The following is a 230,686-nucleotide window of genomic DNA, read 5'->3' on the forward strand; positions in this document are numbered from 1 at the left end:
AATTTTTGATACCCAGAAAATTCTACGAATTTTCGACGGTGTTCAAAAATTTCTTGAATTTTTGATACCCAGAAAATTCTACGAATTTTCGACGGCTTTTAAAGACTCAGAAGAACCATTAAACGCCACCAAAGTCAGCCAGATTTCTGGTGTAGACAAAAAAGAAGTTGACAAAATAATGAAAGAACTTAAAAAAGATGAAACTATTTATTACCCTAAAAGGTGCTACTGGACATTAAAAGAATAAATAGCTGTATTTTTTATTTTTACTCAGTAAATTTTATTTACAAAAATTAATTTTTAAAGGAATATTTACATACAGCAAGATTAAATGAATTAGTAACTTATCCAGTTGCTCACTTCATAAGTTATGTAGCTACCACTTATCTAATACATTTTAGCAGTAGCATTAGGCAGCATGCACTAGATGTACTCTAAAAATAAAGTAAGCTGATTAAGAGCAAAATATTTTTTTAAATTCTCAAATAGCTTGAAATAAATGCAAAAAAAGCAAAACCTCCAATAAAAGCTAATGCCGCAAGTCTTGCTTCCCCATTTCTGTGAGATTCAGGTATAATTTCTTCAGCAGTTACTGTTAATAAAACACCGGCAGCAAAAGCCAGTATTATATATTTTACGATCGGAGGCTGCCCTTTAACAAGGAAATAGCCTGCTGATGCACCTAACAAAACAGGTAAACTCGCAAAAAGATTTAAAACTATCCTTAAATTCTTTTTAATTCCCCTTTCTTTAAAGGATGCGATGGTTGCAAAACCTTCAGGTATATCTGCAGAAACCACACCTAATGCAACTAAAAAACCAATTTGTAAATCTATTAAAGACCCTGCACCGATTAAAAGACCATCAGTAAATGAATCTATTGCAACGCCAAAAAAGATTGCCCAAGCAGTTGTTGAGTGATTTACACTACCTAGTCTTCCCTGTACAAAGTTAATCAGCTGATCAATAGTAATAAAAAAAATACCGCCCACAATAAATGCTAAAATAGTTATCCAGGGGGTGTTTGATTTTAAAATTTCAGGCATTAATTCAATACTAATTACAGCAAGTATAATCCCTGCCGCTACGTGCAAAGCTAAACTTAAATTTTTTCTGTCTATTTTTAAAAATTCTGCAGCAATACCTCCGGCAAAAGTTCCTAGGGCCGGCAGTAACGAGAATAATATGATTAACAAGAATTCATTCATGTTTACACTTTAAAGTTATGTTAAACCAATTATTTTATTTTTTATATTTTTTATAAATAATAAAACATATTACAGCTATCACCAGCCCAACAACCACTATTTCTTCAGATATACCAATTTCAGATTCTATAGTCCTGTATAAACTTCCAAACTGCCATGCAATTCCTCCTAAGATAAATGATTTTACTAATGTCCCTATGAAAGTAATGATGATATACCTCTTAACATCATATTTTATAAAACCGCAAAATGCGCTGATAACAACACTTGGTACTATAGGAAGAGCTCTCGCTGTAAAAATTGATAATGCCATTAAATTATTTTTAGAATAATTCTCTTCTGTTTTTTCTATTTCCTTCCATGAAAGTCCAAGGTATTTACCCCAACGGTCAATGAAGGGTTTGCCAATATAATAAACAATTCCATAAATAAGTAAAGATCCAATAGTAACCCCTGCCGCTGCAGGTACAGCTATATTAATTAAAAGGATCTGGAATGCATGAAATGAAATGGGGATATTTTCCATTATAAAAAAGCTCGAACCCATTATAACAGCTGTTGATGGTATTGGAGCAATAATCTCTTCAAGGACACTTCCAAAAAAGATGCCCCATGAACCATATGTGATTATAAATCCTTCTAAAAAGGCCACTAACTCCGTAAACATAGATTGAAACCTCTTTTAAACAATATTTTCTATAATTAAACAAAAATTGTTTTTGTAACAAGCAGTTTTAAAAAATAGAGTTAATCAGATTTTGCACATGTTTAATATGTAATTTGACCTACAAATACATTTTCAATAGGTATAATTCAGATTTTTAAATTTATGTCTAATCATAAGTTGAGATCTTCTAATTAATTAAATAAATCACGTATTGATAAAAACTGATTAAGTTAATCAGTTATTCACTTCATAAGTTATACATTTATTAAGTTTCGTTTAATGTAATGAGAAATATGTCAGAAGGTTAAATGCCATAATCTACATTTGCCCTCTACCTGAAAAGAAAATTGCCAAATCCTGAAGCTATGCCCATTGAATTTTTGTTATCACCAATAAATTCATTTAAAAAATCTAAATCAAAATTTATGCCACCAAAATACATGAATTATCCATTATTTAATTATAAATACAGTTCTATATTTTAAGGCAAAAAACTTGAAAATACATCCCTCCACTGAATTTCACCATAACCGCATTAAAAGTACAACTTATAAGTTATAAAGAAATATTTATATACTAAAACGTTTACATTATAAGTTAAGTGGAATTAATCGCTCCACTTAAGGAGATGTAATCAACATTGCTTTTTCATCTCCTTTCATCCCCTTCCACAAACTTGTTATCTATTAAAATTGATCTTCAACTTATTTTACAATTAAAAAATTACAACAAAAAATAAAATACCCCATTTTAACTTACAGAACTTATTCAGTTATTCAATTATTAAGTTACACAGTTATTAATTATTTAACTCATTAATGAAGAATGCTTTAATAGTTATCTATTTAAAAAAAGTAAAAAAGCTGAAAAGTTAAACATTTTATCCCATTCTACAGGTTCCATTATCACTGACACGTTGCCCTCCGTATCTTCAAATGCCGCCATGGTGCCTACATTGGGAACTGTCTGTTTTTCCATCAACATTTTTCCACCGGCCTCTTCAATTTTATGGATATATTCATCCATGGAATCAACAACAATGTATTTTTAACCATAACCTCATTTGAGATTATTGCACCGTTTATACCTCTTTCTCCCTGTTTTTACAAGCCAGTAAACAAATAGACCTTTCTATTTATTAATTGTGGTAGCTATGTTTTGCAAGCACCAGTTTCCAATTTTAACCCTGCAAAAATCATAGATTTTAAGGGATTTATCAGAGTAATTCAATGTAATTAATTCAATATAGGCTGAATTAAACCACCCCCATAATTGGTGCAAACTTAAGCCTGCCCATCTATATTTCATTAACTTATAGCACGATCCACAGAAAAATAATGTCAAATTTTTTGATTGTGGGCCTGTTAAGGAACACTAACTAATAAATTCCATAATTATAAATATTTTAAAAAAGGTAATAAGTAATATTTTAAATAAGAAAGATAATAACTCAAATAAAGAATAATATATCCAAATTTAGTTAGTTAAACTATTCAAAATGACCTGATTCACATATATAAAATGTTATACCCCTTAAAAGATATTTTGAATATTTAAACAAAATAAAATGAAAAGAAACGAAAAAATGTCCAATAAAAAAGAAGTTAAATTGAATTACAGAAGATAGTGAGGAATAATAATGAAAACCACTAAATCGGGAGAAAAGCTAAATTTGATAGCTGAGGAAGGTAAAGGAAAATTATATGAATGCAAAGGGTTTTTAGTCCCAGTTCTCTCAGGTTCCAGTAGGGAAATGGGTACCCAGTACGGAACAATGATGGCTGAATCAATGCAGAAGGCCTACGATGTGCTGGTAAAGCCTGCATTTAAATCAGGTGTTCTTACAGATGAAGATACACAGGTGTGGACTGAAAGAGCAGTTTCAACATTTTCAAACCATAACCGGGAGTTTTATAACGGTTTGGTAGAAGGTACGGGATGGTCACAGGTTAAAATAGGTATACTCGATCAGTTGATGGAATTTGGAGCTTATCAAGCTGCTTTACATATTTTGTCAGGGTGCACATCTATTTTCGCCTGGAAAAACTTCTCCAAGGACGGACACATGTATATCGGTCGAAATATGGATTGGAGTATGCAGTACAACAAGTTCCCCCAAGTTTTAACTGTAATAAATCCTGATGACGGCCGCTACCGCCATGCAAGTGTCGGATGGCCAGGAATATACTGCGCACTCACTGCACTTAATGAACACGGTGTTTACCTGGACGTCCACGATGGTACCAGCATGGGAGGGATGGTAATTTGTAAGGATCGCCCGCCGATTACAGGAATACTAAATGATATAATTTCAGATACTGCATCATTAGAAGGGCTTATTAAGCGTTTAAACGGCACCAACTGCAGTGCATCCTTAATTTTGAACCTTGCAGATGAATCAAGTGCAGCATCCATGGAATGTTCCTCTTTGGGTGGTAACAGGGTTCGAATTTCAGACAACAATTCCCTGGTGGCTGTAAATTCATTCTTAAACCCAGACTGGGGAATTCACAGGCGAGACACATTAAGCCACTCGCTGGAACGTTTATCCAACATGACCAACCGATTGAACGAAAATAAAGGTAGTATCGACGTTGCCAAAACATGTGAACTCATGGACCTGCCACTGTTCGATGCAGACGGTACCCTCGGTAAGGGATGTACCAAGCCCACCAAGGTGGACATCGACCAGACCACCCACCAGGTAGTGACCGATGTTTCAAAGAGAAAGATCTGGCTCAAGGTACCAAACCCCGACTACTTCGTGGACTGGACTCCCTTTGACCTGAAAACACTATGGATATAGCGCGAATAATTTCACTCATGTCGGGAGTATTGTGCAAATATTATCATTCATGCCCAGAAGGTTGTGTAAATAATATCGCTTCATTTTCATGTGATTGCTGATTAAGTAAATTACATTTTTTAAAATGAATCCCCTGTAATCAATTAAAATTACAATTTAACATGAAGTATAACTCATACACAGGATCATGGACATGTAAAAATCGCAGATTTTTACGGTCACAAAAACCGAAGTTTTTGTGAACATGAGCGATCATTTAAATATTTATGTAGCCTTTGATCAAATGGAATTTTTTAAAACAGGTTCAACTTAAATTAACCCGTAAACATGCTAAAACCATGTACATGACAATAAACATGAGCAAATGATTTAAATAACAAATGCCATTACCAAATACAGTTTATAGGTGTTACAGGTATATTTAAAGATTAATAACTGCCCATTATGCAAATAGTATGCAAAAAAGCCAAAACAAAACTGTTTAGGTGAATTAATTTATTCCATTTATTTTTTTTAAAATACATCACTTTATATAGTATCAAAAATAGAAAAATTGTTGAAGCCTGTTTTTAGGCTTATAATAAGGACGTGAAAAATTGTTTGGAAATAATTACGGAAGAGATAATAGAGGAAATTCTGCTCCTGTAAACGAAGGAGAAGAATACGATGTTAAAATAGAAGATATGGGAAGAGATGGAGACGGAATCGCTAAAGTAGAAGGTTTCATAGTTTTTGTAAATGGAGCTAAAAAAGGCGATGAAGTTAAAATTAAAATCAACTCTGTAAGAAGAAACTTTGCTTTTGCAGATGTAGTAGAATAGCTTAATTTAAGTTTTAAGTTAATTTTTAATGCTCTTAATCCATATTAATGCTTTAAATTATATTATAATTACATTAAAAGTTTTTATTAAGATATCACGTCTTATCATCGAAACTACTGGTCATGAGCTTTTAAAATTTAATTTTCATTTAAATTTATCTATCTTTTACTTTTTTTAAACTCCATTTACATATTTTATTGAATTAAACGAGGAATAATATGGCAGATTACGGTATTACTGGAGTTAAATATGATAGTATCGGCAAACACATCGAATGGGTTAAAGTCGGTGAATTCACAGGTAGTTCCTTCGGAATAAGAGAAAACTGGCTGCGGACTAAAGTGATTTCAGAATTTGAGAAAGGAAAAACTTTCATAACAGTTTTAAAACATGGGGATAGATTAAAAAAGGGATTAAATATAAGTATAGTTACTGTGAATGGAAAAAAATATATCCGCACAGACAACGACGATAAAAATTCTGACAACTTAAAAGATATTCCTGAATTTCTATAATAATAGATAAATTATTAGTTTTTCTAAATCTGGTTTTAAATATCATAATATCCTAAAAATTAAAAAATATTGTCTAAAATCTAATTAAAATAATGCATAAGTTTCATTATCTAAAAATTGAATTAATTCAATATTTTTAGGGTAATTCTATCATACCCCACTATTTTTAAATTGTTTTTATCCACTTACAACTGCTTTATACCAGATATCCTCACCATCGATCCACGAATCTACAATAACATATGGGGTTCCACACATATCAACAGTTTGACCCTTAATCTGGTCTTTTAATTTCTCTTTATCTTCATGGGTTATATTATCTCCCTGTTTTGATGAAATATTTAATATTCCCGTATATTCCTTCTTTAAAGCATAATTTTCCATTTAACCACCAAATTTATATCCATAATGAAATTTTCTTTAAAATTCATTTTTGTTACATTTAAATAAAAACTTTATTTTCATAATTTCTAAAAATCTTCTGATTAATAGCAATATTTATATACTTAAACTTTTACATTATACATTAGGTAAAAAGATCACCACACCCACAGGTGATTTATTTCATAGCATATATCTAAAAGCGTTAAATGGTTATTAAAATGAATAAAAAAGAAATTAACGGTAAAACCACAGAATGCGCATCTAAAATGCACATATTATTATTTATTACCGGATTTATTTTACTGGGCGCTGTTTTAGAGCTGATTTTTGGCGAGAATGCGACTAAAGTGTTTCCCATAGTTTTAATTGCAATGTACATTATTTATATTTACATAAAATATTTAAAACAGTTTAAAATATCTAAATTATTAAATTTACGTGTTAATAATGTAAATGGAGGTTAAATAAATGAAAATAAGAATATTGCCGTTATTTATGATGGTTTTAATGGCATTTTATGTAGCTCAGCCCATATTTGCTGGTAACCCACAGCTAGAAGATACAAAAATAGCAATGAAAAACGGTGGACCACTGCAAGATATAACCGTTAACGCTGGAGATTCCATAGAATTACAGGCCAGATTATACTGGTACTGGTACACTGTTGATCAGGTAAATGCTCAATGGATCCCTCAAATATGTCGTTATTTGAATTTCTACGTGTATAAATCAAATGCTGATGGGACTAATGGAGACTTAGTATGGTCAGATACAGCAATAACTAATTTTTTCACAGCTAACGCAAATCCTGATGAATTTACCCTTAACGAGAAGGGTACTTACAACCTGTTAGTAAAATATGAAGGAAAACTAAAACACTGCAGTGCAGCAGCTAAAATTTATGTGGTTTAGGCCACATACTTCCACTTTTTATGTAGATTAAAAATTGAACAATTAAAAAACTTCAAATCTGTATATACTTAAAGTCTGCACCAAGATAAGTCAAGATTGCAAAGACACAGTAAAGTCAAAGCTATTTTTCAGACTCTTTATCTTCCAAGCTTGAGTAAGGATGTGCTTTAAAATCTAGAGTTCAGTAAAATATTAGATTAAAGTCCTTGTTTTTGCAATAACGACTTATATGTACATAAAGTAATGAATTTATAAAGACTTAAACGAACTTATTTTAAAAAGTAAGCATATTGTAATTACCATAGAAAAAAAGCTAAAATTAAAGTAATCCCAGCGAAACAGTAAACAATTGAACTACAAATTGTAATATATCTAATATTTTATGAAATAAACATAAAAATTGCAATCACTATAATAAAAAGAGTAATGATTTAAAACCACATTTGAACTGGTAAACCCTATAAATTCTTAAGGTATCTAGATGACTTTACTCCTAAAGCTCCAAATATAAATCCTATAATCAGATACACAGGTAAAGCGATAATGTAAGTTCCGGGATTTATAAGCTCAACAAAGGATAAAATAAAGCATAATATTATTCCATTGAGTGCACCACTTTTCCAGTTATTTCTTACCCAAAATCCAGTAAATCCACTAGCAATTATAAGTGCTGAAAACATTTCAAAAGCTTTTAAATTTGAATCAATCTCAATAATACTATCAATATTAGTAAAAAATATAATTATAATTAACCATACTGCAAATCCAAGACAGATACTAATTAAATTTAATCTTTTAACTTTTAATTTTGAATTATCTTCTTTTATGAGAATTTTACCACAATTACTGCAATATCTAGACTTATCTGTATTTTCAATCCCGCATTCAGAACAATAGCCCATATTAATCCCCATTTTCAATGTAATAATTTTTATTTGTCCTATTTAAAAGTTTTAAGCCAAGTACTGCTCCAATAGCCCCAATTAATCCAAATAAAATACTGGCAATTAACATACCAATTAATAAAGAAATTATATCTGTTACATCTAAACCTACTGTACTTACAGCTTCAAAATGAATTCCTAATATATTTGGTAACTGGAAAATAAGTCCTATAATTGCCCATACTATTATACTAATAAAACCTACAATCCATCCATTAATGGCAATATACTTCATTTTTTTTAATTTTATTAGAATAACCTGTTAGCATGCCTCCAAAGAAAATACCAATAAAACCAGCTATAAATATACCAATTAAAAGGCTAACTAATAAACCTTTTCCAATTGCAGGGAAATCTAAGATTAAATTGTTCCATGCAGATGATTTTTCCATATTTTGAGGAATATAACCATTATCTAATTTTCCAGTTGTCCTATTCTGAATTAATTTTCTCCCACAATTTGAACAGAATTTAGACTCTTCACTATTTTCAGTTCCGCATTTACCACAAAAAACCAATTAAACTCCCCATATATCAATAATTTATAAGTATTGTTTATAAACATAATGATTGGATTTAAAGGAATAATATTAAAATCAAACATAAAATTTAGTTTTGATAGATTATTTGGAGTAGGAATCATGCTTGGATTACTATGTGACCTATTTAAAATAAATAGTTTAACTTTTTAGAAAGGAAATAGATAAGGAATATACAACATTTTTTAGTGAAGAAATTATTATACAATAAAAACATTTAGAAAAAGGAAGAATTGATATCAATAATTAAATGACACATTCTCTCCAGTTAGAATAATAAGTTCCCAAATAATCCCTCAATTCTTTAAATTTTTTCTTAATATTCATTTTCTTTAAATGTAATTTTAAATTCAGTCCCATTATCTAACCTAAGATGAATATTGCCCTGAATTTGACCTGTAAGACTGTTTACTAACCTCAACCCCAGTGAATCAGTATTTTTGAAATCTAATTCTTCTGGAAATCCAACTCCATTATCTTTAACCGTGAGTACAAAATGGTCGCCTTCTGGCTTGAAATTAACGTTAATCTCATTCATCATTTCATTTTGACCAGCAGCTATGTTATCTGCCAATTGCTTGAGATATAATACTGGAAAAGCATGTTTCATAGAGTTGGATACAAGTTCATTAACTATTAAACCAAGGGGAACTACTGTATTAATATCAAGCATTACATCATCAACATCTAGATTTAATTTAATGAGATCTGGATCAGTAACATAAGTATAAAATAAATCTGCAGTTAATGTCTTAATGTATTCACCAAAGTTAATTTGTTTAAGATCATTGGAATTATAAAGCTTTTCATGAATTAATGCCATTGATCTAGCTCTGCTTTGACTTTCCCTGAAAATATTAAGTGTATCTTTATCTTTAATATATCTCGACTGCAAACTAAGTAAGCTTGAAATAACCATTAAATTATTTTTTACTCTATGATGAATCTCTTTTAAAAGAATATCTTTTTCATTTAAAGATTCTTTTAACTGTTCCTCTGCCTTTTTATAATCAGTGACATCCTGAATAATTGCAGTGAAATAATCTTCTCCCTGTGAGCTCCATGTGGCAACAGATATATCAAATGGAAAGTCATCCCCATTCTTCCGCAGTGCAATCATTCCCTCTTTTTTAAAAGATTTAAAATTTATATCTGGTTTAAATTTAAATAATCCTTCAAAAAAATTCTTTTTATATTCTTCAGGCATCAATATAATTGCAGATTTACCTATAACTTCTTCTGCAGAGTATCCGAAGATATCATGAGCTCCGCTATTCCATGAAACAATGGTTCCGCCGCGGTTTAAAGTTATAATTGCCGCCATTGCAGATTCAACCACTGAACGGTATTTTTTCTCGCTTTCAATTAGAATTTCCTTTGATTTCTCAATTTCATCACTTAAAATTACGACTATAACACCTACAAAGATAAACATTGCAGATCGAAAATAATCTTCAGTTACTGGGAGGGCGACATCGCCTGATGAAACATGACTCAAAATTAAAGCAATCGATAATAAAATTGGAACAATTAAACCCCTCTTTTTCCACCAGATAGCCGCCAGAATAATAGGGATATAAAAAAAATGGGTGAAAACTACACTAATTCCAAGCATATAATGAAAATAATATATTAAAAAAAGCGAAAATCCAATAAGCAATCCTATAACTGCAATCTGATATTTTTTATTTTGCATCATGAGATTAATTCTCATATAATCTTCCCTAAGTTTACTAAAAGGCATCAAAGAATTTCTATAATTTATTGAGATTATTATAAACTATCATATTGTAAAAAGCGAGGTATATACATTTCTATAACAAAACAGAGAAAAAGTCAGATTATAATAACTAAAATTAGTAAGATATTAGACTTAATAATATTATACTCCCTTAAAAAGATAATATAAATTATATGGTTTAGATTTCAAATCTTTTATATACTCCCAAAAATTAAAGAGAAATCTTTATATACTTAAAATCTTACATTAGAATAATGCATGATTGTATAAAGAGCACACAAATTTCTATACCTTTTTTACAGTCTCTTTAACATCTGGGTGTTAGTAAAAATACTTTACAAACCAGAGTTCAGTAAAAGGCTCATTTTTAAAAACGAGTATTAACTTTACAAAAAAAATAAAAAGATTTATATATACATAAACATGATAAATTTATAATTATAATTATAAATAATAACAAATTAAAAAAGAGTGGTTTGATGCTTACATCTGTTCAAAAAGAAATATTGCAAAGTTTGATTAACCTTTACAGGAAATCAAAAGGCAAGTCCATTAAAGGAGAAGAAATTGCCGAGCTTATGAGCCGTAACCCCGGGACTATACGGAACCAGATGCAGTCCCTTAGAAGTTTAGGACTTGTTAAAGGTGTCCCCGGACCCCGTGGAGGTTACAAACCGACCATAGAAGCATATCACACTTTAAATATCAGCGCTATTGATAAAGAAGCTTTAGTGCCCATATTCAAAAAAGGGAAAAGAGTGGGAGACTTAAGCGTTGCCAAAATAGAATTTACAAGTATTCCTCATCCAGGAGAATGCGAAGCCGCCATAAAAGTGGTGGGAAACATAAAACAGCTTGACCTTGGAGACAGGATAAAAGTAGGCCCAACACCAGTAAACAAACTCATAGTAAACGGTATGGTAGTGGGAAGAGACGATGTGGATAACCTTCTTCTTCTGGATACCACAAACATAAGGAGCATCCCTAAAAAATCAGTTATAGAAGTGGCAAGCCACGACCTCATAACATTGAAGCCTTCCATGAATGTAAAAGACGCTGCAACAGTGCTGTCTGAACACAAAATAGAAGGTGCCCCTATAATTGAAGATGAAGAAGTAATGGGGATTTTAACTTTAAGCGACATATCAAAGGCAATTGCAGAGGGAAAAGAAAACCTCAAAATCACAGAACTCATGTCAAAAAATATCATAACTGTTGAAAAAGACCTTATGATTGCAGACGCCATTGAAGTTATGAATAAAAACAAAATAGGCAGACTTATTGTAGTGGATAACGATAATCTTCCCCTTGGTATCGTAACAAGAACCGATCTTCTGGATAAAATAGCCGGTATAAAATAATTCAAAACTTTTTTTTTAAGTTAACTGTATATTTTAAATTTAATTAATTTTATTAAGCCACCCATAAACTATATTGAAAATAAATTCAAATAGTTAATTTTAATTTTAATTAGTTTTAATTCGATTTATTAGGGATGTGAAAACTTGAAAATTCAACACATGGAAGTCAAAGAAAACATGAGCGTTCTTGATTTAATAGAAGAGATGGGTAAATCAGGAGTTTTAGGCGCTGGCAGAGTATCTAAAGCTACACATTTATTTGCAGATTCAATTAAAGATGAAGACACATCAGTTTTTTTAAGCGTTGCAGGCCCTCTGGTACCAGGGGGACTTCGAAAAATAATTTTTGATCTTATAAATGACGGCTTTGTAGATGTTTTAATAACAAGCGGAGCCAATATAACCCATGATCTGGTTGAATCATTCGGTGGAGGGCATTACAGAGGTATCAGTGCCGATGATGAAGAGTTATGTCAACAGGGAATGGGAAGAATTGGCGATGTTTACACCAAGTCACATGATTTTGAAGTATTTGAAGAAAAGATCAGCGAAATTCTAAGTAAAATCGCGGAAAAAAAGAAAATCATTTCAATTAGAGAGTTCCTGTTTGAAATTGGAAACATGATTGAAGATGAAAATTCAATACTTAAAATAGCAGCCCAAAAAGGCGTTCCAATTTATGCGCCAGGTATAATCGACAGCATGCTTGGCCTTCAACTATGGATGTTTACCCAGGATAAAGAACTTCACCTTGATGCTGTTGGGGACATGAGTGAACTTTCAGACATTGTATTTGATGCTAAAAAGGTAACAGCTGTACTCCTTGGAGGTGGTTTACCTAAACACTATGCCCTTGCATCCAACCTCCTTAAAGGCGGTGTAGATGCGGCTATTCAAGTTACCATGGATAGGAGTGAAACTGGAAGTTTAAGCGGGGCACCCTTAGAAGAAGCAAAATCATGGGCAAAAGCAAAGGCTGGTTCTAACCTTGTAACTGTAATTGGGGATGTAACTATAATCTTTCCAATGATGGTTGCAGGTGCAAGGGAAATTATAGCACGTTAACCATATAAAACAATTATAAATCGTTATTTCATTAAAATGAGTTATTCACGATTGTGAATATAACTAAATTTTTAAATGGAATCCACTAATTAAGCAAAATTAATTAAAATAGACGTAAATACGCCTATTTTTTGATACGAGTTAATCTAACTGAGATTAACTTTCAACATATCTTTCTGGATGTTCCAGAAAGAGCTTTTTACTGCAAAGTGAGCAGAAATAATATGTTTTACCGTCGTATCCTGCCACGTGTTTAGCAGTACTTGGATCAACTTCTTTTTTAAATACGGGATCTACAAACACATTCATTACGGTGCCTGCTGTCATTTCTTTTTCAAGATCTAAACCCATTTTTACACCACCTATCAATACTGTCAAATCTATCGAAATCTTGGATTTCAATGTTTTTAAATTGGAGTTGAAGAAAATGCTCCGCATTTTCTGTGTATCAAAAATGTAGTTTTTGATAATTTTGTTAACTCCATTTTACAACCGTAAAAATTGGAGATTTTTACATGCCAGTGAAATTTCCAATTTTACAGGTTTATAATTAAAGTAATGTAAAAACAAAAAAATAGTTTTCGGTTTTATTGTATGATCCATCCTCTCAGGGAGTATTTACAGGTATTACTGAATTTTTGGAAAATAAATATATATTTTTTCTACAAACATTCTTAAGCTTGCACTACATGTTTTAAAGTTTTTTTATGCATTTTTGGTAAGATGGACATAAGTGTACTCATAATACCGGTTTTTCTTTACCGTCCTATGACCACCCCCCTCTCATTATATGGTACCTGTTATATTTTTCCTAATATAATAACTTTTTGTAAATGATTATTAATAGTGAATGACGTAACTTTTTAAACGCTTAATTTTAGAATTTATGCTCTGTAGAAAACATTGAAAAATTCAGATAATATTGTGATGGTTCAAGTATACTGTTTAACTAAAACTACACAAAATTTAAGAACAATTCTACAATTATGATGATCTCTACATAGCCAGAATTTGAATATATATTTAAATCAGGGGCATATTACCAAAATTTCTTATAAAATTTAGTCAAAAATATTTGGTCATTCACTATAAATAATAGTTCCACAAAAACTTAAATTACTTTAAGCCCAAAGATAACATTTAATAGTTTATTGAATTATCAAGGAAAATTTTGCATTTTAATTAAAATAATTCAAAAACACCAGATTGATGTTTTTTTAATCTATTATCCACTTATAAAAACTTTTAAATATATTACAAAAAAAATTTCTACCTTTAATTATTTAACCGTGATTTTTATGTTAGAGATACCCCTTTACGCTTTATCCGGATTTTTAATGAAAATATCCGATGATATGCACGATAAAAAAAATAATATGGTCCTTGGAATACTTGCAGGGATTTTATGCGGATTGATGTTAGGATATTTAGTTACAATTAGTGTAGACGCCGCATATATCTTCTTTGGAGTTTTCATCGGCACTTTTATTGCAAAAAAAGTAAACTGCATTAACCACATAGTTACAGCACTTATATTTGTTATAATTGTGTTTTTATTAGGTTTTCCTGCAGTTGGAATAGGTACATTAGCCATATGCACAATTGCAGCATATATAGATGAAATAGGAAACGATAACAAAAGAATTTATGAAAAAAGTAAGATACTGGAAATATTTTTCGAGTACAGGTTTGCCCTTAAAACAGCAATTTTAGTACTTGCAATACTTGGAGTTATTCAGAGCTTTTATCCTGGCTTTAAAATCTATGGAATTTACTTCTTAGGAATTCAGACCTTTTTATATTTCCTGCTGTTTGAGATATCCTATGAATTAGCTGGTTTAAAATTCGATGCTATTTACGATAAAGTTTACAGCGTGATCGGGAACCTCAATAAGAGCAGTTAAATTAAAAAATTAGATAATTAAGATTTAATGCTACAAATATATCTTCCACAGCTTTTAAGGTCTTTCGATAAGTAGATAAACCATTTATAATTATATACAAAGCATATAACCTGTTTAAAAATTCAAAATAAGCATTTGAACCAAAAAAAGATAGATAATTAAGATTTAATGCTACCAATTAAATCTTCCACAGCTTTTAAGGTCTTTCGATAAGTAGATAAACCATTTACAATTCTAAAGCATATAACATATCTAGAAATTCAAAATAATAAACATTTAAACCCCAAAAAAAATAGATAACTACTATTTAATGCTACCAATTAAATCTTCCACAGCTTTTTTAGGATCTTCTGATAGGTAAATAGATCTTCCAACAATGAGGGCATCTGCAAATTTTAATGTATCTTTAGGGTCTCCCCCTTGAGTTCCAACTCCAGGAGATATTAAAAATGAATCTTTTCCTATAACAGACCGGATCTTTTCAAGGCGGTCCAGTTTAGTAGAAGGCCCTACAAAGTTAGTGATTCCAAGGTCAACTCCCATCTTTGCGATATCTTCTGCATGCTGCTGCAGGAACATGGAAGCGCCGGGATGGGACATTTCAGTTAAAAGAAACACATCTTTACCATACTTTTCTGCAGAGTTCATGCATGCAAGTGCGCTGTCATCACCAACAAATCCATGGACAATTATTGCATCTGTTCCCGCCTCAAATGTAACATCTGCTATTTTTTGATTGGTTGAAGGTATATCTGCAACTTTAAAATCAGCGATTATGCTGCAGTTAAATTCTTCTTTAATGGCTGTTATGGACTGAAGTCCCTCACTTAAAACCAGGGGATAACCTATTTTAATTGTATTTAAGTAGTCTGAAACACTTTCAACAATCCTAAGTGCTTCTGTCATATTTAAAACATCAAGAGCTAGAATTATGTCATTTTCAACTTCCATAATTTTAGTATATTAGACTAGTTTAAATGATTTTCCGATATACATTTAAATGATTTTACAAGCTGCATTTACATCTAACAGTGTATAAGTTAATCACTTATTAAGTGAATAACTTAACCATTAATTCAAAATTTAGAAATTAACACAAGGGTGGTTTAAAATTTCAATAAAAAAGTTCATTTAAACAGGTAATATATCCCGGACACTGAAAGGAGACATCAGTGTCCAGGAAAGTTCAGTGGTCTAATTAATAATAAGTTTGTACTTATTAATAAATTTTACCTTTTAATACATGACATGTTAAATAGTATTTTCTTTTGTCAATTTTTCCATCTGCTGTAGAATGCAAAATAACCTAATAACTTAAGCTGTACTATAAATTTGGTTATAAAAAAGTTTACATATAATTTATAAAATAAATCAGACATTATAACTAATTTAAGCGGTATTTGAAATTAATTTTATATTTTCCAGCAAATATTTCAAAATTTGAACGCAATTATCCTTTTTACAGGTATTTATAGAAATTTATGTTATTAATACTTATTTAAAAATATTTATTATAAATGAGGAATTATACTATATTCATGATAATTGGTTATCACAATTCACATGAACAATTTCCACCGAGCAAACTGCTCAAATTTGTACAGATGGCTGAAAAAAATGGATTTAATGGAGCATCGTCATCTGATCATTTTTATCCATGGAGTGAATCTCAGGGAGAAAGTGGATTTGTATGGTCATGGCTTGGATCTGCACTACAGGCCACTTCATTACCCTTTGGAGTAGTGAATGCCCCCGGACAGAGGTATCATCCTACAATAATTGCACAGGCTACTGCTACACTAACAGAAATGTATCCTGAACGATTCTGGATAGCGGTAGGGAGTGGACAATTATTAAATGAAAGCATAACTGGAGACAAGTGGCCTCCCAAAAGCATACGCAATGAAAGGTTAAAAGAATCTGCAAAAATTATACGTAAGTTGTGGGCCGGTGAAACTGTTACCCACTACGGCCATGTCACGGTAGAAGGAGCCAAATTATACACCCGTCCAGAAAACCCACCACCCCTGATTGGAGCAGCAATAACTCCTGAAACTGCAGAATGGTTGGGTAAATGGGCAGATGGATTAATAACTGTTGCAGAAAATCCATATAAACTGGGCAAAATAATTAAAGCTTTTCATAGAGGGGGCGGGAAAGGAAAACCAGCATACATAAAACTGGAAGTATCCTATGACCCCGCGGAAGAAAAAGCTTTAAAAGGAGCCTATGGCCAGTGGAAATCTAATATTTTTGAAAGCAATGTATTAACTAATTTAAAATCACCTGAACAATTTGATAATGCTTCAAAGTTGATTGATCCGGAAGTTATAAGAGCTAAAGTAAATATTTTCACAGATATCAACGAATATGTGGAACTTTTAGATGAATATATCCAGCTAGGTGTTGATCATATTTATATCCATAACGTTAACCTTAACCAGGAACAGTTTATAGAAGATTTCGGACAAAAAGTACTTCCATTTGTGATGGATTAAATATGCTCTTTTTGAACCGCTTTTCAGTGATAATATGCCACTGAAATTAGTCCATTAAAGGTGTTTGAATGATTTGTAAATATTATAAGCCTATAAACGATTATGGTGCAATCGGCAATCTCAGAACTGTTGCATTAATTGGAAAAGATGGATCAATAGACTGGTGCTGTTTTCCTGTTATTGATAATCCCAGCATTTTTGGAGCTATCCTTGATATAAGGCAGGGCGGGCGTTTTCAGGTATCTGTGCCAGATGCAGGTATTGGATTTCAGTACTATGTTAAAGATACCAATATTTTAAAAACACAGTTTAAAATAGGCCGCAGCGAACTTACTGTAACTGATTTTATGCCGCTTTGGGGAAATATTAATAAATGCGGCGGATCTTATGCGCCTCCAGAAATTCATCGAGTTTTAGAATGCCATGGAGATGATATGGAAATAGAAGTTGAATGGTCGCCTAAATTTGATTACGCGCGTGTTCCCACTATAATAAAAGAGATAGATGATGTATGGACAGCTACCGATGGAAATAACAAGCTATCCTTATGTAACATTAATAATGCAAAGGTAGTAAATGGGAAAAATGGTCCCAGTTTATATTCTTCTTTCCAGATGAAAGATGGTGAGAAAAGAGCAGTAATTACGCGCTGGAATTCTAAAAATATGGATGGAGATATTGATACATCAAATGAACTAATGGAACGCACCGCCAGTACATGGAAAAAGTGGGTTCACAAAGAACCATCAATAAATGCCCATGAATGGGCTGCTGAATGGTTTCCTTTCTTAATTCGTTCTAAACTTGCCCTTAAAATGATGATTCATGATGACACAGGGGCCGTGATGGCTGCTCCCACTACATCACTTCCAGAAGCTATAGGAGAAGTTTTGAATTGTGACTACCGCTATACCTGGGTTAGAGACGCATCCATGGTTGGACAGGCACTTATTTCTACAGGACATGTGAAAGAAGCTGTTGACTTATTTAGATGGGTAGAAAAAGTGTCCAAAGAGCATTTTGAAAAAGGTGAAGGAATTAAGATAATGTACGGATTGCACGGCGAAATTGAGCTTGAAGAAAAAACATTGGATCATTTAGAAGGATATAAAAGGTCTAAACCCATTCATATTGGTAATGGGGCAGTTAATCAAGTCCAACATGGAATATACGGCGAACTTTTAAATACAGCCTATGAATTAGTGCGTAGAGATATAAAACTTGAACCAGAAATGATGAATTTTTTAAGTAGAGTTGCTGATCGTGCATGTGAAGTTTGGAAAGAAAAAGACAGCGGAATATGGGAAGAAAGAAAAAATCTCCGCCATTATACCTATTCCAAAGTCATGATGTGGGTTGCACTGGATAGGGCAATTCATTTATCCCGTAATTATAACTTTCCAGGAGATACCGATAAATGGAAAAAATCAAGATCTGAGATAAGGGAAGCAGTTCTAAAATACGGCTATGATAAAGAATTAGGTTCTTTTGTAAGATCCTTTGGACAAAAAGAATTAGATGCTGCTAATTTACGTATTCCTTTACTTGAATTTCTGCCGTTTGATGATGAAAGGATTCAGGGAACCATTAACAATACCCTGAAATATCTTACAGAAAACCAGCTTGTCTACAGGTATTTTAAAAAAGAGGGACCTCACAGCAGAGAAGGAACATTTGCACTCTGTACTTTCTGGCTTGTGGATACACTTGCCCTTTCAGGAAGGATAGATGAAGCTAGAGACATTTTTGAAAATATTATAAATCACACCAATCATGTGGGGCTTTTATCTGAAATGATAGATGCAGAAACCGGCGAACTTCTAGGTAACTTCCCCCAGGCATTTTCCCATATTGGCATGATAAACAGCATGGTTTATTTAGCTTATGCTGAGGGAAAACCAGTTCCTGTAGCTCCAGTTGGAACTTCCAAACACCGAGAAAAAATGGATTCAAGAAGAGATTTTTGATATTATCTGGAGATTTTAAGGTGAAAATAAACAATAAAATAATACCTGAAGCTCCGAAAGGGCGTGAACGGCTTAAATGGATTGGACCTGCCATAATCTGGATGATATCAGCTATTGCTACTGGAGAACTTATTTTTACCCCAAGAATTGCTTCTTTATACGGTTACACAGTACTGTGGACAATGGTTCTTGCCATTTTTCTTAAGACACTGCTTGCCAGAGAAATAGGACGTTATGCCGTTGTCACAGGGAGCTCTCTTCTAGAAGGCATTAAAACATTACCCGGACCTGGAAATTGGGGAGTATGGTTAATCATTTTGCCACAATTTTTTGTAGCTGTTGCTACCCTCGTTGGAATGTCAGGCGCTGCAAGCTCGGCCATTATCCTGGTTATACCCGGAGGATTCCAATTTTGGGCCATCATTTTTCTTTTAATATCCATTACACTGGTATTTTTTGGTAAATACCGCGGCGTAGAACTGATATCAATAGTAATGGCCCTTGTAATAACCACTGCACTTGTAACAGCAGCCATATTGATATTTCCAGGCATAAATGTACTGGCTGCAGGCTTAGTTCCTTCTTTACCACCTAATGTAAATTTCAGTGAATTGCTCCCATGGATTGGCTTTATGATGTCTGGAGCTGCAGGCCTTATATGGTATTCATTCTGGCTTGTCACCCGAGGATATGGGGCTGCTTATTACCGCTTCAGGGAAGCTGAAGAAACTGAAGTGATTAAAAGCATGGACTCCGAACCAACTGCAGATGAACTGGAATTTGAAGTAATTGAAGAAACAGAACCTCTTGATATATCTAGAATTACTGGTGAAGAAAAGAAGCATTTAAAAGGATGGATCAATATTATGACCTTTTCAACCACTGTTGCGGCGTCCATTGTGTTGATACTCCTTATCGCGCTGATGATATTAGGTGCACAGCTATTAAGGCCTGCCGGTCTGGTTCCAGAGGGTCCTGCAGTGACTGCAGTTTTAAGCGAGCTTCTTGGAGGCATATGGGGAATAGCAGGTGCAGCATTAATGATTGTGGCTGCATTTTTTGCTTTCTGGAGTACAATAGTTGCAAATCTTGATGGGTGGACAAGGATGCTTGGCCAGGGATCAATTTTTATTTTAAGGCAATTCAAAAGCTCAGGGAAATATTTATCTATGCGTTTTTACCGTTACTTATACTTAATTGGTCTGATGGGTATTTTACCTGTTATATTTATTATTTTAAGGCCCGAACCTATCGAGTTTTTAATCATTGCAGGGATCATTGAAGCTGTGCATATTCCAGTAGTGGCATTTTCAGTTCTTTACCTTAACTGGAGAACCCTTCCAGCAGATTTTAAACCTTCAAAACCAGTTATTATTTTAACAGGTGCAGTAGGACTATTTTTCATGGTTTTTGCAGCTTATTACATCTATATTGAATTATTAGGTTTATAAATGGTGAATATCGTGCGAATAATAGATATTTCGATGCAAATACATGAAGATATGATTGTTTATCCTGAAAATCCCGGCCAAAGATAGAAAAATATGCAACTGTCAAGTATGAAGATTCTAACGAATCTAAAATTACTCTAGGTAGTCATACAGGGACCCATATAGATACCCATTCCATATTAAAGAAGAAGGTAAAAAATTAGCTGAAATACCACTGGAAAGTTTTTACGGGAAATGTAAGGTTATTGATCTTACTGACGCTGGCAATGAAATTCATAAGGAACATCTGGACCCATATGAAATCAATGAAGACGACATCATATTATTGAAGACTGAAAATTCAACAAAAAAGTATAAAAAGTTTAAGAAGATTTTGCACATATCAAACGGGATGCCGCAGAATATTTGACAGGAAAAAAAGTTAAAACCCTTGGAGTGGACTATTTAAGCATAGAAAAGTTTATAAAAATGAATGTGTACATGATGTGCTGCTTGATAACCTCACGGTATTTGAGGGGCTGTGTTTAAAGAATGTTGAAGCTGGAGAATATGTCTTCATGGGACTCCCTTTAAAAATAGATGAGGACGGAGCTCCTGTAAGGGCTGTTTTAATCGATGCCAAATCTAATAAAATGTTTTAAATTGGAATAATTAAAAGTTAGAGGTAAAGTGAATTTTAAAATTCATCTTTAATTGAACGTGTTTCATCGTGGCATATTCCAGCCACCTTAAAAACATCCAGTACAAAAGCCAACCCTTTGCCAGGTTCGTTTAATTTTCCAGCATTTACAATGGCGTAAAGCACTTTATCTGCAAGTTCTTCTCTAATCAGTATCATGATTATTTCTTTAGCAGGTTCTATAGGTATACCTAAAATCTTCTCGTGTTCATGTACTCCAGTTCCACGTCCGTAAAAAACAGTTCCTCCTTCTGCCCCTGCTTTTTGAGCTTCTTCCAGGATTTCACTTCCCTTTTCTGCTTCAACAACTGCAAATATAATCTGAAATGGGTTTCCATCATTCATTTTTTTATCCTCCTTTTTATTATAATTCCAAATAATAGCATGAGAATTATAGGACACATTGCTATTACCCCTATAGTTCCAAGCCCATAAACACCAGATTCGCCGCCTAAAATAGTGATAGCAATACTGGTTATGATCGGTAGAGCAAAAGTAACAACTACAGGTCCAGTAGCTACAGCCCCCGAGTCAAATGCTATTGAAATAATATCTTTAGGGGCCTTATATGTCAGGAACAGCAGTATGACATATCCTGGTATTAAAATATAGGCAATAGGAATTTCAAAATATATCCTCAAGATTATAAGTACCAGTGCAAAGCCAACACCCAATGCAATGACTGGAATTATATACTTCCTCTTTAAAAATCCTGCCGAAACTTTTTCTATTTCATAAGCAAGAATGTTAACTGCAGGTTCAGCAAAAATAACTATGATACCTATGACAAATACCAAAAATAGGACTAAAAGTGAATTTGCGCCAGATAGAAAAATGCCAATTTTTTCTCCCATAGGAATCAAACTCATTCTGGCCCCTAATATAAATAAAAAAAATCCTGCTGTGGTCATCAGTATACCTACAATCATTCTCCTGAAGTTAGGTGGAATCTTTTTAAGTACAATGATCTGGAAAAAAATAAACAGGACAATGACCGGAATTATAGCTTCAATAACTTCAATAAAGACTTCAAATGGTAAATTAAAGTCCATTAAACTCCTCCTTTAATAAGTCCATATACTAAAACAGCCATTATGGGCCCTACAGAACCAATTGCCATGACCCCAAAACCGGATGTCAATCTATCTCTTCCACCTAAAACAGATGCTATCCCAACTCCAAAAGCAATTAAAAAAGGAACTGTCATGGGGCCAGTTGTTACTCCACCCATATCAAAAGCAACAGTTAAAAACTCTTCATTAGAAAAAAGAGCAAGTATTAAATTTATTAAATATCCTGGTATTAAAATATATTTAATAGGTATATTAAGGATTATTCTAAGAATAGCTATAATAACAAATATTCCAAGCCCTAAAGCTGTTACATAAATTATTTCTCTTTGAGTAAGAAGAATAATCACTATATTCTCAATCTGGTAAGCCAGTAACCTCACATCAGGTTCTGCTATAGTAAGCGTTACTCCCAAAAGGAATCCAAAGAGCAATATCATAAAAAGAGCTTTTTTTTCTATAAAAGAAGCCCCTATCTGTTCACCCATAGGTAAAAGTGCAAATTTTGCACCCTCAATGAAGATTACAAAACCCAGTAATGTGAAAATCAGTCCAATTACAATTGGAATAAATTCCATAACATCCATTTTTATAAAAAATATTTGAAATATGAAAATCATCAATATAGCTGGTAAAAATGATTTAAAAATGGATTTAAATTCTTTTTTAAAATTTTTAAATCTCATCAAATCATTTATTCAATTTTTTCTCCAGATATAAAACATATAAAATGATTTATATGTCTTTTTTATAATGCTTACTGGACAAATCTCTCTATGAATTTTGCATATACCGGCCTTGTGATAAAAATTCCTATAAGCACCCCTATTATAGTGGTGAATGCAAAACCTGCCAGGATCCCGATTCCTGCGTAGCCTCTGCTGAATCCTATATATGCCAGTGGAAGCATAGCAGCGATAAGGGTTGCAGCAGATGTAAATACTATGAAAAACGCCCCCTTAATCCTCATCCTCATAGTTGCACTTCTTCTTTTGGATTCTTTGCCTCCTTTTGATCCTTTTTTCTTTAAAACTTCATCAGTGATGATTAACTGGTCATCTACCCCTGTACCTATGGCTGCAATAATACCTGCAATAGCAGGTAAATCTATATTCCACCTTATTACAGATGCTACTCCTAAAATTAAAAGTAGTTCCGCAAGGCTTGTGAGTATTATCGGAATTACAAGCAAAGGAATTCTGTAACGCAGGAAGATGATGATAGAGACTACTATAACTGCAAGTAAACCTGCAACAAGTGCCCCTGTTCTAAACTGGTCCCCCAGTTCAGCCGAAACACTGCTAACTCCCGCAACATTAACCTTTACTGGTAACGCCCCGGACTGTAGTACTGCCTGTATATTCCTGGCTTCATTTTCAGCTGCTTCTCTGGTTTCTGCCGTTCCTGAAACTTCAACTTCTGTTGTTGGCGTTCCTGTTGCAAGCCCTTCGCTTAAAACTGGGGATGAAACCAGTTGATTATCCAGATACATTTCAACCGGCTGCCCAGCCTTACCCTGTGCAACCTGTGCAAAACGATTGGCACCTGCAGTAGATACAGTAAACGGCACACTCCACTGATTTCCAGTGATTTGATACGGACGGACATTTGTTATATCTGTCCCAGTAAGCGCAGTCTGGTTATCTATTTTAGCTTCAAATACACCAGGAGTCCCCACTATATTCGTAACTTCTTCCGGCCTTACTCCCGCTATTTCAACAATTACATCCTGATCTCCACTAGCTCTCACATTAATGTCCCTTACACCAAATATGTTAAGCCGCCTGTCAAGGACCGTTACGACAGTATTCATCGTATTCTGGTCAACAGGATGTTCTAAATGAATTTGTATGACAGATCCACCTTCTAAGTCCAGTCCCTGCTGTATACCTAATACTGAAATTGAAACAATACTTCCAATAGCCAGTACAATGAGTAATATAACCCTATAATCTTTTAAAAAGTCTGCAATTTCGCTCATTAACGTCCACGCTCCAGGTACCATCTAAGTATTCCAAGGTTCATTAACCATGTTACAAGCACATCTGCAGCCAGGCCTATTATAAGAACTGCTGCAATATCTGCAAGTACTTCTGCAGATGGAATTAATAAAACAACAACAATATAAAGAGTTGCCATTGCACTAATGGAAGTAACTGCCATTGTTAAGCCGGTTTTCATAGCATCAACCGCCCTTTCTGTAACAGTTCCTTCTTTACGCCTCAATACACGTGTGGTAAGCAAAATATCTGTATCTACACTGTACCCAATAAGTAAAAGTAAAGCACCTACTGATGCTAGGGAAAGCGGTATTCCAAACAGGGACATTCCACCAGCTGCTATAATAATATCAGACAGCGCGGCAAGAATAACTGCTATAGAAGGTACGAAGTTTCTAAATACTACAAATACAGTCACTGCCATGAATATAAATGCAAAAAGTATTGCCCAAAAAATTTGATTCAACGCTTCAGCACTTAAAACTGGTCCAACAGATCTAAAACCTAGTATAGATGCTGTTCCATTTAATGTATTCCTCAAAATACCAGGATCTACTTCCCCACCAATTTCAACTGTAGACTGGTTAGAACCAACTAATTGAACACTCACATCATTTGTTCCCAACCCGTTACTTATTATATTCTCTAGTTGAGTTTGGCTCACTGGTTCTTGAAGCTGAAGATCAGCTATTGTACCTCCCCTTAGTTCCACCCCATAATTTAAACCATTCACTGCCAAAATTACCACTGCTATCAAGGTAATAATTACAGGAATCGCTATTAAGGACTTATAAGATTCCATAAGTTTTTCAATTTTCATTAAAACACCGGAAATAAGTTTTACAATATTTAAATAACAGACTTAACTATATTTTACAGATGTTAAATCCCCAAAATTATTACTTATTTTAATTTTTATGTTAATTATTCTATATATGTTGCATCGAAAAAGTTCATGTATAATTTGATTTCTCTAATACTAACCATCATAAGTTTACATAAAAAAGGAGAATACAACATATTTTTCTATACTCAAAAACAATTAAAACCACATACTAAAAGTAAAATTAAGATCAGATAATGTATCCCTCAAATGGCGGCAAATAATGTATAAATTAGGGAGTGAATTTAAAAATTAGCTTTTAAAATATGATTTTTAAATTATCAACCTGAAATATTAACAGATTATCTAATACATTAAAATTTGCTAAAAACTTATCAAAGATTTTAAATATGATTTTTTGTACATGAACGATATGTAAAATTATATAAATCATAATTAACAGTTATTAACATAATTTGATACAAAAAATTGATAAGGGGATATAAAATGAGAAAAAATATTTTGTTGATAACCGCAATACTTTCAATGTTTGTTTTTGGGCTTCAATTGGCATAACCAGCTGCTGCAGCCAGCTTAAAACAAGTAGATCATGGTTCATATAAAGTTAATGGCCCAAATAATTATTATTTTATCTATTCATGGAAAACATACCCGTACAAAACAAGTTATATAAAAATAAAGGTTTATGTAAAGTTCAAAGGGCAGAAAACACAGACTATAACCACTACCCTCAGAAAAGAAAGTAAATATATATTACAGATTCGTGAGTTTTACAACAAAAAATGGGCAGTTACTTATTACATTCCTGAAAAAAGAACTGCTGCACAGTACTACTGGAGAATAATTAGACCCCAAATGGTAGGGCAAGACGTAATAATTGGCGGCAGCGGATCAGGTTCTGGAAGTAGCAGTGGAACTGTAACTTCTAATGCAATAAAACATTAAGTTAACTGATTTATTGCTTTTTAGATATTTAGGACTAAAAAATCTTTTAAAATATTTTATAGGCATGCATCAATTAAATAAAAAAAGTATTTAATGGAAATTTAACCCTGTAATGTAATTTCCTATGGGTCCAGTAAAGTTAGCTTCAATAACTGCCGCAACTGCAAATAAAAATACTGCAATTAAAAGTAAAGCTATGGAGTCCTTAAATTTCAGATAATCGTTGTTTACATATGTTTTTCCTCTCAAGCTGTTTATTAAATCAGCGATTATAGTTGTGAGCCTGAACCCTGCAGCACTAGCTATAATAAGTGCAGGAATTTCAAATATGCCGTGAGGTACTATATAGCTCATAAAAACTAGAGGGCTAACAGTGTTATGGTTAATAACGCCGCCGCCCATAAAATATCCTAAAAAAGCCCCTAAAATGAACCCGTTTAGAGACAACAATCCTGCAGTAACTATTCCAATAATTCCTCCAGCATAAGTCATAAAAGCAGTTCTAACATTGTGTATGAAAATGGAAGCAGTAGATATATCAACCGCACTGTTAATTGTATTAGAAAGTACTGTCAAGAAATACCCAACACCCTCAGGTAAAAAGTAACCTGCAAGTACACCAATAAAAAGAGATGCAGAGAATATAATAACTGAAACAACTAAAATCTTCTTATTTCGCTTAAAAACGCCCTTAAAAATGTTATACTTACTTAAAGACTTATTATTAAAAATTGATATGGACATTTAATGTTTCTCCTTCTTTATTTACATCATAAATTATGAATATTATTTCATAAAAATTACATACCATCATTTATGTAGATAAACACATACTTATAAATTTTACTAAATGTAGAGGAAAAACGAGTTATTTTTTGGGTAAATATGCTGTAAAAATATGCAAAATTAAAAAAGAGCAAAAAACTTAGACTAAAAAAATATAAAAAAGCCTTTAACACGTTTTATGTTAGAGGCAAAAAAGATTTTCTTAAGCTAATAAAAAGTTATAAACTTTTAATAGCTAATTCAATATCTGATGCTTTAACTGTTTTTCTTCCAGCGTGTTTTGCAAGTTTAACAGCCGCTAAAGCTATTTCTTCGCCTTTTTCTTCTAACACTTTTGTTAAAGTTTCTGTAGCATCTTCGCTTACTCTCTGTGCACCAGCATTTTTTATTATTCTACTTACTGGAGCAAATGGTAATTCTGTCATAAATGACCGCCTCCGTTATTTTACCAATATACTGTGTATAAATAACCTTATATAAATTTATGGTTTTATTATCTAATAATTTTAAAAATTATGTGCTTTTTACTCACTTAAAATCAATTAATGCAATTTTTTGGCACCACTTAATAAAGTATTAATTATTAACACAACTTTAAAAATTTAGAACAGGAATATAATTAATTTTACTTAGATAAATTCAGATGTTCTACAATACTTTCTAACTCAACCTAAATCATATTTTTGATTTTTTTCTGAATATATCTCGTCTTCCGACCCATATACATTGTTTTTAGCCATTTAACTACATTTAACCCATAAAATATTCATATAACTCATAACAATGCTTGTTTCAAAACACGAATATATTCACTCATTTTTCGCCTTTAAATCATTTTTAGGTTGCTTCCATTATCTCATTAAACTTTTTACTCCAAATCTGCGATAGCTTTCTTAAATATTTAACTTGTCACAAGCTGTTATGAAAATATAATCTTTTTATGACTGTTTACTAGGTAAATAAATGTAATATTTGTATTATTACTTAATAAATTCATAATAATTCTCTTTTTAATGATTAAAATTATATAAATTATTAATAAGTATATATTATAGTTCTTTACTATTTGAAGTTAATTTAACTTAAATTTTCATATTTGATTTTTATCATAAATGATAATATTATGCATTAACTGATATAAAAAATAATTATGATGTAAAATATTAAATAGATGATATTAAATCCAGAATATATTTGCTTCTGATATAAAAAATAATTATGATGTAAAATATTAAATAGATGATATTAAATCCAGAATATATTTGCTTTAAAATTATTATAGTTGATGATCATGAATATGAAAACTAGGCGTATTATTCTTAGTGTACTATTCACTATAGCCCTTTATCTTTCATTGATATTTGATCAAATTCTCCAGATAGTATTAGCAATAGCCTTACCTATTATTGTGGCATATCTATTCCTTAAATTGAACAATAAAAACATAAAACTTTATTTCATCATTGTAACCATAGTTTTACTTTTATTAACAGCTTTAAATCTAATTTTTACCCAAATATATGACTGGACATATTTATTACCTTTATTTGGAGGCTTAATATTAACGCAGATGAATGCTGATCATTTGAAATACTGGATCTTAATGAAGGAAAGTATAGCCCTTCTAAATGAGGGTAAATATCATGAATCTTTGTATTATCTTGATAAATTATTAGAATCAGGCTTTAACTATTTTTCAGTACTACACAGCAAAGCAGCTGTCCTAAGTAAGATGGAAAAATATCAGGAATCACTTGATTTAACCAATAAAATTCTTAAAAAAGATAAAAAAAATGTACTAGTATTAGGTTTGAGAGCAGGTATATTTATAAAGCTTGAAAGATATGATGCTGCTCTTGAGCATATTGATATAATCCTTAAAAAAGAACCTCAATTTGGACCTGCACTGGCAAATAAAGCAGTAGTGCTCTTTAAACAAGGGGATTACCAAAAAGCAGTGACCTATTTTGAAGATGCATTGGGAAAAATTCCAACCAAAGATAAATGGAAATTTAAGGGCCTAAAACCTATAAAATTAGTTTTTCAACCTCGAGAATTAGCTGAATTATGGTTTGGAAAAGGAAAAGCCCATCAAAAACTCCAACAATACAATGAAGCTTTAGAATGTTTTGATAAAGCTTTAAAATTAAAACCATACTATAAGGACGCATTAAAATCTAAAGAGGAAGTTTTGAAATTTATAAAAAATTGAAATAAAACAGCAATTAGGCAGAAATAAGTTATTTTTAATTAAAACTTCAAATCTTGTTGATTAGTCTAACTTTATTAATTTGTAACTGAACTATTCATATAAAAAATAGTTAGTATATTCAAAACGCATACTATAGACCTGCGTGTGGAACGTGTTGAAAATTTGAAATCAATAAAAGATTTTGGAAGAGAAATAATGTTTTTGTATTTTACCATGCTGAAACACAGTTTATAAAAAGGAATTTTTAATACTATTGACGAAATACGAGATATGTTTGATATCTCTTTTTGAAAGGGGATACTTACCAAATTATAAAAGTTTGTTGTCTGAATTATATATAAATCTAATATCAACCTTAATCAGTTCTAGGGTTAACGTCTTAAAATATATCTCTAGAAAATTTTCATTTTTTGTAGAATAGTAAAATTTATTAAATTCAATTTTATTTTAATTATTATCAACTATTATAGAAATAATTAAATAGTCTCCATTACACTATAAAATTTAAGAAGAAATGACTCTATTTACTCTTTATATATTATAATACTAATCTTGTCAGGAATATATCGATATTCATGTTAAAGGGGAGTTTTTGAGGCATTTGCAAAAAGTAAAGGAGACTTTAACATGCACATAATGGAAGGATTTTTACCGTGGCAGTGGTGCTTGTTCTGGTACATCATAGCATTACCAGTAGTTGTTTACGGTGTAATCCAGATCAAGAAGGTTACAGAGGAACACCCGGAGTCAAAGCCGCTGCTTGCAATTACAGGAGCATTCATATTTATATTATCATCTTTAAAGCTGCCTTCAGTTACCGGAAGTACTTCCCACCCTACAGGGAACGGGTTAGGTGCTGTACTTTTCGGGCCGGCAGCAGTAAGCGTTTTAGGCGCGATTGTACTCATATTTCAAGCACTGCTTCTTGCACACGGAGGAATAACCACTTTGGGAGCTAATATCGTTTCCATGGGGATTGCAGGTCCATTTGCAGCATGGCTGGTTTACAAAGGCATTCGAAAAGTTGGCTGGTCTCCATCTGTAGGGATATTTTTAGCTGCAGTTATTGGCGACTGGTTGACCTATGTGACCACTGCAGTACAGCTTTCGCTGGCATTTCCAGTGCCTACATTCGGGTCAGCATTTGTAAAATTCATAATAATATACGCCTACACCCAGGTACCGCTTGCAATAGCTGAAGGGCTTTTAACTGTAGTTATCTTCGATTATATCCTGAAACTTAGACCTGACATACTAAGGACCCTAAAAGTTATAGGGCCTGCTAAAACAGAAGAAACTGCAGAAAAATCACCGGAGGTAGTCTGATGGTAGATAAAAAACCCATTGTCCTCCTAATTTTAGCAGTCCTAATTGTGGCTCTTCCACTTGCCATTTACAATGGTAAAGAAGGCTATTTTACAGGTTCAGATGATCAGGGAAGTCAGGCCATAGAAGCCACCGGCTATCAGCCGTGGTTTAGTTCCATATGGGAACCACCGAGTGGTGAAATAGAAAGTCTCCTGTTTGCAGTACAGGCTGCTATTGGGGCGCTTATAATAGGATATGTTTTAGGGTACTACAAAGGCAGGCAAAAACAAGAAAAGAAGAACTGAACAAGCAACTTGCAGCAAGTGAACAGGATAAAATTGAATTAAATAAAAATAAATGATAAATTCTGGTGAAGAGATGTTTGAACACACGTTAGATGATTATGCTCATTCCAACGGCATTAAAAATGTAAATGAATATTTCAAAGTATTGTTTGCAATTTTAACCATGTTAGTGAGCCTTATATCCACTTCACCAGTTATACCCATTACCATATTTGTTCTGGTAACTTTTTTAATTATATTTAAGGCTAAAATCCCTGCCAAATTTTATTTGAAGTTCATTACAGTCCCATTTTCATTTGCGTTTATAACATTTGTTTTTATGGCTATATTCTTTGGAACAGGTGCGGCAATTCTAAACTTAGGAATATTTAACCTTGCGGTAACTGCAGATGGTTTTAACCTGGGGTTCCTTACCATGGCAAGGATCATGGGTGGTTTTTCCTGTCTGACATTTCTGGCACTTACAACTCCTATGAACGAAATTTTTTCTATACTGGAAGATATTAAAATTCCCCAGATTGTAGTTGAAATTGCCATGCTTATGTATAGGTATATCTTTGTGTTTTTAGATGAAGCAATTAACATGTACCACTCCCAAGAAACCCGGCTGGGATATTCCGGCCTCAAAAAGACTTATAAATCTATGGGAATGCTTGCAAGTAATCTCTTTATAAGGACATGGTTGCGCGGTGAACAAATTTATATAACAATGGAGTCAAGATGTTATGGGGGATCTATTAAAACCTTCAAAAGCCGGAAAGATATAGGAACTAAAAATATTCTTTTACTATTATCCTTTGAATCCTTCCTTTTGCTTGGAACTTATTTAACATGGGGTTTAAAAATTATATAAACCTGACAGCTTTTATTAATTAAATACAGAATTTCCATTTTAGGTGAAATGATGAATATAATTGAAACAAAAGATATCGCATACAGTTATCCAGATGGCACAAAGGCCCTTGACAAAGTCAATTTTAAAGCGGAAGAGGGTAAAATCATTGCATTACTTGGACCAAATGGTGCAGGGAAATCAACATTATTTTTACATTTTAACGGGATTTTAAGACCCACATCAGGAAAGGTGCTCTTAAATGGTGATGAGATAAAATATGATAAAAAAGCACTGATGCATGTAAGGCAGAATGTGGGGATAGTATTTCAAAATCCTGATGATCAGCTGTTTGCCCCAACAGTAGTGGAAGATGTAGCTTTCGGACCCATGAATCTTGGTTTATCCAAGGAAGAAGTTGAAAAACGGGTTGATGAATCCCTAAAACGTGTGGGAATGGAAGAATTTAAAAAGAAAGCGCCCCATCACTTGAGCGGAGGCCAGAAAAAGAGAGTTGCAATTGCAGGGATACTTGCCATGAATCCTAGAATAATGGTCCTTGACGAGCCAACATCCGGCCTTGATCCAAAGGGGGCATCCCAAATACTTAAAATATTATACGAATTAAACAAAGAGGGAATGACGATAATTATATCAACTCATGATGTTGATTTAGTACCGCTCTATGCATACAGCGTATATATAATAAGTAAAGGAAAAATTATAAAAGAAGGAAATCCCCAAGAAGTATTTGGAGATGTTAAAACCATAAGGGAGGCTAATTTAAGACTTCCAAGAATTGCACATCTCATGGAAATACTGGAAAAAGAAGATAAATTACCCTTTGATAAACCATATCCCCTTACCATAGGCGAAGCAAGAAAAAAATTAAGGGATCATTTTGATGATTAAGTAATGTGGTGATAAAATGAAAGTAGGAATTTGCGATACCACTTTTGCACGGGTTGATATGGGTGCTCATGCAATAGACGAAATTAAACAACACGTCGGGAATATAACATTCATAAGGCGGACAGTACCTGGAATTAAAGATTTACCAGTTGCATCAAAAAAATTAATAGAAGAAGAAAACTGTGAAATTGTGATGGCCCTCGGAATGCCGGGTCCTCAAGAAAAAGATAAAGTTTGTGCTCATGAAGCATCAACCGGCCTTATACAGGCCCAGCTTATGACCAATACACATATACTTGAAGTTTTTGTTCATGAAGATGAAGGGGAAAATCCGAAGGACTTAAGACAGCTCGCTGAAAACAGGGCACGTGAACATGCGCAGAATCTGGTTAAAATGATGTTCAAACCCGATGCAATGCGAAAAGAAGCAGGAATGGGTATGAGAGAAGGCCGCCCCGATGTTGGGCCTGTTTAAATTTGTTTGGGATCAACTTTTAAAATTAAAAATTTTTGAGCATGTAAAAATCGGAGATTTTTACTGCATTCGAAATTTATAATTTCGATGTTTGAAAATTGAAAATTTTCAACCGGAAAAATTCGTAGAATTTTTCCATGCCCCGAAAACCTATGGTTTTCGACGGCCACGAAACTTCCGGTTTTGTGAGCACCACCGCAAAATCAGAGATTTTTACTACCACAAATCTGCGATTCGCGGGGTTGGCGGGGGATATTGGACCTGTTTAAAGTCCGAATTACCATTAAAATTTTAAATTATTACTGTTTATTTTACTAATTTCTTTAATCAACGAGTTTAGTCAATTTAAAGTATTGATAATTTGTTTTATAAAAATAGTAATAATTTCTTATGATAATAACATAACTAAGTTTTTATATGTTAAAATCTAAAAGCTGACTAAATGAAAAACGCTAAAATTCTCGTCATTGGAGATGAAAATAGCGCAAAGATAAGTATAAAGTCTAAGCTCGAAGATTTAGGCTATACAGTTCTTGCTATTGAATCACATGGTATAAAAGCTGTGAAAAATTCCGGAGAACTAAAACCTGATTTAATTTTAATTGATATTAATCAAAGTGGAAATTACATAGAGACCTCCAAAATAAGGAAGTACTTTAATAATCCCATAATATATTTAGCAGATTATTCTGACAGCCAGTTACTCGAGAAAGCAGAATTAAATCCGCCTGTTTATATTATAAGAAAACAATTTAGCGACATTGAACTTAAAAGCACCATAGAAACTGCTCTTTACAACGATTTAAAATTAAAAGAGGGTACCAAAAATTTAAATGCGTTTTTAAATGCTGTCAATGAACCAGCATTTCTAATAGATTTGAAAGGGAATATACTTTTTACAAATGAATACACTGAAAAAACTTTAGGTGAAGTTGTTGATTCCAATATTTACGAACTTTTGCCGCGACCTATAGCTGCATACAGAAAAAAGTACGTTGAAAATGCCATTAAGGCTAAAAAAGTTACTTGTTTTGAAGATGAACGCTACGGTAAACATTATGAATACCGAATTTATCCAATTTTAGATGAAAAAGATGAAGTATCAAAATTATCAGTTATAGGACTGGATGTTACTGAGCGTAAACTAGTTGAGAATACCTTAAAAGAAAGTGAAGAAAAGTATCGTTCAATTTTTGAAAATAGTACAGATGCCATATTCCTTACACGCCCTGATGGCACTATTTTAGATGTTAATCCTGCTGCAGAAGAAATGTATGGATACACCAGGGATGAGCTGCGTAAATTAGGCAGATCAAGTATTGTTGATAAAGATGATCCTCGATTGCACGCATCTATAAATGAAAGAGCTATTACAGGTAAATTTAAAAGTGAATTTAATTCCATAAAAAAGGATGGAACAAAATTTCTCACAGATGTTACTGGCAAATTATTTACAGATAGCAACGGAAATGACAAAGGAATCATCATTGCAAGGAATATTACTGAACGTAAAAAGATAGAAAATGAATTAAAAGAGAAGCAGCGCACTTTTGAAACTTTAATAAGTAATTTACCTGGAGTTGCCTACAGGTGCATGAATGATCCTAACTGGACAATGGAATTTGTAAGTGAGGGCTGTTTAGAATTAACCGGATATCAACCAGAAGACATCATTATGAATAAAAACGTTTCTTATGAAGATTTAATACATGTTGATGACAGAAAAATTGTTTGGAGTACAATTCAAAAAGCTTTAAAAGAAAACAAAGCATTTAAAATTATTTACAGGATAATCACTGCAGATCTAAAGGAAAAATATGTATGGGAACACGGTAGAGGCGTATATTCTGATGAAGGCGAATTAATTGCTTTAGAAGGATTTGTAACAGATATTACAAAACGTAAAAAAGTAGAGAAAGCACTCAAAAAGTCAGAATTGTATTATAGAACTATTTTTGAAAATACTGGGACTGCAATGTTAATAGCTGGAGAGGACACTGTTATTTCCCTTGCAAATACTGAATGTGAAAAGCTTTCAGGATATTTAAAAGAAGAATTAGAAGGTAAAAAAAGCTGGATAAATTTTGTTGTAGAAGAAGATATACAGCGGCTATTAAACTACCATAATATAAGGGAAAATGAACCTAGCAGAGCTCCAAAAAACTATGAACTTAAGTTACAAAATAAGCAGGGCGACATCAGAGATGTTTATGTAACTATTGAGTTAATCCCCTATACAAAAAATCGGCTAATTTCTCTTTTAGATATTACAGATAAGAAAAGATCACGGAAAGCACTTAAAAAAAGTGAAAGAAAATATCGTCAGCTTGTGGAAAATGCCCATGAAGGTATCTGGTCAGTTGATTGTGAGGGCAACACTCTCTTTGTAAATCCAAGAATGGCAGATATGCTGGGCTATACTGTAGATGAGATGATAAATATGCATTTATTATCTTTTATGGATGAAAAAAAAGCAAAAATTGTTAAATCACATGTGAAAAACTACAGGGATATTGCTGAAGGACTATATGAATTTAAATTTACTAAAAAAGACGGAAAAAATATCCATGTAAATATAGATATCACGCAAATCTATGACGACCACGGCAATTACATAGAATCCTTAGCTTTAATATCAGATATCACTGAACGTAGGAAAGCTGAAGAAAAACTTAGATTAGCAAGTACATATAACCGTAGCTTAATTGAAGCAAGTTTAGACCCTCTTGTAACTATTGGTTCTGATGGAAAAATAACTGACGTAAATAACTCTACAGAAATTATAACTGGTTACGCTCGAGAACAGCTTATAGGGACTGATTTTTCAAACTATTTCACAGAACCTGAAAAAGCCATGAAAGGATATCAACAAGTTTTTCAGGAAGGATTAGTGCGTGATTACCCATTAAAAATTAAAAATAGGAAAGGTTTTATAACACCAGTTTTATATAATGCTTCAGTTTATAAAAACGAATTTGGAGATGTTATAGGTGTATTTGCCGCTGCACGTGATATTACCCAGCTTAAAAAAGCCGAAGAAAATATAAAAGCGTCGCTTGAAGAAAAAGAGATACTGCTTAGAGAAATTCATCACAGGGTTAAAAATAACCTGCAGATAATAAGTTCCCTTTTAAGTCTTCAAACAGGTTATACTAAAGACGATGAAACACGGAATGTCCTTGAAGAGAGCCAAAATCGTGTTAAATCAATGGCAATAGTCCATGAAAAACTTTACAGTTCAGAAAACCTTGTAAAAATAGATTTCAAAGATTATATTAAAGATCTAACAGATAGCCTATTTTTAACCTATAAGATCAGCCCACATATGATAAAATTAAATAAAAATATTGATAATATCTTTTTTAATGTAAATACTGCAATTCCATGCGGCCTTATAATAAATGAACTGGTAACAAACAGCCTGAAACATGCATTTCCAGCGAACTATGTTCGCGGACCTGAAAATGGAAAATTTTCAGATCCAACAGTCTCTGACTGTGGACCAGCAAATCATAGATTTGCAGATCCGGCGAACTATGTTCGCGGACCTGAAAATGGAAAATTTTCAGATCCAACAGCCTCTGGCTGTGGACCAGATAAGAAATCTGCAGATACCCCGACTGCAGGTCATAACTCTAATGAAATACAGGTTGAACTTCACCAATTAAAAAATAATTTAGTACTAATAGTCTCAGATAACGGTGTGGGCTTACCTGAAAATATAGACTTCACAAACACAGAATCTTTAGGGCTACGTTTAGTAAATAACCTGGTTAAACAGATCGATGGTACTATTGAACTGGATAAAACAGAAGGTACTAAATTTACAATTACTTTTAAAGAATTGAGATATAAAAAAAGAATTTAAATCATTTTTTAGTGAAAATAAATATTACAGGTTGAATTTCTAAACAAATGGAAATTAAGACAATGACCAACAAAAAAAGAGAAAAAACTACTAGTTTTTAGAGTATGTGCCAGGGTAATGAATAAAGGCGCCATAGTGTTGAGGCACTTAATAAATTTAAGATATAAATTAAAAGGGGATAGATCAATATCCAATAATATTAACCTAAATTAGTAATGTATAGTTTTACATATAAATTTTACGGTTTAGAATATCAATACTGCTTTATATACAATTTTGAAAATTGTAATATTTCCATATTAAAAAATAAGCTCAATTTTATTATTTTTTGCAAGTTTATTATTTTTAAAATATTTAATTATACAAATTAATATGCTCAGTTCTGCTACAATTTGGACATATCCATATTTTCCAATCAGAGCGTAACTTTTTATATAGTTTCCCCCTGCCCGATTTGCCACAATAGCTGCATTTTCTAGTTTCATACTTCAAGATTTCACCCACAATATGTTATTAAATATACATAGTTTTTTATGATTTTAATATGTATTATATCATTTATATTAATTATTATTTAAAAATAGATCAATAATTAAAAAAATATAATGCAGTGAAACTAATGAATACTGTTTCTTTCCATCTTTTTTGAGAAATTAATGAATTAAATAATTTCGTTTAGATAATTATGTAATTAATTTAACTTATTTTATTTTCAGTAATTTCATGTAATAAAAACAGTATGTTGATATATGAGAAAAAACAAAAAAAAGAGTAGAACCTCAATAAATCAAATAATACTTTGATTGAGATTCATATATCAAAAACAGGTTAAAATTTTCTGTTTCAATGCGAAAATTAAGGCCATATTAAAGTATATCACTTTAAGTGAGTTAAAAAGCAATTGTATCTAAAAAATAAAGGATTAAGCTAAGTTATGGAGATGAAAAAAATGAAAGAAGAAGTATTTTTCAGCAAAGGAATGCCTCATGTTAAAAAAGATTATCCAGACCTTTATGAAGCAATTGTACATTTAAATAATGCCACATATACCGGTAAAACCCTAGATTATAAAACTCAAAAGTTAATAGCCATAGCAGTAAATGCAGCAGCTTCTGATGACAGGGCAATAAGAAAACAAATGGTAAGCGGAATGAAAGAACTCGGAATTACAAAAGATGAGATAATGGACGCTTTAAGGGTTGTCCTGTTAACTGCAGGGAAACCAGCATTTACCAAATCAGTTGCAATACTATATAAATTACTTGAAGACCCAGAAATGGTAAAATGTATTAAATGATTTTTTTTAAACAAATTTATTTTAATAATCCCCTATTTATTTTTAATAAGATATGGATACAGATTAAACCCAATAAACTTATTTTAGAAAGTACTAAAGAAAAATCATGAACTTTCAGTATTCCCCCTATGGCGCCATACTAATGGTAAGCGCATTCATAATTTTATCTTTAGGTATTTACAGTTATAAAAAACGTTCATCCACATTACATACTTACTTCATTTTTTTCATGATATCCATATTTTTATGGTGCCTTGGAGCAGGAATGGAATTTTTCAGCATTGCAATATGGGCAAAGGTATTCTGGATTAAAGTTACTTACTTTGGAGTAGCTACAGTTGCACCCCTCTGGTTTATATTTGTATTAAACTATGCTAATTATGAGAAATATTTAAAACCTACCTACATCAGGCTTCTTTTCTTGATACCCGCTATCATTATAATTATGGCATTTACAAATGAATGGCACGGATTGCTGTGGCCAAATATAATCCCAACTTCCAGCCAGCCAGGAGCTGTTTTAATTTACGAACACGGCCCTATTTTTTTCATCAACATGATATACAGTTTCTCCCTGACTATAATAGGACTAATTATTTTAATTAAAACATTAATAAAGTCTTCTAGAAAGTATCGACAACAGATTTCCATTTTAATAATGGTTGGGTTAATACCATTAATTTTTAGCAGTCTTTATGCATTTCACGTTCTCCCCATTGTAGGGCTAGATTTCTCCCCATTTGCACTTGTCATAGCTGGAATGCTGCTTGCTTTAAGTATTTTCAAGTTCCATTTCCTTGATATTCTTCCAGTAGCCCATAAAATACTATTTAAAAATATGGTCAACGGTGTTCTGGTCTTTGATGATAATGAAAAGTTAATGGAAGTAAATTCTGCTGCCAGTCTAATAGGTATAAGCCAGGAAGATATTAACAGGAATGCAGATGAAGTTTTCGGCAAATTTGAAGAACTTAAATCAGTTTACATGGCACGTAAGTCCGAATCAGAGGTATTTTTAGGAGAACCATTAAATCAATGGATTCAAGCTCAGATTACCCCCATCTACGATGATGAAGATATATTTCAGGGACATTTGCTAATAATTCAGGACATAAATAAACGCAAAAAACTGGAAGATGAATTAAAAAAATCACTGGAAGAAAAAGATCTCATGATGAAAGAAATTCATCACAGAGTCAAGAACAACTTCATGATTATACAGAGCCTCCTTCAATTACAATCACGGCATATAAACGATGAAGATGTTTTAGAGATTTTTAAAGAAAGTCAAAATCGGATTAAATCAATGGCATTTGTCCATCAGCGTTTGTACCAGCATGATAACCTCAAAAAAATTAATTTCGGAGATTATCCTGAAACTTTAGCTTCGGATATTTTCAAAAGTTATGTGAGCAAACCAGATCAAATAATATTAGATATAGATACAGAAGATGTTGCACTAGATATAGATACAGCTATTCCCCTGGGGTTAATTCTAAATGAGCTGATTTCTAACAGCTTAAAATATGCATTTTCAGATGGTAGAAACGGCCGATTAATGGTTAAATCTTATTTAAAAGGCAGTAAATACGGTTTAATAGTCAGTGATGATGGAATAGGGCTCCCAGAAGGATTAGATTACAAAAAATCAGATTCTTTAGGCTTAAAATTAATACACAGTTTATCTGATCAAATAGGGGCAGATGTTAAATTAGATACAACAAATGGAACTAAATTTGAAATTACATTTGAAGTCAAAAACTAAATTTAACATCTAAAATACCACCACAAATTAAAAATAAATATAAAAAAATATATTTTCTCTATTTACAACTTAATAATAGACATAACCATTAAATAATCTTTTTAGCAGTTTTTTATACAATAACAATCCATAGTAATTTTTTAGAAAATTTTAAATAATACATTAACTAATATAAATAATACAAAGGAGGTAATCAAATGGTAAATGCAATAGTCGCTGCATTAATGTCTTTAATAATTCCAGGAACAGGCCAGATAGTATCTGGCGAAGTTAAAAAAGGAATACTATTTCTAGCCATTGAAATTGTATTATACATACTATTCCTCACAGTAAGCCCATCCATAGTTATCATATCATTCCTATTTGCCATATATGCCGCATATGACGCATATAAGGGGGCAAAATCAGATCCACATGCATCTGCAGTATAACAAATAATTCCTTTTTCATTTTATTTCTAAAAAAGAATTCATTAATTACAGAATTAGTTAAACATGCAGTATTATAAGCATTTTTAGATCTAATTTATCAAATACACCTTACTAATTAACCCAATGATCACCATTTGAAATAACAACTTAAAAACAGTAATTCTTGTACTTTTAACAATAAATTTATATCCTGAAAATGAATAAAATCATTTACATGATCACTTTTAATTTTGGTTTAAAGCACAACCTTTTTATACTAACTTATTCTAATAATTGATCATCACCAATGGTGAAAACAACTTTTTTTGGGATATAATCCCACGGATGTGGCGCAAGCTGAACAAAAGAGGTGTTTTAATGTATAAATATATAAGAGACGCATGGAAAAATCCAAGCGATTCCTTCGTCAAGGAGCTTATGCAACAGAGAGCTCCTCAGTGGAGAAGGGAAAGCGTAATTCAGAGAATAGACAGACCTACAAGACTTGACAGAGCAAGGTCTTTAGGATATAAAGCTAAAAAAGGATATGTTGTTGTAAGGACCCGAGTTAGGAGAGGTGGAAGAAGAAAAACAAGATTCACCGCCGGTAGAAAACCTAAAAGACAGGGTGTCAACAAAATAACCCCTGCAAAATCCATTAAAAGGATTGCAGAAGAAAGAGTAGCCAAAAGGTACCCGAACTTAGAAGTTTTAAACTCATACTGGGTATGGGAAGATGGAAAATTCAAATTTTTTGAAGTTATACTAGTTGATCCAAACAGTCCATCAATTAAAGCGGATAAAAACATAAACTGGATCTGTGAAAAACAGCACACAAGCCGTGCGCTTCGTGGACTCACAAGTGAAGGTAAAAAAACCCGTGGACTTCGAGGAAAAGGTAAAGGCGCTGAAAAGGCCAGATAAGCCTTAAATTATTTTTTTTAGCAAAATAAAGGAAAAATATCCATGATCCATAACATTTCATATCGTGTATTTGTTTATGGAACAGAAAATGAGGAAAAAGTGAAAGGGGCAGTCAAAACCCTCTTTCCCAATTCTCATCCTCAAACTGATACTACAGAAGGCTATTTTAAAAATCCTGTTTTAATATTACATGATAAAATATCCAAAAACCGTGAAATTAAAAATTTTATCATGATATTAAAAGAAATTGACGCTGCCAGTAAAAAACGACTTCTCAGTGGACTGGAAAATAAAATGGATGAGCGAGGAAATTTGTTCTTAAGATTTAATAAACAGAGAGCATACCTTGGAGATTTAAAGATAATCGAACATGGAGATGCAATACACGTTAAAATAAATATAGCTGCTTATCCTGCAAAAAAAGAAAACGCAATGGAAATTGCAAGGGATATTTTTGGTGCATAATTATGTTTTTTGATTTTCATGTTCACAATACCCATTTAGCCCGCGAAGCCAAACGGCTAGGATACAGCGGAATTGCACTTATACAATCTTCCAAAAATTATAATAAAACCGTCAGTATCAACCCGCAAGATGATTTCAGCGTCTTCAGTGGTGTTGAAATATATGCAAAAAATCCTGAAGATTTAAGAAAGAAAGTTCAAAAATTTAGAGAACACAACGAAGTTTTAATAGTAAACGGCGGCGATATAAAAATAAACAGAGCCGCATGTGAAGATCCGCGGGTCGATATACTGGCACATCCCTACAAAAATAGAAGAGACAGTGGGATAAACCATGTAGTTGCAAAGAAAGCCGCAGAAAACAATGTTGCAATTGAACTCAGTATTAATTCTATGATTAAAACACGCTTATCACTAAGAGCAAAAATTCTAAGTCAATTCAGGCAAATTTTAAAGCTCCAGCGAAAATTCAAATTTCCACTAATAATTACAAGTAATGCTTATTCTATATATGATCTCAGGACTCCTGAAGATATAACTGCCTTTGCAGGCTGCCTGGAAATGACCCATGACGAAATTATAAGTTCATTATCTAAAAATCCTGCAGATATAATAGAACGGAGCAGGATAAGGAAAAATGTTATAGTACAAGGGGCTAGAACTATAGAACAGGATGATTAAGATGAAGCTTAAAATACTGCCCCCTACACTAAGGAATGATAAAAGATACATCTCATTTGAAGCTGTATCAGAAGTACCTTTGGGTAAAGAAGACGTGATCTCGCTGGTATGGGAATCTTCATTGAATTTCCACGGCGAATGTAAGACAAGTAAATTTGATCTGTGGGTTATGAGGATCTGGTCCCTCAAATCAGCTGATGATAAGAATATAATTAAAGGAATTCTCCAGTGTAATAGAGAAGAAGTAAGTTCAGTAAGAGCAGCGATCTTGCTTGTAAATAAATTTAAAGGCAAACGAGTAGTCTTTCATACCATCGGTATTTCCGGAACAATCAAAGCCGGAATAAAAAAGTTTATTAAACTAGAAAAATAACATAAATAAATAGTTTTTAATTTAAATCTGAATTTGTTTAAATTCGCTACTATTACCCTTTTAACTTATATTTAAAACTGAGTTTAAATGAGTAGTTTTAATTAATTTAATAAATAAATACATATAAGTAAAGTATTAAATCTAGTATAAGTTATATTGAGAAATCAAATTCATTTAATAAATCGAAAAATAATAGAGAGGTATATATATGCAACCGATGCCAGGAGCAGGATATGATAGGGCTATAACTGTATTTAGCCCAGATGGAAGACTTTTTCAGGTTGAATATGCGAGAGAAGCTGTAAAAAGAGGTACAACTTCATTAGGTGTTAAATCGGGTGAAGGTATCGTACTTGTTGTTGATAAAAGACCTACCAGCAAACTCGTTGAACCAAAATCAATAGAAAAAATATTCCAGATTGATGAACATATTGGTGCAGCGACCTCCGGACTTGTAGCTGATGCAAGGGCCTTAATTGAGAGAGCAAGAATAGAATCTCAGGTTAACAAAATAACCTATAACGAACCAATCAGAGTAGATAGTTTAGCTAAAAAAATATGCGACATGAAACAGATGTATACCCAGCACGGCGGGGTAAGGCCTTTTGGTTCAGCTCTAATAATTGGAGGAGTAACTGAAACTGAATGCAGATTATTTGAAACTGACCCTAGTGGTGCGCTAATTGAATACAAAGCAACTGCAATAGGCGCTGGAAGACAAATAGCAATGGATGAATTCGAGAAGAAATACAAAGAAGGCATGAAATTAAATGAAGCTATTGATCTAGCATTAGATGCTGTTTATGAAGCCACTGAAGGTAAAACAAGCGCTGAAAGTGTAGAAATTGCAGTTATAGATTTCGAAACTAAACGATTCAGAAAATTATCAGAAGAAGAAATAGAAGAATATGTTGAAGAACTTCTCTTAAGAAAGCCTAAGGAGGAAGAGGAAGAAGGAGAAGAAGAAGAGGAGTAAAAATGGTCACTCTTGAAGATTCAGTTATAGCCCGTCTGGAATACTACGGAGAACGTTTTGAAATCTTAGTAGATCCAGATCTTGCTTCCGAGTTTAAAAGAGGCAAAAACATACCATTAGAGGAAATACTAGCTGTTGAAGAGATATTTAAAGATGTTAAGAAGGGAGATAAAGCATCTGAAGAATCAATGAATAAAGCTTTTAATAGTACAGATCCTCTAGAAGCTGCAGCCTTAATACTTAAAAAAGGCCAGGTACAGTTAACTGCCCAGCAGCGAAAAGAAATGTTAGAAGAGAAAAGAAAGAAAATTATTGCAAAAATAACAAGAGAAGCCATAAATCCACAGACAAGACTTCCTCATCCTGCAAGAAGAATTGAAAAAGCCATGGAAGAGGCTAAAGTTCATATTGATCCATTTAAAAGTGTTGATGAACAGGTAAATATTGTTCTTAAAGCCATTCGTGTTAAAATACCAATAAGATTTGAACATGTAAATGTAGCAATTAGAATTCCTGGAGATTACGCAGGAAAAGTATATTCTGTAATTTCAGATTTTGGAAAAACAAAAAAAGAAGAATGGCAAAAAGACGGATCATGGATCGCTGTGGTTGAAGTACCTGGTGGCCTACAGGAGAGCTTTGACAGGAAGTTAAGCGAACTTACAGGCGGACAGGTGGAAACCAAAATAGTAAAATAATAACTTCGTTGTAGTGAAGAGCTCAGTTTATTTAAACTTATAATTGAATATAATTTTTATCTTCAATCTGTTTCATAATGCCATGAGATAAAGTTTAAACACGATACTTCACTATAATTTTATGGCTTTCCACTTTAAAGGAGGCAGAACGTGATATTTGTAGAAGATAAAGCTTTAGTGGTTCCAGGAGATATTCTTGCAGATGAAGAATATCATACAGGAAGAGGAACGTTTAAAGAAGGTAACAATATATGTTCATCTCTTGTTGGTTTAGTTGCTATAAGGGATAAAAAAATAAGTGTTATTCCCCTGCAGAGCAAATATATTCCAAAAAGAGGAGACGTCGTAATTGGTGAAGTTACCGATATAAGATTTTCAATGTGGAATTAGACATAAACTCCCCATATTCAGGATTTTTACCTGCTTCAGACGTTTTTGGAAAAGAGAAGAGAGATTTAAACAAGGCATTTAATGTCGGCGATGTTTTATTTTTAAGAGTTGTTGATGTTGATGAAGTTAAAAAGGTAAAACTGGGTTTAAAAGGTAGAGGACTTGGCAAATTTAGAGGTGGAATTTTAATCTACATAACCCCAACAAAAGTACCACGGCTCATTGGTAAGAAAGGATCTATGATCAACATGATAAAAGATGAAACAAAATGTGATATCATCGTAGGTCAAAATGGTGTGGTATGGGTTAAAGGCGAACCGCAGATGGAAAGGGTTGCGGAAAAAGTTATAAATATGATAGAAGATCAGGCCCACACCTCTGGACTTACAGATAGAGTAAGAAACATGCTTTCTGAACTTCTTGGTAAAGAAATAGAAGAAGTTGAAGAAGTCCCTGAGCCAGATGTAAATGAATAAACAGGGGTGATTATTATCTTAACAAACAATAATGACAATTTAAGGGCAGATGGAAGAGTATTCAATGAATTAAGACCATTAAAAATAGAAGCAGGTGTTTTAGAAAAAGCAGATGGATCTGCATATCTCGAGATAGGGGGCAATAAAATTCTTGCTGCTGTTTATGGTCCAAGGGAATTACATGTAAGACGTATAATGAGGCCTGACATGGCAGTCATAAGGTGCAGATACAATATGGCGCCATTTTCTGTTGGAGAAAGAAAGAGGCCAGGACCAGACAGGAGATCTGTTGAGATATCTAAAATAACAGCAGACGCTTTAAGACCTGCCATATTTTTAGAAAAATTCCCAAGATCAACAATTGATGTATTTATAGAAATCCTCGAAGCTGAAGGTGGTACAAGATGTGCAGGAATAACTGCCGCTTCAGTAGCTCTAGCAGATGCAGGAATACCAATGAAAGATTTAGTTGCTTCCTGTGCAGCTGGAAAAGCTAACGGTAATGTAATACTGGATCTCTCCGAAGATGAGGATAAAGAAGGTGAAGCTGATTTACCTATTGCTATTATGCCAAGATCTGGCGAAATAAGCCTTCTCCAGATGGATGGACATATGACACCTGATGAATTTGATAAAGCATTAGATCTTGCAATTGAAGGATGTAAACAAATCAGTGAAGCGCAGAAAAATGCCATTAAAGATAGGTATGGTGAAGAAAATGGTTAATATAGTTCCTGAAATTACAAGAAAAAGTATAGTAGAACTTATTGAAAATGGGGAACGTGCAGACGGCAGATCAATGGATGAATACAGGGATATATCTGTTGAAGTTGGAGTAATTGAAAAAGCCGAAGGATCTGCAAGGGTTAAAATAGGTAACACTCAATTGATAGTAGGGATAAAACCTCAACTGGGTGAACCTTTTGCAGATACACCAAATGTAGGTGTACTAATGACCAATTCGGAATTGTTACCAATGGCATCCCCCTCATTTGAACCAGGCCCACCTGATGAAAGATCTGTAGAACTTGCAAGAGTAACAGACCGTTGTCTAAGAGAAGGCCAAATTTTAGATCTTGAAAAATTGTGCATAATCGAAGGTGAAAAAGTATGGATGATATTTGTAGATATCCATGTTTTAGATTATGATGGTAATTTAATGGACGCTGCAGTTTTAGGAAGTGTTGCTGCACTTACAAGTGCAAAGATACCAAATACAACCGTTGAAGATGATAAAATTGTCTTAGATGAAGAAAATCCTGTTGCATTACCTGTAAAAGAAAAACCTTTAATGTGTACATTTGCAAAGATAAATGGTGAACTGATTAATGACCCATCACTTGAGGAAGAAAATGTCATGAATGCCAGAATCTCAATAGGAGTAAGGGAAGATGGCAGTATTTGCGCAATGCAAAAAGGTGGGGAAATGCCTCTAACCAAAGAAGAAATAATCAGTGCCGTTAACAGAACTATTGAAAAAACAAAAGAACTTAGAGAATATTTACCATAAATTACTAAAAATTTACAAGGTGATTAAGATGACAAGAACAAAGAAAGTAGGAGTAACTGGAAGGTTTGGCGCAAGATACGGAAGAAAAGCCAAAAGGACAGTTAAAGGTATAGAAGAAAAAATGAAAAAGGACCATGTATGTCCTAAATGTGATAGAATTGGTGTTAAAAGAGTAAGCACTGGTATATGGAAATGTAAAAAATGCGGAACTGTATTTACAGGAGGAGCATACATTCCACAAACTCCAATGGCTAAAACAGCTGCAAGAAACATCAAAAGGATAGTTGGAGAAGGAAGTTAATCCTTCTTGAACTCAATATTTTTTTAAAAAATTTTTTGGATTTAGTAAAAAACTTCGTTTTTTACACGCCAAATATTAAAAATTTTTGGAGTTATCAAAATTTTTTATTTTGATACAGCAAAATTTTTGAAAAAAATTTTGGGGTTGAGAAAATTCGTAGAATTTTCGAACTCAAATTATTGAAAATAATTTGAAGTCACCAAAATTTTTTATTTTGGTGCGACAAAAAAATTGAAAATTTTTTGGAGTTATCAAAATCTTAGATTTTGATACGACAAAAATTTCTGAAAGAAATTTTTGGAGTTGAGGAAATTCATAGAATTTCCGAACTCAAATTATTGAAAATAATTTGGAGGTTTTAGCTTGTACAAATGTGCAAAATGCGGAACTTTAGTTGATCTTAAAGGATATACTGAAGCAAAATGTCCAAAATGCAGGTACAGAATTCTCTTTAAGGAAATTCCACCAGTTAAAAAAGATGTAACTGCAAGATAAATTTATAAAGGTATTAAATGCTGATAACAACATCACGGAAACCATCAAGTCGGACCAGGTCATTTTGTCAGGACCTGAGTCATGTTCTAAATGCAAAATATATAAATAGGGGCAAAATGAGCTTCCGAGATGTCTTACTTAAATCAGCGGCACTCGGATTTAATGAAACAGCAGTAGTTTCTCAAATAAAAGGAAATCCAAGTAAAATTGAAATATATAACGAAAATAGTGAACTGCTGTTATTTTTAAAGATAACAGCATCCCTTTTAAATTTAAAGGGCAAAATAAAATCTGATGCCCTAAGCATTAGATGTGAAATAGAAGAGCTTAAAAATCCCATCGTTAATATCCTGAAGATTCCCTGTGGAAATTCGAATAAGAATTTAATCTGGGTCAAAAAGGGAGAAGGGGAAAATAAAGCTGTAATAGAATTTTATGATAAAGAAGGTTCAATTAGAGACCCTCGAATTTACGTTAAAAACTGGAGATTTAAATGAATATTCCAGAACACGTTAAAGCCGAATTTAAAATTAAATTTAATAACTTAGATGAAGCAAAGTTGGTTTTAAAATCAATTGAACCCGAAATTCAAACTGCACCATCTGAAAAGACTTCAGTTGAAATAAATTTAGATGGAAAAACTTTAAAATTAATAATCGATGCTGAAGATACTCCATCTCTTCGAGCATCTGTTAATTCATATTTTAGATGGATAACACTATCTCATGAAGTTAATTCGTTAAAGGATACTGAATAGATAGTAACTATAATAAAAATAGAGGTGATTTGAATGGAACTTCCTCAAAATGTACAACATCAATTAGCTCAATTCCAACAGGTACAGCAGCAAGCTCAGGCAATTTCAATGCAAAAACAAAGTGTCGATCTACAGTTAAAAGAAACTAAAAAAGCTGTCGAAGAATTAAACAAAGTAGAAGAAAATGCTGATGTTTACAAAACCGCCGGAACCCTACTTATCAAAGTTAAAAAAGAAGATATGACTAAAGAACTTGAAGATAAAATAGAAACCTTAGAGCTTCGTGAAAAAACTGTCCAGAGACAGGAAGAAAGAATCATGAAAAGGCTCCAGGAAATGCAGTCTTCTATTCAAGAAGCAATGAAAGGAACAGGAATACAATAAAAAGGTCCGTTAATTAAAAAATTAACGGCCTAAATACTAATTTTTAGCTTATTTATAATTTTACTAATTTATCTCGTGCATATATTCAAAAAGCACACTTACGAATTATTTTCTTTTTTATTTTAAATTATTACACTATAATTTCTTAGACTATAACCTTTTAATGAAGCTTTTTTTTATTTATCTAGTAAATTATCCTTGTTTTTTTTATTAAGTTTTAATAACTTTTATATATAATAATTAATTATTAATTATTATTTAAGTAGTCTATTACTTATTAAAAATAAAATTAAGTATAAAAGGAGGTTATGAAAATATTAAATCGAAATAAAATACCACTAATTCTTTTATTAATCAATCTTTTTGTTATTTTAGTTACTATATCCAGCGTTAGTGCAGATTCAACTGTTTATGTTAATGCAACAGTAGGATCTGACTTTAATCCAGGTACAAGTAATTTACCCTATCTTACAATAGGTAAAGGGATAAGCAGTGTTGATGAAAATGGAACAGTGCAAATTGCAGACGGAATTTATAGTGATGAGGGGAATACAAATCTCACAATCAGTAAAAACATGACTATTATTGGTCAAAGTCGGGATAAAACTATCATAAATGGAACAGGCACTAACTGGATATTTAATGTTAGTAATGATGTTAATTTTACGATCCAAAATTTGACAATTATCAATGGGACAGCTTACAATGGCGGTGCAATTGACAACCAGGGTACTTTAAATACAGGAAATTGTACCTTCGACAGCAATAATGCTGTTAATTACGGTGGTGCCATATACAATAGTGGCACTATCAATTTGAATGATTGTATTTTCACAGGTAATGCTGCATATGAAGGCGGGGCCATATACAATGATCATGGCATTAGTACTTTAAGTAGCTGTATTTTAACAGGTAACACAGCTGATGCTGCGGGTGCTATCTACAACTACAGAAGCAGTACTAATATAACTTCCAGTACACTTAACAACAATACTGCAGCTTATGGTGGTGCTATCTACAATACTGAGGGTTCATGTACCTTGCATTTTAACCGTATCGTCATGAACACTGCAGATTACGGTGACAATATTTACTGCGGTAGTGGCAGTAAATTAAATGCAGAGTACAACTGGTGGGGTTCTAACGATGATCCATCTGTAAAAGTTATTGGTGCTAAAGTTTCAAAGTGGTTAGTTTTAACTGTAAATTCAAGTTCAACCCTTATTAAAGGTAATGAATTTTCAAATATACTTGCAGACTTACTGCATGATAATACAGGCATTTACCAGGACCCTGCAAGCGGCCATATTCCAGATGGAATAAACATAATATTTGACACAACTTTAGGAACTATAGACAGTCCCGTATCCTTAGTTAATGGAGCTGCACAATCAATTTTAAAAGCTGGATCAACAAGTGGTGCTGCCAGTGTTTCAGCTGCAGCAGATAGTCAAACATCTTATACATTAGTTAATATAGATGCCACATCACCAACTGTAACAACTATTGATCCTTCAAATAACACCAAAACAAACAGTACTCCCCAAGTAATTACTGTTACTTTCAGTGAACCAATACAGGCAGGCAGTGCTTATGATGGCATATCCGTTACAGGCCCATCAGGAACTTTTCCAATAACTAAAAATATCATTGGAAGTACTTTAACCTTAACTTTAGATTCAAGCTGTATTGACGGAAATTATAGTGTAAATATTCCAATAAATGCAGTAAAAGATTTAGCAGGTAACAGTTTAGCATCTGTTTTTACTTCAACTTTTAATCTGGATACAAGGGTACCCACAGCAAATGCTAGTGTTAAAACTGGATCATACAACGTTACTAAGACAATTACTTTAAATATGAATGAATCAGGACTATCTATTACACTACAGATGGAACTGCACCAACTACTGCAAGCAAAATCTACAAAGCACCACTTATAATAAAATCTACAACCACTTTGAAGTTCATGGCCGTTGATAAAGCCGGAAATAAATCTCCAGTTTATACTGAAAAGTACACTATTGATAAAACAGCCCCTAAAGTGACTTTAACTACTCCTAAAAACGGTGCTACAGGTGTTTCAAGGACAGCCACCATTACTATCAAATTCAGTGAAAACATCAAATCAAGCGTTAACTGGTCAAAAATATACATTAAAAACATGAATACAGGACAAATAGTTTTCATTGGTAAATCAATAAAAGGTAACACGCTTTCTATCAAAATGACCTATAAACGATACCCTTCTAAATGGTATCAGGTTTACATTCCAGCTAAAGTAGTAAAAGACAGTGCAGGTAATAATTTAGCTGCAGGTTATATATTTAAGTTTAAAACTGGAAAATACTAAACATTTTTTTTCTCCTTTCTTTTTTAATTCTTTGATAATAAATTTTAAAATAGAAACCAGAATATTAAGTAAATTAAAATAAAAATTGATTTTTAAACTCCTTTTAATACTTTAATTTCGAATAAATGTGCAAAAGCATATTTATACTTTGTTTAACACATTTGAATATATAGCAAAATCGCTCATGTCAATGATCATGTGCACACTTCATGATTTATGTTAAATTATAATATCAATTAATTATATGAAATTATATTTAGAAGTGTAATTTACTTAACCATATAACTCATAAAAATTCAAAGTAATATCGGCACAACCATTTAGACATGAGCGAGCAAATTTAGTACTGTTAAATTAAACTCGACAAAAGTTTAAAAAAAATTACGATTATGAATTCCTCAAAATCTTTGATTTTTGAGTGTTAAAACAATAAAAAGTGTAGATTAAAATGGGTAAATTGAAAAAATTAACTGATGAAGACCTCGATAAAATCTCAGAAATTGCTGTATCATCAGCTCAAGATTTCGTCCTGTCTAAAATCTCTAAAAAAGAGATTAATGATATCGATATCGACGTAGAGATTAACTACGAAGACGTACTGGATGTAAACATTACCGTTAACCTTTTATTTGATGAACTTTCTGCTGCAGATACAAAAATTGCAGATGAAGCGGCCGATCATGCTCTTTTAGAGATTGAAAAGTTTTTAGATAAAATCTAATTTAATTTTCTATTCTTTTAGTTTTTCAAATTAAATGTCCAGATCTTGTTTTAAAAAACATAGAAATTATTAAATACCAAAAAAACTAATTTTATAATAGTAATAAAAAAAGTAAAAATAGTATTAAAATTAATAAATTAGCTTAATGTTTACCAAGCCCCTCCTTAAAACTCCATCAAGTTTAGGGATCTAAATACCATTAGATCCCTAAATGGAGTTGTTAAAAATTATAGGGCATCTAAATAAAGAATATTTTCGCTCAAATGTATAGATGCCCTCTTAATTTTTTAAAACAAATTTTAATTTTACATTATATCTTTATTTAAATAAGTAGCCACCATAATACTAATTCTATTTTCAATTAACTAAAGTAACATAAACAAATAATTATTTACATGACTCCATGCATGAGCAAATTCAAATAAAAGTTAATGGATCGTATAAAGTTTACTGCACATAAACAATTCTTACTTAAATAATTAGAATAATACAAGTTTATATAAAAATATAGATTAGTTTAACATTAAACAAGTAAACCTAATTCTAAATAAAAGTCAATGGATTGAATAGATTCTTAGACTTAAATAATTAGAGTATACAATTTTATATAGAAGATTTATTTAACACTAAACAGTTCAAAAAAAAACCTAATTCTAAATAAAAATCAATGGATTGAATATTATATGATAATACCAGTTTTAGATCTTAAAAACGGAATCGCAGTATCTGGAAAGTCAGGTAAAAGAGAAACATACAAACCACTTAAAACAGTGTTCCATGAATCAGCTTCTCCGGAGGAAATTGCAAAATCTTTGAGGGATGCAGGTGCAGTTAGAATATATATAGCCGATTTAGACTCAATAGAAAATAGAAAATCTAACTTCGATGTTATCCGAAAAGTAAACAAGCATATCCCTGTGATGCTTGACTGCGGCGCAAAAAGTGTCTCCGATGTTCAAAAAGCACTTGAAGCAGCCGATAAAGTGATTATTGCAACAGAAACCCTGGAAAATATGGATGAATTAAACAATATTTTTGATAAATTTGACAAAAATAGACTAATCATAAGTATAGACATAAAAGACGGAAAAATATTTAGCAAATGCTTAAATATAGACGTAAACTATTTTATAAGAAAAATAGAAGAATTAAACCCTCAAGAAGTTATATTACTGGACATCTCTCAAGTTGGAACAGAAAAAGGTGTAAATGAAGAGCTTATAAAAAAGTTTTTAAAACTCCCTTTAATTATAGGTGGAGGAATAACTTCCAAAGATATCCCTAAACTTGAAAAACTGGGGATAAACAAATTTTTAGTTGGTTCTGCATTACATAATGGAAAACTAGCCCTTAAAATTTAAAATTATTCAGGTAAATAAAATGTCAACTATAACCCTGATAGGCCCCATAACAAATGATACCATCGTAAAAGATAGTTCAACATACAAATCTATAGGCGGAGCAGTCTACTACCAGTCCAGTGTTTTGGAACGTCTGAAAATAAATACAAAAGCCATAATAACACTTTCTAAAAAAGATGAAGAATTACTAAACGCTTTTCGGGAGAACATAGAACTTTTCCCCATATTTACTGGTGAAACAATAAAGTTTCAAAATATTTATCCAGATAATAACCCCAATCACAGAATACAGAAAGCCCACATACCATCAAACCCCATAAAAGTTAAAGATATCACATCTTTAGACTTAGAAAACAGCAATGCCGTACTTTTAGGCCCATTATGTCCATATGATATTCCACTTGAGACATTCAAATATTTATCCCAATTAAAAATTCCCATATATCTAGGTGCGCAGGGATATTTAAGGCATTTAAAAGGCGAAAAAATTGTTTTAAGGCCATGGAATGGCTTTCAAAAGTTCCTTAAATTTGTAAATATTCTATTTATAGATGAAAATGAAGCAAAAACAATTTTGGGTACTCAAATTTCCCTGGATCATGTTGCAAAAACATTAGCTTCATTTGGACCAGAAGAAGTTATTATAACACAAGGAAGTAATGGATCAACGATTTATTCTAAAAAATTAGATGAAATATACAGGATTCCTGCATTTTCCCCGCAAAAAATAGAAGACCCTACAGGTCTTGGGGATACGTACATGGCATCGTATGCTGCACAAAAAATTGAAACAGAAGATCCAAGAATATGCGGGAAGTTTGCTTCTGCAGCATCGGTTATAAAGCTTGAAAATAAAGGGGCATTCAACGGAAATAAAAAATTAATCCACAAAAGATGTACAAATCACAAAATGGATCCCAATTAATTAATCATCTTAAAAATAGGAGCAGTGCTAATAAATAAAAAAATAGGGGCCTTTAAAATCCTAAAATGAAAGGTAAGATTACAAAAGGCAGGATACCTGCAACAAAGAAAAGGCCTACTCCCAAAAATGTATATTCCTTTTTTTTGTCCATTATACCTGAAGCAATGAGCAGTACCGCGAAAAATCCCATTACTGGCGGAATTATGTGCGAGAATATTAGATATGCGCTAGCAAGTGCATTTGTCACTTTAGATCACCTGTAAATTAATTAATTTGAAAATGTTATTTAGTTTTCCCTCTTTATTTAATTACATTGATTTTCTAATTTAAAGTTTTTCAGCTTAGCCTACAAAGCCCCACTGAAATAAAAAATTTCAGCTTAGCCTACAAAGGCCCCACTGAAATAAAAAATTTCAGCTTAGCCTACAAAGGCCCCACTGAAATAAAAAATTTCAGCTTAGCCTACAAAGGCCCCACTGAAATAAAAAATTTCAGCTTAGCCTACAAAGGCCCCACTGAAATAAAAAATTTCAGCTTAGCCTACAAAGGCTCTACCGAAACAAGTTTACTGTGGACGATATACGCTGCTCGGGAATATCCAGTAGGCCAACAGGTTATCAACCATAATTCAGGCGTACTTGTTGACTGATAATCAATTGAAACACCTTTAACTCCCCACCTTATATCGTTCCCATTAGATGTAACTTCATAGGTGTATTTCTTTTGAGTTAAATAATCTTTAATTATTAAAGGATCTCCAACTTTTAACTGAGTTATTCCGCTGAATGGAGCAGAATGTGTTGTATGATGGCCCATGAGAGCAGTTTGTCCGTTTGTTCCAGGATAGTAACTGGTTGGTACAAAGTAAACTCCAGGATCATTTACAGAGTGTGATGTTAGCTCCCAGTCTCCACCTATAGTAGGCATTATAAGTTCAGCCCATCCCATAACCTTATTGTTATTAGTTACATTGTCATTTACTTTAATACTGTTAATTATGGTATTTAATTCATCTCCAGCGGCACTGACGTCTAATCCAGAACTGCCTGTACTACCCGTACCAGTGTAAATTATACCGTAAATTGCATTGTTTTTCTGGAACCATACCTCTTTTCGTAGTTTTGATACATTGCCGTCCTGTATTTTGTAATCACTTTCATAACCAGTGGTTCCATTTATGGTAACATTTTTAGTAGATACAAGCTGGAAATTTTCATCAACAGTTCCAATACCATTCGACTGAACCTGGTTAGCTAAATTATACCCTTTAGGTATACGTTCTTTAACAACTGTGATATTTAATCCAGAATTATCTGAAAATGACGTAATATTGGATCCCGTTCCATTAACTTCAGTCAGGGCCCCAGGGTAATCAAAAGAGATTTCCCCATTGTCAAAATGTTTTGCCTGTGTTCCCAGGCCATTGTTACCCAAATTCACCGCGAAAATAATAATAACCACAATGGCCAGTAAAATTATTAAATAAGTGTTCAAACGTTTCAATTTATTAATCTCTCCCCTAGTCTTGATGCTATATAATGCAGTTACTTTTAAGTTTCATTACTTATTAAAGTTATTATAAGTAATAACTGATCTCAACCTTTAAAATAAATTCATAATTATTGAAAAGGGTGTATCAACTTAGTTTCCTATATATTATTTATAAAATATAATTAAAATAATTTACACTTCAAAATTAAAAATAAGCAACCCCTAAGTTTATGCAATGGTAACAGTTTAAGCACAAAACAGCTGCTGAAATGTTATTCAGCTAAATTTAAAGAACACGGAATGAAAACATGAAAACTAAAATTTTATCATGGAATGTAAACGGTTTAAGAGCCGTACACAAAAAAGGATTCATCGAATGGTTTCAAACTGAAAGTCCAGATATATTATGCGTTCAAGAAACAAAAGCTGCCAGAGAGCAGCTTCCCCGAGCATTAAAAAGTATTGAGGGATACCATGCTTATTTCTGCGAGGCAGAAAAGAAAGGCTACAGCGGCGTGGCCATATACAGCAAAACAAAGCCAAAAACTGTAGAATACGGTTTCGGAATCCCTAAATTTGACAGCGAAGGCAGGATACTGATTGCAGATTACGATGATTTTGTCCTCCTCAACATATATTTCCCCAACGGCAAAATGTCAGATGAAAGGCTTGCCTACAAGTTAGAATTCTACGACGCACTCCTTAATTATGCCAATAAATTAAAAGAAAACGGTAAAAACGTGGTAATCTGCGGGGACCTGAACACTGCACATAAAGAGATAGATATTGCAAGGCCAAAGGCAAATGAAAAAAATTCAGGTTTTTTACCTGTAGAACGTGCCTGGATTGACAAATTCCTAAATAATGGCTATGTTGATACACTCAGACTGTTCAATAAAAACCCCGAACAGTATACATGGTGGAGTTATAGAGGCGGTGCTAGAAGTAGAAATGTAGGGTGGAGACTTGATTACTTCTTTGTAAATGAAGAGTTTAAAGATAAAATAAAATTTGCGTACATACTTCCAGAGGTAATGGGTTCTGACCACTGCCCGGTAGGTTTGGATATTGAATTGAAATAATTATCAATATCTTACCTTTATTTTAAATGAGTTTAAAAAAATTCATAGCCCATTTTTTAAATCCAGTTTTAATTTATTATACAAATTAGTAACAGGCACATAATAAGAAAAAATATAAATCTTAGTTTTAATTATAAAGATGAAAAGAAGCTTAAAACTTGAATTTAAAATAATGACATGTTTTATAATAATTTCGCGCGAATTATAAATAAAATATGGAGTTTTTATTTGATTCTTATTTTGACTCAAAATAACTAGGAAACAACCAATGATAGAAAAGGTATTAAACTCATTGAAATCAAAAAAATGGTATAAAAACAGGGTAGAACATATACGTGTTTTAAAACCACAAGAAGCAGTCTATGGAGACACCAAAGCTGTTTTACCACAATTTATAAAGAATTATTTGCACAAAAATAATATAAAACTTTATAAACACCAGTGCAGCGCCATAGACCTGCTTCGAGGTGGGAAAAATGTGATTATAACCACCCCTACTGCATCTGGTAAAACTCTTGCCTTCAATATACCTATTTTTGAAAAGTTAAGTCAGGATAAGAATGCTACAGCGCTTTATATTTACCCCGCAAAAGCGCTTGCAAACGACCAGCTCAAATCAATGAAGGAGCTTGAGAAGTACTGCGGAATGAGCTTTAATCCAGAGGTATATGACGGGGACACTACACCTACTAAAAAAAGGAAAATTAGAAAGGATTCCAGGATAGTTATAACCAACCCCTATGAACTGCACAATGTTTTACCATGGCACCACCAGTGGGAAAACTTCTTCAGCAACCTTAGATTTGTTGTAATAGATGAAGCACATCAATACAGGGGTGTTTTCGGATCCAATGTAGCGTTCTTGATGAGGAGATTTCAGAGGATTTGCAATTACTACGGCTCTAACCCTCAATTTATTTTATCCACAGCTACCCTTGCAAACCCTGTTGAATTCAGTGAAAAATTAACAGGCCTTAAATTTAATTTAATATCTGAGGATAGTTCACCCAAAGGAAAAAAACATTTTATTTTTTATAATCCTTATTATGACGGTGTAGGAAAGACTACAACACACGTAGAATCTCAGGGCCTGTTCCAGTTGTTTGTATTGAATAATCTACAAACCCTCTGTTTTACCACATCCCGAAAAATGGCAGAATTAATTGCAAGGCGTTCTAAAAAAGAAATTAGTGAAATTGATGAATCACTTGTAAATAAAATCTCTGCATACAGAGCAGGGTATCTGGCAGAAGATAGGCGTAAAATAGAAGATAATCTTAAAAACGGCAAATTAAGAGGAGTAACTGCTACAAACGCCCTTGAATTAGGTATAAATATTGGTTCGCTGGACAGCGTCATCATATCAGGTTACCCCGGTACATTAATGTCAGTGTGGCAGCAAGCTGGAAGAGCGGGCAGGGGGACTTCTGATTCCCTCGTGACATTTGTTGCCTTTCAAAATCCTCTGGACCAGTACTTTATGAAACACCCTGATATTTTCTTTGACAAGCCCCATGAGCATGCCATAATTGACCTGTCCAATTTCCAGATCATAAAAGGGCATTTGATGTGCGCTGCAAAGGAGATGCCTGTAAAACCTAATATGATGAAAATTGACTTTGAAACAGGTGTAGAAGACCATTTAAAATCATTGATTGGTTCCAGGTTAATTGAAAAGACAAATAAAGGATGGGTCTACAGCGGATCAGAATATCCTCCATTTAAGGTTAACCTTGGAAATACTTCAGATGAAATATTTAAAGTGTACTACAAAGGGGAAGTCCTTGAAACCATGGATAAACGGCAGGCATACACTGAAGCACACCATGGAGCAGTTCTGATTAACCAGGGCGAAACTTACATTGTAAGGGAATTTGACCTGGCTAAAAACGTCATAAAAGTAGTTAAAAAAGATGTAAACAGCCATACAAGCGTGCAAAAAGACATTGATATTAAAATATTTAAAGAAATTGAAAAAAGGGAAATCGGAAATCTGAACGTATCATTTGGAGAACTTAAAGTAAGTGAATATTACCCAAAATATAAGGTATTAGAAAAGAGCAAAGTTGTCAGCGTGCGGAACCTTAAATTACCGCCAATTCAGTTTAAAACAAAAGGTATGTGGTTTACTCTACCTGAAAGTATAGCAGAAGGCCTCAGATGTGCTATAGATCGAAAAGAAATTTTTGAAGGTGGTATCCACGGCCTTGAACATGCCATGATAGCTATTATTCCGTTTCACGTTATGTGTGATAGATTTGATATAGGTGGAGTTTCCACACCCAGCCACCCCGATACAAAAATGGCAACAATTTTCATTTATGATGGATTTGAAGGTGGTATTGGATTAACTGAGAAAGCATTCCATTTAATTGAAGAAATAACCCGCATGACTTATGAACTTGTAAGGGATTGTACCTGTGAAGAGGGATGCCCGGCATGTATATACTCACCAAAATGCGGCAACGATAATAAACCACTTGATAAAGAAGGTACTCTTTTTATACTTGAACAGATGTTTGATTTAATGGAAATGGAAAGATAAATTTTGTTGAAATATTTTTATTAAAGTAAATATTAATATAAATAAAGAATTATCTAAAAATAGAGTTAATACAAAAATAAAATTAAATCACAGAGGATTAACCAATGGGAAACAGGATGAACGAAGGATTTAAATTATATATGGAAGGTAATGTTGAAATTGAATTATTTGACGATGATTTAATGATCTTCAGCGTGCATGGTTCCAGAGATGATACTTATCAGGTCAGCATGAATGAAAATATGTGGCTTTGCGACTGTGATGATTATCAGTACAGAAGTGAAAAAGAGCCAGGTAGTTTCGTCTGTAAACATTTATGGGCCGCCTTCTTCAAGGTTGCTGAGCTGAAAAATGAAGATTAATTAATTTTAAGTTTTTTAAGATGCAGGTAACCGTCAAAAATCTATGATTTTTGGGCATGTAAAAATTCATAGAATTTTTACGGTTGAAAATCGTAGATTTTCAAACATCCTAATCAAAGATTAGGAAGCTGACAAAATTTTTAATTTTGTCGTGCCAAAATCTATAATTTTGGCAATGTAAAATAAAAAGTCGATCCTTTACCCAATTCAGATTCCACCCATATACAGCCGCCGTGGCGCTCGACTATCTTTTTAGCAACTGAAAGTCCAATTCCAGTTCCCTGATACTCGTCTCTTGTATGCAGTCTCTGGAATAAAGTAAAAATACGTTCAGCATATTGGGGATCCATTCCAATTCCATTGTCCTGGATGCTGAATAAATATTGATTTTTTTGAGGGTCTTTTCTTGCAGATATATGGATTTTGGGTTGTTCATTTTCTTTTTTAAATTTAATTGCATTGGATATTAAGTTTTGGAATATTTTAACAAGCTGATTTTTATCAGCAGTTACTTTAGGAAGGTCATTATGTGTAATTATCGCATTATTATTTTCAACAGTACCCCTTAAATTAAATAACGCTTCATCAAGTACTTCTACGGTATCTACTTCTTTAAATTCTTCTTGATTTGTAGAGACTCTAGAATATTCCAGTAAATCAAGGATCATGAGCTGCATTCTTTTAGCAGCTTCCACGATGTAATCCATAAATTCATCGGCATCACTATCAAACTTACCTTTATAACGCCGTTCTAAAAGCTGAGTAAAGCTTGCAATAGTCCGGAGTGGTTCCTGAAGGTCATGAGAGGATACATAAGCAAACTGCTGGAGTTCTTTATTAGAACGCTCTAAATCTTTCAATAAACCATGAAGTTCATGTTCTGCTTTTTTTTGCTCAGTTAGATCAGTTACAATTACATAATATCCATCTATTTTCTCTAAGAAGCTGATATTAATTTGAAATGTCATCAAAGTTCCATCACCAGCATCTATATAAATTTCTTCTTTACAGCTGCTGTCTGAACTACTTACAATAGGAATTTTACATTTTTTAAGCTGATCTGGAGAGATAAAATCGGTTATTGATTTTCCAATCATGTTTTCCAGCGGCATCTCAAACATTGATGCCAATTTACTATTGCAGTAATAAATAGAAAGGTCTGTAGTTAATAGAGCTACTCCCTCATTCATCTCTTCAATAAGGATCCTGTAAGCATAGTCTGAGCCTTCTAATGTGAAAACCTGAGTGCCTTTAGAACCATTTACGACAACAGCATCAACCTGACCATTTTGAATTGCATTTAAGGTCTCTTCCGCTTCATAAAGCTTTAAACGTAATTTTTCAAGTTCTTTAGAGCATTCATCACTTTTATTCATATTATCTCCGTGATATTATTATTCATCATTCTTTGATTTTAATTCCAATCCAAGTAAAAGCTTTTCCTTATTAGACATATCCCCTACAAATCTTCGAAGAGGTGGAGGTAATTCCTTAATTAGAGTCGGTGCTGCTACTATTTGCCCCTCTCTAGCAAATATGGGCTGCTGGTAAATATCAATGATTTCAAGTTCATACTGATCTTTTAAATTTTCTTCTAAAAGTTTCATAAGATTTCCAATAGCTTTCCTGGACTTTGGATTGATACCTGCTACAAAAAGACGTAGCACATACTTGTCGCCTTTTTTTTCGGCAGTAAGTGCACTTTCAAACTCATCAAATTTATTTAGATCTTTTTTACTCATTATATCACCCATATTAACATGTAGGACGTATATCTAACCCTACAAGGACTTTTTCTTCATTTTTAAGGGTACCTATGATCTTTTTAACAGGTTCTGGAAGTTTCCTGACCAGTGTTGGAAGGGCAAGAATCTGATCCCCTTTAGCAAGCTCAGGATTTTCAAGTAAGTCTATTATTTCAATACGATATTTACCTTCCAAATGTGTTTCGCAGATTTTTTTTAAATTTGAGAACGCTTCTATTGATTTTGGTGTCTGCCCAGCAACATATAACCTTAGCTCCCAAAATTCAGGACATTCTCCTCCGTCTTCATCTAAATTCATTTCAGTCCTCCTTATCTGCTTTTCTTATTTTGGCCATTTTTACTTGATCTTTTTCCAGAATTTCCTCTTTTAATGTTTCCTGCTTAATTATTCTTTCAAGTTCTTCTTCTTCAGCTTCAAATTTAGACTTGATTTCAGCTATTTGAACTTCCATTAAATTGCGTTTACGTTCAATTTCCCTTTGTTTCCTTTCAACTTCTTGTTGGCGCATTAGTTTCTGTGCTTTTTCTAATGCTATTTGAGAGATGCGTGCAGAGCCAGTTAACATTCCATAAGGTCCAATATAGACATCTTCCACTTCAATTCCATTATTAGTTATTAAAAACTCCCTTAACTGGTTTGAATGACCCATACCCCTTGATTTTATAATGTCAAGGGTACGATTTCGCTCACCATTATTTTCTCTTGATCTAAGATCAATCCAGGTATCCATTAAAGATGAAACACCTACATCAGATTCAATATGTCCCATTAATGATAGGCTCGTAGATAATGAAGTCACTTTTCTGTCTTTTAAAAAGTCAATTAAGCGCATAAGCATTGATTTAACGTCATCTAGACTCCCTACTGTGATTAAATTAGATATAGGATCAATAACAACAATATCTGGAATAAATTCATTTACCAGTTGGTATAAAGTTACAAGATGTATTTCAAGTCCATAAAGCGTTGGACGTGTTGCATGGAATTTTAAAAGGCCTTTATCAACCCACTGCCTCAGATCAAGACCAATTGATTTCATATTACGCATAATTTGCTCTGGAGATTCTTCAAATGCAAAATAAATACATTTTTCCCCATTTCTACATGCTGCATCAACAAATTGCGCTGCAAAACTGCTTTTACCAGTTCCGGCATTTCCAGTAAGAAGAACACTGCTGCCCTTATAAAATCCTTTTCCATCCATCATACTGTCAAGCCTTTCAATACCCGTTGAAACGTGCTTTTCAGATACATGGTGATCTAACCCAATGGAAGTAATTGGGAGTACAGTAATTCCCTTTTCGTCAATTAAAAATGGATATTCATTTGTACCGTGAGCTGAGCCCCTGTATTTAACTATTCTAAGATTTCGAGTAGTAATTTTATTTACAACAGGATTATTGAGCAGTATAACACAATCTGCAACGTATTCCTCCAGTCCATATCGGGTAAGTGTTTTTTCTCCACTTTCACCAGTTATAACTGCTGTAACTCCTTTATTTTTAAGCCACTGAAACAATCGGCGGAGTTCGGCACGGAGTAATGCTTCAGCACTAAATCCTGAAAAAAGAGCTTCTACAGTATCCAAAACAATCCTTTTAGCCCCTACAGAATCAATAGCATATCCCAATCTTATAAATAATCCCTCAAGATCATATTCTCCCGTTTCTTCAATTTCACTGCGCTCTATATGGACATAATCAAATGAAATTTTATTTTGATCAATAAGGTCGTTTAGATTAGGGTTCATTGAAATAAAATTTTTTTTAAGATCTTCAATAGACTCTTCAAAGGATACAAAAACTCCTGGTTCTCCCATTTCTGCTCCATGAACAATAAATTCCATTGCAAAAATGGTTTTACCACAACCTGCAGCACCACAAACTAAAGTGGGACGTCCCTGAGGTAATCCTCCACTAGTAATATCATCTAAACCTTCAATACCCGTAATAGTTTTTTCAAGTATAGATTCATCACCATTTAACAGATTTTCCACATTCGACATTCAATTTTACCTCTATTTTTTTGTAACTACCAAATAAGATGAATTTTTGGAATATGTATTATCAATTTAAAGAATAATTATGACTGATCGCTCATGTTTATGACACGTGCATGAATTATACTTTAATTAAATTATAATTTTAATTAATTATATATGAAATATCTTAAAAAGATGTAATTTACTTTGATATCCGCGTTAAATGTTTACAACATGGAAAAATCCCTCAAAAATTCATAGAATTTTTGGGGCATAGAAAACCGTAGGTTTTCTAATGTTTCTATTTTTCCTTTGAAAAAAACTTGTTTTTTTCAAACATGTAAATCTACGATTTTTACTGTCACATTGAACATAACACTTTGTGTTTGCTGTGTCAAATCACAAAAAACATAGTTTTTGCGCATTCTAAATCTTCAATTTCGATACACCAAATGCAAAACGTTTGAATGCTCCAAAAATTCGAAGCTTTTAAAAACCAAAGGTTTTGCAGCCGTGAAAAATCTATAATTTTTCACATGCCCCAAAAATCCCTCGAAATTCGTAGAATTTCGGGGCATGCGAAAACCATGTTTTTGCAGTTCAGGAAATCTTTGATTTCCTTCAACATCAAAAACCAGCGGTTTTTGAAGGCTTTGATTTTTTGAGGGAATTTTTGAGAGATTTTACAACTTCCCAAACATGAGCGATTAAAATTAATAATTAATTTATTTTTTTGTATAATATAAATATTTATTCACAAATAAATAGAAAAATGTATAAATAAGGCCCTAAAATTTATTAATCTAACTTTTGAATGAATAAACTAAATTTGTCTCTTCTAACTCTATTTTTAATTCCAATAGTACACCAATAACCGTTAATGTATAACTAAATAGTTAAGCATTTCCTGAGAAAACTTATTGAACTCAAATTATAAATTAAAATCCACATATTCACTATTTTAAAGTAACTGATAACTTTTTATCAGGTTTAATAATGTCTATTTTTTAAATAGTAATAATTATATATGTAATATTAATAAAATAATATAATAATGCCTTGAATTATCAAAATTTTAGATAAATCTGGAATTATTCATTGGCCTTAAAATTATACATTTATTGAATTAGTTAAGGGCTAATAAATAAAAGAAGTCACCAAATGTTTGATTAACTCTGAAAGTAGTTCCAGAATTTGTTTATAGAATAAAGGGGTGAATAAAATCAGAAAATTAAGTAGAAATGGTAAAATCGCTGTTGCAAGTTTATGCATTATAGTACTTGTTATGGCAATAGGAATCTATGGAATAACTAACAATAATCCAAGCACGACCCAATCTGTTGCCACAGATACACAACCCCAGACCAACGGCACTTCCTCAGCCAAAGCCACATCCGACTACACTACCAAGGTTGACAGCATAAGTAAAAATGCAAATAATGCTTTAAATGATTCATATACCGTACTTGAAAAATATGCAAACGGAGCAATAGATCAAGATGATGCTGTTTCAAAACTTCAAAAGGATAAAGCTAGCTTGAATAATGCACTTACAGAAATTCAAAGTTTAACTCCACCACAAAACCTGCAAAATTTCCATAATTTGTTAATATCAGGATTTCAAGATCTTAATCAAGCATTAACACTTGAAATCAACGGGCTGCAGAATAACAATGCAGATGATCTGCAAAGCGCTGCTGACTTAACAGATAGTGCAATTTCAAAGTTTAAACAAGCAAAACAAGAAACTAACCAAACGGTTTAGTCTTCCTTCTTTTTATATTTAATCTTTTTAATTTTAATTTTAATTTTTAATACTTAAACTAACTTTTTCATATATCTATAATTAAAATGGTAATAAATTACTATTTAACTTAAGTATACATTAAAATAGCGTCATTTCACTTATTAATTACTAAATAAAATGTTACATGCATTGATCTAATGTTAGATAAATTAAATATATAATATTAAATATACTATTTTTATGACTTATTGCCCATATTGTAATACAGAAGTTAAAGAAGAAGATTCATACTGTTACAAATGCGGTAATAAATTAAATATTGAATGTTCAAAATGTCAGAAAAAAAATCGTAGTGATGCATTATTTTGCTCAAATTGTAGAAATAACCTAAAAATTACAGGAAAAGAAAGTTCATTTCTATATTGGAAAAATATATTTTTAATTGTACTCATAGCAATTATTCTAACTGGAACATTTCTATCACTAATTACTATTAATAATTTAACCATTAATAAAGGCCTTTTAGCAATGATAATACTATTTATTGGTGGTTTAATCTTTTTTTTAATTAATAAGAAGTTTAAAAATTTAGTATTTATAAGTTTTATCTATTCATTAATAATTACAATGATATTCTATACATCTGGTACTGAAACATATAGCATTACCAAAACTATTTCTTATAATTTTTCAATATGGAATATAATAAATTCTCCACTAGTATTTCCAGATTTAATCTTAGCAATTTATATGTATTATCTGAAATTACCCATATCTATATTTATATCTGGAATTTTAGGTGGGATTTTAGGCATATTACTATTATTATCATTATTAAAAAACAATCAAATAAAGAAAATATCTAGTTTTTGGAGACCATGGAAAAAGTCAGATATTATTTCTATTATAGCAGTAACTGTGTCACTAATAGTTGCATGTTTTAGTTTGGGATACAGTTCAATGCCAGGAGACCTATACATTGAAGATCCAACAATATTTGGAATAAATAATAATGTTAGCATACCTAATTCAGACTATATCCTCTTACAAGTAGAACTAAAAAATGACGGAGGTCAAGATTTAGTTATTAAAAATTTATTTTTACAATTAAATTCGACTAGGGATACTAATAAATCATCCTGGTTCGATATGATTGGAGAATATCCAGAACTATCAACAGAATCTTTTAAAAAAGATTTAATATTTAAACGAAGCTTAATACTTAGACCCCACTCAACTATATCAAAAGTATTAGTCTTTAAAAGAAATCTTAATTCCACTAATCTTGAAAATAACAAAAATTATGCTATAAATTTTGGTTACACTAACTTCGAAATAAATAGAATAAAAATAAATATTGGGAATATAACAATTCATGAAAGAACAAATGAGGACACAAGCCATGGAAATTGGTCATATTGGCCTATTGAGCAAAATTAATAGTTTAGTTAAACTTTGTTTTAGCCATCTAAATTTTAAAAATATTCATCTAAATTTTTTTAGAAAGGTTTAAATCAAACATCTTCTAATTTACTAATATACAAATTTTTTTCTAACAAAATGTATCTAAAACCGAAACCTTTATAAGTATATAAGTATATACTTATAGACTATGTTGAGGATAAATTCTGAACACACCTCCGACTTATCAGAGGAACTGGAAGAATTGTTCAAAGCACTCGGAAATGTTAACCGACTGATGTTAATCTATAAATTAGCATCCGGCGAAATGGAGAAGGTTAGTGTTACTGAAATGGCAAAGATAACGGGTTTAACCCAACCAGCTGCTTCACAACATCTTAAGATACTAAAAACTGCGAAGATCCTCAACGCAACAAAACAGGGTAACTATATATATTACACCTTCAACAAGAGTGCCCTAATAAATCACAAAGAAAAAATTGATTTTTTATTTGGTTGCCTGTTTTTAAAGTGCAACAAATCAGGAAAGCGCGAATAACATTTATCCATTATCAAATTTGCGCAGTAGATATTAAATTAACATAATTACAGAATCAAGGAAAGTAAAACAATAATTAAAGCCTAATTTGGCCTTAAAAAAGGAACTACCTACCCTTGAGTGATATCATGACAGAAATGAACATCAACAAAGAATTGTCTGTACTGGTTATACCAAACACAGTTTATTTAAATAAGACTGATATAACCTTAAAAATTAGTAAAAAAATTGGTAGCGAAATCTACAAGCGAGTTGCAGCAGATGACTTCTATGGAATTGCACTTGCTGTCCGTGAAGGAAGTACTGAAGGACTGTACAGCGAAGAAGACTTCTACCAAGTAGGTACATTAATTAAAATTCAAAATGCCAAAGCAATGAAAGATTTCTATCAAATTAAAATGGAAATCGTTGAAAGAGTAGAAGTAGATGAACTAATTCCTGAAGGGACAAATTACAGGGCAACCTACAGGTTAATTCCAGATATAATGGACTTAGATCCAGAAGATGAAGAAGATATACTCAAACACATCAAATATCTGGTTTCTGAAATAAGTGAAAACTTCAAAGGCTCAAAAACATATGTTGAGCAGGTAAATAAATTAGATGACATAACCAAAATCATAGCCTATGTTTTCCCATACATGAGAATATCTCTTGAAGAAAAACAGGCCTTACTTGAAATACGATCACTAAAAGAAAAGAGCTTAAAGTTCTTAGACATTTTAATTGAACAAAAAGAAGCCGTAAAGTTCCAGATGGAAATGGCTGCAAAGTTCAATGAAGAAATGAGCAAAAGAAACAGAGAAAACATGCTCAAAGAGCAGCTTAGAGCCATACAAGAAGAACTTGACGATGTAGAAGGCGGAAGCGGTAAAAAAGATTACAGGCAGTTAATAGAAGAAGCAGACATGCCTGAAGATGTCAAAGAAGTAGCTCTTGAAGAACTGGCTAAACTTGAAAGACAGGGCCCTCACAGCTCAGAAGAAAACGTCATAAGAAACTACCTTGACCTGCTTGTTGCCCTTCCATGGGGTAAAAGCGAAATCAAAGATATTGACATAGAAGCTGCAAGGAAACTCTTAAACGAACAGCACTACGGACTTGAAAAAGTTAAAGACAGGATCATCCAGCACCTTACAGTAATGAAATTAAAACAGAACAAACAGGGGTCCATTTTATTACTTGCAGGACCTCCAGGAACTGGTAAAACCAGTTTAGGTAAAAGCATTGCTGAAGCTTTAGGACGTAAATATGTTAGAATCAGCCTTGGTGGTGTTAAAGACGAATCTGAAATCAGAGGTCACAGAAGAACCTATCTCGGAGCTTTACCTGGTAGAATTATCCAGGGAATGAAACGCGCAGGCGAAAGAAACCCAGTATTCATCTTAGATGAAGTTGACAAAATAAGAGCAGGAATAAACGGTGACCCAGAAAGCGCATTACTGGAAGTATTAGACCCAGAACAAAACGACACTTTCTCAGACCACTACTTAGAAGTACCTTACGACCTATCCGATGTATTCTTCATTGCAACCGCAAACTCACTCAGAGACATTCCAGGACCGCTAAGGGACCGTATGGAAATCATAGAAGTCGGCAGCTACACCAGCCACGAGAAATTCCATATAGCTAAAAATCACCTGATTGGAGAGGTACTTGAAGATCACGGTTTAGATGACACCCAACTTCAAATCGACGACGAAGCTTTAAAAACAATTATTGAAAAATACACCAGAGAAGCTGGTGTAAGAGGACTTAAACGTCAGTTATCTGCAGTTGCAAGGGTAGCATCAGAGAAAGTTGTACTTGGTACAGTTGATTTACCTTACGTTGTCAAATCAGACATGTTATACGACATACTAGGCCATGAACTTATCGCACAACAACAGGCAGGTAAAAACAACCCTCCAGGAGTTGTAACAGGTCTCGCATGGACTCCAGTAGGCGGTGACATCCTGTTCATTGAAGGTGCATTCATGCCAGGTAATGGAAAATTAACTCTTACAGGCCAATTAGGTGATGTAATGAAAGAATCAGCTAAAATATCTCAAAGCCTGATTCGTTCAAGACTTGCATTCCATTTAGAAGGCATTGAGTTTGACAAAAAAGACTTGCACATCCACGTTCCATCAGGGGCAATTCCAAAAGATGGGCCGTCTGCAGGTGTAGCACTGTTAACCACCATTGCATCACTGGTAACAGGCCATAAAGTTGACCCTAAACTGGCTATGACTGGTGAAATTTCACTTAGAGGTGCAGTACTTCCAGTAGGTGGAATTAAAGAGAAGGTACTTGCAGCCCATCGTGCTGGAATAAACAGAATTATCCTGCCAAAGGATAATGAAAAAGATTTAGATGATATTCCACAGGACGTTAAAGATGAGATAGAATTCATCTTCGCTGAAACAGTGGAAGATGTAATAAGTGAAACAATTGGTATTGAACTTCCAAAACCAGTGATGTACAACATGACATCAAACCAGATAACAGGTGGAGCTGGAGCTTAAGCTCCTTTCACCTTTAATTTGACCAAAAATCCCTATCCTGCCTTAAACTTATCTTATTTACCTCCAAATTTATATTGCAGGATAGGGATCCTCCTTTAATTTTTATTCACTTTTATTTTTTATTTTCCCTATTCAACCAACTAACGCATACATAACTCACCTCCAAGTTGGATAGGGACTTCATTTCTTTATAAAATTTCAATTTGAAGTTGTATGGAATTATAGACTAACAAATATATTTCAATAATCACAACTCAATAATCACAATTTATCAACCAATTTTTTAATATTTAAAGTTATAAGGTTATGAAATACTTAAAATCGTTAAATTAGCATAAATGAGCAGCTACAGGTATATGTGCCTGCTTATTTATACCCGTTTTGAAAAATTTTTAACTTGGGAGTTAAAGCAAGTTTTTATTTTTAATCTTTCGATTTTGCCATTTAATTTTTTTATGTTCATCCCAAACCACATTGTTATTTTTTTTGTAAGTTGAACTTCCCATCGGTTGATCCTTCAAATTTTATTTCTATATCCTGTAAATCATCCAAAATAGAAAATAATATTAATTATAATATAATTAATAATATTTGGAGTGTTAAGTTAAAAATATCGCCAGATGTATTTTGAGATGCTCCTAAATTTATGGAGGACATTTAAAATGGTCAATAAAGCTGCATGGATTATAAAGTGTGATAACTGTCAAAAAGAATATGACATTCCAGAGAGTGCCCCTGCACGATTAGAAGAAGTGTATGGAGAAAAAAGGTTAGTGTTAGAGTTTAGACCTGAGTGTCCCTACTGTAACACATATAACTCACGCATAGCAATAAGCCGGTGATCAAATTTATTCAGATTTCAAGTACCCGCTCTTTATCAAATAATTATACCTAAAAAAACCTTAAATTTCAAAATTTCCAGAACTGCACAAAAAATCATCGAATTTAAAAATAAAAAAATTAAATTAAAGGATCAGGTATCTTAGCATCAGGTTTATCCTTCAATCCCCCTATTTTTTCAATTCTTATTTTTAAAAACTTTTCTCCAGCTTCTGTAACTCCATAAATTGGTATAGAGGCACCTGCAGTGAAAATTTCTCTCCCTTCACCAACTTCTCTTATATATTTTGAAGCACAGCCAGTTACAACATCTGCATAATCAAACAGCTCTTCAGCTTCTTCTTTAGACATTTCAGTTACATGGGCAGCAAATATGTAAATATTAACCCCTTCATGTTCTTTTTCAATTTCTCGGAGTGTTTTTGCATCCTCTGCAGATATAACAGAAACTGCTATTTTTTTGTGGCCCATCTCAACAGCCTTTAGTACACCTTTAATCTGGTTAATTTCAGCAGTTTCAGGATTAAGAACATTTTCAGGCCCTACCTTAACAATGATTTTTTCAATAGGTGATGTGCTTAAAAATGCAGATATTCTGCCAGCCATACCCTGAACAAACTCAGGATCCTCAACGACGGTAGTTCCACATCCTTCACTTACAATAACCGCGCAGTCAATTATACCTTTATCAAGAAGAGTTCCCAGTGTTTCAGATACTCCAAACGATAAAAAATCTTTCATACGTAATTTTCGTTCGGAAGTACACATTCCAAAATCTTTGATTCTAAATTCTATATTTTCTTTTACGGCCTCCGGTGTAATCTCTTTGATTCCTCTGTATTTATCAAAAAGGGGGCAGTAATTGATTTTTGGTTCTCCAACTTCCACCACTTTGCCATCTCTTACTACAACCCTTGCTTTTCCAAGCGCTTCTATTACATGTTCATCCATTGCTATCCCTCATTTTACTGATTAATTTGTAATCTCACAGAGGAAATATATAACATTTTCATATCTATTAATCATAGTTAATTATTGAGTTTTATAATCATTTAAACCACAAAATAACTTAATGGAAAGATACTGACCATAATATCGTTACTAAAATATTTAATTCGTTAAATTAACTTTAGCCAAACATATCCAAATCATTAACCAGCAATCTATTAAAAAATCAACTCCAATTAATAACTATATTTTTATACTACCACTATACTATAGTATAGTGTAGGAGGGGATCTGTTATGGATGAAATTAAGGATAAAAATTTAAAAGTAAATCTAGAGAATGTACAAGAAGATCTTAATACTGTTTTAAGAGAGCTACTTGAAACAAATAAATTCTCTTCACCAAGTAATGAACGATTAGAAAAAGATCGTGAACTGCTTGAAGATGCACTTGAAAATACGTCCAATATACATGAAATCAAAAAAATAACAAGACTACTGCAGCTCATACACGGAGCACTCGATGAATACCAGCATAGACAAAAACCACGCATGATCCCACGTAATTATACCTTACGTGAAGACCAAATACGTAAAATCAAAGATTATGCCGCAGATAATCAGTTAAACAATGTCAGTGCAGGATTAAGAGATTTAATTGATATAGCTTTTGATGCGATGAAGAATAAATAGGAGATATGGATTTTACAAATTGCCTTAAAAATGTTTTATAGGTTTCATAATGTGTAATCACATTTTCAGAGCCAGTTTAAAAAAAATATTGCATGTCCATACAAATATCTTAAACATTAGGAGGCTATCCAGTTAATGACCATATCATCTATTAAGTGCTTTAAAAAGATAAAACAGGGTTTCAACTGATCAAACAGTTAATATGAGCACATTTGCTAGTTATAATTGTTTAAAAGTTCAGTTCATGCATAAATTAAAATTTCACCCCACCGTAGAAAGCATCAATACAAACTCTGCAAATTTATCTAAAGCCATATTCGAAAAACTTCTTTAACTTCCCCTTCTCCATTTTGTGCACTAATAAAATTTATTCATGGACTTTTTGCATCCATACACGTGTGTTTATCTATTTATTTCTTCTTTTTATACTGTTTTTCCCATAGGCTTCTGTCATTGCACTGCTACCTTTAATATCACCAATATTTCGAGCTCCAGTTCCATAGATTACACTTTTTTCTTTCGCGCCACTAAGTACAGGAGCAAATCCCTCAAATCTCCATATAATCCTTTCAAGAGCCTGTTTTCTTGTGACTGCGCAGTTGCAATGAAATAAAAGTCTTTATCTTTGATTTCCATATATCTTGATATGTTCTGTCAATTAGAGTTTTCATCTGCGCCCATGGTATAAATAAACAGGTGTTGCCATGACAATCACATCAGCTGCAACCCTCTTATCCATGACTTCCGCCAATCATGATCACAGATATATCCATTTCTTTTACAAGTATCACATGGCATACAATAATTAATTTTCTTATCTTAAAAAAAATTTTAATAAACTTCGTTATAGGCTCATATAACGAAGTTGTAAAATTTCTGATTTTACACATCACAATCATAAGATTGTGATAGTCGGCAAAATTCGTAGAATTTTAGAAAAATGCAAAGCATTTTTCTAACCTTTGGAAATCTTCGATTTCCAATGTTTGCAAATTTTCAATTTGCAACCGTAAAAAATCGTAGATTTTTTACATGCTCAAACGCTTTGCGTTTGACAGTCCCAAAAACTTTCAGTTTTTGAGGATTTTGTGACGTCAAAAATTAAGTTTTGATAGTCGACAAAAAACTATGTTTTTTGTGGCGCACAAAAATTTAAAATTTTTGATAGTTGATTTCAGATATAATTATAAAAAATATATCAGTTTAACTATCTAACAAAAAGTTAAAACTTTAAAAATTAACGCTTTTTCTATTGCCCAGCCTATATGTCATAGGTTATTTTTAGCAATTTCTTCTAAATAAACAATTAATTATTTTATTTATTAATTTTCATTAGATACAACACGAAATTAAACTAAAAAAATAAGAAAAATGAGAAAGAAATAAAATTAAATAATTATAAAAGTTCATCTCTTAAATCAATGGTATCTACATAAACTAAAAAAATAAGAAAAATAGAAATTTATAAAAAATAAGGCTTATAAAAGTTCATCTCTTAAATCTATTGTATCTTCGAGATCAGGTCCTGTTGAAATTATAGTTACAGGTACGCCTGTTTCGCCTTCAATTTCTTCTATAAACTTTTTAACTTCTCCAGGAAGTTTAGAATAGTCTGTTACATTCTCACAGTTTGGGAAAAGTTTATCTACACAGGTTAATGCGATTTGAGTTGCACCGTTTATCATGCATGATTCTCTTGCAAGTTCCATGTCAAATAAGCCTACCCTCCTTCTACGGCCAGTTACGGTTCCGTATTCTTCAATACCCATTTCTTCAGCTTTTTCCTGTGTTATTTCAGTTGCAAAAGGTCCTTCACCAACTCTTGTTATATAAGATTTAAAAACAGCTATTACTTCATCAATCCTGGTTGGTCCCACACCCACATCAGCTGCAAATGTGCTTGCTGTTGTGTCTTTGCTTGTTACATACGGATATGTACCGTAGTAAAGAGAGAGGCCGAATCCCTGAGATCCTTCAATAAAAACCTCTTTATCATCATCTAATGCGTCATTTACTTCTTGAGGGACATTTGTTAGGTAATCTTCAAGTTCTTCATATTGTTCTGCAAGTTTTATAGTCCTCATAACTCTGTCTGAGTTTGCAGGTCCACATCCAGTTCCAGTACTTCCTATTTTGTTTTTAAGATAATCAGAAGCCTGATCCTGTTCTTTATGTTTGTTTTCTATAATTGCACATCTATAATCAACAAAAGTCCTGTCCCTAACATTATATTTATTTAAATATTCCATTTCATGCATGAAAACTTCAGGATCAACCAGTACTCCTGCTCCAATGAGCATTCTCGCACCAGTATGTACAAATCCGGAAGGAGTTAATCTTAATCCATATTTTTCGCCGTGAATTTCAACAGAGTGGCCTGCATTTGGACCTACACCTGCTCTTGCTATAATGTCTGGTTTATCATTGTCACAAAGATAAGTGATACATTTACCTTTACCTTCATCTCCCCAGGCGCCACCAACTAATATACTACATGTCATATTTTAATTCTCCATAATTATTCGCCTCTTATACTATGGGAAGACCTTGATAAAAATCTTTCCCCTAAGAGTTTGAAGTTTTATATTAATTTATTTAAAAATCATGAAAACATTTAGAACTAAGTTTATCTATTACATGTTATCTTTTATAATGTATCCTTAAAATCGTTGAATTAATTTTTTATAGTTTCTCCATTGGTTTAATTCTAATTTTGTTAAACCATCTTTTTTACAATACCTTTAAAAAATATTAAAATTCACTTTTTAATATCCCATGCATTGCCGTAGTTAATTTGTCATTTATCATATAAAGATTAACTGCAAATTTTCATACATGGCCCATGCTCAGTTTACAGGTACTTGAAACCACATTTGTAATTAATCTAAATCATTCATTAAAAATTATATAATACTTTAAAATATTTCAGTTAAACATATCATACTTGAATAAAGTGATTTAAAGATAAACACCCATTTACAACTAATTCAATGAAATACAAACAAATTAATTAAATATTTCTTATAACATTTCAGTAAAATATATTATACTCAAAACAAAGTATTACTTGCCGTTATACTCAGATCCAAATCTAAATACCTTCTTTACTAAAATTGAATAGAATACGCACTTCAAATCAGTTAATAAATCGTCCCCAATATTTCAGTAAACTATATCACAATCAAAAATAAAGTATTCCATGTTATCATGCTCAAATTTAAAGATAAACACACTATTTACAACTAATTCAATAAAATACAAGCATTAAATCAATTAAATATTTTTTTTATAACATTTCAGTAAAATATATCATACTCAAAACAAAGTATTCCATGCTATCCTACCCAGATTCAAATCTAAATACCTTCTTTACTAAAATTGAATAGAATACGCACTTCAAATCAGTTAATAAATCGTCCCCAATATTTCAGTAAACTATATCACAATCAAAAATAAAGTATTACTAGTGATATCATGCTCAGGTTTGAAGGTATAAAAGAATATGATACGGCTGAAAGTATCCAGACTGCACGTGAATGCGCCATAATATTTTCAGATGATGAATTACCTAAAAGCATATGTAAAGACATTGAAGAAACGCTGAATAGATATGAGTTTAGTAAAAAAGAAAAAGTAGAGATTGAAGTTAGATACATAAAGAATGTTGCTGAAATTATTGTGTCTGTTCACTGCCCTTTAAGACGTTTGGTTGGTAAAAGCGATGAACAGATCCTGCGCGGCCTTAAAAATTACAGGTCCCGTTTTGAAGATTACTATAACAATATAAAACCTTACTAAACCTTTTTTTAAATTTCTTATTTTAGGACACTAATGTTTAGATAATTCATCAATTATATTTACAATGTTTTTAAGGGCAAGCCTGAAGTCTTCTATTCTAATATTTTCATTTGGAGAATGTACTAGCGAACCCCAGTATTCTGCACCTGTAGAAACTGTTGGGATACCTAATTTATTTATGAAATTATAAATAGGACTGCTTCCAACAGATATTGGATAAATTAAAGGTTCTATGCCGTATGTTTTTCTAGTTGCATCTCTAATTATATCCACTGCAAATGAAGAGGGTGGTGTTTTAGCTGATTCATAGCCGTAATGATACTTAACCTCAATATCACTGAATCCATATTTTTCTATATGTTTATGGAGATTTTCAAGAAGCTTTTCAGGTGTCTGCCCTGGGAAAAGTCTAAAGTCTACTTTAACAAGGGCTTCACTTGGAACTATAGTTTTGGTTCCCTCTCCAATGTAACCTGATTTTATACCATCGATGTTGCATGTTGGTTTCAAATATAAGGACTTCAGGGCCTCAAACCCTTCAAATTTCCCTGCAAATTCAGTTAGTCCATATTCTTCCTTGGTTTCCTCATCATCAAAAGGAATTTGTTTTAAAAGTTCTTCATCTTCTTTAGTTATTTTAATATCATCATAGAACCCTTCAATCAGGATTTTACCTTTTTCATCTCTAAGACTGCTTAAAAACTCCACTAGTCTCCAGACAGGATTAGGAACTAGTCCTGCCCTGCCGGAATGCACGTCCCTATCAGCTTTCTTAACAAAAAATTCAAAAAATGCAAGCCCCTTGTAACCAAGCTTTACAGACGGCCTTCCATTCTCATGTCTGTCGCCAGATTCCCAGACACCTATATCCGCTTCAAATAGTTCTTTATACTTGTCAATATATTTTGGGAGTGATACACCCCCTACTTCCTCTTCACCCTCAAAAACAAATTTTACAGCTGCTGGAAGATCACCTGCTGTTTTTAAAATAGATTCAACGGCCTTGACTCGAGCTATAATATTCCCCTTGTTGTCTGCAACTCCCCTTGCAAATATTTTGCCGTCTCTAATGGAGGGCTCAAAAGGGGGGCTCGTCCACAGCTCCAGGGGATCTGCCGGCTGCACGTCGTAGTGGTTGTAAAAAATAATTGTTTTACTATAATTTTCAGGTTTGTACTCCCCATAGATTAGAGGATTGGCCCCTTCTAACTCCAGTACTTTAACATTTAGTCCTGATTCTTCAAGAATTTCCTTGATCCTTATTACACATTCATTTATGCCCTCATCTTGCACAGATATAGATGGAATAGAACATATTGATTTAAGGTCTTCAATAAATGTGTCAAGATTTTCATCCACATATTCCAGCGCTTTTTGCATTAAATCACCAATAAATTAAAATCAATATCTAATGATCTAAATTCTGTTGTTAATATAACTTAAGAAATCCCTTGGGAAAATTTGATTTAATTCATTTTTTGTTTTGATTTTGAAGATGTTTTTTAGATTTCCTAAAAATTTTCTTATATCCACCTATCTTGAATATTTGGAGATTTGAATTTATTTGCTTCAGCTACTACTTGAGCCGCCAGCGGCAACCGGCGGCGTTATGTATAAATAAAAAATATTTACATGTGATGTTTTTTCGATGAAAAGTGAGTAGAACTCCGGATAAATTCCTAAGAAGCTTGAAAAGATGAAAAATAACGTAAATTAGGTAATAAATTTCTAATCATATTTTGAATTGTATTTAAAGTCATTAAACCATTTTAAATCCATCCAACCAGATACGCACTGGTAGATTATATAAGGGATGGGATTAACAAGATACAGTAATAAACTTATAATTGATGCTAAACCAATAATCCACACGGCTGTGCCCGCTGGACGAAATAGTTATAATGATGTAAGTAGATGCATTTAATGATTTTTTAAAAGCTGGATAGGATGGCGATAAAAATGGGTTTGTGGGAAAATATCGAATGGAATATTGACGAGGAAAAACAAAAAAACAAAAAAAATGCAGAGAAAATATTGAAAGATTTTCCTGATGTTGAGGGTTTAAAGGAAGCTCTTGATGGTGTACAAACTTTAATGGACTCTGAAATCTATGATAAAGTTTATGAAGCTAGTAAAATGAATCCAGAGGAAGATTCCTCGTATATTGATACTGTGGATGATCTTTTGAAGTTGAGGCAGGTTAAATTAGCTTCTGAAGTGCTTAAGAAGCCTCCGCTTTATATATCTTCTTTAACAGGTGTTATTGTTGCAACTCATTTTGAAGCATTATTTGGGTTAATTCGTGAAGTAGACTATGCTTACATTCAGAAGAAATTAAATCATGAAAATACTGTAAAAGAACATGATATTTTAGAACGTTTAATGTCATTATTAAATGATTTTGATAAACCTGTAAATTTCCAACCCCCTAATAATGAATTTTATAAAGAATTGAAGGGGATTAAGTGGGATAAGCGAGGTAAAAAACTATTTAATAAAATAAACGGAATACGCAGAGATATTACAATTGTTAAATGGGTTTCAGATGCAAGTACTTTTGGAACAGGGGAGGGTTTTGCTTTAACATTCCTTGCTGCTTGTAACGCTGTAAATCAATGCAGAAACAAAATATTGCCCGAAGATATGGTAGTATCTTATAAGACTTATTTGAAGTTGTTGAATACTGATATTTCTAAATTGGAAATGTAATAAGATTGGAAAAATTTTATATTAAAAATTACATATTTTATACGCCGCCGGCTGCCGCTGGCGGCTTAAGTAGTAATATCAAGCTATTAATAAATAATATCTCTAGATAGTTAGGGATAAAAAGAAATATAATTTATTTTGACATTTAAAAATAAGGAAAAAATCGTATTTAGTTAAAAATTAAGAAAATAGGAAAAAAGGTAAGTATTCGGGTCAATTAGAAGGATAGTTTAGATATCCTGCTCATTGCTTCTTTGGTATTTTCAAGCGTGTTAAATGCGGTTAACCTGAAGTAACCTTCACCACTTGGACCAAATCCTACACCCGGTGTACCTACAACATGGGCTTTATCTAACAAGGTGTCAAAGAATTCCCATGAATCCATGCCGTTTGGTGTTTTGACCCATATATAAGGTGAGTTAACTCCACCGTAAATTTTAAGGCCAATGTTTGTCAGGCTTTCCCTGATAATTTCAGCATTTTTCATGTAGTAATCAATTGATTCTTTGATTTCTTTCTGCCCTTCAGGAGAATAAACCGCTTTGGCAGCGACCTGTATGGGATAAGAGACACCGTTGAATTTGGTTGTCTGCCTCCTGTTCCACAGAGGGTTTAAAGCTTGAGGATTTCCTTCCCCGTCATAGCCCATGAGTTCTTTAGGTACTACAGTGTAAGCACATCTGGTACCTGTAAATCCTGCATTTTTAGAGAAGCTCCTGAATTCAATTGCCACTTCTTTTGCCCCTTCTATTTCATAGATACTGTGAGGGATGTTGTCTTCACGTATGTAAGCTTCATAAGCTGCGTCGAAGAGAATTATTGCATCGTTTTCTCTGGCATAGTTTACCCATTTAGCTAACTGTTCTTTTGTAAGAGCAGTACCTGTAGGGTTGTTTGGGAAGCATAAATAGATTAAGTCTACATCTTCTTGTGGGAGTGCAGGTACAAGGTCATTTTCTTCTGTGCATGGAAGATAAACAAGTCCCTGATATTTTCCGTCTTCTCCCATAGGGCCTCCACGTCCTGCCATGATGTTAGTTTCCACATAAACAGGGTAAACTGGGTCTGTTATTGCTATTACATTATCCAGCCCAAATATTTCCTGGATGTTTCCGGTATCACATTTTGCCCCGTCGCTGATGAATACTTCATCATTATCTAATTGAATTCCCCTTGGAGCGTAATCATTTTTGATGATTTCTTCAATTAGAAAATCGTATCCCTGTTCCGGCCCGTAACCTCTAAATGTGTCAGCCTGGCCCATTTCATCAACTGCGTTTTTGAATTCGTTTACCACTGCCTTTGGTAACGGCCTTGTGACGTCACCAATACCCATACGGATAACGTCGGCATCAGGGTGTTCATTTTGATATTTATCAACACGGTGAGCAATTTCTGCAAATATATAACTGCTCTTAAGTAATAGATAGTTCTCATTAATTTTGACTGCCATTTTAAGTCCTCTTTTAGTCCTAATTATATATTGGTTAATTTATTTATTCATTTATGTGCAAAGTAAAATCTCAACTTACCATCAACTATTTCATCTAACCTTGCAAACCCGAAACGTTCAAACTGCACAATATCATTAACTTTTAAGTCCTTGCATGAAGGTTCTGCAAGACCAGCTGTGACACTTGCATCAGGCATTACAACTTCTACATCCCTGTTATATTCTGCAGGGATCCAGTGAATAAACTGGGCACCGACTTTCTTTGCATCTTCAAAGTTTGAATTATACACGACCCCAATATAATCTTTTTCTGCATCGGCATAGTCTAATCGGAAAATAATTATATTCAGTGCGTCCATAAGCCTTATAGCTTTATAAAACAGTTTATCAGCAAGTTCATATTCTAATTCTTTTGCAAATTCTAGAATATCTGAATCAATTTCAGTGTTTTTTTCTGAAATCTGGTCGTTAATTATCTTGATTTCTTTAAATCCTTCGTATAAATCTTCTTTTACAAGATAAACTTCGCCGTTGAATGGAATTTCACGGTATCCGCGATCTAAAAAGTCAGGGTGTAACGGTCTTTTAATTATTTCCTTGTTTTCTTGAGGGAAATCATCTATTATAACTTCTTCAGGGTTCCAGACAAAGAAATACCGGTTTGCAGCTTCTTCTAAAATCGCACGGTTTAATCCGTATATTTTCTTCCAGCTTACAACTGAATCGGCCATTTTAACACCTATTTCATTCATGAGCTCTTGAATGGCCTCTTTCATTATTCCACGCTTTGCAATGGCCCTTATTGTTCCAAGTCTTGGGTCATCCCATCCAGAATAAATACCTTCATCTATACCTGCCCTTGCTTTAGAAGTACTTAAAGCAATGTCTTCCATTTTAAGTCTTCCATAGTGTATGAAAACTGGTATGTCCCAGCCGAAGTAGTTGTATAAGTACTTCTGTTTTTCAGAATTTGCAAGGTGGTCTTTTCCACGTAAGACATGTGTGATTTCACACAGGTGATCATCTACAGCCACGGAGAAATTCATCATTGGGTAAATCTTATATTTCCTACCAATACGAGGGTGTTCAGCATCTACAATCCTCATTATAGCATAATCCCTTATTGCAGGGTTTTTATGTTCTATGTCAGTTTTAACTCGAAGCACCGCTTCTCCTTCATCAAGGTTTTCCATGTTTCTCCAACGTTTGAGATTCTCTTCCACACCTAAATCTCTGCATGGGCACGGCAGTGACTGGTCTTTTAATTTTTTGAATTCACCGGCTTCACAGTCGCACATGTAAGCTGCACCCATCTCAATGAGCTTTTCTGCATATTCGTAATAAATTGGAAGCCTGTCACTTTGAATAATTTTCTCATCAATTTCAACGCCCATCCACTGAAGATCTTCATCTATCATTTCATAGGCATCTGGATCAACCCTGCGCGGATCTGTATCTTCAATACGGAGAACCAGTTTACCGCCGTACCTCTTTACATATTCATTGTTTAAAACAGCCGCCCTTGCATGCCCTATATGGAGAGGGCCACTAGGGTTAGGTGCAAACCTTAAGACAACTTCACCTTTAACATCTGGAAGGTCTGAAAGTCCTTTTTGTTCCACTTTCTTTTCTTTTTCTACTAATCCGCCTCTTTTGGCAAGTTCACTGGCTTGAGTTTCGGGATCCATAGAATTTACTTTTCCAACAACCTGGCCTGCAAGTTTAGAAACTTCTTTTGCCTGGCTTCTAAACTCTGCATGGGAACTCATAATACTGCCGATTACAGCACCCATCTGGGCTGTTCCCTTATGTTTAACTGCATTCATAAGGGCATATTTATATAAAAGGTCTTCTAAATCGCTCATAAAATCACCCACAGAAATAAATAATAATAAAAACCCTCAAGCAACTTTTGCTTGGGGTACTCGAAAACTTAAGATTTTCGAAAGTCTTAAAATTTGATTTTAGGATCCCGAAAACGTATTTCATGGATGCCTAAAATTTTGGAATATAAATAAAAGATGTCCTAGTGAGTCCTTTCAATTACAAAATCAGCGAATAATTCAAGGGCTGTTTTTGCATCAGAATCATCTAAAACATTTAAAAGCTCTTTTGCAGTTTTAACATCTTCAAGAGCTATATTTCGAGTATATTCAATTGCGCCGTATTTTTCAAACAGTGCAATTGCATCATCCACTAAACTCTCATCATTCTGGTTTAATATATAAATTAACCTTTCTTTATCTTCATCTGATGCCTTTGAAAGCGTATGAACAACCATAAGGGTCATTTTACCCTTAACTATATCACTGCCAACGGGTTTTCCAATTTCAGCAGCATCACTTACCACATCAAGGTAATCATCTTGAATCTGGAATGCCATTCCAATTAATCTTCCGTATTCTGCAAGAGCGTCGATCTGTTCATCTGTTCCCCCACCGATTAGAGCCCCTGCTTTAGTTGCAGCAGATATAAGTGCAGCAGTTTTCTTGTAGATCATGTTCAGGTATTCTTCTTCTTTAACATCTAATTTTCCCTCAAATCCAATATCTAATGCCTGCCCTTCACATAATTTAATGCATGCATCTACTGCAGCGCTCATGGCGCGCATAATTCTTTGAGGCTGGACATTTTCTATGTTTGTTTCAAGCATAGATTCAAATGCCTTTGAGAATATGGTGTCTCCAGCTAGAATTGCCATCGGTTCTCCCCATATAGCATGAACTGATGGTTTTCCTCTTCTCATATCATCTTTATCCATTATATCGTCGTGTATAAGGGAGAAAGTATGGATCAGTTCCACTGCTGCGGCTGTTTTAAAAGCATCTTCCTTTTTGCCCCCAACAGATTCACAGCATAATACAACAAGTGCTGGGCGCATTTTCTTGCCCCCAGCTTTGGTTAAATGAGCTGATGCTTCACCGAGGGATGAAGGATCAATGGTTTTCAATGATTCTTCAATTTCTACATCAACGTTTTCAGAATATTTTTTAAGTACCTGCGTTACTTTCATCAAACTCCTCCGTTAAATACCTGTGCCTGGCCATTTCTTAATATATGAATATTGTTTCCTAGTTTATAACCTTCTTCCTCGGCAAGTTCAGTATAAGATGCAAGCATTTCAAGACTTCCATGTGATGGAATAATATGCATTGGATTGAGCATTCTTATGAAGTCCCTGTGGTCTTCACGTCCTGCATGTCCTGATACGTGGGCATTTGTAAATATTCTGGCACCACTTGATTTAAGTCTTCGCTCAAGCAAGTTCCTGTTTGCAACATTCATAGGGTTTGGAATGATAGGTGCAGATATTACCACATTATCACCATTCCTAACATTGAAATGTGTTTTTCCACCAGCGATACGAGGTAAAAGTGCATCTGGCTCTCCCTGATGTCCCGTTGTAACTAAAAGATATTCTGATCGTTTTTCTTCTGCCCTTGCAAGGGCTTTGTTTACTGCCTTTGGACTTCCATATATACTTGCAGTTGCAGGAAGTTTTAAAATTCCCATATTTTCAGCTATACTGCAGAAACGCTCCATGGATCTTCCAAGAAGCAGCATTTGCCTGTCGCTTTCCTTTGCTATATTACATATAGCCTGGATACGTTCTATATGGGATGAAAATGTTGTAACAAGCATCCCGCTCTTTTCATCCATTGGACCAAGCATTATATCCTTAAGCATGATCCTTGCAATCTTTTCAGAATGAGTTTTAGCTTCCCCTTCTTCCGAAGCCCTGGTAGTATCCACTATAACTGCAAGAACACCTTTTCTTCCCAGTTCTTTTAATCTGCTGTAATTTGGGGGTGGAGAAAGCAGCTGATAGTTGTCAAATTTAAAGTCATTTGAATAGACTATAATACCTTCAGACGTGTGTAAAGCTGCCATTGCAGTTTGCGGAATACTGTGAGTCATCTGTATAAACTCAAGTGTTATATCTGGAGATATCTGACATTTCTCACCAGGGTTTAAAACCTGCAGGGGATTTGTAACTGTAAATTTCTTTTCTGCCTTAATAGTTCGCTCTATAAGAGCTAAAGTGTAAGGAGTTGCTATTATAGGAGCTTCATACCTGTGTGCAAGCTTTGCAACAGCCCCTATATGATCTAAATGTCCATGTGTAAAGACAATTGCCCTTACTTTTCCATCAACTTCTTTCATTAAAGTATCGTCAGGAATAACACCTCTCTCAATCAAATCAAGGCTGTGCATTCGTGCGATATCTGTATCTTCATGAATATGAATTCTATCAAGATGAATTCCCATATCAAATATGACAACATCATCTCCGACTTTAACAGCGGACATGTTTTTTCCGACTTCTTCATATCCACCAATTGCTATTACTTCAACGCTCATTTTTGACCTCCGTGCGTCTTTTTACGTATAAAACAAACCTTTTATTGATTAAGCTACATTTACAGCTTATCAAATCTCTAAAGTTTGCAATAATATTGATTATTGTAATGATAACCAGTTTAAACTGTATTCCATTTTAAATTCGTATTTATATTTTAAATTAAGTAAATTATCTATATTTATTTCATTAAACCGGTTACAATCTAATTAAATTCTACGGGCATATTTTTTGGTATCAATGCCCCTTTCAGTAAGCCATTCACGTGTTTTACCACGTATTAACAGATCACAGTTTCTAAGTTCTTTTACGTTGTTTGCACCAACCAGAAACATTGCAATCTTGAGTGATTCTTTAAATTCTTCAACTTTTTTAACCACAGATTCATAACCTGTATAGGCTTCCTTAAGAAGAGGTAGAGCAATTCCAACACATTCAGCTCCTAACGCTAATGCTTTAGCAGCGTCAAGGCCGCTCCTTATACCTCCAGATGATATTACGGGGATATTTACAGATTCACAAACTTCAACTGTACTTGCAGCAGTTGGAATCCCCCAATCCCAGAATAAGTTTCCAATATAATCTTCTTTAGCTCGGTATGTTTCAACTGCAGCCCAGCTTGTGCCTCCAGAACCTGCAACATCTATTGCATTAACACCTGCTTTTTCCAGAGTTACTGCTTCTGATTTTGAGATTCCTGCACCTGTTTCTTTGGCAATAATAGGCATATCAATTATATCTGCAATTTTTTCGATTGATTCAACATATCCTCTTGCATCAATATCTCCTTCAGGCTGAATTGCTTCCTGTAAAGTATTTAGATGAATTGCAAGGGCATCTGCTTCTATCATTCCAGCTGCAGCTTCTGCATATTCTATCTGCGGTGCACCTATGTTACCTATTATAAATGCAGATGGTGCATTTTCTCTTACTACACTGTAGGTTGGGATAAGCTCTTTATTTTCTACAGCAGCACGCTGACTTCCAACGCCCATCCCTATATTAAGTTCATCTGCGGCTTTTGCAAGTTCTCTATTTATTTTAGTTGCTGCAGGGTGTCCTCCAGTTATAGCTGATATTATTAAAGGAATATCTAATTTTTTTCCAAAAAAGTCTATTGATACATCAATTCCTTCTTTATCCACTTCAGGAAGAGCTTTATGGATGAGTTCTATATCTTCAAATCCAGTACTTTTACCCCGATATTCAACATCACGCTGATTACATATTAATAAATGTTCTAGTTTCCGTTCTGAAGTCATGATATACTTCCTTCTTTTTTAATTACGTCCATTAATTCTTAAATTATTATGAGTATGTGATTTAAAACTCTTTCATAAACTAAATGATTAAATTTATTTCTTAGAGTTCCAATCTTTCTGATTAATATTTTTCCAAATAAATAGCTTCATAATTCAGTTAAATAATTAATTTATTTCTTTTTAATTATGGTTCCAATTCCTTTTTCATGATTTAGAGCTCTTTTAACAAAGTTTTCTTTACCTGCATTTATAATTTCAGATTCAACTCCAAGTTGTGCAAGCTCTATAAGTTCTGTAAGTTTCCCGTTCATTCCACCAGTGACATCCACGTTTAATGAACCTTCTGCAACAAGGTCATCACATGACGTAACGGTATTCAATAATTTTGCATCTTCGTATTTTTTCGGGTTTTTAGTGTAGATACCATCTACATCAGAACCTAAAATAACACGCATTGGTTTCAAATTTTCCCCCAGATAGTTTATTATCTGATCACCAGATAAAACACATATTTTTATAGATTCGTCCAGATCCGGCACCACGTCTCCGTAGATAACCGGGACAAATCCCAATTCTAAATATTTATTAATTAAATCCAAATTACAAGAATGGATTCGTTTGTTTTTAGTTATAATGAATGATGATGGTTGTACTGAGACTGCTAAAACTCCTTTTTCCCTTAAACTATCACAAACAAGAGTATTCAATTTTTTAACCCAGCTCTGCGTAATGCAAAATCCAAGTTTTTTTCTGGCAAAATCTTCTTCATCTGTTACTGGGCTGCCTATTTCATATTTTTTGGCAGATGGATGTCCAAATGAACCTGCCCCATGTACAATTATGAGCTTGTCAAATGATGAATCTGCAATTTCGCCTGAAATTCTATTTAAATTATCATGATCAATAAGGGGCTCTTCTGCCTCTTTCTTTGTGATCACGCTACCCCCTAGTTTAAGAATAATCAATTAGCATCAACCTCTAGATTAGTGTAAATTAGTATAAAGTTGTAATTTTTACTCCTTCTTTTGAAATATCTGCCTTTAAAGCATTTTCTGTTTCATTGATTGCAGATATGACATTGGCAGTTCCGCCAGGGCAGTATGCTATTATGCTGCCGCCGCCGCCGGCACCAGTTATTTTAGATCCGCATGCTCCTGCATTTCTTGCAGTATAAACCATGCTTGAAAGTTCTTTCGTGTTAACACCAATGGCATCTAAAAGCCCATGATTTATATTCATAAGTTCTCCAACCCTTTTTTTATCATTTTCAAGGATTGCTTGTTTTGCTTCTTCCGTTATAAGTTCAATTGAATCAATTACTGGATTAATGATATTAGGATATATATCTCTTCTTATTCTAACTGCTTCAACAAGTTTTCCTGTATCTCCCCTTGTATCAGTATATCCTATAACAACAGGAATATCATAATCAATATCCAACTGCACAATGTCTTCAGCATTTGCTTCTAAATAAATCAACCCACCATAGGTACTTATAGTAGTATCTAAAGGGCTTGCAGATTTTTGAACAACCAGTTCAACTTCATGGGCATATTTGGCTATTTCTTCTTCTTTTAAATCTATTTCATTATATGCAGAAACTGCTGCAATTGTGGCAACAGTTACCGCTGCTGAAGACCCGAGTCCCCCACCAATGGGAATATTTACATCTATATTTATATCTATTCCAGAACCATCATGGACTTTTTTAATGGATTCCAGTATGTACTTCAGGATGCCTTTCTTAGGAGAATCAGATATGATAGCTCCGCTGTTAAAATCAATACACCCTCTTATTCCTAAATCTTTAATATTTACATTTATATTAGTGGTGCTGCCTTCTAAGACTTCTACACATGACCTTTTACTTATTGCCATTGCAATGGCAGGTTTGCCATATACAACTGCATGTTCTCCAAATAGGATTGCTTTTCCTGGTGCAGATGCCTTGACGTGCATTTAATTCACCGTGATAATCTTGATAATCTTAATTTAATGATTTAAGCGTCAATAGTGACTAAGTAGACATTATTGGCAGATTTATATTATTTATTTAACTTTATATTTACCAGAACATAGCAGATGCATAACCAACTACTGCACTGTAATCTCCAGTTAGATCTCCACTCGTTGCGTATTTCAATACTTCTGCATTTTGGGCCCCTAACCCTTTTGAAGCAATAATAGTCGATGCTACAGGACCATAACCACACATCGTAACGTTAAGGTCTAAAACTCTTTTCATCATTAGTTTTTCATCCATCGCATCTATTGCATCCAGGACCTGTTTGTCATTTGTAGCTGCAATATTTTGCGGCCTGTAATGGGTCATATCTGAACTTGCAATTATTCCAACAGAGGTTCCAAGGGCTTCTGCTGTCTTTTTTATGGAATTACCTATATCATAGGATGTTTCAAGATCCTGAATCCACATGGTTACTGGAACAATTTTGAAATCATCACTGAAATACTGTAAAAATGGTAGATGCACTTCACAGCTGTGCTCCCGGACATGAGAAGACACATCAGAATCAATGATTCCTGCATCCTCTATCATTTCCTTTGCAAATGCAGTATCTATTTCTACATTTCCTAAGGGCGTTTCCCATTCTCCTTCCAACATTGTTGATATGCCTGATCCAAGTCCAGTGTGGTTAGGACACAGGATCACGAAAGTTTCTGGAAATCCATCCTCTACGATCTTATAGTAAGAATGTGCTGCAATTGGCCCGGAATACAGGTAACCTGCATGAGGTGCCATTACACCCTTTATTTCCCTTTTATTACCCATAGTTGGGATTTTTCCGGGACCCAATTCATGTTTAAAGCACCATTCTATTCTGTTTTTTAAAGACTCAGGATTACTTTCATAAAAAACGCCTGCAACTGCAGGTTTTCTTATCATAAAATCACTGCCTCTTTTGTTTTTAAACTCAATTTTGGTTAATATTTACAATTTCAATTGAGTTAGTTTTTACTCAAGTCAGCTTACACATCTTAAAAGCACCAAAAAGTTTGATTCATAGGATCTGTAAGCTGTTAATCGGGAAGTATGGCAAATCATATTCCTCGATTTAAATTCGAAATATTTTCGAAAATACATAGATTTTAGCTGAACGCTGTAAATCTATGATTTTAAGCATAGTTTAAAGATTAAATTTTTAACTCGAAATCAGCTGGCTGCATTTCGAGGTCTTCATCTTCGCCTAATGCTCCGTTTGCCCTTAACATCTGTCTAGCAAGTAACCAGTAGACAAGTGCAATAGCTTTTCTACCTTTGTTGTTTACAGGCAGCACAATATCTACATTTCCAAGTAAGTTTTCTGTATCACAGAGTGCAACAACAGGTATTCCTATCTGTTTTGCTTCAATTATAGCCTGTGAATCGGATCTTGGGTCTGTTACTACAAGTACTTTTGGTTCTATGAATTTAGCGTAATTTGGATTGGTTAATGTTCCTGGTATGAACCTTCCAGGTATTGTTTTTGCACCAGTGAGCTTTCCAAATTTCTTAACAGGAGCCTGACCGTATTGTCTTGTGGACACAACTAATATATCGTCAGGGTCATATTTTGCAAGGAATTTTGCTGCTGATACTATTCTATCGTTGGTTTTCCTTACATCTAAAACATAGAGCCCATCTGCTCTTACTCTATATATGTATCGTTCCATGTCTTTAGTTTTTTGCTGAGTTCCAATGTGTAAACCTGCTGCTAAGTACTTGTCTAATGGAATTAAAAGTTCTGACAAATTAATCACCTCAATAATTTAAAAATTTGTGTTTATATAAAATTTTATGTATTTTTTAATATTCCAAAATTTAGTGGTTTTTTAGTCCGTTTTAACGGCTTTTCCTAAATGAGATGGATGATTATTCATCATCCTCAACTTCTACTGCCTCATTAGGACATACATCCATGCAAACTTCACATAAGCTGCATTCTTCCTTATTTACAATAACTATTTTGTCCCCTTCAATTATAAGGACTTCCATTGGGCATACGTCGACGCATTCTGCGCAGTCTGCACCGTCGCATTTATCGTGGTCGATAGTTATCTTAACCATATGTATCACCTTGTGTTTAAATATCTGCCATTTTTGGATTGATCATCTCTTCTTCAATTCTGATAAGTTCGTTAAGTTTTGCGATTCTTTCTCCGCCCAGTGCTCCAGTTTTAATTATTGGGCTTGCGAATCCAACTGCTAAGTGAGCTATTGTTTCGTCGGTTGTTTCACCAGATCTGTGTGATACAACTGGTACGTAACCATTGGCTTTTGCAAGTTTAACTGTTGCGTAGGTATCGCTTAATGTTCCAATCTGATTTGGTTTTATGATAATTGAATTTGCAGCACCTACATCAATTCCTTCCTGAAGAATTTCTGCATTGGTCACAAACAGGTCATCTCCACAGATAAGGCATTTGTCCCCTGATTTTCGGGTAAGTTCTGCAAATGCTTCAAAATCGCCTTCCTGTATAGGATCTTCAACATAGAACATGTTATAAGTATCAATGATTTCTTTAACAAAGTCTATCTGTTCACCAATATCTCTGCTTACGCCTTCTCTCTCATAAACATATTTAGAGCCGTCCCACATTTCACTTGCGGCCATGTCAAGGCAGGGTCTTATTTCAATTCCAAGTTCATCGCCTACTTCTTCACAGGCTTTTGCCTGGATTGAGAGGGCTTCTTCATTGGTAAGGTTAGGTGCCCATCCACCTTCGTCTCCTTTTCCACCAGTGAAAGTGCTGTCTTTGGCTTTTATGAGGGAACCAATTTTTTTATGAACGCTTGAGTTTGCAAACACTGCTTCAGTTATACTTTCTGCTCCTACTGGAAGAACTAAAAATTCCTGAATATCAGGTGCATTTTCACCAGCGTGTGCTCCACCGTTTATCATATTTCCTAAAGGATATGGAATTTCATTTTTGGTGATTCCTCCCAGGAATTTGTAAAGCGGCAGGTTATAAGATGCAGCGGCAGCCTTTGCAGTTGCCATTGAAACAGCAACTATAGTGTTACCACCTATAGAAGATAGGTTATCGGTACCATCTATTTCTTTTAAAACCATATCTATATCATTTAAGTCTTCGGCATCCATTCCAATAAGTTCAGATGAGATAACATCTTCAACTTCACTTATTATTTTATCAACACCGCCTTCTGGAAATGCTGTAACTTCACGTATACCTGTACTGGCACCACTTGGTGCTGCAGCTCTTCCAAAACCATTCCATGTTAAAACATCTACTTCTACTGTTGGGTTTCCCCTACTATCTAAAATTTTTCGTACACGGACGTCTTCAATAATACTATCCACAAAAACACCTCTTTATAGATGATAGATTATCAGTACCACCTATTTCCTTTAAAACCACATTTATCATTTGAATTATCAGCGCCTATTCACAGTTGTGATAAAATTATAGATTCATTCCAATTATCATTTTACCAATGCAACTCTCAGTATGCTGTAATTTCATAAAATAGTGGTTATTTTCTAATACCAAGAGGAATTACGCCTTTTTTAAGTTCTAAACGTGCAATATCTATTGGATCAATTGACCCTTCAATTTCTATTACGGGTTTTGCCCCCATTGATAACTGGAGAGCTCTTGCACCAATGATTCTTGCTTTTTCAAACCTGGTAAGTTCTTCAGATGACATAACATCTTCTCCTGATTCAATACTGAACCTTTTAATTTCATAAGAGAATTTCTATTAACCTATCAAAACGGTAAGTTTTATGTTTGCAAATTGAAAATTTCCCGAACTCGAAAACGAAGCATTCGAAAAACGAAGTTTTTCGATGCCTGCAAATCTGAAAGATTTGCGGTTCGGAAATCGTAGATTTCCTCAACGTCAAAATTAAAAATTTTGACAATTTTCGAAGGCCCAAAACACTGTCAAAATCATCAAAAATCAAAATTTTTGATTTTTGGGAATTATGAAATGGGTTTTTAGAAATTCTCTTAAGTTAATGGGGCTGCCGAGATTTGAACTCGGGTCGCCAGCATTCCGGTGTGACCATCCCCGATCCAGTTGAAAAAATATTATTTCAAGAATTGTTGATATTTAGTTCAATGGCTGGGAGGATGGACCAAGCTACCCTACAGCCCCTCACCATACTTCAACGTGAGCTATTAACATTCTTCTACAACAATACTTAGAAATTCCAAGATCATCAAGAACTTCTTTTGGGTTTTCTCCGTCTTCTACCCTTTTTTTGTATTCATCAAAAAAAGCAGAGACAACTTTACCACAGCTTATACATCGTATAGGAATCATGTTTTACCATCTTTCTAGTTTTTAATCAATTCCTTATATCTGTAAAATTACAGAAATTATATTAATATAAACATTTTTTCTGTATATTACAAATCATATTTTAATATTCTAGTTTTTAAATAAATCCTTTTTTATAAAAAAATAGGAAATATTTAAAATAATTTTAAATCTTCTTGCATTTAATAAGTTAAAAATATAAAGGTTTTTTCTGGGCAAGAAGATTAAATAATAGATTACCTGTAACTTTTCTGCCTTCTAGCTCTGGCTCCCCTTCCACCGTACTTTTTAGGTTCGGATCTTCTAGGGTCACCAACGAGCATAGTTCGGTCATACTGAGTGAATTTTTCTTTTAAATCCATGTCGCTTGTCCACTGTATGAGTCCTTTCGCTATGACCATACGTGCAGCTTCAGCCTGTCCCATTACTCCCCCACCGACAACTTTAACATCGATATCGATACTGTTGACGATGTCTCCAGCAAGTACTAATGGCTCTGTAATTTTGAGTCTTGCAAGTTCTGGATCATAAAGTTCAACTGGGCGTTTGTTTATTCGAATTCTTCCTTTTCCTTCTCTGAATTTGCCCCTAGCTATTGCAGTTTTTCTTTTTCCGCTTGTGTGAATTACTTTCTTCATATTAACACCTATACTTCAAACTTCGCTCCAAGTAACTTTGAGATGGTTCCAAGTTCGATACTTTTTTTAATATTTTTAGGCATTGCTTCTTCTAATTTAAAGATTTCAGCATCTGCAAATTCTTTTGGTATTCCTACAAAGACTTTAAGACCTTTGAATGCTTCTCTTCCGCTTGTTTTCCTGTAAGGTATCATTCCTCTTACAGTTCTTCTAAATATATCATCAGGTCTTCTTGGGTATTTTGGTCCCATTTTCCTTGGATTTGATATACTTGCTCTGTCAACTCTTTGTTTGTACCTGGCATATGCCCATTCTTTTGTGCCTGAAATTAAAATTTTTTCGGCATTTAAAACTACTACACTCTCACCATTTAGAAGCATCTTGCTTACTGTACTTGCAAGTCTTCCCATAATGAGTCCTTCGCCATCTATAATCATAAAAATACACCTTTTTTACTCGATTATCCTTATTTTATTTCCCTTTGGATTTTCATCGAGAATTTCTGAGATTCCTAAACATTTACCGCCAGCAGCATCTATTTTTTCTTCTGCTCTTTTTGAGAAGCTGAGTGCTACCACGTTAACTTTATGGTCCAGTTCACCACTTCCAAGGATTTTTCCAGGGACTATGATGGTTTCATCTGGAGATGAATGTCTGTTTATTTTAGATAAGTTAACTTCTGCATACCTTCTGGTTGATCTCTCAAGCCTTTTTGCGATATCTTTCCATATTTTGACATCTTCATGGTATGACTTTTCTTTAAGGTTCCCTATAATTTCTGTGATTTTCGGATTTGTCTTTGTAAGTTTCATTTAACTTCCTCCTTTAGAAAATGCCACAATTTTTTCTGATTTATCCTTCAGGATATCACATGCATTTACTAAAACTTCTTCAGGAGATAATGACCCGTCTGTTTCAATTTTAAATATAAATTTACCTTCCTGTGATTCAACATGAATTGATTCCTGCTCACATCCCCTCACACAGGTTTTGCACATTGAGCAGTTCTCGATATCTGTGATAATGATTTTTCCTTCAGCCTCATCATAGTCCAGTACATTTCTTGGACATTGTTCCACACATTTCTGGCATGCTTCACAAGTATCATCGATTGTAATTAAAGGGTAGTACTTGTATGCACATGTTGTTGTAGGCTGCCATTTGGCGTGTTCCAATCCAATTCCAAGTTTTGCTATAGCTTCAAGTTCTACTTCTTCCCCTTCTCTTAATTTTAGAAGTGGAATTGTATCATATACTGGTTTTACAGCTTCATGAGTTGAACTAAGGTCTCCAGAGTATACAACTTTAGGACCTTCTTCTTTTAAAATTAGAGATACACTGCAGCTTGGACAGCCATTTTCGCAGTCACATTCAGATGCCAGTTCAAATGCTTCTATATCTGTTTCAAGTGGTACTAACCCTAATCTATGGGCTAAAACCTCATCAAATAAAGCAGCGTCATTTTTAACTATTGCAACTGTTTCTATGGCAAGTGTTGGAACTTCGACAGTGCATATTCTCCTTATTGCATTTATAAAGGAAATATCTACACCATCGACGATAAATGTGAGTTCATTATCATTTTTCTCTCGAACATCTATCTCCATGTTAGACCCTTCTTCCCCGCTTACCTCCAGGTCTTCCTGTACCGTCATGAGGAATTGGGGTAACATCTTCTATTTTTCCTATTCTGATACCGGCTCTTGCAAGAGCTCTTATTGTAGCTTGTGCACCAGGTCCCGGAGTTCTTGGTCCGTTTCCACCAGGGGCTCTTACTTTTATGTGTAGTCCAATTATTCCTTTCTCTTTAACGTCGTCAGCTGCTCTTGTTGCTGCTTCCATTGCTGCAAATGGAGATGACTCCTGCCTATCTGCCCTTACAACTTTTCCACCAGACCATTGTGTAATGGTTTCTGCTCCAGTTATATCAGTTATAGTGATTATAGTATTGTTAAAGGATGAATAAATGTTAGCTACACCCCATTTTTCTTTCTCTGCCATCATATCACCTTTTTAAGTTATGATTCATCAGTACCTGTTTTTTCAGTTCTTGCTTTGTACTGTTTTTCTACTGGTGAAGCTGGGTAAAATCCTATAAGGTCTTCTTCCCCTCTTTTTATCATGTAGCTTGGTGAATCAACTTTTTTCCCATCTAAAGCTATATGTCCATGTATAACAAACTGTCTTGCTCCTTTTGCAGTGGTAGCAAGTCCTTTTTTATGTACCATGGTTTGTAATCTTCTTCTTAAAACGTCTTCTACAGTTAAATCAAGTACATCTTCAAGATTTGCACTTTCTGCTAAAATACCGTAGCGTACAAGGTGATTAATAAGGTCCTGTCTTTCTTTAATGGTCTGTTCAGTTACCATACCTAAGAGGTGCCTTGCATCTCTCCTGTACCTTTTAACCATAGTTTCGGCTTTCCAAATTTCCTTTTTGTTTTTTAAGCCGTATTTTTGGGTAAGCTTGTTTTCTTCTTTAATCCTGTCAGCGTTCCATGGATGAGGTGGTGTATCATATTTTTTTCTTGCTCTTCTTGGATGTCCCATATTATTATCTCCTTTAAATTATAATTATGCTCTTCCTCTCCTTCTTCTAACACCAACAGATGATCCTTTTCTGAAGGTAGATTTTGTCCTCTGTCCTCTAACTGGGAGTCCGACTTCGTGTCTTCTTCCTTTGTAGCTTCTTGTTTTCTTCATTCTGTTTAAATCTTCCCTTAATGTCATCATAAGGTCAGATTCAATTAAATGACCAGTTTCGCCTGTTTCATAATCGTTACGCCTGTTTAACATCCAGTCAGGAACGTTATGTGATGCAGGGTTCTTGAGAACTTCTTCAATTTCCAGTACTTTTTCATCAGGTAAGTATCCAATTTTTTGACTTAAGTCAAGATCCATGACAATGCCTACTGCTCGGGATAGTGCTTTGCCTACTCCTTTGACATCAGCAAGAGCATTTTCAATGGTTTTATTACCATCTACATCCTTTCTGGCAATACGGACCAAGTGTTTGAATTCTTCTTCCATTATTTGACCTCTAAACTTTTTTATAAGACCAGAATGCCTTACTTCTTTGTTTTCCAGTATAATTTAATTATTTTAAATATTTGTGCAAATTTGAGCAAGATTTTGTATCCAGTATAAGTTTGGACGGGTGAATACAAAGATAAAAAAACTTGCATTGAACGTCTCCGAAAACTTGTTTCGAGACATGTCAAAAAATTTTATTTTTGACCGCTACAAAACTAAAAGTTTTGTGAACGCCAAAAAATCACAGATTTTTTGAACGCCGGGACTGGGATTTGAACCCAGGCGGAGCAAAGCTCCACAAGATTTCCAGTCTTGCGCCTTACCAAGCTAGACTATCCCGGCATCTGATTAATTTAGTTGTTTTTTACTATAGATAGCCAAAATGACATTTTGATCAAACTTTTTTAAAAAGCCCTCGAAAATTTATAATCTTCGGGGCGCCAAAAATTCTTCGAATTTTTGAGCGTTTGAGCTTGACTATCCAGGCATACGATTAATTTGTTGTATATATTAACTAGTTTGCAATATGATTACGTGTCCAATTGCTAGACATAAAGTGTATGTTCTTAAACCTTTAAAAGCTTAATGGTTGTATCGGTCGTATAATCCAGTTCAACTTTGAATTTATTTAAAGAATAGTCTTTACTTGATAGCTGAAAACTTGAATATCATATAAACTTACTACTTCCACATCTTTGGATATGTTCCAGGTTCCATAAAAACTTTTTTTATATCTATCACTATGCCTTTATTTGCTTTATATATTTCCTTAGATGTTTTTAAACTTTCACCTGCTGCAACAAGTTCACCTTTAAGAGTCATAATTGCTACAGTATCGTTTTCTTTAATTTTATCATCAAGGCTTACTATTCCGCCTGCTGCAAGGTCTGCACCATGACAAACCGCGTCAACTGCAGAATCCCTTATGATAATTTTAGGGAGATGTTTTACTGCTAACTCCATAGGAAGTATGCAGTCCCTGAGGAAAGATTCATCTCCTTCTTCCTTCCAGATATGATATGCATCGGTCAAATCTTGAAGGGTAGTTAATGTTTCATCCTCTGTAAATGGTCCAGATTTGGTTCTTCGAAGTTCTGCCATATGAGCACCGATTCCAAGTGCTTCACCTATATCATGGCAGTACTTTCTTATATAAGTTCCACCTTCACATCCTATTTTAAAAAGGACATCCTGGCCATCTATCTCAAGGATATTAACGTAATAAATATTTCGAACTCTCATTTCGCGCTTTACAGCAGATTTGAGTGGTGGTGTCTGGAAAATTTTTCCCTGAAACTCCTTCAATATTTCTCTTATTTCAGCTTTTGAAATTGCTTCATGCAGGTGCATAAGACATACATATTCTTTGTCTGCACCAAGCAGCATTTGAATAACTCTTGTAGCATAGTCTATGCCTATAGGCAAAACTCCAGTAACTTTGGGGTCTAAGGTTCCCCCATGACCTGTTTTTTCCACTCCAAGAATTCTTTTAACCCATGAATCGATTTCATGGGATGTTGGGCCTGAAGGTTTATCAAGGTTTACAATTCCTCTTTTTATATGATCTTCTATGGGTCTTTCATCAGGGAAAGTCCCGTAGTCTGGATCAGTTTCACCTTCGGCTTTTATAAGTAAATCTGCCATTAAATAACCTTAAAATTACACGTTTATACGCGATTAAGCTGCTGCTTCGAGTTCTTTTTTAATTTCTTCTACGTTGTCAGATTTTACTTCAATAGTCTGATCAACTGGTTCTAAATGTTTTATGTTGCATCTTCTGTTTTTGATGTTTGTTCCAACAACTTCAACAAATTTATCATCTATAACTTCAACTATAACACATTTTTCGCCTGCTTCTCTTCCTGCAATCTTAACACATACTCTTCCTACTTCTATTGCTGGCATGAAATCACCTCTATTACTTTTAATATGATATCAGCGATGCTTTGAGCATTAAAACTTCCGGTATTTATGATGAGGTCATAAATTTCCATGTTATTAATGTCGATACCATGTATCTCATGATACCGTTTTGCTTCGCTATTACTTCTTGAAATTATTTCTTCCTTGACAACTTCATAAGATTTATTTTCCCTCTCACATATCCTTTTTGTACGGACATCTATAGGGGCTATAAACCCTACTTTAAGGTCAGCATCTACAAAATGTGCAGACAGCCTTCCCTCAACAATCAGATTTTTGCTTTTATTCGCCATTTCTGCTTGTCGTTTGTCAATCAAGATATCAATATCATCATTCTCTTCAGCGAATTTACCAAATTCTAGAAGATCCATATTTTTTTCAGCAGCCATCTGGCGAAAAATATCACCGGCTGAGACATATGGAATATCCAGTTTTTTTGATAGTATTTTGGAAGCTGTAGTGGTACCACTCCCAGCTAATCCGCTGATAGTTATAATCATTCTTTCCTTGCCTCTCTTTTAAACACTTTTCGTGCACATTCAGGGCAAAGGTTTCCTCCATAAGGCCTGTTTGGCCTTTTTTTAGATTTTGAAAGTTTGTTTATTTCATATGGTCTGCCCCTTGGGACTCCATGAAGAAACTTACCACATTCTGCACAGATGTGCTTGCTTGGTTTTTTCTTCTTGTAACGTAAGACCGTTTTTCCTCCAGGGGTTTTTTTGAATATTCTTCTGTATGATCTAGATCTGTATCTTAATTGTGGCATATACATCTCTCCTGATTTTAATAATTAGCAGAAAGCAATTAAGCAATCTGCATGATCTTGAATTCACCGAATGAATGTGTTACATTCCTCCAGCACTTTTAAGTCCCATCAATTTCCTGAATACGAATGAAAATCCGAATGCAGCTAATATATACCATCCTAGCCATTCGATAACCATTCCACTTAATCCCGGCGATAAGTGATAGAACATATGCCAGATAGGGACTAAAAGTATATAATAAGCAAATGATGGTAACTGGATTACTATATTATTTAACTGTGATTGAGCCATCCACCAGAATACTATAAGTATTGGGACAAATGTCACTATCATCGGTTTAAATGACATGAGCATCATTTCTTTTTGAAGGCTCATAAACTCCATCTGCTTTTTTTGAACTTTTGCCAATGCTTTTGGATCGTTTGTTTTCCTTGCTTCCACCATTTCTTGATTGAAAGATTTCATCTCATCTTGGAGATACATGAGTCTGTCCTGGTCTACAAGAAGCTTGTTTGCAAGTGTGGTCACAAACGAAATTATGGCTCCTATTACAAATACAGCCAAAAATTTATTGGGACCAAAATAATATATTATGGGGTCAAATAAAGAGTTTAACCCTGCCATAATCCATTCTAATACCATTTTGTGTTCCTCTTGTTTTAAAATATTTAATTAAATTATTTTAAAGTATTTATCATATTTTCTACAGGTTCTTCAAGCCTGTTGTCATGATTTTCAATAATTTTTACTGTAGCACCGGTAAGTGCTGCGTAAGCCATGGACATTGAACGGTTCATTTCTTGATGGAGTTGTATATCACTTAGTTTTTCCATATCTCTTGTTCTTGTTTTGTCGTTGAGTCTTCTCATCAAAATTTCATCGCTGTCTGCTTCAATTAGTATGAAAATATCTGGCTGAAGTTCGTCTAATACCCATTTTGGAAGTCCAGGTAAAAAACCAGCAGGTGTTTTTATAGTACAGTGAGTATCGACAATAATATTATTATCCTCTGACATCTCTCTTATACTTTTTGCAGCATTTTTCTGAATTTCTTTTTGCACATCTGGAGATAATTTTCTTAAAGAATCTCTATCTTCCACAAGACCCGCTTTTTGTGCAATTTCAAGCATTACATCTCCATAGTTGACATGTATATAATCTAAAGCTTCGAGTGCTTTAGTTAAAACTGTAGTGCTTCCTGATCCTGGAATTCCTGCAATTACGCCGACTTTCATATCCATTCCTCTTTAATCTCCTAAGAATTTCCTGAGCATTGGATGCATATCCATCAACTGTTCCTGTGCTATTTCTTCATACAACCTGTATACTATACCCACTGTCAGAAGAATACCTGTACCTCCACCTAAAGCACTTGTTAAATCTGCACCAAATGCTAAAAGCCCGACAAATAATCCTCCAAGAACAGTTATACCCGGGATATACCTTTTCAGTATCCTTTCAAAATGGGCTCTGCTGCTTCTCTGACCAGGAATCTGCATTCCCATCTGGTGAAGCTGTTTTGCAACCTGTTTCGGTCCTATTCCACTTAACTCAACCCAGAGCCATGCAAATAAGACACATGATCCCAGGAATACAATAGCATAGATAAGCACTTTTAATGGATCAGTGAGAACTACACTCAGGCTAGTTGGAGTTGTAAGGTAATATGCAATTCCATTTATAGCCTGACCATTTGAAACCTGTCCAAGAATTGGGAACCCTATTTTCTGGAACACTGAAGCAAACAACTGCACGTTCAAAAGGAGTGCACTTGTTAATATAACCGGCATGTTACTTGCATATATGAACCTCAGAGGATATTTTCCCCTTGCACCTTTAACTCCACCATACGATAATGGTATTTCAATACGCATACTTTCCGCGTATACTACAATTAAAAATACTATAATTGTAGCAAATATTGGAATAAGTAGGGTGAAATCAGGCGCTCCTGTTGTCAGAAGATATATGAACTGCGGAATTTTTCCTGCAGGTACTCCGGGTGAAGTCGCTGATGGAAGGAAGTTAAATGCACTTACCAGTATTTGCTGGGATACTCCGGCAACAATGAAAAGGCCTACTCCACTTCCAAATCCCCATTTTGACACAACCTCATCCATGTAGATTATGGCAATTCCGCCAAGGGTAATCTGTGCTACAAGAAGGGCAGTGAATGATGGATCTGATGGTGGAACAGCACCTGCTAAAACAAGCACAGCTGCCTCAAACAGTGTGAATATGATAGCAAGGAGTTTTTGAGTTCCTTGAAATAAAGCTTTATCCTCATGCCTTGAAAGATCTAAATTTAGTATCTTTCCCCCGACCAAAAGCTGGAGTATAATAGACGCTGAAACTATTGGCCCTATACCAAGTGTAAGAATTGAACCAAAACTACCCGCCATTACAGCTCTTAATGCTCCAAATTGATCAACAGCCGCGGAACTAAGCCCAAAAAGGCTGATGTTAGTGAGGGCAAAATACAGTATAAGAATTATACCTGTCCATTTAATCTTATCTCTAAAAGATAGCCTTTGTATGGGCGATCTGACCTGAGGAATTATTGAAAAAATTGGTTGTAGCTTTTCAAGCAAGAAATTCACTCCTTAATTTAATACTCATTTAAAGAATTACTACTTCCCCACCAGCTTCTTCTATTTTTTGAATTGCTAAACTGGAAAATTTAGGTGATTTTATAATTAAAGGCTTGCTTACTTTACCTTTTCCTAAAACTTTGTTGTAGCCAAGGTCGGTAATGTCTATTTCAATAGCACCGTTTTTATTAGTTGCTAAGCCTTGTTTTACAAATTCTTCTGATTTTTCATCTAAGTAGTCTAAGTTTACTGGAACGAATTTGAAGATACTTCTTTGAGGTCTTTTAAATCCGTATTTTCCAAAGTGTTTTGGATCGAATTTGACAACCCATGTCCATTTACCTTTGTGAAGATCTGAGTTTCCTCGTCCACCCCTGTTTCCGGCACCTCTTCGTTTTTTAGAACAGCCACCGCCCACAGTTCGTGAACCCCTCATTTTCCTTATTTTTCGTGTCCTTCTTATCATAAATAATCCTCCAAAAATTAATAGGTTAGATCATCTTTTTGATGAGATCTCCTATTTTATCCCCTCTGTAACCTAAGGTTCCTGATTCTGCAAATGTCTTTTTAAGGTCTTTATATCCTTTCCTTGGAGGGTGAAGTCTGAATACTGGTTTTACCCCACTGTCTTCCAATTTAGCACCAGATTCTACTACTGCTTTTGAAAGGTCTTCTATAGAAGAAAAGTCAGTGTTTTCTTTAACATACTCTTCAGTGAGTTTAACGTTACCCGGTAATTTCCCTCTTTTTGATATAAGACTTGTTACTGAGTCTGCGTCAACTTCGCCCCAAGTTATATAATCCTTAGCTTTTTGAAGCATTCCTAAGTAGCTAGGATTATCTTCAATTAAAACTGCATGATTAATTCTGGTGAGCTTTAACATTTTAAGTGTGTCTTCAATGTCTTTCCTGATTCCTGTCCTGCCTCTTACTCTTATTGCTGCAATCATGTTATCACCAATTATACTGCGACTCCAAGACTTTTAAGGTCGGATTTCCTCGCTTTAACTTTGCTTAATTGTTTTAAAGCATCAAAAACAGCATTTGCGAAGTTTATGGTTGTTTGAGTTTGCCCCATTGTCTGAGACCATACATCGTATATTCCTGCAAGTCCAAGGATAGTTTTTCCAACATCTCCTACTGCAAGACCTACTCCACCAGGTGCTGGGATTAAAGTTACCCTTACACTACCACTTTTTCCAGATACTTTAAATGGTACGGTGTGTTCTCTTCCACAAACACATCCCCAGTCACCACAGCCTCTTCTTACTTTGATTATATTATATTTAGCATTGTCAACAGCTTTTCTTATTGCAGGACCTACTTCTTTAGCTTTACCTTGTCCTAGCCCTACATATCCTTTTTTATTTCCAACTGCGACAATAACCCTGAAATTAACTTTTCTTCCAGATTTGTGCATCCTCTGAACGAGATTTACATCCATTACTTCTTCTTCTAAATCTGGTAGGAGAGTGTTGACAATTTCAAGCTCCATGATTGGAAGGCCTTTTTCCAAAATTTCATCTATATCAGTTATTGTGCCTTCCTTGACCATACGTCCCAGATTGGTTTTTGGTTCCCATTCTTCTTTATTATAGTTCATCCTGATACCTCATCATCTATTTTTTGTTTAATCTTTCCAAAATGGTCAGGGAGGTCTTTTGGGGATAACCCATTTTTAATGTATCCTGAGAATTTTTTGTTAAGTTCATCATCACTTAAAGATTCAGCGTACTGTGCTACGTGTTCCCCATTTATCCTCTCATCTGAAGGTAAAATTGCACTACCATGAGGAATATTGAGTCCTGCATCTACTGCCCCTTTGAGTACTGCAAATATGTTTGTACCTTTGGTAGGTGATCTTAAACCGATGTCTAAGATAGCTTCATCTATACCTTCATTTAATGCTTTTTTCCCGCATAAAAATCCAGTTAGATATGCTGCAGATGTGTTTTTAGTAGATCCAAGCCATCCCATTTTTTTAAGTTCATTGGAATGTGCTGAAACCAGAGTTTCATCCCCTTCTAGAGCAACTTTAACTATTTGTGATATTACATGGTTGTTAGTGATCCTTACAACCAGTCGTAATTTATCTAATTCAATGAGTTTTAATCTTGCTCCATAATTAGTTTTACCTTCTTTCCTTCTTTTAAAAGCCACTTTGTATCTTGATCCTTGTGCCAATTAAATTCCTCCTTATTTACCTAAGCAGACCATGATCCCTTGCATAGGTTTTCATGTAGGATTTGCTTCTGAAAGCGCCACCCTTTGCCATTTTATAGAGCTTTCTATAGGTAGTTTTATTAATCTCCCTATTATCTCTCATATCTTTTAGATCAGTTCTTAAAGCACGTATAGTAGTCATCCAAGCTTCTTTCTTTGGATTTTTAGCTCCTTTAGCTCCTTTTGTACTACCATGGCCTTTTCTTCTTCCTTTTTTCTTTTGTGCAGCTATCTTTTTTGACCTATAGCTGCTTATGCCTTTTTGTGGTTTTGCCATTATAGCTTTATTATTTATGAGTTGTTTTACACTTTCTCGAGTTATGGCTCTTGATACTTCTTCTGTCCTTTCAGGATCTATCCATACCCTGTTTTCCCCGACTTTGAGTATATCTGCAGCCAATCTTTTTTGAGTAGTAAGATTCATGAAGAAACCTCCATTTCAACCGTTCAAATTCATGGTAGAACTTGATTTCAAACACTGAGTGTCCCCGGTTGATCAAAACTCTTTACGAGTTCAATAAATTTAATTTGCAAATGCAAAAACGTCAGTAAATAATACTGACTTTAAGTACTTTGCATTAAGTACTTAAATTCCCTTATTTAGAATCTTGATTCCTAGTTCTTTTGCCCGTGCAAGCATTACTTCTTTTTTCCTTTTTCCAATGGTAGAACTAATTCTACCTGCTTGTGTAGCTGGGTCCAGGTTTTCAAGTTCTTTCATATTGCAGACAAGCACATCCATATATCCTGAAGGATGAAGTCCTCTTGTCGCTTTTGGAGATCCGTAACCTATTGAAGGCATTGCAGGTTTTCCTTTTTCGTATCTTCGGGTTTTACTGGTTTTTCCTTTAGGTTTCCTCCATTTATCTCCGAGTTTTTTGTATCTAAACCATTCCTGCCTTTTAAAATCTGGTTTTTTCATTTCGTCACCGCCTTATTCCCGACTTACAAAGTATATTCCATCCTGGAATACCCTTGGATCTCTTCCCTTTATTTTGGTAGCCTGTTCAAGGTTGGCCATAGTCTGTCCAACATCTTCTTTGTTGATACCTGTGACTACTACATCTTCACCTTTTACCTGAACTTTAGCACTTCCAACAATTTTTGCTGTCCTAGGATACCTTTCACCAAGGAAGTTTTCTATGGTAACTTTGTCCTTGCCAGCTTTTACAGTCATAGGGAAGTGAGCATAAACTATTTTCATGTTATAAGTAAATCCATCTGTTAATCCTGTTATCATGTTGCTGATATGGGACCTTATAGTTCCAAGCATTGCTTTATCCTTTTTTTTAGGAAAATGAGCTTCTAATACTACGTTACCGTTGTCCTTTTTAATTACAACATTAGGATAGTTAAATTTCCTTGAGAGCTGTCCTTTTGATCCTTTTACAGTCACTCCATCTTCTATAGTGACATCAATACCCTCAGGAATAGGAATTTCCTCTCTAAGGACTACTGCTTCAACCATTTTATCACCTAGTATTTAATAAACATATACTAAGAGCCTACCACCAATTCCCTTATCTTTGGCTTCTTTGTGAGTCATGATCCCTTCAGGTGTTGTGAGGATCATAATTCCAAAGTTTTTAGATGGTAAGTACCTCTTTTCAAATTTTTCAAATTCGTCCTTTTTAACGGCGTGTCTTGGCTTTATTACACCGCACTTGTTTATATTTCCTTCAAGTTCAACTATGAACTGTCCAGCTCTGTTATCATCGACAAACTCAAATTCGCCGATATACCCTTCTTTTTGCATTGTTCTTAAAACACGCCCTATCATCTTGGATGCTGGAGAAATTTTACATCTTTTATTTCCCTGCATTTCATTGTTTCTCATGTTAGTAAGCGCGTTTGCTAGAGGATCCATAAGCACAATTAACACCTCTTAATTATATTTTTTAAACCCGATTTTAGGGGCGATTTCTCTGAAGCACTGTCTGCATAACATGAGCCCGTACCTTCTAACGAGTGCAGAATGATCGTTGCATCTGCTACACTTTCTTGATGCTTTTCCGTATTTTCTTGGCAAATTAATCACCTTTAGTTAATATTTTAACCTGGAAATTTTCTTCCATAAATTTAATAGAGTCTTCTTTAGTGACTTTATGTTTATCTGGAACTTTTCTCCTCTGTATTTTCCTTCGGTTTATCCTGTAACCTGGTTTTTCGAAGGTTATGGAAACATCCATCCCAAATATACCAATATCTGGATCATAACGCATTCCAGGAATATCTATGTGTTCATGTATTCCAAATGAAAGATTACCCTGAGCATCGAATTGAGTTGCTTTTATCCTTCTTTCAATACCTTCCAGTACCATTTTGATAGCTTTATCAGCTTTCACGCCACGCAGTGTAACTTTACATGCGATAGGCTGCCCTTTTCTGATACCGAATTCAGGGTTTGTAACTTTAGAATAAGTACGTACAGGTTGTTGGCCTGTTATGCTTGATAATAATTTTTCAGCTCTTGCAAGCCTTTCTCCACTTTCACCGACACCAATATTAACGGTTGCTTTGGCTATTTTAACTTCTTCCATAGGGTTCATCTATTTGCCTCCAGGAAGTGCAATTGCTGGTTTTTCTTTACCGATTACAAAAACGTAATCTTTTAATGTAAGGAAAGTATTTTTATCTTCAGTTTCCATTTCAACAGTGTTAGGCATTGAAGATTTGGTTATGTTAATTTCTTTTATTCTACCAATTTCACCAGTGTGTTTACCACCAGTTATAAGGCCTATATTGCCTTTTGCAAAGTCAATGCTTTCAGTTATTTCCTGTTCTGGAACTTTAAGAATTACTACATCCCCAACTTTGTACCCATTGTCTACAATCTGGTTTCTTCCATCATGGAGATTGAGTTGAGTTTTTCCTCCACGTATTGTAGTTTTGTCTGTAATTTTGCAGAGTTTAAAATCTTTATTTTCTGCAGCAATGGATTGGAGTGTTAGCCTTCCTTTTTCATCAGGTAAAACCCTGTAAACTTTTTCAGATTTTGGAATTTCAATTACATCCATAAATCCAACAGGGAACTTGTAATCTTTTCTTGCTCTCCCATCTACAAGAATTTCACCGTTGTTTATAATTCTTTTTGCTTCCCTTGCGTTATCAGCAACGCCGAGGATATCACGAACTATAAGGAGTAAAGGTAATGATCCTTCTATAGCATGTGGACCTGCATTTGGTTTGGTGGTCCATTTATTTTCTTTTGGATGAATTGGCCAGTGTTTTGGTGCTTTGAAACGTTTAAGATGTTTTCTTGATCCCATTATTGCCATTTTATCCCTTCCTCTCTACTATTTCACTTCTTTCGTCATCCTCAAGATCCAGTTCAACTATTCTTAAGTTGGATGGATGTACTGAGTGATAAACTTGATTCCCGTCTGGTTTCTGTACAGAAGCTCCTTCTATAAGGACCCTGTAATTTTTAATGTCGACTTTTTCAACTTTTCCTTCGTGATCTTTAAAGTCACCGCGCATTACCTGTACAGTATCACCTTTTCTTACAGGGATTGATCTTTTTCCGTACTGTTCCCTGAGTTCGTCACTTAATGTTACACTCATTAAATTATGACGTACATGTAAAGGTGCTTTATGGAGGAATTTCCTCTGTTTTCTTGGTTGTTTTGACATTATAATCACCTAAAATTTTAAACTATTGTACTTGCAGCGCTTCCGATACCAGGCCATCTTTCAGCTGCTTCTTTTGCAACTGGACCTCTTATTTCAGAACCCTTTAGAACACCTTCAGGGCTAATTATAACTGCTGCATTATCTTCAAATTTAACCCTTAGGCCATCTGCCCTTTTATATTCTTTTTTCTGCCTTACAACTACTGCAGTCATGACTTCTTTCCTCATGTCTACAGTTCCTTTTTTAACAGAAACTATGATCATATCACCGACGCCAGCAGTTGCAAGTCTTCGTCTTACACCTTTGTATCCTTTAACAGATACTATTTCAACTTCTCTTGCACCTGTGTTGTCAACGCATTGAAGTCTGGCACCGATAGGTAAAACCCTTGTAACATTTGAGCTGATAGCTTTCATTTTACTTATCTCCCTTGACCTCTATAACCACAAAATTTTTTGTTTTACTTAGTGGTCTGCATTCTGCAATTTTTACTGAATCGCCCACGTTAACGTTCATGCAGTCTGGTAGGTGTGCTTGTATTTTTGATTTCCTTTTTTCATATCTTTCGTATTTTCGGATAAATTTGTAGAAACTTCTTTCTACTGTAATTGTCCTTTCTGCCTTGTTACTTGTAACTATACCTTCTAATATTTGGCCTCTTACAGGAAGAGTGCCGTGAAACGGACAGTTAGGATCTTCACATTTTTCTTTAGGTTCTGTAACGTCGATACCTATCATGTTATCACCAAAATTTCCTGAATTTCTTTTTTATTCTATCTTCAGGGCGAGCAATGATAATCTTACCCTCTACTTCAACAATACTGCCATCCGGCAAATAAAAATGAAAAGTTGCAACTCCCTTGGGAATTATTTTTTCAGTGCTACCCGTTTCAATTCGGATAGTACTCTTAGTTTCATCAACAACTTTTCCTTCGATTCCAATTAGTTCTTCATGAGTACTATGAGCAACCTTAACAGGAAGTCCAATTAACTCATGACGAAATATGTTTTTTGGAGTTATCATTTTTTAATAGTATTTGAAAGTCTCATTACTTTGCGTGCCTGCAAAACTATCAAAAATCCATGATTTTTGAGCAGCAAATAGAAATTATTTGCAGCTTGTTTTGTGGCGACAAAAACATGGTTTTTGCCTGCAATCCAGATACTTTGGACCCTGAGATTCGCTAGATATTACTGAATTTTTACTGATTCGGTTTTGTAAATCTCTCAAATCAGAAAATTTGGAGCACTCCCCGAAAGTATTTGTGCTCCATTTTTGACAGTTTTCTTAGGTTTTGTAGCTGTAAAAAATCTTTAATTTTTACATGCTCAAAAATTTGATTTTATGAACCCAAAAAACCCGCGGTTTTTTACGGTTCTGCAAAAATTATCTTATTTCTATTGTATCTGAAGAAAAACCCATATTAGCCAGAACTTGTTTGACCTTCTGTTTATGATCCCCTTGAAGTTCAATCTGGCCTTTTTTAGCTGTTCCTCCACAGGCACATTTTGCCTTGAGTTCTTTTGTCAGTTCCCTAATATCAATATCGTGCTCATCTATACCTTCTACGATGGTCATAAGCTTTCCGAATCGCCTTCTTACTGTGTATACTTTAACTTTCTGAATCTCTCGAGCTATTTCCTCACAGACGCAAAGTTCTTCTGGAAGACCACATATCTCACAGACTTTCATCTATTTTACTTCTCCCTCTGTTTTTCGTTCATTATGGTAAGGACACGTGCAATTGTTCTTTTAAGTTCTTTAATTTTTCCAGGGTTATCATAAACTCCAGCTGCAGAACTTTTTGAAACATTTTTTGCATATTCTGCTTTGAGTTCATCCAGTTTTTTCTGAACTTCCTCAATATCCATTTCACGTATTTCTTTGCTCCTTAATATTACCATGTCATTCCATCCCTTTTATATTTATTGTATCTGTCATTCTATTCTGTTTTCTCTGGTTCTTCTTGTGCTTCTTTTGTATCTTCTTCGTCTTCACTTGTTTCTTCTTGTTCTTCTGGTTCTTCGGCGGTAGTATCTTCGATTTCGCTTGTTTCTTCAGCTGCTTCTTCTTCGACTTCTTCAGAAATTGCACTAGGTTTTTCTTCTACTTCTTCAGGGGACTCTTCAACTTCTTCTGTTTCCACAGTTTTGGTAACTGCTTCAACTTCTGGTTCTTCAGTTTCAACCTTTATGATATCCACTTTATCAGGTAAAACCATTCCCGGCGGCATAATTCTAACATATATTCCCAGAACACCTGGTTTTAGTTGAACTGTTGCAAATCCTGATCTGACAAATCTTGTGGATGGTTCACCACATTTTTTAAGGTATCCATCGTTGAATTTTGCAGTTGCAGATCTTGCACCTCTTATTTTACCAGAAATTGTAACTTCTACACCCTGTGCTCCAGCACCCATAATTCTTCTAAGTGCTGTGTATGCAACTCTCCTAAAGTGCATTCCACGCTGTAGCATTGCTGCGATTTTATGAGCCATTATTTTTGGGTTAAGTTCAGGAACGTCAACTTCTTTAACTTCTACTTGAGGATTTTCAAGCCCGTAGTTTGATTTTAAAGTTTGGGTTATGTTACGGACGGTTTTTCCACCTCTTCCTATAACCATACCTGGGCGTTCTGCATAAACAACAACCATTGTACCTAGAGGAGTTAGTTGGACTTCCATTCCACCATATCCAGCTCTTTCAAGCTCACTTTCAAGGTATTCATCAATTCTTGTCCTTTTAAGACCTTCTGTAACAAAATCTTTTTCAATCATGTAATCTATGCCTCCCCTAGAACGATTTGTACATGTGTAGTTGGTGTGTTAAATGGGCTAGCCCTTCCGAAAGCTCTTGGGGTCCATCCACGTATTACGTATCCCCTGTGGCTGGATATATGCATTATCTTGAGATTTTCTGTATCAAGGCCTTTATATTCAGCGTTTGCTTCAGCATTTTTGAGTATGTCAAGGATCTGTTTTGCAGCTTTAACTGGATATCTACCAGTTGGCCATCCTCCAATTCCTCTTCTGTGACCTACTTTTTTGTTATGCCTTTTAAATGGAACCGCAGTTTTCATTTCAATTACGTCTTCAAGGTAAGCTTCGGCTTTTTCTACCTTCATTCCTCTTATCCTGTTACATATCTCAACAGCATGTTTTGGAGAGATCTTAAGAGATCTTCCAAGAGCTTTTGCTGTTTTAGACTTATCGTCGTCTGTAAAAGCGTAGTTAATCTTTGCCATTGTATTCTCTCCTTATTTAAGAGGTACGAACATAGATGACCTTGTAGCACCCATTCCCGGATCTCCGTGTTCTACTCGTTTTCTTGTTGGTGCAAATTCTCCAAAGTAACATCCAATCATTTCAGGCTGAATTGTAACTTCAGTGAATTCTTTCCCGTTGTAAATTCCAAAGGTTACTCCAACCATTTCTGGAAGGACAATCATATCCCTACAATGGGTTTTAATTATTTGAGGTCTTCCACCCTTGTTTTCATCTTTTTTTAATTTTCTAATTTTTTCGAGTACCTTTTTCTGCCTTGGTAAAAATCCTCGTTTTAAGGATCTTCTCTGTCTTGATGGGAACAGATCAATAACGTTGTCCAATGGCATTTGCTGTAACTCTTCTAAAGTATAACCGCGATATACAAATTCTTTTCTAGCCAATTAGTCTCCTCCTTATAACTTATTTTAAATTTCCCTTTTTCAAATATCTTAAATTTATCTTCTTCGCCCTGTTCTTTTAGCAGCAATTGAACCAACTTTTCTTCCTGCTGGCGCATGTCTTGAAACTGTAGTTGGCCTTCCTGGATGTTGTCTGTTTCCACCACCGTGTGGGTGATCTACAGCGTTCATTGCTACTCCTCTAACACTAACATTCTTTTTACCTTTAGCATTTAAAGCATAGAACCTGTTTCCGGCTTTGAGGAACGGTTTTTCCTTTCTTCCTCCTCCAGCAACGACTCCTATTGTTGCTCTGCAGGCAGGGTTGAATGCTTTCAATTCTCCAGATGGCAATTCAACGATTGCCTTTCCTACATCATGGGTTATTAAAGAAGCGTAAGTACCAGATGATTTAACGAATTTTCCGCCATCTCCTGGATTTTTTTCAAGATTATATAATGGTGTACCTTCCGGAATTTGTGCAAGTGGTAATGCGTTTCCAGCCTTTATTGGTGCTGAAACTCCAAATTCTATATCATCATTTATTTGTACACTTTCTGGCGCTAAAACAAGTAACTTTTCGCCATTTTCAAACTTTACTAATGCCACTGGTGCACTTCTTCCAGGGTCATGAATAATGTCAGCAATTTTTCCTTTTAAACTGCCTTCCTTTTCTATATTATCATATGATCGGTATTCGATTTTTCCTTTAAATCGATGCGACGCACTTCTGTGAGTAGGGGTTCCCCTTCCTCTCCTCTGTGATATCAAACGTTTTCCCATTTTTATTCCTCCATACATGACCTTAAAAAGGTCTTTGCGGATATCAAATTAAATTAAAGAATATTAGAATACTCCCATTTTAACTGCTATATCCTCTGCGCTATGTTCTGCTGCCAATTTAATATAGGCTATTTTAACACCTTTAGATGTAACTTGGGTGTTTACTCTTTCCACTTTAACAGCATAAAGGTCTTCAAATGCATTTTTGATCTCAGACTTTTTAGCAGTCCTTATTACTACAAATGTTAATTCATTGTTTTGATCAATTGCATTCATACTTTTTTCTGTTAAATGAGGTTTTATTATTATTGAATAAGGATCCATGTTTACACGTCCTTTAACTTATTGGAAAAGTTCACCTAACTTTTCAATTGCAGATTTGGTGAATATTGTAAATCTTCCAGGATGTGTACCTGGTGCTAAAAGTTCGGTGTTTAAATTTTCAACAGATACAATGTCAACTCCAGGGTGGTTTCTTGCACCTAAGCTTATTCCTTTATCTTCCCCGACAACTATTAGTGGTCCTTTTGGTACTTTGTATTTCCTACCCCTCATTTTACCTTTTCCGGCTCTAATTGTTTTACCGGTTTTAGCTCTGACAATGTCATCCATTATTCCGAGTTTTTTGAATATTTCTCTTGTTTCTTTAGTGCTTTTAATTTTAGCTAATTCATCATCAATTACAAATGGAACCTGAGGCACGTTTTCAATTTTGTGTCCCCTGTTTTCTACCAGTTCTTTGTTGGTAGTTGCAGCAATTGCTGACCTTATTGCTAATCTTCTTTCTTTCCTGTTTATTTTCTCGTGGTAAACCTTTATAGGCCTTGGTGGGTGTGCTTTTCTACCACCTATAGCTTGAGGTACGAATGCTGCTTTAGAACCTGCAGGGTGTCTGCTTCCTTTTACACGAGGCACCATTGCTGCACCACGGCCAGAACCGTAAGATTCAGCAGTTGTTCTTTTTCCTGCCATAGGGTCTGTACCCCATGGTTGGATCCTTGCTGTTTGTGAAGAAATGACTGCTCTTTTAATGATGTCTGGTCTAAATTCTTCGTTGAAAATATCAGGTAGCTTGATTTCGTCTATGACTTCGCCTTCCAGTGAATAAACCTTGATCTTTTTCATTTAATATCCCTCTTTAATTATTCCAAATATGATATGATTAATCTCAAACTCCCTGTTTTGAAGCTGTTGAGATGTATGATATTTCAGGTGCATCATTATGTTTTCCATGAGGCCTGACTGCTTTTCTGAGTATTACAAGCCTTTTTGATGGGCCTGGAAGTGATCCTTTCACCAGAACGTAATTGTTTTTCACAAGACCATATTTAACAAATCCGCCTTCAGGATTTACAGCATCTACTTCTGATGCATCTGCAATCTTAAGAATCTGTTTATTATATTCAGTCCTTTTGTGATATCCCATTTGACCTGCTTGTGGAACTGTCCACATAGTCCTTTCTGGAGACCATGGACCTAATGAACCTACGTGTCTTCCTTTACTACTTCTTGCAGCTTTTCCGTACTGGATCCTGACACCCCATCTTTTAACAGGTCCCTGGAATCCTTTACCTTTAGTGATTGCTATGGAGTCAACATGTTCTCCATCAGAAAAAACGTCAGCTGCATTTATTTCGGTTCCAAGAACGCTTGTAGCATACTCCAATTTTTCAGCAACTGAAGCTCCGCCAAGCCCACATTCAACTATTTCAGGTTTCTTCTTAGGAACGCTTGTAGCTTTAGGATTAGTATGTATTAAAACACGTATATCAGAAACATTATCAATGTTTTCATTTAATTTATTTAAATTAGAATCAGTATCATATTCTTCTGGTAATCTTATTTTACGCAAAAGATCTTCACTTAAGTCGCTTGCCATGATATCCATCATGGTCTTAAGCCCATAAGTTGTCTTTTCATATGCTCTTATACCCATTACAACAACAGGTGGCACTTCCAATACCGTCACCGGTGTGGATACTTCCATTCCTTCTGTTGGTGAGCTTTTCCTGTTATCAGTCATCATTACGTGGGTCATTCCCACTTTATATCCTGCAAATCCGAGCAACCCAGTTTCTTCAACAGTAGGCCAGGATTTAATCCTTGGTGATTGTTTAGATGCTCTTTTTCTAGGACTAAATGCAACTGATCCTTTTCTTGGTTGGTGATGTCTAGTCATTTTAATTTACCTCCTTACTTAACAATTCATTCAATTTTCCGAGTTCTCTGCATTTAAAAGAAGGTTAAATGCAGATAAAGTTGTTAAAACCGCCTCTTCAGTCCTTATAGTAGCAGTTCCTTGAGAGGGAACTGTATTTACTTCAAGATCTATTATGTTTTTTCGGCCCTGAATAAGTTCATGCAAGCCTGAATAAGGACCACCAAACAAAATAGCCAAATGTCTGGCATCTTTTATCTTGTGCTTTACTTCATCTAAAATAGAAGTGATGGGCTCTGCACATCTAGAAGTTCCAATAACAAGATCGGGTTTTACTTCTAATATGCTTTCATACAAGTCCTTATAAGTAGATAAAACCTCATAACCCCAGTAAGAATCGGGTTTATCTGGTTCTATTAATATCTCTTTTTTGCTTATCTTCACTACACGGAAGCTAAACACTTTATTTATGCTGAGTTTATCACGACAAAGTGCGGGTCTATCCGCCCCTATGTCAACTATTGTACCTTTTTTAGTCCTTTTTACGGTGAACCCTTGCCTATAATCGCCTACATTGAGTTCTCCTGTAGGATGGTGGGGAGTTCTAAGTGGTGGAAGAATTCCCACGTTTTTTAATTCCCTTGTGATTGGAAATACCTTTTTTCTAAGGTATTGAGGCGTATTCATATAAGTGAGAACATCACTAATAAACTTTACCTCTTTCTCATTAGAAATATCGTTGTAAACGACAATCTTATCCGCCCTAAATATTGCCGCAGATCTACCAATCAACCCTACCTTATAAGTTTTTATCCTCAAATCTTTACTCTCAGCAGTTATTGAGGCAGGTATAAAAATGGATAAATGTCTTAATGTCATTTTCCACTATCTGTTTCCTATCTTTAATAAATATATAGTGCAACCTTTTTAGATTTAGCTTAAGTTATATATAAATACTAAGATACAATATTATTACTCTCAAAATTATTTTATAATAATTTATGATTTAGGGCTATTTAATAGTTTGTATATCAAATAACATCACTAATTATAGAGTTTTTTATATATAAAATTATGGGAGGTTAAACTCTCCATTTTATCTATTCCTTCTTTTGAATCCGCAGTACAATCACATCTATATCGATCTTTTCCTTTTCATGAAAATGATAAGTGCGGGGTATGGGAAAACTATAAGAGAATTTGTGTGTTATGCAACCACCCAATTTATTAAAGAATCTTTCTACAAATGGTTCCGTCTCAAGTATATGAAATGAATATACAACAGGAGCAATTTCCATAGATTTAGTCATGAAAATTCTATCTGCTTCTTTCCTTTTTGTTTTTTGTGCTCCAAACGGAGGGTTCTGAATCACAGTATCCGCATTTCCAGCAAAATCTTGAATATCTCTTGAAATGAATTCCATATCATCTTCAACACCCATTTTTGATGCCTGAGTTCTCGCAATTTCCAATGCGCCAGGATCAATATCCACACCAGTAACTTCTCTAGCTCCAAGTAAAACAGACCCAATAGCAAATATACCAGTACCGCAGCCTAAATCAATTACTTTTTTATCTTTTATATCTCCCAAAGAGTATGCATTCCATAAAATATCAGAAGCAATGTTTGAAGGCGTTGTGTACTGTTCCAGATGAACCTTTGGAGATTTATGGGGCGGAATTTGTTGAAGCATCATTTCAAGGTGTCTTTTTTTTGTAATTGTTACTTTTTTACTCATTTTAGCATCCATATCCTACTTATATTAAACTTAAGAGGCTGTATCCAGATTTGCAAACATCAAAAACGAAGTTTTTGATATTGTTTGCAGCATTGATTTTCGAAAAGTTTTACTTATTTTTTTTTCCAGATTTTGAATTACCGGACAGCCTCTTTAATTAGAAATAAATATAGATCAAATATAAATTAATAAGTGATCATGAATCATAGCTATAAATAACTAAATTAATCTACGATATCCATGTTAATCTTAAACTTTTAGAATGCGATATCATGTTTAAATATTGCTAATCATGACAAAAATGTCGTACAAGCTTATGGAGAAACTAATGTAAATAGTGTTGCTAGGTGATATCATGTTTAATAAAATACTGATTGCTAATCGTGGCGAAATTGCAATAAGAGTAATGAGAGCATGTAAAGAGCTCGGCGTAAAAAGCGTCGCTGTATACTCTGATGCAGATTCAAATTCTCTTTTTGCAAAATATGCTAATGAAGCTTATAATATAGGAAATCCAAGTCCATCACAAAGTTATCTAAACATTGAAAAGATAATTGATGTTGCAGAAAAAAGTGGTGCTGAAGCAATTCATCCAGGTTATGGATTTTTAGCCGAAAATCCTAAATTAGGATTTGAATGTGAAAAACACGGTATCAAATTAATAGGGCCAAAAGGAAATATTATAGAATCCATGGGAAGTAAAATTGAGTCTAAAAAGTTAATGGAAAAAGCAGGAGTTCCTGTTGTTCCAGGTACTGCCAAAGGAATAACTGACATTGATGAAGCAGTTGATATAGCAGAATCAATTGGATACCCTGTTATTGTGAAAGCATCTGCAGGAGGTGGGGGAATTGGAATGCGTACAGTTTATGAAGAAGACGAACTTGTACGTGCAATTGAATCCACACAGTCAGTTGCAGCCTCTGCATTTGGAGACTCAACCATCTATATTGAAAAATACATAGAAGAACCAAGGCACATTGAATTCCAGATACTCGCAGATGAACACGGGAATACCATTCACGCTGCAGACAGAGAATGTTCAATTCAAAGAAGACATCAAAAACTGATTGAAGAAGCACCTTCCCCAATTATGACCGAAGAACTTCGAGAAGAGATGGGTAGTGCTGCAGTTAGAGCCGCTTCTTCCATAGGTTACACCAATGCAGGAACTGTTGAATTTTTATATTCAAACGGCGAATTTTACTTCCTGGAAATGAACACCCGTATACAGGTGGAACACCCTATTACCGAAATAATAACCGGAATAGACCTTGTAAAAGAGCAGCTTAAAATAGCATCTGGTGAAGAGCTCTGCTGCAGACAGGAAGACATTACAGTCAGAGGGCACGCTATAGAATGCAGAATAAATGCAGAGGATCCAATGAATGATTTTGCTCCAAATCCTGGTAAAATAACTGGATACCGTTCTCCGGGAGGAATAGGAGTCAGGGTTGACAGTGGAGTTTACATGAATTATACAATACCCTCCTTTTACGATTCCATGATATCCAAACTTATAGTTTATGGAATGACAAGGGATGAATGTATAGCACGTATGAGAAGGGCCCTGAATGAATATATTATATTGGGAGTTAAAACAACTGTCCCATTCCATAAATCAATGATGCTGAGTGAAAGCTTCATAAAAGCCAAATTACACACCCACTTCGTTGACGAGTACCGTGATGAAATCATGGGACACATGGCACAGGTAATGAAAGCTGATGAAAAGATTGTAGCCAGGTTAAAATCTACATTCTTACCGTCCCCCAAAATTGCTGCAGTGTCTGCTGCTGTAAATAGTTATGTAACAAACTTAAATAATTCCAAAAAGGAATTATAATTATTTTTTTCACTTATATTATTATATTAAAAGAAAATCGGTGTTAAAATGAAAGATAAAGTGTTAGAAACTCTTTATGAAAAAAAAGGCGAATATATCTCCCTTGACAGCATAGCTTCCAAACTTGAAATTCCAGTAGCAGAAGTGCAGGAACATGTAACATCGCTTAAAAATGAAGGATACACTATAGAAACATCCTCTACTGGAGAATTAAAGCTTAAAGAAGATCTAACCTTATTACTACCCCATAAACTTAAAGACAGCCTCAAAACCAATTACATTGGGAAAGAAATTCACTATTTTAGAGAAGTGGATTCCACAAACGAAGTTGCAAAAAAATTAGCCCGAAATGGCGCACCTGAAGGGACAGTTGTAATAGCAGAAAGTCAAAGGAGAGGAAAAGGCAGACGTGGAAAAAAATGGATATCTCCATTAGGCGGCGCGTGGTTGTCTATCATCCTGAGACCTAATACATTACCTATTAATGCACCCCAGTTAACATTTATAGCTGGTGTTGCAGCTGCACAGACCATAAAAAATGAATACGGACTTGATGCAGGTATAAAATGGCCAAATGATGTTTTAATAGATGATAAAAAAGTTTGCGGCGTATTAACTGAAATAAGCACTGAAATAGACACAATTGACTACATCGTTACAGGAATTGGAATCGATGCCAATATTGATGTAAATTTACTCCCTTCAGAACTCCAAGATACAACAACATCTCTTAAAAGCGAACTGAATCAGGATATATCCCGTATGATACTGGTACAAAAGTTCCTTGGAAATTTCGAAGCAATGTATGATGAGTTCAATAAAGGTAACTTCCATGAAATTTTAAAGAAATGGCGTCAGCTTTCCAAAACCATTGGAAGACAGGTAGAAATTAGAAAAGGAACTGAATTTGTCCGTGGGGAAGCCATAGGTGTAAACAGTAAAGGGGCATTGATTTTAGAACTTGATGATGGAACACTCAGAAAGATTATTTCTGGTGAGTGCAGGCATATTTAGAGACTTACATTTTGAGCCTTTTAGGGACAAACATAATCAATTAAACTAAATTCTAATTTATTTTTTAATTCAATTTTTTTTAAATCAGATATCTTTTGAGTGGGTAAATGGTAATGTGAAATAAAAAGTTGAACCCATGCCCAGTTCAGATTCAACCCAAATTCTGCCATCATATTGCTCTATTATACGTTTAACAACAGATAAACCTATTCCAGTCCCTTCATATTTGCCCATTGCATGCAACCGCTTAAAAACTTCAAAAATTTTATCTTTATATTCTTTTTCTATCCCTATCCCATTATCTGCAACAGAAAAAATATATTCATTATTTTCTTTATCTATCTGGCATGAGACATGGATTTTTGGAGGTTCATCAGACTTTCTAAATTTAATGGCATTACTAATTAAGTTCTGGAAAACTCTAACTATCTGAGCAGGATCAGCCATTACATTTGGAAGATGAACATGTGTAATTTCAGCCTTATTTTTATTGATTAATGCATGTAAATTAAACAAAGCTTGCTCAAGTTCAGTATTCATATCTACTTCTTTAAATTCAACTTTTTGAGTCCCAACACGAGAATATTCAAGTAATCCCTGAATCATTTCTTTCATACGAACAGCAGCATCTACTATAAATTCAATAAATTCATCCGCATCAGAATCTAGTTGGCCACTATATCTTCTTTCAAGAAGCTGTGTAAAACTTGCAATGGTTCTAAGAGGCTCCTGCAAATCATGGGAAGTAATATAAGCAAACTGCTGAAGTTCATAATTAGAACGTTCCAACTCTTCGATTGTTTCTCTTAATTTCTCTTCCGCCTTTTTACGTTCAGTAATATCATGCGCAATTACATTAAAAGCAAATATTTCTTCATCCTTTTTTAATGCTTTTAAATAGGTTTCAACGTAATGAATTTTGCCGTTCTTATCAATAAATCGAGATTCATACGGCTTTAAATTCTTTCCTCTCAAAACTTGGGAAACTTTTTCTATATGCAACGGCATTTCTTCATCAAGCAATAAGTCCAGTTCTGTAAAATTTTTTCCAATTAAATCTTTCTTAGATACTCCTGTAACTTCCTGTGCTGCATGGTTTACATCCATTAAATTCCCATCAGTTCTTATAAGTATTGTAGAATCTGGTGATGAATTAAAAAGGGTTCTGTACTTTTGTTCACTCTTTTTAAGCTCATAATCTGCTTTTTTACGCTCCGTTATATCACGAGAAATTTCAAGGGCAACATCTGTTGCATTGCGATTAATAAAATGGATAATAACCTCCACAGGTATTTTTATTCCATTTTTAGCTACGTGAACTGTTTCAAAACGGACATGACCCTCTTTAGAGAGCTTTTTCATATTTTCAGGTGTTTCAAGCCCTTCATCAATATCAAAAGGACCCATATTTAAAAATTCATCCTTACTATAACCCAATCGCTTAATTCCGGCATTATTAACTTCAATATATCGTGTATATTTGCCGTCTTTGCTGCCTTCAATTAAACTAATCATATCTGTTGCATTATCGAAAATTCCGCGGAACTTCGCTTCACTATCTTTTAAAGCAGCTTCAGCTTTCTTAAGTTCAGTAATGTCCTGATTTGCACCGTAAGTTTTGATTGTTCGACCTTCATCGTTCTTAATAACTCCATAACGGACTATAATAAAACGTTTTTCACCGTCGGCCCTTATAATTGTGTGTTCAACCTGTCCAAAAAAGTCAGGATCATCAGTCTTTAAAGCTTTGGTCATTTCTTCATTTACCAGGTGTGATTCTTCAGGAGGAAGAAATTTTTGGGCATATTCTTCAGAAGACATTTTTGATCCTCCTTCATGGTCAGCAGTGGTCCCATACAACTTATAAAACCGATCATCAAAAGTAAACAAGTCTAAACTGACATCATACTCCCAGTAAGCTAATTTAGCCATGTCCATCGCCAATGTTAGCTTCCTTTCACTCTGGCGTAAATTATTTTCAGTCTTTTTAAGCTCTGTTATATCCTTAATACTTGCCACTATATATTTTTCTCCAGAAATATCAGTGTATAACGTTTTTTTAGTAACAAGAATATGCACATTTCCTTCAGAGTCTGTAAATTCTTCTTCATTAACGTTTTCCACTCCAGTTTTGAACACTTCTTCGTCCTTCTCCCAGAAAACATCCGCTTCATGAGAAGGAAAAAAATCATAATCTGATTTCCCCAGAAGTTCTTCTCGTGAATAGCCCATGAGTTTGCAGTAAGCATCGTTTAAAAGAATCCAGTAGTGCTGTTTATCCTTCACAAAAACTGGATCAGCGATTGAATTTATAATCTTATCAAGATAATTTCTCGATTTAATAAGAGCTTCTTCAGCATGTTTGCGTTCTTGAATTTCTTTTCGCAGCGCATGATTAGACTCATTAAGTTCTCTAGTTCGCTTTTTTACTTTTAATTCCAGATTATTATGGGCTTCCTGCAGTTCTTTTAAAATTAAATTCTTTGATTTTGAGGCCTCAAACATCAAATGTTTGAAAGCATTTTCAGCGTCTTTACGCTTGGTAATATCTGTCCCAATACTTAAAACACCTGTAACATTGCCCTCATCATCATAAATACCTTTATTTGTCCATGAAACCCAAACTCTTCTCTTATCATGAGTTATATTCTCATTTTCCATATTAATATGGGATTCAGGATCACTTACAATCAGGTTAATGAGTTCTCTGAGATTTCTTCCCGAAGATTCAGTTTCAGGAACTATTGTACCAATAACATTTTTTCCCATAATTTTTTCTTTATTAAAACCAAAAAATTTCTCAGCAAATTCATTAAAAAATGTAATTCGTCCTTTTTTATCCATCTTAAGGATAATGCTATTGGCATTTTCAACCAGTTCACGATATTTCTTTTCATTTTCCGTTAATCTTTCTTCAATTTTTTTACGTTCAGTAATATCCTGAATCTGCACTAAATACCCAGAATCAACAGCAGAAATAGTAAAATCTAAGTAGGCAGTCCCTGATCTGGTAGGATCATAATATCCTGCCTCCCCCATATCTTCAAAATTTATTTGGGACTGAAATTTAATTACCCCTTCACCGATCAGCTTTTCCTTCCTAGAAACAACATCAGGATTGTTAAATAGATTTACACTTACATCCTCTGATTCTGGAATTCCAGCTATCTCCTTAGCTGATTGATTTGCAGCGATCAATTTACCTTCTTTATCATAAAATAAAATACCTATTGGAGATTTCAAGAAAATTTCCCTGAATTTAATATCAGTTTCTTTAAATATAATTCCTCCGAACTATATTCATTTCCTATCCTCGTTAATTACTCTAATTTTTTAAGATAAATAACTTATGATTTATGCAATAAAACTCCTGCGCAATTTTGTTCTTATTCATGTTTTATCAAATTATTTATCTAATTTAACCGTTCAAATGATTGATTTTTAAAATATACATTAAAATAGAGGATTTACGCCCCACATAAAGATATACTTAAGATTAATCCCTGCAACTTCAACTTATTTTAATAATTGCAGGTTCGCCTACTTCCCCATCAACGTCAAATTTCTTGTCCATTATTTTTTCTGTTACGAATATATTAGTAACAGCATGTAAAGTCAACTCTGCAGTTTTTACCTTGGATTTACCTGCTATGGCCATATAAGGTATAATTTGATCTCCAATATATTTATCAGCTGCAGCTCCACGGGATATATGATATAAAAGTTCTTCTGCTGCTTTTTCGCCAACTTTTTCTGCTCTTACTCCTCTTTCACCAATGGAACTTCCACCAACTCTAGTATTTCCTTCTGTCCAGAGAACAATACCAGATCCTGGCCCAGATGTATTATCCGAATGTTCAATTTCAATTTCCGCGTCAAATCCATTTGCTTTAAGAACTTTTTCTGCACTTTCAGCCTGTCTTACTGCAACGTGTTCCGGCAGTTTTACAGCATGGGATATTCCCCTTATTTTATCTACCTTTAACTCACTGATATTAATCGGATTTAATTTTTTCACAGGGTTTATTTTAACATTAATGATACCCCCACCACGAGGATAATGGCCCCTGCAAATTATATCTAATTCTGCATTATATCCCATTGATCTTAAAACAGGGAGAGTAACATGCTGAAGATAATTTACAGGAGGGGACCACCTCACATCTGTACCCCCGCGTATTTTAATGTTTACAGGTGCATCTGCAAATACGGCAGGTATCATAAATGCCTGGAGGACTAAAGTAACGCTTCCAGCAGTTTTAACGTCAATATTATAATTTCCACCCTTTACCTCTTCAGGATAAAAAAATAGTTCTTTTGACTCTATTTCAAGCCCTTCAACACGTGCATTAGATAAACCTGCAACAGCCTTTACAGCATTTAAATGTTGAGGCATTAAACCCGATTTAGGCCTATTTGCACGAATATTAGTTATGTGAATAGGTTTCACGTTTAAAGCAGATAATGCTGTAGATATGCGTAAAAGAGCTCCCCCTCCTTCTCCATGAGATCCATCTATTTCAATCATGTTTTTCAAAAACTCCTGTAAAATCCATAGAATTTTAGACTATTTTTGATCCACTACAAAATTTGGAGTGTTTATAATATTATATTAATAAGCCCTAAAATTTATTTTTAATTATGTTAATATAAAAAAAGTAATGAACATGAATATGTCGATTCATGCATCTTAAGCGTCGTATTCGTATAAAATTAATTCACATGCATCTTTATAGTTTACAATTTCATTTAGATGTGAAAAAGTCTCAATGAATGCTTTAACAATATAGTCTTTATCAATACGTTCAGCATCTTTTGCTGCGAGATCTATCCGTATAGTTGGTGATGCTCCGGGCATTCCAACTGCAGGAATTGTGACTATATGATAGTTTCTAAGGAGAAGTGCTGCAAAAACACATGCAACGTCTGCGGGACTAAATTCAGTTTCAACGCCCTTCTGATTTAATTCATTTATCAGATCATCAGCTGAAAGCATTACACCTGTCGGTGTTTCTCTAATGCTGTTAATTCCTTTTTTTACAGCTTCATAAACAAGGTGTTTCTTTCGGAATGCATCAAGCATTCTTTCTCCGCTGAAGCTCTCAATTGCCTTTATTATTCCTACAATAGTTGCAGATTGAGCTTCAAGACCGAATTGATGCGCCTTAGATTTTATTAAGTCTACAATTTCACCTTTTCCAGCCATGAGCCCTGCCCTTGGACCATCCATTAACTTATCAGTACTGGTTATAACCAGATCAGCACCCATATCCATCGCTTTTGGCTGATGGTATAATACCGTTCTTAGCCTTGCTCCAGACGCATCATCTACAAACACTGGGATATTTTTTGATTTCGATAACTCAATTATTTTCAAAAATTCATCTTCTTTTATGATATCATGGTCCATTGTAGAACCAGTTATAATAACTAAAGAAGTGTTATCATTAATTTCAAATTCATCAAGATTATCAAATTCCCGGTAAGAAGCACCTACAAGCGCAGTACTTCGAGGAATAGAAGGGTGAGATGGAAATTTAGGCAAATAATGAATAACTTCATCACCACTTGATACAAGAGCTAAAATAGTTGCTAGAATTCCAGATGTAGTTCTATTAAATGCAAGTATCTTTTCTCCGCCCAGATGCGCTTTTCCAAGATTTTGTAATTGACTTTCAAATATAGCAGGGCCTGCATATGTTTCAAGGAGATCTAAATCTTCCTGACTCAATTTAAATCCTCCAGCAAGGCCTGTTAAATCATAAAGCGCGTTTCTTCCATTTTGATTTAAAATAGAACTGATAATTCTAAACGAATTTTCCCTTTTTTTTACTTCATCTACAGGAGATTTAATAAGCATTTTCTTCCCTTGTGGCCTGATCAGATTTGCCTTTAGTTTCAGCTTTTAAGACAATAGCATGATCTGCAGAGTTCTGCAGTGCAGCACTGAATCCAGGTTCTACACCAATCACAATTGTTTCTTTTCCATTTTCCTTTGCTTTATTTATAATAGGTAAAAAATCAGCGTCACGAGTCATGAGAGCAACAACATCAATATTAGGATTATAAATTAATTCCATACCTTCAACAGCCATATAAACATCAGTATCGCCCGCAACGACAACTGGAGTAAATCCCTGATTTACAATAGCTTCTATAAGTTTATCTGAAGCATATTGGTTTAAAAGGACTTTACCTACCCTCATATCACCAAAATCAGCCACAATTTTTCTTACAATATCAAGATTAAGGCTAAATTCTTTCCTTAGCATATTCGGTCCATCAACAAGAAGACCTATAGTCTTTCCACCTGCTTCCCTTTTTTTTAGAGGAATGTAATCCTTTAAGGAAGTCAGTTTTTCAAAGCTACGCATGGTTATCCTCCAACTTATTTTAAATACCTTGTTAACACATATATTAAATAGAGTAAAAAACAATGCCTAATTGCTTTTAAATTAATTTATTATTGTTTTTTTACAGTACAGGCTGTTTTTAATCTGTTTTATAGACAATATTTTTAAATTTCCATCTTCTAAATAATATTAACTGTCTAAATATTATGTTCATTTTTCTATATTACTTTACTTATCCAGTTTAAAACATACCTGTAAATTTTATTATATAAGCTTTTTTTACAACAGTTCATGATTTAAATTTAGTTTTTTATATAGTTTTAGATTTATTTCGCTTAAAAATTAGTCCAAATTTCCCCTGCGTAATGAAAACCCATAGAGTTATACATGTTGTGTACCAAAAAAGAAGTCGTAAAAAAGAATTTAACTTGTGATCTCCTGGTGAACTCATTTGATTGGTACATTTTAAATTCACTAGAGGTAACTACCATTATTCTATCAGGACCACAATACTTTAACTAGAATGTCACTGCATTAAAAAATTAATTAAACATTAAAAATATCTATTGAATCATAAATCCTTTTACCATTTCTTCAACAGCTTTAATTTCTTCTCCCGTCGGAATTCCATTATTAAATGGGTATTCATCTTCAGGGAAATATTCAAGTATTTTTAACCCTTTTTCATCATCTGATTCAACTACAAATCGTTTAATGTTTCCCAAAGGTATATTAGCTATCATAGGTAATATTTTATCCTTTTTTTCTTTTTCTAATCCCACGATATTAAGTCTAATAAAGTGTTTTTGATGTTCAACTGAATATCCAAATTCCAGTACTTTAACTTCCAGCATAAAATCACCATAGAATATTTAAGCACCATATAACTTAATTTTTGCGATATGTACACATGATTTTAATTACTCCTTTTTTCGATAGAACTCATTTCATTGTACTTCTAATAGATTCACCGCCTGATAGAAACAACTTCATTTTGTCCATGGTTACAATACTCTCATAAATCTATCCTGAGCATTAAAATCCCAAACACCACAATAACTATTCTTCAAATCCAAATTTTAGATCATGTGTGACTATCCCTGCAAAGTCGCTCGTCTTTCAGTCTCAAACTTTAAGCATGTTATTTTTATTTTAGAAACATATATTTAGTACTGCTTTAATATAAATAATGCAAGTTGTGTTATACAAAAATTTAAGATTTAATTGATATTTTTATAGCAATACCTCTACTAATAAGCCTATTAATTTTCAAAAAAGAAAACGTATATATTGCATATCGTATAAATCCAAGAAAGTAAATCAATTTTTCCCATAGGTTAATAAAATGAAAGATAAAAAAACGTCTCTTTTAGCATTTACTATCGGTGGGCCTATCGGCTGTTTAGGTGGATTAATAGGTTTAGGAGGGGCTGAATTTAGACTTCCTTTCCTATTAAAAACATTTAGTAAAACTGCTAAAAAAGCAGTGGCATTAAACATGTTAATAAGTTTAATAACAGTTGTATCGGCGATATATTTTAGATCCCGTAATTTCGATATCTCCATTATTGTACCCCAAGTACTGCTAATGCTAGCAATCATCGTAGGATCTACTACAGGCGCTTACTGGGGAATAGGAATGCTAACTAAAATATCCGATACTTTGTTTAAAAAAATACTGTTAATACTACTTTTAGTCATGGGAGTGCTCCTTATTAGTGAAAGCTTTATCACCTTCGGCTCAATGGGAATAATGTTCGGCAGTATTTATATAGAGCTAATAGTAGCTGTATTCTGCGGAATACTTATCGGAATCATCAGTAGCCTCTTAGGGGTCGCCGGCGGAGAAGTTATAATCCCTATATTAATTTTACTCTTCGGGATAGATGTTAAATTAGCAGGGACAATGAGTTTAATCATCAGTTTACCTACAATGCTTGTCGGAATTACAAGACATACAAAAAATAAAATGTATACTGACAAGTCCGAACTCAGCTCTTTAGTCTTGCCAATGGGTATAGCTTCTATTATCGGTGCTTCAATAGGTGCATTCTTAGTCATATACGCCCCTTCACAGCTATTAAAGATCATATTAGGTGCGTTACTGATATTCACATCCATTAAAATACTCACTGAAAAAGACTAATACAGTTTATATTATTTTTTTTTCTTTTTTTTTAACTTCCATTGTACCCCATTACTATTTTAAAGTCTTTAAATATGCATAAATCAATATATATTTTATAATACTTTTAAAACATTAATAAATTATTTTGAAGTTTTTAATTGTATATGTATTTACCCAGAAGTTTAATGAAATAAAAATAAATGTATAACTGACAGAAAAACCATATTCCTGTTGTTCATGCACTTAATTTCAACTCTCATCTTCCGTTAAAGTATTAAATAGATTACATAATTTTTCAACCCATTCTACTGTTTTTTCTTTATTATGCGGCTCTTTATTAAACATTTTAAGGATATTTACAGCATAATACGTATTTTTGGTGTCTGAAATACCTTTATAAATGCTAAATCCTCCTTTTTCATGTTCTCGCCCATGCACGAATTTTAAAGCATTGTTTAAAATTTTCATCACCTACAATTCAAATTTTAAAACATTGTCTAAAATTTTCCCATAGTCAAATTTTAAAATATTATTTAGAATTTGGTTTTCAATAGTCATTTAAACCATTTAATCCTAATTTTCAGGTTTAAGTACTTTTTCACCATATAGGCTAACTCCAAATGCTCCCAGAGGTGCTGTAAATATTATTGCAATTACAGCTATAGCTAAAATCAATTGTCCTGAAGCTACCCCCATAGCAAGTGGAATACCGCCTATAGCTGCCTGTACAGTGGCTTTAGGTATATAAGCTATTATACAAAAGATTTTTTCCTCCATATTAAGGTTTGAACCAATTAATGATAGGTATACTCCGGCACTTCTTGCCATTAAGCCTATTGTGATTATGATTATACCTATAAGCGCAAATGAAGCTGCAAGGTATATGTTTACCTGAGCACCTACAAGGACAAAGAGTAATATTTCCGCAAATATCCAGATCTTATCAAATTTATCTGAAATTTGAGCTCCAAGTTCTGGCATTCTCTCTAAAATTACAAATCCAATAACCATTACCCCAACTAAAGCAGCTATTGGAATGATACTACTTAATGCATCACCAAGGTTCTTTAATAGGATTGCAGATGCTAAAATTATAAGTGTTTTTTCTGTATTACGGATATTAAAATGTTTGAATAAGTAAACTAAAAGTACTGCAACAATTAGTCCAAACAGAATTCCTAATGCAAACTGTATTGGAATACTTGCTATAGCAAGTAAATAATTTACTTGTTGACCACCATATAACCCTAAAAATATTGAAAATATTGTTATAGAAACTACATCGTCCACAGAAGCTCCAGTTAGTATAATAAGCGGTATTCCTTTTTTGGTTCCCATTCTTCTTTTTATAAATGATAACATTTGAGGCACAATAACAGCGGGCGATACTGCTGCAATAACAAAACCTAACATTCCTGCTTCAATAAAAGGTAGTCCCAGAAGATAATGAGCAACAAACATTACTGTAAGTCCTTCTATTACGTCTGGAATGAAGCTCATTTTAACTGCAGAACTTCCAACTTTTCGCAGAGTCTCCATATGAATTCCAAAACCTGCCCTCAATAAGATTATAATAAGTGCAATTGCCCTTAAATCTCCAGATATATTCAAAATTGCAGGATCAATTAAATTTAATACATAAGGTCCAATTACAATACCTAGAACTAACATTCCTAATAATCCCGGCAATTTAATCTTCTTAAATAGTTTACTTGCTAATAAGCCGAGTAATAAAATAATGGCTATGCTGAAGATAACATGCTGAAATTCCATTTAAAACACATCCCCCGCAGTTTTACAGAGTGTGCTTTTCAATGGAATAGTATTTAAATAAAATTTAGATTCATTAAAATAACCATATTTAAAAATAAGACTGTCTAATGGGATTTTTAGACTTAACATTTCGCTTCTTCCTCTTTTTTAATTTTTTATAGGAGTCATCAGCTTATTTTTAAGCGGTTAATGGCGAACCCCATCGCCGATAGAAAGTATATCCTTTTTTGTATAAATACTTAAAAGTGGATATCCAAAATAATAAAAAGTTTAAATAGTTAGATATGACGCGGTCTTAAATGATCCCACCCACAGCAATTTTACGTTTTTAAAATAGGATATAATTGAAAATGAATTGAAATTCATCTTCGCTTTTACTTTAAAAAAAAATAGATTTTAACATACTAATGTTTAATTAAAATTTTAAATTTGAATTAAAAATTAAATTTTATTCTATTTCCAGAGAGAACGAATCCTGGAACAAATCTTTAACTATCTGTAAGTCCTGTTCATCTAATCTCGTTATTGCTCCATCACTGGTATTTCTGAAGTAATAATCGGCATCTACTATTTGTCCACTGTTATCTATGTACAGGTAAAGCCCATCTACGAAATCTTCAGGATTATCCGATGGAAGAAATATTTCAAGCCGTATAAGTATTTCAGACCCTTGAATACTTTCATGTAATTCTTCTCGTTTAGCATCATCTTGAAGAGCTTCTTTAAACCATGCCATCCTCGATTTAAGCTCTTGCCCTACTTTTTCAGTATACAATTCATCGTTAGGTTCCATAATAACACCTTGTTTTTATATTAATAATTATATCTATTTTTTTATTATATACTCTTTGTTCTTTAAATTATTCAAACTATTTAGTTAAATTCTATTGTATTTTAAATTTGTGAATTAAAGAGTTTTTATAAATTTCTGCAGTCTAATTTAGATATTATCTGTATTTAAATCTAAATAGAATCTCTATTAACCTATCAAAACTTACAATTTTGATGTTTGCAAATCTTTCAGATTTGCAAGTTTTCAATTTCCGGAACCGCAACATCGTAGATATTAAAAATGCTATACATTTTTAATCTCCCAAAAATCTGTGATTTTTGAGGATTTTGCAGCCCAAACACTTGTGTTTGAGGGTTTTATTACCAATTGATATATAATTTCAAATAGATTTATGATATATTATAACTATTAATAGAGTTCTAGGATAAATAACTCGCTGAAATGTCGTAGTTATATAATGAATAATTAAATTATAATTTCTACTATAGATGTTTTTAGAAATTCTCCAAAATATAGCGCGGTATATCCACAATCCTGTCTACTTTGTCTATTATCACACTGTCACCTGTTGCAACTACTGCGTTTTTAAGCTTTGATAGCCTTATAATTTCAGTATCAACAGTTTTTGATAGACAAATATTTCCTGAAAGGTTATATCCTGCCATAATTTTCTTTGTAAGTCCAGCAAGCTTACCACTGAAACTTACAGGACTATCAAAGAAAAAATATGTGTATGATGGGGCATATAAACTTATTAAATCTAAAATTTTGTTAAGTGCCATCTCTGTAGCATTATTAAATTTATATTTTCCAAAAACAGCGTTTAAATCCCTTATAACCATATCATCACATAGAATAATGGAATCATAATCTTCATTGTACAGGCTTTCAACTGTAATAAGAACATTGTAGCCATCTACTAAAAGAAGCTCGTCCTTTATTTTAGAAATATCAATGATTTTTTCCTGCCGCTTCTTAGATATTAAATCTGAAAAAATAGACCTTGCAAGGTAATTTCTCTCATCTTTGTTTAACACATATTTATTTGCAACAAATTGCAGAGCGCCTTTCTTTCTATAGCCCCTGTTAAGAAGAAATCTCAGATCAAATGCTGCTTCCTTAAGCTTATTTTTTTCAATCTGCATAATCGTTAAAAAAATAGTAATTTGAATATTACTTTATTCAGCCTTTTCTTTTTGCTACTATTATAGGCACCCTGTCAGATGCATCTTCTGCACGGTCTGCTATATTACCTATCTTTTCTGCGATATTTTTAAGTTCCATGAACTTTAAAATGCTAATTTCTTCAGATCTATAGGATTCATAAAGTCTGCTGATTATTCTTCTTTCTACAATATCTCCTTCATCTTCTTTTTTTTCTATGTCATGTGTCTTGGAGAGTGCAGCCCCTAAATCAACATCAAGCATTTTTATACAGTCCCTAAGCAATGCAACTGTATCACAGGATGCTTTAACAAGCTCGGTGAAATCTTCCCTAAATAACTCAGGAAAAGTTATCTTTCCTAAAGATATGGAATATGCAGTAGATTGAACTGCATCAGCAACTGAATCCACCTGTTCTGCAAGGTTTATCCTATCTTCCCTATCAAAAGGCAGGAAAGCGCCTTTGAAAAATTCAATTTCCATTTTTCGCCGGATATCATCCGCCTCTTTCTCGATTCGAGATATTTCCTTAACCTCATCATCCATAGAATTAAAATCATGTTCATAAAAATGTTCCATAACATCTACAAGCTTATAAACACATTGATAAACCAGTTCAACATGTAATTTGGAAAGTTTCTCAACTTCAGTTTCTTTACCGAAAAATTTCTTCATTTTTATCCCTTTATAATTTAATTATGGTTTTAATGGGATAATTATCAGATTATATCATGAAGAAGTCGAATTGCGTCCAGTAATCCATGTGCATATGTTGCGCATCCAAAGGAAGTTATGTAATCCTGTTTTTCTAGATAATATTTTGTATCTTCAAAGTAGCTTCTGGCTCTTTCAATTATCTCATTTTCATTATCATCTATTTTTATTGATTCTATTTCTTTTATATTTTTTGTAAATAATTCAATATCTTTTTCAATACGTTGGATGGTGCTTTTTTCATCGTACATGCTATCTATCCCATATTATCTTATTTATCCTTCTTTAACTGCTTCCATGCATGGTATACTCTTTGTAAAACTGTGAAATATCCAAGTACCATTATTAAAATTACAGCAAGTGCCATGAAATAGTTTGAACCTATTATCACGCTTAAAAATGCACCAGCTACCAGAATAACAAGGCGTTCTGCCCTTTCGGCTATACCAACACTGCCGCTGATTCCTTCTACCTCTATCCTGGCCCTTACATAACTAACACTTAAAGACGCATGCAGCGCTAAAATTCCAATGAGCCAGTTTACAGAACCGCTGTATATTATTCCAATCAAAATAAACGCATCTGCAAACCTATCAACAGTTGAATCAAGGATACCTCCAAAGGGTGTTTCAGCAGCATGGTTCCTCGCAACTGCACCGTCAATTACATCAGCCAGGCCGCTTACAAGTATAAAAATTCCACCCAGCAGTAAATCACCACGTGCAAACATATATGCAGATAAAAGACTTATTAAAAGTCCAATTATAGTGAGGATATTTGGATTTATTTTGATCCGTTTTGCAATGGGGTCTATGAATAATTTAAGCTGTGGTCGTAATCTATTAAGCATACTGGATAATTTATTTAATTCCTAAAGATAAAACTTTGGATAATCAATATAGCTACAAAATACATGAATTCCAAATTATATAAAAGATACAATATATAATGAATAACCAAATATTTTTGACTAATATTTGTAAAAAAGTTGTTTATGTGCTTTAAATTTAATTTCAACTCAAAAATTACATGAATTCCAAATTATATAAATACGATATGAATCAATTACAATTTTTGGGACAAACGGATGATTAAATGAAAATACTCAAAATTAATGCAAATAATCCAGAAAAAGATAAAATTAAGGCCGCTGTCAATGTTTTAAAAAGAGGCGGAACCATAGTCTATCCTACAGACACAGTTTACGGAATTGGTGCAAACATACTTGATGAAGAAGCCATTCAAAAAGTATACAACGCCAAAAAAAGATCTCCTTCAAAACCAATATCTGCCTGTGTTTCTAAAATTCAGGACATACATAAAATAGCACATATGGACAAAAACACAGAAAAACTGGTTGAAAAAATATTTCCAGGCCCATTTACTGTAATTTTGAAGAAAAAAAAAGATATACCTGCAGTACTTACTGCAGGTGGGGACAAAATTGGGGTAAGAATTCCAGACAGTAGAGTTTGTATGGAACTTTCAAGCCAATTTCCAATAACAACTACAAGCGCTAACATTTCAGGTGAAAAGATTCCAGAATCACTAGATGGTATTTTAAAGCAGCTTGATAGCAGCATTGATTTAATTCTTGATGCTGGAACATGCAAACATGGAATTCACTCCACAGTCATCGATATGACTGCTTCACCTAAAATCGTGAGAAAAGGTGCAGTTGTACCTGATTTAAAGTATTAATGGATTAAACCTAAAAATTGCGCACCTATAATTAAATATTCCTTTAAATCTTCATAAGCGTTCAAACTAGCCATTGTCCATAAAAATAAACCCAAAAAAATGCATGCTGTTAGTTTAGTTTTTGAACTTGAACTTAGCATACCCCTGTTTATGATCTTTAAAATATTTATTATTACTGGATTAAGAGTTCAGCATAAAAATAGGGACACAAATGTTATGAATACTCCTTTTGAAGAGAATTATACCAGCCTTCAGGTGTCCCCCCATTCAGTTTGGGCATTATATAACTTTTGAATAAAGTTCCAATTAAAACTTTGAACATGCCCCTGTGTTTAAACAGGTATTTTGGCCGAGTATAAAATTTGAGATATGCTTTGTTTAGTTTTCTTTCAACCAATTTCTTAGTCAAGCCCAATTTTTCATAGTTTACAACAGAATCAAGAACCGTATACTTGCTCCAATCTTCAGTGCCCAATAAACCTTTCTGTTTCAGTTCATAATATATGGGAGTTCCTGGAAATGGGGTGAGTATTGAAAATTGACTGTAATCCGGGTCAAGCTTTATTGAAAAATCAATAGTCTGGTCCATCTCCTGAGGTGTTTCACCAGGGTAACCCAGCATAAATGACCCCAAAACATCAATATCAACATTTTTAGCTGCTTTAATAGCATCTTCAGATTGTTTTAATGTAATACCCTTTCCCATAAGGTCTAAAACACGCTGTGAACCTGATTCAATTCCACAGTACAGAGTACTCATACCTGCATTTTTCAGACACTCCAAAATATCCTGATTCACAGTATCTACCCTTGAAGAAGTTACAAAACTTATATCAAGGCATCTATTTTTAATTTCATCGGCTACTGCCCTAGCCCTTCGTTTATTTAACATAAATATATCATCTAAAAACGCTATGTCCCTGACACCGTATTTATAAACCAGTTCTTCCAGTTCATCAACAACATTTTCAGCGCTGCGGCTCCTGAATTTTTTACCCATAATAAGCGATGAAGAACAATAATTACAATTGAAAACACAGCCTCTACTTGTTATCATCCCTCCTGCCTGGCTTTGGGAAGTTTTATACTCATTAAACGGTATAAGATGCCTTGCTGGGAACGGTAAATCATCAAGATTTTCTATTAAGGGCCGTGGTGGTGTTGCATTAATTCTACCATTATCCCTGTAAACTATTCCTTTAACATTTTCAAAATTCCTAAACTCGTTCTTTATGTACTCTTCAGCGATTTCAGTTAGTGTTTCTTCACCTTCACCTACAACAACAACATCCAAACTATCTTCAGCTTTTAAAGTTCCTTCAGGTGTAAAAGTAGGATGAGGGCCACCTATTACAGTTAAAGTGTTTGGGAGAAGTTCTTTAATGGCTTTAATGTACTTTAAAGCATTTTTTATTGTAGCTGTGGTGGCGGTAACCCCCACAACCACAGGATCAATTTTCAATGCCAAACTGGCTATTTTTTCAAATCCTACCTGGTAAAGGTCATCATCAAGTATCTTAACAGATAATGAAGCTTTTTCAAGTGCTGCCGCCAGGTACATGAGATTCAAAGGGGGAACTCTAAGACCCAATCCATTGGTTACGTGGCCTTTATCAAGGGGATTTATAAGTAAAACTTCTGCGCTATTCATGTTTTTTGGTCTCCATTTTTAATATCAAATTTTCATGGTGACTTTCATAAGCTCCTTCCATTGAAATTCTGTCTTTAAGGGCATTCCACTCTTTTTCATTGTTTACACAGCCAGGATCAGGGGCTAAAATGTCATCAAAATAATTATACGCTCTTGCCCTGCAGCCTCCACAGATATGGCGGGAATCACATCCCCCACACTGCCCTTCAAGTATTTCCTTATCTCTGAGCTGATGCAGAACGCTATTATTCATCCATATATCTTCAAAATTGTCATCCATTAAATTGCCGAGTTTAACTTCTTCTTTATGAGGGAAAAACACACAGGGATAAATATCACCGTTTGGTTCTACGCTCATATAAAATCTTCCAGCCCCACAGCCACCTATAAATTCTGCAAGCTGCATAATCGCAGGATTGGTATATTCTGGATTATAAAAATGAGTTGGTATCATAGCTGAATCTTTTGAAACCATTGATTCAGCTACAGAAGCATATTGGGGTGCTGTTGATAAAATTTGCATTTTACCGTTTTTATTTTCAGCATAAGCTGTCTTAAGGAGTTCAGATCTATCCTTTGGGGAGAGGTCCATGTCCACAATTTCAGTTCCATTTCCAGTGGGTATAAAGTTGTACAGCATAAACCAGTTTACACCTAAATCCCTTACAAAATCAATCATTTCAGGAATTTCATCAATATTGTATTCAGTTACAGTTGTCGCTACCTCAACAAAGATACCTGCATCCACAAAATTCTCTACAGCCGAAACTGCCCGTTTCCATGCACCATCTACTCCCCTAAATGAATCATGGGTCTTTGAATTTGTCCCATCCAGGCTTATCTGGATAAATTCCAGTCCAGCATCAATAAATTTCTGTGATTTACCTTTATCGGCTAAAGTATAACCATTGGTAGCCATAGCTGCACACATTCCCTTATTTTCAGTGTACTTTATAAAATCAAGAATATGAGGATGAATTGTTGGCTCACCGCCAGAAAAAGCAATAGAAGTCACTCCAGATTTTGCCATTTGGTCTAAACCATTAATAATATCTTTAGATGGAAGCTCATTTTTACCTCGCTTACCCGCACTTTCATAACAATGAACACACCGCATATTACACGCTTTTGTAATATTCCAAACTATTTGAAATGGTGCTCCTGGAACAAAAGGTCTTTTAACGCCGAATAGAGCAATTCCTTTAAGTACACTGGTAAGTCCCCTTATCCAGTATTCATTTTCCATAGCTTCTTTAAGCTCCTTTTCAGAAGTACCAAAACCAGTAGCACCCTTTTTAACGATATAACCTATAAGTTTAGACATCAACTTACATTTATAGCAAGCATCATCTTCTTTTTCTAAATAAAGCTTTAAAGCACTTTCCAATCTTATGGCTTCATCTTTTTCACAGTAAGTTAAAGTTCTCTGAAGTAAATATTTGGCTAGTGGATTATCGGTGATCCTTTTAAAGGTCCCAATCATATCTCCGACATTTAATTCATTTTCTTCAGATGGGTTCCTAATAATACCCCCTTCACATTATTCAAAATTAAAAATTAATCACTAACTAAATGCCTTAAATAACTCAAACTCAAAGTTTAATATAGTAATACATTTGGTTAAGATTGTTTATATAATTTTTTATAAGTTACCAAATACTCACCATGGAAATCACTCCATTGTACCTTATAAGCACATAATTAACCAAATTCAAAAAAATATGACATATAAACTAATTTTAAATGGTTTCAATCCATTAAAACATGTATCAAATTTAAAATATCCTCCACCAAAATTATTTTTATTATGATATGCAAACAATTTAATGATGAAAATCAATTTATTTACAAAGTGAAGATCTCTTAAACTACATTATTTGAACTTAATCTTGACTACCAAACCATTATGAGGTATTAACAGTGAATACATTATCTGATATACAAAAAAACGGTAAAATAGCATTAGCATGCCCAATAGACTCCATAATTGGGGGCGGTATTGAAAAAGGAATCATTACTCAATTTTATGGCCCTCCAGGGTCTGGGAAAACCAATATAGCGTTGAAGATGCTTGTTCAATGCGCGAAAAATGGAAAAAAAGCAGTATTTATTGATACAGAGGGCGGACTTTCCATTGAAAGGATGAAACAGATTACTGGAGATCAATTTGATGATATAGCTGGAAACATAATAGTTCTTGAACCTACAACTTTTGAGGAACAGGATGAAGCAATAAAAAAGATAGAATACAGCCTAAAATCTGGAGAAGAAAACATAGATCTAATAATTCTAGATTCTGCAGTTGCACTATACAGGTTAAAAGATGGAGGCCAAACTGAGATCAATAGAGATCTTAGTAAACAAATGGGGCTTCTTTCAATGATTGCAAGGAAATATAATATTGCAGTAGTTGTAACAAACCATATATATTCCATTTTCGATGAAGAAGGAGTAATAGAGCCGGTAGGTGGAACTATTTTAAAATACTGGAGTAAAATTATAATTGAACTTGTAAAGGATGAAAATGGAGAAAGGTTTGCCATACTGAAAAGACATAGAAGCAAACCAGACGGACTTAAGGTTAAATTTGAAATTGTTAATAGTGGATTAAGATAAGGATGATACCATGGTAAAAGTTAAAACTGGAATCTTGCCTTTTCCAGTACCTATTTGTATTGCAGGCACAATGATAAATGGTAAGGCCAATTACGCGACTTATGGATCATTTGGACTTCTATCACCCAGACCTGAAATGTATATCTATATTGGCTCTCAGGAATCACGCCATACAAATACCGGCATAAAAGAAAATGGATATTTCAGCGTGAACATACCCTCAGAAGAGCAAATGCAAAAAACTGATTATGTAGGACTTGTTTCAGGACATAATACAGATAAATCCGCCGTATTTAATTCATTTTTTGGCTCTGTAGATAAGGCACCTATGATAGAAGAATGTCCTGTAAACCTGCTCTGTAAACTCGTTAAAACAGCAGATCTCCCAAATCGAGAGATATTTTTTGGGGAAGTGCTTGAATCTTACGTAAATAAAGAATGTATAAACAATGGAATACTTAACTTTGAGAAGATTAACCCCCTACTATTTACAATGAACGGGCCAGGAAACGCATCATACTGGAAACTAGGAAATATTGTCGGCGATGCATATAAAGAAGGGAAAAACATCCTAAAATCATGATAAACAGTGCATTGAACGTGCCAAATAACATTTTACAAATTTAATCAGACAGTTAATTGTACAGATATGTTCCTTATTCCAAATTAAGTCAATATTTATGAATATAGAAAACCTATAATTTTAAATAGGAGTTTTTAAAAACGATAATGTATAATTTAAGAGTTCTTTTGAATTTATAAGTTTACATTTTATCATTTTAAATGTGTTGTGAGAATTTATGATTTCACCGAAAAAATATGCAAGAGCTGCAAAAAGACTGCCGAGAGGCTTTAAAACGGTTAATGAGTTCTTTAACTACGTCTATCATGATGAAGAAATGATATGGATGGGTCAAAATACGAACCATCTCCATGAAGAAAATGATATCATGTATTCAATGCTTGATAGCGTTAAGAATAAAGATTACTGCAAATATCCCCCACCAGAAGGGTTCCCTGAGCTTAAAGATTTAATTCTTAAGGATTTAGATCTAACCAAGGGTCACGATATTTTTGTGTCTGCGGGAGGTACAGAATCACTTTACCTCTGTATGAACGATATACTGGAATCTACTGATAACGTTATAACCTGCGATCCAGGGTATCTTATCATAGATAACTTTGCAAGTAGATTTGCCGATCATGTGACTTCAATTCCAATATACAACGAGGAATGCGGTTACAAAATGACTCCAGAACTCGTAAAGGAAAATATGGATGAGAATACAAAACTTGTATCTCTTATAGATCCTCTTAACCCGCTTGGAACCTGTTACACCAAAGAAGAGATCAAAGAATTTGCAGATATGGCCATTGATAACGACCTGTATTTGCTCCATGATATAACATACAGAGATTTTGCAAGGGAACATCATCTGGCGGCAAAATATGCTCCAGAGCATACTATAACCACTTACAGTTTCTCTAAAATATATGGAATGGCAGGGTTACGTATAGGGGCTTTCATAAGCACCCCCGAAATCGTAACTTCCGCTAAAAGTATAGTTATAAACGACCTTGGAACAAATGTGGTTGCCCAAATGGGTGCTCTTGCGGCACTTAAATCCAAGTCCACATGGCTTGACCGTATTAGAGACACCACAAGAGGTAACCAGAAAATTATCAAAAAAGCTGTTGACAATGTTGAAGGTGCATTTTTACCAGTGTACCCTTCAGATGGAAACATGTTTGTAATTGACCTGTATGAAACAGGTGTTGAACCAATTGATGTCGCAGAATTCCTGCTTGAGAGAAAAATCTTTGCAAGGGAAGGTAATTACACAAGTAAATTATTTGGTCACAGGTATCTGAGAGTAAGCTTTTCAATACCTAGAGCTGGCGTTGAAAAATTTGCAGTCGATTTCCAGGACGCAATAGAAGCTTTAAGACCTAAATAATCTATTTTTTAATTAATTTTTTATTTTACTACGTGCTGACTAATCCTACTTTTAATTAAAAATAAGTTTTTAGTCATTACTTACTGAAAACTCCATCAAGCCACATCATAACCGCAGCATTCATCAAACTTAAATTTGTAATCTGGCAGTGGGACTCTGCTCCTTCTTTTTCTGTAAACATGCGAAGTGCTTTAGAACCTGAGACGCCTTCATAAAATCGTTGAGCCTGAAAAATTGCTTCATCTCCTTCACCCACAAGAGCAAGAGTAGGACATGTGATTTTATCTAAATCACCAGATATATTAAATTCTTTAACTTTCTCTAGAGCTTCCGCAACGGTTTTTGCTCCATAACGTTTTGTAAAAGTTTCCACAGCCCAGCATGCAAGTGGGCTCTCTGAGAATAATTTTTCATAATCTTCTACTTTTATCTTAGCTAGTTCTTCAATTTGTTCAAAACCTCCATAATAACGGCTGATGTCAATAATAGGCGAATCAACAACACAAGCTTTAATACGTTTCTCATATATTACTGCTCTTGATGCAAAATAACCTCCGAGACTAAAACCTACCAATGCAAGGCTTTCTTCGTCAACATCATCACGCAGAAGCACATAATCAACAACAGATTTTACGGGCGCTTCATAATCTGGTCGAAATGGTTTTTCTGGGTACATATGGATAGGTCCAACTTGTCCCGGCCCTTCAAAAAGCAGTACATTGTAACCTCTGTCAACAGCTCAGCACCCATATAAAAATAGAGTTCTTCTGCGGTACCATCAAAACCGCTCATAATAAGAAGTGTGGGCCTTTTTTTGAGATCATCTTCTGGCTTAATGAAATAATCCGGCAGTTTCATATCTTCAAATTGTACTTCAATTACTTCACACAGTGCCTCAAAAAATTTTGCAGCATTCTGGAAGCATTCTCTACTTTTTTCCCAGTTTTTACGGCGGGAAGATTCGCTGAAGAATCCAAAATATTCTGCTGCACGATAGTACATAGATGCCATTAAATAGGAATCACGAGCACTTATTACCTCATCCCTTTCCATGAATATATCTGCTTCTTCCTCAATCATTTGCAGTTGCATTCCATTCATCAACCCAGATTATCACATCCCCGTCTCTTATTCTTTTTGCAGTTGAAAGGCATTTCCCAATGGAAGCGCCGCAGTAATAATGTAAGCCCATGGATCTCATTAACTGGAAGTCAAATCCTTCATTTTCAAAAAAATTTAGCCTCACACTCATTTTTTTAACTTCTGCCATTATTTTACTCCCATTTTATTCATAACAATTAAATTATTAATATTATTATTTATTTTGGATTTAATGAATTTAAGTCCTATTTTCAATCACAAAGTTAATGAGCACTTATGATCTTAAATGACCAAAAATATAAAATAATGTAAAAAGGAATTATTTAAGCTCTTTTAAGATTCAATACTTCTTTTATAGTTAATATAAAGACAACTGCAAAAAGGATTACACTCAAATAGTTTGTCCATGTATATTCGCCTAAACCAAAAATTTCATACAGCCCTATTATTACGACCAGTACAGATAAAATCGCTGCTATCAAGTTCGAATTCATAATATCACCACACATAATCTTATAGCCACATATAAAGTGGGTTGATTTTATATATGGATTTAGAAGCATAAATCTAAAATCATTATAGTAAATGACCAAATGCTGTAGATTAATTATTTGTAAAAAATCTATTTATTATGATTCAATTCAAGGTGTAAATTTGATTAAGTCATCCAAACTTATAAGTTCAAAAAAAGTATGTCACTGTAAAAATAGTTAATTTAAATAAAAAAATAAAATCCAATCTGGAAATTAGCTTTCCAGATAGTAATATTCCCCTTTTTCCTTCTGTTCACGGTCAAGATAACTTCCAAATTTATTTACACGTGGACGTTTGGTTTCTTTATCCCTTCTGAAGGTTATTCCAACATCAGATAAGAATTTATTCATTGCGGAACGGAGGTCCATTGGTGATGTGGCGTGGCCTTCAATTCCAGGCTCTCCGTAAAAGACCATTGCCCTATCAGATATGTAATCTATAAAGACTATATCGTGATCTACAATGATTGATGCTGCATGACGGCTTTCAATTATTTTCTGTATGGCCCTTGCAGCCCTTAACCTCTGTTCAACATCTAAAAATGCTGTTGGTTCGTCAAAAAGATAAATATCAGCATCTTTTGCAAGTGTGGCTGCAACAGCAAGGCGCTGGAGTTCCCCTCCACTTAAATCCTTAACTGTTTTATCCATAATCTCATCAAGCATAAATGGATTTATGATTTCAGTTTTAAACAGGTTTGTTCCATAAGTAGGGGCTGTTGTCATTAAAAATTCCTGAACAGTTCCATCGAAGTCAGATACTAAATATTGAGGTTTATACGCTATTGAAACCTTTTTCTTTATCTTTCCTTCATCAGGCTTGGTCACTGCCGCAAGTATTTTTGCAAAGGTTGTCTTACCAATACCGTTTGGACCAAATGCGGTGATAATTTCGTTATGTTGAATTTCCCCTTCTTCAGTTTCAATTGAAAATCCATCATAAGATTTTTTAAGTGCAGTATATTCTGCAAGTGTCTCACCTTCAATTATTTCAGCTGGGGGCCTTACTTCAAAGATTATTGGCTGTCTTCTGATTCTCACATTTTCCTCTTTTAAAAATCCGCCAATGTAAGCATTTATTCCAACTCTAACTCCCCTCATCTGTGCCACCACACCATATGCTCCAGGATGGCCGTATAATATGTGTACATAATCAGACATTGCATCAAGTGCAGCTAAATCGTGTTCTATGACCATTACAGATTTTCCTTCTTCTGCAAGATCTCTTATAACTTTTACTGCGTTTAATCTCTGCCTAACATCTAGCCATGATGTTGGTTCATCAAAATAATAGAAATCAGCGTCTTTTAAGGCTGCTGCCGCTATTGCTATTCTTTGAAGTTCCCCACCACTGAGTTTGGAAATATCTCGGTCTAATATCTGATCTATTTCAAGGGTTTTAGATACTTCATCCAGCTTGTTTCTTTCATCAACATGATTAAGGAGATTTCCAACTTTTCCTTTTACTACTTTCGGCAGCATGTCCACCATTTGAGGTTTATGAGAGGTTTTTACCTTTCCTTCAGACAATTTCTTAAAATAAGATTGGAGCTGTGAACCTTTGAAGTAATTTATTATTTCTTCCCATTCAGGTTCTGATTCATAATCACCTAAATTCGGTTTTAATTCTCCAGAAAGTATTTTTATAATTGTTGATTTCCCTATACCGTTTGGACCTAAAATCCCTACTACAGACCCTTCTTTTATATTGGGAAGTCCAAATAATTCAAACTGGTTCTGACCGTATCTGTGTATCGGTTCTTCCAAAGCTTCAGGAAGATTTATAATATTTACTGCACCTAAATAGCACCTTTTTGTACATATTCCGCATCCCTGGCATAATTCCTCTGAAAATACCGCTTTTTTAGTTTTAGGATCAATAGTTATGGTGTCTTCTTCCATTCTGACCCCTGGACAGTACTCAATACATACATAGTTGCATTTTTTAGGCTGACATCGATCATGATCTAATATTGCAATTCTTGTCAATCTATCACCAAAATTAGTTTATATTAATAATCAGATTTTACCTTAAACAAAGATATCATCCCTAATTTTCAACTGAAACAATAAATTTTCGAATCAACCCGGCGAATCTTAGATTCGCGGTCCGAAAAATCTCAGATTTTTCGACGGCGCTCAAAAATCCGAGATTTTCGAGGGCTTTTAAAAAAAGGATTGATCAAAAACATCTCAATTAACCAAGTTTAACCTTAAATCAAACTATCATCTCTACTTTCAACTGAAACAATAAATTTTCAAATCAAACTTTTTTCTAAAAAGTTTGATCAAAAACTATCAACTGAAACAATAAATTTTCTAATTACTACTTTTATAAAGATAATATATAAAAATTTGCCGTGTTGATTAAAGATCAAAATTTAAATGTAAAGCCACACTTATTCATAATTTAGGATCAAACTATAATAAAAAACACCTAAAAAGTATGCAATCCTAAAAATAAAAAAAATTTAAAGTAAAAAAAGAAAATTACATTTTTACTCTTGTTCTGACAGCTAATTCAATGTCTGATGCTTTAACTGTTTTTCTTCCAGCGTGTTTTGCAAGTTTAACAGCTTCTGTAGCTATTTCTTCACCCATTTCTTCCAATACTTTTGTTAACTCGTCCCTTGCATCATCACTTATTCTTTGAGCACCAGCATTTTTTATGATTCTTCCAACTGGAGCAATTGGTAATTCAGTCATACATATCACCTCATTCTTTTATTAGTACTCCATAGTATTTAAATTTGTCGATTTTATTGAGTTTACATAATTCTTATTTGAATTGTGACTTGAATTAAATCCATAATCAAAGACGTGCGATAGCTCACTTTCAGTTTTTGATGAGGATTGTAAAAAAAATCTAATATCATATTTGAAAATCATGGCTAATTTCAAGGTCAAAATGAACTTCAAAGCAAAGGTTTCATGTTGAAAAAAAAGTGTAAATAAGGTTTTTTAAGTAATAATTTCTAAAAAATACATGTTATTATGAATTTAGAGAGTAGAACTTAATCATTTTAAAAATAGGAATGATAATACCAAATTTAGTACACATTTAGTGTATATGCAGGATGTATTTAATACCAATTATTTACAAAATAATATTAGATACCAATTCAATAACTATGATACAAATAGGATCATGAGATATTATCCATGAGACTTTTACTTCAAATTATTAGTTTTGGAGAAGTAGATCAAATAAAAAAAACATTACACATGTGAGAATATTTCTCCCCCATTCTCATGGAATTACGAATCAGATGACTTAAAAAGTTTTGCAATTGTATGCGAAGATATCGATAAACAGGATGAATTTATCCACGGGATTATATTTAACATACCTGGAGATACTAGAGAGTTATTATGGATTTGCAGACTTAAGATGATTACCAAAAGGAACAAATGAAGCAGAAAATAGTTTTGGTAAACTAGATTATAATGGCCCATGTCCACCTGATGATGAAGAACACATATATGTTTTTTAGAGATTATGCACTGGATTCAATATTAGATCTAAAAAATTGAGCAAATAACTATCAATTTTTAGATACTATTAAGGTTATATACCAAATAAAGGAGAATTAAGGGGAATTTACAAACGATAAATTAAATTAGGAGGAAATAATATGGGAATCAATCTTATGAGTGATATTTTTGAGGAAGGAGATATAATACCAATCATGCACACATGCGACGATAAAAATATCTCACCCCCGCTTAGATGGGATTCGCTGCCTGAACGCACCATAAGTTTCGCTATTTTATGTGAAGACCCAGATGCACCAATGGGAACATGGACTCACTGGATCATTTATAATATACCTCCCAATGTGATGGAACTTTCGGCAGAAATAAAAAATGAAGAAAAACTTTCAAACGGTATGATGCAGGGAATAAATGACTTTGGATACGCAGGTTATGGAGGCCCGTGTCCTCCCGAAGGGGAAGAACATAGATATTTTTTCAGAATTTATGCACTGGATACCACTTTAAATTTAAGCCAGGGAGCTAATAGAGAAGAATTTTTAAGAGCTTTAAACGAAAATGTTCTGGATGAAGGGCAATTGATGGGGATTTATGGAAGATAATTATTTAATTAAAAAGTAAATTTTTTTTTATTTATTTTGAGCATATACTATACCTATGGATAATCCTAAAAATTTATTATATCCTAAAAAATAGCTATTTTTATATTGTTTGAGATTAAATTCCATATAATAATCATTTAAAAGAGGCATTCCTATGATGAGCTTACAAATATGGATTTTAATAGCAGCTATATGTTTTATTGGAGAATTGATAACCGCGGGATTTTTCATTTTATGGTTTGGAGTTGGAGCATCAGTGGCTGCAGTTCTCAGTTACCTCGGATTTTCTGAAACTACCCAATTTATTGCATTTATTTTAGTGTCCATAATTCTTCTTGCCTTATCAAGACCTTTTGCTAAAAAAATTACACAATGCATGCCCACTAAAAAAGCAGCTTCAGACAGGTTAATAGGTGAAAAAGGAATAGTAATTGAAAATATATCTTTAAAAAATGGAGGAGTTGTAAGAATTAGTGGAGATACATGGAGAGCAATATCTGATCAGGAAATAAAAGAAGGAACTTCTGTTTTAGTTGAAAAAATAGAAGGTGTGAAACTCATTGTAAAACCTGCGGCATAACCTGTAACTAATTTAATTTTTTTACAAAAATTGTTGTCAAAATTGTTAGAATTCACCATATTATAAAATCAATACACTGATCAAAAGATTAATAAGTAACAATCCAGTATTCTAACATGATAGCAATATACACTTAAAAAAAATAGAAAGGAGAGTTAAAATGGATTTATTTTTGGCAATTTTAATTATTCTGGTCTTACTGGTTGTGGCATTTAAAGGTGTCAAAATTTTAAGACCTTATGAGAAAGGAGTGGTTGAAAGACTCGGTAAATACAGTCGGACTGTTGAAAGCGGGCTTGTAATAATTATTCCCTTCGTAGAAACTATTAGAAAAGTAGATATGAGAGAACAGGTTGTGGATGTTCCTCCACAGGAAGTTATAACCAAAGATAACACTGTTGTTGTGGTGGACTGTGTTATATTTTATGAAGTTGTGGACCCATTTAACGCTGTTTACAACGTCGTTAATTTTTATCAGGCCATCACTAAACTTGCACAAACAAATTTAAGGAATATAATCGGTGATTTAGAGCTTGACCAAACATTAACTTCCCGTGAGCAGATAAATTCCCAGTTAAGAGAAGTTTTAGATCTCGCAACTGATAAATGGGGTACAAGGGTTGTCCGTGTTGAAATTCAAAAAATTGAACCCCCCACAGATATTGTAGAAGCCATGTCCAAACAGATGAAGGCTGAAAGGATGAAAAGAGCCGCAATTCTAGAAGCTGAAGGGTATAAACAATCTGAAATTAAAAAAGCAGAAGGGGACAAACAGGCAGCTATTCTTGAAGCTCAAGGTAAAGCTGAAGCTATTAAAGCAGTTGCAGATGCTGATAAATATCAGGAAATTGCAATTGCAGAAGGTGAAGCAAAGGCAATACTTACAGTATACGGAGCAATACATGAAGGAAACCCTACAAACGACCTTTTAGCTATTAAATACATGGAAGCGCTTCAAAAGGTTGCAGATGGAAAAGCAACAAAAATATTCCTGCCTCTTGAAACTTCAGGAGTTTTAGGATCAATAGCAGGTATTTCCGAACTCTTCAAAGAAAAAGATAAAGAAGATAAAGAAATACAGCCTATGAAAGTAAAAGTAAAAACAGATATTTAAACAGAGTTAGGATAATCTATTATCCTGATTGTTTATTTTATTTTATTTAAAACATTAAACTGCGGCGGAAGAGGTCTTAATCTCGCTGGAGCACCTATTGCAAGATAAAATGGAGGAACATCACGGGTTACAATTGCACCTGCTGCAACCATAGCTCCTTCTCCAACTTCAACACCGGATAAAAATGTTGAATTTGCCCCAATTGAAGCTCCATGTCTTATAACTGGACCCTCAAGATCATAATCAACCCGTATAGGGTACCTATCATTAGTAAAACAGGCACATGGCCCTATAAATACATAATCTTCTATTAAAGAATCTGTGGGGACATAAACATTTGATTGTATACTTACATTGCTCCCTATCTTACAGTTTCCTTCCACAACCGTATTGGTTCCCACAAGAACATCATTACCTATAGTGGTTTTTTCTCGAATTAAAACATTATGTCCTGTTTTAAAATTATTGCCAATCTTAACATCGTCATATATAACTGTATTTGAACGGATGACAGAATTTTTGCCAATTACTGGAGATTTACTTCCTCGCCTATAGCTTAACCCAATTGTTGCACTATTTTGAATTCCAAAATTTTCATTTGGAGACCCTAAAAAGATACTTTTTAAGCCCTTTCCACGTAAATCTTTAAATATTGGCATAATTGTTCCTCCTTACTACTAAGATAGCGAACTCTCAGTCTGTAAATTTACACCCGTAATCCAGTTTTATTCAATTTAATATTGTTTGCAGGCTCTTAGCTCAATGTTATACAAAAAATACATGATTTAAACATAAAGACTTAAAAACGTTTTATGCTTTAAAAAGATAGCTGCATTCCATATTTTGTATAAATAAGACCAGTAAACTAGGATAAAATTATTGAAATGTCAAAATAAATGATATACTGAAAATTTTTGGTTCGAGGACCTGCAATTTCTAGGGAATTAAATATTTATCATAACTATTATATAAATATATAATAAATGATTTTTATTATGCTGCCAACTATCTAATAGTATTATAATTATATAAAAAAGCATCTAAATAAATGTATAATTTATTAAAACACGTCTTTTAATTTTATTTTAGTAAAAAATATGTGATCCAATTTTTCATATTAATCAAGGTTAGTTAAGCTGGATATTTTTTCATTTATAGATTTATACCCATCTTTGCTAGATTCATTTTACACATTTATAAAGTATCAGTGTATTAAATAAGTTAAACATAAATTATCGGGACATATTTAACTCAATCTGATACATACATTACAGGAGGGCAAGCTTGAGATTTAAAAAAGAAGACATAATAAGCAGCATATGCCGGATAAGAGAAGAAATAGGTCATGAAAATGTGAAACCTGCCATTAAAGATATAATATTTAATGAAAATACAGGTGTTATGCTAATTATAACTGCAGATAGGCCTGAAAAATCTGTAGTAATAGGAAAAGGAGGATGGGTTGTTGGGAAACTTAAAGAAGAACTGAATATTAACTCCATTCACGTAGAAGCTTATCCAGATATATTACTTAAAGAATATAAAATGAAATTAACACTTGAAAAGTTAGATGAAATATTAAAAACAGTAAAATTAGCGGATCCTAATCCACTTGAAAATTTGTATCATCTTTTAAACCAGAGAATTGGAAATATAGCTGATTTTGATACTGTTTTAAAGGATTGGAATGTTGAGGAATCTAAAAATAACAGAGCAGTAGTAGCACTGTCTGGGGGAGTAGACAGCAGTTTTTCCCTTATTATAGCTAAACTTATGGGATTTAACCCAATTGCAGTTACTGTTAACCCTGGAAATATAATTCTCCCACGATACTTTCAAAAAAATGTGGAAGCTTTAAGTGCTAAACTTAATGTAAAACATGTATATATCAACGTCGAAATGGATGACATAATTAATGATTCCCTTGAAGGTAGATTTCATCCCTGCGGAAGATGTTCCAAAGTTATCGAAGGGGCTGTTTTAGATTATGCAAAAGAAAATAAAATGGAATTTTTAATTTATGGGGATCTTTTATCTACCGGAAACCAGTCCATTGTTCTAGGTGAAGATCTTATAAAAATAAATTTACCTGCAATGCTTTCTGTTACAAAGGGTGAAATAAAAAAATTAGCTTCCAAATATGAGGTTTATAGAAAAGGAGGTTACGGCTGCCCACTTATAAATGAAGTACATAAAAAATACCCCCACATGAGAAAATTTTCTATACAAAGAGTGTTAAGGGAAACACGTGCTGGGATATTAGAACCAGGTGAAGCCCTTGAGATGATAATGAAGATCAAATAATGTTAAAAATAAAAAAATAGAATAGATACCGTGTCTAAAGTTTCCAAGTTATTTAATGACTTCTAGTATTCCGTAAGCTATAAGGAAAATCCCAACTAAATAACTGAGAAGCGGCGGGAATATCAGTATAAGTATACCAAAGATTATCGCTATTATTCCCAGTATCTGAGGTTTTGCATCGGATTTCATGACTATTATATTTGTTATTAGATCATATATAACTTTTATTAATAAATAGTCAGAACTTTAACCCAAAGAATTTTTACAATAAATGGTTTTTCAATCATAAACTCAAAAATGAAAAATTAAAACGTTAAGATATACTTAGAGCTTAATGCAAATTCAAATATTAAAAGAAGGAGTTATATCCAGATAATATTTTTAAGATTTATTCTTGATAGTAAAATAAAACGTCGCCCCATTACCATATTCTGATTCAACCCACATTTTACCGCCGTGATTTTCAATGATTCTTTTAGAGATTGATAATCCAATTCCAGTTCCTTCATATTCTTCCCGAGTATGTAACCTCTGAAATAGAGTAAAAATACGATTAAAATACTGCTCTTCAATTCCAATGCCGTTATCAGACACGCTGAAAACATGTTCTTTATTTTTTTCATCAAAATATGTTGAAATATGTATCTGAGGGTCTTCATTTTCTTTTTTAAATTTTATAGCATTTTCAATTAGATTTTGGAATACTCTAAAGAGCTGACTTTCATCTGCAAACACGGTAGGAAGGTTTTCATAGGTAATCTGAGCTTTATTCTCCATAATTAGGAGATTTAGATTATCAAAGATATTAAGAAGCATATCTTCAATTTTTAATGGTTCACATTTTTTTTCTACCCTTGTCAACCTTGAATATTCAAGTAAATCAAGAATCATCTGTTTCATTCGTATTGATGCTTCAACTATATAATCAATGAACTCATCAGCATCACTGTCAAGTTTATTTTTATAACGCCGCTCTAAAAGTTGCGTGAAGCTTGCAATGGTTCTAAGGGGCTCTTGAAGATCATGAGAAGTAATGTAGGCAAACTGGCGAAGTTCATCATTGGAACGCTTTAATTCTGTTATTAATTTCTTCATTTTTTCTTCAGTGACCAACTTAGAAATTGTACTTCCTATTTCCCCCCCTATAGAATTAATGATATCTTTCTCTTTTTGCGTGAAATAATGTTTATTTCTGCTTAAAATATTAAAAGATCCTATAATTTTTTCTTTTGAATATATTGGAACTACTGCAAGTGACTCAAAATTTGAGGGTTTTAAGTTTTCAGGAGGGATTTCATCAAAATCGTCTACAAAAAGGGACAATCCCTCGATATATACCTTACTGAATGGATAATCATCAATTTTAATGTTATCAATACTAAAACTATTTACATCTTCTGTAAAATGTTCTAGTTTGGCCATTCCTTCCTTTTCATCAATTAAATAAATTGCACCTACTTCAAAATTCATAAATTCCAAAACAAGGTTCAAAATATCTTTCAAAAGCGATTGAAGATTATCTGAACTATTTGCAGTTACAATCACCCTATTGAGCACGTCTAATTTTTTAAGATTCTCTTCTATTTCTTTTTCAGCCATTTTAAGTTCTGTAATATCCTGATTCACGCCGTAAGTTTTAATGGTTCGACCTTCTGCGTCTTTTACAATCTCACAACGGACCAATATAAAACGTTTTTCACCATCAGCCCTTATGATTGAGTGTTCAGATTTTTTAGAAAAATTAGGATCGTCCGTTTCTAAAGTTTCAGCTATGCCTTCCATTACCATATGGGATTCTTCAGGAGGCAAGAACCTTTTGGCATATTCCTTAGAAGACATCTGTGATCCGCCCTCACGGTCCACAGTAGTACCATACAACCTATAAAATTGATTATCAAAAGTATATAAATCCAAATCAACATCATATTCCCAATGTACTAACTTAGCCATATCCATAGCAATTTTAAGTCGAGCTTCACTTTCACGCAGAGCATCTATAGCTGTTTTTTTATCAGTTATGTCCAGAAGAGATGCTAAACTTTTTTTAGTCCCAGATATTATATCCATAGTTGTTAAAACATTTTTAATGTTACCATACCTGTCAACAAATTTGAATTCATATTTTTTTGGAGCCCTGTCCAGATTAATTCGTCTGAAATTATGGTATTCTTCCATTTTTTTTAGATACTCAGGAGCTACAAATTCTTTCCAGCTTTTTATACCTTCTATTTCCTCTTTTGAATATCCACAAATCTTTTCAAACTCTGCATTCACAAGAGATATGGTGGTATCTTCTTCAACAATAAATGTCGCTGCTCCAGTATTCTCAAATATGGTTTTATAATAAGATTCTGACTTTTTAATTGTATTTTCAGCATCTTTAAGTTCAGTAATATCCCGAATAACAGCTACAAGATATTTTTCTCCAGAATTATCAGAGTACAAAGTCTTTTTAGTGACTAAAGTGTGCACGTTACCTTCAGAATCTGTAACTTCTTCCTCATTTACATTTTCAATACCTGTTTTAAACACTTCTTCGTCTTTATCCCAGAAAATACTAGCTTCATGCGCAGATAAAAAGTTATAATCTGATTTTCCTAAAAGTTCTTCCCGGGGGTATCCCATTAATTTACAGAAAGCATCATTTAAAAGTATCCACCGATGCCTTTTATCCTTAACAAAAACAGGATCAGCAATTGAGTTTATAATTTTATCCAGAAAGTTTCTTGATTTTGTAAGGGCCTTTTCAGCATTTTTACGCTCGATAATTTCTTTTTTTAATTCTTCATTAGATTTTATAAGTTCTCGAGTCCGTTCCTTAATTTTTAACTCCAAGTTAGTCTTTGCTGTTTTAAGTTCATCTTCCATCTTTTTTTGTTCTGTAATATCATGTGCTATACCTGCAACTATTCGTTTATTATTTGTTTTGATAGGAAAATGTCTTATCTGTACAGCTTTTATTGAGCCATCTACATTTGTAACTGTCCCTTCAAATAATTTACCAGATAAACTACTGTTTTTACTCCCAACAAATCCCATTACATCTTTTTCAAAATGATTATATAACTCATGGGATTTTTCTTTAAGGTATAACTCATCAGGCATATCCCATATTGTTTTTCCCAGAATATGCTCTTCTTTAACCCCCGTAATTTTTTCCATTCCATGGTTCCATTCAATTATTGATCCATTTTCGCCAATAAGAGCTATACCGTCATAGGACTGCTCTACAATACCCCTAAATTTCTCTTCACTATTTTTAAGCTCTTTTTCAATACTTTCTTTCTTTTCCAGTTCAATTTGCAGATGTTTATTGGCTTTCTTCAATTCCATTTCCATCTTATGCTTGTAAAGAGCATGATCTATAGTTATTCTCAATTCTTCATCGTTGAACGGTTTGATAATATATCCATAATGTTCTGTTAATTTAGCCCTTTCAACCAGCACTTCATCGCTGTGGGCTGTTAAGTATATAACTGGAATATCAAAATCAGTTTGTAATTGCTTTGCAATTTCAATCCCATCTATATCTTCATTGAGGTTGATATCCATTAAAATTAAATCAGGCTTATATTCTGCTACCTCTTGAAAGATATTTTTAATAGACAACACAATTAAAGGGTTTTCATACCCCCAATTTTCTAACAGGTTCTTAATATTTAAAGCTGTAATTCCTTCATCTTCCACAATCAATATTGACATGGAATTCCCCTTTCATTTAATTTCCATTAAATTAAAGTTCATATGGTATATCTCTACTAAATCATTATAGTTATGTTTTTTTATTTAACCAAATTAGAAATATTTATAATACTATTTAACATATCCCTAAGATTAATTTAAGTTATTATATAAAAATTACATTTAAATTTTTTATATATTTCCTAAAAGAACAGATTGCTTTTAAATTTAAATTGAACTCCATTGATTTACAAAAATTACAAATTAAAATGCATATATTCCAGTTTAATCTTAAATCATAGATTTAAAAAATAAACTAAACTATAGTTAAAAAATAAGCAACAAAGCTAATTTTTTAAGTTTTGCTATGTTGTATTGAATTAAACAATTAATAGCTAAGTTTAAGATTTAATGGATTCAGTGATGAATGGAATTGTAAAATAAAAGATAGATCCATTACCTGCTTCTGATTCAACCCACATTCTACCGCCGTGCCTTTCTATGATTCTTTTAGAGATTGATAATCCAATTCCAGTTCCTTCATATTCAACACTTGTATGCAGCCTTTTAAACACTTCAAATATTCTGTTAAAGTACTGAGGTTCTATTCCTATTCCATTATCTGCAACTGAAAAAATATATTCATTTTCACCTTCAAAGGCCGAAATATGGACCCTAGGATATTCATCGTCCTTTTTAAACTTTATAGCATTACTAATTAAATTTTGGAGAAGCTGAATAAGCTGCCCTTCGTCTGCAACAACTGCAGGAAGCTTATCATGAGTAACTGTAACATTATTCTCTTTAATTGCAGCATTTAAATTATATAAAACTATCTCAAGAAGTTCTTCAGTATTCGTCGACTTCAATTCTCCACCCTTTGTACCAACACGAGAATAATAAAGCAGACCCTGGATCATATCCTTCATGCGTATGGCAGCCTCAACTATAAAATCAATGAATTCATCTGCATCATCATCCAGTTTATTTCTGTAACGTCTTTCAATTAATTGAGTATAACTTGCAATGGTTCTAAGCGGCTCCTGAAGGTCATGGGAGGTGATATATGCAAACTGCTGTAATTCATAATTAGAACGTTCAAGTTCTTCTATGATCTCCTTAAGTTTCTCTTCTGCTTGTTTTCTTTCTGTGATATCACGCGCAGCAGCAAAAACACCAATAATATCATCAGACTCATCACGATAGACCGATGCATTATATAAAACAGGGGTTATATGTCCTTTTCTATGTTTGATTTCAAGCGCATAGTTGAACACTTTTTCATCCTGAAAAACCTGCTGGTAAACCTCTCTGGCCTTTTCAGGTTCAGTAAAATAATCTGAAAAATCAGTGCCAATAAGTTCATCCCTAGAATAACCCGTGATTAACTCGGTAGAATAATTTACATCATTAATCTTTCCATCAGGACCAATAGTAACCATAGGATCTAAACTGGCTTCGATCAAACTACGATTATACATATTTGCCAGTTTAAGCTCTTCTTCTGCCCTTTTTCGTTCAGTTATATCTCGACCAATAGTTGAAATAGCAACAAGTTCTCCAGAAGTATCAAAAACTGGAGAAAGTGTTATTGAAACATTGATCAAACTGTTATCTTTTCTCAGCCTTAAAGTCTCATAATGCCGGATTCTTTCTCCATCTTTAATCTTTTCAATTAATCTCTTTGTTTCTCCCTTAAATATATCTGATTCTAGGATAGAAATAGATTTTCCGATTATTTCATCAGCCGCATATCCATAAATTTGTTCTGCTCCCCTATTCCAACTTATAACAGTGCCGTCAAACGATTTAGTTATGATAGCATCGTCCGATGACTCAACAATATTTGCAAATATCTGAATTTTCTCTTCAGCTTTTTTACGTTCAATTGAATACTTAATAGAACGTTCTAACAATGTACTTTCTACCTGCCCCTTAACAAGATAATCTTGAGCTCCCATCTTAACCGCATTAATTCCAGTCTTCCCATCAGTTAATCCAGTTAAAATTATAATAGGAGTTTCATGACATTTTTTATTTACCTCAATAAACGTTTCAATACCATCACTATCTGGAAGGCCTAGATCTAACAATATTACATCGAATAATTGGAATTTAAGGATTTTAAGACCTTCATTTAATGTTTCAACGTTTTTAAGTTCATATAAAAAATCAGTAGATTCCTCAAGCATAAACTCAATTAAGCCCGTATCTCCAAGATTATCTTCAAAGAGTAATATTTTAATAGTTTCAGTGTTATCCATAGGTTTAAACCATCCTTACATGAATGAACCATTGCCCTTTGAAGGTAATTTTACTATATCCAGCCAGAAATTTTCTATAGACTTAATTACTCTTATAAATTGATCAAAATCAACTGGTTTGGTTATATATGAATTAGCATGAAGATTATATGATTTAAGTATATCTTCCTCCGCTTTAGAAGTGGTTAAAATGACTACAGGTATTCTTTTAAGCTCATTATCTTCTTTTATTTCTTTAAGAACTTCACGTCCATCTTTTCCAGACAAATTCAAATCTAAAAGTATTATATCTGGACTTGGAACATTTGAAAACTTTCCTTTCCTATGTAAAAATAACATAGCTTCTTCCCCATCTTCTGCAATATTAAGATTATTCATAATTTTTGCTTCCTGGAAAACTTCTTCCACCAGTCCAATATCGCCTTCATTATCTTCTACTAAAAGAATTTCTATTTGTTTAACTGTCTGATTTGCCGTTGTATCTTGTTTAATTGTCATTTATAACACCTTTTTGTAAATAGAAAAATTTTGAATAATACTTAATAATTACTAATTTTTGATATGACCTACAGGTAGCGTGAAATAAAAAATTGAACCTTTACCCGGTTCTGATTCTACCCATATATGTCCTCCATGCCTTTCTACTATTTTTTTACAAATTGAAAGCCCTATTCCTGTTCCGGGATAATCTCTTCGTTTATGTAATCTTTTAAAAACTTCAAAGATCCTTTCACCGTGTTTTGGATCAATTCCAATTCCATTGTCAGCGACTGAAAGTATCCAGTTGTTATCTTCTTTTCGGACGGAAATAGTAATTTCTGGTGTTTTTTCACTGTGGAATTTTATAGCATTGCTGATTAAATTCTGGAATACCTGGGCTAACTGAGTAGAATCAGCCATTATAATTGGTAAATGATCATGAGATATAACAGCTCCACTTTCTTTTATAGATAGTTCCAAATTAGATAAAACTTGATTTAAGACCAATTCGCAGTCTGTGGATTCAAATTCTCTGGCCCTAGTGGTCACTCTAGAGAATTCTAAAAGATCATTTATTAAATTCTGCATACGTGAAGCGCCATCTACTGCAAAATCAATGTATTTATCAGCTTTATCATCAAGTTCGCCGTAATATCTCCTTTGTAAAAGCTGCAAATAACTTCCAATCATCCTTAAAGGTTCCTGTAAATCATGGGATGATACATAAGCAAACTGTTCCAGTTCTGCATTTGAACGGGCGAGCTCTTCTATTTTCAATTTTAACAGTTTTTCAGCTTTTTTACGTTCAGTTATATCACGTGCTGCTGCAAAAACACCGATTACATTTCCAGATTCATCTTCATAGACTGAAGCGTTATATAAAACAGGAGTTATGTGTCCCTTTTTATGCTTAATCTCAAGGGGATAATCAATTATCCATCTATCTTTAAACACCCGCTTGTATCCTTCCCTTGCTTTTTCAGGTTCAGTGAAATAATCTGAAAAATCAGTGCCAATAAGTTCATCTCGAGCGCGACCAGTAACTGCCTCTGTAGCACCATTTACATCGGTGATCTTCCCATCGGGGCCAATAGTAACAAATGGGTCTAAACTGGTTTCAATCAGGTTACGGTTATATTTACCTGCAAACTCGAGCTCTTCTTCCATTTTTTTACGTTCGCTGATATCTGAATTAATTTCTAAAATGGAAACAGGATTTTCTTTCTCGTCTTTCTTAAGTACCTGCCGGCTTAGTACGGTGATTTGACTGCCATCACGTTTTGTGTGTACTAATTCACCACCCCATTGGCCGTTATTAATTAATTCCTCGTCTACCTCTTTTAAGGATAGTGGAAACTCAGTTTTGAGTAATGAATGAGTAATTTTACCATTAGCCTCTTCCGCATTCCAACCATATATTTTTACAGCGCCATCGTTCCAGAATAGAATCTTATTTCCCATATCTCGAACTATAATAGCTTCCTGGGTTAAATTAAGTAATTCTGCCTGTCTTTTAATCTCTTTTTCTGCCTGTTTAATTTCTGTAATGTCACGTGCAGCAGCAAAAACACCGATTACGTCCCCATCTTCATTTCGGTAAACCGATGCATTGTATAAAACAGGGGTCACATTTCCATCTTTATTTTTAATTTCCAATGGATAATCAAATACCCAGCCTTCTCGAAATACCTCTTTATACCCATTTCTAGCTTTTTCAGGTTCAGTGAAATAATCTGAAAAATCAGTTCCTATAATCTCATCTCTAGAATATCCAGTTACAAGTTCTGTAGAATAATTTACATCAGTAATTTTACCATCAGGACCAATAGTAACTAAAGGATCAAGATTAGCCTCGATTAAACTACGATTATAATTGTTAGCAAACTTCAAAGACTCATAAGCTTTTTCTAGCTCCAATGTGCGTTCTTTAACCTGAATTTCCAGATTATCACGTGCTTCCTTCAATTCAGCCTCGGCTTGTTCACGTGATATACGCAACCTGATTACATTTATTCCATAAGCAAGGTTTTCAGCTAATTCTGTCAGTAGTTTAACCTCATCATCTGAAAAGGAATCCAGTTCTGTTGAATAAATGGTTAGTGCACCAAAAACTCTCCCATACATCTTCAAAGGTAGAACCAGTGAAGATGCATAACCCCTTTCAATTGCATTTTCACGCCAGAGGGCAAATTTTGGATCTGAATACATATTTTTACAAGCACTTGGTTTTCCGGTACGAATGGCAGTTCCTGTTGGACCACGGCCGCGTTCAGTATCTGCCCATGTAATATTTAACGTTTCAAGGTATCCTTCTTCAAATCCAGAATATGCTACTGGTCGAACAGTTTTAGCTTCATCTTCATCAGCATAACCTACCCATACCATGGAATGACCGCAGTCTTCCACAATAATTCGGCATACCTCTTCAAGGTACTCTAACTCATCTTTAGCACGTATCATAGCCTGACTACTATTACCAAGTGCCATATACGCTTTATTAAGCCTGTTAAGTTCTTTTTCCTTTCTTTTACGCTCATTAATATCACGCGCGACATGAACACTTCCCTGAAGCCTTCCTTCAGAATCATAGAGCGGGGAAGCACTTACAAGAAAATCACCACCCCAATTGTCCCCGCAGATTTCTTCTGTATGCTCAAGTCCATCTTCAATTAATAGTTTATGCGGGCAAAAAGAAGGTGGTTCGCAAGTTCCATGGATAATCTCATAACAGGCCAGGCCAACACACTCTTCAGGAGTTATACCAAATTTATCTGCCATAGCCTTATTTGCACGAATAATTTTATATTCAGTGTCCAATATAGATATTAAATCAGGTACAGCCTCGAAAGTGTGTTCCCATTCCTTCTTAACTTGAATAGCAGCTTCTTCACTTTCTTTTAAAATACTATTTGAAATGAGCCTATTCATAGCAATTGCAATTTGATCCGCAACAGCTTTCATTAAATCCAGTTCTTCATCTGTGAAATAAGCGCGAGAATTAGCACCAAATGAAAGAGTACCTATACTTAACCCTTCTATCAATAGGGGGTGACATGCGTATGCCTGTACACCATACCCTTTTACCAAATCTGTCCTTGTATCTGGTGTTTCAAAGATATTTTCAGAGACTATTCTGCGCGATTCGAGGGCTGCGCATCCACAGACAGCTACTCCATAATCTAACCATTCAATTCTCTTTGCTTCTTCTTCAGGGATTCCAGAATAAGCATTTAAATGCAAGCATCCCTTCTCTTCATCCACTAAATAATTGAAAAATACATCGCATTCTAAAAATTCCATGGTTTTATAACACAAGTCATCGATGATATCCTGTGGGTTTTCACTTGTCAGCAGCCTGCTGGAAACCTCTGCTAGGAGTTCATTACGCCCATGATTCCATAAAATTAACTCATTTGCCCTTTTTTGTTCAGTAATATCAGTATTAGTACCAAACCAGCGCTGAATATTGCCCTGTTCGTCATGGATTGGTATAACTCTTGTAAGGAACCAGTGATATTTACCGTTTTTACCCCTTAAAGGAAACATGTTATCATATGGCTTTCCTTCTTTGATACTCTTAGACCATTCTTCAGTTACAGTATCAATGTAATCTGGGTGATGTACCTTCTGCCAGCCCCATCCCTGCATTTCTTCCAGCGTTGTGCCGGTATAATCATACCACTGCTTGTTATACCAGAATATCCATCCTTCTGCATTTGCCATCCATGCAAGGTTAGGAATATTGTCTGCAAGAGCTCGGAAACGTTCTTCACTCTCCAGTAATGATTTATTAATTTGTAGCAGTTCATCTCCCTGCTGCCTGAGCTCTTCATTAGCAGCTTGAAGTTCTTCTGTGGTATCCTGCAGTTCTTCATTGGAAACCTGTAGTTCTTCTGTTGTAGCCTGTAATTCGAGATTGGCAGTTTGCAGTTCATCAGTAGTAACCTGCAGTTCTTCATTTGAGACTTCTAACTCTTCAGCAAACTGTTGTGTTCGCTCTAACAACTCTTGCTTCTGTTTTTCAGCCATTTTTCTCTCCGTTATATCTCTAGCAATTGTTGAAATAGCAACCAGTTCTCCAGAAGCGCTGAAAACAGGCGAAAGTGTTACTGAAACATTTATCAGTTCACCATCTTTTTTTAACCGTAGTGTCTCGTAGTGATCAACTTTTTCTCCATTTTTAATTTTATTAATCAATTTTTTTGTTTCTCTGCGAAGTTGAGGTGGTTCCAATATTGAAATAGGTTTCCCCATAATTTCCTGAGCTGAATAACCGTAAATTTGTTCTGCCCCTATATTCCAGCTCATAACAGTCCCATCAAATGATTTAGTTATAATAGCATCATCTGAAGATTCCACAACGTCTGCCAATCTTTGAATGTTTTCTTTTGCTTTTTTATCCTCATTGATGTTACGGGCAATGTGGACACTTCCCAGCACATTTCCAGACTCATCTTTTATTGGAGAAACGGTAGTAAGAAAATGTCCACCTAAATTTTCATCAGTTATCTCTTGACTGTGCTCATGACAGTCCTGCATCATTTTTGCATGAGGACAGCCTGAAATTGGAGATTTAATACCATGGATAACTTCAAAACATTTCAGCTCTAAACACGAATTTTGAGAGTTATTTAAAACCTTCGAAGATTTTTGGTTTCGTATGACCATTGACATTGGTTTATTTGCCCAAATAATGTTAAATTCAGTGTCTAAAATAATTATAAGATCTGGTGATGAATCTAAAACTGATTTCCATCCTTCAATATTTCCTAAAAAAGATTTAATCAATTTTCCTTTAGTGTTCATGTTATATCCTGTCATTTAAGTTTTGTAGATCACGTTAATTAACTGCAGATATTTACCAAAATAAAATTAAAATTAGTTTCTGTAATCAGTAGATAGTTATTAAAATGCATTGTTTATCCATTTTAACTTTTTCTATGACGTTTAAGTCTTATAGACTTTGAAGGTTTTACCTTTAGTTATTATATATCCTAATTAAATCCAAGAATTATAACTTATTGGTATTCATTATTTCTATAAAATTTATGTATAATTGAGACATCTTTCCATAAATAATTTGTGAAATTAATTTAAGTGAAAATCTACCAGTTGATAAAGTATTTATTTAAGAAAATAAATGATTATCAACATAACTAACATTTTTTACAGTATATTACTAAATTTTAAAAATGACAAAAAAATAAAAATTAAATTTCTTCATTTAAGAAGATTCTTAGACTGACAATAACTTTTTCAACTGCTTCAGGAGAAGATCCACCTATTACAGTCCTTGCTTTTACATTTTCATATGGATCCAGAGCTTTCCTTATTGACTCATCATTTAGATCTAATGATTTACCCATTATTTCATGGGCAACTTTATCTAAAAACTTCGAATCAATATCATCAAGAGAGACCTTACTCTCAAGAGCTTTCGTAACCATCCGACCAACTATTTTATGGGCTGTTCTAAAAGGCATGTTTTTTTCACGTACCAGTATATCTGCTAGCTCAGTTGCAGTGGCAAAATTAGATTTTGCAAGTTCTGCTGCACGTTCCTTATTTACAGTGATACTTGATAACATGCCATTCATTATACTGAGTATGGCTTTAGCCGTATCTACAGAGTTCCAAAGGTGAGGAGTTACTTCCTGTAAATCTTTATTATAGCTGTAGGGTAACGCTTTTAAAATAGTCATAATGGTCATCAATTCCCCGGTGAGAACTGCGCTTTTTGCCCTTGCAAGTTCTGCAATATCAGGATTCTTCTTTTGAGGCATGATTGAAGATGTTGAAGAATATTCATATCCAATCTCAATTACTCCAAATTCATAAGTACTCCAATTTATAAGCTCTTCACATATTTTACTGATTGTAGAACCCATCATTGAAAGAGAAAAAACAGTTTCTGCAATAAAATCCCTTGAACTCACACCATCAATTGAATTCTCCATAACTCTACTAAATCCAAGTAATTTTGTAGTCATTTCCCTATCAATAGGAAAACTGGTTGTAGTTAAAGCTGCAGAACCAAGCGGATTCATATCTACTCTTTTATATGCATCCATAAGTCTTTCATAATCTCTTCGCAGTGCATTAGCATAGGCAAGCAAATGGTGTGCAAATGTAGTTGGTTGAGCATGCTGTAGGTGAGTGTAACCCACAAAAATAGTCTCTTTGTGCTCATCAGCCATGTCAAGAATTTCTTCAATAAAGCGGAGTATAGAATTACCTATTAATTTAATTTCTTCCTTTAAAACCAGTCTAAGATCTGTAGCTACCTGATCATTTCTTGATTTAGCGGTATGCATGTAACCTGCATCTGCACCTATTTTAGAAGTTACATAATTTTCAACAGCCATATGGATGTCTTCAACTGAAATATCAAGATCAAGAGCTTCAATACCTTCTTCTTTAAGGTCTTTAAGCGCTTTTAAGATATTTTGCGCTGTTTCTTCAGGAATTATTCCTTGCCTTGCAAGCATGGTAGTATGTGCAGTGTTAAGTTCAATATCGGCTTCAAAAATGCGTTTATCAAATTCTAAAGAAGAGTTAAAAGATGCAGCTTCATCGCTCATCTTTCCCTTAAGTCGTCCAGATCTTAAATTCAAGAAATGTCACCCTGTTTAATAAATTAAAATAAAAATAAACCCATATTTTTGGGTTTTGAGTGTAGTTTAATATTATTCTTTGTTTTTCCACTGTGTGTAACCGCATTTTCCACATGCGTATCTGTCTCCATGGTCTGCCATGAAAACACCGTGTGAGCATCTTACACATTCAGGGTTTTTTCTAACGAGTTTGTTATCTTTAACTTCGTAAAGGTCACATTTTTTCATTAGTTATTCCTCCTCTGCTTCTTCGCCTTCTTGAGGTTCCTGATTTTTAGCTAAAACATGTTTAGTTTCAATTTTGTTTAAGTTTTCTTCGTTGTCGTAGATCTTTGCATATCCTTCAGCTTTACCTTCTCCAAATTTAGGTAAAACTTTATCAACCACTAAAAGGTTTTTATCTGCATCGAGTAGTGCGACAAGTTTATTTTTAATATCTAAAGTTTTTGGAGTAGCTTCTCCAGCGTATGTGCAGTCAAAGTGTATTTCAGTTCTGTTTAAAAGTGGATTTTCAATTTTTTCTTTAATTTCGATTTCCATTATTTAACCTCCTTGTTAAACCTTTTTCTCAAAGTGATCCAGCATTTTTTTTGCTATATCCCTTATCTTATCAGCTTCAGCAACCACAAGACCTTCTCCAGGTTGCCCATATAAAATTACAGTATCTTCAGGGGCCATTAAAACACAAGGAATCACAGCTAAATCTTCCTCACCATTTACTATTATTAAAACATTAGATTCTTCGGCGGTAGCAAGATGTTTAGCTTTTTTTATGGTTTCCCAGAGTTCATCTGTTATTGTCCCTGGTGGATTGTCAACATTCAAAGTGATTGCATTATACTCAATTTTATGTTTAGAAATTTCTCTTTCAATTTTATTATCAATAATACCAATTTTAGGTATTATATCTGCATTTAAAACATTGTTTGTGGTAGCATCTCCAATTGAGATTATGAAATGATTTTCAAGAAAATCTCGATCTACCTCGCACAAAGCAGGGTAAAGTTTACCAAATGGTTTTTTAAAAATTCCCCTACTTTCTTCTTTAAGTACTAACACATTTTAACCTGAATCTTTTATAAAATTATCTGACTCTTAAGGCATACTCACCGGGAAGATTTATGTTAAGTTCCTGTGCAATACCTGAGTTTTCTGGATCAAGTACTATCAGAAAACCGCTCCAGTTTTTTGAAGATGGTATATTGCATATGGCACATCTTTCTTCTTCCATCAGCCTATGACATCTTGTACAAGCTTTTGTAACCATTATTTCTTCTTCCTTTTCTCTTTTTCAATCCATTCAGGTCTTCCAAGGCCAGGTTGCCTCATTGTAAGGCCTATCTTGGTTTCTTTGGAGGATTTTCCTTTAAGACTTAAAGCTACAATCCTTGCACGGACTTTATCTCCTTCTTCAAGAGTTTTTTTGGATTCTTTTCCAAGCAATGCTCCTCTCTTTGAATCGTAATTTATGTAGTCATCAGTAACCTGTGATACGTGTACCAGACCATCCATTGGTCCCATTCTGACAAAGGCTCCGAATTCAGTTATTTCAATAACTTCTCCTTCTACAATTTCCTGTAGCTCTGGCTTGAAAAATAGTGCTGTAAAAGTGACGTTATGATATGCTGCACCGTCGCCCATTATAACCCGGCCGATGCCTATTTCTTCAATCTCTTTTACTGTAACCATTAAACCAAGCTTTTTGTCAATCATCCCGACATAATTTTCATTTAGAAGTTCAAATGCTATTTCTTCCAGTGGTTCATCAAATAATGTCGGTGGAACTCTTACAGTATCCTCAATTTTTGATATTAAATACAATTAAACTCCCCTTGTACGGTTATTTATTTAATCCATATTTTTGTATAATTCTATAGAATGTTTTACAGCTTCAAATGCTTCTTCAGCATGTTCCCATCCTAATACTTCTGTAACTTTTCCTTCAAGAGTTTTATACTCCTTGAAAAAGTGTGCAATTTCATCTAGGAGATGACTAGGAATATCATCGATATCATTAATATCTTTATACCTTGGATCATTAACAGGTACGCCTAATATTTTATCATCTTTATCATCACCATCGATCATCCTCATGACACCGATAGGTCTGGTTTCAATTACACATCCTGGAAAAGTTGGCTGATCCATAAGTACCATAACATCCATTGGATCACCATCGTCGTAAAGTGTTTTTGGAATTATTCCGTACTCTGCAGGGTAATGAAACGGAGAGTATAAAACTCTATCCAGTGCAAAGGCTTCCATATCTTTATCGTATTCATATTTATTCCTTGATCCCTTTGGTATTTCAATTACAGCATATATCACTTCTGGAACTGATGGTCCTGGTTCTAAATCCTTCCAAAGATTCATATATTAATCCTCCAAACATTTTCCAAAAAAATTATTATTATTAAATGAGTTTAAACATTTTAATATAAAAATATTTAATTTATAAACCTAAATATCCTTCAACTGCCAGATACTTCTTCTGACGTAAATATACAACAGTTAACCCTTTATTTCGTGCCCTTTTCTGAAGGCCACCATCATTTGTACATAACACTTTAGATATTCGAAGTAAAGCGTCATCAACTCGTTCTTTATATTTTAAATCAATATCAATTACATTGATATTAGATGACTCTATTAGTTTAAGGGCAACTGATGCTGCAATTCTGTCTTTTCCCTTTGATCTCTTCTTTATATTTTCAAGTTCGCCGGTAACAAATGACGGAACCACAAATGTGTAATTTGGTAGAATTCGCTCAAGTTCTGCTAAAATATCAACATGAAATTGAGCGGGTATCATAAAAAATTTGCGTCGAGTACTGCCTCACGTTTATTTGATGATACCATATCCAATTAACCTCCATCTTGCACCAACACGTCGGCTTAAAGCGACTCTCTGGCCAGATTCTGCACAAACAGGTAATTTAAGTTTTACATCCACTTCGTTTTTTCTGGCGCTTGTTACTACACCAATGGTTGTTGTTGTTCCTATGTTAATCATAAGTGGTTCTGAAGATTTTATAGGTTCCACTACTCTTTCTTCTTTTGTACCTACTACCCTTTCAAGAAGATGAGTTGCCATTGTGAAATCATGTAATATTGGTGGAAGTGTCTCTGGTTCTCCTGCAACTGATCCAGATAAAGAATCTGCTTTAGTTAATGCTGGATCTAGTTTAGTACCGACAGCTATAAGGCCTCCAGGCCCTACTTCATCTACAGCTTTACCTGCTGCAACTAAACCTGTGATTTCAGAGTGTAAGCTCATCCATGAGGTTTTTCCTTTCTTTTTAACCTGAATCCCTGGCTTAACTTCAAGTTTATCTCCTACTTTGAGTTTTCCTTGAGCTAAGGAGCCTCCTATAACTCCACCATCTATCTTTTCAGGAATACAACCCGGTTTGTTGATATCAAAGGATCTTGCAACGTACATTTTAGCGGGTTTATCTAGTAATCTTTCAGGAGTTTGAATTCTTTCCTGAATAGTTTCAATTAAAATATCTACATTTGCACCCTGTTGAGCTGATATAGGTATTATAGGTGCATCTTCTGCACAGGTACCCTTTACAAATTCCTTTATTTCATCATAACTTTCTATAGCTCTTTCTTTAGAGACTATATCAATTTTATTTTGGACGACTATGACATCTTTGACCCCTATAACATCTAAAGCCATAAGGTGTTCTTTTGTTTGTGGTTGAGGACATGGTTCGTTTGCAGCTATTACTAATACTGCCCCATCCATTATCGCCGCACCAGATAACATTGTTGCCATGAGTGTTTCGTGTCCGGGAGAATCTACAAATGATACTTTCCTCAATACTTCTGTTTCTTTACCACAGTGTTCACATACAAGGGCTGTGGTATAACATTGAGGTTCTGGACATTCGGTACACTGCCTAAAGGTTATGTCAGCATAACCTAATCTTATTGAAATTCCTCTTTTTGTTTCTTCACTGTGAGTATCGGTCCATATACCTGATAAGGCCTTTGTAAGTGTAGTTTTACCGTGGTCAACGTGTCCTACAAGCCCTATATTTACTTCAGATTGTACTTTCACAATTACACCTAAATCCTATCTTTCAAGATTAATCTTATTCAGCTTCTTCAGCGCCTAAAAGTTCATCTATACTTTTACTGCCTTTTTCTGTGACAATTGTATTAATTTGAACTATATTATCAGATACTGTGTTTCCACGGATAGTTTTCCTTCTTCTCTGTCCAGCTCTTTTTGGTTCAAATCCAAGACCGCCGGATAACAGACTTCTTATTTTCCTCTGTCCATCGACATCTTTTTTCATAGGAAAACCATTCTTATCGCTTCCGCCAGTTATTTTAAGTTTGTAACCGTCTAAACCTACTAAAGAAGCATCTATTTCATCGCCGATTGTTAAACCGTTTAATTTTTTTGATTGTGCTTCATCAACGTCTACTTGGTGACTCTTTGCGCCTTCTGAAATGACTAATTTAAATGCCAAATTAATCTCCTCCAATTTTTATATTTTATTAGTCCAATACGGATATTTAAAGTATCACATTCCCCAATGAGGATTTTCCTTTCTTTTTATATCCACTATCTCATTTAATATTTCAAACTCATCCTCAGTAAGCTTGTTTTTAAGCTCAGACACAAGGATCTTATAGTGATTTTCAGGTATATCCACATAAAGGACATCCCCTTCATCAAAGTCCTTACCAAAAATTGCATCTTTTATACTCATAGCAACTTTTTGCCCTTTGGATGCTGATTTTAAATTTTTTCCTTTATCCTGCATGCCTTCTACTTTTCCAACTCGTGCCCCATCTCCTCTAATTAAGCCGTAATCCTGCTTAACTGTACCTGATAAGACTTCAATACCTGCTATTGCAGGTTTACTATTCCTGAATATTAATTTAGGAATTATTCTAATTTTAGCTGGTTTTATTATAGCATCAAGCCATGCTTTTTTCTTTCTTTCTTCTGCAGCTTTTATCCATTCATCATAATCTTCTATCAATTGATAAATGATATTTGATGAAAACAGCTTAATTTCAGAAGATTTTATTTCTTCAGCTGCGGAAGGCAGAACTTTAACATTGAAAGCAACGATAACTCCATAAAGAGGATCTTCATTTTTAACAATTGAAGCATCTACCACATCCCTTCGAGAAACATCTCCAATATCTGCAGCCCGTATTGGAATTTTCATATCTCTAAGTAGATTCACAAGCGCTTCAAGTGAACCAAGGGTATCTGCCTTTACAACAATTCCAAGCTCATCAGTATCTATTTTTATGTCTTCAATTTCTTTTAAAATTTCTTCTTTAACATGCTCAAAATCATCCCTCGCAACACGCAGAGGTGATCCTGACATTGCATTTTCAATATTTGGAGCTACAATTTTAATACCTGCAGCTGCAACAACTTCATCGATCTTTTTAAATCGCTTTTTAGCTTCTCGTATCTCTTCAAGAGGATTCGGTTTTAAAAGGGACCTTATACGAGTAGTTATAACATCATTTACTGTCATAACAGCAATAGTATCATCTTTTTTCAGTATACCATCATAGATTACAGCATCTATGGTTACTCCAAGTCCAACTTCTTCCTTTACCTCAAGAATAGTTCCTTTTGCAGGAGCATTTTCTTCTATTTTGAGCTGTTCCTTTAGATATTGTTGAGCAAGTCCCATGAGCATAGCTAAAAGTTCAGGTACTCCTTCACCTGTTTTTGCACTTATAGGGACAATACTTATTTGTTTTGCAAAGTTACTGATCCTATCAAATCTTTCAGATTCAAAGCCTTCTTCATGTAAAATTCCAACCAGTTCATAGACACCAGTATCTAATTTTTCCCGTACACTTTGAGGTTGTTTAGGAAAAGTTTCTAAAAAAGGAGCTCTCTCATGTGTTTGCCATCCATATATTTTATCCATTTTATTTGCTGCAACAATAAAAGGAGTTTTATACATCTTAAGAATATTTAAAGCTTCATAAGTTTGCGGTTTAAATCCTTCATTTAAATCCACAATCAGTATGGCCACATCAGCAAGCGCTCCCCCTCGTTTACGAAGAGTTGTAAATGCTTCGTGTCCAGGAGTATCCACAAAGAAAAGCCCAGGAAGAGTCTCTTTGATACCCAATTTTTTGAGAAATTCACCACCAATGTTTTCAACAACTTCTATTGGCACCTCTGTTGCTCCAATATGCTGAGTTATTCCTCCAGCTTCCTTTTGAGCAATTATACTACCTCTTATAAAATCTAAGAGTGTGGTTTTTCCGTGATCCACGTGTCCGAGTACTGAAACTATTGGTGATCTAATTTTCAATTTTGACCTTCCTAAAATTAAAGATAATAAAAATTTATTCGTATATCAAACTTTCATCAGGTAGAGCATATTCATTGATTTCAGAATCATTGAAAAATAATGCAATTTCCCTTTTTGCAGATGCTGAGGAGTCTGAAGCATGAATTATATTTCTACCAGTATCAAGGGCGTAATCCCCTCTTATGGTTCCAAGATCTGCTTCTTTTGGATTTGTAGCTCCAACCATTTTCCTGATAAGGCTTATACAATCATCGCCTTCAATTACCATTGCAAGAACTGGTGCTGATGTAATATAACTTACAAGATCATTAAAGAATGGTTTTTCTTTGTGTTCTCCATAGTGTTCTTTTGCAAGTTCTTCAGAAATATTCATCATTTTTACAGCTACAAGTTTAAGACCGCGTTCTTCGAACCTGGTTAAAACTGTTCCCATGAGCCTTCTAAGTACTGCATCAGGTTTAAGCATTACAAAACTTCTTTCCATCATTGTTTAACCCACTTAACCTTTCTTGGGACTCTTCCTAATTTAATCCTATTTTTTTCACATTTGCTGCTGCAGAAGAAAAATACAGTTCCGTCTTTTCTGACGTACATTTTTCCAGTACCCTGGTGTATTTCCTGTCCACAGAATGAACATGTTGCCATATCAAACACCTTCTCAATTATGGAGTACGGATCTCTTTAGCTTCTCTTATTGTATCGAGTAACATTAAGATGTCGCCTTCCCTTATAGGCCCCATAATATTTCTTGTTAATATTCTTCCTTTATCTCTTCCTTCAAGTATCCTACATTTTACCTGCATGACCTCTCCAGTCATACCAGTTCTTTTAAGAACCTCAATTACTTCAGCAGGAGTTGCTTCTGCCATATAATCACCCTGAAATTATTAAAGTGAGGAAGGCTGTTACCTTTTTTAAAAGCTGTTACCTTCCTTAAAAAAAGTTAAATTATTTTTTGAGTTCTTCGACTTTTTCAACAATTTCGTTGACTAAATCTTCAGCTTCACCTGCATCGGTTATGACTGCAGATGCAGTACCAACATTTAAGCCTGCTGCTTCTCCTAATTCATCCTTGGTTGGGATGTATACATATGGAGTTTCTTTTTCTTCAGCAAGTACAGGTAAATGTGCTGCTATTTCTGGAGGATCGATATCCTCTGCCATAATTACTAATAACGCACTGCCTCTTTCTATAGCTTTGGTTACTTCGTTTGTTCCTTTTCCGACTTTACCGGTGTCTCTTGCAATTTCTAAAGCCTCAGCAGCTTTATCAGCTATTTCTTGTGGTACATCAAATTTCACATATATTGCTTTTGCCATGTAATTTACCTCCTTTTTCATCTGGTTTTTATACCATCCATCGGCATGATCTTAATTTCAACTTTTGTCTATATAAAAGTTTTTGCCAAATAGGATTTTAACATTAAAAAATATAGTTCAATCTAATTATTCCCGCACGAAGCTTACGAAAAACACAATTTTTAGAGCCCTCGAACATAAATGTTCAGGGGGATCGAAAGCTGTCAAAATTCTTTGAATTTTTGAGCGGTTGGTTCCAATCTAAAATAGTTTTAATTAAAAAACATTAGAAGAACTAGTATATAATAGATATAAAATCATTACTTATATACTTTTTTGTGTCGCCATATAACATGATAACCAGCTAAAATGTTGATTTTTCAAGGAAATAAATCATAAATCAAGTTAAATTCAATAACAAATCTTACCAAAAAATATCTTCAAGTTTAAATTAGAATACTAGTTTTTCAAGGTCAAGATTATATCCCACTATACAAACGCTCCCCAAGGAAAGATGGTAATTTTTCATCTTCAAGAGCAGTAACAACTTCATCTATGTCATATTTAACTCTATAAATCACAGCTTCTTTAGCAAGTACGTCTAAAAAAGCAAATGAAGCCTTACTGTTACCATCTCGCGGCTGTCCAACACTTCCAGGATTCAAAACAAGCTTATCTCCAAATTTCCTTATAAAAGGCACATGAGTATGGCCCATTATCAAAATATCCGCATTTTCAGATTCAAGAAAAGATTTTAATGTAGAATCAGTAGTAGAAGGAAAAATATATTCACTTACAGGATCTCCAGGACTGCCATGAACCATCATAATATTTACACTATCTATTTTAATCTGGATTTTGCGTTTTAAATCACGTAAAAATTCAATATTTCTATCTTTTATAATTTTTCTTGTCCATTGCATTGATTCTTTTGCATAACGATTAAATCCACTGACATCTCCAGTTACACACGCAAGATCATGGTTTCCAGTTACAGAAATAGCTTTTAATTGCCTAAGTTTTTCAATACATTCATTGGGTTGCGTGTAATATCCAACAATATCTCCACAGCACAGGACCCTGTCAGAATCTATCTTTTCAAGTACCCTTTCTAATGCACTTAAATTACTGTGTATATCAGAAATAACAGGTAAAATCATAGAGAAATTATGTAAAAATAACGGTTAATATAAGTAAAAAACAAATAAAGAAAGAAGTTAAAAGGCCTATAACCTTTTAACAGCTAATTCGACGTCTGATGCTTTGACGGTTTTCCTTCCAGCGTGTTTTGCGAGTTTAACAGCTTCTGAAGCTATTACTTCTCCTTTTTCTTCTAAAGCTTTAGCTAAAGCTTCCCTTGCGTCATCACTGACTCTTTCCGCACCAGCGTTTTTTATTATTCTTCCAATTGGAGCAATTGGTAATTCAGCCATAAACAATCACCTCATTTTTATTTTGTTATTATAAAGTGTTCGAATACTCCTATATATATTTATCGTTTTTTTCTATGATTATTTGAAAATCCATATGGTTTTTGGCCAGTTGAAGTCGATCCATATGATAACTGGTCACCACAATTTAAACCATATGATTTTTTGACCTACTTAACCAAATTATATGATACTTGCTCATTGAAACATGAACACTATGATTTTGAGTGTACCAAAAAAAAAATGAGAGCAAAAGATAAGTCAAATTTAGTTAAAAAAAAAGCTGTGGGGAAATTGATTATCCCTGGCTTAAAATGCGTGAAAGCTCGTTAATATCTGCATCAATTTCAACAGGCTTTACACACGCATCTATAGCAGTATTAGGGTCTTTTAATAGGTGACCAGTTACAATACAGACTACCTGCTCATTTTTATCTACTTCGCCATTTTCTACAAGCTTTTTAAGGCCTGCAATGGATGCTGCAGACGCCGGCTCTACCCCAATTCCCTCAGTTCTTGCAAGTAATTTTTGAGCGCTTAAAATCTCTTCATCAGTTACAGTTTCTGCAAAACCACCAGATTCATTTATTGCCCTGATAGCTTTTAAAGCACTTACAGGTGCTCCTATCCGTATTGCAGTTGCAATAGTTTCAGGATTTTCAAAAGGAACAATATCTTTTTTATTTTCACGTATTGCCCTGACGATTGGCGCTGCACCTTCAGCCTGAATTCCAGTCATCATTGGTAGATCTTCCATAAATCCCGCCCTGTGGAATTCGTTAATTCCTTTCCATATAGCAGAGATGTTACCTGCATTTCCAACAGGCAAAATAATCCTGTCTGGTGATTTCCATCCTAGATCATCTACAATTTCAAATCCAATTGATTTTTGCCCTTCTAATCTGAATGGATTTACTGAATTTAAAAGATATAATTTACCTTCAAGTGCGAGCGCGGTTACAGTCTCAAGGGCTTCATCAAAGTTACCCCTGATCGATAGAACTTCAGCACCGTGGAACATAGCCTGAGCAAGTTTTCCAAGAGCCACTTTTCCAGAAGGTAAGAGCACTACACATCTTAATCCAGCTCTTGCTGCATAAGCTGCAAGAGATGCAGATGTATTCCCAGTAGATGCACATCCAACAGTGCTTACTCCAAGTTCCATGGCTTTTGTTATTCCAACACTCATTCCCCTATCTTTAAAACTTCCAGTTGGATTTGAACCTTCTACTTTAACGTAAAGTTCTACGCCCAGTTCTTCACCAAGCTTATCACATTTGCAAAATGGAGTTCCTCCTTCTTCAAGGGTTACAATTCTAGCCGGATCTACAGGCATGAATTCCTTATATTTCCACATAGTAGATTTTCTGCAATTAAAAACATCTTTTGAAACGTCAGGTTCACATGTGACTTCCAGTATGGAACCACATTCTTTACAGGTGTATATTATTTCACCTAAATCATATTCTGCTCCACAAGTTATACATTTTATCATAAATAGCCTCCAATGGGTTTGACCATTTTAGTCTGATTAAAGTAATAAAAACAACATATTACACAATCTGTAATTGAGTATAAAATTTCTAATTCTTAAATATTCCCCTGATAAAATTAACAATGAAAAAATACATTGAATAATTAGCACTTTTTCAATTCCACTATTTTCTAAACTTAATTAAACTTTTATCCATTAATCTATTCTATTTTCAGGTATTTACTTCCATTTTGTTAGTATCTCGTCCCTGCTGAAAGTGGCCTTACTTAAGTAAAATAAAGCTGCATCAATAATGAAGAGGGTTACTGATATTAAAAATAGTGTGGTGATGCTAAGGGATATTGCATTTGCTACAATTAAGAAGTACACACCCATAAATGGTATAAATAAAAGAAATGCAAGTTGATTTGCAGTTCTCACATCATTGACCCTTGAAGATATAATAACATTTAGTTGAATGCTTAAAATAGATGAAAGGGGAACTGCCAGGAGCAGAATAAACACCATGCTCCAATTAGGGAAGAAAAGATAACCAATAGCATTATACGTGAATAAATCTATAAGCACCATGAAAATAATAGAACTAACATATATCACACAAATACATGGAAGGAACGAAGCTATGGTCTTTCCAAACAAAAGTTCAGAGTCAGTTGTGGGCGTTGCCAGAAGCGGTTCTAAACTTTTCTCAATCTTTTCGCCTAAAATACTGTACGAAGCAAGGGTACTTGGAATGATATAAGCTAGTATAACATAGAAATATGAAAATGCATTCATCAATATTATAATTTCATCTGTCGGAGCATCAGGCCTAGTCATAAACTGGATAACCAGAGGTAAACCAATTGACATTAAGAGAGGAACAACTATCAATGAGTATATAATACGTTTCTTTCTACGGAATATGCTGAAGTCCTTAGTTGCGATAACCCATGATTTCCAGAGCTGCATTTAGTCTCCCCTCACAAATTTCAAATAAGCATCTTCCAGCGTCGGACTTAACTTGGTAACATATTGAACCTGACCACCAGCACGCACTATTACATCTACAACGGTTGGATTCTCTTTTTCAGGATTAACTAAGTCAATAATTAGTTTATTATTATCTGTTATGATGTTTTTTAGCGGTAGTTTATCTAATGCTTTTAGAATTTTATCAGTTATCTGTTCTAATTGAATTACTGTTTTATTTCCCCAAACTGATTCTTCTAATTTTTCAGGAGTATCTATTACCATCAGTTTAGTGTTAAATATCCCAATTTTGTCACATGTTCGCTGCGCTTCATCAAGATTATGAGTATTTATAAAGATAGTTTTCTTCTCCTTTTTCAGTTCAAGTATAAAATCCCTGACCGTTTTTGATGACTCGGGGTCTAAATTTGCCGTTGGCTCGTCAAGGAATAATATCTCAGGATCATGAATAAGGGCGCGTGCTATGGCAAGTTTTTGTTTCATTCCTTTAGAAAATGTCCCAACTGCCGCATCTTTTTTATCCCAAAGTCCTAGCATCTTAAGAAAATGTTTAATATTTTCTTTCCTCTGAGTCTCTGTGCATTCGTATAATTTCCCATAAAAATCAAGGTTTTTATAAGCAGTTAAGTCATCATACAAGCTCACATTTTCAGGAAGCAGCCCAATAATCTTCCTGATCCTCAAGGAATCCGCATCATCACTTATATCATAACCTGATATCCTGGCATCCCCGCTGGTTTTTGATATAAGGCAGCTGAGCATTCTCATCGTAGTAGTTTTTCCTGCACCATTTGGCCCCAGGAAACCAAAGATCTCTCCTTGATCTACATGCAATGTAAGATTATCTACCGCAGTAAATGTGCCAAACTTCTTTGTAAGATTTTCTGCATCGATCAAAGTGCATCATCTCAGTTTCATTTCATCTTCTTACTTGAAATATGGATAATCCAAATTAAATATAAAAAAACTTTGGGTTAATTATTTTATAATAATGCTGGAGTGAATTTAGCCAATAGATACAGGTCTTCTTCACCTGCAATTACCCTATGTTGGATATCTGGAGGTATAACTACTGAAACACCAGGTATATACTTAATGTTTTTATTTTCAAGGAATCCAATGCCTTCACCCTTTAAAATCTCATGTAATTCCAATTTTCCCTCATGAATATGAGTGCTGATTTCACATCCTGCCCCAATCTTAACCAAATGACAGCTTAACTTATTATCAGTTAATCTTCCTTCAACCAAATGTTTAATATATACTCCTTCAGACGTGGTTTTATTCCACTTTAAATCATTTATATTCACTTCTTCACCAATGCAAAAAGCTTTACCATTATTTAATACGTTGAAAAATTCCATTAAACTACCTCACAAGTGTATGAACTTCATCCAAAATAGGCTTCCCAATTGATTTACTCTTTCGAATTTCAATTTTCACCAACTACATAATAATCATCTAATACATCACATTATATGTAATATATACACCTATTTAAATGATAACTATAATAGGACAAATCAAATTAATTCAAGTTATTTACACTCTTCTTTAAATAAACCATCTTGTCCTAATGATTCCAATACATTTGAAAGAGTTTTAGAGGATAGTTCAGAGAAGCTAAACTCCATAAAAAAAGTTAAGATATAAAATTAGTTCAATATGCATTAAATTATGCCTTTAACATAAGATGCCCATGCAATGGTAAAATTAGCCTCAATAATTGCTGCAATAAATATTAAGACTGCTGCAATTACAAATAGAACCAGAGATTCTTTAAATTCATCATAGTTAATATTTAATATCTGCCCTATTTGATCTCCTACTGGCATGTACTTTTTCATATGGGTCATGTCACTTATAATGTGAACAATACAGCTTGCAAGCCTAAAACCAGCCGCACCTGCTATGATAATACCTGCAATCTCAAACACGCCGTGAGGGAGAGTATAAAGTATGAAGTCACCAATAACAAATTTTGAAGCGACATATCCAATAAAAAGTCCATTAAATACCAAATAAATCAGTGAAACTACACCAAATATAATTCCTCCAGCATAGATAAAAAATGCAATTTTAATATTATTTGCAAATATAGAAAGCGTGGAAAGTTTTATCTGACCATTATTTACGCCCTCTTTAAGAGATTTCCAAGTACCTGCCAGAAGATGATCCATTACTCCTGATAAAAAATAGCCTGCAAACATAGAAACAAAAAATATAAATGCAGAAGCTATTAAGAACATTTCGTTTCGTTTATATAAACCAGTAAAAAATCCATGATGTTTTTCTTCATTTGAGAATCTTTTTTCTAACATTTGGGTTCCCTATCCAGTATTTTTTGAGCTTTTTCCTTTGCTTCTTCTCTTTTACATGAGAATTCTTCAAAGAAATTTTTCATCATGCTTGCTGCATTCTTCTTGCACTCACCACACATAATGCTGCCGCTTTTGCATGATTCACGTAGCTCTTCAAGTTTTTTCTCGGATGGCTCCAGGTGATATACTAACAATTCAAAAATAGTACAGTCCTCTGGAACTCCACCTAACTTACGCTGTTCCTCTAAACTTTCCCTACCACCAGATTTAGCTGATTTAACCTTTTTTTCTACTTCTTTAGGTGAATCACTTAAAAATATGGCGGATTTAGGTTTACTGCTTGACATCTTATCTCCAGTAAGTCCTGTCATAAACCTGTGATAAGTCGAGGAAGGGGATATGAAGTTAAATTTACCTTTAAATCGTTCTGCAATGTCTCTTGTAAGCCTTATATGAGGGTCCTGATCTGGCCCTACAGGTACTACAGTTGGCTTTGGACCGCCGCATTCTTCAGTTTGAGGAAGAAGGATGTCTGCAACCTGAATCAGCGGAGCATACATATGAGCTATATTGGTGCTCCCTGAAAAGCCATAAATAGCCCTCATTTCATTAAAATTAACCTTTTTTGACAAAGTATATGCAAGATCTCCAAGATTGCGGTTTTCTGATTGGAGGTATACGTTTACATTTTCTTTTTCAAGATCTAGACCAAGAGCTATATAATTTGTGATATACTCAGAAACTGCAAGTTCTCTTGAGGCTTCAAAATCAATTCCCCTCGCAGAATAAGCCTCCATATCTGCTATGGGGATGTAAATATCTGCCCCTTTTTCTTGATACCATATAAGCTGATCCACGATCATCTTATGGCCTATATGCATTTTTCCACTAGGCATCATCCCACTTACAACAGCAAAATCACTTCCTTCCCTAATTGCTTTAAGTATTCTCCCATAATCTCTCTGTCCAAAAATTATGTTCCTCTGCATTAAGTGATGGGGATTATTTATCTCTTCTTTTAAATTCCCAAAGGGTTTAATTCCAAACTGTTTTGTAAGTTTTTCATAATCGATGATTGCTGAACTCCATGGATCTATCAATTGATCACCTAATTAAATTGAATATTAACATTTAATAATTTATTTTCATTTTATACATGAATAATAAAATTTGCATAGTCATATAATATTGTAACTCCTTTTATAAAAACATCACTGGAAATAGTTAGGGCTTCTATTCTACAATTCCAAATATCTCTAAAGGATTTAATTTTATAACTATACATTTATCACAAATAAATAAAAGTTGTGGTTGTTATTTCAAAAAAATATCACAAGAAAGCTTAGGGTCTTGTCCATTCCACATTATAATAAGTAATATCGTTTTCTTCGTCAACCACTGCAAATAAAAGCTTTTTATTAACTCCATGAGCTACTCTTACATAACTTGAAAAATCAGATATCTTGATTTCATAGTCTTCTGATGCCACTTTTACAAGAAAATCTGAGTGGCCATCTCCCGGAGACTTCCCGCGCTCATAAAGCCTAAACTCAGAGCCGTATTTAAAACCTGTCTTTACAATATAGCCCCTGTTTCGAAGATCCCTGAAAACTATATATCTTGAGAATAGATCTTCTTTACGGATTATTTGAAACATTTCATCAAGCGGTACTTCTTTCCCATCCTTTAAAATGCTTATTCTTTCATTTTCAGCCAGGTAAAGTGCCTCAATTAGTGAAAGCTGCAATCCTTCTTCACTCATGTTTCCATAATGACTTTTCTCGTGAAGTTTTGTCCCTTTTTTGTCTTTGATTATGACTACATTTTCGGATAGCTCCGCATCCATTTTTTCACCTGATAAGCCTATTAAGACGTTTATTCAATTGTAGCATGTCTTCTTTTTAGATCAATTTCTTTTTTACCGAGACGAGCCATAAACTCAGCTATAAGCCCATCGAGAAATAGATGAGTGCTGTCTTCAAAAAGAGTCCCCATAGGTGTTAGATCATCATACTGCCCTTTTAAAACATTTGATGTATAATGTTTCCAAGGTTCCTTAGTTTTACTGTCTATATTTATTATAATATCCAGACTTTTAGTTAATGTAGATTCCATATTTCCAGTTATCCCAATAACTTTAGCATTGGCTTCTTTTGCTGCTTTCCCCGCAAGTGTAACTGTTTTAGTTTCTCCAGAACCAGATATAGCGATTAAAGAGTCCACATCCCTAATTGCCGGAGTTGTAACGTCTCCAACCACGTAAACTGTAAATCCAAGGTGCATCAACCTCATTGCAAACATTTTTCCCACTAATTCAGACCTTCCAGTACCTACAATGAATACACTGTCTGAATTTACAATTGTGTCTATCATTTTAGAAACTTGTTCTTCATCGATTCTTTCTATAACTTTAAGTGCATGTGTTGTTATTTCTTTAGCTGTTTTTTTTACGTATTCCATCTTTATTCCCTGTTTAATTTAGTTAATATATTAATTAAATTCAAGTATTTTACCTGCCAACCCATTCTAGTTGATCAGGAATGCTGAATTAAAGCCCAGTTATTCTTAACCCGGCTAATTTGATCTTATTTCTAATATTAAGATTTATAAGCAATGGAGTTATCTTTTCAACAATTCTTGCATTTTCAAGAGGACCGCAGTCTAAAGATCTTACATTTGGAATCTTTTCTGCAAGTGCCATTACTTCTTTCCTAGCTTTTTCATCATCACTAGATACAAGGCAGTCGCAGTCCACGTCATCTTTAATGTTTAACAAACTTGCAGCACTTATATTGTTAAAAGCAGAAACTACTTTTGCATCTGTGTTTTCAAGTAATTCAGCAGTTCGCTCAGCTGCAGAACCCTGCCATACATCCACATAGCGTGTTGGCCTGCCGCCTAAACAACCGTCCAATGGAACTGTTGCATCAATGACTATTTTATCGCCAATATATTCTTTTATGCTTCTAAGGGTTACTATTTGGGCTTGTAAAGGCACAGTCAACAATATAATGTCACCTTCTTTTGCTGCATCTACATTAGTTGAACCGTGGATATTTGAAACTTCCCCGTCTTCCAACATTTCTTTTACCATATCTACAGCATTTTCTGCCTTTTTTGCATCTCTTGAGCCGATTATAATGTCTTCGCCTGCTTTTACAAACCTTAACGCTAAACCAAGCCCTTGATCTCCTGTTCCACCTATTATTGCAATTTTCATAAAAAAATCTCCCATTTACCTAAATTTACACCTAAAAAAGGGATATTTGTTTTTATGTTTATATTTTATAAAACCTTTTTCTAAATACGCCTATAATCGATTTTTAGATACAATTCCCTTAAAAATATAATACTTCGATCTAACTTATTTAAATGCAGAAATCAATATCAACTGAAAATATAAAACTGTTCTATTATAGCTAAAATTAAATCAAATAATATCAAGAGGTAAATTAAATTTATTTTAAGATCAAAGATTAATATCAATAAATCTAGATAGATGATTATTCAATCTCTTCCATAAATGTGAATGATTCACTGCATTTATTTTTTTCCAAAATCCACCAGTAAATTCTTTATTTCAATTTCTTCTTCCAGTGATTCTTCTTTATATTCATTGATACGTACCCATAGGGAGTTCTTTTGGACAGCGAAATAATGTCCATTATTAAGCAATATTTTAGCAAATTTATTGGTGTCTTCCTGGTTTTTAAAATGTATGTACCTCGTATATGTAATTGTTAACAGTTCATTCTCTACTTTCATAATATTTTATTATATTTGTAATATTTAGTTATAGTATTTTAAGAAAAACTCAGCCATTACTTTTCAAATGCTCTACCACAACCCCTGATACTATCCTTAACCTTATAATAAATTGCATTAAAGGAGGTCCACAACATGCGATTTAGCGTTATTAAATATGAAGAGGAAGAAACATCTTACTACAACCCCAAAGCCTTTTATAGGGATGAAAATATGATTATATTCCCTTTTGAAGAATTTGACAACTTCTATAATGAAATGGTACAGAATTTAAATGTTGTTAAAAATATTTTAAACGAGGCTCTAAGTTCCGACTCACCCCACCCTCCAATAAGAGATTTAGAACGAGTAGAAGATTGGATCAACCTCATATCAGAAGACGTGGACCTCTTACTTAAATTTAAAATGCAAAGTACACTTGGATCCTTCAGGAGCAGGAATTCAGCCAGAACTAAACTTTCATTTACCACCCCAATAGAAAGTACCCTTCCAACATGCCCTAAAGAAGAGATTCAGTGTCTAATAGGATTATAGGACAAGATTGAACTTGCAGTTGCTTAAAAATATATGCAAGTTCATGATCCAAATCCATTTAACTCTAGATTTTAAAACTTTAAAAGTAAAAAGAGAATTTAATTAATTTACTAATTTTTTAATTAATAATCAAGGCTTTCTAAAATTTCATCCAGATTTGTAATATCAAACCATCAAATACAGCTTTATATACCCTAATTGTTTGAAATCACATTTAAAGTCTATTTCTTACCATTTAACAATCAAATATTTAAGCTATTTATATAATCAAGACTTTCTAGAATTTCATTCTTGTTTGTAACTTCTACAACAAGTACGCCCTCAAAGTTCTTCTTTTTCAAACCTTCAAAGAGGGACTTAAAATCAATATCTTTACTTCCTACAGCATTATGGTTATCAAAGGACCCATCATTGTCGCTCAGGTGAAAGTGCCCGATGTTATCATATTTTAAAATTTCATCAATAGATACACCTGCATTATATGCATGCCCAACATCGACCGTCATGAGCGCCCCAATCTCCTGAACCAGCTCATTAAGTTCATCAAGACCCTTACAGGTCATTCCTTCCATGTCCGGCATGTTTTCAACACACAACTTTATTCCGCGTTCTTCAGCAAATTTTGAACATTCTTTAAGTGAAATCAAACTGCTTTCCTTGATTTTTTCTGGAAATTTCCGTGCTAAAAATGCCATATGGCCAGGGTGCACAACTACTACTTCCGAATCCATTTTAGAAGCCAAATCAATTGAATTTTTCACTTCTTCAACTGAAGCCTTTCGTATAGACTCATTTAAAGAAGCGATATTGATATCAGAAAGAGGAGCATGTATACTTGTTTTTAGATTATAAGAATTTACAATATCTGGATCTATCTGATTATAAGGATATTCCATCATTAATTCACAATATTTGACATTTATACTTTCTAAATAGTCCAGTATCTCCTTAAGGGACATTGGAAACAGCGCAAGTGTTGATACTCCAATTTTCATGATTATCACCAAAAATAAGTTTGGAATTAAATAATATTTAATTCCACGCTCTGACATTTATAGAATTCAAAGTTTTATTCGTTTCTAACCCGGGCCTCTATAGGGATATTTCTTTTAAGTGCATCCATTATGATGCCTGCGAGTTCTATATCCTTTTTAATTTTAATGGTACCTTTTTTACCAACTGTTGCAGTAAATAAGTATTCGTCCTTCACCAAAATATCAAAAGGAGTACCTATATTATCTTTACCAAAGTTCAGTACCACATAATTTCCAGAAAGCTGGACATCTACATTAAACGTTTCTTCATGTCCATCGGTTCTAAATGGTTCAACGCCTATGCTTATCCCTATTCTTCTTTCAACTTCATCAATTGTCTTTCCTTTTTTACCTATAAGCTTTGGAATATATTCTTCATCCATCCAGACAGTGGCACGTTTATCAGATTTCATGTCAACTTCAACACGGGCCCCAGGAACGGTTTTCTTAATCTCTTTTATTATTTCACGTTCTGCAATCTTTTGAACTGGAGTTTTTTCATAAGTGGTTACTCCCACTTCCATAACAATAGTTTGCTCACCATAGGTGTATATCTCATGTGTAAGGTCCCCAGTATCAAAATTACGGATTTCTATAACTGGCCTTGAAAGATCTGCCTCTAACATTCCAGATGGAACTTTTACAGTAAGTGCAACATCGTAAACTGCTTCCACATTTCCATTATTTATAAAAATGGTTGTGTCTACAATTGATGGGATTATTCCAAGCTCTACCCTTCCAAGTATCCTTTGAATTGCGTCTATAGGTTTTGTAGCGTGTACAACACCAATCATACCTACCCCTGCAAGCCTCATGTCTGCAAATATCCTGAAATCTCTTGTTTTCCTTAATTCATCATATATAGTGTAATCAGGACGTACAAGGAGCAGTATATCTGCTGTTTTCTCCATACTTCGTTCTAAAGGTGCGTATTGAGTTATTTCCGCGCTGACCTGCAAATCACGTGGTGATTCCATAGTTTTGACAATGGAATTGAGGTTTTTACTGTAAAATTCTGCAATTGCCTGGGCAAAAGTAGTTTTACCTGCACCTGGCGGACCTGCAATTAATATTCCTTTAGCTCTTTCCCTTAATCTGTCAATAAGCTTATCTGGAAGTCTGTAATCCTTTAGAGATACCTTTGCCACTGGTCTTACTACTGTTATCTCAAATCCATCAGAAAAAGGAGGCCTTGCAATTGATATACGATATTCTCTAAACTGAACAACAGTTGCACCTTCTCTTTCTATCTCAATAAAACTTTTAAAGTCACTTTTTGTTCTTTCCATGATCTCTTTAGCCATACTTTCAATTTCTTGATATGCTAAAGGTCTTGATCCTATTTTGACAAGTTTTATATTTCCCGGAGTTCCCTTTTTCGCCATTGGAACTACATCTTCTTTTAAGTGAACGGACATGGTCTCATCATCAAAAAACTTGGCTATTTCAAGTTCTGTATATCCAACCATTTCCTGTCTCAGATAAATAACTTCAAGTCCCTGGGCTTTTGCAACTTCCATTTGAACCCTATCACTAGTGATCAGGGTAGATTCTGTTTTTTGAGCCGTGTCTCTTATCATAGCATCTATTTCCCCACCTTTTGCCAGAGATATCTGCTCAAGAGTTGGTCTTTTACCAATGTAAATTAAATCTATAATTCCTTCATTGTAAAGGTCCTGGAGATTCTTTAACTCTTCTAAACCGTTGAATCCAGTTTCTCTTCCCCTATTTGCCTGGTTTTCCAATTCAGATACAACTGCTTCAGGAATTACTACTTCACATCCCTTAAATTCATCTTCCTGGACAATTTTAGTAATTCGTCCATCCACAATAACGCTAGTATCTGGAACTATTTTCATTTTATTTTCTCTCCATAAATTTTTAAACTAAGATAGGTAATTTTAACTTTTATCATAAACTTCATCTGGATTAAATACTTTATTTCCTACAATTTCCAGTTTATCATCTACTACTTTCCTGAAAAAGCATGATTCATACCCTTCATGGCAGGCCCCGCCTTTTTGGCTAACTTTGATAAGGACAGCGTCTTCATCACAATCAACACGTATCTCTTCAACGTGCTGGAAATTGCCTGAGCTTTCTCCTTTAAGCCAGAGCTTCTGGCGCGAAGTACTCCAGTAGTGTGCTTTTTTTGTTTCTATTGTCTTTTTAAGGGCTTCTTCATTCATGTAAGCCACCATAAGGACTTCGGAAGTTTTATAGTCCTGTGCTATTGCTATAACTAAGTTCTGATCGCCTACTTTGTGTCTAAAATTAAAATTGCATTCTTCAGTTTTCATTTAATCTATCTCCAGTTCATCGCGTAATTTTATGGCCAGGTTATCCAGATCAACTAACTCCTGATTTCCAGATTCCATATTTTTTAATGTAACTTTTCCACCTTCAATATCCCTTGCACCAACTAGAACCGCATATTTCACCCTCAAATGGTCTGCATAAGATAACAATTTTTTGACTTTTTTCCTTGCAAGGTCAACGTCCGCCGAAATTCCGTTTTTCCTTAAGTCTTGAACGATTTTAAACGACTCTTTCCTCATATTACCTGACAATGGTGCAACGAATACATCTACATGTCCTTCCACCGGAATCTCTGCATTCTGTTTTTTAAGAGCTTCCATAACCCTATCAAATCCAAATGCAAATCCTGTAGATTCTACTGGCTCACCGCCGAATATCTCTATTAAATTATAGGTTCCCCCACCACTTATTTGTTTTTGTGCACCTAGACCATGAACATAAATTTCAAATACCATTCCAGAATAATAGTCCAGTCCACGGGCTATTCCAAGATTGACGATGTAATTGGTGAATCCAAATGTTTCAAGGTGATTTAGTAAATCTTCCAGATCATCCAGAGCTTTAAAAGCACCTTCACATTTTTTTATAATACTTCGTACTTCGTCTATCACTTCATTGTGCCCTTTTATCTCAATTAGCTTCAAAAGGATTTCTTTAAGAGACTCTGAAATATCCATACTGTTTAATAAATTTTCAAGTTCCTCAACATCTCCTTTATCAACTAAACCCATTATCTGTCCCTGTTCGTCTGCATGAATTTTTGCATCATTTAAAAGGCTTCTGATAATTCCTAAATTTCCAATATGGAATTCATAATCAGTTAAACCAATTTCATTAAGACAGTGGGCAGCCATTGCTATAACTTCAGCTTCTGCTTCCGGAGATTTGCCCCCAATAAGCTCGCATCCAAACTGCCAGAACTGCCTGAACCTGCCTGCCTGCGGGCGTTCATACCTGAAACAGCTGCCAAAGTAGTACATTTTAAGTGGTTTTGGACTTCTTTGAAGTTCATTGAGGTAAAGTCTAGATACAGGTGCGGTTAATTCAGGCCTAAGAGCTAAATCTCTTTCACCTTTATCTTTAAAGTGATAGATCTCTTCCTTAATTGCCTCTCCTGATTTCATGGTAAAAAGTGTTAAATCTTCAAATATTGGTGTTTTAATTTCACCGTAACCATAATTTTCAAATACTCGTCTGAATGTATTTTCAACGTATTTTCTCTGTTTCATTTCATCTGAAAGAAAATCACGTGTTCCTCTAGGTCTTGATATTTCCATTATAATCCTCCGAATCAAAATAAATATATCCCATCTTGTTAAATCTTAAAAAATGATATTTTTTGATACTCTTTAAGTATCTATAAAATTCATTTAAAATAATTTTGCAAATTTACAACTAATTTATAGTGAATAACATGTGAAAATTCCCTCAAAATCCTCAAAAAATTCTATGAATTTTTTGGGAGTTAGAAAATACTGCGTATTTTCTAAAAATCAATGATTTTTTGGGGCATGCAAAACCCTCAAAAATTCAAAGAATTTTGACAGTTTTCGATGGCACCAAAATCGAAGATTTTTATTAGCTGTCAAAAATATTTGGTCATTCACTACAAAAAAAGTTAAAATTATAGAAAACTTTTTAATCCATTTAAAGAGTTATTCATAGTACTTTAAATACTCTCTCATCATTTTAGGGAACGATTTTGCGCTTAAAAATCTCAACCCAAGCCTTTCGGCCCAAACTTTAATGCCTTCATCGGCCGCTACAACTCCTGCCCCTAACTCTTTAGCAAGAAGCAGACAATCCAGATCCGGAGCACTATCAAGGGTACCTTTTCTTAATGCAGCCCTATATTTTTTTCTAAAGTCTTTTATAGCGTTTCCAAGCACTTCAAATTCAATGTCTGATTTTTCCTGCCCTCGTCCTAATCTAACCATAGATTCTACAGCAGTTTCCCATATGGCATTTTCTGATATTTTCATACCCTTGTTCATCCTTTCCCTCATGTCATGAACATATTCATAGAATATTTCAGAAGGTATTTTAGTATCATATCTATTTGGGCTTTTTTTTACAATCCATGTCTCTGTTTTTACCAGTATATCCTCAGGGCATTCATACCGAGTCATATAATTTATAAATTCTTTATAAGTAATAGGAGGCATGTGGCAGCTCATATTAAGCTTTATTCGTGATTTAGCAATTAAATCTATTAAAATATCTACAGTAGTTGCCAGATCTCCTTCTCCAATTTCATCTCTAAGCTGTGTATCTGTAAATGCAGTTGTATCCAACACAAACCTTTGTTTTGCAGGCATTATACTCCCTCAACATCTGAAATACCATATATTTCCAAATCATGTTTTATTCAAACCCAATAAATATCTAATTAACTATTTTTGAGTTACTGTACCCAAATCATAGGTTTTAAGAGACTATGAGTGATTAATCAGAAACATTTCATACTTTCCAGATTAAATTTCTTTTTTACAATATTATCTAATCTCAATTACATTAATTTTTATTTAATCAATGATATAAAATATTCTAAGAACTAATGTAATGATGATAGAAATGATAACCGGTAAAACAAATGTCGTAGGAGTAATAGGCGATCCCGTGGAGCACAGTTTATCTCCACCAATGCATAATGCTGCTTTTAAGCATTTAAAGATGGATTATGTTTATGTGCCGTGTCACGTGAAAAAAGGTATGCTCGGTGATGCAATAACAGGTGCAAAATCACTGAACATAAAAGGGCTGAATGTTACAATTCCACACAAAACAGATGTAATGAAACATCTTGATGCGCTTGATAAATCTGCAGAGCTCATTGGGGCAGTTAACACAATTAAATTCAATGAAGACTGCGCAAAAGGATACAATACAGACGGCATAGGTGCTGTAAAAGCTATTGAAGAAGTAAGCAGCGTGAAAAATAAAAAAGTTATCATATTGGGGGCTGGTGGAGCAGCTCGTGCAATTTCATTCCAAATAATTATGGATGGGGCAGAATCCATTGTAATTGCAAATAGAACAGTAGCAAATGCAGAGCAGCTCCAGAGAGATTTGGTTGAAAAACTGAATGCAGATGTTAAGAGTATAGATCTTGGTGAAAAACTCGAAATTGAACTTTCAAATGCCGATATTTTGATAAACACCACTCCAATTGGAATGTATCCAAATGTAGATCAGGAGCCGCTGGTTAAAGCTGAATTGATGCATGAAAATTTAGTTGTTAAAGACTGCGTTTATAACCCCTTACAAACAGGACTGATCAAAGAAGCTGAAAAATGCAATGCTAAAGTAGTATCTGGGCTTAAAATGCTTATTTATCAAGGTATGGAGGCATTCAGAATATGGACCGGTGTGACTCCACCTTTAGAAATTTTTGAACGCTCCTTAAAAGGCCAGTTTGAATAACTTATTAACCCATATTTTTATTTAAATGATTTAAAATCAATTTAATGATAATTAACAGAGCAGAGGTAATAATCATGGAAAACATCACTATAACAGACAACCATATCCATGTCGACCCACATAATGGTGAAGGTCCCATTGAGGTTGCAAAAAAATTCCAGAGGGCCGGCGGAAATGTGATGATCATACCCAACAAACCAACATGGACAGTCGGAAAATTATGCAGCTTTGAGGAAGCAATGGAACTTGTTATCAAATGTGTAGATAAGATAAATACAAATACAGATGTGAAGGCATTTGCAGTGGTGGGTGCTCACCCTGCAGAGCTTTCAAAACGTGTTGAAAATGGTATGAAACTTGAAATGGCAGAAAAAATGATGATGGGTACACTGGAAGATGCGCAAAAACTTGTACTTGAAGGAAAAGCTATCGGAATTGGTGAAGTCGGAAGACCTCATTATGAAGTCTCACCTGAAGAGCTTGAAGCCCACAACAGGATCATGTCATATGCCATGGAACTTGCAGCTGATGCTGACTGCGCTGTACAGCTCCACACAGAAGATGCAACTGAAGAACATTTCATGGAATTTGCCAGAATGGCAGATAAAGCAGGTTTAGACCGACATAAAGTTATGAAACATTTTTCAGGGCCGATGGTTAGTGCTGATGAAAATCACGGATTGACACCTTCTCTTATCTCAACAAGGACTGTTGTAACTGAAGGGCTTAAAAAAGGAACTAATTTTTTAATGGAAACCGATTATATGGATATGCTCGAAAGACCCGGTGCAGTTCTAGGCCCAAAAACAGTTCCAAGACGGACAAAAGAGCTCTTAAGAAATGGGACTTTAACTGAAGGAGACGCCCATAAAATCCATGTGGAAAATGTAGAAAAAGTTTATGGAATTGATCTGGGCTTTTAAATAATTAAGGCCAAATTCCATATTTAACTAATTTTTATTTTAAAAAGGAATTTAATTAGTGGCTTCCCCCAATAATGAAAGAAACAACACTTATAAGTACCCCAATTAAAACAATTTCAAAACTGACCCTTAAAAGGCTGTCCCTTGATACTTTACCAAGATACAATCCCAGTATGATCAATGCTACAAAACAAAGCACTACAGTAGTTATAGTAGCTGTTATTTTATCTGCAATTAGCAAAAAAGGCACTACAGGAACGAAAGACCCTATAAAACTGGAAAATCCATGGGTAAACATACTCATGTAAATTCTTCTTTTGGCCTGCTTGTAAATAATGGTCTCGTCAAGGTCTCCCTCGTTAAGCATCATCTTTTCTTCCAGTTCACGCAGTGTCCTTGCTTCTTCTGCCCTTTCACCTATGAAAGAACCAAATGCATTTGACATTGCAAGAGCTATACCCCCACTTAATCCAGTAAGGCCTATAGCAAAATTAGAAATTTCGAGCCCTCCGGCACTTGCTACACCACTTGCAGCCAGTGTTACACCCATAACTGCAAGAATTCCGTCTAAAGTACCTAAAGCGACATATCGGCTCATTTTAAAATATTCTTCAATTAATTCTCGTATGTTCATTTCTTATTTTTCTCCAATATACGATCTGTTTGAGATGTGTTTTCATAAAATCAGATGTTTATGTTTTTACTTAATAGGTTATTTTAACTTCATTCATTTTTAAGATTTCTGTTTTCAAGACAGGAATCTCATCATTTACAGTTTCCCAAACCACATCAAGATCACAATCTCCATTTTCAAGGACATCCGTGACATTGGCAATGGTTTCCCATGGAATCTCAGGGTATTTATCTTTAAAATCTTGAGGCATATTTTTAACCGACTCACCAATGATTTTAATCCGTCTAACTACTGATTCTTGAATGAAGTCAGTATTTAAAAAGTCTTCTTTAGTTATATCCTTCGTATAATCTTCGATGAGCTCGATAGATTGTAAAATATGGTCTAGAAATATATTTGAAGTCATATGAGTTCAACACAAAAAGTTATTTTGAAAGTATTAGTAATTTTGTTATATTTATGTTTTTCTTAAGTGCATTTCTGTAACTGTCCAAATAAATATAATATTCTAAAAATTAAGAAAAAAGAAATGATTAAATAAATAATTCATAATTAATTTTAGCCCCTTCCTAACTCCTTATGAGCCCTGGCCAAATGCCCTGCAGCCAAAGCAGCCATGAGTGAAAGTTCACCTGCAAGTACAGTTCCTGCAATGATTTCAGCAAACTTATGGACCTTTTCATTTCCATAGACACCCATAATTTCGAGGCACTCACGGGCTGTACCAATACTCGTACCCCCACCAACTGTTGCAATTGGGACATCAGGGAGTGTGACTGAAAAATAAAGGTCTCCATTTTCCTCTCTTGATGCAGTTGTTATTCCAAGGCTCCCCTCAACTATGTGGGCTTCGTCCTGTCCTGTGGCTAAAAATATAGCGCCGATCATGTTTGCATACTGGGCGTTGAATCCCATACTTCCAGAAATTGCAGATCCAATCAGGTTTTTAGATGTATTAACTTCAACAATGGCTTCAGATGTTGATTTAAGCTTTTTCTCAACTATTTCCTTGGGAATAATAATTTCTGCAACAAGGCTTTTACCTCTTCCCTCTACCATGTTTATAGAAGATGGTTTTTTATCCACACATACATTTCCACTTGATGCAATTACATGGGCACCTGTTTTATGGGATAAAAGGCTTAAAGCCGCTTCAGTTGCTATTGTAACCATGTTCATTCCCATACTGTCCCCTGTTGTAAATACAAATCTAGGGTAAACATACCTGCCGACAACAATTACTGGGTCAATTTTTATAAGTTTCCCGTGCCTTGTAGTTACTTCTGCTGCTTTTTTAAGCTCTTTGAAGTTGTTTTCAATCCATGTTTTAATTTCAATAGCATGAGTTAAAGATTTAGCTTTTATAACTGGCGCCCTAGTCATTTTGTCATCGATTATTCTGGTGGTGGCCCCACCTGCTCCAGTTATACTAGAACATCCCCTGTTTATAGATGCTATAAGGGCCCCTTCAGATGTTGCAAGTGGTATATAAAATTCTCCCTGGGCATAATCTCCATTAATCTTAAGGGGGCCAGCGATTCCAACAGGTATCTGGACTGCACCTATGGGTTGTTCAATGTTCTTTTTAGATGCACTTTCCATATCGATTGAATAATTTGATAAATGTTCAATTTTGGAATTGCTTACTTCTTCTATAAATTTACGCCTGATTGCCACCGCTTGATCAATGTTATCAGTGTACTTTTCAATTTCGCGAAGTTTAATTTCTCCAGCTTTAAGTTTATCTATAATTTCTCTTTCATTTACCATAACCATCACCGATAAGTTTTATTTAAAATTTAAAAATTAAAAGTCATTTTAAAGCTCCATTAAATGAAGATATCTGTATTTTATATAAAATAAATTTTAATTATGATTAAAATAAGAATTATTTTAATGCATTTTTTATAACTTTTACAATTTCAGAAGGCGCTGAAGCTACAGTTACACCTGCTTCTTCAAGTGCAGCTATTTTACTTTTTGCAGTCCCGCTTTCTCCTTCAATAATTGCACCTGCATGCCCCATCCTTTTACCCGGAGGTGCAGTAACTCCTGCAATGTAAGCCACCACTGGTTTTGAAATATTTTTACTTATAAATTTCGCTGCGTTTTCTTCAGCATTTCCTCCAATTTCACCAATCATCACCATTGCGTCGGTGCCGTCATCGTCTTCGAACCTTTGAAGCACATCTGCAAAATCCATACCTACAACAGGGTCTCCACCAATGCCCAAACATGTACTTTGGCCCATTCCTGCGTTGGTTATTTGATTTGCAACTTCATAGGTTAATGTACCGCTTCTTGAAACTATTCCAATATTCCCTTTATTAAAAATATGTGTAGGCATTATTCCAAGCTTTCCAACACCCGGAGTTATGATTCCAGGAGTATTTGGACCTATTACAATGGTATTATGTCTTTTTGCATACTCTACAATTTCCATTGTATCATGCACCGGAATATGCTCAGTAATTATAGTTACAATATCAAGCTGTGAAATAGCTTCAAATGCTGCGTCCTTGGCAAATGGTGCCGGAATAAAAATAATTGATGCATTTATATCTGGATTTTCTTCTTTAGCCTCTTCTACTGAATTATAAATATTTACTGAACCTAATTTTTGGCCGCCCTTTCCAGGAGATGTCCCTGCCACAATATTTGTATTGTAAGCAATCATCTGTTCAGTGTGGAAAGACCCCTGCTTTCCTGTAGCCCCCTGCACAATACAGCGGGTATTTTCATTAAGAATTATCATAAGTTCATTGCTCCCGAGATTCTCATTCTTTCAAAAAGGGGTACTGCCAAATCCATAACATTTCCATTCATAAAAGCAGTGACTGACATTATAACGCCCCTTGGTATCACATAAGAAGGTGTTCCTCTTCTAACAAGATGAACGTGCTGATTACCGACAGCTGCCCCTACCATAGCACCTGCTACAGTTCCAACACTCTCTATATTTTCTATTGTTGCAACAACTACAGGATCATCTGTTTGATCTGAAGTATAACCCACGCCAGGTATTTTCAGTGTTCCAGTAACACCGCCACCACCAATATCTGTGACATCATCCATACCTTTTGCTGCCTTTATAACAGAATCTGCAACCTTACCTACGATTTCTTCACCACCGTATGTATCAAATGCAACAATTACAGCATCAGGGTATCTATCTTCTCTTATTTTTGCTTCTGCATAAGAAATACCTTCCCCTGCGCCTTCAGGAGTTTTTGATATTCCCCCTATATCTCCAAGGCTTTCTGCATTTTTACGCAGTATGTCTATTATTTTAGAATTAACAGATTCTAATTTATCATCCTCAACAAATGCACTTATAACCACATCGTCCCCTGTAATATTAGTTAAAGCCGCTTTATACGCTCCAACATCCAGTAATTGTGAAATATCATTTTCTATATTCTGGATAAGGGAACAGCTGCAGGAGACATCATTTATTGAGATATCTGCACCAATAGCAGTTAGTTTCAAGTAATCACCCTTAATTAAATTTAATGTAATTTTGTATATAAGCTATATTTCAATGAACTGCTTTTTATACTTTTATAGGCTATCATCCTCTTAGAGTATTAAATAAACGCCCATATCTATAATATATTATAAAAATTTACTGTGCTTGCGCCTGTAAATTTAAGTGGAATATTCTTGAAAAAGTCAGTTTAATTTAAATAAACCATATTACACAAAAATAGACTTATTAAATACCTAAAAAATGAAATAAAACTTTATTAACTCAATTTTATCTTTTCAAGGAAAATAAAATTTGTATGTATTCTACAAAATATCAAAATAAACCTTTTTATATGTAAATTCGTAACTTATTTTAAACAAAAATATGAAAAATAGATGAAAACTACTTAAAGTAGAGTAAGACTAATATGATATCTATAAATTTATAGGAATATATAAAACGACCAGGTAGTACTAATGTTTCAAAAAACAATGATTTGTGCCCCCATAATTGAAAAAAGTCCAGAACTTGCCCTTCAATCCGCAGAAAAAGCTATTGATCTAGGCGCAGATATACTGGAACTTAGAATAGATGTACTTGAGGACCCAGATCCTGACAGGGTCCAACAGCTTATCAAAGATATGGACTACCCAACCATTGCAACAAACAGAGTACAAAGTGAAGGGGGATTTTTTAAAGGATCTGAAGAGGAAAGAACCTCAATCTTAATAAATGCTGCAAAATATGCAGATATAATAGATATAGAACTGCAAACGGATGAAGAAATGCGGGAAGAAGTTGTAAAAGCAGCAAAATACACCATAATATCTTATCACGACTTCCAAAAGACCCCCTCATTTGAAGAACTTTTGGGTGTAGTTAAAGCAGAAAAAGAAATTGGAAACATAGCAAAATTTGCTGTAATGCCTAACGAATATAAAGACACTTTAACTGTTCTTAACGTGCTTTCAGAAGTTCCAAATACCATAGGAATTGCAATGGGCAATCTCGGTAAATATACGAGAATAGTGGCACCTATCTTTGGGTCTCCAATTACCTTTGCATCAATTGATAAAGGATCAGCACCAGGACAGCTTGATATTAATACTACAAAAGATATTTTAAAGAAATTGATGGTGATAGATTGAAATTAAGGTCATGGTTTGTTATAGGGATAATTATATTAGGAGTTATGGCTACTTCAGCCTGTATTGCTCCTTCAAATAATATTGGAATAACTATTGATACAAATGGTACAAATGTAACCGTTAAATCAACCACATTTTTAAGTAATCCACCATCACAGATGATGTCTGAGATGGAGCAACAGGCTTTAACTGACATAGAAAGCTCCAACAGTACAGTTGAAAGCGTGAAAAGTGATATGCAATCTATAGCTAAAAAATATAATTATACAGTTAATGTTACAATAAATTCCCAGTTTGGAACTGATCAGCTCCCAATGCCTGCCCAGGTGAGCGGAACTTCAATGGTTCCAACTTTACAGGATGGACAGAGTATAATTGTTCTTAAAACAAAAGATTTTAAAGTCAACGATATTGTAGTAGCCGTCCATCCAGATTACGGTTTAATAGTAAAAAGAGTGGGCCAGATTAGTGGAGATCAGGTTTACTTAATAAGTGACAATAAAAATATAGAAACCACTACTGTAAAACTGAATAATGGAGCAGTTGAAACCATTACAAAAACTCCATATAAAGGATGGCTTCCAAAAAAGAACGTGATTGGAGTTGTAAAAGAATATTAAATGGATTTCAAATCCATATCTTTTTATTTTTCATCTGCATATTATTTTTAATTTAGCTTGAGACTGAATTTTTTATGAGGTTAATTAAATGAATTGTCAAAATAGAAGGGATATATCTCCAGGTATTGAGGTTTATATAGTTTTAAAAAAAGATCAACGCTCAGGAAAAAAGACCAGGGGCATAGTTAAGGATATACTCACAAATTCATCATTTCATCCACATGGAATAAAGGTGAGGCTGCAGGACGGCCAGGTTGGAAGGGTACAGGAAATTATCAAAAAATAGCAGGATTATTTCACAAATCCCCTTAACAGCTCATTTATATCACCTACAAACTCCAAACCTGCATTTCTACCAGTTCCAGAGAATATAATATCTTTGTCTTTCTTTATGTAAAATTTAACATGGATCTTAGAATTTAAAGATTCATTTACTTTAGATGTCATTTCTCCAAAGGATGGTGCTGGAAGATCAACTCCTTCAGTTCTTTTTGCGTTTATTTCCAATATTTCTTCTTTATTTTCTAATTTAATTTCAATTACATCATCATTAACTATTAATTTACAAATTTTAGTCCCATTATATTTTGTAAACCTGTGAATCTTACCATTGTATAATAATCCAAATATATATCCTGTAAAATAGTTTTTAAGCCAGGGAATTTTAGCTACAGAACCAAATAAAGATATTCCATCATTTTCAAAGTGATTTGTCTGCATCCATATCCATGAAGAAGGCATAGAAGTTCCCCAATCTTTTTCAATGTAACCTTTACCTTCATTAAAAGATATTTTATTATCATTTATATCTAAATATCCATGAATACAGTGATTAAAACTTAAAACTCCATGATAACACTCCATTTTAGGTACAAATGCATACCAACCCATAACTCCAGGAGATAGTAATTTAACAGGCCATGGAATTATATTACTAAAATTAAGGTCTGCCTTAATTTTATTTTCTCCATCATCAATATCCAGATGAATATTTTTAAGGCTGAAAATGTTTTTATGGATTTTTATTTCAAATTGGGATTTATCTGCCCAGAAATCACTTTTTTTATAATTAAAATAGTACATTTTATGGTTTTTTGCATCTAAAAGCATTATAAAAGCATGGGATTTTTTAGGATCCCTTGGAAGGGAAATTCCAGGTATTATTGAATATGCAGTTTTCTCTTCTTTATCTATTGACTTGAAATACCATCCCTCAAAATAATCCCTTTTTTTACCTCTTCCCTGAAATATTTCCGGTTTCCACAGATTGGCCATATAACACCACTTAAAAAGTAAAAAATAATTTAACTTAATTCTGATAATCTTTTAATCCTTTTTACCATGTTTGGATGTGTTGAAAATATTTCCATTATTTTATCAGCTGTTTTTACCCTTGTTTTAGTGTATTTAATCTGCGCAAGTTCGCTTTCACTTATGGTACCATCTTTGTCCAGATCCATTGACCTGAGGTCATCTATCTCATTCCTTGCATCTGAAATGTCATTTGCAAAAAACGCTTTTACACCTTCCACCTGTTTCAAGTCTTCCTTGCTGATCATTGCAGATCCATAAACTAACTTGTAAAGAGCACTTGCAAGGTAATTTGGCTGGTTTCCCAGTTCAACACTTCCTGCATCGGCATAATACTCTCGAACACGAGATACAAATAATACTATAAGATTTCCAAGGAAATATGCAATTAAAGCCCCAATTCCAATTATTGCAGTCCCATTGTCCCTACCGCCATCTGAAAATAATGTGCTGATGTATATCCAGTAACAGATAAGAGGCACGACACTAATTAGAGTCATGACCACCATATCCCTGTGATTTATGTGGGACATTTCATGGCCTAAAACTGCTTTTAATTCATTTTCATTTAATAATTTGAGGATTCCACTTGTGACGCATATGCGGCCGTCTTTTTTGCTTTTTCCAAATGCAAATGCATTTGGTATGTTAGTTTGGGAAATTCCAATTCGAGGTTTAGGAATATTTGCCCTAGCTGCTAAATCTTCTACCATTTGATGAAGTTTTGGGGCTTCGGCTTCGGATACGTATCTTACACCCATGGTAATCTCTACCATCTTTGGGCCGATCATGTACTGGATAAATGTCCAGATTAATACAAAAATTCCAAAGGTTAAAGGCCTTCCATATCCAAAGTAAGTGCCGATTAAAGCTATTATCACGTAAACCAATGCAAAAAGCAACGCTGTTGCAATGATTAATCTTAGATTCAACTTCCATGTACTTGGGACTTTCATTTTAAACACCAGATGTTTTAATCTTAATAATAATTAATTTAAATTTAATCACTGCAGGTTATAAATAATTTTTGCAAACATTAGTCTACTCACTTAATTATTAAATTAAGTGATATCTAAAATGAAAATAATTCCAGATAAAATTTGTATTTTTTAAGGCCCATACTAGCTAATTTAGAAAAAAATAGGATTTTAATATTTTAAAACAATAATTAATGCAATTATAAGATAAATAACTACTCCAAAACCAACAGAAACCCAAAAACCATATTTTGGAAGCAAATAAAGGATACAAATTAAATATAAAATCCATACAGGAGTAAGAATAATGAGTCCCATTATATATGAAGACACTGCATCCAAACCAGCCACATAATATATTGTAAACAACGTAAAAGCCGTTACAAATGGAAACATTGCAAAAAATGCCGCCAGTAAACCCTGTTTTTCACTTCCAAAGTAAGTGGCAATTGTGACTATAGATCCTCCCAAAATAAAATAGACAGCATATTTTATAATTTCTCCAATCATAAACTGACCCAAAAGTTCTATCTTTAATTTTATATGATTGAAGTATTAATTAAATATAATTACATATTATTATTTATCTTGAAAATATATTCCCCTATTGAATTATTCTCTAAAAATACTCTGCTAAAAAGAAATAACTCATTAAATTTGACTTCTGGTCTTATACTTGTATACAAGATAGATTATTCCTGCTATAACTCCTATTATAACAATTATATCTAGTATATGGAAATAACTTTTAATTGTATCCCACTTCGGGCCAAGCAAAACACCTATATAACCAAGCACAAAAGCCCACGGTAATGAACCAGCTAAAGTATAAATAGAAAATTTTTTAATGTCCATTTCAGCTATTCCCGCAGGTAATGAAATAAATGTACGTATACCTGGTAAAAATCTGCTTATAAATACTGCTTCATGACCGTACTTTTCAAACCAGCGATCTGCCCGGTCAAGCGAATTATAGCTTATGAAGATATACTTACCATATTTCTCCAGTAAAGGCCTTCCACCTTTTAAACCCACATAATATGCCATTAAAGATCCAGTTAAGTTACCCAACGCACCTACAATGGTTATTCCCCAAAGGGTCATTTCACCTTCCGATACTGAAAACCCTGCAAAGGGCATTATTACTTCACTTGGGATAGGAATACATGCACTTTCAAGTGTCATTGCTATAAATACGCCCAAATATCCAAAATAATGTATAAGATCAATGGTTAACTGACTGACAAATTCCACTATACCCATCATAGGTTTAAAACATTGGTTGATTTGACATATAAAACTATTTTCATCTTTTAAAAAGACAATAATCTTATATGAAATAGATCACTATTAATCTATAAAAATATTCCAAATCTTATTTTAAGAATATAAAATCATTAGGTGTAAAAATGAAACTTATTAAACTCAATATTGAAACTTTTCTTATATTCCTGAGAGGACTGTTCATGGGGTCTGCAGATATAATCCCCGGCGTTTCAGGAGGAACAATTGCATTAATTACAGGTATTTATGAAAGATTGGTACGTGCAATAAGTCGTATTAATTTTAAATTTGTATTATATCTATTTAAAGGAGATTTTAAAAGATTTAAGCAAAGTTTAGTCGAAGAAATAGATTTTGCATTATTTATTCCTCTGCTTTTAGGTATTGGTATAGCGGTTCTTACAATGTCAAAGGTCATATCATTCCTTTTAGTTACTTATCCCGCAGCTACATTTGCATTTTTCTTTGGTTTAATACTCGCATCTGCAATTTTTGTTTATAAACATGTGGATGAACTTAATCTAAAAAATATAGTCTTTTTAATTATTGGTTTTGTTTTTGCAATAATTTTTGTAGGATTAAATCCAATTCAAGCCAATCACTCCCTGCCTATCATTTTTATTTCAGGCGTTATAGCTATATGTGCAATGATACTGCCAGGGATCTCTGGTGCATTCATGCTTCTTCTTTTAAACCAGTATGAATACATGATAAATGTCTTAAATCACATGCAGTTCGTTGAAATAATCACTTTTTGTCTTGGGGCTCTAATCGGAATTCTCTCCTTTTCAAGATTTTTGAATTACCTGTTAACCCACCACAAGTCAGTTACCATGGCATTTCTGGTTGGTTTAATGATCGGTACACTTCGACTTCCTTATGAAAAAATAGCCTTTAGTACTGAATCCCCTATTGTTATCGCGGTGGTCGCAGTTATTGGATTTATTTTAGTGTTCTTATTAGAGAGACAATTTGAACATAAACCTCTTCCAGGTGCAACTAAACATAAATAAACTTTAATTTTTTATGAGCAAAGTTAGAAAAATGCAAAGCATGCAAAATCGAAGATTTTGTAAACATTTTTCTACATAAAAAATCGGAGATTTTTTAGGATTTGAAAGCCTACAAAAATCTCTGATTTTTGTTGAATTTATTCAAATTTTTTAAATTCCCGAGGATTAAATCCATATTTTAAAAGGGTGTTGCTGTCTTTACTATCCAGATTTTTTTCTTTAACTGGAGGTATCGGGCTTCCATACTTTGCAAATACCACACCGCTCTTTTTATTTGCAGCTAAAAACTTGCCTGCATTTCCATTTACAATTACAGACCCTTTAATCATATCTATGGCTGTAAAATCATCGCAGCTACCATTTATAATTACAGTTCCACCATTTAAGAGAGCCCCTGTGTTTTTTCCCGTACTTCCATTAATTCTTACGGTACCCTTTCGCATTAATATTCCTGTACTCAAATCGACATTTCCATTTACAATTATTTCTTTATCTGCATCTAATCTTGAGCCTACAGTATCCCTAACCATTCCATCATCTATTATAAGCCTGTTACCATCCATCTGGTTTCCTTCAAGCTTATCTCCTTCCAGACCGTTCATCATGATATCTGTAATAGATTTAAATTTTTTATATCCTTTCATATCCGATTTAACTTTAACCAGATTACCAGCTGGTTCCTTTACATTGCCTTTTATGTAGATACTGCCTTTAACCATACTTATTCCCATTCGAGTATCAACGTCACCTTCTACTATTATATCGCCGACATCGATTTCTTTACCAGTTCCTCCAAAAAATTTAAGATCTGTACCCATACTAGAACCAAGCCTATGGCCTGCATTTCCATTTATTTTTACAGTGCCCCCTTTTTTAAGGTGTTCTACTAAATCTTTAAAAGTAAGGTCCGTGCCTGCAATTTTCCACTCTGGAGACAGTTTTTCTCCATTATGCTGCCAGTAAAAGTTGTATGTAAAATCACAAAGACAATCAACTGGTTCTGAAATATCTATTTCCAGAATGTCCCTTTCTTTCTCCTTTGATTTCCTACCAAAAAGATTCATGATATTCCCCAGACTAATTTTCTTTTTGAGTATTTAAAAAATTTTTTGTTTTATGCCCAAATTTAAAGTCTTAAAAAAATATAACTACAAAATTTAATATAACTTAAAATTGATACGATTCTTTTAAAAAGGAGAAAACAATGACAAGAGAACTGGTGAAATTCTTACAAAAGATCGGTGTTGATACCCGATTTGTCAGCATCATGGAAGACAAAGTATACATAAACAATCTAAAGTTTTCAAGATTTTCAAGGAAGAAAGAAGAACTATTCAAAAAGAGCTTTCCTGAAGTAGATGTAATCAGGTCCAAAATATTCCAGAAAATTTGCATGAGGGCTTCAAGGAATCTTGCACATTGTATCCATCCTAAAGAGAAAATTTTTTTAGTTGAAAGTGATGATCTGCGTAACTTCGCCATTCATACAATTTTAGAACCATATCAAAGGAAATACGGTATTGAACTTATTTTTGGCAAAAATATGGATGAAACAGAAAATTTGGATGTGGATTCTATAACATTACCCATTACATTGGACGATGAAGCCCAAAATATCCTGCAGCTAATGCTGGATGGTGAAAAAATAGAATTATTAAGTTCCAATGAAAGTTACAATGATATAAAACTGATTTACCCTTTAATAAATGTGCCAAAGTCATGGATATATTCATGGACTCAAAATACCTCAGATAATGAGTTAAATCAAGATGAATATGCCAAAGATTTATTGAAATTTTTAGAAAGTTTAGTTCCAGGTGTCAGAGAAAACCTTTTAAAATCTGCTTTATTTATATCCAGCGAATGTTAAATAATTTGAAAGTTATTCTCCTAAAACCGTGTCGATTTCACTTAACATTACTAAAAGTTTGTATCCTTTTTCAGTAAGCATATAATCTCCCCTCTCATGGCGCTGGAGAATCATATCATTATCAAGCAGTTTTTGAAGATGGAAAAGTAAATTACCTCCCCTGAGTCCAGTAAGTTCAGAGAGTGATGAAAACGTTTTTGTTTCATTTGACATTGATTTTAAAATTTGAAGCCTCTGCTTATTAGATAATGGTTCAAGAACATCTTTAACTAGGGACTCTTCGCAAATTGAAGATATACACTGTTTTTTATCATTGTTGGAACTGTAAATGCGAAGTGAACGCATCAGATTTACCTGTTTTTCAAAAAGATCATCTACTTCTAAAAAACATGTATCACATTTTGCGTAAGATGCTCCTTCTCTCATCTTACTTAATTTAGCTTCATTTTGAGTTATAGCATCTTCATGTACATTGTCATCTGCAATAAGGCCGGTATTATCATGTAATAATTCTGTAAATATTTGTTTACATTTATCCCTCATGTCGCACTTATTTATCATGCCCTTTTCAAGACTTTTTTCAATATCATGGGTCACATATCCCATAATCGCGTTTAAAACGTCTTTTTTAGAGTTAGCAAGTACTAGATCAAGATACTGCTGATTAGTGTTTTCCATGAGATTTTTAATATCTTTATGCATGGTCGCCAGCTTTGCCTTTATCTCGGTCATTTCCCTGTTATAAAGTTCAGCCTCATTTAACATTGAAATAAATTATATGGCTCACCATAATAAAGGTTTCTATCAAGACTCCCAAAGTTAGTTTAATGCATCAAAATGTAGTTAGTATATTCCCCTGACGGTTAAGTATATACTGATAATACAGCAATATAAAAACTAATGAAGAAAAATAAAAGGTGATTAAATGGTAATGACAGAAGAAATGATGGACGCTATTGAAAAAGACAATGTAGTTTTCTTTGCAACTTCAACTGCAGATGGAAACCCTAATGTTGTCCCAATTGGATTTGCAAGGCCAATCGACAATAAAACAATAATGATCGTGGACAATTACATGAATAAAACTCACAAAAACCTTGAAAATAACCCAAAAGCAAGTTTAGTACTAAGAGACGCTTCAGCATGCCCTTACCAGTTTAAGGGAACTGCCGAAATAATTGAAGAAGGTAAATACTTCGATGAAGCGGTTGACTGGGCAAAAAGTGTTATGAGCAAACTTGCACCAAAAGCAGCAATCCTGTTAAAGGTAGAAGAGATTTATTCCGTCCAACCAGGCCCAGAAGCTGGTAAAAAAGTAGATTAAGAACAAAACGTTCTTAATTTTATTTTACGGCCCATTAAATAAACTACTTGAAACTGAACAATGAAACCTGTTTTTCTTTACTTCCACCAGTATCTTCTTTCTTTTTAGGTTCTTCATCAGAAGATGCTTTTTTAGATCTTTTAGATGGTTTTTTAGTCCTTTTTGGATCAGTGCTTGAAGTGGCTTTTTTAACCTTTTTCTGTGTTTTTAAAGTTTCATTATTCACGTTAGTTTCTTCAGATTTAGCTTCTTTGGAAACACTTTTTGAAGTTTTAGTGCTCTTCTTTTTAGTTTTAGGTTTTTTAGGTGTCTTTACCTTTCTTGACCTGAAAACTTTTACTTCATCGTCTTCAAGCCCAAAATATGTCATCATGTTGTAAGCTATATCATCATCCTGGAACATGATTTCAAAATAGGGGAACTGTGAAATTGCAACTTTTTTGGAGGTGTGAAGTTTTTCTCCAATTTTTTCAGCCACTCTATTTTGTAAATCCCTTTTACTCCTGTTTTTAGAAAGTATTGTATAAACAGATGAATTGGTATACCTTGCAAATTTTTTATAGGTCTCATCTTTAGAAAGTGCAACCCCTACACTCATTAACTCGTATGCATACTTCCAGTAGGTATAAGCACGTGTTGAAAAAGCCCTTCCAAGATAAATATCCGCTTGAGAAATCATTTCATAAGCTTTTTCTATCTCATCTTTCTTTTCATATTCACGGGGAATATTTTCTGTGACCATTTCAATTAAAAGTGAAGGGTCTGCCTCAATTTGCCGCATGGCATCCTTAATATGGGCCGGAGTCTTACTCTTTAAGATGGTCCTTACAGCATCAAAGACATTAGATCTTCCGTCTTTTGGAGCTACAATATCAAGGTCTTCGGATGTGATTTTTTCCTCACCTTTTGCCATTATCTCAAGATCATTTATGGCAGACCTTAAATCACCATTAGATCTCTTTGCAAGAGTCCTTAGAACATGTTCTTCAAATTCTACCCCTTCTTTTACACATATCTTTTTTAAAAGGGAAACTATTGAATTTGTATGAACCTTCCGCAGGTTTATTACCTGGCATTTATTTTTAAAGCTTTTAATTCTATTGCTGTAAGGGTCGTTGGCCATCATCACTATTGGCTGGATTGCATCCTTTAGTATTTTGTTAATTGCCCTTGATCCACCCCGGTCATCATTACCATGAAGTCCATCAACTTCATCAAGAATTATTAACTTCAATCGGTTGCCAAATAAGGTCATTGAGGAGGATGCTTCACCTACAACACCCATAATAGCATCATAGGACCTTTTGTCACTGGCGTTTAATTCAACCGAATCAGAAAATTCACCTGCAATTAGCCCTGCAAATGTAGTTTTACCAGTGCCCGGAGGACCTATGAGAAAGAGACATTTTTGAGGATTGCCGTTTTTCCATTCCTCTGTCCATTCAAGGATTTCTTTTTTCGCTTTTATATTCCCAAGAACATCATCAAAGTTCTTTGGCCTATATTTTTCTGTCCACAACATCTTCTGCCTTTCCTCTAAATTACCGTTTTACTCGCTATCAGATAGCTTTATCTTTTAAATTGTCAATTAATTTATTTTCCTTTTAATAGAAACTTGGTAAGAAGTGCTTCAAGCTGAATCCTCGGATTAGATCCTTCTCTTATTCTGTAATCGTATTCCCCAATACTTTGAATCAAATCCATGTACACATCTTCTTCAATCATGTTTTCCATTGACATGCGTGAAACTTCCTGATAAATCTGAGTTACCATATCTTCCCCACTTGTACCCTGGACAACCATTACCTCTCTTAAAAGGTCTCTTGCACTTATAAAGTCCCCATTTAAAGCTTTATTAACTATTTTCCTCACATCTTGAGGTTTTGCTTTAGAGACAATTTCATGGATACTGTCATCTGTAATTTCATCAGTTGTGGATGCAGATGCTTGAAGTATGTTTACTGCTTTCCTTAAATCCCCCTCTGCAAAATAAACGATACTTTCAATCGCCCCCCTTGTAATATTGAGATTTTCAGCTTCAGCTATTTTTTCAAGTCTTGCAATGATTTGAGTTCCTTTTACAGGTGCAAATCTAAATATTGCACACCTTGACTGTATTGGATCTATTATCTTTGAGGAGTAGTTACAGGATAGTATGAACGATGCCGTTTTTGTGTACATTTCCATTTCACGCCTTAGAGCATGCTGGGCATCTTTGGTCATGTTATCCACTTCATCAAGGAATACTATCCTGAATGGAGCGCCAACAGCCTTTAACCTGCAGAAATTCTTAATATTGGTTCTTACAGTATCTATTCCCCTTGCATCAGATGCATTGAGTTCCAGGAAATTCTGTCTCCAGTATTCTCCTAAAATAGATTTTGCAAGTGCGATTGCAGTTGTTGTTTTTCCAACCCCTGCAGGTCCTGTAAACATTAAATTAGGCATGCTGTGTTCATCAACATACCTTTTAAGTCTTTGAATTATATGATCTTGACCTACAACTTCATCTAGATTACTTGGCCTGTATTTTTCAACCCATGGTCCGTTCATTTAATCACCGTTTGCTTTTGCGAGATTCGTTCGCATTATTTTTCACTTATTAATTTATGTAAAAATGAATTCGAGATACTTTGTATTCATATAAAATAGAAACAATATCCATAGTTGACTTTGTAAAGAGTAGGTATAAAATTTACTGTTTATTAAAAATGAGAAAAAATTCATTAAATATGCCTTTAATACAATACTATCCATTTAATAACTTATTTTACACTTTATTTAAGGATATTACTCACTATTTACAATATAGTTTTAACAAGAATTTTATATTTCATTGAATACATCATACTTCATAACATATAAATATTACATCAAGATCAGAATTGCTGTAATTATATTAGGAGTAGTTATTACCCATGTTGTACTCAGAACCGGCAGGAAAACCCATAAAACACGACAAATCCCAAAAACACTTCTTACAGCACAGTAATGATCCAGAACTACACATATGCACCACATACTATTACTGTTAAAGCAGGGACAAAAATCACGTGGATAAATCAAGACTCTGCCATTCATGATGTATCAAGTGATTCTGAAGCATTTGAAAGCCCTGATTTAAATAAGTGTGACAAATATACATATAATTTTACTAAAACTAGCGAATACACCTATGTGACGAACATCCATCAATGACAGGCAAAATAATTGTTCAATGAATTAGAACCCAAGAAGTATCTTTAGCCCTATTCCAATTAATATTAATCCACCAAAAACCTCAATTTTGTGTTCAAATAAGTGCCCAATACCTTTTCCAATATAAAAGCCAATGAAAGACAGGACAAACGTAACAGCTCCTATTATTACAATGGATTCTACAATTGGAGTCTTAAGGAATGCAAATGTAACTCCAACTAAAAATGCATCGATACTTGTTGCAATTGCAAGGAAGAATATTTCTTTTAATGAAAAGCTGTCATCTTTATCCTCCCCATCATCAAAAATACCCTCATAAATCATTTTAATTCCTATAATAGATAATAAAATGAATGCTATCCATGGGGCTGCTGTTGAAACAAATGCCTCAAGTTGTATACCTGAAATCCACCCTGCAACAGGCATTAACGCCTGAAATACGCCGAAAAATAGGGCAATGATCAAAGCGTGTTTTACATTGGACTTCATTACAAGTCCCTTTGTTATGGAAACGCTGAATGCGTCCATTGCAAGCCCTATAGCTATAAGAAAAATTGAAATAATATCCATAAATTTAAACTATTAATCCACATTTATATAGATGTTTATTAAAAATAGCAAAAAATTATTTTAACCTGTTAATTCCTGTTTAATTAATTATAAAACCTGCAAATAATCCATTTTTACAAAATCATCCGAAATAATAGCAATATTACTATTTTAATAAAAATTAGCCATTATTTCTAACTAGTTTATTATATAGATTATATAGTATTAACTTATAAATATTTATTATTACATAGGATAGTCGGAGGTGATAATTAATGAATCAATTTAAACCAATGGAAATGGAAGGAATGCCTGTAGAAGAGCAATTTATGAACTGGGATAATATAGTCAGGCCATCCTATGACAAAATGAGCGTTGATCCATATACACGTACTAAAATAATCTTAATGAATGGAATAGAGACCAATGCAGTGTTAACATGCCATGCAATAGAAAGAATGACCAAAGATCCTGAAGTTAAAAGGTTAATGTCCATTATGCGCCGTGTTGATTCAATGCAGCAGCAGACCGTAAACTGGCTTAATGCTGCAGATCAAACCGTATTAGAAACAACAATAGCTTATGAACAGGTTGCTGTAGATCTTACTGCAAACCTTGCAAAAAATGAACCAGATCCTTATATTAAAGACACCCTTGATTTTGCCCTTCTTGAAGATTTTGACCATCTATTCAGGTTTGGCTGTATGCTTGAAGCACTGGAAGGTGAAGATCCTGAATTGATTACTCAAGCAAAAACTGAAATTAAACCTGGAAGACCCACAATTCTCCACCATAGACATCCTAACGAGTCAATGCGTAAACATTACAATAAGGATCAAGCAGATCTTAAAACAAAAATGAATTACTTGACTATAACTTCAGGCGAGCAACAGACAATGTTGTTTTACAAGGAACATGGATTTATGTATCCTGATGAACTTGCTCGTAAACTGTATTCAGAAATTGCAGATGTTGAAGAAGAACATGTAACCCAGTACGGCGTACTTGGTGATCCCGAAGAAACAATGCTTGAGAAAATGGCAATGATGGAACTTTGTGAAGCCTACAATTATTATTCATGCGCCCAGACTGAAACAGATGATAGGATCAAACGCATATGGGAAAACTTTACCAAGATGGAAATTACACACTTTAAAATGTGCGCTGAACTGCTTAGAAAATATGAAGGGAAAAATATTGGAGATTTAATGCAGGAAGATAAAATAAAATCACTCATAGTATTCGAACCTAATAAAGGATACGTGAATAAAGTTCTTGAGGAACAGATTGATCTCATGCCAAACAATATGGAATTTGTAAAGCTTCGCGAGCTTCCTGATAATTGGTCAAGCTTTAAAGCTCAACAAATTATGAATTCAGGCATGGTACCATCAGAAGAAGTTGTAAACAGGCTTGGAACTGGACTGGCAGAAAAAGCAAATCAAGATATATATCAAGATGTAAAACAGCAGATGGCCGACAGAATCGGTTCTTCTGCCGTGCAGATGGCAATTTCCAAATAATACCTAACTAATGCTAAGCTAGATCTTTTAAATGGGAATTTCACCAGTTTCCATTTAAAAACCTAATTTTTTATTATTTGTATTTTAACAGGTTTTTATGTATAAAATATTTGTAAAACCCTGCTTTTTAACAAATGGTTCAATAAAAACTAAAAATACATAATTAACTTATTTAAAAAGAACTATTAGCTCAGGATGAATTTTATCTTTAATTCCAAGATCATTCATGGCTCTTCCATATGAATTATTAATCGTTTTAAATTCATTACGGACTATTCCTCTAAAAGCTCCATATCCCATTACTTTACCATAGTTTTCAGTTATAATGTCAATTATTTTACTAAAATCAGTGATAAGTGTATTTGATCTTTCATTTAAAGGAATATTTTCAGCATTTTCCCTTATCTTATCAAAATCAACCACAGAATTACTTTTTACATCAACACCATCTAAAAGAGTTTTACATTCATCTAAAGGTAAAAATCTCTTTATAAGTCCCCTTGCAGGTGATACGCCCATAATTTTGCTTGCTCCAATGGACATTGCCAAAAATACTGCCTCATATATATCTAAAACCAGATTAGATTCTTCCTTATCTCCAGCAGGTATTTCAATGTTTTCAGGTAATTCTGGGAATGAAATTGGCGGTTTTATAACTGGAATACTGCTTTCTGGTTCTTCAATCTCTTGAGTTTCTTCTTCATGTACTCCTTCTAACTCTTCTTCTGAAATTGCCATTTCGTCCTGAACTTCAATTTCTTCAACTTTTGATTCAATTTCAACTTCAGGTATAATTGTATCAGGAGATATTGTTTCAGATTCTGCAACTACAGGTGATGATTCTTCTGTTTCAACTTCCAACATTTTCGAAAGCTTTTCTTTCGCTTCTTTAATATCTAATGCCTTAAACTCTTCAGACTCCAGTATCTCATTTAATTTTTCAGTTCCTATGACCTCATCAAATGCTTCTTTTAAGTCTTCAGTTTCAATGAGTTTATCCACTGTTTCTACATTTAGTTCTTCAGTTTCTAATCCTTCAGACGCTTCACTTTCAATTTCGACAGTTTCTGTTTCTGTATTATCATGGACATCTAATACTTCTGAAGTAGAGGTAGCCGTAATTTCTTCTTGAGAATCTATAAGTACTTCTTCTTCAACTGGAGCTTCCCAAACTATATCCCTTGTAATTTCCATTATATCTTTTGCAGCCCTTTTAGCTGAAACCATTACCAGCCCCACATTTGCAGATATTTCCATAAGCACAATGAAGTAGGTATTTTTCAGGTGTAAAAAAAGAGCCTTTCCGCCATAAGATTCAACCAGTACCCTTTGGATTTCTCCACTGTCAGCTGAATTCAACAGCCTTTTCGATGAACTCATAATTACATGGGCCATTGGGCCAAAAAGAGAAGTATCCGTTCCCCGGGACATAGTGTGGCAGAGCACATTACCATTGTCATCAGCAATTAAACTGCCGTCTATGCCTTCAACTTTATCCAAATTGTTTAAAGTCCTTATTAATTGGCTTTCTATATCCGAATCCATATAACCACGTTGATTCATTTAAGATATCCCAGATATAATCATTAATAACTTATTTAAGACTGATTGATTCTATTTGACATTTTTTAAATATTCAAATATATTTTAGTTTATGTTTATAGTTTTTAAGTTTTATCTTAAACACAGCTATGGTTTAATGAATAGATTTAAAAAAAAGAAAGTATTAAATTCCCAAATCATTTTATGATTAAGGGGCCAGACACTTCGTGTTTAGGTGAAATAAAAAAAAATAAATAATTATGTAACCATTCAGTTACAATAAATGCCTTTTCAAGAGATCGCCTTCACTGTCATGTATATCTACTAAAAGTGGTGAGTCTCCACCAATTGCATGGGTTGCACATGAAAGACATGGATCATATGCCCTTATTATCATTTCAAGCTGGTTTTTAATACCCTCTGAGACTTCTTCACCTTTAATTAAAGCTTTAGCTGTTTCTCTTACCCCTATATCCATAGAAAGGTTGTTTTGACCTGTTGCAACTACAAGGTTTGCACGTGTTATTATTCCAGCAGCATCTGTTTCGTAATCATGGATAAGAGATCCCCTCGGAGCTTCTATTATTCCTACTCCTCTTTTAGTTTCACTGGACTGTTTTGCTTCTTCCCTTGTCATCAATGGTTCGCTTAAGAACTGCCTTATCTCAGTACTTACTATGTCATCATCCTCTAAAAGTTGTAATGACCTTTCTGCAGCGTACATTAACTCAATAAGACGAGCATAATGGTACAGGAGAGTGTTTTGAGCAATTCCAAACTTATCTTTGAACTCACCATACAGTGCACCAGCTTTTTCTGTTGGGACATTGTCAGCTATATTTAACCTTGCAAGAGGCCCAACTCTGTAGTTACCATCAGGGAATCCTGTTTGTTTGAGATATGGGAATTTAAGATAAGACCACGGCTGTACTTTTTCTTCTATGTAGTCCAGATAATCAGAAGACTGGAACTCGTGAACAGAATTTCCTGCTTTATCGATTATTTTCATAGGACCATCATAAACTTCAAGGTTTCCACCATTTGTTAGACCCCCAAAATAAGTTTCAACTGGACCCAATAATTCTATTGCTTCCGCATACTGCTCAAATAATGGTTTTGATACCCCAACACCTTTTTCTATAAGTTCAATGGCCATTTTTGTAGATTCCAAAAGTTTAGCTCTTTCTTCAGCGCTCATTGCCTTTGTCTGTCCACCTGCAACAGCAGTGACTGGGTGTATTGCTTTTCCTCCCACCACTTCTGTTATGTCCTGACCGACTTTCCTGGTTTTTATTGCCATTTTTGCAAGTTCAGGGTCTTTTTTAATGATTCCAATTACATTTCTCTGTGTAGGATCAGAATCTGGCCCCAATACAAGGTCCGGTGCGCCAAGGAAATAAAAATGTAATGCATGTGAGTGAATATATTGACCAAGAAGCATGAGCTCTCTCAGTTTTTTAGCGGCTTCTGGAGGTTGTAGTCCAAACACAGTATCAGTGGCTTTAGCAGCTGCTAAATGGTGTGCAGTTTGACATATTCCACATATACGTGGAGTTATCCTAGGAGCTTCCTCAACCGCTGCCCCTTCCAGGAATTTTTCAAATCCTCTTATCTCCATTACATGAAAGTGAGCATCTGAAACGTTTCCAGAATCATCCAACTGAACTGTGATTTTTGCATGTCCTTCAATTCTTGTTACTGGATTTATTTCTATCTGTTTCATATTATCACGCTTCTATTATTTCTTGACCAGCTGAGGGATCAATGAAACCTGTTTATCCTCCATAATTGTACTTCCAATTACGAATCCATATATTACGTGCCCGATATCTCTTATCTGTTTTTCAACATCCTTTTCTGGCATCTTAGAAAGGTGAGCTATCCTTTTTATTACACCATTATATACATCGTGGCTTGGTTCCCTTAAAACATCAAGAGAAGGACCACCACAACCATGGCAAGGAATACCTGCAGATGTACATAGTGCACCGCACCTTCCAAGTGTAACAGAACCTAAACAAACATAACCCTGGCTTAAGAAACATTTTTGAGGATCTGGATCCCCTTCAATTCTCCTGTTGAGCTTGTCAAATTCAACGTGATCCATCCACCTTGAACAGTCGGCACATACACTCTTTTTAGGAACATCTGGAGTTTCTCCTTTAATTAAAGGCATCAATATGTCCCAAACAAGAAGTTCTTTAGGAGGGCATCCTGGTAAAAAGTAATCTATTTCTGTGAAATCACCTGCAGGGTGAACAATCGGTAAAAGTTCTGGAACTACCTCCGAAGGTACGTCAGCTGCTTCAGTACTAGGATTATCTGAATAAATCCTTGCTGTTACATCTTCTGGCCTGTAAAGGTCGGCCATTCCAGTTATACCTCCATAACATGCACATGTTCCGTATGCAATTAATGTTTTAGACTTTTTACGTAATTCTTCAAGCCTTTCTTTGTTTTCTTTATTTCGTACAGATCCAGAAACTATTGCAATATCAATGTCATCTGGTACTTCTTTTGTATCCATTAAAACTGGCGCATAAACAATATCTGCTTCTTTGAGTAATTCCATTATTCCTTCATGTAAATCAAGAATGGAAATTTCACAACCAGCACAGCCAGCAAGCCATTCAAGTGCGATTTTTACCATTATTTACCACCCCATCCTATAGTTAGGGTTTTAAGACAAGCGTTTGGTCCTACATGGTCTATATCAAGTTTTCCCCTGATACTCATAACTTCTTCTACAGCCCCAACCATGTATCCATATAAGAGATAACATAGCGGCCCTTTTTGAGGCAGACCTGTTCTTCTTAATGTTTGTCTTACAACACAATCCATAAATAAAAGTTTTACAATAGTTTCGTGGCCCTTCTCAATAGTATATCCTTCCTGATCTGAAGGTTTCCACATTTCAAAATAAAATTCCATCCCAAGTATTTGACTCAATTGATTCATGGCTTTTTCCAGATCATCGGTTTTTTCTGCCAGTTTACCAGCTTCATGTCCCATTCTTTTCCCTGCTTGATAAACAATAGCATTTGCACCGCGCCCAGAAACCTGTTCTAATGCACTTGACATAGATCCCACAAATTTCATAAGAACGTGAAGGGCTTCTTCATAGTCATTGATGTCTCCACCAGTTTCTGGAGGAATTAGTTCAGGTTTAAAATCGCCTCTTATTTCTTTACGTTCAATTTCCATGTCTAAAACTCCTTATATTATTTTGCTTATAGTTGAATTTACCTTTCGGTCAATATAAAGTCTTTTAGCTACATGTATATCATCGTGTTCCAGTGCCTGGGAAGGACAAATCTCGTGACATGACAAACACGCCATACAATCCCCTTCTTTCACTACAACAGTCTTACCATGTTCACTATCCAATTCATACACGTCACTGGGACAATCCTCAACGCAAGACCCACATCCCACACATGCATCCTCGTCTACTTTTATTTTTACCATAGCAATCCCCTCATTTTTCCTTTTAAAGCAATTTGGAAAGATGTTTAACCCAATTAAATCCTTCCTACACAATTTTTTTTTGAATTAAAAAAAAATAATTCAATCTCTAATATTACCTTGTAGGGATATTTTTCTATATAAAACGTCTTTACTATTAAGGATTTATATTACATGTTCGTAACACTCTATAAATTATAATAACAAATTATTACCTAATAATAAAAAGGAGAGTCAAAATTATAAAAAAATAGTAAATTTAATTATTATATCAAATTATCATGGTTTTAAGACCAGTATCCAGTCTGCATGGTTTGTTTCTAGCTTTGATATCTATAAGTTCCCCAACCATGTCCACTACTTTTATTCAATAAGTAGCTTAAAAACTTTTTCCATGCCAAATAGTTATTTTAGCCGTATTTTAAAAAAACGGCTGATAATAAGATCCTTGTTACCATCACATACTTATTTAGAATATATTTCTAGTGTACTTGTTTATGCGTTTATTCCACCAGATATTATGTTTAAGGCCCTATAATATTTTATTTATAATCTGATTTACTTTTCGGTCTATATAAAGCCTTTTGGCCACAGGTATGTCGTCGTGTTCCAGTGCCTGGGAAGGACAAATCTCATGACATGACAAACACGCCATACAATCCTTTTCATTCACTACAACAGTTTTACCATGCTCACTATCCAATTCATACACATCGTTTGGGCAGTCCTCAACGCAAGATCCACATCCCACACATGCGCCCTCGTCTACTTTTATTTTTACCATAGTATCAGTCCAGTTTTTTCTTTAGAGTCTCTGGAAATTGATGTAATTTAATTTTCCATTGTTTTATCCTGAATTCGAAAAAATAATTCCTTAGTTTTTAAACCTTCAGGAAAACTTAACATATAGAATTTCTTTACTATTAAATATTTCTATTAAGTGTTTGCAGTAACAATAACTTACAATAGGAAGTTATTACCAAATAACAGCTCAACATCCAAATTTTACTGGAAAGAGTCACTTAATTAGATTATCAATATCAATATAAACTAATCCCATTTGTTATAGCTCCCAAATAAAAAAAATATTCTAAAACTAAGTTAAAGAGGTTGTAGAAACCAGTTTACAATGGACTATATAAGCTGCCAGCTTCCTTCCTGGAGGGTAACATGTTATAAGTAACAACCGGGGCTCTCCACTTTGAGCAAATGAAATTGGATTTTCTTTATAATCCCACCGGATGTCATCACCATTCGATGTGACTTTATAAATATATTTTTTAGATATAGTATAATCTTTTATTATAACCTGATCTCCAACCTTTAAACTACCAAGTTGGCGGAATAATCCAGAGTAATGTGTCCTATGACTTAATAAACCACATTCTCCATTTTGGCCAGGTTCGACACTTTCAGGATAATGATAAACAGTATTATACCCATTTACAGTCTCCGAATTTATCTTGGCGTTAACTCCCATTCTTGGAATTACAATCCGGTATACATCAGATGTACTTCCAGATACAGAATTAGTAGTTGAAGGGCTTAATAGATCAACAGGAGCACTTCCATTTCCACGAAGGTATAAATTAGTTTGATATGCATTTAACTCCTTAGATTTCTCGTAACCAACGATTATTACAGCTGAAGACACAATTACACACACTAAAACAATTACAACAGCTAAAATTTTATATTTAGACATTGTTAAATCCATCTGATCATCTTCCGCATAATTATACCGCTAGTTAAAAAATTTAATTAGATATATTGTTAATTCATCTATTTAAACGTGTTAAATATCATTTAAATGAGAACATATCCAAAAATACTTAAATTGACCTGTGTGTTTTAGAAAGTATATATCATCTAATAATTACATCCTGCAGTTATCCGTATTTTATGTTTTCATCCCTTAAAAGTTTCTTAGCTGCTTTTCCAAGGGCTGAACGATGTTCTGTAACTCTCCAAGGATCATTTACCCATACACATAGTGTTAATCTGACCCCCACATCTATAAGTTCTCTAACTATAACTTTTGGTTTAGGTTTTTTCAGGACCCAATCACATCCAGTAGCCATATCTTCAAGGGATTTTGAAGTTTCTTCAAGGTTCATAGTATAAGGTATAACTATATCCAGATCTACTCTTCTTGTATCCGATGCAGTATGGTTTATAAAGGGATTGGTTGAAAACAGTGCATTTGGAATCGTGATAATCTTTTTATCATATGTAATTATAGTAGTGAGCCTAAAACCCATTTTAACTACTTTTCCTTTCTGATTAGATACTTCAACAATATCTCCTACTCTAAAACTTTTATCCAAAAATATAAACATTCCCGCAATGAAATTAGAAAGTGTATCGCGCGCTGCAAAACCAACAACAATACTCACTACTCCTAAACTTACAGCAATGGCAGTTAAATTGATTCCAAATAACCCAAGGATTACAGCTGCAGCGACTAGATAGATTGTATACTTAACAATCTCATTTAGGACCTGAATCATAGTTACGTCAAGATCCCATTTAATTTGAGAGTTTTTAAGAAAACGGGATGTCAATCTTACTATTAAAAATGCTGCAACTAAAGTAACTCCAATGGCAATGATATCATCAAATTGTAGATTCATAAAAATTGTACTGACGGCCATTTATTCCACATTCCTATAGATTTCTAGTTTTTATAAATTGTTGAGGAATTGTATTTAAATTATCTGAAATTTACGTTATTTGCTAAGATATCAGCGCTCTACTTCTATCTCCATAAAATCTTCTGCAACTGTAGAATTTTCAAATATTTCCTTTGCTTCACTTTCAAGGATATCTGATTTTTTATATCTGGTACTTACATGAGTTAATATCAATCGTTTAACATTTGCTTTTTTTGCAATTTCTGCAGCTTGAACAGATGTAGAATGACCCATTTCATAAGCTTTATCGCCATAAATACCCTCAAAAGTAGATTCATGTATCAAAAGATCCGCATCTTTTGCAAATTCCACCATCCCCTCTGAAGGAGTGGTATCACCAGAATAAACTATCTTACGCCCTTTTCTTTCTCCCCCAAGGACCTGCTCTGGTTGTATTACTTTATCTCCTACTTTTACAGGAATACCCTGCTGAAGTTTTCCAAAATCAGGCCCAGGGTTAATACCAAGGGCTATTGCTTTTTCTCTTATAAATTTAGGCCTTCTTTTTTCATATATACCATATGCAAAGTTCAAAACGGTGTGGTTCATCTTAGAACAGCTTACTCTATAATTTTCTTCTTCCAGTATAATTCCATCATCAATTTCATGCATATAAATTTCAAATGTAAGGGAAAAATATCCAAAATTTCTTATAATATTTACCATTTCAACAAGGCCCTTAGGACCAAATATATGCAGCGGATTTTTTCTTCCCCTAAAAGCCATTGATTGAATTATTCCTGGAAGTCCAAGAATGTGATCTCCATGAAAATGAGTTATAAATATATTGTTTATTTTCATAGGACTTATTTTAGCCTTTGACATCTGAAGCTGTGTGCCTTCACCGCAATCAAATAAAAAAATCTCTCCAAATGCCTTTAATGCTATTGAAGAGTGATTCCTATGACGGGTAGGGATTGCAGATGATGTTCCTAAAAATACAAGCTCCATAATATTTCACCTTAGATATAACTTATAAAATTAACTATAATCGATTCTTTCTGAGTTATTTATTTATATCTTTTACTTTATATAGCTAAACAGGGATTTAATATGAGAAATATTCTAAAGCAAATGGTTTATGAGGATATAGGTTTTGAGGATATTACTTCCAATGCTTTGATTCCTGAAGACCTGGAAACAAAGGGAATAATAATAGCTAAAGAAGAAGGAATTATTTCTGGAATTGATGTTGTATCTGATTTATTTGATGAATTTAAAATTAAATCATCCGCTAAAAAACATGACGGAGATAATGTAAAAGTAAATGATATTATTATGGATATTAAAGGAAATGCACAGACAGTTTTAAGTTTAGAACGTACTGCATTGAATTTCCTCATGAGAATGAGCGGTATTGCAACCTTAACCTTTAATACCCTTCAAAAAATAAGGGAAGTAAATGAAAATATTATACTGGCAGGTACACGTAAAACAACACCAGGACTGCAAATTTTTGAAAAAAATGCAGTTAAAGTAGGTGGAGGAGACACCCACCGATTTAGATTAGATGATTCTGTCCTTATTAAGGATAACCATATTGCCATTGTTGGCAGTATTGAAGAAGCAGTAATTATGGCCAAAAAGAATGTGAGTTTCACCAAAAAAATTGAAATAGAAGTCGAAAGCGAAAAAGGAGCTATAGATGCTGCAAAAGCAGGTGCAGACATTGTCATGCTGGATAATATGAATCCCCGCGAAATTGACGAAGTTATTTCAGCACTTGAATCAATGAATTTGAGAGATAACATTTTAATTGAAGTTTCAGGAGGAATAAATCCGGAAAATATTGTTGAATACGCAAAAACAAACGCAGACATCATTTCAACAGGTTATATAACTCATTCTGCCAGATCACTAGATCTAAGTTTAGAGATAATCTAGACAGACAATATCCATAAAGTATCTATATGCATTGCATTATTCAAATCATAAATATAGTTGATATTGCCTGTTATCATAATTTCAATTAATGGTACCCTAATTTTATACAGAATTTTTACAAGTAGAAGTATAATCATAACTGAAAATAATTTACATCATGTATAAAATAATTAAAGAAATGGCCCTTATTTATGCATAAATTTATATGTATTGATGCTTAAAATGAAACTAGATACAAAATAATTATAGATGTAAAATTTATTTTTACATAATTTTATTTTAAAGTTTACAAGGAGGAATTCAATGTCAGATGAAGAAATTCAAAATACTGAAGAAAATATGGACGAAGAAGTCCAAGAAGAAGAAGCTGAAGAATTACCATTTGCAAAAGCAGAAGTTGTAAGGTTAATGAAACAACATTTAGACAGCGACAAAATGATAAGAGAACGTGTCAAAGTCGAAATGAACAAGTTTTTAGGGGATGTCCTTGAAAAAGTCTGCAAACAGCTCAATGAATATCCTTACACAACAATAGAATATGAAATGTTAAAAGAATCAATATATCCTTACAAAAATGTAGAAAGAATCAATGAAGAAAAAGAAAGGATATTAAAACACTTAGATGCTATTAAAGCAGATTGTGATGCTTTAAGCTTAGATGTCAGAAGGACATTAAAATTAAAAGATGTGGAAGACACAGTATACTAACCTCTCAAAATTCATAGAATTTTGGAGCGACAAACACAAGGTGTTTGTCAGCCGTCAAAAAATCGTATATTTTTCGGGCATACAAAAACCGAAGATTTTTGTGGTTGTGAAACTCTGTTTCACAAACATTCGAAAATCTTTGATTTTCGATGCACCAAACATAAAATGTTTAAGTGCTGCAAAACCTTCGGTTTTGCAAGCTGTCAAAACTGTAAGTTTTGACGTAGCAAAAAACGAAGTTTTTTGCATGCTCTCAAAATTTTATTTGAGAGCCAGAAAGAAGATGCTCATATCGAGTAAACTTCTAAAACACTTCCTTTTTCATTTAAACTATCAAATTATTTACAAAACTAAAAGTTTCTCAAAGAAATTTAAAATTTATATTCATTTAGGGCATAATTCTTTTCTTAATTCTGTTATATCACGAACTGTTTCAATGGAACCAACAAGATTTCCATCACGATCACATAGTGGAGACGCTTTTACCGATACATAAGCTCCTTTTCCACCAAAGAGGTTGCTTACAAACACTTCAGCAAATAAAGTTTTTCCTTCTCTTTTCACATAAGCATATTTATCTTCCATCTCTTTTTCACTTAAAAAAATCAGATCAATTAAAATAGGCCTTTTTTCGCCATAAAATGGTATAGAATAAGCATATTCGCCCTTACCTAAAATGTCTTCTTTGAGAGTACCAGTCATCTCTTCAATAGCTTTATTCCACGCGATTACCCTTTTATTTTCATCTATTACAAATGTAGCATCCGGCAGAAATTCAATTATATCCATAAGTTTCTGGCGTTCAATTTGCATTTCTTCCTCTGCCTTTCTCTGCTTTGTTATATCAGTTGCCAATGTAATATACACGTCTTCTTTTGGTGAAAATGCAGTAACAGAGAAATATTTATTTACAGGGGCAAAATAAGTGTCATATTCTGTCCCTCTTCCAGTAGTTACTACCTCATTAGCTTTTTTAAGATCAATAGACACTGCTTCAGAACCATAAAGCTCAATAATACTTTTTCCAATTAAACCTTTCTTTAAAGATTTTCTCTGCCTGTAAGCTGCGAGATTAGCATAAGTTATGACTAAATCAACTATTTCTCCAGCTTCATCACGCATTAGTTCATAAACTGTTACTCCTTCTTGCATATACTCAAAAAACTGATAATCTAGACCAGGTAAAGGACCATATTCTTCAGACTCAATCCTACCTTCTTCATTAGGGTTTAGGTTCGGTTTTCGTCCCATTTAAGATATACTCCCCCTATACTTTTATTTCTTTATTTTTATACCATTTAGACTTTAAAAAAACATTTTAAAAGTATACTGTATATTATCTTATGTAGCTACATGCATATAATCATGTCCTTTTGTATTAAAAAGAGAAATTTCATTCATGATATTATTAATAGGAAGATTATTCATTTTCAAATACTGTGAAACCTGTTTTCAAGTTCTTTATTTCTTCCAGACTCAATTTTCTTTTGAGGGCATCTTCATGAATTATGATGCTGTGTCCAAAAGGATCTTCAATTATCACTGTAACAGTATCTTCACCATTTTTAACTTTTTCAAGTTCTTTTAAAATATTAGATGCATTTTCCTTAGACTGTTCATCTTCAACAAGATTCATGGCCGTCACAACCGCGTCATGGAATCTTGTCAGCACACCCTCAACATTTGAAACATAACCCTGTGATCTTGGACCTGGTTCTACTTTCAAGCCCAGTTCAGGTATACTGATTGTAGCTGATTGAGATCTGATAACTCTTGCATTTAAATTAGATTTATCTACCTTTAGCTCATACCTTACTGGTTCTTTTTGTTCAAGGCACATTATATCCGAATGCTTGTATCCACAATCATGGCACTTAGCTGTAGATTCCATTATTTCTCCAAAATAGGGAATATTTTCTGTTTTTGTTATAACTATCATTGAATTTTTACATTCGCAGACTGGACAATCAATTTTCATCTCATTCAAAATTATTTCTCTCCTTATAACTTAATTAATAAAAAATAATTAAAAATATCAAAAATAGTATCAAGCAATATTTAATTAAATATTTTATTATTCTTTAATTAAATATCCTTTTTCATCCAATTCTTTTATCATTTTATTCAGACTCTCTTCGTCCGGAGCGCATAGCCTATGACTATGAACATTATTTGAGAGTTCATAAATATTTTCTAAATCTTCTTTCCGCTTTTTATTTCTTTCTAAAGATGCAAAAAAGCGTTCTGCTTCTTTAGGGTCATAAACATTGATTTTTCTCCGCAGAGGCTCTGTAAAACCATGTATAAAATAAGATATATCTTCCATTCTACCACCATATTTTAACACAGTGCTGGTTTCATCTTTTATACTATCTACACCGTGCCTTAATTTAATAGTTTTACAGATTTGCCTTATGTGAGTAAGCATCACTTTAACTGTAGTATCAATTTCATCATTGTAAATAACTGGAACTCCATGTTCATCAGCTTGTTCAGCAAGATAATCATTAATTATCCTGTTTTCTTTGAAATATTCCAGATGTTTACCGCCTCGTTTTATTTTCATGGCCCGCTTAACGAAACGTTCTTTATGAATCTCTTCATCAGCATTAAGTACAAAAAAATGAATATCTGCATCATCCTGGAACTGATCAATGTTAATGAAACCAGGTACAAGGTGCACACCTTCAATTACAACATCATCAAAATCATCTACCGCCCTTTTTATAACTTTTTCAATAGCAGGGATAACAAATGAAGCGTGTTCTTGAAACCCAGCATTTATTAAAGCAGCGTTAGTTTTATACCTTTCCTTGTCTCGTATTGTTACATATGCATCGAAAGATGATTTGTGAAGCGCCGGGGCGAATTCAGGTCCAATTACTCCCCTAACTATTTCTCTTATAAAATCAGACTCGATTAAATGCTTTATTCCTAATATCTTAGCTAACTCTGATGCTATAGTCGATTTTCCAATTCCAGAAGCACTTCCTATCAAAATAACATAGGGTTTTCTCAACTGATCATCTCCAAATCAATATAAAAAACACAAAGAGTTTAGGATAAATATGTTAATATTATTATATTAAATATTATTATCCAATGTTGTTAAATACTTTTAACGGGCGCACTGAATATCAGCATTTAGGTAAGAAGATCTATTACACGTTCTGCACTTCTTCTCATTTCAATCCTGATTAGGCCCAGATTTATGTCTATATCTGTAATAACAACCAGAATTCCTTCACCCGCATCTATCATCAAAGTTTTACCTAACTGTCCTTCAATCATAACCTGTTGTAAAGGTTCATGTTTCATCTCTTCAGCAGATCTTTCGGCTGTACCAAAAACTGCTGATGACATAGCTGCCACGAGTTCTGAATCTATATCTCCAGGAACCTCGCTTTCAATAATTAGTCCGTCTTTTCCTACTACTAAAGATCCATTTACCCCATTGATCCTGCCTAAGTCCTTAAGTACTCTTCCTATCATACTATGCCTCCACTTATATTCAATATAATTGGAGGTTCAGGAAATCTCTTTCGAGATTTCCTTCAACCTCCACAATAGATTGAATATAGATACATAAATTATATATCTTAAAGTATATAACTTGGTTTAATATTTATTAAATAAATAGATAATGTAAACTCACACTTATTCCAACTAAATGATAATGGAGTGATTATTTGTATGACATAACTTCTGTAGAAGAATTTAAAAAGCTTAACCCTTTTATAATAGTCGGATGTGGCGGTGGTGGTGAAAAATTCGCCAATTTCGAAGGAGTAGAATCTGTTGGCTTTGTTGATGATAGTGTTAAAAAACAGGGAATGGAATTTTGCGGTAATGTAATATCTTCAAGTTTAACTGAACTCATTGGGAAAACGGACGCTAAAAGCATTGCAATTATGCTTCCAATCGGCGCTGAAGGAGCTGCGCTTAAATACGCTGTTCAAGCTATAGATAACGGGCTGAATGTTATAACTTCCTTTAGGTCCTTATCACTTTCAGAGAACACATCTCTTTTAAAATTTGCCAAATCAAAAGGCGTGGTCATAAAAGAAATTAGTTCTCGCTTAGATGTTATTAATAAAATATTTGGAACTGCACCTTCCCAATGTACGGAAGTACTTCCAAAAATTACGTATAAACCTAAAGCACCAGTTGTTTTTGTAGGCGGTACTTCTCAAGAGTGCGGTAAACGAACAACTACAAGAATTCTTGGAAAAACAGCACAGGAAAAAGGTTTAAATGCAGCTGTAATTTCAACTGATGAGATGGGACTTGAAAGCCCGGCAGACCTCAACTTCAGGGCAGGAAGTCTTTCAGTTATGGACGTCGCTGCAGCAGTCATGGGGACTATGAAATATCTAGAAGAAGAAAACAACCCGGATATTATCTTTGTGGAAGGACAATCCAGTTTAACTGAAGATGGGAACCCACATCCAAGAGGTCTTTCAGCTGCAATACTCATAGGCTCAAGGTCTGATGCTGTTGTAGTTTGCCATAGACCTAACCATCCTTTTAGAGAGCCAAGAGGAATAGATTACGAAATAAAAGCAATAGAAGCTGTAGAACCTACTAAAGTTGTTGGCATTTCTTTAAATATGAGGAACGTTAGCGACAAAAAGGATATATTAAAGTATGAGGAAAGATACAAATTGCCAGCAGTAGATATTAAAAATGGTGGGGCATCAAGATTACTGGATGTAATTATTGATTATGTAGGGCTGAAATAATCACCAACCTGTAAAACCCACCTGATAAAATCAGTATAGGGGAAATAAAATGAAAGATGTCATGGATTATATAAAGAAAAATCTAGGATTAGAAGAAGAAAGTGAAGATGAAGAAGAAAAAGAGACTATAATCGTTCCAGAACATTCTTTTTATGAAATAATCCTAATGAAAGCCCAGGGCATTCCAGATATAGAAGATGCTCTAAAACAGATTACTGAAGAAAAAAATCCAATTATATTGGATATGGGTTTTATAGAAAATAATCCAGAGGAATCTAAGCAGGTTGGAGAAAAATTAAAAGAATTCCGAGATAATGTAGGTGGAGAAGCTATATTACTTTGTAAACAAGGCAACGTGGTAATTATAACCCCTCCTGAAATTAAACTTTTAAAAAAATAACCAGCTAAAAAATTTATGATGATAATTCATCAAATCACACATATTCATAACTGTAAAAGGGATATACATAAATTCAATTGAATTTAATATATCTTAAGTTATAATTGTAGGGGAATAAAAATGGAGTTACCAATTACCAGACCGTCTATGATCTCTTATGCAGACCAGCTAAATTTTAATGAACTTTTAGGCGAACTAAAATCAAAAGAATACAATGGATTTATAAGAGTAACTGCCGGTTCTGAGGAAGGACACATTCTTTTTAAAGAAGGCATACAAATTGCAGCATCATATAATAACGATTCAAAGATAGATGCAATTAAAAAAATCAAATCCGCCACAGACAACAGCAGCACTTTAATTGAAGTTTTTGATCTTAGAGATTCTCAGGTTAATTACCTTATGGATATAAATAAAAAATATCTACTCAACTCTGGTTCTGAAGTTAATGATGTACTTGATGAACTTAAAAAAACAGGGCATGAAGATAAAGAAAAAATTGAAACTCTTATACCTGAAAAACCTGAGGTTATTGAAACTCCCATACTTGAAGAAAAACCTGAGGTTATTGAGGCTCCTTTAACTGAAGAAAAGCCAGAAGTAACCGAAGCTACTTTACCTGAAGAAAAACCTGAAATTAGTGAATCTCCTTTACTAGAACAAAATGAATCATTTTTACCTAAAAAACCTGAAATTAATGAGGATATCCAAGTTGAGCCTGAAATTCAAGACAGTAACGAAGAAGTGAAAAATAAGCTCAAATCAATATCAGAAATGAAATCAAACCATGTTGAAGATGTTCGAAGGAAAGCTCAACTTAAATCAGTAAATACCAGTATTTCGCCCACTGAAACAGATATTGGTGTTGAAAGAACTGATAAAAGTGAAAATGAAGAGATAAAAACTGCCGAACTTGCAAATGAATCTATTGATCGAGCAGAACTCATGAAAAAGTATGGTTTAAAAGATGTAGGTGAAGAAGAAGTTGAAAACATTTTAGAATCCTATAAAGGAGGATCTCTAAGCGATGATGATGTTGAAAAAATAGAATTAACGCTTATGAATAAAATTAAAAAATCAATTCTTAGTATTCCAAAAATTAAAGGGACAGAAGTCATGGTATTTTTAGATAATACCAGTGAACTGGCTGGAACCATAAATATAATCACAGAATACGAAAGTAAAGGATTTTTATCAAGGTTCATGGGTGAATCCAAAGACCTGGATAATTTAAAAAAACAAATAATTAATATAACCCAAATAGAGATAAAGAAAAGTTTTAGAGGATATCCAGAAATTGTAGACAATTTTAAAATAAACGTGGAAGTTAGCTAGGAGGTATCGAATGACAAGAGTTATAACCGTCGCCTCAGGTAAAGGCGGAGTGGGAAAAACAACAATAACTGCAAATTTAGGAGTAGCTTTATCTACTTATGGAGAAGAAACTATAGTGCTGGACGCAGATGTAGCTATGGCAAATTTAGAGCTTATCCTTGGAATGGAAGGAAAATCAATTACATTACATGATGTTCTATCCGGAGAAGCCTCTATTGAAGATGCCATATATGAAGGGCCAGGCGGTGTCAAAGTTATTCCTGCAGGGATTTCACTGGAAGGGCTTCGAAAAATCAGACTAGATAGACTTGAAGAAGCTTTATCAGTACTGGTTGAGAGTGCAGATATACTTTTAATAGATGCTCCCGCAGGGCTTGAAAAAGATGCGCTGGCAGCAATAGCATCAGCACAGGAATTAATTCTTGTTACAACTCCAGAGGTTCCTTCCATAAGTGACGCATTAAAAACAAAAATCGTTGCCAATAAACTGGGCGTAGAAATAACAGGTGTTGTTATAAACAGAGAGCAACATGACAAAACATTTTTAACAGTTAACGAAATCGAAACTATCCTAGAAGTACCTGTTATTGCAGTAGTTCCTGATGATCCAGAGGTAAGCAGGGCTGCAGCATTTGGAGAACCACTTGTAGTTAAAAATCCAAAATCTCCTACAAGCAACGCAATTATGCAGTTAGGTGCAGATCTAATTGGTGAAGAGTACCATCCTATTGAACCTGATAAAAAAGGAGTTATTTCCAAACTGGTTGAAGGATTACTTGGAAGAAGAGGATAAATTTTTAATAAAAATAAGTAACTGGTAAAAATGTCAAAATTTATAGCAATTGCTTCGGGTAAAGGTGGAGTTGGAAGAACTACCTTAACGTACAATTTAGGAGTAGGAATGTCCTTATTCGGCAGAAATGTTGTAATGCTAGATTTAGATTTAGTAATGGCAAACTTAGATGTCATAACAGGACTTTTAAATCCAGATGTTACGTTACATGATGTTCTAGCTAAAAACAGATCAATAGATGAATGTGTTTATGAAATAGAACAGGGTATAAGAGTTATTCCAACAGGAATACATTTTGAAACACTCAGACATATTAATCCAAAATATATATCGTGGAATAAAATACTGGAAGAAATTGCAGACTATGGTGACATTTTCCTTATGGATATGCCTGCAGGTATTAATTCAAACATTTTTGAAGGGCTTCCCGAAAATGTAGAGATGATCATCGTTACAAACTCCACCATGACTTCTGTAGCTGATGCTCTTAAAATTAGAATACTCTCAAATGAACTGAATATCCAGATCATTGGATTTGTACTGAATATGTGGTATGATGATGGTTTTTTACTCTCAGTTAATGAGATAGAATCTATACTTGAAGTTCCAATGATTGGAATCATTCCATATGACCGTGAAGTGGAAAGATCAATGGCCCTTGGAAAATCTGTAGCCGAAATCAATCCATCATCACCTACAAGCAATGCACTCATGCAGCTTACCGCCCATTTACTTGGGGAAGAATATAAGCCAATTGAACCGGATAAAGAAGGTATTCTAAACCGGCTGAAAAAGTTCATAGGCATGTTACCAGACTAATTATTCTATTTTCTTAATTTTACCCTCAAATTTTCATTTTTTACTATCTAAATCAAACCTTTCACTCAAAAATCTGTCAAAATCGAAGATTTTGACGCAGCCAAAATATAAAAATTTTGCAAGCTTCGATTTTTGGTGTTTGAAAATCTATCGAAATTTATAATTTCGATGCAGGTGAAATTTTCAATTTCACGGCAGAGAAACAAAGCATGCAAATCTAAAAGATTTGCTGCGTCAAAATTCCTTGAATTTTGACAGTTTCTCCTGCAGCAAAAAATCTATGATTTTTTGCATGTTTCAATTTTCAACAGTGAAAATTCACCGAATTTTTACATGCCGGAGGAAACTCTCAAAAACCGGAGGTTTTTGGAGCCTTCAAACGCAAAGCATGCAAAAATTCCGTTTTTACTTGTGCCAAAATCGTAGATTTTGAGCAACGTTTGGGGCCACGAAACCATCGGTTTCGTTGGCACGAAAAACAAAGTTTTTCGTAAGTTACATTTCCTCGGCCCCGAATACTGTCAAAATTTTCAATTTTGACGCCGGAGGAAACTGTCAAATCTTCGATTTGACGCATCGAAAATTTTCAATTTTCGAATGCTACGTTTCCTCCTGTTAGAAAAATGTTGTAAAAATTTTCAATTTTTACACATTGAAAATCGAAGATTTTCAAATGCTTTGCATTTTTCTAAAATTCTATGAATTTCTGAAGGGTTTAATTAAACAATTTCAATAAAATCAAATATAAGAAAACTCAAAATATAAATGAGGACGATATTTTGTCAGTTGACGTGGTTGGACTTGGAACATGTAATATAGACTTCATTAACAAAGTTCCCCGGCTTGTAGGAATCGATGATGAAGTTAATGTTGAAAAACTCGTTTTATCTGTGGGAGGTTCAGCATCCAATTTTACAGTGGGGCTTTCCAGGTTAAATATAAGCACAGGAATTATAGCTAGAATTGGAAACGACTATTTCGGGCAATTATGTGCTAAAAAGCTCTGTGATGAAGGAGTTGAAACGCAAAGACTTCTAAGCATCGATGCACCCACAGGCATGGTATTTATAGCTGTTGATCCTCCAGGAGAAAGGTCAATGTATTCATTTATGGGTGCAAACGCAGAATTTAAACTATTAAAAGAGGATATTGATTATATAAAGAGTTCAAAAGTACTGCACATAACTGGAATGTATAAAGAAGTGTTTGAAGAAGCTTCAAGATATGCAAACTTTTTATCGTTGAATCCAGGAACATTACTCTCAGAATATGGAATAGATAAATTATATAAACCTATTAAACGATCCAACGTGATATTTTTAAATAAAAAAGAAGTTAAAATCTTAACTGGAGAAAACTTAAAGAATGGAACACAAGCACTTTTAGATACCGGCGCTAAAATGGTTGTTGTAACCTGTGGCAAAGAGGGTGCAAATCTCTATACTAAAGATGAAATAATCCATTCACCTGTAAAAGAAACTGCTGCCCTTGATACAACTGGAGCCGGAGATTCATTTGCTGCAGGTTTTATAGCGGCTTATATCAAAGATAAAAAATTGAAAGAATGCCTTGATTTTGCAAATACAGTGGCATCTTCATGTGTTGGGAAAATAGGAGCTATGAATGTGTCAAGAGCATGCGATCTGGATATTTAAATAACTGTTTTAATAAAATATTAGAGGTAAGAAATGGTAAATCTCTTACAACTCAAAAAATTTAGCGGCATTATCATTTGAAACTTTTTTAATATCTTTTTCATTAAAACCTGCTAACTTAATTCTATGAACTGTTTTAGGAACAGATAAAGGATCAGAAGGTGAAGAACTCATATCACTGTCTAAATAAAACTTATCAAATCCATATTCATCCAGTATTGAAACCGCTTCATCAGGAGTCATTTTTTTAGGTTGAACTGTAAGCCCCAGCATTGCACCTATATCAATAACATCGTTAACTATTGTACGGTCTACATGATCTATTACAACCATTTTAGGATCTATATTTTCCTCAATAATGGATGTTGTAATCCCTGTTATCTCTTTTTTATTGCTTCGAGGTGTATGTATAATTGTTTTCATTTTAAGAGTTTCTGCAAGCTGCAGCTGTTCTTTGAATATATTTTTTTCAGATTCAGATGCAGTTTCAAGTCCAATTTCCCCAATTGCAACTACAGAGTCATTTTCTAAAAAGGAAGGCAGCTTCTCAAGTGCCCTTTCAAAATCTTCTGAAATGCTCCTTGGATGAATTCCAAGAGCAGCATATAGTTTTAATCCGTTTTCTGCTGCCCTTTTAATATCATTATTTAAAATACGGTTCCAGTGGTCAAAAACTACGTCCGACACGCTCATCCTTAGAGGATCGTGTGCGCACGTTACTGCCGTCTCTATACCTGCCACTGCCATTTTTTCAAAGTCTTCATAAGGCCGTGTATCTGCATGCACATGTGCATCTATCATAAAATCACCTGTAAAATCATTCTTAATTATAAAATTATTCAGATAATATTAATATAATTAATGTATTATCATTAAATTTTATTTACACAACATTTAATTACATTTTGAGCCAATATAAAGTAAAATAGATCGTTATAATTTATAATAATGGATATTATTTAAATGAATATTTACAATATTCAGGCATAAAGGAGATCAATATGGACATAATTGGCACTTTAAATCGTTATGAAAACATAAAAGGAGATATAAAATTTGTTACGACTTCAAGTGTCAGGACAAAGATCATTTTAAGCTTAAATAAAGGGAATAAGGATTTAAATACACTTAAAAATGAACTGGGTTTAGAATCATCTGCTGCATTGCACTCCCTTAAAAAACTTGAAAGCCAAAATATCATTATCAAAAAGGAAAATGAATACTCTTTATCAACAATTGGTAAATTATATGCCATCAAATCAAAAAATTTATTCAAATCATTTTACACAATTAAAAAATATGATAAGATATGGTTAAATCACTGGATAGATGGAATACCTAAAAATTTACTTAAAGAAATTAAATGCCTAAACAATTCATTTTTAGTGGAATCCACACCAGTAGATATCATAAAACCCCACAGCCATTACACCAAACTGGTAAACAAAGCCAATGAAATTAAATCCATATCCCCCATTTTCTATTATCCATATATAGACCTTTATAAAAATGCATTAAAAAGGGATGCAGACGTAAAACTCATTTTATCCCCATTAATACTGGCTAAAATGACCGAAACTGCAGGTGTAGAAATTATAAACCAGATTTTATCTTCAAAGAATTTTAAACTGTATAAAATAGAAGAAGATGTAAAAGTGGTCTTTACAGTCACCGAGAATTTTCTATCACTGGGTTTATTTTCAACTGAAGGACTGTATGATGCCACCATCAATTTAGTAAGTTATGATGTAGATGCAATCGAGTGGGGTAATAAATTATTCAGTTATTACTTGGATAAGGCTCAAAAATTCGATTTAGACAATTTAAGCAAATAACAGTACTATCATAATCATTTAAAGTCTTATTTTCATTTTAAAATGAATTATCTTTATATATTGGAGCAAACAAAAATGTAGAACACGGAGATGATTTGCAGGTGCATTTATGAATATAAATGATATTTTAAATTATTACGAAGATGTTAAAGAAGATTTAAAATTCCAAGGCATATCAAGTGTTCGAATAAAGATCATGATAAGCTTGTATGAAGGACCAAAGAAAACTAAAGATCTAAGAGAATTAACTGGAATACCCGCATCCACATTATTACATGGAATCAACGAACTTGAAAAACAAAAATTAATTTCAAGAAAAGGAGATGACTTCTTTTTATCCGAAATAGGGTTTATATCAACGCTTAAATTAGTAGATTCAATTAAAACACGAGTATTATTTAAAAATACTAAGAAATTATGGCTTAATCATGATATAGAATCTATTCCCCAAAATTTACTGATGAAAATCGGAGACTTAAGCAGTTCTAATCTTATTGAAAATGAACCTGAGGATATGTTCCAGTCACATAGAACATACCTTCAAATAGTGTCAAATTCTAAAGAAATAAAAGGTGTTTCGCCTATATCTTACCCAGATTACACGGAAACTTTTGTAAAACTAATCAAAGAGAATGTTGACGTTGAATTAATATTAACTGAAGAGATACTTGCAAAAACAATTAGTTCGCTCAATTCAGAAGACCTCATTGAATTTAAAAGAGTACTCTCCAAAAATAAGCTTAAAATATGGGAAATAAAAGAAGATATTAAAATTGTATTTACAGTTACAGATAATTCCATGATATTAGGGTTGTTCTCAGCAGATGGAATATATGACCCAAATTTGATTTTAGTAAGTGATCATAAAGATGCAATTACATGGGGAAATAAACTGTTTGATTACCACAGGAAAAAATCTCAAAAAATTAACATGGACTATTTTAAACAATTCTCATGAATTTTTTACTGACATGATCTAAAAGGTATTACCCCCATCTCCAATATTATCATCTTTTACAGGATAATACCTATTTTTATATGAGAAATATTAAAATAGTAATATTCTATTGATAATCCAGGTGTACACATGCATATAACAGATATTTTAAATTTCTATGAAGAAGTGAAAGACGATATAAAATCTCAAAGTACCTCCAGTGTCAGAACAAAGATCATGATAAGTCTAAGTGAAGGACCAAAGAAAACTAAAGATCTAAGAGAATTAACTGGAATACCCGCATCCACTATATTACATGGAATCAATGAACTTGAAAAACAAGAATTAGTTATAAAAGAAGGAGATAACTTTTTTCTATCAGAAATAGGAAAAATAATGGCTTTAAAATTAATAGATACTATTAGAGCATCTGTTTCACTTAAAAAACTCCAGAGATTATTATTTAATCATGAAATAAGAGATATTCCTCACGATTTACTCATGGATATAGGTCATCTAAGCAACTCCCAGCTTATTGAAGCAGATAATATAGATATTTTCAAGGTGCATGGAACACATCTAGAAATTGTATTAGACTCTAAAAAGATAAGGGGCATTTCTCCAATATTTTATCCAAATTATCCTGAAACTTTTAAAAAGATTATAGAAAGCGACATTAAAGTTGAACTTATATTAACAAGCGATGTGCTGAAAAAAACCATGCAATCAACAGATAGCGGAGAAAAAGACCTAAAAAAATTAATTGAAAAAGGAAATTTAACGCTATGGACACTGGATAAAGATATTAAAGTTGCATTTACAGTTACAGATAAATTTATGACAATGGGATTTTTTTCAGTGAATGGAATGTACGACCCTACTCGAAATCTGGTAAGTAATGACAGCGATGCGCTTTCCTGGGGTAACAGATTATTTGAATACTACTGCAGGCAGGCAGATAAAATAAATTTTGAAAAGTAAAACACATACCCATTTATAGAAGATTAGATGCTGCTATATTGTTTTAAATAAACTTTTAATAAACTAATACTACTTTTTTACTATTTTAATTTCTAATAAAACAGCAATTATGAAATTAGCTGCTATAATATTTTATTAGTTCTGTAACCTTAAAAATAAATCTATTTCTAGTTATAACTTTGTTTGATGCATATAGAAACTTTTAATAATATAATAATTTAAATAATTACCGGACAGCCCATATTAAATAATAAAATATTAAAATAAATACTTAAACGGATTATTATATCACCATTACGCTTAAAAAAGGATTAATTTTGGAAATAAGACTAAATATGAGTAATATATAAGAATAAGCGAAATATTGGATTTGCATTCGAGATTATAGACAAATTAATGATCATTAGAGTAAATTCGTTCATGAATTTACAATTCAATGATATTA

General features: G+C 33.8%; 253 protein-coding genes, 2 tRNA genes, 3 pseudogenes and 1 riboswitch. Of the genes and pseudogenes, 89 read left to right on the forward strand and 169 right to left on the reverse strand.

Going from position 1 to position 230,686, the window contains the following annotated elements:
- The coding region (locus tag EJ01_RS17445) for a hypothetical protein (protein ID WP_245611108.1) at positions 1 to 247 on the forward strand (247 nt) is incomplete at its 5' end.
- A 226-nt stretch (positions 248 to 473) separates the two neighbouring features.
- Here the strand turns inward: EJ01_RS17445 and EJ01_RS00035 are convergent.
- The 3 genes from EJ01_RS00035 to EJ01_RS16205 all read right to left on the reverse strand — a co-directional run bounded on the left by EJ01_RS00035 (position 474) and on the right by EJ01_RS16205 (position 2,901).
- Positions 474 to 1,208 carry a ZIP family metal transporter gene (locus EJ01_RS00035; RefSeq protein WP_048079895.1) on the reverse strand — a complete coding sequence of 245 codons (735 nt, stop codon included), beginning with the start codon at positions 1,206 to 1,208 and terminating at the stop codon, positions 474 to 476.
- A gap of 34 nt (positions 1,209 to 1,242) precedes the next feature.
- Complete coding sequence (locus EJ01_RS00040) at positions 1,243 to 1,875, reverse strand: DedA family protein (RefSeq protein WP_048079896.1); 633 nt, start codon at positions 1,873 to 1,875, stop codon at positions 1,243 to 1,245.
- Positions 1,876 to 2,712: 837 nt separating this feature from the next.
- Positions 2,713 to 2,901 (reverse strand): VOC family protein, encoded by a 189-nt coding sequence (locus tag EJ01_RS16205; protein ID WP_052375709.1) that lies wholly within the window; start codon positions 2,899 to 2,901, stop codon positions 2,713 to 2,715.
- A 613-nt stretch (positions 2,902 to 3,514) separates the two neighbouring features.
- Between EJ01_RS16205 and EJ01_RS00050 the strand changes: the two genes are divergently transcribed.
- The 3 genes from EJ01_RS00050 (at position 3,515) to EJ01_RS00060 (ending at position 6,017) form a co-directional block, all read left to right on the forward strand.
- Positions 3,515 to 4,681 carry a C45 family autoproteolytic acyltransferase/hydolase gene (locus tag EJ01_RS00050; RefSeq protein ID WP_048079897.1) on the forward strand — a complete coding sequence of 389 codons (1,167 nt, stop codon included), beginning with the start codon at positions 3,515 to 3,517 and terminating at the stop codon, positions 4,679 to 4,681.
- A 596-nt stretch (positions 4,682 to 5,277) separates the two neighbouring features.
- A complete protein-coding gene (locus EJ01_RS00055; protein WP_048192834.1) occupies positions 5,278 to 5,502 on the forward strand; it encodes a TRAM domain-containing protein in 225 nt (74 codons plus the stop codon).
- A 218-nt stretch (positions 5,503 to 5,720) separates the two neighbouring features.
- Entirely contained in the window at positions 5,721 to 6,017 is a 297-nt protein-coding gene (locus EJ01_RS00060) for a DUF3892 domain-containing protein (protein WP_048079899.1), read from the forward strand.
- A gap of 177 nt (positions 6,018 to 6,194) precedes the next feature.
- Here EJ01_RS00060 and EJ01_RS00065 read toward each other — a convergent pair whose 3' ends face one another.
- Positions 6,195 to 6,401 carry a hypothetical protein gene (locus EJ01_RS00065; RefSeq protein ID WP_048079900.1) on the reverse strand — a complete coding sequence of 69 codons (207 nt, stop codon included), beginning with the start codon at positions 6,399 to 6,401 and terminating at the stop codon, positions 6,195 to 6,197.
- A 218-nt stretch (positions 6,402 to 6,619) separates the two neighbouring features.
- Here EJ01_RS00065 and EJ01_RS00070 point away from each other — a divergent pair, with 218 nt between their 5' ends.
- Both EJ01_RS00070 and EJ01_RS00075 read left to right on the forward strand, forming a co-directional pair.
- Positions 6,620 to 6,865, forward strand: coding sequence for a hypothetical protein (locus EJ01_RS00070; protein WP_157197511.1), 246 nt, complete (start codon positions 6,620 to 6,622; stop codon positions 6,863 to 6,865).
- A 4-nt stretch (positions 6,866 to 6,869) separates the two neighbouring features.
- On the forward strand, positions 6,870 to 7,313 hold the full coding sequence (locus tag EJ01_RS00075; RefSeq protein WP_048079902.1) for a hypothetical protein: 444 nt from the start codon (positions 6,870 to 6,872) through the stop codon (positions 7,311 to 7,313).
- A 458-nt stretch (positions 7,314 to 7,771) separates the two neighbouring features.
- On the opposite strand, the gene EJ01_RS00080 is transcribed toward EJ01_RS00075, so the two are convergent.
- The 4 genes from EJ01_RS00080 to EJ01_RS00095 all read right to left on the reverse strand — a co-directional run bounded on the left by EJ01_RS00080 (position 7,772) and on the right by EJ01_RS00095 (position 10,510).
- Complete coding sequence (locus tag EJ01_RS00080) at positions 7,772 to 8,215, reverse strand: zinc ribbon domain-containing protein (protein ID WP_048079903.1); 444 nt, start codon at positions 8,213 to 8,215, stop codon at positions 7,772 to 7,774.
- 1 nt (position 8,216) lies between these two features.
- Positions 8,217 to 8,492, reverse strand: coding sequence for a hypothetical protein (locus EJ01_RS00085; protein ID WP_048079904.1), 276 nt, complete (start codon positions 8,490 to 8,492; stop codon positions 8,217 to 8,219).
- Complete coding sequence (locus EJ01_RS00090; protein WP_048079905.1) at positions 8,473 to 8,775, reverse strand: zinc-ribbon domain-containing protein; 303 nt, start codon at positions 8,773 to 8,775, stop codon at positions 8,473 to 8,475. Before EJ01_RS00090 ends, EJ01_RS00085 begins: the two co-directional genes overlap by 20 nt.
- A gap of 337 nt (positions 8,776 to 9,112) precedes the next feature.
- A complete protein-coding gene (locus EJ01_RS00095; RefSeq protein ID WP_052375711.1) occupies positions 9,113 to 10,510 on the reverse strand; it encodes a sensor histidine kinase in 1,398 nt (465 codons plus the stop codon).
- Between the two features lie 506 nt (positions 10,511 to 11,016).
- Here EJ01_RS00095 and EJ01_RS00100 point away from each other — a divergent pair.
- Both EJ01_RS00100 and EJ01_RS00105 read left to right on the forward strand, forming a co-directional pair.
- Positions 11,017 to 11,898 (forward strand): CBS domain-containing protein, encoded by an 882-nt coding sequence (locus tag EJ01_RS00100; protein WP_048079906.1) that lies wholly within the window; start codon positions 11,017 to 11,019, stop codon positions 11,896 to 11,898.
- Positions 11,899 to 12,057: 159 nt separating this feature from the next.
- Complete coding sequence (locus EJ01_RS00105; protein ID WP_048080523.1) at positions 12,058 to 12,963, forward strand: deoxyhypusine synthase; 906 nt, start codon at positions 12,058 to 12,060, stop codon at positions 12,961 to 12,963.
- A gap of 156 nt (positions 12,964 to 13,119) precedes the next feature.
- On the opposite strand, the gene EJ01_RS00110 is transcribed toward EJ01_RS00105, so the two are convergent.
- On the reverse strand, positions 13,120 to 13,314 hold the full coding sequence (locus EJ01_RS00110; protein WP_048079907.1) for a YHS domain-containing protein: 195 nt from the start codon (positions 13,312 to 13,314) through the stop codon (positions 13,120 to 13,122).
- A gap of 947 nt (positions 13,315 to 14,261) precedes the next feature.
- Between EJ01_RS00110 and EJ01_RS00115 the strand changes: the two genes are divergently transcribed.
- The gene (locus EJ01_RS00115) at positions 14,262 to 14,867 is read left to right on the forward strand and encodes a hypothetical protein (RefSeq protein WP_048079908.1); all 606 of its coding nucleotides are present in this window, start codon (positions 14,262 to 14,264) and stop codon (positions 14,865 to 14,867) included.
- Positions 14,868 to 15,170: 303 nt separating this feature from the next.
- Here the strand turns inward: EJ01_RS00115 and pyrF are convergent, their stop codons facing one another.
- Positions 15,171 to 15,818 carry an orotidine-5'-phosphate decarboxylase gene (pyrF, locus tag EJ01_RS00120; RefSeq protein ID WP_048079909.1) on the reverse strand — a complete coding sequence of 216 codons (648 nt, stop codon included), beginning with the start codon at positions 15,816 to 15,818 and terminating at the stop codon, positions 15,171 to 15,173.
- 587 nt (positions 15,819 to 16,405) lie between these two features.
- Between pyrF and EJ01_RS00125 the strand changes: the two genes are divergently transcribed.
- The 5 genes from EJ01_RS00125 (at position 16,406) to EJ01_RS17600 (ending at position 21,424) form a co-directional block, all read left to right on the forward strand.
- Complete coding sequence (locus tag EJ01_RS00125; RefSeq protein WP_048079910.1) at positions 16,406 to 17,365, forward strand: TIGR03885 family FMN-dependent LLM class oxidoreductase; 960 nt, start codon at positions 16,406 to 16,408, stop codon at positions 17,363 to 17,365.
- Positions 17,366 to 17,433: 68 nt separating this feature from the next.
- Positions 17,434 to 19,332, forward strand: a complete 1,899-nt coding sequence (locus EJ01_RS00130; protein ID WP_048079911.1) for a glycoside hydrolase family 15 protein — start codon at positions 17,434 to 17,436, stop codon at positions 19,330 to 19,332.
- 20 nt (positions 19,333 to 19,352) lie between these two features.
- The gene (locus EJ01_RS00135) at positions 19,353 to 20,783 is read left to right on the forward strand and encodes an Nramp family divalent metal transporter (protein ID WP_052375712.1); all 1,431 of its coding nucleotides are present in this window, start codon (positions 19,353 to 19,355) and stop codon (positions 20,781 to 20,783) included.
- Between the two features lie 178 nt (positions 20,784 to 20,961).
- The gene (locus EJ01_RS18040) at positions 20,962 to 21,192 is read left to right on the forward strand and encodes a cyclase family protein (protein ID WP_211251405.1); all 231 of its coding nucleotides are present in this window, start codon (positions 20,962 to 20,964) and stop codon (positions 21,190 to 21,192) included.
- A 76-nt stretch (positions 21,193 to 21,268) separates the two neighbouring features.
- Entirely contained in the window at positions 21,269 to 21,424 is a 156-nt protein-coding gene (locus tag EJ01_RS17600) for a hypothetical protein (protein ID WP_211251396.1), read from the forward strand.
- A 35-nt stretch (positions 21,425 to 21,459) separates the two neighbouring features.
- Here EJ01_RS17600 and EJ01_RS00145 read toward each other — a convergent pair whose 3' ends face one another.
- The 7 genes from EJ01_RS00145 to EJ01_RS00175 form a co-directional block, all read right to left on the reverse strand.
- Positions 21,460 to 21,807 carry a P-II family nitrogen regulator gene (locus EJ01_RS00145; protein ID WP_048079913.1) on the reverse strand — a complete coding sequence of 116 codons (348 nt, stop codon included), beginning with the start codon at positions 21,805 to 21,807 and terminating at the stop codon, positions 21,460 to 21,462.
- On the reverse strand, positions 21,804 to 22,514 hold the full coding sequence (locus EJ01_RS00150; RefSeq protein ID WP_048079914.1) for a DUF1538 domain-containing protein: 711 nt from the start codon (positions 22,512 to 22,514) through the stop codon (positions 21,804 to 21,806). The genes EJ01_RS00145 and EJ01_RS00150 overlap by 4 nt, the downstream gene beginning before the upstream one ends.
- Positions 22,514 to 23,218 carry a DUF1538 domain-containing protein gene (locus tag EJ01_RS00155; protein ID WP_048079915.1) on the reverse strand — a complete coding sequence of 235 codons (705 nt, stop codon included), beginning with the start codon at positions 23,216 to 23,218 and terminating at the stop codon, positions 22,514 to 22,516. The genes EJ01_RS00150 and EJ01_RS00155 overlap by 1 nt, the downstream gene beginning before the upstream one ends.
- A gap of 71 nt (positions 23,219 to 23,289) precedes the next feature.
- Positions 23,290 to 24,513: a preprotein translocase subunit SecD gene (locus EJ01_RS00160; RefSeq protein ID WP_048079916.1), complete on the reverse strand. Its 1,224-nt coding sequence runs from the start codon at positions 24,511 to 24,513 to the stop codon at positions 23,290 to 23,292.
- On the reverse strand, positions 24,513 to 25,352 hold the full coding sequence (locus tag EJ01_RS00165; RefSeq protein WP_048079917.1) for a protein translocase subunit SecF: 840 nt from the start codon (positions 25,350 to 25,352) through the stop codon (positions 24,513 to 24,515). The genes EJ01_RS00160 and EJ01_RS00165 overlap by 1 nt, the downstream gene beginning before the upstream one ends.
- 1,059 nt (positions 25,353 to 26,411) lie before the next feature.
- The gene (locus tag EJ01_RS00170; RefSeq protein ID WP_048079918.1) at positions 26,412 to 27,065 is read right to left on the reverse strand and encodes a stage II sporulation protein M; all 654 of its coding nucleotides are present in this window, start codon (positions 27,063 to 27,065) and stop codon (positions 26,412 to 26,414) included.
- 260 nt (positions 27,066 to 27,325) lie between these two features.
- Complete coding sequence (locus tag EJ01_RS00175) at positions 27,326 to 27,532, reverse strand: histone family protein (RefSeq protein ID WP_048079919.1); 207 nt, start codon at positions 27,530 to 27,532, stop codon at positions 27,326 to 27,328.
- A gap of 866 nt (positions 27,533 to 28,398) precedes the next feature.
- Between EJ01_RS00175 and EJ01_RS00180 the strand changes: the two genes are divergently transcribed.
- The 7 genes from EJ01_RS00180 to EJ01_RS00210 all read left to right on the forward strand — a co-directional run bounded on the left by EJ01_RS00180 (position 28,399) and on the right by EJ01_RS00210 (position 37,019).
- Positions 28,399 to 29,319: a tetratricopeptide repeat protein gene (locus EJ01_RS00180; protein ID WP_169740422.1), complete on the forward strand. Its 921-nt coding sequence runs from the start codon at positions 28,399 to 28,401 to the stop codon at positions 29,317 to 29,319.
- A gap of 627 nt (positions 29,320 to 29,946) precedes the next feature.
- Positions 29,947 to 30,645, forward strand: coding sequence for a cobalt ECF transporter S component CbiM (gene cbiM, locus EJ01_RS00185; RefSeq protein WP_048079921.1), 699 nt, complete (start codon positions 29,947 to 29,949; stop codon positions 30,643 to 30,645).
- Positions 30,645 to 30,932 carry an energy-coupling factor ABC transporter substrate-binding protein gene (locus EJ01_RS00190; RefSeq protein ID WP_048079922.1) on the forward strand — a complete coding sequence of 96 codons (288 nt, stop codon included), beginning with the start codon at positions 30,645 to 30,647 and terminating at the stop codon, positions 30,930 to 30,932. Before cbiM ends, EJ01_RS00190 begins: the two co-directional genes overlap by 1 nt.
- 73 nt (positions 30,933 to 31,005) lie before the next feature.
- Positions 31,006 to 31,785 (forward strand): cobalt ECF transporter T component CbiQ, encoded by a 780-nt coding sequence (gene cbiQ / locus EJ01_RS00195; protein ID WP_048079923.1) that lies wholly within the window; start codon positions 31,006 to 31,008, stop codon positions 31,783 to 31,785.
- A 51-nt stretch (positions 31,786 to 31,836) separates the two neighbouring features.
- Positions 31,837 to 32,676 carry an ATP-binding cassette domain-containing protein gene (locus EJ01_RS00200; protein WP_048079924.1) on the forward strand — a complete coding sequence of 280 codons (840 nt, stop codon included), beginning with the start codon at positions 31,837 to 31,839 and terminating at the stop codon, positions 32,674 to 32,676.
- Between the two features lie 16 nt (positions 32,677 to 32,692).
- On the forward strand, positions 32,693 to 33,151 hold the full coding sequence (gene ribC, locus EJ01_RS00205) for a riboflavin synthase (protein WP_048079925.1): 459 nt from the start codon (positions 32,693 to 32,695) through the stop codon (positions 33,149 to 33,151).
- Positions 33,152 to 33,593: 442 nt separating this feature from the next.
- Positions 33,594 to 37,019, forward strand: a complete 3,426-nt coding sequence (locus tag EJ01_RS00210) for a PAS domain S-box protein (protein WP_048079926.1) — start codon at positions 33,594 to 33,596, stop codon at positions 37,017 to 37,019.
- A gap of 299 nt (positions 37,020 to 37,318) precedes the next feature.
- Here EJ01_RS00210 and EJ01_RS00215 read toward each other — a convergent pair whose 3' ends face one another.
- Positions 37,319 to 37,504, reverse strand: coding sequence for a hypothetical protein (locus tag EJ01_RS00215; protein WP_048079927.1), 186 nt, complete (start codon positions 37,502 to 37,504; stop codon positions 37,319 to 37,321).
- A 464-nt stretch (positions 37,505 to 37,968) separates the two neighbouring features.
- On the opposite strand from EJ01_RS00215, the gene EJ01_RS00220 reads away from it, so the two are divergent.
- From EJ01_RS00220 to EJ01_RS00325, 22 genes and pseudogenes are all read left to right on the forward strand, one after another.
- Positions 37,969 to 38,316, forward strand: coding sequence for a carboxymuconolactone decarboxylase family protein (locus tag EJ01_RS00220; RefSeq protein ID WP_048079928.1), 348 nt, complete (start codon positions 37,969 to 37,971; stop codon positions 38,314 to 38,316).
- A gap of 142 nt (positions 38,317 to 38,458) precedes the next feature.
- Positions 38,459 to 40,081 carry a sensor histidine kinase gene (locus EJ01_RS00225; RefSeq protein ID WP_245611110.1) on the forward strand — a complete coding sequence of 541 codons (1,623 nt, stop codon included), beginning with the start codon at positions 38,459 to 38,461 and terminating at the stop codon, positions 40,079 to 40,081.
- A 197-nt stretch (positions 40,082 to 40,278) separates the two neighbouring features.
- Entirely contained in the window at positions 40,279 to 40,512 is a 234-nt protein-coding gene (locus EJ01_RS00230; RefSeq protein ID WP_048079930.1) for a hypothetical protein, read from the forward strand.
- A 357-nt stretch (positions 40,513 to 40,869) separates the two neighbouring features.
- Positions 40,870 to 41,415, forward strand: coding sequence for a 50S ribosomal protein L15e (locus tag EJ01_RS00235; protein ID WP_048079931.1), 546 nt, complete (start codon positions 40,870 to 40,872; stop codon positions 41,413 to 41,415).
- 42 nt (positions 41,416 to 41,457) lie between these two features.
- Positions 41,458 to 41,880 carry an RNA-binding domain-containing protein gene (locus tag EJ01_RS00240; RefSeq protein ID WP_048079932.1) on the forward strand — a complete coding sequence of 141 codons (423 nt, stop codon included), beginning with the start codon at positions 41,458 to 41,460 and terminating at the stop codon, positions 41,878 to 41,880.
- Positions 41,881 to 41,882: 2 nt separating this feature from the next.
- Positions 41,883 to 42,560: a ribonuclease P protein component 3 gene (gene rnp3 / locus EJ01_RS00245; protein ID WP_048079933.1), complete on the forward strand. Its 678-nt coding sequence runs from the start codon at positions 41,883 to 41,885 to the stop codon at positions 42,558 to 42,560.
- A gap of 1 nt (position 42,561) precedes the next feature.
- Positions 42,562 to 42,933 (forward strand): Rpp14/Pop5 family protein, encoded by a 372-nt coding sequence (locus EJ01_RS00250; RefSeq protein WP_048079934.1) that lies wholly within the window; start codon positions 42,562 to 42,564, stop codon positions 42,931 to 42,933.
- Between the two features lie 208 nt (positions 42,934 to 43,141).
- Positions 43,142 to 43,909: an archaeal proteasome endopeptidase complex subunit alpha gene (psmA, locus tag EJ01_RS00255; protein ID WP_048079935.1), complete on the forward strand. Its 768-nt coding sequence runs from the start codon at positions 43,142 to 43,144 to the stop codon at positions 43,907 to 43,909.
- Between the two features lie 2 nt (positions 43,910 to 43,911).
- A complete protein-coding gene (locus tag EJ01_RS00260; RefSeq protein ID WP_048079936.1) occupies positions 43,912 to 44,607 on the forward strand; it encodes a ribosome assembly factor SBDS in 696 nt (231 codons plus the stop codon).
- 150 nt (positions 44,608 to 44,757) lie between these two features.
- Positions 44,758 to 45,473: pseudogene (gene rrp4, locus EJ01_RS00265) on the forward strand (exosome complex RNA-binding protein Rrp4).
- 6 nt (positions 45,474 to 45,479) lie between these two features.
- A complete protein-coding gene (rrp41, locus tag EJ01_RS00270; RefSeq protein ID WP_048079937.1) occupies positions 45,480 to 46,199 on the forward strand; it encodes an exosome complex exonuclease Rrp41 in 720 nt (239 codons plus the stop codon).
- A complete protein-coding gene (gene rrp42 / locus EJ01_RS00275; RefSeq protein ID WP_048079938.1) occupies positions 46,192 to 46,983 on the forward strand; it encodes an exosome complex protein Rrp42 in 792 nt (263 codons plus the stop codon). The genes rrp41 and rrp42 overlap by 8 nt, the downstream gene beginning before the upstream one ends.
- A gap of 28 nt (positions 46,984 to 47,011) precedes the next feature.
- Positions 47,012 to 47,284 carry a 50S ribosomal protein L37Ae gene (gene rpl37A, locus EJ01_RS00280; RefSeq protein ID WP_048079939.1) on the forward strand — a complete coding sequence of 91 codons (273 nt, stop codon included), beginning with the start codon at positions 47,012 to 47,014 and terminating at the stop codon, positions 47,282 to 47,284.
- 363 nt (positions 47,285 to 47,647) lie between these two features.
- Entirely contained in the window at positions 47,648 to 47,779 is a 132-nt protein-coding gene (locus EJ01_RS00285; RefSeq protein WP_048079940.1) for a DNA-directed RNA polymerase subunit P, read from the forward strand.
- A 17-nt stretch (positions 47,780 to 47,796) separates the two neighbouring features.
- Complete coding sequence (locus tag EJ01_RS00290; protein ID WP_048079941.1) at positions 47,797 to 48,276, forward strand: Brix domain-containing protein; 480 nt, start codon at positions 47,797 to 47,799, stop codon at positions 48,274 to 48,276.
- A complete protein-coding gene (locus tag EJ01_RS00295; protein WP_048079942.1) occupies positions 48,273 to 48,536 on the forward strand; it encodes a KEOPS complex subunit Pcc1 in 264 nt (87 codons plus the stop codon). The genes EJ01_RS00290 and EJ01_RS00295 overlap by 4 nt, the downstream gene beginning before the upstream one ends.
- Positions 48,537 to 48,569: 33 nt before the next feature.
- Positions 48,570 to 48,920 (forward strand): prefoldin subunit beta, encoded by a 351-nt coding sequence (locus tag EJ01_RS00300; RefSeq protein WP_048079943.1) that lies wholly within the window; start codon positions 48,570 to 48,572, stop codon positions 48,918 to 48,920.
- A gap of 308 nt (positions 48,921 to 49,228) precedes the next feature.
- Positions 49,229 to 50,863: an Ig-like domain-containing protein gene (locus EJ01_RS17450; RefSeq protein ID WP_048079944.1), complete on the forward strand. Its 1,635-nt coding sequence runs from the start codon at positions 49,229 to 49,231 to the stop codon at positions 50,861 to 50,863.
- A complete protein-coding gene (locus tag EJ01_RS17455; protein ID WP_394296576.1) occupies positions 50,842 to 51,273 on the forward strand; it encodes an Ig-like domain-containing protein in 432 nt (143 codons plus the stop codon). Before EJ01_RS17450 ends, EJ01_RS17455 begins: the two co-directional genes overlap by 22 nt.
- 448 nt (positions 51,274 to 51,721) lie before the next feature.
- Entirely contained in the window at positions 51,722 to 51,994 is a 273-nt protein-coding gene (locus tag EJ01_RS00315; protein WP_245611111.1) for a DUF3194 domain-containing protein, read from the forward strand.
- A gap of 683 nt (positions 51,995 to 52,677) precedes the next feature.
- Positions 52,678 to 53,355, forward strand: coding sequence for a HisA/HisF family protein (locus tag EJ01_RS00320; protein WP_048079946.1), 678 nt, complete (start codon positions 52,678 to 52,680; stop codon positions 53,353 to 53,355).
- 19 nt (positions 53,356 to 53,374) lie between these two features.
- Positions 53,375 to 54,280: a PfkB family carbohydrate kinase gene (locus EJ01_RS00325; protein WP_048079947.1), complete on the forward strand. Its 906-nt coding sequence runs from the start codon at positions 53,375 to 53,377 to the stop codon at positions 54,278 to 54,280.
- A 52-nt stretch (positions 54,281 to 54,332) separates the two neighbouring features.
- Here EJ01_RS00325 and EJ01_RS00330 read toward each other — a convergent pair whose 3' ends face one another.
- Together EJ01_RS00330 and EJ01_RS16210 are read right to left on the reverse strand one after the other, a co-directional pair.
- Entirely contained in the window at positions 54,333 to 54,527 is a 195-nt protein-coding gene (locus EJ01_RS00330) for a hypothetical protein (protein WP_048079948.1), read from the reverse strand.
- A gap of 293 nt (positions 54,528 to 54,820) precedes the next feature.
- Positions 54,821 to 55,783: a sortase domain-containing protein gene (locus EJ01_RS16210; protein WP_052375714.1), complete on the reverse strand. Its 963-nt coding sequence runs from the start codon at positions 55,781 to 55,783 to the stop codon at positions 54,821 to 54,823.
- A 296-nt stretch (positions 55,784 to 56,079) separates the two neighbouring features.
- Between EJ01_RS16210 and xth the strand changes: the two genes are divergently transcribed.
- The 3 genes from xth to EJ01_RS00350 all read left to right on the forward strand — a co-directional run bounded on the left by xth (position 56,080) and on the right by EJ01_RS00350 (position 59,760).
- Positions 56,080 to 56,853, forward strand: a complete 774-nt coding sequence (gene xth / locus EJ01_RS00340) for an exodeoxyribonuclease III (protein ID WP_048079949.1) — start codon at positions 56,080 to 56,082, stop codon at positions 56,851 to 56,853.
- A 268-nt stretch (positions 56,854 to 57,121) separates the two neighbouring features.
- Positions 57,122 to 59,398: a DEAD/DEAH box helicase gene (locus EJ01_RS00345; protein WP_048079950.1), complete on the forward strand. Its 2,277-nt coding sequence runs from the start codon at positions 57,122 to 57,124 to the stop codon at positions 59,396 to 59,398.
- A 104-nt stretch (positions 59,399 to 59,502) separates the two neighbouring features.
- Positions 59,503 to 59,760, forward strand: coding sequence for an SWIM zinc finger family protein (locus EJ01_RS00350; RefSeq protein WP_048079951.1), 258 nt, complete (start codon positions 59,503 to 59,505; stop codon positions 59,758 to 59,760).
- 161 nt (positions 59,761 to 59,921) lie between these two features.
- Here the strand turns inward: EJ01_RS00350 and EJ01_RS00355 are convergent, their stop codons facing one another.
- Genes EJ01_RS00355 through kaiC form a run of 4 tightly spaced genes read right to left on the reverse strand, consistent with a single transcriptional unit; the run spans position 59,922 to position 63,532 of the window.
- Positions 59,922 to 61,136, reverse strand: a complete 1,215-nt coding sequence (locus EJ01_RS00355) for a PAS domain-containing sensor histidine kinase (protein ID WP_052375716.1) — start codon at positions 61,134 to 61,136, stop codon at positions 59,922 to 59,924.
- An 18-nt stretch (positions 61,137 to 61,154) separates the two neighbouring features.
- Positions 61,155 to 61,502: a circadian clock KaiB family protein gene (locus EJ01_RS00360; RefSeq protein WP_211251397.1), complete on the reverse strand. Its 348-nt coding sequence runs from the start codon at positions 61,500 to 61,502 to the stop codon at positions 61,155 to 61,157.
- A gap of 13 nt (positions 61,503 to 61,515) precedes the next feature.
- On the reverse strand, positions 61,516 to 61,824 hold the full coding sequence (locus EJ01_RS00365; protein WP_048079953.1) for a circadian clock KaiB family protein: 309 nt from the start codon (positions 61,822 to 61,824) through the stop codon (positions 61,516 to 61,518).
- A gap of 1 nt (position 61,825) precedes the next feature.
- Entirely contained in the window at positions 61,826 to 63,532 is a 1,707-nt protein-coding gene (kaiC, locus tag EJ01_RS00370; protein WP_048079954.1) for a circadian clock protein KaiC, read from the reverse strand.
- A 1,189-nt stretch (positions 63,533 to 64,721) separates the two neighbouring features.
- Between kaiC and EJ01_RS00375 the strand changes: the two genes are divergently transcribed.
- The 5 genes from EJ01_RS00375 to EJ01_RS00395 all read left to right on the forward strand — a co-directional run bounded on the left by EJ01_RS00375 (position 64,722) and on the right by EJ01_RS00395 (position 70,564).
- On the forward strand, positions 64,722 to 65,273 hold the full coding sequence (locus EJ01_RS00375) for a hypothetical protein (RefSeq protein ID WP_048079955.1): 552 nt from the start codon (positions 64,722 to 64,724) through the stop codon (positions 65,271 to 65,273).
- Positions 65,274 to 65,495: 222 nt separating this feature from the next.
- Positions 65,496 to 66,695: a double zinc ribbon domain-containing protein gene (locus tag EJ01_RS00380; RefSeq protein ID WP_048079956.1), complete on the forward strand. Its 1,200-nt coding sequence runs from the start codon at positions 65,496 to 65,498 to the stop codon at positions 66,693 to 66,695.
- A gap of 226 nt (positions 66,696 to 66,921) precedes the next feature.
- Positions 66,922 to 67,215: an ArsR/SmtB family transcription factor gene (locus EJ01_RS00385; protein ID WP_245611112.1), complete on the forward strand. Its 294-nt coding sequence runs from the start codon at positions 66,922 to 66,924 to the stop codon at positions 67,213 to 67,215.
- Between the two features lie 128 nt (positions 67,216 to 67,343).
- A complete protein-coding gene (gene lon, locus EJ01_RS00390) occupies positions 67,344 to 69,722 on the forward strand; it encodes an endopeptidase La (RefSeq protein ID WP_048079958.1) in 2,379 nt (792 codons plus the stop codon).
- Positions 69,723 to 70,384: 662 nt separating this feature from the next.
- Positions 70,385 to 70,564, forward strand: a complete 180-nt coding sequence (locus tag EJ01_RS00395; RefSeq protein WP_048079959.1) for a hypothetical protein — start codon at positions 70,385 to 70,387, stop codon at positions 70,562 to 70,564.
- A 118-nt stretch (positions 70,565 to 70,682) separates the two neighbouring features.
- Here the strand turns inward: EJ01_RS00395 and EJ01_RS00400 are convergent, their stop codons facing one another.
- Entirely contained in the window at positions 70,683 to 71,513 is an 831-nt protein-coding gene (locus EJ01_RS00400) for a methanogenesis marker 8 protein (RefSeq protein ID WP_048079960.1), read from the reverse strand.
- Positions 71,514 to 71,806: 293 nt separating this feature from the next.
- Between EJ01_RS00400 and EJ01_RS00405 the strand changes: the two genes are divergently transcribed.
- On the forward strand, positions 71,807 to 72,202 hold the full coding sequence (locus tag EJ01_RS00405; RefSeq protein ID WP_048079961.1) for a hypothetical protein: 396 nt from the start codon (positions 71,807 to 71,809) through the stop codon (positions 72,200 to 72,202).
- 1,478 nt (positions 72,203 to 73,680) lie between these two features.
- On the opposite strand, the gene EJ01_RS00410 is transcribed toward EJ01_RS00405, so the two are convergent.
- On the reverse strand, positions 73,681 to 74,703 hold the full coding sequence (locus EJ01_RS00410) for an adenylosuccinate synthetase (RefSeq protein WP_048079962.1): 1,023 nt from the start codon (positions 74,701 to 74,703) through the stop codon (positions 73,681 to 73,683).
- Between the two features lie 973 nt (positions 74,704 to 75,676).
- On the opposite strand from EJ01_RS00410, the gene EJ01_RS00415 reads away from it, so the two are divergent.
- Positions 75,677 to 76,000, forward strand: a complete 324-nt coding sequence (locus EJ01_RS00415) for a hypothetical protein (protein ID WP_048079963.1) — start codon at positions 75,677 to 75,679, stop codon at positions 75,998 to 76,000.
- A 30-nt stretch (positions 76,001 to 76,030) separates the two neighbouring features.
- Here EJ01_RS00415 and EJ01_RS00420 read toward each other — a convergent pair whose 3' ends face one another.
- The gene (locus EJ01_RS00420; protein ID WP_048079964.1) at positions 76,031 to 77,380 is read right to left on the reverse strand and encodes a M20/M25/M40 family metallo-hydrolase; all 1,350 of its coding nucleotides are present in this window, start codon (positions 77,378 to 77,380) and stop codon (positions 76,031 to 76,033) included.
- A gap of 567 nt (positions 77,381 to 77,947) precedes the next feature.
- On the opposite strand from EJ01_RS00420, the gene EJ01_RS00425 reads away from it, so the two are divergent.
- Positions 77,948 to 78,709, forward strand: coding sequence for a hypothetical protein (locus tag EJ01_RS00425; protein WP_048079965.1), 762 nt, complete (start codon positions 77,948 to 77,950; stop codon positions 78,707 to 78,709).
- Between the two features lie 217 nt (positions 78,710 to 78,926).
- Here the strand turns inward: EJ01_RS00425 and EJ01_RS00430 are convergent, their stop codons facing one another.
- From EJ01_RS00430 to EJ01_RS00690, 55 genes are all read right to left on the reverse strand, one after another.
- Positions 78,927 to 80,162: an LL-diaminopimelate aminotransferase gene (locus tag EJ01_RS00430; protein ID WP_048079966.1), complete on the reverse strand. Its 1,236-nt coding sequence runs from the start codon at positions 80,160 to 80,162 to the stop codon at positions 78,927 to 78,929.
- Between the two features lie 47 nt (positions 80,163 to 80,209).
- Positions 80,210 to 82,027 carry a glutamate--tRNA ligase gene (locus tag EJ01_RS00435; RefSeq protein ID WP_048079967.1) on the reverse strand — a complete coding sequence of 606 codons (1,818 nt, stop codon included), beginning with the start codon at positions 82,025 to 82,027 and terminating at the stop codon, positions 80,210 to 80,212.
- A 161-nt stretch (positions 82,028 to 82,188) separates the two neighbouring features.
- The gene (idsA, locus tag EJ01_RS00440) at positions 82,189 to 83,175 is read right to left on the reverse strand and encodes a short chain isoprenyl diphosphate synthase IdsA (RefSeq protein WP_048079968.1); all 987 of its coding nucleotides are present in this window, start codon (positions 83,173 to 83,175) and stop codon (positions 82,189 to 82,191) included.
- Entirely contained in the window at positions 83,175 to 84,524 is a 1,350-nt protein-coding gene (locus EJ01_RS00445) for an RNase J family beta-CASP ribonuclease (RefSeq protein WP_048079969.1), read from the reverse strand. Before EJ01_RS00445 ends, idsA begins: the two co-directional genes overlap by 1 nt.
- Positions 84,525 to 84,731: 207 nt before the next feature.
- Complete coding sequence (gene fni / locus EJ01_RS00450) at positions 84,732 to 85,784, reverse strand: type 2 isopentenyl-diphosphate Delta-isomerase (protein ID WP_048079970.1); 1,053 nt, start codon at positions 85,782 to 85,784, stop codon at positions 84,732 to 84,734.
- Positions 85,785 to 85,954: 170 nt separating this feature from the next.
- Positions 85,955 to 86,749, reverse strand: coding sequence for an isopentenyl phosphate kinase (locus EJ01_RS00455; RefSeq protein WP_048079971.1), 795 nt, complete (start codon positions 86,747 to 86,749; stop codon positions 85,955 to 85,957).
- 28 nt (positions 86,750 to 86,777) lie between these two features.
- Positions 86,778 to 87,743: a mevalonate kinase gene (mvk, locus tag EJ01_RS00460; RefSeq protein WP_048079972.1), complete on the reverse strand. Its 966-nt coding sequence runs from the start codon at positions 87,741 to 87,743 to the stop codon at positions 86,778 to 86,780.
- A gap of 106 nt (positions 87,744 to 87,849) precedes the next feature.
- Positions 87,850 to 88,689, reverse strand: coding sequence for an AmmeMemoRadiSam system protein B (gene amrB, locus EJ01_RS00465; protein ID WP_048079973.1), 840 nt, complete (start codon positions 88,687 to 88,689; stop codon positions 87,850 to 87,852).
- A gap of 248 nt (positions 88,690 to 88,937) precedes the next feature.
- Positions 88,938 to 89,534, reverse strand: a complete 597-nt coding sequence (rpsB, locus tag EJ01_RS00470) for a 30S ribosomal protein S2 (RefSeq protein ID WP_048079974.1) — start codon at positions 89,532 to 89,534, stop codon at positions 88,938 to 88,940.
- A gap of 121 nt (positions 89,535 to 89,655) precedes the next feature.
- Entirely contained in the window at positions 89,656 to 89,850 is a 195-nt protein-coding gene (locus tag EJ01_RS00475; protein WP_048079975.1) for a 4Fe-4S dicluster domain-containing protein, read from the reverse strand.
- Between the two features lie 16 nt (positions 89,851 to 89,866).
- Positions 89,867 to 91,105, reverse strand: a complete 1,239-nt coding sequence (eno, locus tag EJ01_RS00480) for a phosphopyruvate hydratase (protein WP_048079976.1) — start codon at positions 91,103 to 91,105, stop codon at positions 89,867 to 89,869.
- 173 nt (positions 91,106 to 91,278) lie between these two features.
- Positions 91,279 to 91,452 carry a DNA-directed RNA polymerase subunit K gene (locus EJ01_RS00485; protein ID WP_048079977.1) on the reverse strand — a complete coding sequence of 58 codons (174 nt, stop codon included), beginning with the start codon at positions 91,450 to 91,452 and terminating at the stop codon, positions 91,279 to 91,281.
- Positions 91,453 to 91,766: 314 nt separating this feature from the next.
- A tRNA-Pro gene (locus tag EJ01_RS17050) sits at positions 91,767 to 91,905 on the reverse strand.
- A complete protein-coding gene (locus EJ01_RS00490) occupies positions 91,906 to 92,073 on the reverse strand; it encodes a DNA-directed RNA polymerase subunit N (RefSeq protein ID WP_048079978.1) in 168 nt (55 codons plus the stop codon).
- 233 nt (positions 92,074 to 92,306) lie between these two features.
- Positions 92,307 to 92,708: a 30S ribosomal protein S9 gene (locus tag EJ01_RS00495; RefSeq protein WP_048079979.1), complete on the reverse strand. Its 402-nt coding sequence runs from the start codon at positions 92,706 to 92,708 to the stop codon at positions 92,307 to 92,309.
- 8 nt (positions 92,709 to 92,716) lie between these two features.
- Positions 92,717 to 93,145, reverse strand: a complete 429-nt coding sequence (locus tag EJ01_RS00500) for a 50S ribosomal protein L13 (RefSeq protein WP_048079980.1) — start codon at positions 93,143 to 93,145, stop codon at positions 92,717 to 92,719.
- A gap of 15 nt (positions 93,146 to 93,160) precedes the next feature.
- Complete coding sequence (locus tag EJ01_RS00505) at positions 93,161 to 93,520, reverse strand: 50S ribosomal protein L18e (protein WP_048079981.1); 360 nt, start codon at positions 93,518 to 93,520, stop codon at positions 93,161 to 93,163.
- Positions 93,521 to 94,315 (reverse strand): DNA-directed RNA polymerase subunit D, encoded by a 795-nt coding sequence (locus EJ01_RS00510; RefSeq protein WP_048079982.1) that lies wholly within the window; start codon positions 94,313 to 94,315, stop codon positions 93,521 to 93,523.
- A gap of 1 nt (position 94,316) precedes the next feature.
- On the reverse strand, positions 94,317 to 94,709 hold the full coding sequence (locus EJ01_RS00515; RefSeq protein ID WP_048079983.1) for a 30S ribosomal protein S11: 393 nt from the start codon (positions 94,707 to 94,709) through the stop codon (positions 94,317 to 94,319).
- 17 nt (positions 94,710 to 94,726) lie between these two features.
- The gene (locus EJ01_RS00520) at positions 94,727 to 95,257 is read right to left on the reverse strand and encodes a 30S ribosomal protein S4 (RefSeq protein ID WP_048079984.1); all 531 of its coding nucleotides are present in this window, start codon (positions 95,255 to 95,257) and stop codon (positions 94,727 to 94,729) included.
- A 24-nt stretch (positions 95,258 to 95,281) separates the two neighbouring features.
- Positions 95,282 to 95,737 carry a 30S ribosomal protein S13 gene (locus EJ01_RS00525; protein ID WP_048079985.1) on the reverse strand — a complete coding sequence of 152 codons (456 nt, stop codon included), beginning with the start codon at positions 95,735 to 95,737 and terminating at the stop codon, positions 95,282 to 95,284.
- A 260-nt stretch (positions 95,738 to 95,997) separates the two neighbouring features.
- Positions 95,998 to 96,082, reverse strand: a tRNA-Ser gene (locus tag EJ01_RS00530).
- A gap of 339 nt (positions 96,083 to 96,421) precedes the next feature.
- Positions 96,422 to 97,384, reverse strand: coding sequence for an RNA-guided pseudouridylation complex pseudouridine synthase subunit Cbf5 (locus EJ01_RS00535; protein WP_048079986.1), 963 nt, complete (start codon positions 97,382 to 97,384; stop codon positions 96,422 to 96,424).
- Positions 97,385 to 97,417: 33 nt separating this feature from the next.
- Positions 97,418 to 97,645, reverse strand: a complete 228-nt coding sequence (locus tag EJ01_RS00540) for a 50S ribosomal protein L14e (RefSeq protein WP_048079987.1) — start codon at positions 97,643 to 97,645, stop codon at positions 97,418 to 97,420.
- Positions 97,633 to 98,163, reverse strand: a complete 531-nt coding sequence (gene cmk / locus EJ01_RS00545) for a (d)CMP kinase (RefSeq protein WP_048079988.1) — start codon at positions 98,161 to 98,163, stop codon at positions 97,633 to 97,635. Before cmk ends, EJ01_RS00540 begins: the two co-directional genes overlap by 13 nt.
- Positions 98,160 to 98,429 carry a 50S ribosomal protein L34e gene (locus tag EJ01_RS00550; protein ID WP_048079989.1) on the reverse strand — a complete coding sequence of 90 codons (270 nt, stop codon included), beginning with the start codon at positions 98,427 to 98,429 and terminating at the stop codon, positions 98,160 to 98,162. The genes cmk and EJ01_RS00550 overlap by 4 nt, the downstream gene beginning before the upstream one ends.
- A 79-nt stretch (positions 98,430 to 98,508) precedes the next feature.
- Positions 98,509 to 99,072 (reverse strand): EMC3/TMCO1 family protein, encoded by a 564-nt coding sequence (locus tag EJ01_RS00555; protein WP_048079990.1) that lies wholly within the window; start codon positions 99,070 to 99,072, stop codon positions 98,509 to 98,511.
- A gap of 35 nt (positions 99,073 to 99,107) precedes the next feature.
- Positions 99,108 to 99,665 (reverse strand): adenylate kinase, encoded by a 558-nt coding sequence (locus tag EJ01_RS00560; protein ID WP_048080527.1) that lies wholly within the window; start codon positions 99,663 to 99,665, stop codon positions 99,108 to 99,110.
- Positions 99,666 to 99,677: 12 nt separating this feature from the next.
- Positions 99,678 to 101,021 carry a preprotein translocase subunit SecY gene (secY, locus tag EJ01_RS00565; RefSeq protein WP_048079991.1) on the reverse strand — a complete coding sequence of 448 codons (1,344 nt, stop codon included), beginning with the start codon at positions 101,019 to 101,021 and terminating at the stop codon, positions 99,678 to 99,680.
- A gap of 28 nt (positions 101,022 to 101,049) precedes the next feature.
- The gene (locus EJ01_RS00570; protein ID WP_048079992.1) at positions 101,050 to 101,487 is read right to left on the reverse strand and encodes an uL15m family ribosomal protein; all 438 of its coding nucleotides are present in this window, start codon (positions 101,485 to 101,487) and stop codon (positions 101,050 to 101,052) included.
- Between the two features lie 25 nt (positions 101,488 to 101,512).
- Positions 101,513 to 101,971: a 50S ribosomal protein L30 gene (gene rpmD / locus EJ01_RS00575; RefSeq protein WP_048079993.1), complete on the reverse strand. Its 459-nt coding sequence runs from the start codon at positions 101,969 to 101,971 to the stop codon at positions 101,513 to 101,515.
- An 11-nt stretch (positions 101,972 to 101,982) separates the two neighbouring features.
- The gene (gene rpsE / locus EJ01_RS00580) at positions 101,983 to 102,624 is read right to left on the reverse strand and encodes a 30S ribosomal protein S5 (protein ID WP_048079994.1); all 642 of its coding nucleotides are present in this window, start codon (positions 102,622 to 102,624) and stop codon (positions 101,983 to 101,985) included.
- Positions 102,621 to 103,205, reverse strand: coding sequence for a 50S ribosomal protein L18 (locus EJ01_RS00585; RefSeq protein ID WP_048079995.1), 585 nt, complete (start codon positions 103,203 to 103,205; stop codon positions 102,621 to 102,623). The genes rpsE and EJ01_RS00585 overlap by 4 nt, the downstream gene beginning before the upstream one ends.
- A gap of 16 nt (positions 103,206 to 103,221) precedes the next feature.
- Positions 103,222 to 103,668, reverse strand: coding sequence for a 50S ribosomal protein L19e (locus tag EJ01_RS00590; RefSeq protein ID WP_048079996.1), 447 nt, complete (start codon positions 103,666 to 103,668; stop codon positions 103,222 to 103,224).
- A 162-nt stretch (positions 103,669 to 103,830) separates the two neighbouring features.
- Entirely contained in the window at positions 103,831 to 104,166 is a 336-nt protein-coding gene (locus EJ01_RS00595) for a 50S ribosomal protein L32e (RefSeq protein ID WP_048079997.1), read from the reverse strand.
- Between the two features lie 12 nt (positions 104,167 to 104,178).
- On the reverse strand, positions 104,179 to 104,712 hold the full coding sequence (locus EJ01_RS00600) for a 50S ribosomal protein L6 (RefSeq protein WP_048079998.1): 534 nt from the start codon (positions 104,710 to 104,712) through the stop codon (positions 104,179 to 104,181).
- Positions 104,713 to 104,727: 15 nt separating this feature from the next.
- A complete protein-coding gene (locus tag EJ01_RS00605) occupies positions 104,728 to 105,120 on the reverse strand; it encodes a 30S ribosomal protein S8 (protein ID WP_084689116.1) in 393 nt (130 codons plus the stop codon).
- 9 nt (positions 105,121 to 105,129) lie between these two features.
- Complete coding sequence (locus EJ01_RS16850; RefSeq protein WP_176720184.1) at positions 105,130 to 105,282, reverse strand: 30S ribosomal protein S14; 153 nt, start codon at positions 105,280 to 105,282, stop codon at positions 105,130 to 105,132.
- On the reverse strand, positions 105,275 to 105,793 hold the full coding sequence (locus tag EJ01_RS00610; protein ID WP_048079999.1) for a 50S ribosomal protein L5: 519 nt from the start codon (positions 105,791 to 105,793) through the stop codon (positions 105,275 to 105,277). The genes EJ01_RS16850 and EJ01_RS00610 overlap by 8 nt, the downstream gene beginning before the upstream one ends.
- Positions 105,794 to 106,522, reverse strand: coding sequence for a 30S ribosomal protein S4e (locus tag EJ01_RS00615; RefSeq protein WP_048080000.1), 729 nt, complete (start codon positions 106,520 to 106,522; stop codon positions 105,794 to 105,796).
- A gap of 1 nt (position 106,523) precedes the next feature.
- The gene (rplX, locus tag EJ01_RS00620) at positions 106,524 to 106,877 is read right to left on the reverse strand and encodes a 50S ribosomal protein L24 (RefSeq protein ID WP_048080001.1); all 354 of its coding nucleotides are present in this window, start codon (positions 106,875 to 106,877) and stop codon (positions 106,524 to 106,526) included.
- Positions 106,878 to 106,894: 17 nt separating this feature from the next.
- Positions 106,895 to 107,293, reverse strand: a complete 399-nt coding sequence (locus tag EJ01_RS00625) for a 50S ribosomal protein L14 (RefSeq protein WP_048080002.1) — start codon at positions 107,291 to 107,293, stop codon at positions 106,895 to 106,897.
- Between the two features lies 1 nt (position 107,294).
- Positions 107,295 to 107,615, reverse strand: a complete 321-nt coding sequence (locus tag EJ01_RS00630; RefSeq protein ID WP_048080003.1) for a 30S ribosomal protein S17 — start codon at positions 107,613 to 107,615, stop codon at positions 107,295 to 107,297.
- A 4-nt stretch (positions 107,616 to 107,619) separates the two neighbouring features.
- Positions 107,620 to 107,901, reverse strand: coding sequence for a ribonuclease P protein component 1 (gene rnp1, locus EJ01_RS00635; RefSeq protein WP_048080004.1), 282 nt, complete (start codon positions 107,899 to 107,901; stop codon positions 107,620 to 107,622).
- Between the two features lie 363 nt (positions 107,902 to 108,264).
- A complete protein-coding gene (yciH, locus tag EJ01_RS00640) occupies positions 108,265 to 108,570 on the reverse strand; it encodes a stress response translation initiation inhibitor YciH (protein ID WP_048080005.1) in 306 nt (101 codons plus the stop codon).
- Between the two features lie 5 nt (positions 108,571 to 108,575).
- A complete protein-coding gene (gene rpmC / locus EJ01_RS00645; RefSeq protein ID WP_048080006.1) occupies positions 108,576 to 108,782 on the reverse strand; it encodes a 50S ribosomal protein L29 in 207 nt (68 codons plus the stop codon).
- Positions 108,783 to 108,820: 38 nt separating this feature from the next.
- On the reverse strand, positions 108,821 to 109,654 hold the full coding sequence (locus EJ01_RS00650; protein WP_048080007.1) for a 30S ribosomal protein S3: 834 nt from the start codon (positions 109,652 to 109,654) through the stop codon (positions 108,821 to 108,823).
- Positions 109,655 to 109,659: 5 nt separating this feature from the next.
- Positions 109,660 to 110,121: a 50S ribosomal protein L22 gene (gene rplV, locus EJ01_RS00655; protein ID WP_048080008.1), complete on the reverse strand. Its 462-nt coding sequence runs from the start codon at positions 110,119 to 110,121 to the stop codon at positions 109,660 to 109,662.
- A 12-nt stretch (positions 110,122 to 110,133) separates the two neighbouring features.
- Complete coding sequence (gene rpsS / locus EJ01_RS00660; protein ID WP_048080009.1) at positions 110,134 to 110,544, reverse strand: 30S ribosomal protein S19; 411 nt, start codon at positions 110,542 to 110,544, stop codon at positions 110,134 to 110,136.
- Between the two features lie 54 nt (positions 110,545 to 110,598).
- Positions 110,599 to 111,324 carry a 50S ribosomal protein L2 gene (locus tag EJ01_RS00665; protein WP_048080010.1) on the reverse strand — a complete coding sequence of 242 codons (726 nt, stop codon included), beginning with the start codon at positions 111,322 to 111,324 and terminating at the stop codon, positions 110,599 to 110,601.
- Positions 111,325 to 111,387: 63 nt separating this feature from the next.
- The gene (locus EJ01_RS00670) at positions 111,388 to 111,648 is read right to left on the reverse strand and encodes a 50S ribosomal protein L23 (RefSeq protein ID WP_048080011.1); all 261 of its coding nucleotides are present in this window, start codon (positions 111,646 to 111,648) and stop codon (positions 111,388 to 111,390) included.
- Between the two features lie 18 nt (positions 111,649 to 111,666).
- Positions 111,667 to 112,449, reverse strand: a complete 783-nt coding sequence (rpl4p, locus tag EJ01_RS00675; protein ID WP_048080012.1) for a 50S ribosomal protein L4 — start codon at positions 112,447 to 112,449, stop codon at positions 111,667 to 111,669.
- Between the two features lie 43 nt (positions 112,450 to 112,492).
- Positions 112,493 to 113,503, reverse strand: a complete 1,011-nt coding sequence (rpl3p, locus tag EJ01_RS00680) for a 50S ribosomal protein L3 (RefSeq protein ID WP_048080013.1) — start codon at positions 113,501 to 113,503, stop codon at positions 112,493 to 112,495.
- 30 nt (positions 113,504 to 113,533) lie between these two features.
- Positions 113,534 to 114,361 (reverse strand): putative RNA uridine N3 methyltransferase, encoded by an 828-nt coding sequence (locus EJ01_RS00685; protein WP_048080014.1) that lies wholly within the window; start codon positions 114,359 to 114,361, stop codon positions 113,534 to 113,536.
- A 221-nt stretch (positions 114,362 to 114,582) separates the two neighbouring features.
- Entirely contained in the window at positions 114,583 to 115,221 is a 639-nt protein-coding gene (locus EJ01_RS00690; protein ID WP_048080015.1) for an METTL5 family protein, read from the reverse strand.
- Positions 115,222 to 115,576: 355 nt separating this feature from the next.
- Between EJ01_RS00690 and EJ01_RS00695 the strand changes: the two genes are divergently transcribed.
- Positions 115,577 to 117,067: an acetyl-CoA carboxylase biotin carboxylase subunit gene (locus EJ01_RS00695; protein ID WP_048080016.1), complete on the forward strand. Its 1,491-nt coding sequence runs from the start codon at positions 115,577 to 115,579 to the stop codon at positions 117,065 to 117,067.
- A gap of 48 nt (positions 117,068 to 117,115) precedes the next feature.
- Positions 117,116 to 118,081 carry a biotin--[acetyl-CoA-carboxylase] ligase gene (locus EJ01_RS00700; protein WP_048080017.1) on the forward strand — a complete coding sequence of 322 codons (966 nt, stop codon included), beginning with the start codon at positions 117,116 to 117,118 and terminating at the stop codon, positions 118,079 to 118,081.
- An 84-nt stretch (positions 118,082 to 118,165) separates the two neighbouring features.
- Here EJ01_RS00700 and EJ01_RS16215 read toward each other — a convergent pair whose 3' ends face one another.
- The 5 genes from EJ01_RS16215 to EJ01_RS00725 form a co-directional block, all read right to left on the reverse strand.
- Positions 118,166 to 121,366, reverse strand: a complete 3,201-nt coding sequence (locus EJ01_RS16215; protein WP_331275694.1) for a PAS domain-containing sensor histidine kinase — start codon at positions 121,364 to 121,366, stop codon at positions 118,166 to 118,168.
- A gap of 226 nt (positions 121,367 to 121,592) precedes the next feature.
- Complete coding sequence (gene rtcA / locus EJ01_RS00710) at positions 121,593 to 122,609, reverse strand: RNA 3'-terminal phosphate cyclase (RefSeq protein WP_048080018.1); 1,017 nt, start codon at positions 122,607 to 122,609, stop codon at positions 121,593 to 121,595.
- A 162-nt stretch (positions 122,610 to 122,771) separates the two neighbouring features.
- Positions 122,772 to 123,941, reverse strand: a complete 1,170-nt coding sequence (locus EJ01_RS00715; RefSeq protein WP_048080019.1) for a TIGR03576 family pyridoxal phosphate-dependent enzyme — start codon at positions 123,939 to 123,941, stop codon at positions 122,772 to 122,774.
- The gene (locus EJ01_RS00720) at positions 123,931 to 124,455 is read right to left on the reverse strand and encodes a TIGR00288 family NYN domain-containing protein (RefSeq protein ID WP_048080020.1); all 525 of its coding nucleotides are present in this window, start codon (positions 124,453 to 124,455) and stop codon (positions 123,931 to 123,933) included. The genes EJ01_RS00715 and EJ01_RS00720 overlap by 11 nt, the downstream gene beginning before the upstream one ends.
- A 542-nt stretch (positions 124,456 to 124,997) precedes the next feature.
- Positions 124,998 to 125,288 carry a hypothetical protein gene (locus tag EJ01_RS00725; RefSeq protein ID WP_048080021.1) on the reverse strand — a complete coding sequence of 97 codons (291 nt, stop codon included), beginning with the start codon at positions 125,286 to 125,288 and terminating at the stop codon, positions 124,998 to 125,000.
- A 491-nt stretch (positions 125,289 to 125,779) separates the two neighbouring features.
- Here EJ01_RS00725 and EJ01_RS00730 point away from each other — a divergent pair, with 491 nt between their 5' ends.
- Positions 125,780 to 126,580 carry a sulfite exporter TauE/SafE family protein gene (locus EJ01_RS00730; protein WP_048080022.1) on the forward strand — a complete coding sequence of 267 codons (801 nt, stop codon included), beginning with the start codon at positions 125,780 to 125,782 and terminating at the stop codon, positions 126,578 to 126,580.
- A 231-nt stretch (positions 126,581 to 126,811) separates the two neighbouring features.
- Here the strand turns inward: EJ01_RS00730 and EJ01_RS00735 are convergent, their stop codons facing one another.
- The 7 genes from EJ01_RS00735 to pgsA form a co-directional block, all read right to left on the reverse strand.
- Complete coding sequence (locus tag EJ01_RS00735) at positions 126,812 to 127,030, reverse strand: hypothetical protein (RefSeq protein WP_048192835.1); 219 nt, start codon at positions 127,028 to 127,030, stop codon at positions 126,812 to 126,814.
- Positions 127,031 to 127,135: 105 nt separating this feature from the next.
- The gene (locus EJ01_RS00740; protein ID WP_048080024.1) at positions 127,136 to 128,335 is read right to left on the reverse strand and encodes a cation:proton antiporter; all 1,200 of its coding nucleotides are present in this window, start codon (positions 128,333 to 128,335) and stop codon (positions 127,136 to 127,138) included.
- Positions 128,336 to 128,486: 151 nt separating this feature from the next.
- Positions 128,487 to 128,551, reverse strand: a riboswitch (Fluoride riboswitch).
- A gap of 232 nt (positions 128,552 to 128,783) precedes the next feature.
- The gene (locus EJ01_RS00745; RefSeq protein ID WP_048080025.1) at positions 128,784 to 129,128 is read right to left on the reverse strand and encodes a hypothetical protein; all 345 of its coding nucleotides are present in this window, start codon (positions 129,126 to 129,128) and stop codon (positions 128,784 to 128,786) included.
- A 494-nt stretch (positions 129,129 to 129,622) separates the two neighbouring features.
- Complete coding sequence (locus EJ01_RS00750; RefSeq protein WP_048080026.1) at positions 129,623 to 130,273, reverse strand: DUF434 domain-containing protein; 651 nt, start codon at positions 130,271 to 130,273, stop codon at positions 129,623 to 129,625.
- 37 nt (positions 130,274 to 130,310) lie between these two features.
- Complete coding sequence (locus EJ01_RS00755) at positions 130,311 to 130,967, reverse strand: TIGR00153 family protein (RefSeq protein WP_048080027.1); 657 nt, start codon at positions 130,965 to 130,967, stop codon at positions 130,311 to 130,313.
- Between the two features lie 44 nt (positions 130,968 to 131,011).
- Positions 131,012 to 131,257 (reverse strand): DUF357 domain-containing protein, encoded by a 246-nt coding sequence (locus EJ01_RS00760; protein WP_048080028.1) that lies wholly within the window; start codon positions 131,255 to 131,257, stop codon positions 131,012 to 131,014.
- Positions 131,258 to 131,277: 20 nt separating this feature from the next.
- Positions 131,278 to 131,856 carry an archaetidylinositol phosphate synthase gene (gene pgsA, locus EJ01_RS00765; protein WP_048080029.1) on the reverse strand — a complete coding sequence of 193 codons (579 nt, stop codon included), beginning with the start codon at positions 131,854 to 131,856 and terminating at the stop codon, positions 131,278 to 131,280.
- A gap of 245 nt (positions 131,857 to 132,101) precedes the next feature.
- Here pgsA and EJ01_RS00770 point away from each other — a divergent pair, with 245 nt between their 5' ends.
- Positions 132,102 to 132,707, forward strand: a complete 606-nt coding sequence (locus EJ01_RS00770) for an L-threonylcarbamoyladenylate synthase (RefSeq protein WP_048080030.1) — start codon at positions 132,102 to 132,104, stop codon at positions 132,705 to 132,707.
- Positions 132,708 to 132,921: 214 nt separating this feature from the next.
- On the opposite strand, the gene EJ01_RS00775 is transcribed toward EJ01_RS00770, so the two are convergent.
- On the reverse strand, positions 132,922 to 134,358 hold the full coding sequence (locus EJ01_RS00775) for a B12-binding domain-containing radical SAM protein (RefSeq protein ID WP_048080031.1): 1,437 nt from the start codon (positions 134,356 to 134,358) through the stop codon (positions 132,922 to 132,924).
- Positions 134,351 to 135,841 (reverse strand): radical SAM/SPASM domain-containing protein, encoded by a 1,491-nt coding sequence (locus EJ01_RS00780; protein ID WP_084689092.1) that lies wholly within the window; start codon positions 135,839 to 135,841, stop codon positions 134,351 to 134,353. Before EJ01_RS00780 ends, EJ01_RS00775 begins: the two co-directional genes overlap by 8 nt.
- A gap of 437 nt (positions 135,842 to 136,278) precedes the next feature.
- On the opposite strand from EJ01_RS00780, the gene radB reads away from it, so the two are divergent.
- From radB to EJ01_RS00795, 3 genes are all read left to right on the forward strand, one after another.
- Entirely contained in the window at positions 136,279 to 136,974 is a 696-nt protein-coding gene (gene radB / locus EJ01_RS00785) for a DNA repair and recombination protein RadB (RefSeq protein WP_048080033.1), read from the forward strand.
- A gap of 10 nt (positions 136,975 to 136,984) precedes the next feature.
- Positions 136,985 to 137,557: a flavin reductase family protein gene (locus EJ01_RS00790; RefSeq protein WP_048080034.1), complete on the forward strand. Its 573-nt coding sequence runs from the start codon at positions 136,985 to 136,987 to the stop codon at positions 137,555 to 137,557.
- A gap of 217 nt (positions 137,558 to 137,774) precedes the next feature.
- Positions 137,775 to 138,932, forward strand: coding sequence for a pyridoxal phosphate-dependent aminotransferase (locus EJ01_RS00795; protein ID WP_048080035.1), 1,158 nt, complete (start codon positions 137,775 to 137,777; stop codon positions 138,930 to 138,932).
- Positions 138,933 to 139,008: 76 nt separating this feature from the next.
- Here the strand turns inward: EJ01_RS00795 and EJ01_RS16220 are convergent, their stop codons facing one another.
- From EJ01_RS16220 to EJ01_RS00810, 6 genes are all read right to left on the reverse strand, one after another.
- A complete protein-coding gene (locus EJ01_RS16220) occupies positions 139,009 to 139,608 on the reverse strand; it encodes an alpha/beta hydrolase family protein (protein ID WP_052375720.1) in 600 nt (199 codons plus the stop codon).
- Positions 139,563 to 140,024 (reverse strand): hypothetical protein, encoded by a 462-nt coding sequence (locus EJ01_RS16225; protein WP_157203578.1) that lies wholly within the window; start codon positions 140,022 to 140,024, stop codon positions 139,563 to 139,565. Before EJ01_RS16225 ends, EJ01_RS16220 begins: the two co-directional genes overlap by 46 nt.
- Positions 140,005 to 140,202: a hypothetical protein gene (locus EJ01_RS16230; protein ID WP_052375723.1), complete on the reverse strand. Its 198-nt coding sequence runs from the start codon at positions 140,200 to 140,202 to the stop codon at positions 140,005 to 140,007. The genes EJ01_RS16225 and EJ01_RS16230 overlap by 20 nt, the downstream gene beginning before the upstream one ends.
- A 154-nt stretch (positions 140,203 to 140,356) precedes the next feature.
- Complete coding sequence (locus tag EJ01_RS17055) at positions 140,357 to 140,527, reverse strand: hypothetical protein (RefSeq protein WP_157197515.1); 171 nt, start codon at positions 140,525 to 140,527, stop codon at positions 140,357 to 140,359.
- Between the two features lie 252 nt (positions 140,528 to 140,779).
- Positions 140,780 to 142,555, reverse strand: a complete 1,776-nt coding sequence (locus EJ01_RS00805; RefSeq protein WP_048080036.1) for a ribosome biogenesis/translation initiation ATPase RLI — start codon at positions 142,553 to 142,555, stop codon at positions 140,780 to 140,782.
- 501 nt (positions 142,556 to 143,056) lie between these two features.
- Positions 143,057 to 143,272, reverse strand: coding sequence for a histone family protein (locus tag EJ01_RS00810; RefSeq protein WP_048080037.1), 216 nt, complete (start codon positions 143,270 to 143,272; stop codon positions 143,057 to 143,059).
- Positions 143,273 to 143,798: 526 nt separating this feature from the next.
- On the opposite strand from EJ01_RS00810, the pseudogene EJ01_RS18045 reads away from it, so the two are divergent.
- The 5 genes and pseudogenes from EJ01_RS18045 to EJ01_RS00825 all read left to right on the forward strand — a co-directional run.
- A pseudogene (locus EJ01_RS18045) lies at positions 143,799 to 143,981 on the forward strand (hypothetical protein); the annotation flags it as partial.
- Positions 143,982 to 143,988: 7 nt separating this feature from the next.
- Positions 143,989 to 144,060, forward strand: a pseudogene (locus EJ01_RS18050) (hypothetical protein); the annotation flags it as partial.
- Between the two features lie 141 nt (positions 144,061 to 144,201).
- The gene (locus tag EJ01_RS00815; RefSeq protein WP_048080038.1) at positions 144,202 to 144,663 is read left to right on the forward strand and encodes a YbhB/YbcL family Raf kinase inhibitor-like protein; all 462 of its coding nucleotides are present in this window, start codon (positions 144,202 to 144,204) and stop codon (positions 144,661 to 144,663) included.
- A 154-nt stretch (positions 144,664 to 144,817) separates the two neighbouring features.
- Complete coding sequence (locus EJ01_RS00820) at positions 144,818 to 145,243, forward strand: NfeD family protein (protein WP_245611113.1); 426 nt, start codon at positions 144,818 to 144,820, stop codon at positions 145,241 to 145,243.
- Between the two features lie 160 nt (positions 145,244 to 145,403).
- Entirely contained in the window at positions 145,404 to 146,357 is a 954-nt protein-coding gene (locus tag EJ01_RS00825; RefSeq protein WP_048080039.1) for an SPFH domain-containing protein, read from the forward strand.
- A 32-nt stretch (positions 146,358 to 146,389) separates the two neighbouring features.
- On the opposite strand, the gene EJ01_RS00830 is transcribed toward EJ01_RS00825, so the two are convergent.
- On the reverse strand, positions 146,390 to 147,016 hold the full coding sequence (locus tag EJ01_RS00830; RefSeq protein ID WP_048080040.1) for an acyltransferase: 627 nt from the start codon (positions 147,014 to 147,016) through the stop codon (positions 146,390 to 146,392).
- Between the two features lie 625 nt (positions 147,017 to 147,641).
- Here EJ01_RS00830 and EJ01_RS00835 point away from each other — a divergent pair.
- Positions 147,642 to 148,661: an ATPase gene (locus EJ01_RS00835; protein WP_048080041.1), complete on the forward strand. Its 1,020-nt coding sequence runs from the start codon at positions 147,642 to 147,644 to the stop codon at positions 148,659 to 148,661.
- Positions 148,662 to 148,709: 48 nt separating this feature from the next.
- Here EJ01_RS00835 and EJ01_RS16860 read toward each other — a convergent pair whose 3' ends face one another.
- The 32 genes from EJ01_RS16860 to EJ01_RS00990 form a co-directional block, all read right to left on the reverse strand.
- A complete protein-coding gene (locus EJ01_RS16860; protein WP_157197516.1) occupies positions 148,710 to 148,850 on the reverse strand; it encodes a DUF3096 domain-containing protein in 141 nt (46 codons plus the stop codon).
- A 192-nt stretch (positions 148,851 to 149,042) separates the two neighbouring features.
- Positions 149,043 to 152,363 (reverse strand): PAS domain S-box protein, encoded by a 3,321-nt coding sequence (locus EJ01_RS00840; RefSeq protein WP_048080042.1) that lies wholly within the window; start codon positions 152,361 to 152,363, stop codon positions 149,043 to 149,045.
- Positions 152,364 to 152,743: 380 nt separating this feature from the next.
- Complete coding sequence (locus EJ01_RS16235; protein ID WP_052375724.1) at positions 152,744 to 154,606, reverse strand: PAS domain S-box protein; 1,863 nt, start codon at positions 154,604 to 154,606, stop codon at positions 152,744 to 152,746.
- A 15-nt stretch (positions 154,607 to 154,621) separates the two neighbouring features.
- Positions 154,622 to 155,104 carry a response regulator gene (locus EJ01_RS00850; protein WP_048080043.1) on the reverse strand — a complete coding sequence of 161 codons (483 nt, stop codon included), beginning with the start codon at positions 155,102 to 155,104 and terminating at the stop codon, positions 154,622 to 154,624.
- A 51-nt stretch (positions 155,105 to 155,155) separates the two neighbouring features.
- Entirely contained in the window at positions 155,156 to 159,892 is a 4,737-nt protein-coding gene (locus EJ01_RS17720) for a PAS domain S-box protein (protein ID WP_052375725.1), read from the reverse strand.
- 404 nt (positions 159,893 to 160,296) lie between these two features.
- Positions 160,297 to 161,700 carry an argininosuccinate lyase gene (gene argH / locus EJ01_RS00860; protein ID WP_048080044.1) on the reverse strand — a complete coding sequence of 468 codons (1,404 nt, stop codon included), beginning with the start codon at positions 161,698 to 161,700 and terminating at the stop codon, positions 160,297 to 160,299.
- A 72-nt stretch (positions 161,701 to 161,772) separates the two neighbouring features.
- Complete coding sequence (locus tag EJ01_RS00865) at positions 161,773 to 161,928, reverse strand: 30S ribosomal protein S27ae (RefSeq protein ID WP_048080045.1); 156 nt, start codon at positions 161,926 to 161,928, stop codon at positions 161,773 to 161,775.
- A 3-nt stretch (positions 161,929 to 161,931) separates the two neighbouring features.
- Positions 161,932 to 162,240, reverse strand: a complete 309-nt coding sequence (locus EJ01_RS00870; RefSeq protein WP_048080046.1) for a 30S ribosomal protein S24e — start codon at positions 162,238 to 162,240, stop codon at positions 161,932 to 161,934.
- Positions 162,241 to 162,255: 15 nt separating this feature from the next.
- Complete coding sequence (locus EJ01_RS00875) at positions 162,256 to 162,759, reverse strand: GTP-dependent dephospho-CoA kinase family protein (protein WP_048080047.1); 504 nt, start codon at positions 162,757 to 162,759, stop codon at positions 162,256 to 162,258.
- Between the two features lie 25 nt (positions 162,760 to 162,784).
- On the reverse strand, positions 162,785 to 162,967 hold the full coding sequence (gene spt4 / locus EJ01_RS00880) for a transcription elongation factor subunit Spt4 (RefSeq protein ID WP_048080048.1): 183 nt from the start codon (positions 162,965 to 162,967) through the stop codon (positions 162,785 to 162,787).
- Positions 162,967 to 163,512, reverse strand: a complete 546-nt coding sequence (locus tag EJ01_RS00885) for a DNA-directed RNA polymerase (protein WP_211251406.1) — start codon at positions 163,510 to 163,512, stop codon at positions 162,967 to 162,969. The genes spt4 and EJ01_RS00885 overlap by 1 nt, the downstream gene beginning before the upstream one ends.
- Before the next feature lie 36 nt (positions 163,513 to 163,548).
- The gene (locus EJ01_RS00890; protein WP_048080050.1) at positions 163,549 to 164,073 is read right to left on the reverse strand and encodes an inorganic diphosphatase; all 525 of its coding nucleotides are present in this window, start codon (positions 164,071 to 164,073) and stop codon (positions 163,549 to 163,551) included.
- Positions 164,074 to 164,152: 79 nt separating this feature from the next.
- Complete coding sequence (locus tag EJ01_RS00895) at positions 164,153 to 164,512, reverse strand: type II toxin-antitoxin system VapC family toxin (RefSeq protein ID WP_048080051.1); 360 nt, start codon at positions 164,510 to 164,512, stop codon at positions 164,153 to 164,155.
- A gap of 30 nt (positions 164,513 to 164,542) precedes the next feature.
- Positions 164,543 to 165,769: a translation initiation factor IF-2 subunit gamma gene (eif2g, locus tag EJ01_RS00900; RefSeq protein ID WP_048080052.1), complete on the reverse strand. Its 1,227-nt coding sequence runs from the start codon at positions 165,767 to 165,769 to the stop codon at positions 164,543 to 164,545.
- Between the two features lie 34 nt (positions 165,770 to 165,803).
- A complete protein-coding gene (locus EJ01_RS00905) occupies positions 165,804 to 166,187 on the reverse strand; it encodes a 30S ribosomal protein S6e (protein ID WP_048080053.1) in 384 nt (127 codons plus the stop codon).
- Positions 166,188 to 166,241: 54 nt separating this feature from the next.
- Positions 166,242 to 168,017 (reverse strand): translation initiation factor IF-2, encoded by a 1,776-nt coding sequence (infB, locus tag EJ01_RS00910; protein ID WP_048080054.1) that lies wholly within the window; start codon positions 168,015 to 168,017, stop codon positions 166,242 to 166,244.
- Between the two features lie 34 nt (positions 168,018 to 168,051).
- Entirely contained in the window at positions 168,052 to 168,504 is a 453-nt protein-coding gene (gene ndk, locus EJ01_RS00915; RefSeq protein ID WP_048080055.1) for a nucleoside-diphosphate kinase, read from the reverse strand.
- Entirely contained in the window at positions 168,501 to 168,662 is a 162-nt protein-coding gene (locus EJ01_RS00920; protein WP_048080056.1) for a 50S ribosomal protein L24e, read from the reverse strand. The genes ndk and EJ01_RS00920 overlap by 4 nt, the downstream gene beginning before the upstream one ends.
- A gap of 17 nt (positions 168,663 to 168,679) precedes the next feature.
- Positions 168,680 to 168,886, reverse strand: a complete 207-nt coding sequence (locus EJ01_RS00925) for a 30S ribosomal protein S28e (RefSeq protein ID WP_048080057.1) — start codon at positions 168,884 to 168,886, stop codon at positions 168,680 to 168,682.
- A gap of 79 nt (positions 168,887 to 168,965) precedes the next feature.
- Positions 168,966 to 169,337 carry a 50S ribosomal protein L7Ae gene (gene rpl7ae, locus EJ01_RS00930; RefSeq protein WP_048080058.1) on the reverse strand — a complete coding sequence of 124 codons (372 nt, stop codon included), beginning with the start codon at positions 169,335 to 169,337 and terminating at the stop codon, positions 168,966 to 168,968.
- Positions 169,338 to 169,795: 458 nt separating this feature from the next.
- The gene (locus tag EJ01_RS00935) at positions 169,796 to 170,476 is read right to left on the reverse strand and encodes a metallophosphoesterase family protein (RefSeq protein ID WP_048080059.1); all 681 of its coding nucleotides are present in this window, start codon (positions 170,474 to 170,476) and stop codon (positions 169,796 to 169,798) included.
- A gap of 66 nt (positions 170,477 to 170,542) precedes the next feature.
- Positions 170,543 to 170,749: a histone HfoB gene (gene hfoB / locus EJ01_RS00940; RefSeq protein ID WP_048080060.1), complete on the reverse strand. Its 207-nt coding sequence runs from the start codon at positions 170,747 to 170,749 to the stop codon at positions 170,543 to 170,545.
- A 295-nt stretch (positions 170,750 to 171,044) separates the two neighbouring features.
- A complete protein-coding gene (thrC, locus tag EJ01_RS00945; protein ID WP_048080061.1) occupies positions 171,045 to 172,241 on the reverse strand; it encodes a threonine synthase in 1,197 nt (398 codons plus the stop codon).
- Between the two features lie 219 nt (positions 172,242 to 172,460).
- The gene (locus EJ01_RS00950) at positions 172,461 to 173,192 is read right to left on the reverse strand and encodes an ABC transporter permease subunit (protein ID WP_048080062.1); all 732 of its coding nucleotides are present in this window, start codon (positions 173,190 to 173,192) and stop codon (positions 172,461 to 172,463) included.
- On the reverse strand, positions 173,193 to 174,110 hold the full coding sequence (locus EJ01_RS00955; protein WP_048080063.1) for an ABC transporter ATP-binding protein: 918 nt from the start codon (positions 174,108 to 174,110) through the stop codon (positions 173,193 to 173,195).
- Positions 174,111 to 174,196: 86 nt separating this feature from the next.
- Positions 174,197 to 174,577 carry a cupin domain-containing protein gene (locus EJ01_RS00960; RefSeq protein WP_048080064.1) on the reverse strand — a complete coding sequence of 127 codons (381 nt, stop codon included), beginning with the start codon at positions 174,575 to 174,577 and terminating at the stop codon, positions 174,197 to 174,199.
- A gap of 306 nt (positions 174,578 to 174,883) precedes the next feature.
- Entirely contained in the window at positions 174,884 to 175,534 is a 651-nt protein-coding gene (locus tag EJ01_RS00965) for a stage II sporulation protein M (protein ID WP_048080065.1), read from the reverse strand.
- Positions 175,528 to 176,634, reverse strand: a complete 1,107-nt coding sequence (locus EJ01_RS00970) for a tryptophan--tRNA ligase (RefSeq protein WP_048080066.1) — start codon at positions 176,632 to 176,634, stop codon at positions 175,528 to 175,530. The genes EJ01_RS00965 and EJ01_RS00970 overlap by 7 nt, the downstream gene beginning before the upstream one ends.
- 242 nt (positions 176,635 to 176,876) lie before the next feature.
- A complete protein-coding gene (gene endA, locus EJ01_RS00975) occupies positions 176,877 to 177,380 on the reverse strand; it encodes a tRNA-intron lyase (protein ID WP_048080067.1) in 504 nt (167 codons plus the stop codon).
- Between the two features lie 29 nt (positions 177,381 to 177,409).
- A complete protein-coding gene (gene hxlB, locus EJ01_RS00980) occupies positions 177,410 to 177,994 on the reverse strand; it encodes a 6-phospho-3-hexuloisomerase (RefSeq protein ID WP_048080068.1) in 585 nt (194 codons plus the stop codon).
- 88 nt (positions 177,995 to 178,082) lie between these two features.
- A complete protein-coding gene (gene npdG, locus EJ01_RS00985) occupies positions 178,083 to 178,754 on the reverse strand; it encodes an NADPH-dependent F420 reductase (protein ID WP_048080069.1) in 672 nt (223 codons plus the stop codon).
- A 323-nt stretch (positions 178,755 to 179,077) separates the two neighbouring features.
- Complete coding sequence (locus EJ01_RS00990; protein WP_048080070.1) at positions 179,078 to 179,299, reverse strand: hypothetical protein; 222 nt, start codon at positions 179,297 to 179,299, stop codon at positions 179,078 to 179,080.
- 135 nt (positions 179,300 to 179,434) lie between these two features.
- Between EJ01_RS00990 and EJ01_RS00995 the strand changes: the two genes are divergently transcribed.
- Positions 179,435 to 179,833 carry a hypothetical protein gene (locus tag EJ01_RS00995; RefSeq protein ID WP_048080071.1) on the forward strand — a complete coding sequence of 133 codons (399 nt, stop codon included), beginning with the start codon at positions 179,435 to 179,437 and terminating at the stop codon, positions 179,831 to 179,833.
- Between the two features lie 242 nt (positions 179,834 to 180,075).
- Here EJ01_RS00995 and EJ01_RS01000 read toward each other — a convergent pair whose 3' ends face one another.
- The 5 genes from EJ01_RS01000 to EJ01_RS01020 form a co-directional block, all read right to left on the reverse strand.
- The gene (locus EJ01_RS01000) at positions 180,076 to 180,828 is read right to left on the reverse strand and encodes a sugar phosphate isomerase/epimerase family protein (protein WP_048080072.1); all 753 of its coding nucleotides are present in this window, start codon (positions 180,826 to 180,828) and stop codon (positions 180,076 to 180,078) included.
- 74 nt (positions 180,829 to 180,902) lie between these two features.
- Positions 180,903 to 182,726 (reverse strand): PINc/VapC family ATPase, encoded by a 1,824-nt coding sequence (locus EJ01_RS01005; protein ID WP_048080073.1) that lies wholly within the window; start codon positions 182,724 to 182,726, stop codon positions 180,903 to 180,905.
- 42 nt (positions 182,727 to 182,768) lie between these two features.
- Entirely contained in the window at positions 182,769 to 183,167 is a 399-nt protein-coding gene (gene hisI, locus EJ01_RS01010; RefSeq protein WP_048080074.1) for a phosphoribosyl-AMP cyclohydrolase, read from the reverse strand.
- Positions 183,168 to 184,463 (reverse strand): histidine--tRNA ligase, encoded by a 1,296-nt coding sequence (hisS, locus tag EJ01_RS01015; RefSeq protein ID WP_048080075.1) that lies wholly within the window; start codon positions 184,461 to 184,463, stop codon positions 183,168 to 183,170.
- 378 nt (positions 184,464 to 184,841) lie between these two features.
- Entirely contained in the window at positions 184,842 to 185,504 is a 663-nt protein-coding gene (locus EJ01_RS01020; RefSeq protein WP_048080076.1) for an RNA ligase partner protein, read from the reverse strand.
- Between the two features lie 256 nt (positions 185,505 to 185,760).
- Here EJ01_RS01020 and aroE point away from each other — a divergent pair, with 256 nt between their 5' ends.
- On the forward strand, positions 185,761 to 186,609 hold the full coding sequence (aroE, locus tag EJ01_RS01025) for a shikimate dehydrogenase (RefSeq protein ID WP_048080077.1): 849 nt from the start codon (positions 185,761 to 185,763) through the stop codon (positions 186,607 to 186,609).
- A 74-nt stretch (positions 186,610 to 186,683) separates the two neighbouring features.
- Positions 186,684 to 187,532: a TatD family hydrolase gene (locus tag EJ01_RS01030; RefSeq protein WP_048080078.1), complete on the forward strand. Its 849-nt coding sequence runs from the start codon at positions 186,684 to 186,686 to the stop codon at positions 187,530 to 187,532.
- A 55-nt stretch (positions 187,533 to 187,587) separates the two neighbouring features.
- Here EJ01_RS01030 and EJ01_RS01035 read toward each other — a convergent pair whose 3' ends face one another.
- The 5 genes from EJ01_RS01035 to EJ01_RS01055 all read right to left on the reverse strand — a co-directional run bounded on the left by EJ01_RS01035 (position 187,588) and on the right by EJ01_RS01055 (position 191,655).
- Positions 187,588 to 188,166 carry a TIGR00267 family protein gene (locus EJ01_RS01035; protein WP_048080079.1) on the reverse strand — a complete coding sequence of 193 codons (579 nt, stop codon included), beginning with the start codon at positions 188,164 to 188,166 and terminating at the stop codon, positions 187,588 to 187,590.
- Between the two features lie 70 nt (positions 188,167 to 188,236).
- Positions 188,237 to 188,572 carry a HepT-like ribonuclease domain-containing protein gene (locus EJ01_RS01040; protein ID WP_048080080.1) on the reverse strand — a complete coding sequence of 112 codons (336 nt, stop codon included), beginning with the start codon at positions 188,570 to 188,572 and terminating at the stop codon, positions 188,237 to 188,239.
- 152 nt (positions 188,573 to 188,724) lie between these two features.
- Complete coding sequence (hmgA, locus tag EJ01_RS01045; RefSeq protein ID WP_048080081.1) at positions 188,725 to 189,936, reverse strand: hydroxymethylglutaryl-CoA reductase (NADPH); 1,212 nt, start codon at positions 189,934 to 189,936, stop codon at positions 188,725 to 188,727.
- Positions 189,937 to 190,054: 118 nt separating this feature from the next.
- Positions 190,055 to 190,921, reverse strand: a complete 867-nt coding sequence (gene sucD / locus EJ01_RS01050) for a succinate--CoA ligase subunit alpha (RefSeq protein ID WP_048080082.1) — start codon at positions 190,919 to 190,921, stop codon at positions 190,055 to 190,057.
- Positions 190,918 to 191,655, reverse strand: a complete 738-nt coding sequence (locus EJ01_RS01055) for a hypothetical protein (protein WP_048080083.1) — start codon at positions 191,653 to 191,655, stop codon at positions 190,918 to 190,920. Before EJ01_RS01055 ends, sucD begins: the two co-directional genes overlap by 4 nt.
- Positions 191,656 to 192,111: 456 nt before the next feature.
- Between EJ01_RS01055 and aroD the strand changes: the two genes are divergently transcribed.
- From aroD to EJ01_RS01070, 3 genes are all read left to right on the forward strand, one after another.
- A complete protein-coding gene (gene aroD, locus EJ01_RS01060) occupies positions 192,112 to 192,783 on the forward strand; it encodes a type I 3-dehydroquinate dehydratase (RefSeq protein WP_048080084.1) in 672 nt (223 codons plus the stop codon).
- Positions 192,780 to 193,403: a S24/S26 family peptidase gene (locus EJ01_RS01065; RefSeq protein ID WP_052375727.1), complete on the forward strand. Its 624-nt coding sequence runs from the start codon at positions 192,780 to 192,782 to the stop codon at positions 193,401 to 193,403. Before aroD ends, EJ01_RS01065 begins: the two co-directional genes overlap by 4 nt.
- 88 nt (positions 193,404 to 193,491) lie before the next feature.
- A complete protein-coding gene (locus EJ01_RS01070; protein ID WP_048080085.1) occupies positions 193,492 to 193,689 on the forward strand; it encodes a YwbE family protein in 198 nt (65 codons plus the stop codon).
- A gap of 5 nt (positions 193,690 to 193,694) precedes the next feature.
- Here the strand turns inward: EJ01_RS01070 and EJ01_RS01075 are convergent, their stop codons facing one another.
- The 4 genes from EJ01_RS01075 to EJ01_RS01090 all read right to left on the reverse strand — a co-directional run bounded on the left by EJ01_RS01075 (position 193,695) and on the right by EJ01_RS01090 (position 196,954).
- Positions 193,695 to 194,678: a tocopherol cyclase family protein gene (locus EJ01_RS01075; RefSeq protein ID WP_048080086.1), complete on the reverse strand. Its 984-nt coding sequence runs from the start codon at positions 194,676 to 194,678 to the stop codon at positions 193,695 to 193,697.
- Between the two features lie 29 nt (positions 194,679 to 194,707).
- On the reverse strand, positions 194,708 to 195,670 hold the full coding sequence (locus EJ01_RS01080; protein WP_048080087.1) for a M48 family metalloprotease: 963 nt from the start codon (positions 195,668 to 195,670) through the stop codon (positions 194,708 to 194,710).
- 192 nt (positions 195,671 to 195,862) lie between these two features.
- A complete protein-coding gene (locus tag EJ01_RS01085) occupies positions 195,863 to 196,201 on the reverse strand; it encodes a hypothetical protein (protein ID WP_048080088.1) in 339 nt (112 codons plus the stop codon).
- Between the two features lie 141 nt (positions 196,202 to 196,342).
- Entirely contained in the window at positions 196,343 to 196,954 is a 612-nt protein-coding gene (locus EJ01_RS01090; RefSeq protein WP_048080534.1) for a DedA family protein, read from the reverse strand.
- A 203-nt stretch (positions 196,955 to 197,157) separates the two neighbouring features.
- On the opposite strand from EJ01_RS01090, the gene EJ01_RS01095 reads away from it, so the two are divergent.
- Positions 197,158 to 197,988: a DUF368 domain-containing protein gene (locus tag EJ01_RS01095; RefSeq protein ID WP_211251407.1), complete on the forward strand. Its 831-nt coding sequence runs from the start codon at positions 197,158 to 197,160 to the stop codon at positions 197,986 to 197,988.
- A 137-nt stretch (positions 197,989 to 198,125) separates the two neighbouring features.
- On the opposite strand, the gene EJ01_RS01100 is transcribed toward EJ01_RS01095, so the two are convergent.
- Complete coding sequence (locus EJ01_RS01100; RefSeq protein WP_048080090.1) at positions 198,126 to 199,052, reverse strand: hypothetical protein; 927 nt, start codon at positions 199,050 to 199,052, stop codon at positions 198,126 to 198,128.
- A gap of 140 nt (positions 199,053 to 199,192) precedes the next feature.
- Here EJ01_RS01100 and EJ01_RS01105 point away from each other — a divergent pair, with 140 nt between their 5' ends.
- The gene (locus EJ01_RS01105) at positions 199,193 to 199,858 is read left to right on the forward strand and encodes a hypothetical protein (RefSeq protein WP_048080091.1); all 666 of its coding nucleotides are present in this window, start codon (positions 199,193 to 199,195) and stop codon (positions 199,856 to 199,858) included.
- Between the two features lie 12 nt (positions 199,859 to 199,870).
- Here EJ01_RS01105 and EJ01_RS01110 read toward each other — a convergent pair whose 3' ends face one another.
- A complete protein-coding gene (locus EJ01_RS01110; RefSeq protein ID WP_245611114.1) occupies positions 199,871 to 200,590 on the reverse strand; it encodes a winged helix-turn-helix domain-containing protein in 720 nt (239 codons plus the stop codon).
- A gap of 193 nt (positions 200,591 to 200,783) precedes the next feature.
- Between EJ01_RS01110 and EJ01_RS01115 the strand changes: the two genes are divergently transcribed.
- Positions 200,784 to 201,182, forward strand: coding sequence for a pyridoxamine 5'-phosphate oxidase family protein (locus EJ01_RS01115; protein WP_048080093.1), 399 nt, complete (start codon positions 200,784 to 200,786; stop codon positions 201,180 to 201,182).
- 43 nt (positions 201,183 to 201,225) lie between these two features.
- Here the strand turns inward: EJ01_RS01115 and EJ01_RS01120 are convergent, their stop codons facing one another.
- The 3 genes from EJ01_RS01120 to EJ01_RS17080 all read right to left on the reverse strand — a co-directional run bounded on the left by EJ01_RS01120 (position 201,226) and on the right by EJ01_RS17080 (position 204,263).
- On the reverse strand, positions 201,226 to 202,704 hold the full coding sequence (locus EJ01_RS01120) for a replication factor C large subunit (RefSeq protein ID WP_048080094.1): 1,479 nt from the start codon (positions 202,702 to 202,704) through the stop codon (positions 201,226 to 201,228).
- Between the two features lie 71 nt (positions 202,705 to 202,775).
- Entirely contained in the window at positions 202,776 to 203,735 is a 960-nt protein-coding gene (locus tag EJ01_RS01125; RefSeq protein ID WP_048080095.1) for a replication factor C small subunit, read from the reverse strand.
- 315 nt (positions 203,736 to 204,050) lie between these two features.
- Entirely contained in the window at positions 204,051 to 204,263 is a 213-nt protein-coding gene (locus EJ01_RS17080; RefSeq protein WP_157197518.1) for a hypothetical protein, read from the reverse strand.
- Between EJ01_RS17080 and EJ01_RS18055 the strand changes: the two genes are divergently transcribed.
- Positions 204,174 to 204,380: a plastocyanin/azurin family copper-binding protein gene (locus EJ01_RS18055; protein WP_394296573.1), complete on the forward strand. Its 207-nt coding sequence runs from the start codon at positions 204,174 to 204,176 to the stop codon at positions 204,378 to 204,380. The two genes, EJ01_RS17080 and EJ01_RS18055, sit on opposite strands and share 90 nt — an antisense overlap.
- 24 nt (positions 204,381 to 204,404) lie before the next feature.
- On the opposite strand, the gene EJ01_RS01130 is transcribed toward EJ01_RS18055, so the two are convergent.
- The gene (locus EJ01_RS01130) at positions 204,405 to 204,950 is read right to left on the reverse strand and encodes a manganese efflux pump MntP (protein WP_048080096.1); all 546 of its coding nucleotides are present in this window, start codon (positions 204,948 to 204,950) and stop codon (positions 204,405 to 204,407) included.
- Between the two features lie 254 nt (positions 204,951 to 205,204).
- On the opposite strand from EJ01_RS01130, the gene EJ01_RS01135 reads away from it, so the two are divergent.
- Positions 205,205 to 206,452: a hypothetical protein gene (locus EJ01_RS01135; protein WP_048080097.1), complete on the forward strand. Its 1,248-nt coding sequence runs from the start codon at positions 205,205 to 205,207 to the stop codon at positions 206,450 to 206,452.
- A gap of 168 nt (positions 206,453 to 206,620) precedes the next feature.
- Here the strand turns inward: EJ01_RS01135 and EJ01_RS01140 are convergent, their stop codons facing one another.
- From EJ01_RS01140 to rnz, 9 genes are all read right to left on the reverse strand, one after another.
- A complete protein-coding gene (locus EJ01_RS01140) occupies positions 206,621 to 207,997 on the reverse strand; it encodes a roadblock/LC7 domain-containing protein (protein ID WP_048080098.1) in 1,377 nt (458 codons plus the stop codon).
- A gap of 271 nt (positions 207,998 to 208,268) precedes the next feature.
- Complete coding sequence (locus EJ01_RS01145) at positions 208,269 to 209,717, reverse strand: Ni/Fe hydrogenase subunit alpha (RefSeq protein ID WP_048080099.1); 1,449 nt, start codon at positions 209,715 to 209,717, stop codon at positions 208,269 to 208,271.
- Between the two features lie 15 nt (positions 209,718 to 209,732).
- Entirely contained in the window at positions 209,733 to 210,644 is a 912-nt protein-coding gene (locus EJ01_RS01150) for an NADH-quinone oxidoreductase subunit B family protein (protein WP_048080100.1), read from the reverse strand.
- Positions 210,644 to 211,198 carry a hypothetical protein gene (locus EJ01_RS01155; RefSeq protein ID WP_048080101.1) on the reverse strand — a complete coding sequence of 185 codons (555 nt, stop codon included), beginning with the start codon at positions 211,196 to 211,198 and terminating at the stop codon, positions 210,644 to 210,646. Before EJ01_RS01155 ends, EJ01_RS01150 begins: the two co-directional genes overlap by 1 nt.
- Positions 211,199 to 211,210: 12 nt before the next feature.
- Positions 211,211 to 211,462: a 4Fe-4S dicluster domain-containing protein gene (locus EJ01_RS01160; RefSeq protein ID WP_048080102.1), complete on the reverse strand. Its 252-nt coding sequence runs from the start codon at positions 211,460 to 211,462 to the stop codon at positions 211,211 to 211,213.
- Between the two features lie 529 nt (positions 211,463 to 211,991).
- Positions 211,992 to 212,243, reverse strand: a complete 252-nt coding sequence (locus EJ01_RS01165) for a 4Fe-4S dicluster domain-containing protein (RefSeq protein ID WP_048080103.1) — start codon at positions 212,241 to 212,243, stop codon at positions 211,992 to 211,994.
- 312 nt (positions 212,244 to 212,555) lie between these two features.
- A complete protein-coding gene (locus EJ01_RS01170; RefSeq protein WP_048080535.1) occupies positions 212,556 to 213,164 on the reverse strand; it encodes a class E sortase in 609 nt (202 codons plus the stop codon).
- A 184-nt stretch (positions 213,165 to 213,348) separates the two neighbouring features.
- A complete protein-coding gene (locus EJ01_RS01175; RefSeq protein WP_048080104.1) occupies positions 213,349 to 214,113 on the reverse strand; it encodes a mechanosensitive ion channel family protein in 765 nt (254 codons plus the stop codon).
- 90 nt (positions 214,114 to 214,203) lie between these two features.
- Positions 214,204 to 215,103, reverse strand: coding sequence for a ribonuclease Z (rnz, locus tag EJ01_RS01180; protein ID WP_048080105.1), 900 nt, complete (start codon positions 215,101 to 215,103; stop codon positions 214,204 to 214,206).
- Between the two features lie 102 nt (positions 215,104 to 215,205).
- Here rnz and nadC point away from each other — a divergent pair, with 102 nt between their 5' ends.
- Positions 215,206 to 216,036, forward strand: coding sequence for a carboxylating nicotinate-nucleotide diphosphorylase (gene nadC, locus EJ01_RS01185; RefSeq protein WP_048080106.1), 831 nt, complete (start codon positions 215,206 to 215,208; stop codon positions 216,034 to 216,036).
- A 303-nt stretch (positions 216,037 to 216,339) separates the two neighbouring features.
- A complete protein-coding gene (locus tag EJ01_RS01190; RefSeq protein ID WP_048080107.1) occupies positions 216,340 to 216,744 on the forward strand; it encodes a ubiquitin family protein in 405 nt (134 codons plus the stop codon).
- Between the two features lie 384 nt (positions 216,745 to 217,128).
- On the opposite strand, the gene EJ01_RS01200 is transcribed toward EJ01_RS01190, so the two are convergent.
- The 4 genes from EJ01_RS01200 to EJ01_RS01215 all read right to left on the reverse strand — a co-directional run bounded on the left by EJ01_RS01200 (position 217,129) and on the right by EJ01_RS01215 (position 220,236).
- On the reverse strand, positions 217,129 to 217,995 hold the full coding sequence (locus EJ01_RS01200; protein ID WP_048080109.1) for a PAS domain-containing protein: 867 nt from the start codon (positions 217,993 to 217,995) through the stop codon (positions 217,129 to 217,131).
- Positions 217,996 to 218,164: 169 nt separating this feature from the next.
- Positions 218,165 to 218,722 (reverse strand): ZPR1 zinc finger domain-containing protein, encoded by a 558-nt coding sequence (locus EJ01_RS01205; RefSeq protein WP_048080536.1) that lies wholly within the window; start codon positions 218,720 to 218,722, stop codon positions 218,165 to 218,167.
- Between the two features lie 96 nt (positions 218,723 to 218,818).
- Entirely contained in the window at positions 218,819 to 219,763 is a 945-nt protein-coding gene (locus EJ01_RS01210; RefSeq protein WP_048080110.1) for a 3H domain-containing protein, read from the reverse strand.
- Between the two features lie 125 nt (positions 219,764 to 219,888).
- Positions 219,889 to 220,236 carry a roadblock/LC7 domain-containing protein gene (locus tag EJ01_RS01215; protein WP_048080111.1) on the reverse strand — a complete coding sequence of 116 codons (348 nt, stop codon included), beginning with the start codon at positions 220,234 to 220,236 and terminating at the stop codon, positions 219,889 to 219,891.
- A 197-nt stretch (positions 220,237 to 220,433) separates the two neighbouring features.
- Here EJ01_RS01215 and EJ01_RS01220 point away from each other — a divergent pair, with 197 nt between their 5' ends.
- From EJ01_RS01220 to EJ01_RS01245, 6 genes are all read left to right on the forward strand, one after another.
- Entirely contained in the window at positions 220,434 to 221,486 is a 1,053-nt protein-coding gene (locus EJ01_RS01220) for a DUF1611 domain-containing protein (RefSeq protein ID WP_048080112.1), read from the forward strand.
- A gap of 49 nt (positions 221,487 to 221,535) precedes the next feature.
- A complete protein-coding gene (gene sepF / locus EJ01_RS01225) occupies positions 221,536 to 221,886 on the forward strand; it encodes a cell division protein SepF (RefSeq protein WP_048080113.1) in 351 nt (116 codons plus the stop codon).
- Between the two features lie 120 nt (positions 221,887 to 222,006).
- Positions 222,007 to 223,221, forward strand: a complete 1,215-nt coding sequence (locus tag EJ01_RS01230; RefSeq protein ID WP_048080114.1) for a DUF2226 domain-containing protein — start codon at positions 222,007 to 222,009, stop codon at positions 223,219 to 223,221.
- A gap of 10 nt (positions 223,222 to 223,231) precedes the next feature.
- Complete coding sequence (minD, locus tag EJ01_RS01235; RefSeq protein ID WP_048080115.1) at positions 223,232 to 224,014, forward strand: septum site-determining protein MinD; 783 nt, start codon at positions 223,232 to 223,234, stop codon at positions 224,012 to 224,014.
- 30 nt (positions 224,015 to 224,044) lie between these two features.
- Positions 224,045 to 224,833, forward strand: coding sequence for a cell division ATPase MinD (gene minD, locus EJ01_RS01240; protein WP_048080116.1), 789 nt, complete (start codon positions 224,045 to 224,047; stop codon positions 224,831 to 224,833).
- Between the two features lie 779 nt (positions 224,834 to 225,612).
- A complete protein-coding gene (locus EJ01_RS01245) occupies positions 225,613 to 226,488 on the forward strand; it encodes a carbohydrate kinase family protein (RefSeq protein WP_245611117.1) in 876 nt (291 codons plus the stop codon).
- Positions 226,489 to 226,533: 45 nt separating this feature from the next.
- Here the strand turns inward: EJ01_RS01245 and EJ01_RS01250 are convergent, their stop codons facing one another.
- Positions 226,534 to 227,289, reverse strand: a complete 756-nt coding sequence (locus tag EJ01_RS01250) for a TatD family hydrolase (RefSeq protein WP_048080118.1) — start codon at positions 227,287 to 227,289, stop codon at positions 226,534 to 226,536.
- Between the two features lie 200 nt (positions 227,290 to 227,489).
- On the opposite strand from EJ01_RS01250, the gene EJ01_RS01255 reads away from it, so the two are divergent.
- From EJ01_RS01255 to EJ01_RS01265, 3 genes are all read left to right on the forward strand, one after another.
- Complete coding sequence (locus EJ01_RS01255) at positions 227,490 to 228,323, forward strand: helix-turn-helix transcriptional regulator (RefSeq protein WP_048080119.1); 834 nt, start codon at positions 227,490 to 227,492, stop codon at positions 228,321 to 228,323.
- Between the two features lie 109 nt (positions 228,324 to 228,432).
- Positions 228,433 to 229,281 carry a helix-turn-helix transcriptional regulator gene (locus tag EJ01_RS01260; protein ID WP_052375729.1) on the forward strand — a complete coding sequence of 283 codons (849 nt, stop codon included), beginning with the start codon at positions 228,433 to 228,435 and terminating at the stop codon, positions 229,279 to 229,281.
- A 129-nt stretch (positions 229,282 to 229,410) separates the two neighbouring features.
- Positions 229,411 to 230,241 carry a helix-turn-helix transcriptional regulator gene (locus tag EJ01_RS01265; protein WP_048080120.1) on the forward strand — a complete coding sequence of 277 codons (831 nt, stop codon included), beginning with the start codon at positions 229,411 to 229,413 and terminating at the stop codon, positions 230,239 to 230,241.
- The last annotated feature ends 445 nt before the right edge of the window (positions 230,242 to 230,686 follow it).

Source organism: Methanobacterium veterum (genome assembly GCF_000745485.1).
Classification (GTDB): Archaea; Methanobacteriota; Methanobacteria; order Methanobacteriales; family Methanobacteriaceae; genus Methanobacterium_D; species Methanobacterium_D veterum.

Bases quoted from the DNA above. Each gene is read 5' to 3' on its own strand.
- EJ01_RS00820 (WP_245611113.1), top strand. From the start codon at position 144,818: ATGATGAGCTTACAAATATGGATTTTAATAGCAGCTATATGTTTTATT.
- EJ01_RS00200 (WP_048079924.1), top strand. From the start codon at position 31,837: ATGAATATAATTGAAACAAAAGATATCGCATACAGTTATCCAGATGGC.
- EJ01_RS00300 (WP_048079943.1), top strand. From the start codon at position 48,570: ATGGAACTTCCTCAAAATGTACAACATCAATTAGCTCAATTCCAACAG.
- EJ01_RS01115 (WP_048080093.1), top strand. From the start codon at position 200,784: ATGGTAATGACAGAAGAAATGATGGACGCTATTGAAAAAGACAATGTA.
- EJ01_RS00475 (WP_048079975.1), bottom strand. From the start codon at position 89,850: ATGGTTAAGATAACTATCGACCACGATAAATGCGACGGTGCAGACTGC.
- rnz (WP_048080105.1), bottom strand. From the start codon at position 215,103: ATGGAGCTTGTATTTTTAGGAACATCATCTGCAATCCCTACCCGTCAT.
- EJ01_RS00740 (WP_048080024.1), bottom strand. From the start codon at position 128,335: ATGGAATTTCAGCATGTTATCTTCAGCATAGCCATTATTTTATTACTC.
- EJ01_RS00755 (WP_048080027.1), bottom strand. From the start codon at position 130,967: ATGAAGAAATTTTTCGGTAAAGAAACTGAAGTTGAGAAACTTTCCAAA.
- rpmD (WP_048079993.1), bottom strand. From the start codon at position 101,971: ATGATTGCAGCAATAAGAGTAAGAGGCAGGACAGGAATCAGGAAAGAC.
- EJ01_RS00505 (WP_048079981.1), bottom strand. From the start codon at position 93,520: ATGAAACTTACAAAGACAAATCCGAAAATCACAGAAATTATAGGGAAC.
- EJ01_RS00145 (WP_048079913.1), bottom strand. From the start codon at position 21,807: ATGAATGATGGAAACCCATTTCAGATTATATTTGCAGTTGTTGAAGCA.
- EJ01_RS00595 (WP_048079997.1), bottom strand. From the start codon at position 104,166: ATGAAAAAACCAGATTTTAAAAGGCAGGAATGGTTTAGATACAAAAAA.
- EJ01_RS00715 (WP_048080019.1), bottom strand. From the start codon at position 123,941: ATGCTTATTAAATCTCCTGTAGATGAAGTAAAAAAAAGGGAAAATTCG.
- EJ01_RS00060 (WP_048079899.1), top strand. From the start codon at position 5,721: ATGGCAGATTACGGTATTACTGGAGTTAAATATGATAGTATCGGCAAA.
- EJ01_RS00825 (WP_048080039.1), top strand. From the start codon at position 145,404: ATGGATTTATTTTTGGCAATTTTAATTATTCTGGTCTTACTGGTTGTG.
- EJ01_RS18055 (WP_394296573.1), top strand. From the start codon at position 204,174: ATGATCCAGAACTACACATATGCACCACATACTATTACTGTTAAAGCA.
- EJ01_RS00775 (WP_048080031.1), bottom strand. From the start codon at position 134,358: ATGAATAGCGCAGAAGTTTTACTTATAAATCCCCTTGATAAAGGCCAC.
- EJ01_RS00510 (WP_048079982.1), bottom strand. From the start codon at position 94,315: ATGGAGATAGATGTTCGAGAGAAAAATGATAATGAACTCACATTTATC.
- EJ01_RS00935 (WP_048080059.1), bottom strand. From the start codon at position 170,476: ATGATTTTACCTGTTATTTCTGATATACACAGTAATTTAAGTGCATTA.
- rplX (WP_048080001.1), bottom strand. From the start codon at position 106,877: ATGTCAAAACAACCAAGAAAACAGAGGAAATTCCTCCATAAAGCACCT.
- thrC (WP_048080061.1), bottom strand. From the start codon at position 172,241: ATGATAAAATGTATAACTTGTGGAGCAGAATATGATTTAGGTGAAATA.
- EJ01_RS00570 (WP_048079992.1), bottom strand. From the start codon at position 101,487: ATGATAAGAAGGACACGAAAAATAAGGAAAATGAGGGGTTCACGAACT.
- hisI (WP_048080074.1), bottom strand. From the start codon at position 183,167: ATGAAAACTGAAGAATGCAATTTTAATTTTAGACACAAAGTAGGCGAT.
- xth (WP_048079949.1), top strand. From the start codon at position 56,080: ATGAAAACTAAAATTTTATCATGGAATGTAAACGGTTTAAGAGCCGTA.
- rnp3 (WP_048079933.1), top strand. From the start codon at position 41,883: ATGTTTTTTGATTTTCATGTTCACAATACCCATTTAGCCCGCGAAGCC.
- EJ01_RS00550 (WP_048079989.1), bottom strand. From the start codon at position 98,429: ATGCCACAATTAAGATACAGATCTAGATCATACAGAAGAATATTCAAA.
- EJ01_RS01085 (WP_048080088.1), bottom strand. From the start codon at position 196,201: ATGATTGGAGAAATTATAAAATATGCTGTCTATTTTATTTTGGGAGGA.
- EJ01_RS16220 (WP_052375720.1), bottom strand. From the start codon at position 139,608: ATGTACCCAGAAAAACCATTTCGACCAGATTATGAAGCGCCCGTAAAA.
- EJ01_RS01130 (WP_048080096.1), bottom strand. From the start codon at position 204,950: ATGGATATTATTTCAATTTTTCTTATAGCTATAGGGCTTGCAATGGAC.
- EJ01_RS00095 (WP_052375711.1), bottom strand. From the start codon at position 10,510: ATGAGAATTAATCTCATGATGCAAAATAAAAAATATCAGATTGCAGTT.
- yciH (WP_048080005.1), bottom strand. From the start codon at position 108,570: ATGAAAGTCTGTGAGATATGTGGTCTTCCAGAAGAACTTTGCGTCTGT.
- EJ01_RS01140 (WP_048080098.1), bottom strand. From the start codon at position 207,997: ATGGATTCGGATATAGAAAGCCAATTAATAAGGACTTTAAACAATTTG.
- EJ01_RS00345 (WP_048079950.1), top strand. From the start codon at position 57,122: ATGATAGAAAAGGTATTAAACTCATTGAAATCAAAAAAATGGTATAAA.
- EJ01_RS16225 (WP_157203578.1), bottom strand. From the start codon at position 140,024: ATGCAACTGCAAATGATTGAGGAAGAAGCAGATATATTCATGGAAAGG.
- nadC (WP_048080106.1), top strand. From the start codon at position 215,206: ATGAGAAATATTCTAAAGCAAATGGTTTATGAGGATATAGGTTTTGAG.
- EJ01_RS01150 (WP_048080100.1), bottom strand. From the start codon at position 210,644: ATGGTAAAAATCGCACTTGAATGGCTTGCTGGCTGTGCTGGTTGTGAA.
- EJ01_RS00315 (WP_245611111.1), top strand. From the start codon at position 51,722: ATGGGTAAATTGAAAAAATTAACTGATGAAGACCTCGATAAAATCTCA.
- EJ01_RS00160 (WP_048079916.1), bottom strand. From the start codon at position 24,513: ATGAGCGAAATTGCAGACTTTTTAAAAGATTATAGGGTTATATTACTC.
- hisS (WP_048080075.1), bottom strand. From the start codon at position 184,463: ATGGAAATATCAAGACCTAGAGGAACACGTGATTTTCTTTCAGATGAA.
- rplV (WP_048080008.1), bottom strand. From the start codon at position 110,121: ATGGCAAAGATTAACTACGCTTTTACAGACGACGATAAGTCTAAAACA.
- EJ01_RS01250 (WP_048080118.1), bottom strand. From the start codon at position 227,289: ATGATAGATGCACATGTGCATGCAGATACACGGCCTTATGAAGACTTT.
- EJ01_RS00960 (WP_048080064.1), bottom strand. From the start codon at position 174,577: ATGGAATTTTTCAACGTATTAAATAATGGTAAAGCTTTTTGCATTGGT.
- EJ01_RS00520 (WP_048079984.1), bottom strand. From the start codon at position 95,257: ATGGGACATCCAAGAAGAGCAAGAAAAAAATATGATACACCACCTCAT.
- EJ01_RS00080 (WP_048079903.1), bottom strand. From the start codon at position 8,215: ATGGGCTATTGTTCTGAATGCGGGATTGAAAATACAGATAAGTCTAGA.
- EJ01_RS00400 (WP_048079960.1), bottom strand. From the start codon at position 71,513: ATGGATGAACATGTAATAGAAGCGCTTGGAAAAGCAAGGGTTGTAGTA.
- EJ01_RS00965 (WP_048080065.1), bottom strand. From the start codon at position 175,534: ATGTTAGAAAAAAGATTCTCAAATGAAGAAAAACATCATGGATTTTTT.
- EJ01_RS17720 (WP_052375725.1), bottom strand. From the start codon at position 159,892: ATGAACACTAAAGGAAAATTGATTAAATCTTTTTTAGGAAATATTGAA.
- EJ01_RS00085 (WP_048079904.1), bottom strand. From the start codon at position 8,492: ATGAAGTATATTGCCATTAATGGATGGATTGTAGGTTTTATTAGTATA.
- EJ01_RS01035 (WP_048080079.1), bottom strand. From the start codon at position 188,166: ATGAACATACGAGAATTAATTGAAGAATATTTTAAAATGAGCCGATAT.
- sepF (WP_048080113.1), top strand. From the start codon at position 221,536: ATGAAAGATGTCATGGATTATATAAAGAAAAATCTAGGATTAGAAGAA.
- mvk (WP_048079972.1), bottom strand. From the start codon at position 87,743: ATGCACGTCAAGGCATCTGCACCAGGAAAAGCAATCCTATTTGGAGAA.
- EJ01_RS00155 (WP_048079915.1), bottom strand. From the start codon at position 23,218: ATGAGATTTAAAAATTTTAAAAAAGAATTTAAATCCATTTTTAAATCA.
- EJ01_RS00070 (WP_157197511.1), top strand. From the start codon at position 6,620: ATGAATAAAAAAGAAATTAACGGTAAAACCACAGAATGCGCATCTAAA.
- EJ01_RS00295 (WP_048079942.1), top strand. From the start codon at position 48,273: ATGAATATTCCAGAACACGTTAAAGCCGAATTTAAAATTAAATTTAAT.
- EJ01_RS01160 (WP_048080102.1), bottom strand. From the start codon at position 211,462: ATGGTAAAAATAAAAGTAGACGAGGATGCATGTGTGGGATGTGGGTCT.
- EJ01_RS00105 (WP_048080523.1), top strand. From the start codon at position 12,058: ATGGAAGTCAAAGAAAACATGAGCGTTCTTGATTTAATAGAAGAGATG.
- EJ01_RS01105 (WP_048080091.1), top strand. From the start codon at position 199,193: ATGACAAGAGAACTGGTGAAATTCTTACAAAAGATCGGTGTTGATACC.
- rpl4p (WP_048080012.1), bottom strand. From the start codon at position 112,449: ATGAAAAAGATCAAGGTTTATTCACTGGAAGGCGAAGTCATAGACGAA.
- EJ01_RS00665 (WP_048080010.1), bottom strand. From the start codon at position 111,324: ATGGGAAAACGTTTGATATCACAGAGGAGAGGAAGGGGAACCCCTACT.
- pgsA (WP_048080029.1), bottom strand. From the start codon at position 131,856: ATGCTTAATAGATTACGACCACAGCTTAAATTATTCATAGACCCCATT.
- EJ01_RS00075 (WP_048079902.1), top strand. From the start codon at position 6,870: ATGAAAATAAGAATATTGCCGTTATTTATGATGGTTTTAATGGCATTT.
- EJ01_RS00725 (WP_048080021.1), bottom strand. From the start codon at position 125,288: ATGCTGGAAGTTAAAGTACTGGAATTTGGATATTCAGTTGAACATCAA.
- EJ01_RS00395 (WP_048079959.1), top strand. From the start codon at position 70,385: ATGGTCAATAAAGCTGCATGGATTATAAAGTGTGATAACTGTCAAAAA.
- EJ01_RS00515 (WP_048079983.1), bottom strand. From the start codon at position 94,709: ATGGCAGAGAAAGAAAAATGGGGTGTAGCTAACATTTATTCATCCTTT.
- EJ01_RS00555 (WP_048079990.1), bottom strand. From the start codon at position 99,072: ATGGTATTAGAATGGATTATGGCAGGGTTAAACTCTTTATTTGACCCC.
- EJ01_RS00210 (WP_048079926.1), top strand. From the start codon at position 33,594: ATGAAAAACGCTAAAATTCTCGTCATTGGAGATGAAAATAGCGCAAAG.
- EJ01_RS00925 (WP_048080057.1), bottom strand. From the start codon at position 168,886: ATGGCAGAAGCAACTCCTGCTGAAGTAATTGAGGTTCTTAAAAGAACT.
- rrp42 (WP_048079938.1), top strand. From the start codon at position 46,192: ATGGTTAATATAGTTCCTGAAATTACAAGAAAAAGTATAGTAGAACTT.
- EJ01_RS00720 (WP_048080020.1), bottom strand. From the start codon at position 124,455: ATGCGTAGCTTTGAAAAACTGACTTCCTTAAAGGATTACATTCCTCTA.
- EJ01_RS00780 (WP_084689092.1), bottom strand. From the start codon at position 135,841: ATGATTGGGACCTTTAAAAGGATCACCGATAATCCACTAGCCAAATAT.
- EJ01_RS16230 (WP_052375723.1), bottom strand. From the start codon at position 140,202: ATGGCAGAAGTTAAAAAAATGAGTGTGAGGCTAAATTTTTTTGAAAAT.
- EJ01_RS00250 (WP_048079934.1), top strand. From the start codon at position 42,562: ATGAAGCTTAAAATACTGCCCCCTACACTAAGGAATGATAAAAGATAC.
- EJ01_RS00420 (WP_048079964.1), bottom strand. From the start codon at position 77,380: ATGCAAAAAGCGCTGGAATATGTGGATGAAAATCTTGACACATTTATT.
- pyrF (WP_048079909.1), bottom strand. From the start codon at position 15,818: ATGGAAGTTGAAAATGACATAATTCTAGCTCTTGATGTTTTAAATATG.
- EJ01_RS00320 (WP_048079946.1), top strand. From the start codon at position 52,678: ATGATAATACCAGTTTTAGATCTTAAAAACGGAATCGCAGTATCTGGA.
- EJ01_RS00435 (WP_048079967.1), bottom strand. From the start codon at position 82,027: ATGAGCGATTTAGAAGACCTTTTATATAAATATGCCCTTATGAATGCA.
- EJ01_RS00415 (WP_048079963.1), top strand. From the start codon at position 75,677: ATGCTCAGGTTTGAAGGTATAAAAGAATATGATACGGCTGAAAGTATC.
- EJ01_RS00040 (WP_048079896.1), bottom strand. From the start codon at position 1,875: ATGTTTACGGAGTTAGTGGCCTTTTTAGAAGGATTTATAATCACATAT.
- EJ01_RS00355 (WP_052375716.1), bottom strand. From the start codon at position 61,136: ATGAATAAAAGTGATGAATGCTCTAAAGAACTTGAAAAATTACGTTTA.
- EJ01_RS00950 (WP_048080062.1), bottom strand. From the start codon at position 173,192: ATGCAGCTCTGGAAATCATGGGTTATCGCAACTAAGGACTTCAGCATA.
- EJ01_RS01110 (WP_245611114.1), bottom strand. From the start codon at position 200,590: ATGACCGAGATAAAGGCAAAGCTGGCGACCATGCATAAAGATATTAAA.
- EJ01_RS00445 (WP_048079969.1), bottom strand. From the start codon at position 84,524: ATGAGCGTTGAAGTAATAGCAATTGGTGGATATGAAGAAGTCGGAAAA.
- rpsE (WP_048079994.1), bottom strand. From the start codon at position 102,624: ATGAACTATAATAAAGAAGAATGGGAACCAAAAACCAATCTGGGACGT.
- EJ01_RS00600 (WP_048079998.1), bottom strand. From the start codon at position 104,712: ATGGTTGAAGCAGTAGTCCTTAGAGAGGAAATTCCTATTCCTGAGGGT.
- EJ01_RS00625 (WP_048080002.1), bottom strand. From the start codon at position 107,293: ATGAAAGCTATCAGCTCAAATGTTACAAGGGTTTTACCTATCGGTGCC.
- EJ01_RS17080 (WP_157197518.1), bottom strand. From the start codon at position 204,263: ATGAATGGCAGAGTCTTGATTTATCCACGTGATTTTTGTCCCTGCTTT.
- EJ01_RS00170 (WP_048079918.1), bottom strand. From the start codon at position 27,065: ATGTCCATATCAATTTTTAATAATAAGTCTTTAAGTAAGTATAACATT.
- EJ01_RS00685 (WP_048080014.1), bottom strand. From the start codon at position 114,361: ATGACATTAAGACATTTATCCATTTTTATACCTGCCTCAATAACTGCT.
- EJ01_RS17055 (WP_157197515.1), bottom strand. From the start codon at position 140,527: ATGAATTCGAACTTGATAGCAGCGATTTTATCTGTACTGGTCGTAATA.
- hmgA (WP_048080081.1), bottom strand. From the start codon at position 189,936: ATGGTAAATGAAAGAGAAATTATAGATAAACTTAAAGCTGGAGAAATT.
- EJ01_RS00410 (WP_048079962.1), bottom strand. From the start codon at position 74,703: ATGACATGTAGTATATTAGTTGGTGGCGCCTGGGGAGATGAAGGTAAA.
- EJ01_RS01145 (WP_048080099.1), bottom strand. From the start codon at position 209,717: ATGAAACAGATAGAAATAAATCCAGTAACAAGAATTGAAGGACATGCA.
- EJ01_RS00215 (WP_048079927.1), bottom strand. From the start codon at position 37,504: ATGAAACTAGAAAATGCAGCTATTGTGGCAAATCGGGCAGGGGGAAAC.
- EJ01_RS01260 (WP_052375729.1), top strand. From the start codon at position 228,433: ATGAATATAAATGATATTTTAAATTATTACGAAGATGTTAAAGAAGAT.
- EJ01_RS16860 (WP_157197516.1), bottom strand. From the start codon at position 148,850: ATGAAATCCGATGCAAAACCTCAGATACTGGGAATAATAGCGATAATC.
- rnp1 (WP_048080004.1), bottom strand. From the start codon at position 107,901: ATGATAACTCCAAAAAACATATTTCGTCATGAGTTAATTGGACTTCCT.
- EJ01_RS00125 (WP_048079910.1), top strand. From the start codon at position 16,406: ATGATAATTGGTTATCACAATTCACATGAACAATTTCCACCGAGCAAA.
- rpmC (WP_048080006.1), bottom strand. From the start codon at position 108,782: ATGGTAATATTAAGGAGCAAAGAAATACGTGAAATGGATATTGAGGAA.
- ribC (WP_048079925.1), top strand. From the start codon at position 32,693: ATGAAAGTAGGAATTTGCGATACCACTTTTGCACGGGTTGATATGGGT.
- EJ01_RS00365 (WP_048079953.1), bottom strand. From the start codon at position 61,824: ATGAATTTAGATGAAGACGGAGGAGAATGTCCTGAATTTTGGGAGCTA.
- EJ01_RS01040 (WP_048080080.1), bottom strand. From the start codon at position 188,572: ATGACTTCAAATATATTTCTAGACCATATTTTACAATCTATCGAGCTC.
- EJ01_RS00165 (WP_048079917.1), bottom strand. From the start codon at position 25,352: ATGAAAATTGAAAAACTTATGGAATCTTATAAGTCCTTAATAGCGATT.
- EJ01_RS00235 (WP_048079931.1), top strand. From the start codon at position 40,870: ATGTATAAATATATAAGAGACGCATGGAAAAATCCAAGCGATTCCTTC.
- EJ01_RS00100 (WP_048079906.1), top strand. From the start codon at position 11,017: ATGCTTACATCTGTTCAAAAAGAAATATTGCAAAGTTTGATTAACCTT.
- EJ01_RS00350 (WP_048079951.1), top strand. From the start codon at position 59,503: ATGGGAAACAGGATGAACGAAGGATTTAAATTATATATGGAAGGTAAT.
- EJ01_RS01165 (WP_048080103.1), bottom strand. From the start codon at position 212,243: ATGGTAAAAATAAAAGTAGACGAGGGCGCATGTGTGGGATGTGGATCT.
- EJ01_RS01090 (WP_048080534.1), bottom strand. From the start codon at position 196,954: ATGGGTATAGTGGAATTTGTCAGTCAGTTAACCATTGATCTTATACAT.
- EJ01_RS01170 (WP_048080535.1), bottom strand. From the start codon at position 213,164: ATGTCTAAATATAAAATTTTAGCTGTTGTAATTGTTTTAGTGTGTGTA.
- EJ01_RS00290 (WP_048079941.1), top strand. From the start codon at position 47,797: ATGCTGATAACAACATCACGGAAACCATCAAGTCGGACCAGGTCATTT.
- EJ01_RS00110 (WP_048079907.1), bottom strand. From the start codon at position 13,314: ATGGGTTTAGATCTTGAAAAAGAAATGACAGCAGGCACCGTAATGAAT.
- kaiC (WP_048079954.1), bottom strand. From the start codon at position 63,532: ATGTCGAATGTGGAAAATCTGTTAAATGGTGATGAATCTATACTTGAA.
- EJ01_RS00870 (WP_048080046.1), bottom strand. From the start codon at position 162,240: ATGGAAATCGAAATTAAAGAAAAAATTGAAAATCCACTTTTAAACAGA.
- idsA (WP_048079968.1), bottom strand. From the start codon at position 83,175: ATGAAAGTAACGCAGGTACTTAAAAAATATTCTGAAAACGTTGATGTA.
- hxlB (WP_048080068.1), bottom strand. From the start codon at position 177,994: ATGGAATACGTAAAAAAAACAGCTAAAGAAATAACAACACATGCACTT.
- EJ01_RS00670 (WP_048080011.1), bottom strand. From the start codon at position 111,648: ATGGATCCTTATTCAATAATAATAAAACCTCATTTAACAGAAAAAAGT.
- EJ01_RS01200 (WP_048080109.1), bottom strand. From the start codon at position 217,995: ATGGGACGAAAACCGAACCTAAACCCTAATGAAGAAGGTAGGATTGAG.
- EJ01_RS00240 (WP_048079932.1), top strand. From the start codon at position 41,458: ATGATCCATAACATTTCATATCGTGTATTTGTTTATGGAACAGAAAAT.
- EJ01_RS00430 (WP_048079966.1), bottom strand. From the start codon at position 80,162: ATGGCAGTCAAAATTAATGAGAACTATCTATTACTTAAGAGCAGTTAT.
- rpl7ae (WP_048080058.1), bottom strand. From the start codon at position 169,337: ATGGCAAAAGCAATATATGTGAAATTTGATGTACCACAAGAAATAGCT.
- EJ01_RS01255 (WP_048080119.1), top strand. From the start codon at position 227,490: ATGGACATAATTGGCACTTTAAATCGTTATGAAAACATAAAAGGAGAT.
- EJ01_RS01000 (WP_048080072.1), bottom strand. From the start codon at position 180,828: ATGAAAATTGGAGTATCAACACTTGCGCTGTTTCCAATGTCCCTTAAG.
- EJ01_RS00325 (WP_048079947.1), top strand. From the start codon at position 53,375: ATGTCAACTATAACCCTGATAGGCCCCATAACAAATGATACCATCGTA.
- EJ01_RS00695 (WP_048080016.1), top strand. From the start codon at position 115,577: ATGTTTAATAAAATACTGATTGCTAATCGTGGCGAAATTGCAATAAGA.
- EJ01_RS00760 (WP_048080028.1), bottom strand. From the start codon at position 131,257: ATGTACGATGAAAAAAGCACCATCCAACGTATTGAAAAAGATATTGAA.
- EJ01_RS00560 (WP_048080527.1), bottom strand. From the start codon at position 99,665: ATGAAAGTCGGCGTAATTGCAGGAATTCCAGGATCAGGAAGCACTACA.
- EJ01_RS00815 (WP_048080038.1), top strand. From the start codon at position 144,202: ATGGGAATCAATCTTATGAGTGATATTTTTGAGGAAGGAGATATAATA.
- EJ01_RS01075 (WP_048080086.1), bottom strand. From the start codon at position 194,678: ATGGCCAATCTGTGGAAACCGGAAATATTTCAGGGAAGAGGTAAAAAA.
- sucD (WP_048080082.1), bottom strand. From the start codon at position 190,921: ATGATAATTCTTAATGAAAATACCCGCTGTATTGTGCAGGGGGCTACA.
- EJ01_RS00630 (WP_048080003.1), bottom strand. From the start codon at position 107,615: ATGATAGGTATCGACGTTACAGAACCTAAAGAAAAATGTGAAGATCCT.
- fni (WP_048079970.1), bottom strand. From the start codon at position 85,784: ATGACTTCAGAACGGAAACTAGAACATTTATTAATATGTAATCAGCGT.
- EJ01_RS00920 (WP_048080056.1), bottom strand. From the start codon at position 168,662: ATGGCAACATGTTCATTCTGTGGACAGGAAATACACCAGGGTACTGGA.
- EJ01_RS00745 (WP_048080025.1), bottom strand. From the start codon at position 129,128: ATGGAACCTAACGATGAATTGTATACTGAAAAAGTAGGGCAAGAGCTT.
- EJ01_RS01030 (WP_048080078.1), top strand. From the start codon at position 186,684: ATGGAAAACATCACTATAACAGACAACCATATCCATGTCGACCCACAT.
- EJ01_RS00495 (WP_048079979.1), bottom strand. From the start codon at position 92,708: ATGAAGAAAGTAATTCACACAAGCGGAAAAAGAAAAACTGCAATAGCT.
- EJ01_RS17450 (WP_048079944.1), top strand. From the start codon at position 49,229: ATGAAAATATTAAATCGAAATAAAATACCACTAATTCTTTTATTAATC.
- EJ01_RS01080 (WP_048080087.1), bottom strand. From the start codon at position 195,670: ATGAAAGTCCCAAGTACATGGAAGTTGAATCTAAGATTAATCATTGCA.
- EJ01_RS00540 (WP_048079987.1), bottom strand. From the start codon at position 97,645: ATGCCAGCAATAGAAGTAGGAAGAGTATGTGTTAAGATTGCAGGAAGA.
- EJ01_RS01230 (WP_048080114.1), top strand. From the start codon at position 222,007: ATGGAGTTACCAATTACCAGACCGTCTATGATCTCTTATGCAGACCAG.
- EJ01_RS00190 (WP_048079922.1), top strand. From the start codon at position 30,645: ATGGTAGATAAAAAACCCATTGTCCTCCTAATTTTAGCAGTCCTAATT.
- EJ01_RS00700 (WP_048080017.1), top strand. From the start codon at position 117,116: ATGAAAGATAAAGTGTTAGAAACTCTTTATGAAAAAAAAGGCGAATAT.
- endA (WP_048080067.1), bottom strand. From the start codon at position 177,380: ATGGATGCGGAGCTATCCGAAAATGTAGTCATAATCAAAGACAAAAAA.
- aroE (WP_048080077.1), top strand. From the start codon at position 185,761: ATGATAACCGGTAAAACAAATGTCGTAGGAGTAATAGGCGATCCCGTG.
- EJ01_RS01125 (WP_048080095.1), bottom strand. From the start codon at position 203,735: ATGAACGGACCATGGGTTGAAAAATACAGGCCAAGTAATCTAGATGAA.
- EJ01_RS00810 (WP_048080037.1), bottom strand. From the start codon at position 143,272: ATGACTGAATTACCAATTGCTCCAGTTGGAAGAATCATAAAAAATGCT.
- EJ01_RS01155 (WP_048080101.1), bottom strand. From the start codon at position 211,198: ATGGAAATTGAACGTAAAGAAATAAGAGGCGATTTTAAACCTGAACTA.
- EJ01_RS00405 (WP_048079961.1), top strand. From the start codon at position 71,807: ATGGATGAAATTAAGGATAAAAATTTAAAAGTAAATCTAGAGAATGTA.
- EJ01_RS16205 (WP_052375709.1), bottom strand. From the start codon at position 2,901: ATGGATGAATATATCCATAAAATTGAAGAGGCCGGTGGAAAAATGTTG.
- EJ01_RS00380 (WP_048079956.1), top strand. From the start codon at position 65,496: ATGACTTATTGCCCATATTGTAATACAGAAGTTAAAGAAGAAGATTCA.
- cbiQ (WP_048079923.1), top strand. From the start codon at position 31,006: ATGTTTGAACACACGTTAGATGATTATGCTCATTCCAACGGCATTAAA.
- lon (WP_048079958.1), top strand. From the start codon at position 67,344: ATGACAGAAATGAACATCAACAAAGAATTGTCTGTACTGGTTATACCA.
- EJ01_RS01100 (WP_048080090.1), bottom strand. From the start codon at position 199,052: ATGAATCTTTTTGGTAGGAAATCAAAGGAGAAAGAAAGGGACATTCTG.
- EJ01_RS16235 (WP_052375724.1), bottom strand. From the start codon at position 154,606: ATGGATAACACTGAAACTATTAAAATATTACTCTTTGAAGATAATCTT.
- EJ01_RS00730 (WP_048080022.1), top strand. From the start codon at position 125,780: ATGAAAGATAAAAAAACGTCTCTTTTAGCATTTACTATCGGTGGGCCT.
- EJ01_RS00990 (WP_048080070.1), bottom strand. From the start codon at position 179,299: ATGAAAGTAGAGAATGAACTGTTAACAATTACATATACGAGGTACATA.
- cbiM (WP_048079921.1), top strand. From the start codon at position 29,947: ATGCACATAATGGAAGGATTTTTACCGTGGCAGTGGTGCTTGTTCTGG.
- EJ01_RS00830 (WP_048080040.1), bottom strand. From the start codon at position 147,016: ATGCCAATATTTAAAGATTTACGTGGAAAGGGCTTAAAAAGTATCTTT.
- EJ01_RS00225 (WP_245611110.1), top strand. From the start codon at position 38,459: ATGGTAAGCGCATTCATAATTTTATCTTTAGGTATTTACAGTTATAAA.
- spt4 (WP_048080048.1), bottom strand. From the start codon at position 162,967: ATGGTTACAAAAGCTTGTACAAGATGTCATAGGCTGATGGAAGAAGAA.
- EJ01_RS01005 (WP_048080073.1), bottom strand. From the start codon at position 182,726: ATGAAAATAGTTCCAGATACTAGCGTTATTGTGGATGGACGAATTACT.
- EJ01_RS01120 (WP_048080094.1), bottom strand. From the start codon at position 202,704: ATGTTGTGGACAGAAAAATATAGGCCAAAGAACTTTGATGATGTTCTT.
- EJ01_RS00610 (WP_048079999.1), bottom strand. From the start codon at position 105,793: ATGAACCCTATGGAAGAAGTTAAAATAGCCAAAGCAACCGTTAATATT.
- EJ01_RS00735 (WP_048192835.1), bottom strand. From the start codon at position 127,030: ATGAAAATTTTAAACAATGCTTTAAAATTCGTGCATGGGCGAGAACAT.
- EJ01_RS01265 (WP_048080120.1), top strand. From the start codon at position 229,411: ATGCATATAACAGATATTTTAAATTTCTATGAAGAAGTGAAAGACGAT.
- cmk (WP_048079988.1), bottom strand. From the start codon at position 98,163: ATGATTATAACTATCAGCGGATTAGCTGGGAGTGGTACCACTACAGCT.
- EJ01_RS00360 (WP_211251397.1), bottom strand. From the start codon at position 61,502: ATGAGTAAAAAAGATCTAAATAAATTTGATGAGTTTGAAAGTGCACTT.
- EJ01_RS01095 (WP_211251407.1), top strand. From the start codon at position 197,158: ATGGGGTCTGCAGATATAATCCCCGGCGTTTCAGGAGGAACAATTGCA.
- EJ01_RS00650 (WP_048080007.1), bottom strand. From the start codon at position 109,654: ATGATTGAAAAAGATTTTGTTACAGAAGGTCTTAAAAGGACAAGAATT.
- EJ01_RS00175 (WP_048079919.1), bottom strand. From the start codon at position 27,532: ATGACAGAATTACCATTTGCTCCAGTAAGTAGAATAATAAAAAATGCT.
- EJ01_RS00795 (WP_048080035.1), top strand. From the start codon at position 137,775: ATGATTTCACCGAAAAAATATGCAAGAGCTGCAAAAAGACTGCCGAGA.
- EJ01_RS01190 (WP_048080107.1), top strand. From the start codon at position 216,340: ATGTCAGATGAAGAAATTCAAAATACTGAAGAAAATATGGACGAAGAA.
- EJ01_RS01215 (WP_048080111.1), bottom strand. From the start codon at position 220,236: ATGATAGGAAGAGTACTTAAGGACTTAGGCAGGATCAATGGGGTAAAT.
- hfoB (WP_048080060.1), bottom strand. From the start codon at position 170,749: ATGGCTGAATTACCAATTGCTCCAATTGGAAGAATAATAAAAAACGCT.
- EJ01_RS00220 (WP_048079928.1), top strand. From the start codon at position 37,969: ATGAAAGAAGAAGTATTTTTCAGCAAAGGAATGCCTCATGTTAAAAAA.
- npdG (WP_048080069.1), bottom strand. From the start codon at position 178,754: ATGAAAATTGCAATAATAGGTGGAACAGGAGATCAAGGGCTTGGTTTA.
- rpl37A (WP_048079939.1), top strand. From the start codon at position 47,012: ATGACAAGAACAAAGAAAGTAGGAGTAACTGGAAGGTTTGGCGCAAGA.
- EJ01_RS00150 (WP_048079914.1), bottom strand. From the start codon at position 22,514: ATGGACTTTAATTTACCATTTGAAGTCTTTATTGAAGTTATTGAAGCT.
- EJ01_RS00490 (WP_048079978.1), bottom strand. From the start codon at position 92,073: ATGATTCCTATACGATGTATAAGCTGTGGTAAAGTTGTCTCTGCTTTT.
- EJ01_RS00840 (WP_048080042.1), bottom strand. From the start codon at position 152,363: ATGTCAATATTGATTGTGGAAGATGAAGGAATTACAGCTTTAAATATT.
- minD (WP_048080115.1), top strand. From the start codon at position 223,232: ATGACAAGAGTTATAACCGTCGCCTCAGGTAAAGGCGGAGTGGGAAAA.
- EJ01_RS00590 (WP_048079996.1), bottom strand. From the start codon at position 103,668: ATGAATCTTACTACTCAAAAAAGATTGGCTGCAGATATACTCAAAGTC.
- EJ01_RS00750 (WP_048080026.1), bottom strand. From the start codon at position 130,273: ATGCAGATTGAAAAAAATAAGCTTAAGGAAGCAGCATTTGATCTGAGA.
- EJ01_RS00230 (WP_048079930.1), top strand. From the start codon at position 40,279: ATGGTAAATGCAATAGTCGCTGCATTAATGTCTTTAATAATTCCAGGA.
- minD (WP_048080116.1), top strand. From the start codon at position 224,045: ATGTCAAAATTTATAGCAATTGCTTCGGGTAAAGGTGGAGTTGGAAGA.
- amrB (WP_048079973.1), bottom strand. From the start codon at position 88,689: ATGATAAGAAAACCTGCAGTTGCAGGCGTTTTTTATGAAAGTAATCCT.
- ndk (WP_048080055.1), bottom strand. From the start codon at position 168,504: ATGATGGAAAGAAGTTTTGTAATGCTTAAACCTGATGCAGTACTTAGA.
- EJ01_RS01020 (WP_048080076.1), bottom strand. From the start codon at position 185,504: ATGCCTGCAAAACAAAGGTTTGTGTTGGATACAACTGCATTTACAGAT.
- EJ01_RS00995 (WP_048080071.1), top strand. From the start codon at position 179,435: ATGCGATTTAGCGTTATTAAATATGAAGAGGAAGAAACATCTTACTAC.
- EJ01_RS01175 (WP_048080104.1), bottom strand. From the start codon at position 214,113: ATGGCCGTCAGTACAATTTTTATGAATCTACAATTTGATGATATCATT.
- EJ01_RS00035 (WP_048079895.1), bottom strand. From the start codon at position 1,208: ATGAATGAATTCTTGTTAATCATATTATTCTCGTTACTGCCGGCCCTA.
- EJ01_RS00690 (WP_048080015.1), bottom strand. From the start codon at position 115,221: ATGAGTAAAAAAGTAACAATTACAAAAAAAAGACACCTTGAAATGATG.
- EJ01_RS00485 (WP_048079977.1), bottom strand. From the start codon at position 91,452: ATGTCATCTGAAGAACTTACCAGGTTTGAAAAAGCAAGAATCATTGGT.
- EJ01_RS00130 (WP_048079911.1), top strand. From the start codon at position 17,434: ATGATTTGTAAATATTATAAGCCTATAAACGATTATGGTGCAATCGGC.
- EJ01_RS01135 (WP_048080097.1), top strand. From the start codon at position 205,205: ATGAATCAATTTAAACCAATGGAAATGGAAGGAATGCCTGTAGAAGAG.
- EJ01_RS00770 (WP_048080030.1), top strand. From the start codon at position 132,102: ATGAAAATACTCAAAATTAATGCAAATAATCCAGAAAAAGATAAAATT.
- EJ01_RS00525 (WP_048079985.1), bottom strand. From the start codon at position 95,737: ATGGAAGAAGAATTCAAACACTTGGTCCGTATTGCCAGAAAGGATGTA.
- EJ01_RS00050 (WP_048079897.1), top strand. From the start codon at position 3,515: ATGAAAACCACTAAATCGGGAGAAAAGCTAAATTTGATAGCTGAGGAA.
- EJ01_RS00615 (WP_048080000.1), bottom strand. From the start codon at position 106,522: ATGGCAATAATGGGATCAAGAAAACATCTTAAACGTTTCAAAGCACCA.
- EJ01_RS00865 (WP_048080045.1), bottom strand. From the start codon at position 161,928: ATGAAAAAATGTGACCTTTACGAAGTTAAAGATAACAAACTCGTTAGA.
- aroD (WP_048080084.1), top strand. From the start codon at position 192,112: ATGTTTCAAAAAACAATGATTTGTGCCCCCATAATTGAAAAAAGTCCA.
- EJ01_RS00065 (WP_048079900.1), bottom strand. From the start codon at position 6,401: ATGGAAAATTATGCTTTAAAGAAGGAATATACGGGAATATTAAATATT.
- EJ01_RS00425 (WP_048079965.1), top strand. From the start codon at position 77,948: ATGGCGATAAAAATGGGTTTGTGGGAAAATATCGAATGGAATATTGAC.
- EJ01_RS01070 (WP_048080085.1), top strand. From the start codon at position 193,492: ATGAATTGTCAAAATAGAAGGGATATATCTCCAGGTATTGAGGTTTAT.
- EJ01_RS00890 (WP_048080050.1), bottom strand. From the start codon at position 164,073: ATGAATCTTTGGAAGGATTTAGAACCAGGACCATCAGTTCCAGAAGTG.
- EJ01_RS00790 (WP_048080034.1), top strand. From the start codon at position 136,985: ATGGTAAAAGTTAAAACTGGAATCTTGCCTTTTCCAGTACCTATTTGT.
- psmA (WP_048079935.1), top strand. From the start codon at position 43,142: ATGCAACCGATGCCAGGAGCAGGATATGATAGGGCTATAACTGTATTT.
- EJ01_RS00500 (WP_048079980.1), bottom strand. From the start codon at position 93,145: ATGATTATAGATGGCGAAGGACTCATTATGGGAAGACTTGCAAGTACA.
- EJ01_RS00850 (WP_048080043.1), bottom strand. From the start codon at position 155,104: ATGACAATTAAACAAGATACAACGGCAAATCAGACAGTTAAACAAATA.
- EJ01_RS00180 (WP_169740422.1), top strand. From the start codon at position 28,399: ATGAATATGAAAACTAGGCGTATTATTCTTAGTGTACTATTCACTATA.
- rpl3p (WP_048080013.1), bottom strand. From the start codon at position 113,503: ATGACTAGACATCACCAACCAAGAAAAGGATCAGTTGCATTTAGTCCT.
- EJ01_RS00260 (WP_048079936.1), top strand. From the start codon at position 43,912: ATGGTCACTCTTGAAGATTCAGTTATAGCCCGTCTGGAATACTACGGA.
- EJ01_RS00895 (WP_048080051.1), bottom strand. From the start codon at position 164,512: ATGATACCCGCTCAATTTCATGTTGATATTTTAGCAGAACTTGAGCGA.
- EJ01_RS01205 (WP_048080536.1), bottom strand. From the start codon at position 218,722: ATGAAAATTGATTGTCCAGTCTGCGAATGTAAAAATTCAATGATAGTT.
- EJ01_RS00535 (WP_048079986.1), bottom strand. From the start codon at position 97,384: ATGGCAGATTTACTTATAAAAGCCGAAGGTGAAACTGATCCAGACTAC.
- EJ01_RS00115 (WP_048079908.1), top strand. From the start codon at position 14,262: ATGTTAGAGATACCCCTTTACGCTTTATCCGGATTTTTAATGAAAATA.
- rtcA (WP_048080018.1), bottom strand. From the start codon at position 122,609: ATGATTGAAATAGATGGATCTCATGGAGAAGGAGGGGGAGCTCTTTTA.